The 230686-nt window shown below is 37.0% G+C and carries 240 protein-coding genes and 4 pseudogenes (2 of these 244 only partly in view); 116 read left to right on the top strand and 128 right to left on the bottom strand.

The annotated features are described in order from the left end of the window. Positions 1–790, bottom strand: partial view of a VOC family protein gene (locus tag ACZ5QH_RS11100; RefSeq protein WP_004821545.1) — the 5' portion only. It extends 98 nt beyond the left edge of the window; only the first 790 of its 888 coding nucleotides appear in the window; its start codon is at positions 788–790; its stop codon lies off the left edge, out of view. A gap of 412 nt (positions 791–1202) precedes the next feature. Here ACZ5QH_RS11100 and ACZ5QH_RS11095 point away from each other — a divergent pair, with 412 nt between their 5' ends. The 12 genes from ACZ5QH_RS11095 (at position 1203) to metC (ending at position 14591) form a co-directional block, all read left to right on the top strand. After that, positions 1203–2093, top strand: coding sequence for a LysR family transcriptional regulator (locus tag ACZ5QH_RS11095; RefSeq protein WP_303576083.1), 891 nt, complete (start codon positions 1203–1205; stop codon positions 2091–2093). 312 nt (positions 2094–2405) lie between these two features. Continuing rightward, entirely contained in the window at positions 2406–4613 is a 2208-nt protein-coding gene (locus ACZ5QH_RS11090; protein WP_303576084.1) for a TonB-dependent siderophore receptor, read from the top strand. A gap of 165 nt (positions 4614–4778) precedes the next feature. Beyond that, entirely contained in the window at positions 4779–5033 is a 255-nt protein-coding gene (locus ACZ5QH_RS11085) for a hypothetical protein (protein ID WP_004720401.1), read from the top strand. Further along, positions 5026–5784, top strand: a complete 759-nt coding sequence (locus tag ACZ5QH_RS11080) for a Fic family protein (RefSeq protein ID WP_303576085.1) — start codon at positions 5026–5028, stop codon at positions 5782–5784. Before ACZ5QH_RS11085 ends, ACZ5QH_RS11080 begins: the two co-directional genes overlap by 8 nt. 397 nt (positions 5785–6181) lie before the next feature. Further along, positions 6182–7468, top strand: coding sequence for a salicylate 1-monooxygenase (salA, locus tag ACZ5QH_RS11075; RefSeq protein ID WP_303576086.1), 1287 nt, complete (start codon positions 6182–6184; stop codon positions 7466–7468). A 45-nt stretch (positions 7469–7513) separates the two neighbouring features. Continuing rightward, positions 7514–8866 carry an MFS transporter gene (locus ACZ5QH_RS11070; RefSeq protein WP_303576087.1) on the top strand — a complete coding sequence of 451 codons (1353 nt, stop codon included), beginning with the start codon at positions 7514–7516 and terminating at the stop codon, positions 8864–8866. 117 nt (positions 8867–8983) lie between these two features. Next, positions 8984–9367: an IS66-like element accessory protein TnpA gene (tnpA, locus tag ACZ5QH_RS11065; RefSeq protein ID WP_034589178.1), complete on the top strand. Its 384-nt coding sequence runs from the start codon at positions 8984–8986 to the stop codon at positions 9365–9367. Then, on the top strand, positions 9364–9699 hold the full coding sequence (gene tnpB / locus ACZ5QH_RS11060; RefSeq protein WP_068523813.1) for an IS66 family insertion sequence element accessory protein TnpB: 336 nt from the start codon (positions 9364–9366) through the stop codon (positions 9697–9699). The genes tnpA and tnpB overlap by 4 nt, the downstream gene beginning before the upstream one ends. Positions 9700–9773: 74 nt before the next feature. After that, positions 9774–11399 carry an IS66 family transposase gene (gene tnpC, locus ACZ5QH_RS11055; protein ID WP_068532879.1) on the top strand — a complete coding sequence of 542 codons (1626 nt, stop codon included), beginning with the start codon at positions 9774–9776 and terminating at the stop codon, positions 11397–11399. 23 nt (positions 11400–11422) lie between these two features. After that, complete coding sequence (locus ACZ5QH_RS11050) at positions 11423–12349, top strand: LysR family transcriptional regulator (protein ID WP_464016800.1); 927 nt, start codon at positions 11423–11425, stop codon at positions 12347–12349. 201 nt (positions 12350–12550) lie between these two features. Beyond that, on the top strand, positions 12551–13021 hold the full coding sequence (locus tag ACZ5QH_RS11045; RefSeq protein WP_303576088.1) for an Lrp/AsnC family transcriptional regulator: 471 nt from the start codon (positions 12551–12553) through the stop codon (positions 13019–13021). Between the two features lie 400 nt (positions 13022–13421). Beyond that, on the top strand, positions 13422–14591 hold the full coding sequence (gene metC / locus ACZ5QH_RS11040) for a cystathionine beta-lyase (RefSeq protein WP_303576089.1): 1170 nt from the start codon (positions 13422–13424) through the stop codon (positions 14589–14591). 248 nt (positions 14592–14839) lie between these two features. On the opposite strand, the gene ACZ5QH_RS11035 is transcribed toward metC, so the two are convergent. Further along, positions 14840–15754: a LysR substrate-binding domain-containing protein gene (locus ACZ5QH_RS11035; RefSeq protein WP_303576090.1), complete on the bottom strand. Its 915-nt coding sequence runs from the start codon at positions 15752–15754 to the stop codon at positions 14840–14842. 120 nt (positions 15755–15874) lie between these two features. On the opposite strand from ACZ5QH_RS11035, the gene ACZ5QH_RS11030 reads away from it, so the two are divergent. Continuing rightward, on the top strand, positions 15875–16579 hold the full coding sequence (locus ACZ5QH_RS11030) for an SDR family oxidoreductase (protein ID WP_004720455.1): 705 nt from the start codon (positions 15875–15877) through the stop codon (positions 16577–16579). 113 nt (positions 16580–16692) lie between these two features. Here the strand turns inward: ACZ5QH_RS11030 and ACZ5QH_RS11025 are convergent, their stop codons facing one another. Then, positions 16693–17331: a TetR/AcrR family transcriptional regulator gene (locus tag ACZ5QH_RS11025; protein WP_303576091.1), complete on the bottom strand. Its 639-nt coding sequence runs from the start codon at positions 17329–17331 to the stop codon at positions 16693–16695. A 91-nt stretch (positions 17332–17422) separates the two neighbouring features. Here ACZ5QH_RS11025 and ACZ5QH_RS11020 point away from each other — a divergent pair. The 4 genes and pseudogenes from ACZ5QH_RS11020 to ACZ5QH_RS11005 all read left to right on the top strand — a co-directional run. Next, positions 17423–17604 (top strand): annotated as a pseudogene (locus ACZ5QH_RS11020) (IS982 family transposase); the annotation flags it as partial. Positions 17605–17701: 97 nt separating this feature from the next. Further along, positions 17702–18826, top strand: a complete 1125-nt coding sequence (locus tag ACZ5QH_RS11015; protein WP_303576092.1) for an efflux RND transporter periplasmic adaptor subunit — start codon at positions 17702–17704, stop codon at positions 18824–18826. Positions 18827–18837: 11 nt separating this feature from the next. Further along, positions 18838–21951: a multidrug efflux RND transporter permease subunit AdeE gene (adeE, locus tag ACZ5QH_RS11010; RefSeq protein WP_464016799.1), complete on the top strand. Its 3114-nt coding sequence runs from the start codon at positions 18838–18840 to the stop codon at positions 21949–21951. A gap of 265 nt (positions 21952–22216) precedes the next feature. After that, a pseudogene (locus tag ACZ5QH_RS11005) lies at positions 22217–22291 on the top strand (type 1 glutamine amidotransferase domain-containing protein); the annotation flags it as partial. Between the two features lie 92 nt (positions 22292–22383). On the opposite strand, the gene ACZ5QH_RS11000 reads toward ACZ5QH_RS11005, so the two are convergent. The 4 genes from ACZ5QH_RS11000 to ACZ5QH_RS10985 form a co-directional block, all read right to left on the bottom strand. Next, positions 22384–23589 (bottom strand): NAD(P)/FAD-dependent oxidoreductase, encoded by a 1206-nt coding sequence (locus ACZ5QH_RS11000; protein ID WP_151957738.1) that lies wholly within the window; start codon positions 23587–23589, stop codon positions 22384–22386. 157 nt (positions 23590–23746) lie between these two features. Next, positions 23747–24295, bottom strand: a complete 549-nt coding sequence (locus ACZ5QH_RS10995; protein WP_303576094.1) for an RrF2 family transcriptional regulator — start codon at positions 24293–24295, stop codon at positions 23747–23749. Between the two features lie 195 nt (positions 24296–24490). Next, positions 24491–25510 (bottom strand): MBL fold metallo-hydrolase, encoded by a 1020-nt coding sequence (locus ACZ5QH_RS10990; RefSeq protein ID WP_303576095.1) that lies wholly within the window; start codon positions 25508–25510, stop codon positions 24491–24493. Positions 25511–25655: 145 nt separating this feature from the next. After that, positions 25656–26225, bottom strand: coding sequence for a TetR/AcrR family transcriptional regulator (locus ACZ5QH_RS10985; RefSeq protein ID WP_034613038.1), 570 nt, complete (start codon positions 26223–26225; stop codon positions 25656–25658). Between the two features lie 415 nt (positions 26226–26640). Here ACZ5QH_RS10985 and ACZ5QH_RS10980 point away from each other — a divergent pair. Then, a pseudogene (locus tag ACZ5QH_RS10980) lies at positions 26641–26979 on the top strand (hypothetical protein). Between the two features lie 262 nt (positions 26980–27241). On the opposite strand, the gene ACZ5QH_RS10975 reads toward ACZ5QH_RS10980, so the two are convergent. From ACZ5QH_RS10975 to ACZ5QH_RS10965, 3 genes are all read right to left on the bottom strand, one after another. Continuing rightward, a complete protein-coding gene (locus ACZ5QH_RS10975; protein WP_303576096.1) occupies positions 27242–27478 on the bottom strand; it encodes a VF530 family protein in 237 nt (78 codons plus the stop codon). Positions 27479–27818: 340 nt separating this feature from the next. Further along, positions 27819–28133 (bottom strand): hypothetical protein, encoded by a 315-nt coding sequence (locus tag ACZ5QH_RS10970; protein ID WP_464016798.1) that lies wholly within the window; start codon positions 28131–28133, stop codon positions 27819–27821. Between the two features lie 43 nt (positions 28134–28176). Further along, positions 28177–28368, bottom strand: coding sequence for a hypothetical protein (locus ACZ5QH_RS10965; protein ID WP_042090110.1), 192 nt, complete (start codon positions 28366–28368; stop codon positions 28177–28179). 125 nt (positions 28369–28493) lie between these two features. Between ACZ5QH_RS10965 and ACZ5QH_RS10960 the strand changes: the two genes are divergently transcribed. The 10 genes from ACZ5QH_RS10960 to ACZ5QH_RS10915 all read left to right on the top strand — a co-directional run bounded on the left by ACZ5QH_RS10960 (position 28494) and on the right by ACZ5QH_RS10915 (position 35317). Further along, positions 28494–28745 (top strand): hypothetical protein, encoded by a 252-nt coding sequence (locus tag ACZ5QH_RS10960; RefSeq protein WP_303576098.1) that lies wholly within the window; start codon positions 28494–28496, stop codon positions 28743–28745. Positions 28746–28833: 88 nt separating this feature from the next. Beyond that, positions 28834–30327: a replication initiation factor domain-containing protein gene (locus ACZ5QH_RS10955; RefSeq protein ID WP_303576099.1), complete on the top strand. Its 1494-nt coding sequence runs from the start codon at positions 28834–28836 to the stop codon at positions 30325–30327. Next, positions 30317–30625, top strand: a complete 309-nt coding sequence (locus ACZ5QH_RS10950) for a hypothetical protein (RefSeq protein ID WP_303576100.1) — start codon at positions 30317–30319, stop codon at positions 30623–30625. The genes ACZ5QH_RS10955 and ACZ5QH_RS10950 overlap by 11 nt, the downstream gene beginning before the upstream one ends. Before the next feature lie 98 nt (positions 30626–30723). Beyond that, a complete protein-coding gene (locus tag ACZ5QH_RS10945) occupies positions 30724–30912 on the top strand; it encodes a hypothetical protein (protein ID WP_303576101.1) in 189 nt (62 codons plus the stop codon). A 2-nt stretch (positions 30913–30914) separates the two neighbouring features. Beyond that, the gene (locus ACZ5QH_RS10940; RefSeq protein WP_303576102.1) at positions 30915–31166 is read left to right on the top strand and encodes a hypothetical protein; all 252 of its coding nucleotides are present in this window, start codon (positions 30915–30917) and stop codon (positions 31164–31166) included. 95 nt (positions 31167–31261) lie between these two features. Then, positions 31262–32536, top strand: coding sequence for a virulence factor TspB C-terminal domain-related protein (locus ACZ5QH_RS10935; protein WP_303576103.1), 1275 nt, complete (start codon positions 31262–31264; stop codon positions 32534–32536). Between the two features lies 1 nt (position 32537). After that, on the top strand, positions 32538–32822 hold the full coding sequence (locus ACZ5QH_RS10930; RefSeq protein ID WP_303576104.1) for a DUF2523 family protein: 285 nt from the start codon (positions 32538–32540) through the stop codon (positions 32820–32822). A 69-nt stretch (positions 32823–32891) separates the two neighbouring features. Next, positions 32892–34403: a zonular occludens toxin domain-containing protein gene (locus ACZ5QH_RS10925; protein WP_303576105.1), complete on the top strand. Its 1512-nt coding sequence runs from the start codon at positions 32892–32894 to the stop codon at positions 34401–34403. A 406-nt stretch (positions 34404–34809) separates the two neighbouring features. Beyond that, positions 34810–35121, top strand: a complete 312-nt coding sequence (locus tag ACZ5QH_RS10920; RefSeq protein ID WP_303576106.1) for a hypothetical protein — start codon at positions 34810–34812, stop codon at positions 35119–35121. A 13-nt stretch (positions 35122–35134) separates the two neighbouring features. After that, positions 35135–35317 (top strand): hypothetical protein, encoded by a 183-nt coding sequence (locus ACZ5QH_RS10915; RefSeq protein ID WP_303576107.1) that lies wholly within the window; start codon positions 35135–35137, stop codon positions 35315–35317. Positions 35318–35829: 512 nt separating this feature from the next. Here the strand turns inward: ACZ5QH_RS10915 and ACZ5QH_RS10910 are convergent. Next, positions 35830–36144 (bottom strand): hypothetical protein, encoded by a 315-nt coding sequence (locus ACZ5QH_RS10910; protein ID WP_464016798.1) that lies wholly within the window; start codon positions 36142–36144, stop codon positions 35830–35832. A 43-nt stretch (positions 36145–36187) separates the two neighbouring features. Continuing rightward, positions 36188–36379 (bottom strand): hypothetical protein, encoded by a 192-nt coding sequence (locus tag ACZ5QH_RS10905; protein ID WP_042090110.1) that lies wholly within the window; start codon positions 36377–36379, stop codon positions 36188–36190. A 125-nt stretch (positions 36380–36504) separates the two neighbouring features. Between ACZ5QH_RS10905 and ACZ5QH_RS10900 the strand changes: the two genes are divergently transcribed. The 10 genes from ACZ5QH_RS10900 (at position 36505) to ACZ5QH_RS10855 (ending at position 43328) form a co-directional block, all read left to right on the top strand. Beyond that, positions 36505–36756 (top strand): hypothetical protein, encoded by a 252-nt coding sequence (locus tag ACZ5QH_RS10900; RefSeq protein WP_303576098.1) that lies wholly within the window; start codon positions 36505–36507, stop codon positions 36754–36756. A gap of 88 nt (positions 36757–36844) precedes the next feature. Further along, positions 36845–38338, top strand: coding sequence for a replication initiation factor domain-containing protein (locus ACZ5QH_RS10895; protein ID WP_303576099.1), 1494 nt, complete (start codon positions 36845–36847; stop codon positions 38336–38338). After that, a complete protein-coding gene (locus ACZ5QH_RS10890) occupies positions 38328–38636 on the top strand; it encodes a hypothetical protein (protein WP_303576100.1) in 309 nt (102 codons plus the stop codon). Before ACZ5QH_RS10895 ends, ACZ5QH_RS10890 begins: the two co-directional genes overlap by 11 nt. A 98-nt stretch (positions 38637–38734) precedes the next feature. Beyond that, on the top strand, positions 38735–38923 hold the full coding sequence (locus ACZ5QH_RS10885; RefSeq protein ID WP_303576101.1) for a hypothetical protein: 189 nt from the start codon (positions 38735–38737) through the stop codon (positions 38921–38923). A 2-nt stretch (positions 38924–38925) separates the two neighbouring features. Then, entirely contained in the window at positions 38926–39177 is a 252-nt protein-coding gene (locus ACZ5QH_RS10880) for a hypothetical protein (protein WP_303576102.1), read from the top strand. Between the two features lie 95 nt (positions 39178–39272). Next, the gene (locus ACZ5QH_RS10875; RefSeq protein WP_303576103.1) at positions 39273–40547 is read left to right on the top strand and encodes a virulence factor TspB C-terminal domain-related protein; all 1275 of its coding nucleotides are present in this window, start codon (positions 39273–39275) and stop codon (positions 40545–40547) included. A 1-nt stretch (position 40548) separates the two neighbouring features. Continuing rightward, positions 40549–40833: a DUF2523 family protein gene (locus ACZ5QH_RS10870; protein ID WP_303576104.1), complete on the top strand. Its 285-nt coding sequence runs from the start codon at positions 40549–40551 to the stop codon at positions 40831–40833. A gap of 69 nt (positions 40834–40902) precedes the next feature. After that, entirely contained in the window at positions 40903–42414 is a 1512-nt protein-coding gene (locus ACZ5QH_RS10865) for a zonular occludens toxin domain-containing protein (protein ID WP_303576105.1), read from the top strand. Between the two features lie 406 nt (positions 42415–42820). Further along, positions 42821–43132, top strand: coding sequence for a hypothetical protein (locus ACZ5QH_RS10860; protein WP_303576106.1), 312 nt, complete (start codon positions 42821–42823; stop codon positions 43130–43132). Positions 43133–43145: 13 nt separating this feature from the next. After that, positions 43146–43328 (top strand): hypothetical protein, encoded by a 183-nt coding sequence (locus tag ACZ5QH_RS10855; protein WP_303576107.1) that lies wholly within the window; start codon positions 43146–43148, stop codon positions 43326–43328. A 505-nt stretch (positions 43329–43833) separates the two neighbouring features. On the opposite strand, the gene ACZ5QH_RS10850 is transcribed toward ACZ5QH_RS10855, so the two are convergent. Continuing rightward, a complete protein-coding gene (locus ACZ5QH_RS10850) occupies positions 43834–44733 on the bottom strand; it encodes a LysR family transcriptional regulator (protein WP_004821499.1) in 900 nt (299 codons plus the stop codon). 99 nt (positions 44734–44832) lie between these two features. Between ACZ5QH_RS10850 and ACZ5QH_RS10845 the strand changes: the two genes are divergently transcribed. Beyond that, positions 44833–45273 (top strand): CidA/LrgA family protein, encoded by a 441-nt coding sequence (locus ACZ5QH_RS10845; RefSeq protein ID WP_004821498.1) that lies wholly within the window; start codon positions 44833–44835, stop codon positions 45271–45273. Beyond that, positions 45273–45968 (top strand): LrgB family protein, encoded by a 696-nt coding sequence (locus ACZ5QH_RS10840; protein ID WP_004821497.1) that lies wholly within the window; start codon positions 45273–45275, stop codon positions 45966–45968. Before ACZ5QH_RS10845 ends, ACZ5QH_RS10840 begins: the two co-directional genes overlap by 1 nt. 54 nt (positions 45969–46022) lie before the next feature. On the opposite strand, the gene ACZ5QH_RS10835 is transcribed toward ACZ5QH_RS10840, so the two are convergent. From ACZ5QH_RS10835 to ACZ5QH_RS10825, 3 genes are all read right to left on the bottom strand, one after another. Next, entirely contained in the window at positions 46023–47186 is a 1164-nt protein-coding gene (locus ACZ5QH_RS10835; protein WP_004821496.1) for an MFS transporter, read from the bottom strand. Between the two features lie 579 nt (positions 47187–47765). Then, positions 47766–48494 (bottom strand): copper chaperone, encoded by a 729-nt coding sequence (locus ACZ5QH_RS10830; RefSeq protein WP_303576109.1) that lies wholly within the window; start codon positions 48492–48494, stop codon positions 47766–47768. 15 nt (positions 48495–48509) lie between these two features. Then, entirely contained in the window at positions 48510–50186 is a 1677-nt protein-coding gene (locus tag ACZ5QH_RS10825; protein WP_303576110.1) for a tyrosinase family protein, read from the bottom strand. A gap of 326 nt (positions 50187–50512) precedes the next feature. Between ACZ5QH_RS10825 and ACZ5QH_RS10820 the strand changes: the two genes are divergently transcribed. Further along, on the top strand, positions 50513–52597 hold the full coding sequence (locus tag ACZ5QH_RS10820) for a multicopper oxidase family protein (protein ID WP_303576111.1): 2085 nt from the start codon (positions 50513–50515) through the stop codon (positions 52595–52597). A 377-nt stretch (positions 52598–52974) separates the two neighbouring features. Next, a complete protein-coding gene (locus ACZ5QH_RS10815) occupies positions 52975–54162 on the top strand; it encodes a benzoate/H(+) symporter BenE family transporter (RefSeq protein ID WP_303576112.1) in 1188 nt (395 codons plus the stop codon). 101 nt (positions 54163–54263) lie between these two features. On the opposite strand, the gene ACZ5QH_RS10810 is transcribed toward ACZ5QH_RS10815, so the two are convergent. After that, positions 54264–55034, bottom strand: coding sequence for an alpha/beta fold hydrolase (locus tag ACZ5QH_RS10810; RefSeq protein ID WP_303576113.1), 771 nt, complete (start codon positions 55032–55034; stop codon positions 54264–54266). 347 nt (positions 55035–55381) lie between these two features. Here ACZ5QH_RS10810 and ACZ5QH_RS10805 point away from each other — a divergent pair, with 347 nt between their 5' ends. Continuing rightward, positions 55382–56587 (top strand): amino acid aminotransferase, encoded by a 1206-nt coding sequence (locus tag ACZ5QH_RS10805; RefSeq protein ID WP_096734101.1) that lies wholly within the window; start codon positions 55382–55384, stop codon positions 56585–56587. 359 nt (positions 56588–56946) lie between these two features. Next, on the top strand, positions 56947–58515 hold the full coding sequence (locus tag ACZ5QH_RS10800; RefSeq protein ID WP_303576114.1) for an ATP-binding cassette domain-containing protein: 1569 nt from the start codon (positions 56947–56949) through the stop codon (positions 58513–58515). A 151-nt stretch (positions 58516–58666) separates the two neighbouring features. Here ACZ5QH_RS10800 and ACZ5QH_RS10795 read toward each other — a convergent pair whose 3' ends face one another. From ACZ5QH_RS10795 to ACZ5QH_RS10785, 3 genes are all read right to left on the bottom strand, one after another. Beyond that, on the bottom strand, positions 58667–60076 hold the full coding sequence (locus ACZ5QH_RS10795) for a serine hydrolase (protein ID WP_303576115.1): 1410 nt from the start codon (positions 60074–60076) through the stop codon (positions 58667–58669). Between the two features lie 255 nt (positions 60077–60331). After that, positions 60332–60640 carry an I78 family peptidase inhibitor gene (locus ACZ5QH_RS10790; protein ID WP_239045650.1) on the bottom strand — a complete coding sequence of 103 codons (309 nt, stop codon included), beginning with the start codon at positions 60638–60640 and terminating at the stop codon, positions 60332–60334. A 157-nt stretch (positions 60641–60797) separates the two neighbouring features. Beyond that, positions 60798–61907, bottom strand: coding sequence for an S-(hydroxymethyl)glutathione dehydrogenase/class III alcohol dehydrogenase (locus ACZ5QH_RS10785; protein ID WP_303576116.1), 1110 nt, complete (start codon positions 61905–61907; stop codon positions 60798–60800). Between the two features lie 191 nt (positions 61908–62098). Here ACZ5QH_RS10785 and ACZ5QH_RS10780 point away from each other — a divergent pair, with 191 nt between their 5' ends. After that, a complete protein-coding gene (locus ACZ5QH_RS10780) occupies positions 62099–63577 on the top strand; it encodes a phospholipase D family protein (RefSeq protein WP_303576117.1) in 1479 nt (492 codons plus the stop codon). 48 nt (positions 63578–63625) lie between these two features. Here ACZ5QH_RS10780 and ACZ5QH_RS10775 read toward each other — a convergent pair whose 3' ends face one another. Together ACZ5QH_RS10775 and ACZ5QH_RS10770 are read right to left on the bottom strand one after the other, a co-directional pair. Further along, positions 63626–64276: a class I SAM-dependent methyltransferase gene (locus ACZ5QH_RS10775; protein ID WP_004720539.1), complete on the bottom strand. Its 651-nt coding sequence runs from the start codon at positions 64274–64276 to the stop codon at positions 63626–63628. Positions 64277–64355: 79 nt separating this feature from the next. Beyond that, complete coding sequence (locus tag ACZ5QH_RS10770) at positions 64356–65753, bottom strand: aminotransferase-like domain-containing protein (RefSeq protein ID WP_244015938.1); 1398 nt, start codon at positions 65751–65753, stop codon at positions 64356–64358. Positions 65754–65920: 167 nt separating this feature from the next. On the opposite strand from ACZ5QH_RS10770, the gene ACZ5QH_RS10765 reads away from it, so the two are divergent. Both ACZ5QH_RS10765 and ACZ5QH_RS10760 read left to right on the top strand, forming a co-directional pair. After that, complete coding sequence (locus ACZ5QH_RS10765; protein ID WP_303576119.1) at positions 65921–66784, top strand: DMT family transporter; 864 nt, start codon at positions 65921–65923, stop codon at positions 66782–66784. 158 nt (positions 66785–66942) lie between these two features. Then, positions 66943–67434, top strand: a complete 492-nt coding sequence (locus tag ACZ5QH_RS10760; protein ID WP_270382322.1) for a pyridoxamine 5'-phosphate oxidase family protein — start codon at positions 66943–66945, stop codon at positions 67432–67434. A gap of 6 nt (positions 67435–67440) precedes the next feature. Here ACZ5QH_RS10760 and ACZ5QH_RS10755 read toward each other — a convergent pair whose 3' ends face one another. Together ACZ5QH_RS10755 and ACZ5QH_RS10750 are read right to left on the bottom strand one after the other, a co-directional pair. Next, on the bottom strand, positions 67441–68031 hold the full coding sequence (locus tag ACZ5QH_RS10755; protein ID WP_303576120.1) for a uracil-DNA glycosylase family protein: 591 nt from the start codon (positions 68029–68031) through the stop codon (positions 67441–67443). 343 nt (positions 68032–68374) lie between these two features. After that, positions 68375–69124 (bottom strand): 3-oxoacyl-ACP reductase family protein, encoded by a 750-nt coding sequence (locus ACZ5QH_RS10750; protein WP_004821478.1) that lies wholly within the window; start codon positions 69122–69124, stop codon positions 68375–68377. A gap of 106 nt (positions 69125–69230) precedes the next feature. On the opposite strand from ACZ5QH_RS10750, the gene ACZ5QH_RS10745 reads away from it, so the two are divergent. The 3 genes from ACZ5QH_RS10745 (at position 69231) to ACZ5QH_RS10735 (ending at position 72116) form a co-directional block, all read left to right on the top strand. Next, positions 69231–70190: a LysR family transcriptional regulator gene (locus ACZ5QH_RS10745; protein WP_303576121.1), complete on the top strand. Its 960-nt coding sequence runs from the start codon at positions 69231–69233 to the stop codon at positions 70188–70190. Between the two features lie 139 nt (positions 70191–70329). Beyond that, positions 70330–70704: a nuclear transport factor 2 family protein gene (locus tag ACZ5QH_RS10740; RefSeq protein WP_239045658.1), complete on the top strand. Its 375-nt coding sequence runs from the start codon at positions 70330–70332 to the stop codon at positions 70702–70704. Between the two features lie 176 nt (positions 70705–70880). Next, entirely contained in the window at positions 70881–72116 is a 1236-nt protein-coding gene (locus ACZ5QH_RS10735) for a Bcr/CflA family multidrug efflux MFS transporter (protein WP_303576122.1), read from the top strand. A 283-nt stretch (positions 72117–72399) separates the two neighbouring features. Here ACZ5QH_RS10735 and ACZ5QH_RS10730 read toward each other — a convergent pair whose 3' ends face one another. Together ACZ5QH_RS10730 and ACZ5QH_RS10725 are read right to left on the bottom strand one after the other, a co-directional pair. Further along, complete coding sequence (locus ACZ5QH_RS10730; protein ID WP_303576123.1) at positions 72400–72903, bottom strand: hypothetical protein; 504 nt, start codon at positions 72901–72903, stop codon at positions 72400–72402. Positions 72904–73002: 99 nt separating this feature from the next. Next, complete coding sequence (locus ACZ5QH_RS10725) at positions 73003–73704, bottom strand: hypothetical protein (RefSeq protein ID WP_303576124.1); 702 nt, start codon at positions 73702–73704, stop codon at positions 73003–73005. Between the two features lie 523 nt (positions 73705–74227). Between ACZ5QH_RS10725 and ACZ5QH_RS10720 the strand changes: the two genes are divergently transcribed. Further along, positions 74228–74587: a hypothetical protein gene (locus ACZ5QH_RS10720; protein WP_004821472.1), complete on the top strand. Its 360-nt coding sequence runs from the start codon at positions 74228–74230 to the stop codon at positions 74585–74587. Positions 74588–74714: 127 nt separating this feature from the next. Here ACZ5QH_RS10720 and ACZ5QH_RS10715 read toward each other — a convergent pair whose 3' ends face one another. The 6 genes from ACZ5QH_RS10715 to ACZ5QH_RS10690 form a co-directional block, all read right to left on the bottom strand. Continuing rightward, a complete protein-coding gene (locus tag ACZ5QH_RS10715) occupies positions 74715–75428 on the bottom strand; it encodes an SGNH/GDSL hydrolase family protein (protein WP_303576125.1) in 714 nt (237 codons plus the stop codon). Between the two features lie 116 nt (positions 75429–75544). Continuing rightward, entirely contained in the window at positions 75545–75817 is a 273-nt protein-coding gene (locus ACZ5QH_RS10710) for a hypothetical protein (protein ID WP_303576126.1), read from the bottom strand. Positions 75818–75918: 101 nt separating this feature from the next. Continuing rightward, positions 75919–76662, bottom strand: a complete 744-nt coding sequence (locus tag ACZ5QH_RS10705; RefSeq protein WP_303576127.1) for an SDR family oxidoreductase — start codon at positions 76660–76662, stop codon at positions 75919–75921. Positions 76663–76705: 43 nt separating this feature from the next. Continuing rightward, complete coding sequence (locus ACZ5QH_RS10700; RefSeq protein ID WP_151802968.1) at positions 76706–77404, bottom strand: histidine phosphatase family protein; 699 nt, start codon at positions 77402–77404, stop codon at positions 76706–76708. Next, the gene (locus ACZ5QH_RS10695; protein WP_303576128.1) at positions 77401–78522 is read right to left on the bottom strand and encodes a phosphotransferase family protein; all 1122 of its coding nucleotides are present in this window, start codon (positions 78520–78522) and stop codon (positions 77401–77403) included. The genes ACZ5QH_RS10700 and ACZ5QH_RS10695 overlap by 4 nt, the downstream gene beginning before the upstream one ends. A 133-nt stretch (positions 78523–78655) precedes the next feature. Then, on the bottom strand, positions 78656–79894 hold the full coding sequence (locus ACZ5QH_RS10690; RefSeq protein WP_004821461.1) for an acyl-CoA dehydrogenase family protein: 1239 nt from the start codon (positions 79892–79894) through the stop codon (positions 78656–78658). Positions 79895–80000: 106 nt separating this feature from the next. Between ACZ5QH_RS10690 and ACZ5QH_RS10685 the strand changes: the two genes are divergently transcribed. From ACZ5QH_RS10685 to ACZ5QH_RS10675, 3 genes are all read left to right on the top strand, one after another. Then, entirely contained in the window at positions 80001–80918 is a 918-nt protein-coding gene (locus ACZ5QH_RS10685; RefSeq protein WP_303576129.1) for a LysR family transcriptional regulator, read from the top strand. Positions 80919–81136: 218 nt separating this feature from the next. After that, positions 81137–81478, top strand: a complete 342-nt coding sequence (locus ACZ5QH_RS10680; RefSeq protein ID WP_303576130.1) for a helix-turn-helix transcriptional regulator — start codon at positions 81137–81139, stop codon at positions 81476–81478. Positions 81479–81491: 13 nt separating this feature from the next. Then, entirely contained in the window at positions 81492–82730 is a 1239-nt protein-coding gene (locus ACZ5QH_RS10675; protein WP_303576131.1) for a type II toxin-antitoxin system HipA family toxin, read from the top strand. A 341-nt stretch (positions 82731–83071) separates the two neighbouring features. Here the strand turns inward: ACZ5QH_RS10675 and ACZ5QH_RS10670 are convergent, their stop codons facing one another. From ACZ5QH_RS10670 to ACZ5QH_RS10655, 4 genes are all read right to left on the bottom strand, one after another. Next, positions 83072–83965: a hypothetical protein gene (locus ACZ5QH_RS10670; protein WP_303576132.1), complete on the bottom strand. Its 894-nt coding sequence runs from the start codon at positions 83963–83965 to the stop codon at positions 83072–83074. After that, the gene (locus ACZ5QH_RS10665; protein WP_171066906.1) at positions 83962–85032 is read right to left on the bottom strand and encodes a GNAT family N-acetyltransferase; all 1071 of its coding nucleotides are present in this window, start codon (positions 85030–85032) and stop codon (positions 83962–83964) included. The genes ACZ5QH_RS10670 and ACZ5QH_RS10665 overlap by 4 nt, the downstream gene beginning before the upstream one ends. 23 nt (positions 85033–85055) lie before the next feature. Further along, positions 85056–86489, bottom strand: coding sequence for an aspartate aminotransferase family protein (locus tag ACZ5QH_RS10660; protein WP_004821449.1), 1434 nt, complete (start codon positions 86487–86489; stop codon positions 85056–85058). Between the two features lie 76 nt (positions 86490–86565). After that, positions 86566–87321 carry a MipA/OmpV family protein gene (locus tag ACZ5QH_RS10655; RefSeq protein ID WP_034610468.1) on the bottom strand — a complete coding sequence of 252 codons (756 nt, stop codon included), beginning with the start codon at positions 87319–87321 and terminating at the stop codon, positions 86566–86568. 367 nt (positions 87322–87688) lie between these two features. On the opposite strand from ACZ5QH_RS10655, the gene ACZ5QH_RS10650 reads away from it, so the two are divergent. From ACZ5QH_RS10650 to ACZ5QH_RS10630, 5 genes are read left to right on the top strand one after another with little or no spacing between them, the layout of a single operon-like run. Next, positions 87689–88408: an MtnX-like HAD-IB family phosphatase gene (locus ACZ5QH_RS10650; protein WP_270382307.1), complete on the top strand. Its 720-nt coding sequence runs from the start codon at positions 87689–87691 to the stop codon at positions 88406–88408. Next, on the top strand, positions 88405–89295 hold the full coding sequence (locus tag ACZ5QH_RS10645; protein WP_303576133.1) for an alpha/beta hydrolase: 891 nt from the start codon (positions 88405–88407) through the stop codon (positions 89293–89295). The genes ACZ5QH_RS10650 and ACZ5QH_RS10645 overlap by 4 nt, the downstream gene beginning before the upstream one ends. Next, entirely contained in the window at positions 89292–89651 is a 360-nt protein-coding gene (locus ACZ5QH_RS10640) for an EamA family transporter (protein WP_004821440.1), read from the top strand. The genes ACZ5QH_RS10645 and ACZ5QH_RS10640 overlap by 4 nt, the downstream gene beginning before the upstream one ends. Continuing rightward, entirely contained in the window at positions 89648–90046 is a 399-nt protein-coding gene (locus ACZ5QH_RS10635; RefSeq protein WP_004821438.1) for a DMT family transporter, read from the top strand. Before ACZ5QH_RS10640 ends, ACZ5QH_RS10635 begins: the two co-directional genes overlap by 4 nt. Before the next feature lie 53 nt (positions 90047–90099). Continuing rightward, positions 90100–91302, top strand: coding sequence for a DegT/DnrJ/EryC1/StrS family aminotransferase (locus tag ACZ5QH_RS10630; RefSeq protein ID WP_303576134.1), 1203 nt, complete (start codon positions 90100–90102; stop codon positions 91300–91302). 260 nt (positions 91303–91562) lie between these two features. Here ACZ5QH_RS10630 and ACZ5QH_RS10625 read toward each other — a convergent pair whose 3' ends face one another. The 9 genes and pseudogenes from ACZ5QH_RS10625 to ACZ5QH_RS10585 all read right to left on the bottom strand — a co-directional run bounded on the left by ACZ5QH_RS10625 (position 91563) and on the right by ACZ5QH_RS10585 (position 98562). Beyond that, on the bottom strand, positions 91563–91670 hold the full coding sequence (locus tag ACZ5QH_RS10625) for a DUF2474 family protein (protein ID WP_004821434.1): 108 nt from the start codon (positions 91668–91670) through the stop codon (positions 91563–91565). A gap of 107 nt (positions 91671–91777) precedes the next feature. Next, positions 91778–92782, bottom strand: a complete 1005-nt coding sequence (gene cydB, locus ACZ5QH_RS10620) for a cytochrome d ubiquinol oxidase subunit II (protein ID WP_004821432.1) — start codon at positions 92780–92782, stop codon at positions 91778–91780. Next, positions 92782–94218, bottom strand: coding sequence for a cytochrome ubiquinol oxidase subunit I (locus tag ACZ5QH_RS10615; RefSeq protein ID WP_303576135.1), 1437 nt, complete (start codon positions 94216–94218; stop codon positions 92782–92784). The genes cydB and ACZ5QH_RS10615 overlap by 1 nt, the downstream gene beginning before the upstream one ends. After that, on the bottom strand, positions 94209–94373 hold the full coding sequence (locus ACZ5QH_RS10610; protein ID WP_228128948.1) for a hypothetical protein: 165 nt from the start codon (positions 94371–94373) through the stop codon (positions 94209–94211). The genes ACZ5QH_RS10615 and ACZ5QH_RS10610 overlap by 10 nt, the downstream gene beginning before the upstream one ends. A gap of 135 nt (positions 94374–94508) precedes the next feature. Then, positions 94509–94946 carry a DUF2946 domain-containing protein gene (locus tag ACZ5QH_RS10605; protein WP_419312005.1) on the bottom strand — a complete coding sequence of 146 codons (438 nt, stop codon included), beginning with the start codon at positions 94944–94946 and terminating at the stop codon, positions 94509–94511. Positions 94947–95197: 251 nt separating this feature from the next. Continuing rightward, positions 95198–95377: pseudogene (locus ACZ5QH_RS10600) on the bottom strand (hypothetical protein); the annotation flags it as partial. 71 nt (positions 95378–95448) lie between these two features. Next, on the bottom strand, positions 95449–96051 hold the full coding sequence (locus ACZ5QH_RS10595) for a nitroreductase family protein (protein WP_303576136.1): 603 nt from the start codon (positions 96049–96051) through the stop codon (positions 95449–95451). 922 nt (positions 96052–96973) lie between these two features. Further along, positions 96974–97465, bottom strand: a complete 492-nt coding sequence (locus ACZ5QH_RS10590) for a hypothetical protein (RefSeq protein ID WP_004821426.1) — start codon at positions 97463–97465, stop codon at positions 96974–96976. A 200-nt stretch (positions 97466–97665) separates the two neighbouring features. Next, positions 97666–98562: a LysR substrate-binding domain-containing protein gene (locus ACZ5QH_RS10585; protein WP_034610442.1), complete on the bottom strand. Its 897-nt coding sequence runs from the start codon at positions 98560–98562 to the stop codon at positions 97666–97668. A 128-nt stretch (positions 98563–98690) separates the two neighbouring features. On the opposite strand from ACZ5QH_RS10585, the gene ACZ5QH_RS10580 reads away from it, so the two are divergent. After that, positions 98691–99371, top strand: a complete 681-nt coding sequence (locus tag ACZ5QH_RS10580) for a hydrolase (protein WP_004821422.1) — start codon at positions 98691–98693, stop codon at positions 99369–99371. Positions 99372–99499: 128 nt separating this feature from the next. Here the strand turns inward: ACZ5QH_RS10580 and cpaB are convergent, their stop codons facing one another. After that, positions 99500–100207 carry a metalloprotease secretion chaperone CpaB gene (gene cpaB, locus ACZ5QH_RS10575; RefSeq protein WP_303576137.1) on the bottom strand — a complete coding sequence of 236 codons (708 nt, stop codon included), beginning with the start codon at positions 100205–100207 and terminating at the stop codon, positions 99500–99502. Next, a complete protein-coding gene (cpaA, locus tag ACZ5QH_RS10570; RefSeq protein ID WP_303576138.1) occupies positions 100207–102003 on the bottom strand; it encodes a metalloendopeptidase CpaA in 1797 nt (598 codons plus the stop codon). The genes cpaB and cpaA overlap by 1 nt, the downstream gene beginning before the upstream one ends. A 567-nt stretch (positions 102004–102570) precedes the next feature. Between cpaA and ACZ5QH_RS10565 the strand changes: the two genes are divergently transcribed. Then, positions 102571–103494 (top strand): metal-dependent hydrolase, encoded by a 924-nt coding sequence (locus ACZ5QH_RS10565; RefSeq protein WP_303576139.1) that lies wholly within the window; start codon positions 102571–102573, stop codon positions 103492–103494. A 158-nt stretch (positions 103495–103652) separates the two neighbouring features. Here ACZ5QH_RS10565 and fumC read toward each other — a convergent pair whose 3' ends face one another. Further along, positions 103653–105047 (bottom strand): class II fumarate hydratase, encoded by a 1395-nt coding sequence (gene fumC, locus ACZ5QH_RS10560; protein WP_004821410.1) that lies wholly within the window; start codon positions 105045–105047, stop codon positions 103653–103655. A gap of 156 nt (positions 105048–105203) precedes the next feature. Then, positions 105204–106208: an SDR family NAD(P)-dependent oxidoreductase gene (locus tag ACZ5QH_RS10555; RefSeq protein WP_303576140.1), complete on the bottom strand. Its 1005-nt coding sequence runs from the start codon at positions 106206–106208 to the stop codon at positions 105204–105206. Between the two features lie 69 nt (positions 106209–106277). Between ACZ5QH_RS10555 and tusD the strand changes: the two genes are divergently transcribed. The 4 genes from tusD to ACZ5QH_RS10535 all read left to right on the top strand — a co-directional run bounded on the left by tusD (position 106278) and on the right by ACZ5QH_RS10535 (position 107758). Next, entirely contained in the window at positions 106278–106646 is a 369-nt protein-coding gene (tusD, locus tag ACZ5QH_RS10550; RefSeq protein ID WP_004720599.1) for a sulfurtransferase complex subunit TusD, read from the top strand. 43 nt (positions 106647–106689) lie between these two features. Beyond that, the gene (locus ACZ5QH_RS10545) at positions 106690–107040 is read left to right on the top strand and encodes a hypothetical protein (protein WP_004821406.1); all 351 of its coding nucleotides are present in this window, start codon (positions 106690–106692) and stop codon (positions 107038–107040) included. A gap of 20 nt (positions 107041–107060) precedes the next feature. Continuing rightward, entirely contained in the window at positions 107061–107345 is a 285-nt protein-coding gene (locus ACZ5QH_RS10540; RefSeq protein ID WP_303576141.1) for a DsrH/TusB family sulfur metabolism protein, read from the top strand. Between the two features lie 101 nt (positions 107346–107446). Further along, positions 107447–107758, top strand: coding sequence for a TusE/DsrC/DsvC family sulfur relay protein (locus tag ACZ5QH_RS10535; protein WP_004821403.1), 312 nt, complete (start codon positions 107447–107449; stop codon positions 107756–107758). Positions 107759–107846: 88 nt separating this feature from the next. Here the strand turns inward: ACZ5QH_RS10535 and ACZ5QH_RS10530 are convergent, their stop codons facing one another. The 3 genes from ACZ5QH_RS10530 to ACZ5QH_RS10520 form a co-directional block, all read right to left on the bottom strand. Next, positions 107847–109145 carry a hypothetical protein gene (locus tag ACZ5QH_RS10530; protein ID WP_303576142.1) on the bottom strand — a complete coding sequence of 433 codons (1299 nt, stop codon included), beginning with the start codon at positions 109143–109145 and terminating at the stop codon, positions 107847–107849. Between the two features lie 419 nt (positions 109146–109564). After that, positions 109565–110044, bottom strand: a complete 480-nt coding sequence (locus ACZ5QH_RS10525; protein WP_270382297.1) for a winged helix-turn-helix transcriptional regulator — start codon at positions 110042–110044, stop codon at positions 109565–109567. Positions 110045–110292: 248 nt separating this feature from the next. Continuing rightward, positions 110293–111510 carry an alkane 1-monooxygenase gene (locus ACZ5QH_RS10520; RefSeq protein WP_096734064.1) on the bottom strand — a complete coding sequence of 406 codons (1218 nt, stop codon included), beginning with the start codon at positions 111508–111510 and terminating at the stop codon, positions 110293–110295. A gap of 191 nt (positions 111511–111701) precedes the next feature. Here ACZ5QH_RS10520 and ACZ5QH_RS10515 point away from each other — a divergent pair, with 191 nt between their 5' ends. Continuing rightward, positions 111702–112622, top strand: a complete 921-nt coding sequence (locus ACZ5QH_RS10515; RefSeq protein WP_004720615.1) for an AraC family transcriptional regulator — start codon at positions 111702–111704, stop codon at positions 112620–112622. A 116-nt stretch (positions 112623–112738) separates the two neighbouring features. Here the strand turns inward: ACZ5QH_RS10515 and ACZ5QH_RS10510 are convergent, their stop codons facing one another. From ACZ5QH_RS10510 to ACZ5QH_RS10500, 3 genes are all read right to left on the bottom strand, one after another. Beyond that, on the bottom strand, positions 112739–114613 hold the full coding sequence (locus tag ACZ5QH_RS10510; protein WP_303576143.1) for a SurA N-terminal domain-containing protein: 1875 nt from the start codon (positions 114611–114613) through the stop codon (positions 112739–112741). Positions 114614–114742: 129 nt separating this feature from the next. Next, a complete protein-coding gene (locus ACZ5QH_RS10505) occupies positions 114743–115015 on the bottom strand; it encodes an HU family DNA-binding protein (RefSeq protein WP_004720620.1) in 273 nt (90 codons plus the stop codon). Between the two features lie 160 nt (positions 115016–115175). Then, complete coding sequence (locus tag ACZ5QH_RS10500; RefSeq protein ID WP_004821389.1) at positions 115176–115661, bottom strand: phasin family protein; 486 nt, start codon at positions 115659–115661, stop codon at positions 115176–115178. A gap of 268 nt (positions 115662–115929) precedes the next feature. On the opposite strand from ACZ5QH_RS10500, the gene ACZ5QH_RS10495 reads away from it, so the two are divergent. The 8 genes from ACZ5QH_RS10495 (at position 115930) to fdx (ending at position 122184) form a co-directional block, all read left to right on the top strand. Continuing rightward, positions 115930–116583, top strand: coding sequence for a hypothetical protein (locus ACZ5QH_RS10495; RefSeq protein WP_004720623.1), 654 nt, complete (start codon positions 115930–115932; stop codon positions 116581–116583). Positions 116584–116733: 150 nt separating this feature from the next. After that, a complete protein-coding gene (locus ACZ5QH_RS10490; RefSeq protein ID WP_004720625.1) occupies positions 116734–117207 on the top strand; it encodes an Rrf2 family transcriptional regulator in 474 nt (157 codons plus the stop codon). A gap of 1 nt (position 117208) precedes the next feature. Further along, positions 117209–118426: an IscS subfamily cysteine desulfurase gene (locus ACZ5QH_RS10485; protein ID WP_004720627.1), complete on the top strand. Its 1218-nt coding sequence runs from the start codon at positions 117209–117211 to the stop codon at positions 118424–118426. A 110-nt stretch (positions 118427–118536) separates the two neighbouring features. Continuing rightward, a complete protein-coding gene (iscU, locus tag ACZ5QH_RS10480) occupies positions 118537–118923 on the top strand; it encodes a Fe-S cluster assembly scaffold IscU (RefSeq protein ID WP_004720629.1) in 387 nt (128 codons plus the stop codon). 45 nt (positions 118924–118968) lie between these two features. Further along, positions 118969–119289 (top strand): iron-sulfur cluster assembly protein IscA, encoded by a 321-nt coding sequence (gene iscA / locus ACZ5QH_RS10475; protein ID WP_034610390.1) that lies wholly within the window; start codon positions 118969–118971, stop codon positions 119287–119289. A gap of 100 nt (positions 119290–119389) precedes the next feature. Continuing rightward, on the top strand, positions 119390–119905 hold the full coding sequence (gene hscB / locus ACZ5QH_RS10470; RefSeq protein WP_004720634.1) for a Fe-S protein assembly co-chaperone HscB: 516 nt from the start codon (positions 119390–119392) through the stop codon (positions 119903–119905). 65 nt (positions 119906–119970) lie between these two features. Continuing rightward, positions 119971–121830, top strand: a complete 1860-nt coding sequence (gene hscA / locus ACZ5QH_RS10465; RefSeq protein ID WP_303576144.1) for a Fe-S protein assembly chaperone HscA — start codon at positions 119971–119973, stop codon at positions 121828–121830. 15 nt (positions 121831–121845) lie between these two features. Continuing rightward, positions 121846–122184: an ISC system 2Fe-2S type ferredoxin gene (fdx, locus tag ACZ5QH_RS10460; RefSeq protein ID WP_004821379.1), complete on the top strand. Its 339-nt coding sequence runs from the start codon at positions 121846–121848 to the stop codon at positions 122182–122184. 75 nt (positions 122185–122259) lie between these two features. On the opposite strand, the gene ACZ5QH_RS10455 is transcribed toward fdx, so the two are convergent. The 9 genes from ACZ5QH_RS10455 to ACZ5QH_RS10415 form a co-directional block, all read right to left on the bottom strand. Next, positions 122260–123708: an adenylate/guanylate cyclase domain-containing protein gene (locus ACZ5QH_RS10455; protein WP_004720640.1), complete on the bottom strand. Its 1449-nt coding sequence runs from the start codon at positions 123706–123708 to the stop codon at positions 122260–122262. Positions 123709–123762: 54 nt separating this feature from the next. Continuing rightward, positions 123763–124197, bottom strand: a complete 435-nt coding sequence (locus ACZ5QH_RS10450) for an HIT domain-containing protein (RefSeq protein WP_004720642.1) — start codon at positions 124195–124197, stop codon at positions 123763–123765. A gap of 229 nt (positions 124198–124426) precedes the next feature. Continuing rightward, positions 124427–127888 (bottom strand): transcription-repair coupling factor, encoded by a 3462-nt coding sequence (mfd, locus tag ACZ5QH_RS10445; RefSeq protein ID WP_303576231.1) that lies wholly within the window; start codon positions 127886–127888, stop codon positions 124427–124429. A gap of 296 nt (positions 127889–128184) precedes the next feature. Next, entirely contained in the window at positions 128185–128541 is a 357-nt protein-coding gene (locus ACZ5QH_RS10440) for a hypothetical protein (RefSeq protein WP_303576145.1), read from the bottom strand. A gap of 106 nt (positions 128542–128647) precedes the next feature. After that, the gene (locus ACZ5QH_RS10435) at positions 128648–129589 is read right to left on the bottom strand and encodes a Dyp-type peroxidase (RefSeq protein WP_303576146.1); all 942 of its coding nucleotides are present in this window, start codon (positions 129587–129589) and stop codon (positions 128648–128650) included. A 182-nt stretch (positions 129590–129771) separates the two neighbouring features. Further along, entirely contained in the window at positions 129772–130155 is a 384-nt protein-coding gene (locus ACZ5QH_RS10430) for a DUF6678 family protein (protein WP_464016801.1), read from the bottom strand. A gap of 150 nt (positions 130156–130305) precedes the next feature. Further along, positions 130306–131091 carry a glutathione S-transferase N-terminal domain-containing protein gene (locus ACZ5QH_RS10425; RefSeq protein ID WP_303576148.1) on the bottom strand — a complete coding sequence of 262 codons (786 nt, stop codon included), beginning with the start codon at positions 131089–131091 and terminating at the stop codon, positions 130306–130308. Positions 131092–131133: 42 nt separating this feature from the next. Beyond that, positions 131134–131646 carry a ribonuclease E activity regulator RraA gene (gene rraA, locus ACZ5QH_RS10420; protein ID WP_303576149.1) on the bottom strand — a complete coding sequence of 171 codons (513 nt, stop codon included), beginning with the start codon at positions 131644–131646 and terminating at the stop codon, positions 131134–131136. Between the two features lie 12 nt (positions 131647–131658). Continuing rightward, positions 131659–132324 carry a Rossmann-fold NAD(P)-binding domain-containing protein gene (locus ACZ5QH_RS10415; RefSeq protein ID WP_004720655.1) on the bottom strand — a complete coding sequence of 222 codons (666 nt, stop codon included), beginning with the start codon at positions 132322–132324 and terminating at the stop codon, positions 131659–131661. Positions 132325–132537: 213 nt separating this feature from the next. Between ACZ5QH_RS10415 and rpsT the strand changes: the two genes are divergently transcribed. After that, positions 132538–132804 (top strand): 30S ribosomal protein S20, encoded by a 267-nt coding sequence (gene rpsT, locus ACZ5QH_RS10410; protein ID WP_004720657.1) that lies wholly within the window; start codon positions 132538–132540, stop codon positions 132802–132804. A 153-nt stretch (positions 132805–132957) separates the two neighbouring features. On the opposite strand, the gene ispF is transcribed toward rpsT, so the two are convergent. Then, a complete protein-coding gene (ispF, locus tag ACZ5QH_RS10405; protein ID WP_004720660.1) occupies positions 132958–133449 on the bottom strand; it encodes a 2-C-methyl-D-erythritol 2,4-cyclodiphosphate synthase in 492 nt (163 codons plus the stop codon). A gap of 100 nt (positions 133450–133549) precedes the next feature. On the opposite strand from ispF, the gene ACZ5QH_RS10400 reads away from it, so the two are divergent. From ACZ5QH_RS10400 to ACZ5QH_RS10375, 6 genes are all read left to right on the top strand, one after another. Then, the gene (locus ACZ5QH_RS10400; protein WP_004720662.1) at positions 133550–134200 is read left to right on the top strand and encodes an A1S_1983 family putative colistin resistance protein; all 651 of its coding nucleotides are present in this window, start codon (positions 133550–133552) and stop codon (positions 134198–134200) included. A gap of 26 nt (positions 134201–134226) precedes the next feature. Then, positions 134227–134910 (top strand): hypothetical protein, encoded by a 684-nt coding sequence (locus tag ACZ5QH_RS10395; protein ID WP_034610367.1) that lies wholly within the window; start codon positions 134227–134229, stop codon positions 134908–134910. Positions 134911–134957: 47 nt separating this feature from the next. Further along, complete coding sequence (locus tag ACZ5QH_RS10390) at positions 134958–135557, top strand: hypothetical protein (protein ID WP_034610358.1); 600 nt, start codon at positions 134958–134960, stop codon at positions 135555–135557. 21 nt (positions 135558–135578) lie between these two features. Beyond that, positions 135579–136220, top strand: coding sequence for a DUF4304 domain-containing protein (locus ACZ5QH_RS10385; RefSeq protein ID WP_303576150.1), 642 nt, complete (start codon positions 135579–135581; stop codon positions 136218–136220). A gap of 198 nt (positions 136221–136418) precedes the next feature. Continuing rightward, on the top strand, positions 136419–137459 hold the full coding sequence (locus ACZ5QH_RS10380) for an AlbA family DNA-binding domain-containing protein (RefSeq protein WP_096734050.1): 1041 nt from the start codon (positions 136419–136421) through the stop codon (positions 137457–137459). Between the two features lie 40 nt (positions 137460–137499). After that, entirely contained in the window at positions 137500–138042 is a 543-nt protein-coding gene (locus tag ACZ5QH_RS10375) for a CbrC family protein (RefSeq protein ID WP_004821362.1), read from the top strand. Positions 138043–138063: 21 nt separating this feature from the next. Here ACZ5QH_RS10375 and ACZ5QH_RS10370 read toward each other — a convergent pair whose 3' ends face one another. The 6 genes from ACZ5QH_RS10370 to ACZ5QH_RS10345 form a co-directional block, all read right to left on the bottom strand. Continuing rightward, on the bottom strand, positions 138064–138675 hold the full coding sequence (locus tag ACZ5QH_RS10370; RefSeq protein ID WP_303576151.1) for a GNAT family N-acetyltransferase: 612 nt from the start codon (positions 138673–138675) through the stop codon (positions 138064–138066). A 150-nt stretch (positions 138676–138825) separates the two neighbouring features. After that, positions 138826–139434, bottom strand: a complete 609-nt coding sequence (locus ACZ5QH_RS10365; RefSeq protein ID WP_004821359.1) for a GNAT family N-acetyltransferase — start codon at positions 139432–139434, stop codon at positions 138826–138828. A gap of 101 nt (positions 139435–139535) precedes the next feature. After that, positions 139536–140387: a DMT family transporter gene (locus ACZ5QH_RS10360; RefSeq protein WP_239045698.1), complete on the bottom strand. Its 852-nt coding sequence runs from the start codon at positions 140385–140387 to the stop codon at positions 139536–139538. 116 nt (positions 140388–140503) lie between these two features. Then, positions 140504–141541 carry a class II fructose-bisphosphate aldolase gene (gene fba / locus ACZ5QH_RS10355; protein ID WP_004720677.1) on the bottom strand — a complete coding sequence of 346 codons (1038 nt, stop codon included), beginning with the start codon at positions 141539–141541 and terminating at the stop codon, positions 140504–140506. 128 nt (positions 141542–141669) lie between these two features. Beyond that, complete coding sequence (locus tag ACZ5QH_RS10350; RefSeq protein WP_004821354.1) at positions 141670–141948, bottom strand: hypothetical protein; 279 nt, start codon at positions 141946–141948, stop codon at positions 141670–141672. 148 nt (positions 141949–142096) lie between these two features. Continuing rightward, complete coding sequence (locus ACZ5QH_RS10345; RefSeq protein ID WP_004720679.1) at positions 142097–143284, bottom strand: phosphoglycerate kinase; 1188 nt, start codon at positions 143282–143284, stop codon at positions 142097–142099. 139 nt (positions 143285–143423) lie between these two features. Between ACZ5QH_RS10345 and ACZ5QH_RS10340 the strand changes: the two genes are divergently transcribed. Continuing rightward, complete coding sequence (locus tag ACZ5QH_RS10340; RefSeq protein ID WP_004720680.1) at positions 143424–143807, top strand: DUF2237 family protein; 384 nt, start codon at positions 143424–143426, stop codon at positions 143805–143807. A gap of 21 nt (positions 143808–143828) precedes the next feature. Next, entirely contained in the window at positions 143829–144422 is a 594-nt protein-coding gene (locus ACZ5QH_RS10335) for a Maf family protein (protein ID WP_303576232.1), read from the top strand. Positions 144423–144482: 60 nt separating this feature from the next. Here ACZ5QH_RS10335 and ACZ5QH_RS10330 read toward each other — a convergent pair whose 3' ends face one another. After that, positions 144483–145253, bottom strand: a complete 771-nt coding sequence (locus ACZ5QH_RS10330) for a PDZ domain-containing protein (protein ID WP_303576152.1) — start codon at positions 145251–145253, stop codon at positions 144483–144485. Between the two features lie 143 nt (positions 145254–145396). Between ACZ5QH_RS10330 and ACZ5QH_RS10325 the strand changes: the two genes are divergently transcribed. Next, complete coding sequence (locus tag ACZ5QH_RS10325; RefSeq protein ID WP_303576153.1) at positions 145397–146560, top strand: ribosomal protein uL16 3-hydroxylase; 1164 nt, start codon at positions 145397–145399, stop codon at positions 146558–146560. A gap of 88 nt (positions 146561–146648) precedes the next feature. Here ACZ5QH_RS10325 and ACZ5QH_RS10320 read toward each other — a convergent pair whose 3' ends face one another. Continuing rightward, entirely contained in the window at positions 146649–146864 is a 216-nt protein-coding gene (locus ACZ5QH_RS10320; protein WP_303576154.1) for a hypothetical protein, read from the bottom strand. 186 nt (positions 146865–147050) lie between these two features. On the opposite strand from ACZ5QH_RS10320, the gene ACZ5QH_RS10315 reads away from it, so the two are divergent. The 3 genes from ACZ5QH_RS10315 to ACZ5QH_RS10305 all read left to right on the top strand — a co-directional run bounded on the left by ACZ5QH_RS10315 (position 147051) and on the right by ACZ5QH_RS10305 (position 150153). After that, positions 147051–148721, top strand: coding sequence for an FMN-binding glutamate synthase family protein (locus ACZ5QH_RS10315; protein WP_303576155.1), 1671 nt, complete (start codon positions 147051–147053; stop codon positions 148719–148721). A 208-nt stretch (positions 148722–148929) separates the two neighbouring features. Beyond that, positions 148930–149553 carry a hypothetical protein gene (locus ACZ5QH_RS10310; protein WP_303576156.1) on the top strand — a complete coding sequence of 208 codons (624 nt, stop codon included), beginning with the start codon at positions 148930–148932 and terminating at the stop codon, positions 149551–149553. A 12-nt stretch (positions 149554–149565) separates the two neighbouring features. Further along, the gene (locus ACZ5QH_RS10305; RefSeq protein WP_303576157.1) at positions 149566–150153 is read left to right on the top strand and encodes a hypothetical protein; all 588 of its coding nucleotides are present in this window, start codon (positions 149566–149568) and stop codon (positions 150151–150153) included. A gap of 56 nt (positions 150154–150209) precedes the next feature. On the opposite strand, the gene prpC is transcribed toward ACZ5QH_RS10305, so the two are convergent. Both prpC and prpB read right to left on the bottom strand, forming a co-directional pair. Next, complete coding sequence (prpC, locus tag ACZ5QH_RS10300; RefSeq protein WP_004821331.1) at positions 150210–151346, bottom strand: bifunctional 2-methylcitrate synthase/citrate synthase; 1137 nt, start codon at positions 151344–151346, stop codon at positions 150210–150212. A gap of 4 nt (positions 151347–151350) precedes the next feature. Continuing rightward, positions 151351–152235, bottom strand: coding sequence for a methylisocitrate lyase (gene prpB / locus ACZ5QH_RS10295; protein ID WP_303576158.1), 885 nt, complete (start codon positions 152233–152235; stop codon positions 151351–151353). A gap of 236 nt (positions 152236–152471) precedes the next feature. Here prpB and ACZ5QH_RS10290 point away from each other — a divergent pair, with 236 nt between their 5' ends. The 4 genes from ACZ5QH_RS10290 to ppk1 all read left to right on the top strand — a co-directional run bounded on the left by ACZ5QH_RS10290 (position 152472) and on the right by ppk1 (position 157053). Then, positions 152472–153125 (top strand): TetR/AcrR family transcriptional regulator, encoded by a 654-nt coding sequence (locus tag ACZ5QH_RS10290; RefSeq protein WP_004720703.1) that lies wholly within the window; start codon positions 152472–152474, stop codon positions 153123–153125. Between the two features lie 128 nt (positions 153126–153253). After that, positions 153254–154174, top strand: coding sequence for an ornithine carbamoyltransferase (gene argF / locus ACZ5QH_RS10285; protein WP_303576159.1), 921 nt, complete (start codon positions 153254–153256; stop codon positions 154172–154174). Positions 154175–154269: 95 nt separating this feature from the next. Continuing rightward, positions 154270–154740 carry a hypothetical protein gene (locus ACZ5QH_RS10280; protein ID WP_390883187.1) on the top strand — a complete coding sequence of 157 codons (471 nt, stop codon included), beginning with the start codon at positions 154270–154272 and terminating at the stop codon, positions 154738–154740. A 207-nt stretch (positions 154741–154947) separates the two neighbouring features. Continuing rightward, the gene (ppk1, locus tag ACZ5QH_RS10275) at positions 154948–157053 is read left to right on the top strand and encodes a polyphosphate kinase 1 (protein WP_303576160.1); all 2106 of its coding nucleotides are present in this window, start codon (positions 154948–154950) and stop codon (positions 157051–157053) included. A 149-nt stretch (positions 157054–157202) separates the two neighbouring features. Here the strand turns inward: ppk1 and ACZ5QH_RS10270 are convergent, their stop codons facing one another. The 3 genes from ACZ5QH_RS10270 to ACZ5QH_RS10260 all read right to left on the bottom strand — a co-directional run bounded on the left by ACZ5QH_RS10270 (position 157203) and on the right by ACZ5QH_RS10260 (position 161297). Continuing rightward, complete coding sequence (locus tag ACZ5QH_RS10270) at positions 157203–158432, bottom strand: CaiB/BaiF CoA transferase family protein (protein ID WP_151957518.1); 1230 nt, start codon at positions 158430–158432, stop codon at positions 157203–157205. A gap of 77 nt (positions 158433–158509) precedes the next feature. Next, entirely contained in the window at positions 158510–159826 is a 1317-nt protein-coding gene (locus tag ACZ5QH_RS10265) for an MFS transporter (protein WP_056510935.1), read from the bottom strand. 247 nt (positions 159827–160073) lie between these two features. After that, the gene (locus ACZ5QH_RS10260; protein ID WP_096734036.1) at positions 160074–161297 is read right to left on the bottom strand and encodes an acyl-CoA dehydrogenase; all 1224 of its coding nucleotides are present in this window, start codon (positions 161295–161297) and stop codon (positions 160074–160076) included. Between the two features lie 345 nt (positions 161298–161642). Between ACZ5QH_RS10260 and ACZ5QH_RS10255 the strand changes: the two genes are divergently transcribed. Beyond that, a complete protein-coding gene (locus ACZ5QH_RS10255) occupies positions 161643–162596 on the top strand; it encodes a LysR substrate-binding domain-containing protein (RefSeq protein ID WP_303576161.1) in 954 nt (317 codons plus the stop codon). Between the two features lie 210 nt (positions 162597–162806). Here the strand turns inward: ACZ5QH_RS10255 and ACZ5QH_RS10250 are convergent, their stop codons facing one another. Continuing rightward, positions 162807–163142, bottom strand: coding sequence for a hypothetical protein (locus ACZ5QH_RS10250; RefSeq protein WP_004720717.1), 336 nt, complete (start codon positions 163140–163142; stop codon positions 162807–162809). Between the two features lie 121 nt (positions 163143–163263). Here ACZ5QH_RS10250 and ACZ5QH_RS10245 point away from each other — a divergent pair, with 121 nt between their 5' ends. From ACZ5QH_RS10245 to ACZ5QH_RS10225, 5 genes are all read left to right on the top strand, one after another. Continuing rightward, on the top strand, positions 163264–163692 hold the full coding sequence (locus tag ACZ5QH_RS10245) for a guanosine-3',5'-bis(diphosphate) 3'-pyrophosphohydrolase (RefSeq protein WP_303576162.1): 429 nt from the start codon (positions 163264–163266) through the stop codon (positions 163690–163692). Between the two features lie 88 nt (positions 163693–163780). Then, on the top strand, positions 163781–164680 hold the full coding sequence (locus ACZ5QH_RS10240; RefSeq protein ID WP_004821316.1) for a LysR family transcriptional regulator: 900 nt from the start codon (positions 163781–163783) through the stop codon (positions 164678–164680). Positions 164681–164842: 162 nt separating this feature from the next. Further along, on the top strand, positions 164843–165925 hold the full coding sequence (trmA, locus tag ACZ5QH_RS10235) for a tRNA (uridine(54)-C5)-methyltransferase TrmA (protein ID WP_270382272.1): 1083 nt from the start codon (positions 164843–164845) through the stop codon (positions 165923–165925). A 242-nt stretch (positions 165926–166167) separates the two neighbouring features. Beyond that, positions 166168–166398, top strand: a complete 231-nt coding sequence (locus ACZ5QH_RS10230; protein WP_004720727.1) for a hypothetical protein — start codon at positions 166168–166170, stop codon at positions 166396–166398. A gap of 134 nt (positions 166399–166532) precedes the next feature. Next, on the top strand, positions 166533–167600 hold the full coding sequence (locus ACZ5QH_RS10225; RefSeq protein ID WP_303576163.1) for a hypothetical protein: 1068 nt from the start codon (positions 166533–166535) through the stop codon (positions 167598–167600). 13 nt (positions 167601–167613) lie between these two features. Here the strand turns inward: ACZ5QH_RS10225 and ACZ5QH_RS10220 are convergent, their stop codons facing one another. Further along, entirely contained in the window at positions 167614–167967 is a 354-nt protein-coding gene (locus ACZ5QH_RS10220) for a YnfA family protein (protein WP_004720731.1), read from the bottom strand. Between the two features lie 220 nt (positions 167968–168187). Between ACZ5QH_RS10220 and ACZ5QH_RS10215 the strand changes: the two genes are divergently transcribed. After that, positions 168188–169096, top strand: a complete 909-nt coding sequence (locus ACZ5QH_RS10215) for an alpha/beta hydrolase (RefSeq protein WP_303576164.1) — start codon at positions 168188–168190, stop codon at positions 169094–169096. A gap of 59 nt (positions 169097–169155) precedes the next feature. Here the strand turns inward: ACZ5QH_RS10215 and clpA are convergent, their stop codons facing one another. From clpA to ACZ5QH_RS10190, 5 genes are all read right to left on the bottom strand, one after another. Next, complete coding sequence (clpA, locus tag ACZ5QH_RS10210) at positions 169156–171432, bottom strand: ATP-dependent Clp protease ATP-binding subunit ClpA (RefSeq protein ID WP_004720735.1); 2277 nt, start codon at positions 171430–171432, stop codon at positions 169156–169158. 9 nt (positions 171433–171441) lie between these two features. Then, positions 171442–171867 carry an ATP-dependent Clp protease adapter ClpS gene (gene clpS / locus ACZ5QH_RS10205; RefSeq protein WP_004720737.1) on the bottom strand — a complete coding sequence of 142 codons (426 nt, stop codon included), beginning with the start codon at positions 171865–171867 and terminating at the stop codon, positions 171442–171444. Positions 171868–171888: 21 nt separating this feature from the next. Beyond that, a complete protein-coding gene (locus tag ACZ5QH_RS10200) occupies positions 171889–172632 on the bottom strand; it encodes a DUF6776 family protein (protein WP_004720739.1) in 744 nt (247 codons plus the stop codon). A gap of 82 nt (positions 172633–172714) precedes the next feature. Next, on the bottom strand, positions 172715–173764 hold the full coding sequence (gene argC, locus ACZ5QH_RS10195; RefSeq protein WP_303576165.1) for an N-acetyl-gamma-glutamyl-phosphate reductase: 1050 nt from the start codon (positions 173762–173764) through the stop codon (positions 172715–172717). A 120-nt stretch (positions 173765–173884) separates the two neighbouring features. Further along, complete coding sequence (locus tag ACZ5QH_RS10190; protein ID WP_303576233.1) at positions 173885–174985, bottom strand: GGDEF domain-containing protein; 1101 nt, start codon at positions 174983–174985, stop codon at positions 173885–173887. Between the two features lie 448 nt (positions 174986–175433). Between ACZ5QH_RS10190 and ACZ5QH_RS10185 the strand changes: the two genes are divergently transcribed. Beyond that, on the top strand, positions 175434–176186 hold the full coding sequence (locus ACZ5QH_RS10185) for an HD domain-containing protein (RefSeq protein ID WP_303576166.1): 753 nt from the start codon (positions 175434–175436) through the stop codon (positions 176184–176186). Between the two features lie 3 nt (positions 176187–176189). After that, positions 176190–177011 (top strand): alpha/beta fold hydrolase, encoded by an 822-nt coding sequence (locus ACZ5QH_RS10180; protein WP_303576167.1) that lies wholly within the window; start codon positions 176190–176192, stop codon positions 177009–177011. On the opposite strand, the gene ACZ5QH_RS10175 is transcribed toward ACZ5QH_RS10180, so the two are convergent. From ACZ5QH_RS10175 to rpiA, 5 genes are all read right to left on the bottom strand, one after another. Beyond that, positions 177001–177432 (bottom strand): GNAT family N-acetyltransferase, encoded by a 432-nt coding sequence (locus ACZ5QH_RS10175; protein ID WP_303576168.1) that lies wholly within the window; start codon positions 177430–177432, stop codon positions 177001–177003. The two genes, ACZ5QH_RS10180 and ACZ5QH_RS10175, sit on opposite strands and share 11 nt — an antisense overlap. 54 nt (positions 177433–177486) lie before the next feature. Then, positions 177487–177909 carry a bleomycin resistance protein gene (locus ACZ5QH_RS10170; RefSeq protein WP_244015881.1) on the bottom strand — a complete coding sequence of 141 codons (423 nt, stop codon included), beginning with the start codon at positions 177907–177909 and terminating at the stop codon, positions 177487–177489. Positions 177910–177937: 28 nt separating this feature from the next. Continuing rightward, entirely contained in the window at positions 177938–178294 is a 357-nt protein-coding gene (locus ACZ5QH_RS10165; protein ID WP_004821295.1) for a VOC family protein, read from the bottom strand. 52 nt (positions 178295–178346) lie between these two features. Next, the gene (locus ACZ5QH_RS10160; RefSeq protein WP_303576169.1) at positions 178347–179018 is read right to left on the bottom strand and encodes a M48 family metallopeptidase; all 672 of its coding nucleotides are present in this window, start codon (positions 179016–179018) and stop codon (positions 178347–178349) included. 100 nt (positions 179019–179118) lie between these two features. Next, a complete protein-coding gene (rpiA, locus tag ACZ5QH_RS10155) occupies positions 179119–179790 on the bottom strand; it encodes a ribose-5-phosphate isomerase RpiA (protein WP_034610544.1) in 672 nt (223 codons plus the stop codon). A gap of 115 nt (positions 179791–179905) precedes the next feature. Here rpiA and ilvA point away from each other — a divergent pair, with 115 nt between their 5' ends. Beyond that, the gene (ilvA, locus tag ACZ5QH_RS10150) at positions 179906–181444 is read left to right on the top strand and encodes a threonine ammonia-lyase, biosynthetic (protein ID WP_303576170.1); all 1539 of its coding nucleotides are present in this window, start codon (positions 179906–179908) and stop codon (positions 181442–181444) included. Positions 181445–181526: 82 nt separating this feature from the next. On the opposite strand, the gene ACZ5QH_RS10145 is transcribed toward ilvA, so the two are convergent. Both ACZ5QH_RS10145 and ACZ5QH_RS10140 read right to left on the bottom strand, forming a co-directional pair. Further along, positions 181527–182024, bottom strand: coding sequence for a hypothetical protein (locus tag ACZ5QH_RS10145; protein ID WP_303576171.1), 498 nt, complete (start codon positions 182022–182024; stop codon positions 181527–181529). Between the two features lie 48 nt (positions 182025–182072). Next, complete coding sequence (locus ACZ5QH_RS10140; protein ID WP_004720765.1) at positions 182073–182618, bottom strand: hypothetical protein; 546 nt, start codon at positions 182616–182618, stop codon at positions 182073–182075. A gap of 244 nt (positions 182619–182862) precedes the next feature. Between ACZ5QH_RS10140 and ACZ5QH_RS10135 the strand changes: the two genes are divergently transcribed. Together ACZ5QH_RS10135 and ACZ5QH_RS10130 are read left to right on the top strand one after the other, a co-directional pair. Then, positions 182863–183513 (top strand): potassium channel family protein, encoded by a 651-nt coding sequence (locus ACZ5QH_RS10135; RefSeq protein ID WP_004821282.1) that lies wholly within the window; start codon positions 182863–182865, stop codon positions 183511–183513. A gap of 8 nt (positions 183514–183521) precedes the next feature. Next, positions 183522–184874, top strand: a complete 1353-nt coding sequence (locus tag ACZ5QH_RS10130) for a TrkH family potassium uptake protein (protein ID WP_303576173.1) — start codon at positions 183522–183524, stop codon at positions 184872–184874. 204 nt (positions 184875–185078) lie between these two features. On the opposite strand, the gene zapE is transcribed toward ACZ5QH_RS10130, so the two are convergent. Together zapE and ACZ5QH_RS10120 are read right to left on the bottom strand one after the other, a co-directional pair. Continuing rightward, on the bottom strand, positions 185079–186227 hold the full coding sequence (gene zapE / locus ACZ5QH_RS10125; RefSeq protein ID WP_004720770.1) for a cell division protein ZapE: 1149 nt from the start codon (positions 186225–186227) through the stop codon (positions 185079–185081). 108 nt (positions 186228–186335) lie between these two features. Beyond that, positions 186336–187346 carry an AraC family transcriptional regulator gene (locus ACZ5QH_RS10120; protein ID WP_004720772.1) on the bottom strand — a complete coding sequence of 337 codons (1011 nt, stop codon included), beginning with the start codon at positions 187344–187346 and terminating at the stop codon, positions 186336–186338. Positions 187347–187500: 154 nt separating this feature from the next. Between ACZ5QH_RS10120 and ACZ5QH_RS10115 the strand changes: the two genes are divergently transcribed. Together ACZ5QH_RS10115 and ACZ5QH_RS10110 are read left to right on the top strand one after the other, a co-directional pair. Beyond that, positions 187501–189024 (top strand): flavin-containing monooxygenase, encoded by a 1524-nt coding sequence (locus ACZ5QH_RS10115; RefSeq protein ID WP_303576174.1) that lies wholly within the window; start codon positions 187501–187503, stop codon positions 189022–189024. Positions 189025–189111: 87 nt separating this feature from the next. Beyond that, positions 189112–190020 (top strand): LysO family transporter, encoded by a 909-nt coding sequence (locus ACZ5QH_RS10110; RefSeq protein ID WP_303576175.1) that lies wholly within the window; start codon positions 189112–189114, stop codon positions 190018–190020. A gap of 194 nt (positions 190021–190214) precedes the next feature. Here ACZ5QH_RS10110 and pyrF read toward each other — a convergent pair whose 3' ends face one another. Both pyrF and ACZ5QH_RS10100 read right to left on the bottom strand, forming a co-directional pair. Next, entirely contained in the window at positions 190215–190910 is a 696-nt protein-coding gene (pyrF, locus tag ACZ5QH_RS10105) for an orotidine-5'-phosphate decarboxylase (protein WP_004720776.1), read from the bottom strand. Between the two features lie 103 nt (positions 190911–191013). Continuing rightward, on the bottom strand, positions 191014–191562 hold the full coding sequence (locus tag ACZ5QH_RS10100) for a helix-turn-helix domain-containing protein (RefSeq protein ID WP_303576176.1): 549 nt from the start codon (positions 191560–191562) through the stop codon (positions 191014–191016). Between the two features lie 116 nt (positions 191563–191678). Here ACZ5QH_RS10100 and ACZ5QH_RS10095 point away from each other — a divergent pair, with 116 nt between their 5' ends. From ACZ5QH_RS10095 to ACZ5QH_RS10070, 6 genes are all read left to right on the top strand, one after another. Then, the gene (locus tag ACZ5QH_RS10095) at positions 191679–192341 is read left to right on the top strand and encodes an AzlC family ABC transporter permease (RefSeq protein ID WP_034610231.1); all 663 of its coding nucleotides are present in this window, start codon (positions 191679–191681) and stop codon (positions 192339–192341) included. Position 192342: 1 nt separating this feature from the next. Beyond that, positions 192343–192678 carry an AzlD domain-containing protein gene (locus ACZ5QH_RS10090; protein WP_034610229.1) on the top strand — a complete coding sequence of 112 codons (336 nt, stop codon included), beginning with the start codon at positions 192343–192345 and terminating at the stop codon, positions 192676–192678. A gap of 1084 nt (positions 192679–193762) precedes the next feature. After that, on the top strand, positions 193763–194299 hold the full coding sequence (locus tag ACZ5QH_RS10085; RefSeq protein WP_004821263.1) for a fimbrial protein: 537 nt from the start codon (positions 193763–193765) through the stop codon (positions 194297–194299). An 87-nt stretch (positions 194300–194386) separates the two neighbouring features. Continuing rightward, a complete protein-coding gene (locus ACZ5QH_RS10080; protein WP_004821261.1) occupies positions 194387–195091 on the top strand; it encodes a fimbrial biogenesis chaperone in 705 nt (234 codons plus the stop codon). Positions 195092–195115: 24 nt separating this feature from the next. Continuing rightward, positions 195116–197620 carry a fimbria/pilus outer membrane usher protein gene (locus ACZ5QH_RS10075; protein ID WP_303576177.1) on the top strand — a complete coding sequence of 835 codons (2505 nt, stop codon included), beginning with the start codon at positions 195116–195118 and terminating at the stop codon, positions 197618–197620. A 15-nt stretch (positions 197621–197635) separates the two neighbouring features. Next, on the top strand, positions 197636–198703 hold the full coding sequence (locus tag ACZ5QH_RS10070; protein WP_004821257.1) for a fimbrial protein: 1068 nt from the start codon (positions 197636–197638) through the stop codon (positions 198701–198703). 142 nt (positions 198704–198845) lie between these two features. Here the strand turns inward: ACZ5QH_RS10070 and ACZ5QH_RS10065 are convergent, their stop codons facing one another. The 27 genes from ACZ5QH_RS10065 to ACZ5QH_RS09935 all read right to left on the bottom strand — a co-directional run bounded on the left by ACZ5QH_RS10065 (position 198846) and on the right by ACZ5QH_RS09935 (position 220275). After that, on the bottom strand, positions 198846–199211 hold the full coding sequence (locus ACZ5QH_RS10065; RefSeq protein ID WP_004821255.1) for a lipopolysaccharide assembly protein LapA domain-containing protein: 366 nt from the start codon (positions 199209–199211) through the stop codon (positions 198846–198848). Between the two features lie 21 nt (positions 199212–199232). Continuing rightward, on the bottom strand, positions 199233–199535 hold the full coding sequence (locus ACZ5QH_RS10060; RefSeq protein WP_004720793.1) for an integration host factor subunit beta: 303 nt from the start codon (positions 199533–199535) through the stop codon (positions 199233–199235). 159 nt (positions 199536–199694) lie between these two features. After that, positions 199695–201377 (bottom strand): 30S ribosomal protein S1, encoded by a 1683-nt coding sequence (rpsA, locus tag ACZ5QH_RS10055; protein WP_004821252.1) that lies wholly within the window; start codon positions 201375–201377, stop codon positions 199695–199697. Positions 201378–201495: 118 nt separating this feature from the next. Next, positions 201496–202185, bottom strand: coding sequence for a (d)CMP kinase (gene cmk, locus ACZ5QH_RS10050; protein ID WP_303576178.1), 690 nt, complete (start codon positions 202183–202185; stop codon positions 201496–201498). Between the two features lie 11 nt (positions 202186–202196). Beyond that, on the bottom strand, positions 202197–202631 hold the full coding sequence (locus tag ACZ5QH_RS10045; RefSeq protein WP_034610221.1) for an SRPBCC family protein: 435 nt from the start codon (positions 202629–202631) through the stop codon (positions 202197–202199). A gap of 86 nt (positions 202632–202717) precedes the next feature. Then, on the bottom strand, positions 202718–203242 hold the full coding sequence (gene tadA / locus ACZ5QH_RS10040; RefSeq protein ID WP_034610219.1) for a tRNA adenosine(34) deaminase TadA: 525 nt from the start codon (positions 203240–203242) through the stop codon (positions 202718–202720). Between the two features lie 6 nt (positions 203243–203248). Next, the gene (locus ACZ5QH_RS10035) at positions 203249–204370 is read right to left on the bottom strand and encodes an enoyl-CoA hydratase/isomerase family protein (protein ID WP_034610216.1); all 1122 of its coding nucleotides are present in this window, start codon (positions 204368–204370) and stop codon (positions 203249–203251) included. After that, positions 204367–205080: a uracil-DNA glycosylase gene (ung, locus tag ACZ5QH_RS10030; RefSeq protein WP_303576179.1), complete on the bottom strand. Its 714-nt coding sequence runs from the start codon at positions 205078–205080 to the stop codon at positions 204367–204369. Before ung ends, ACZ5QH_RS10035 begins: the two co-directional genes overlap by 4 nt. 74 nt (positions 205081–205154) lie before the next feature. Then, on the bottom strand, positions 205155–205751 hold the full coding sequence (locus ACZ5QH_RS10025; RefSeq protein WP_004821241.1) for a 6-pyruvoyl trahydropterin synthase family protein: 597 nt from the start codon (positions 205749–205751) through the stop codon (positions 205155–205157). Between the two features lie 232 nt (positions 205752–205983). Then, positions 205984–206940, bottom strand: coding sequence for a type II secretion system minor pseudopilin GspK (gene gspK, locus ACZ5QH_RS10020; protein ID WP_004821240.1), 957 nt, complete (start codon positions 206938–206940; stop codon positions 205984–205986). Between the two features lie 47 nt (positions 206941–206987). Beyond that, positions 206988–207644: a type II secretion system minor pseudopilin GspJ gene (gene gspJ, locus ACZ5QH_RS10015; protein ID WP_303576180.1), complete on the bottom strand. Its 657-nt coding sequence runs from the start codon at positions 207642–207644 to the stop codon at positions 206988–206990. Continuing rightward, a complete protein-coding gene (gene gspI, locus ACZ5QH_RS10010; RefSeq protein WP_004821236.1) occupies positions 207644–208027 on the bottom strand; it encodes a type II secretion system minor pseudopilin GspI in 384 nt (127 codons plus the stop codon). The genes gspJ and gspI overlap by 1 nt, the downstream gene beginning before the upstream one ends. After that, positions 208014–208580, bottom strand: a complete 567-nt coding sequence (locus ACZ5QH_RS10005) for a prepilin-type N-terminal cleavage/methylation domain-containing protein (RefSeq protein WP_303576181.1) — start codon at positions 208578–208580, stop codon at positions 208014–208016. Before ACZ5QH_RS10005 ends, gspI begins: the two co-directional genes overlap by 14 nt. 5 nt (positions 208581–208585) lie before the next feature. Next, the gene (locus tag ACZ5QH_RS10000; RefSeq protein WP_004821232.1) at positions 208586–209200 is read right to left on the bottom strand and encodes a TetR/AcrR family transcriptional regulator; all 615 of its coding nucleotides are present in this window, start codon (positions 209198–209200) and stop codon (positions 208586–208588) included. Positions 209201–209287: 87 nt separating this feature from the next. Next, a complete protein-coding gene (locus ACZ5QH_RS09995; RefSeq protein ID WP_004821230.1) occupies positions 209288–210061 on the bottom strand; it encodes a TatD family hydrolase in 774 nt (257 codons plus the stop codon). Positions 210062–210088: 27 nt separating this feature from the next. After that, a complete protein-coding gene (locus ACZ5QH_RS09990) occupies positions 210089–210430 on the bottom strand; it encodes a PilZ domain-containing protein (RefSeq protein ID WP_303576182.1) in 342 nt (113 codons plus the stop codon). Between the two features lie 26 nt (positions 210431–210456). Beyond that, positions 210457–211437: a DNA polymerase III subunit delta' gene (locus tag ACZ5QH_RS09985; protein ID WP_244015868.1), complete on the bottom strand. Its 981-nt coding sequence runs from the start codon at positions 211435–211437 to the stop codon at positions 210457–210459. Positions 211438–211502: 65 nt separating this feature from the next. After that, positions 211503–212264: a 3-deoxy-manno-octulosonate cytidylyltransferase gene (gene kdsB, locus ACZ5QH_RS09980; protein WP_004821225.1), complete on the bottom strand. Its 762-nt coding sequence runs from the start codon at positions 212262–212264 to the stop codon at positions 211503–211505. A 4-nt stretch (positions 212265–212268) separates the two neighbouring features. After that, on the bottom strand, positions 212269–213285 hold the full coding sequence (gene lpxK / locus ACZ5QH_RS09975; protein ID WP_303576183.1) for a tetraacyldisaccharide 4'-kinase: 1017 nt from the start codon (positions 213283–213285) through the stop codon (positions 212269–212271). A gap of 6 nt (positions 213286–213291) precedes the next feature. Further along, positions 213292–215022, bottom strand: coding sequence for a lipid A export permease/ATP-binding protein MsbA (msbA, locus tag ACZ5QH_RS09970; RefSeq protein ID WP_303576184.1), 1731 nt, complete (start codon positions 215020–215022; stop codon positions 213292–213294). Between the two features lie 3 nt (positions 215023–215025). Continuing rightward, complete coding sequence (locus ACZ5QH_RS09965; protein ID WP_004821219.1) at positions 215026–215448, bottom strand: ExbD/TolR family protein; 423 nt, start codon at positions 215446–215448, stop codon at positions 215026–215028. 20 nt (positions 215449–215468) lie between these two features. Next, positions 215469–216101 carry a MotA/TolQ/ExbB proton channel family protein gene (locus tag ACZ5QH_RS09960; RefSeq protein WP_004821216.1) on the bottom strand — a complete coding sequence of 211 codons (633 nt, stop codon included), beginning with the start codon at positions 216099–216101 and terminating at the stop codon, positions 215469–215471. Between the two features lie 35 nt (positions 216102–216136). Beyond that, entirely contained in the window at positions 216137–217027 is an 891-nt protein-coding gene (locus ACZ5QH_RS09955; protein WP_034610204.1) for a ParB/RepB/Spo0J family partition protein, read from the bottom strand. Continuing rightward, the gene (locus ACZ5QH_RS09950; RefSeq protein WP_004720853.1) at positions 217024–217806 is read right to left on the bottom strand and encodes a ParA family protein; all 783 of its coding nucleotides are present in this window, start codon (positions 217804–217806) and stop codon (positions 217024–217026) included. Before ACZ5QH_RS09950 ends, ACZ5QH_RS09955 begins: the two co-directional genes overlap by 4 nt. A gap of 24 nt (positions 217807–217830) precedes the next feature. Beyond that, on the bottom strand, positions 217831–218463 hold the full coding sequence (rsmG, locus tag ACZ5QH_RS09945; protein ID WP_004821214.1) for a 16S rRNA (guanine(527)-N(7))-methyltransferase RsmG: 633 nt from the start codon (positions 218461–218463) through the stop codon (positions 217831–217833). Between the two features lie 106 nt (positions 218464–218569). Beyond that, a complete protein-coding gene (murU, locus tag ACZ5QH_RS09940) occupies positions 218570–219259 on the bottom strand; it encodes an N-acetylmuramate alpha-1-phosphate uridylyltransferase MurU (RefSeq protein ID WP_004821212.1) in 690 nt (229 codons plus the stop codon). Then, the gene (locus ACZ5QH_RS09935; RefSeq protein WP_151801683.1) at positions 219256–220275 is read right to left on the bottom strand and encodes an aminoglycoside phosphotransferase family protein; all 1020 of its coding nucleotides are present in this window, start codon (positions 220273–220275) and stop codon (positions 219256–219258) included. The genes murU and ACZ5QH_RS09935 overlap by 4 nt, the downstream gene beginning before the upstream one ends. Before the next feature lie 119 nt (positions 220276–220394). Between ACZ5QH_RS09935 and ACZ5QH_RS09930 the strand changes: the two genes are divergently transcribed. Both ACZ5QH_RS09930 and ACZ5QH_RS09925 read left to right on the top strand, forming a co-directional pair. After that, on the top strand, positions 220395–222845 hold the full coding sequence (locus tag ACZ5QH_RS09930) for an LPS-assembly protein LptD (RefSeq protein ID WP_303576185.1): 2451 nt from the start codon (positions 220395–220397) through the stop codon (positions 222843–222845). Beyond that, on the top strand, positions 222845–224161 hold the full coding sequence (locus ACZ5QH_RS09925) for a peptidylprolyl isomerase (protein WP_303576186.1): 1317 nt from the start codon (positions 222845–222847) through the stop codon (positions 224159–224161). Before ACZ5QH_RS09930 ends, ACZ5QH_RS09925 begins: the two co-directional genes overlap by 1 nt. A gap of 133 nt (positions 224162–224294) precedes the next feature. Here ACZ5QH_RS09925 and hfq read toward each other — a convergent pair whose 3' ends face one another. From hfq to tsaE, 4 genes are all read right to left on the bottom strand, one after another. Continuing rightward, entirely contained in the window at positions 224295–224810 is a 516-nt protein-coding gene (hfq, locus tag ACZ5QH_RS09920; protein WP_004720864.1) for an RNA chaperone Hfq, read from the bottom strand. 90 nt (positions 224811–224900) lie between these two features. Then, positions 224901–225845: a tRNA (adenosine(37)-N6)-dimethylallyltransferase MiaA gene (gene miaA / locus ACZ5QH_RS09915; protein ID WP_004720866.1), complete on the bottom strand. Its 945-nt coding sequence runs from the start codon at positions 225843–225845 to the stop codon at positions 224901–224903. Between the two features lie 6 nt (positions 225846–225851). Next, entirely contained in the window at positions 225852–227861 is a 2010-nt protein-coding gene (mutL, locus tag ACZ5QH_RS09910) for a DNA mismatch repair endonuclease MutL (RefSeq protein WP_303576187.1), read from the bottom strand. Between the two features lie 65 nt (positions 227862–227926). Next, entirely contained in the window at positions 227927–228385 is a 459-nt protein-coding gene (tsaE, locus tag ACZ5QH_RS09905; protein ID WP_303576188.1) for a tRNA (adenosine(37)-N6)-threonylcarbamoyltransferase complex ATPase subunit type 1 TsaE, read from the bottom strand. Positions 228386–228532: 147 nt separating this feature from the next. Here tsaE and ACZ5QH_RS09900 point away from each other — a divergent pair, with 147 nt between their 5' ends. The 3 genes from ACZ5QH_RS09900 to ACZ5QH_RS09890 all read left to right on the top strand — a co-directional run bounded on the left by ACZ5QH_RS09900 (position 228533) and on the right by ACZ5QH_RS09890 (position 230407). Beyond that, a complete protein-coding gene (locus ACZ5QH_RS09900; protein WP_303576189.1) occupies positions 228533–229450 on the top strand; it encodes a pseudouridine synthase in 918 nt (305 codons plus the stop codon). A gap of 107 nt (positions 229451–229557) precedes the next feature. Continuing rightward, positions 229558–229869, top strand: a complete 312-nt coding sequence (locus ACZ5QH_RS09895) for a type II toxin-antitoxin system RelB/DinJ family antitoxin (RefSeq protein WP_004720870.1) — start codon at positions 229558–229560, stop codon at positions 229867–229869. Positions 229870–229963: 94 nt separating this feature from the next. Next, positions 229964–230407 (top strand): GNAT family N-acetyltransferase, encoded by a 444-nt coding sequence (locus tag ACZ5QH_RS09890; RefSeq protein ID WP_004821200.1) that lies wholly within the window; start codon positions 229964–229966, stop codon positions 230405–230407. A gap of 22 nt (positions 230408–230429) precedes the next feature. Here ACZ5QH_RS09890 and ACZ5QH_RS09885 read toward each other — a convergent pair whose 3' ends face one another. Further along, positions 230430–230686, bottom strand: partial view of a peptidyl-tRNA hydrolase gene (locus tag ACZ5QH_RS09885; protein WP_004821198.1) — the 3' portion only. 79 nt of this gene lie beyond the right edge of the window; only the last 257 of its 336 coding nucleotides appear in the window; the start codon falls outside the window, past its right edge; its stop codon occupies positions 230430–230432.

Raw genomic sequence — 230686 nt, 5'->3', positions numbered from 1 at the left:
CGAGTGCAAAACCAGAAGGCGATTTGACATAGAATGAAAACATTTCATCATTAGGGTGACTGCCTAAACCCATTTCAAAAGTTAAATCTGCCGCCTGACAACGTTCATAAGCCAAGCCAACGTCTGTAATATTGTTTACTTCAAACATCATATGGTGAATTCTTTTTGGAAATTCTAAGGGGACTTTTGCCGTTGCAACAGAATGATGACGTCCTGTTTGGGTATGAAAGAATGTCACTTCCATATTTACACCAGGTTTAATTGGTCCCTGACAAATATCACTTACCTGAAGACCTAAAGTGTCTTTGTAAAAATCTGTTAGTTTTCCCAGTACTGTATCTACTGCAACAAAATGACCGACACCTAAGCGACCTGTTTTAAAACCTTTGGTGATTTTATTGGAATAAAACCCATTATTCTTTTGAGCGCGTGCTGCACAGTAATAGAACTCATGGCGCATCCCTGTTTGGTCTATAAGAAAGAACATTTTCTCAACAAACCGTTTTGTAATTAAATCTGTTCCAGCTTCTACTGTTTTAATGCCACGTGTTGCTAACTGGTTTAGGTAGGAAAGCAATTTCTCTTCATTTTCAAATTCCCAACCTGCAGCAATCATATCGTCTGCTTCACCTAATTCTAAAAATATGCGAGACTCGAATTCATCCATACGTAAATTCAACTGTTCTCGTGTTTTTTTACCTATCTTTAAACCAATCACTTCAACTGCAAATTTTTCCCATGCAGGGAGATCACTCACTTCAAAGACCAGATAACCTAAATTTGAAATCATTTGAATAATCTCCCTGTCCTATATATTGACTACATGATTGGCGGTACTTACTTTTTGACTCATGCTCAAATTCCTTTTGTTCCATACATCATGGAAGTTATTATTTTCTAGTCTAAAAAAACTATCCAATCGAATGATTTAGTATCTTGGTATTTAAAAAATGAATATCCCTTTTTTTATAAACACATAAGGGTAAAATATAGAAAATAAATATTATTTTAAGAAAAAATATTACTTGAATAATTCTTACAGAAAAATCATAAGTAATAAATATATTTTAAATTTAGGATAAACTTCAGTTGCTCTAAGGAAATTAAATTTTAAAAAATCTATTAAAGATAGTTCTTGATAAAAATCATAAAATAAAATACTTTAAAAAAGATGTTCATATATCAGTTACGTGGAGCTTTAAATGGATTTAAGCTTAATTCGACTTTTCATTGTTATTTATGAAAAATGTAATATAAGTAAAGCGGCAGAAGTCTTAAATTTAAGTCAGCCATCAGTGACTTATAATTTAAATTTACTTAGAAAACAGTTAAATAATCAATTGTTTGAGCGTGCACAATATGGTGTAAAACCTACAACTACCGCAGATAAATTATATCCTGTATTTAAAACATCATTGTTTAATATTGAGTATGCTATTTCAGAAATCAAGCAATTTAATCCTTACACAGCTGAAAATGTATTTCGTATATGTTTATCTGATATAGGTGAAATGACTATATTGCCGACATTAACAAATTACTTAAGAGACCATGCACCTAATATTATATTAGAAGTCAAAGAGGTGAAAAGTGAATTGGTTGAAAATTGGCTAGTCGAAAATATAGTCGATGTTGCAATATTTAATAGTTCAAACATAGATTATCCAAAATTAAGTTATAAGTCATTGCTTTATGAAAAGTATGTTTGTCTAGTTAACAAGAATTATTACAATATTGAAAAGCCATTAAGTTTGGATGACTATTTAAATGCCTCTCATATTGCGATTAAATCAAGCACAGGTCATACATTGGTTGATCAAACTTTAAAACAACTCGGCCATAAAAGAAAAATTAAATTAGTTGTACCGCATTTTTGTATTTTAAGAGGCATACTGAATACAAGTAATCTGATTGCGACTTTGCCGATGCGAGCTGCTCAGGAATACTTAAATGATCTAAATTTTTATATTTTTATCCCTCCTTTCGAAATTCCAGGATTTCATGTAGGAATGCATTGGTTTCAGCATCATGAAGATCCTATTGCACACCAATGGTTCATTGAAACCTGTGAAAATTTGATATCTAATTTATAAGTCTGATAATGAAAATGTTGAAAACAAGTGAAGTTTATGGCAATTGAATGATCATACACACTTCACTGACGACTCTGGTATTATTTATAGTTAAATCTATATAAAAATAAAATATTAATCCGGTATGTTATAAGCGCAATTCGGACGATTTGAGGATAAATTTCTCCCTAATTTTTTATCTAATGTTATATCAAAATATTTTTTTAAATATTAAATATCGTATAGAAATGCTTGTTCAATCGAAGAAAATTGTGAATACTCATGCGCACAAATTTAGGCTGTAAGATTATCTTTTGGGGTTAGACAATTACTGTGAAAACGTATCCATTTTCTCGTTTACAAAAAGCACTACTGGCGGTTGGTTCATTTTCATGTCTAGGGCTAAGTTCAGCATTGGCACATGCTGATACTGAAAAAGATACACAGCAACTTAAAACAATTAAAGTAAGCGTTCAAACAGAAGAAACAACACCAACTGTTTATTATCAACCCAAGGTAAATTTATCAGGATTTACTCAGCAAAATCTTGCTGAGATCCCTGCATCTATCAGTACAGTCACCGCGGAACGTATCGCTGACCAACATGCAAAAACCCTGACGGATGTTGTTAAAAATGATGCAGCAATCGGTGATGGTTATGCGCCCATTGGTTATTATCCAAACTTTATTATGCGTGGCTTTAACCTAAATTTAGGGTCAAGTTATTTGCTCAATGGTCATTTGTTGCGTGGCGAGCAAAATGTAGCGCTTGAGAACAAAGCACAAGTTGAAATTCTAAAGGGTATGAGTGCGATTCAAAGTGGGATGTCAACACCGGGTGGTGTCATCAATTATGTCACTAAACGTCCAGAAGACATTCGTGCTATTACCGTTGAAGTAGATAGTCATGGTGGCAATCGTGTTGCAACTGACTTGGGTGGCTGGTTGGGAGAAGAGCAGCAGTTTGGTTATCGACTGAATCTGGCCAAAGAAGAAATTCATCCTTATGTTGAGCATGCAGATGGGCAGCGTTTGTTTGGCGCTTTGGCTTTAGATTGGAAGATTTCAGATCGCTCAAAATTAGAATTTGATATTGAGTCGCAGCGTCAACGTCAGCGCTCAGTCGCAGGTTATCAATTACTGGATGGTACAACTGTACCGACTGGGGTCAATTGGGATCGTTTACTTGGTTATCAAAGCTGGAGTAAACCAGTGACCAATGAAAGTCTAAATGCCAGCTTAAAATATATTTACCAAGTGAATGACAACTGGACCACAAATTTGTCTGCTGCACAAAGCCGTGTCGTGATTGATGATTATTCAGCATTTCCGTGGGGTTGTTATAGCAGTACTTGCCAAACGACAGGTTTAGGTAATACCTTTGACCAAAATGGTAACTATGATATTTATGATTTCCGTAATCCAGACGACAGCTTCTTAACCAATCAATTTAAAGCAGGATTAAACGGCAAGTTTAGCACAGGGGCTTGGCAGCATAAGCTCAGTTTAGAGCTCTCGCATACAGGCAAACGGCATACACAATATAACGCGATCAATGAATGGGTCGGTACAGGAAATATTTATAATGATCCTATAACGTATGCGCCTACTGATAAAACTTTAGGTACACATTATAAATCATTAGACAGTCAACAAACTGCACTGAACTTACTGGACCAGATTGACTTCAACACTGAATGGTCAGTTTTGTTGGGCGGTAAACTGATGCATTTAAATGAAAATGCCTATGATGTGGATGCAAACAACATCCGAGAGACCAATTTTAATCGTTTTTTGCCGCAGTTTGCGTTGATGTATCAACCTTGGGAACATACCCACCTCTATGCTTCTTATGCCAAAGGCTTAAGTGATGGCGGACAAGCCCCTTGGTTTGCTACTGGTATTCCTGATCAAGGTACTGAAGGTAATGCTTTTAAAACTTTAGCACCGATAAATTCAACTCAGTATGAGTTGGGTCTTAAGCAGCAATGGCAAACATTACTGTTTACCGCGGCATTGTTCGATTTAACCCAAGACAACCAATACACCAACGCAGACAATTACTTTGTCACGGATGGTAAGCAACATAACCTTGGTTTGGAATTGGGCTTACAAGGGCGCTTCGGGCAAAATCTAGATATGACTTCTTCTTTAGCTTTAATTCGTTCACGTTTAAAAGAAATACAAGTGGCAGATTATCAAGGTCATCAAACTCAGAATGTACCGAGTGTCCGTTTTGCTAATCATCTGTCGTATCGATTACCACAAGTAGATGGTTTACGTTTATTGGCTGGCATGCAGTACAGCAGCAGTAAATATGCCAATAAAACAGGTACAGTAAAAGTATCAGGCTATAGCGTGTTTGATGTAGGTACAGCTTATAACTTCCGTGCTTATGGTTATGACAATACGCTGCGATTTAATGTTGATAACGTGTTTAATAAAAAATACTGGCGCGATGCGGGGAGTTTCTTAGGCGATGACTATTTATTTCTTGGCGCACCACGTACAGCACAACTCTCGTGGACTGTGGGTTTTTAAAGTAACTTGTTGAGCTTATTGGCAATTTAAATTGAGATGTAAGCTAAGTTAATATTTGACGGTTAGATAATTTAATTAACGAACCGTCAATAGCATCTCATTTTTTATTAGCGTAGAAGTTACCCATGTTATAATAGAGAGGCAGTTTTATTAAGGAACTTTGTGATGCTGAATGTGAATGAAATTCCACATAAAGGGTTGAAAAGATATATAGCGAAACTTGCACGTCAAAACCATATAAGCTATATAAACACTGGAAGTAGTCTATTGGCTCAAACGATTACTCGTTTAGCTGATGATGATGTTAAACCAGACGAAACTGAAAAATTAGTAATTGCTTTACGTCGAGCAAATGTGATCGATGGTTCACAAATGTTGATTTTGCTTGGCCGTTATTTTGATGAAACTCAACATGTTTGATCCCTTTAATGATTTTGAGAAAAACGGTTATTTACGCAATTTCAGAAAAGATAAAAATTTAGAAATCGTTAAGCGTTTTGAACATGCTTATTTTGAAGCGAATATTGATACAGCCTTAGATTTTTTAGCATCATGTCCACGAATAACTTATGCGGACTTCCTAAAAGTTCATCATATTTTGTTTTCAGATTATTATCCTTGGGCTGGCCAAGATAGATCAATCACTTCACCAAATTGCGCGATAAAAAAAGCAGATACATTATTTGCACATCCTATGTCAGCACAGCTGGCTATAGAACAAGGCTTAGGTCTAGCCAATGATCCTAAAATGATGAATCACAAGTTTGGCGAGATCATGGGATTATTTGCATATGGTCATCCTTTTTTAGATGGAAATGGTCGTACTATGCTGCTAGTTCATATTGAACTTTGTTATCGTGCAGGATTCTCAATAGAATGGGATAGAACAAATAAAACAGATTATCTCTTAGCATTGAGTAATGAGATTGATAAACCAGGTAAAGGAATTCTAGACAATTATTTACTCCAATATAAGACGACTACCGCAGACCGTACTTCTTGGAGCAATCACATTTCAGCAATTCATGGCTTAAATGGAATTCATGGTGATGTTCAAATTGGTGAGGATTTATCTGATCCAACAGTTGCCGAAAAGTATGAAAAATTTGAAGAGCAGCGTGGTTACACGTATATCAATGTAACCTCTGAAAAGTCTAAACCTAAAAAGTGATTTCAATAAGAAAAATCGTGTTGTATAGACAAGGTTCTTAAATATTTTATTTAAGTCTCAAATAAATTTATGAAACTAAGCGTGATATTTAAAACACTCTTCAAGAAACAGAACAATAATTTAGTTATATCAATACCTTAGAATTTTTCAAAAAGTCCTTTTTTTAAAACTATAAATCAACATAAAATTCCCCTCATCCTAGCCTTTTCCCATGGGGAGAAGGAACTTTCAATACCATTATGATTCATTCAACATGATCATTTTTTGATTTATGAAAGAAATTTATTTAAATTAATATCAAAAATTTAGATAGTATAAACCTAAAAATATAAATTGGATTTATTCTAAAAAATAACCAATCATAGAATTCTAAGCAACTTATTAAGGAATGCTAAAAATGGACAAAAAAATTAGAGTTGCTGTGATTGGTGGCGGTATTGCAGGATTAGCACTCACCACTCAATTGATCAAAAATAAACATTTAGATGTACATCTCTTTGAGTCTGCATCACAGTTTTCTGAAATTGGTGCAGGGATTTCGTTTGGTGCCAATGCAGTTAAAGCCATTCAATTATTAGGTCTAAGCCAAGAGTATGAATCTATCGCAGATCAGGTAAAGGCACCATACACCGATATTTGGTTTCAATGGCGTAATGGTTATACCGATGAGTATCTATCTGCATCGATTGCACCACAAGTCGGGCAGTCTTCGGTACATCGTGCAGATTTTCTCGATCGTTTAATTCCGTTGGTGCCTTTAACAAATGTACATTTTAATAAACGCGTACAAGAAATTGAGGCAGATGAAGAACAAGCGACAATTCACTTTATAGATGGTCATCATATTACATTTGATTATGTGATTGGTTGTGATGGAATTCGTTCAGTTGTTCGAAACCATGTGCTTGACTCTAATCAATTAGCGCGTGTTGAACCTCAGTTTTCAGGGACGTGGGCATATCGTGGAATTATTAAATTTCAAGATTTTAAACAAGCGATTGCAAAACTGGGAAATGACGCAGAAATTGCCGATGTACCACAAATGCTTTTAGGGAAAGATAAACATATCTTAACTTTCCCAATCCGTCAGGGTGAAGAAATTAACATTGTCGCATTTAAGTCAGATCGCACTCAAACTGTATTAGCAGAGAATACACCATGGACATCACCTGTTTCAAAACAAGCCATGCTGGCTGATTTTGCAGACTGGAGCGAGAGTTGTAAGGCATTATTGGATCTGATCGACTCACCAACAATTTGGGCATTACATGAAATTCAACCTTTAGAAAGCTATAAAAACAAAAGCAATAATGTGATTTTGATTGGCGATGCTGCTCATGCCATGTTACCGCATCAAGGTGCTGGTGCCGGACAAGGTTTAGAGGATGCTTTGATTTTAGCTAAATTATTAGAAAACCCTGAGCTGACATCTGAATCTATCAAAGCTGTATCAGAAATCTATGAGCAAGTTCGATTAGCGCGTGCCGTAAAAGTTCAAAATACCTCGCGTGAATCAGGTGAAATCTATGAGCTATATTCATCGAAATATCCTGATTTTGAATCAATAGGCCAACATTTGGCACAGCGTTTTGACTGGTTGTGGCAGCATTCGCTTGAAGATGATATTCAGACAGCTAAAGCAGCATTAGCAAAACAACTACAGCACACTGAAATGACGACTTAAACAACAAAGATTACAAACAGGACAATATGACCAGGGAGGTCTATTATGCAAATCATAAATGCAAATGAAATTATTGATCATGCTAAATTAAAAGCCATTCATTGGCGGGTGATTCTACTCAGTGCATTGATTATTATCTTTGATGGTTATGATCTAGTGATTTACGGTGTTGCTTTACCCAAGTTGATGGCAGAATGGAAAATTGACAGCATTACGGCTGGATTTCTGGGCAGTGTCGCCTTATTTGGGATGATGTTTGGTGCGATTATTTTCGGTAGCCTGAGTGATAAATTAGAAAGCTATGGATTTAGCCGCAAAAAATTAATTATTTTATGTATCTGTTTATTCAGTGGTTTTACTTTACTTTGTGGCTATGCCAATAATCCACAAAGTTTTGGAATCTTTCGGTTTTTGGCGGGTTTGGGTTTAGGCGGGGTCATGCCAAATGTAATCGCCTTGATGACTGAATATGCACCTAAAAAACTACGCTCAACCTTGGTTTCCTTAATGTTTAGTGGCTATGCAGTCGGTGGGATGTGTTCAGCTTTATTAGGAATGTGGCTAGTCCCGCAATTTGGTTGGAAAATTATGTTTATTCTAGGAGGTACACCACTTTTACTCATTCCCATAATCTGGAAGCTGTTACCCGAATCGATTGATTATTTGGTACGCCGTGATAAAACCGACCAAGCCATTGAGATCCTTAAACAAATTGACGGCAATATTACCTATACGTCTCAGACTCAAATTGGTCTTCATCAAGACAATCAATCTAGCTCTAAAACCCCGATCAAGGATTTATTTGCAGAAAATCGTGGGATGGTAACACTCTTATTCTGGGGCAGCGTATTTATGGCGCTTGTACTGGTCTATGCTTTAGGCAATTGGTTACCTAAATTAATGGTAGAAGCAGGCTATGATTTATCGACCAGTTTGGTTTTTCTATTGGCTTTAAATATTGGGGGAATGCTTGGCGCAATTTGTGGTGGCTACTTAGCGGATCGTTTTAATCTTGCAAAGGTATTATGCTCACTGTTTTTAAGTGGTGCGATCGCATTAATTTTACTGAGTTATAATTTACCGACGATCATTCTTTATTTTTGTATTGCTGTTGCAGGTGCTGCATCAATTGGTGGGCAAATCTTATTATTGGCGTATATGTCCCAATTTTATTCGTCCAATATTCGTGCAACAGGCTTAGGAATGGCTTTAGGTGTGGGGCGCTTAGGCGCAATTTTAGGGCCAATCTTATGTGGTTGGCTATTAAGCTTAAGTTTGCCAATTAATTATAATTTTATTGCATTATCAATCCCCTGTATTATTGCAGTAATGAGTGTTTCAATGATTCACTTACGCTTGAAAAAAACAAAATTGGCGGTGAAAACGGTACAAATCTAAAAGTAGAGTAGGGAGGTCTACCTCCCTCATTGTAAGCGTCCGCTGAACACACCTTATGAATTCATCCTATAAGCCTTAATTTAGTCCCCACTTAAAAACAAGTGGGGACTAAAATTTATGACTACAAATCACCAGACATCCATCGCATCTCTTGCGAAAAAACGAAGAACATACAGTGCTGAATTTAAACAGCAGATCGTTCAGGCTTGTAAAGCACCGGACGTTTCAATTGCTTCGGTCGCTTTGCAACATGGATTGAATACAAATCTTGTATCCAAATGGATTCGCTTAATTGATGGTAAGCCAGGGAATGATCGCTCACCACTACCGAATAAACCTGCATTTATTGCCTTATCTTGCTCTGCACCATTAGATCCTACTCCTACTGACATGTTAACGGTTCAAATTACTTTACCCCACTCAAAAGCAGAAATTGGCTTGAAATGGCAGACATCAGAAATACCTGCCTTGGCAGAATTACTCAAGGCACTTGCAACATGATCCGCATTGATGAAATCTGGTTGTCTACTCAGCCCATGGACATGCGTGCAGGTATGGATACGGCCATGGCTCAGGTGGTGAGAGCCTTTGGCTACATCAAACCGCATTGTGCTTACCTGTTCTGTAATAAACGTGGCCATCGCATGAAAGTGCTGGTACATGATGGACTGGGCATCTGGCTGTGTGCCCGGCGTTTGGAACAGGGTAAATTTCACTGGGCTCAAGTTCACCAAGGTGAAACCGTGGCCCTCAGCCCGGAACAGTTACAGGCATTAATCCAAGGTTTGCCCTGGCAGAGAATTGGATTGCAGCAAGTGGTGAATATGCTCTAAACCAAGCTCGACCATTCTGCCATCCTCCAAACGTTCTATTTCATTATCTTCATGACCTCAGGCATACTGCGGTCATGAATACGCTGCCTGACTTAAGCCAACTGACCCATGAACAACTGCTGGAATTCACCAGACAGTTGGCGCTGCAGCATCAGTCTCTAGCACAATCAAACCAGCAATTAGATGCCAGAGTTCAACATCTTGAAGTCACCAATCAGCAATTAGATTCTAAAGTTCAACATCTTTCTATTCTCAATCAAAAATACGAGCATGAGCTCGCACTATTTAAACAGCACAAATTTGGCAGTAAAAACGAACATCTCACCGCAAAACAAATCCATCTGTGGGACGAAGCGGTTGAAGAGGATATCGCAGCAGTTGATTTGGAACTGGAGCGGCTGAATGCAGATAAAACCGATGCAGCGACACAGAAAGCCAAAACCAATAAACCTAAACGTCGACTGCTACCCGATCATCTACACACCATCCGTATTGAGCATGAACCTGCATCAACCCAATGCAGTTGTGGCTGCCAGTTACGTCGTATCGGCGAAGATATCAGTGAAAAACTGCATTTCAGACCGGCACAGTTCTATAAGGAACAGCATGTGCGTGGCAAATGGGTCTGTGATCAGTGTGACACCCTGACTCAGCAAGCGATGCCCGCCTATGTGATTGATAAAGGCATTGCTTCACCTGAACTGCTCAGCCATGTGCTGGTATCGAAGTATGCCGATCATTTGCCGCTGTACCGTCAGCGCCTGATCTATCAGCGGGCGGGCATTGATCTGTCCAGATCTACTTTATCTGACTGGATTGGTCGCTGCGGTGTGGAACTGGAACCTCTGGCGAATGCCTTAAAACAGGTGGTGCTGCAACAGCGGGTGATCCATGCCGATGAAACACCAGTCACCATCATGCGGATGGGTGATGATGAGAAAAAACCGAAGAAAGGTTATGTCTGGGCCTATGCCACTACACAGTACAATCCAGTTCAAGCGGTGATCTATGACTTTCAGGATAGCCGTTCAGGTCAGCATGCAGAAGAGTTCCTGAATGGCTGGCAGGGCCATCTGGTCTGTGATGATTACAGTGGTTATAAAGCACGCTTTAAATCAGGCGATGTCATTGAGGTGGGCTGCATGGCGCATGCACGTCGTAAATTCCATGAGCTACATGTGACTGGGAAAAGTCAGATCGCTGAACAGGCATTACTGATGATTCAGAAACTGTATGCGATAGAAGCAGAACTCAGGAAAAAGACCGATGGTACAGCGGAAGACCGCCGCGAATACCGACAACTGCATAGTCAACCAGTGATGCAACAACTATATGAATGGCTCAACCAACATCATCTGACAGTGCCATCGAGTTCTCCCACCGCCAAGGCCATCAATTACACTCTGAAGCGTTGGCCAGCTTTAAGCCGCTATCTGGATGATGGCAATCTACCTATAGATAATAATTGGGTGGAAAACCAGATGCGACCTTGGGCGTTGGGACGTAAGAATTGGCTATTTGCAGGTTCGCTGCGCAGTGGACAGCGAGCGGCAAATATCATGACTTTAATCCAGTCAGCAAAGCTGAATGGGTTGGATCCGTATGCCTATCTCAGTGATGTGCTGAAAAGGCTGCCGACGCATAAAGCGACCCAAATAGAAGAATTACTACCACATCGCTGGAAATCCAACTCAAATTAAAAAATAGGCATGGGGTTCAGCGGATGCTTACCCCTCATTTAATAGAGATATTACAATTGATTGATCTAAGTCTTATTAAAGTTTTTATTATCGTTTTTGAAACTAAAAATATTAGTCACGCGGCCGAACGCCTCAATTTAAGTCAACCTTCTGTCACCTATAATCTAAATCGCCTACGTAAATTTTTAAATGACCCTTTATTTGAACGAGACAAATTTGGAGTCAAACCGACCAAGTTGGCACAAAGTTTATACCCAAGCTTTAGGCAAGCAATTACCGATATTGAAATGGCAATTACAGCGTCTAAATACTTTGACCCAAAAACCTCAACTCGGATATTTCGTTTAGGCTTATCTGATTTAGGTGAAATATGTCTGTTACCTTCGTTAATTCAATACCTTTCTAAAGAAGCACCATTTATTAAGGTGGAAATCGAAGAAATTCAATCGCATAAAGTAGAAGAATGGCTGACTGAAGGTTTTTTAGATGTTGCTGTATTCAATAGTAGTTATACCGTTATGCCTAAAATTGAATCACGAAATTTATTTGAAGAACGCTATATGTGCATTGCGCATAAGTACCACCCACGTATAAGGGATACACTGAGTTTAGAACAATATTTTCAAGAAAATCATGCGGCTATTAAATCTTCAACGGGTCACATTGAAATTGATCAAAGACTGAAAGAACTAGGCTTAAAAAGAAAAATCATGCTTGAGCTTCCTCATTTTAGTGTTTTACAAGATGTTGTGACCAGTTCTGAATTATTAGTGACTTTGCCATCACGGGCAGCAAAAGTATATGCGCGTAATGGTGATGTCAATATTTTTGAATTACCGTTTTCAGTTAAACCGTTTAATGTGAGTGCCAATTGGTATAACCATCGAGATGACATAGAAGCCAGAACATGGTTTATCCAAACACTACAAGAACTTTTCCAATCGCTATAACGCAGTATTCTTATTTGCAATGCGTTAAAAAACAGTGAATATAGCCATAACTTATCTGAACTAATCTTTATTTGAATGAGAGTTTCAAGTAATCAGCATTAAGAATTAAAAATCTATTTATCTTGTCAAAAATAGAATATCATTCCAATAATAGATAAATCAGTGACTCATTTTTTTAATTTCTTATATAAAGTGAACTGCATGAAATTACAGCTAGATAAATACGATCGTGGGATTTTGGAACTATTACAAAAAGATTGTACTTGGGCGATTGGCGATATCGCAGATCGTATTGGATTAAGTAATACAGCATGTTGGCGACGCATTCATAAAATGGAAGAAGAAGGCATCATTCGCGCCAAAGTTGCTTTATTAGATCGTAAAAAACTAAATATCAATGTGATTGTCATAGTTTTTATTAAAACAGCACAACATAATGCAGAATGGATTGAAAAATTTCACAATCATATCCACACAATCGATGAAGTTATAGAAGTGTATCGGATGGCTGGAGAGACTGATTATTTGTTAAAAGTCGCTGTACCCGATGTGCTTGAGTATGACAAAGTGTATAAAAAAATAATTCAAATTTCTGGCCTTACTGACGTGAGCTCCAGTTTTGCCATGGAACAAATTAAATATACGACTGAATTACCTTTAAATTTTCTTTGATCATTGATGTTTTTTCATAAAAATCAAAGCTAGGTCTCAATAAGATGTATTTATTTTAGGGTTGATTTGTTCCGCATTTTACTAAGAAAGAATCGTACTATCTCCTTTTATGACAATAAAAAATTAAATCAACATTTAACAAAGTAAATTTGCTAGGCATATTTTCTAAGTAAATGACTTTAAAAAACTACTCAATAACGCATTGAACATATCAATCAGCCACATTATGAATATTTACCTTATCATGTCATTATGGGAATAAAATTCCCATTAAATATTAAAATTCGGATTTATATTCTATATTTTTAAAAAAATAGTGATTTATTTAAAATAAAAATTCTATGCATTTTATCTATCATAAGTTGTAGAAATATTTGTTAGAAATCATGCTGGTGCTGCTATGAATCACTTTTGTACACAAGTCATAAATTTGGGAAGAACCCCTCAGCGTTTTGATGGTTTGGTGAACACACCTGTTTATCGAGGCTCAACTATCGTCGTCGATAGTTTTAAAGAATGGGAAGATCATAAGCAAAATGGTGGTGTTTATAAACATTATGGCCGTTTTGGTGCTGCTACAGCAAAGTCTTTTGAAAGTGCAATTAATGCATTAGAAGGTGGTGCAGGATGCATGGTTTTCCCATCTGGACTATCGGCTTGTACTCATGCATTAATGGCATTTGTTGCAGCAGGTGATCATGTTCTGATTGCTGATAATATTTACGGGCCAACACGAAGTTTTGCAGACAGTATGTTGCCCAAACTGGGAATCCATGTTGAATACTTTAACTCATGTAATTTAGATGAGTTAAACAACAAAATTAATCAAAAAACCAGTGTGGTCTTTGTAGAGTCACCAGGTTCAATTACTTTTGAAATTAGCGATATTGCCGCAATCTCAGAAATAAGCCATCGAATGAATGCCAAGGTTTTAGTAGATAACTCTTGGGCAACGCCATTGTTTTTTCAACCTTTAAAACATGGAGCAGATGTCTCAATTCAGGCTGTCACAAAATATATTGGTGGGCATTCTGACATTCTCATGGGAACTGCAACAGCAAATGCAGCATCCATAGAGCAATTAAATAAAGTTGTACATTTTTTTGGTGAAACGACAAGTCCAGATGATATTTATCTAGCATCACGTGGGTTGCGTAGTTTAGCCGTTCGCTTAAAACAGCATGAAGAGAATGGCGTAATACTCGCTCATTATCTAAATGAACATCCTGCAATTGATCTGGTAAATCATCCAGCTTTAGCAATGAATCCATATCATAAACTATGGCAACAGAGCTTCTCTGGTTCTACAGGCTTATTTTCTTTTTATTTAAAACAAAACAATCCGTGTTTTGTTGAGGCTTTCTTTGATTCTTTAAAGCTTTTCCACATCGGCTTGTCATGGGGTGGATTTGAAAGTCTGATTTTGCCAGTTGGAACACCTTATCGCACTCAAAGTCATTTGCCTAGTCGTGGATATTTGGTGCGCCTACATGCAGGACTTGAACATGTAGACGATTTAAAAGCGGATTTGGATGAGGCTTTGGCTATTGCGCAGTGTGCGATAGCTTAATTTCATTATACTTTATCGTAAAATGAGACCTTAAATATCCAATATAGCAAGACTATAGAAGAAACCCTCTAATAAAATAGAGGGTTTAATTTAAAATGGATTAAAAATTATAGCGGACACTTAATGTGGCATTTCTTGGTGTACCCCAATTCATAGAGTTTGCACCAATACCTTCGTAGTATTTCTTGTCAAAAATATTGTCAACGTTCAGCTGAAGCTTAATGCTAAGCCTCATCTTCAACATGAATTTAATCAGACGCTTTTGGCTGATCAAATTGAGTAATTAGCCAATGATGAACTTTCGATAAGGCTTCAGCACCAACGGTATGACGTGGATAAACGACATAAAATCCTGTTTCCATGGCTAACTCCTGTGGAAAAACTTTAACCAGTATTCCAGACGCTAACTCTGAGTGTACAAATATTGGATGGGTTAAAGTAATTCCTTGAGCAGCAATAGCAGCATCAATCGCAAGTGCAGTCTGATTAAAGCGGATATTTTTAAATAGATTTTGCGTATTCTTGAATTTTAATTTCTCAATAAAATGCGGCCAAAGATTATGTGCATCATGTAATAAGGTGAACTGGTCTAAGGTGCTGATCTCTAAAGATTCCTGATTTGATAGCTTAAGTGACTTGATTAACTCAGGACTTGCCACCGCAATAAAGGTGTCTTGCAACAGTAATTCAGTATTTAAACCTGTACCAAATGGGGGTTTACCATAACGAATTGCCAAATCAACAGCATCATTTTGAAAATGGGAAACTCGTTCTGTAGCCAAAATCTGCAAGTCAATATCAGGATGAGATTGTCTAAATTGATTTAATCGAGGAATTAACCATTTCGCTGCAAAAGTTGGTGTAACACTCAATGTAATCTGCTGATTTGAATGGTGAAACGATTGAGTTGCCTCAAAAATTAAACTAAAAGCCTGAGTAATGCTCGCGGCATATTTTCGACCATTAGCTGTTAAGTTTACGCCTTTCGAATGTCTCTCAAATAACTTTATTCCCAATTCTTCTTCTAAATGACGGACATGCTGCGCAATTGCACTTTGAGTGACATGTAACTCTTCGGCAGCGAATTTAAAATTTAAATGCCGACTAGCGGCCTCAAAGGCCTTTAATGCGTTCAAAGGAGGTAAGCGATTGAGTAGCGTCATACTATAGTTTTTCTACATTCAATTAAGAGAAAAGGTCAAATCAGATCAACGGAGCTTAATGCTATTCTAGTTGCAGTATTTATATATATTCGATCATAAATCATTTAGAGGATAGCACAAATGACTGTAGAAAAAGTAGCATTAATCATGGCTGGTGGAAGTGGTATGGGGGCAGCAGCCGCACGAAAATTACATCAAGATGGCTACCATGTGGGTATTCTTTCTTCTTCAGGTAGAGGAGAAGAGCTTGCTAAACAACTCGATGGCATTGGCGTGACAGGTACCAATCAATCCACAGCTGATATCAACAAGCTGATTGAGCAAACATATCAAAAATGGGGGAGGATTGATGTTTTAGTCAATAGTTCAGGACACGGTCCACGTGCACCTATTTTGGAAATCACTGATGAACAATGGCATTTAGGTTTAGATACTTATTTAATGAATATTATTCGCGCCACTCGCTTAGTCATTCCGATCATGGAAAAGCAGAATGCAGGGGTGATTATCAATATTTCGAGTGCGTGGACATTTGAACCCAGTGACCTGTTTCCGACCTCAGCTATTTTTCGTGCAGGACTGGCTTCGTTTACTAAGATTTTAGCGGATCAATATGCGGCAAAAAATATTCGTGTGAATAATATCTTACCAGGATGGATTGATAGTTTGCCTGAAACCGAACAACGTCGCCAATCTGTGCCGTTGCAACGCTATGGTACCAGTGAAGAAATTGCTGCAACTATCAGTTTTCTTGCTTCACAAGGCGCAGGTTATATCACAGGGCAAAATATTCGTGTAGATGGCGGTATCACTCGTTCAGTTTAATTCATGATGATGACCTTAGTTCAGCCTTATCAATGAGTTTATAAGGCTGAATAGAATAATCTAATGATTAGATACACGATTAATTTTATTGAATTTATGTTTGCTTAATCTAATTATTTCGAGCTATCCATTTCAATTTTAAAATGCCACGCGCTTAGAAAAGTTCGGCAGGCTTCTTCATTCAACTGTTGTAACTCTTCAGAAGTGGGAACTGCACCACCTAATAACGTTGCAGGATACGCATAGCCCATAACAGCGCCAAGAAACGCTTTAGCTGCTGCTTCAGAATTTGAAATTTTGATAATTCCCGCATTGTTAGCTGTTTCGAGAATATTGATCATCGATTTTTTGATACTTCCATACGTACGTTGTTGAACCTGCTCAAGTATTTCTGGCATTTCTACTAATGCTATAATGATTAACCTTTGAAGACGAATTACGTTGGTATTGTAGAAATGATTTTGAACAGTTTGGCCAATTTGTATTAATAGCTGCTCTAACATCATTATTTCATTTAAATTATTCTTCTCATCAAATGGTGTTTCCATTTCTGCTTTGAAGTTCTCAAAAATTTCAATGAGTAGAGCTGTTTTTGTTGGGAAGTGATTATAAAGTGTCTGTCTCGTAGTTCCTGCTTTTACCGCAATTTTATCTAAACTTACATCTAAACCATGTTCAAGAAATTGCTCACGTGCTGCCAAAATAATATTTGGACGAGCTTTAGAAGGACGTCCTCGACTTTTCTTTAACATAATTAACCTGAATCGCGGATAAGAAATTGACTAAAAAAAGATGATAGAGCCATCAGTTGAGTTACCACACAAAACTCACAACCCAGTCCTTATGTTAGATAGTACCCAATTATTCTGTCTAATTGATGATTTCTTTCTAGAATTTGAAGCAATTTATTGGAATTCTTAAAGCAAAACCATAGATGCTTAAGGATTCCTAACTCAATGCTCAGTATTAACTCGTCCCATTTGTTTAGAAGCCTACCTTGTTATCAACATATGATTCATCTGATCAAAAGCAAGATTCTGGTTAATTACAATTTTCAACCTATCAATATTATTTACTTTACAGTAAAGTAAATAAATTATCTATAAGTCTATGGTTCTAGATATGCCTGATTTGAGATTTACTTGTTATAAAATATTTTTTTTCGTTGTTTTACTCCCTTTTATAAATGGGTGTGATTCAGACCAACCTGTAAAAAAAGCAACACAGCAGGTGAGTGTGATAACCATAACTCCTGAAACTATAGAAACTGACCAGGTATTAGCTGGCCGGACAGTTGCATCTGAAGTCTCACAAGTTAGACCTCAAGTAAATGGTGTAGTTGTTGCACAGCTTTTCCAAGAGGGTTCATATGTTAAAAAGGGGCAGCCGCTTTATAAAATTGATTCAACGCTTTATCGAGATAGTCTTGCAGAGGCATTCGGTAATTTTGAATTGGCTCAGGCAACTGTAAATTCAACTCGCCTTCAAGCTGAACGTTATGAGCAATTAATTAGTGTCAATGGTGTTAGTCGTCAGGAGCTTGATGATGCGAGAGCAGCTTATGCGCAAGCAAAGGCTGCAGTGAACGTTAATAAAGCATTGTTAAAAACTGCACAAACCAATCTTAACTATACTCAAATCACAGCTCCAATTTCGGGGAGAATCGGTCGATCTGCGATTACACGTGGAGCCCTTGTAACATCTAGTCAAGTAGATGCTCTAGTAACTATTCAGAATTTAGATCCAATGTATGTAGATTTAACTCAATCCAGTGATGAATATATAGCGCTTCGGAAACAACTTACAGAAGATGGAATAGAGCCTGAGGAGTTAACTGTAAGTTTGGAGTTGAATAATGGAACGAACTATCAAGAAAAGGGAGTTTTTAAGTTTAGCGATATCACCGTAGATGAAGCAACTGGGAGTGTCACATTAAGAGCTTCATTTGCAAATCCGAATCAATCTTTATTGCCAGGAATGTATGTGCGGGCACAACTTGGTACAGGACCACGTCCAAAAAGTTTATTAATTCCCCAAGGGATTGAAATTAGAAATGCTGATAGTGAGGCATTTGTATGGGTTATTGGACAAGGGAATAAAATTGAACAAAGAACGATTACTTTAGGCGAAGCCATAGACAATCGATGGTTAGTATTATCTGGTTTGCGTTCTGGAGATAAAGTTGTTGTCGAAGGTCTGCAAGGATTAAGTGCAGGTATGGCCGTTGAACCTACACCCATTCGCTGAGGAATTTTCGTATGCTGTCTAGTTTCTTTATCGCTCGTCCGATATTCGCTTGGGTACTGTCCATATGCATTATGGCAATGGGTGCAATTTCCATTTTCACTTTATCTGTTGAGCAATATCCTGATATTGCACCTCCCGGTGTAAATGTAACAGCAAACTATCCTGGTGCATCAGCCAGTACAGTTGAAGATAGTGTTACTCAAATATTAGAGCAACAAATTAAGGGAATTGATGGTTTACTTTATTTTTCATCTACAAGTAGTTCAGCTGGTCAGGCTCGTATTAGTTTGAGTTTTGATCAAAATACGAATCCAGATACAGCTCAAGTTCAGGTACAGAACGCAGTAAATCAGGCATTGAGTCGTTTACCACAAGAAGTTCAACAACAGGGCATAACCGTTACAAAGTCTCAAGGAGATAGTCTGTTAGTTTTTGCTCTTTATGATGAAAGTGGTGCAAGATCAGATGTTGATATATCTGATTACATGGTAAGTACACTTCAAGACCCCCTAAGTCGGGTAGATGGGGTTGGTGAGATCACAGTATTTGGTGCGCAATATGCGATGCGAATATGGCTTGATCCGCATAAGCTAAATAGTTATAGCTTGATGCCATCCGATGTTAGAGTTGCTATTGAAGCTCAAAATACTCAAATCACAGCAGGTGAGCTTGGAGCTTTACCGACTAAAGAAAACCAAGCTTTAAATGCAACTGTTACTGCATTGTCTCGTTTACAAACGGTAAGTCAATTTGAAAATATTATTTTGCGGACTGAGCCAAATGGCAGTGTAGTATTGCTAAAAGATGTTGCTCGTGTCGAACGAGGCGCAGAAAGTTATCAGACTACCACGAGATTGAATGGTAAATATGCTTCAGGTATGTCAATTCAGTTAGCGTCAGGTGCAAATGCCCTTGAAACAGCTGAACGTGTTAAAGCAGAGGTTTCAAGATTAACAGCATCCATGCCAGCAGGTTTAAAGGTGGCTTATCCACGTGATAGTACTCCATTTGTAGAAGCATCTGTTCAAGGCGTGATTAAGACCCTAGCTGAGGCAATCTTCCTTGTCATTATTGTGATGTTCGTGTTTTTGCAAAGTTGGCGCGCCACATTAATTCCTGCAATTGCTGTTCCAGTGGTTTTGTTAGGTACCTTTGGAATTCTGAGTGTATTGGGTTATACCATTAACACATTGACATTGTTCGCGATGGTATTGGCGATTGGACTCTTGGTTGATGATGCCATTGTTGTTGTAGAAAATGTTGAGCGTGTAATGCATGAGCAAGGTCTTGATCCAAAAGAAGCTACGCTTATTTCTATGAAAGAAATTTCAGGTGCCTTAGTTGGTATCGCAATGGTCTTGTCTGCTGTATTTCTACCGATGGCTTTTTTTGGTGGCTCCGTAGGGATGATTTATCGGCAGTTTTCTGTGACATTAGTCTCAGCGATGGTGCTTTCTGCTGTGGTTGCCCTAACTTTATCTCCAGCCTTATGTGCTACTTTACTTAGACCTAACAATCATCAGCGTAAAAAGAGACGTTTCTTTACTTGGTTCAATCAAAAAGTAGAGCTAAGTCAGTCCAAATACCGTAATTTACTCGTTAAGATCATCAGTAAACCTAAAATATTTATGGTTTTATTTGTTGTGATCACTGCTTTATTAGGGTGGCAATACACACGAATGAATACGGGCTTCCTCCCACAAGAAGATCAGGGTTCTGTCATGGTCCAATTTAGTACGCCTGTGGGCTCGACCTTAGCTGAAACCCAAGAAATAGGTAACCAAATTTCAGAGTATTTCATGACGAATGAGAAAGATAACTTGAACGTTATTTTTATGGTTATGGGACGAAATAATGCTGGTAGTGGTCAGAATGTAGGTATGGCATTTGCCAGTCTAAAACATTGGGATGATCGTAAGGGAGAGAATAATACTGCCGAGGCAATTATTTCTCGTGCAAATGCACATTTTCGCTCAATGAAACAAGCGCGGGTTCAAGTACTTTCTCCATCAGCGGTACGTGGATTAGGTCAATCCAGTGGTTTTGAATTATGGATGCAAGATGCTGAGGGTAAAGGGCGAAATGCTTTGTTAGCTGCGCAAAGTACGGTTCTAAAAGAGGCAAGTGCAGATTCTGGACTTGCCGCGGTTCGATTAAATGGACTCGAAGATAAATCTCAATTACAAGTCAATATTGATCAACGTAAGGCAAGTGCATTCGGTTTAGCACAGACTGATATTAGTAGTACTTTATCAACTGCATGGGGTGGTTCATATATTAATGACTTCATTGATAGAGGTCGTGTCAAACGCGTTTATTTACAAGGTGATACGGCATATAGGTCATTACCACAAGACATTGGTCAGTGGTATGTAAGAGGAACGACAGGAGCGATGACACCATTTGCTAGTTTCTCATCTGTTAATTGGCAAATGGGACCGCAGATGTTGCAACGTTTTAATGGTCTTTCATCTGTTCAGCTTCAAGGTTCTGCCGCAACTGGTGAAAGTTCAGGGGCTGCAATGAATAAAATGCAACAGTTAATTGATCAACAACAAGGCTTTAGTCTTCAATGGAGTGGCTTGTCTTATCAAGAAAAGTTAGCGAGTGGTCAGACGATTTGGTTATATTTGGCATCTATCATATTTATTTTTTTATGCTTAGCTGCATTATATGAGAGTTGGTCAATTCCATTCTCCGTTTTGCTTGTTATCCCTCTTGGATTAATTGGTGCTGTTATTGCAGCCAGTATTGCAGGATATGTTAATGACATTTATTTTCAGGTCGCGATGCTGACAACCATTGGTCTTTCAGCTAAAAATGCGATTCTTATTGTAGAGTTCGCAGCAGCGAAACTAGCAGAGGGTCAGTCATTAATAGAAGCTGTTATTGAGGGTGCAGGCCAAAGATTAAGACCCATTATCATGACCTCATTGGCATTTGTTGCTGGTGTTTTACCACTGGCAGTTTCAACAGGAGCTGGTGCAGCGAGTAGAAGAGAAATTGGTATAGCTGTAACAGGAGGGATGATATCCGGCACATTGCTTTCAATTTTCTTTGTTCCATTATTTTTCTTTTTGGTACGTAAGGTATCTATAAGATTGAAAGTTTCTCCTAATAAATGATGTAAGGTCCTTACTTATATTATGTGCATTAGGATACTCAGTAACGTGATGTATAATCTTGGATCATCACGTTACTGAGCTGTGGCAACAATAGTGTTGTCTAGCCACAGTCTTGGATATCTTAGTTAACTTATGTTTATATAAAATCTAGTTCATAATTATAAGGAAAGGAGAAACATACTTATTAAATTTAATAATTTAAACTGATAATTTTCAAAAATAGTAAATTAAGTTCATGTACTAATGACAATGATCTCAACATACATTAATTACAGGACAAAACACATTTTCTGCTAAAAAAACGGCTTTAGTGATAATAGAAGAGTTAGAAAAGTCATAACTTAATGACTCAAAAAAACCTAAAAGCAAAATCAGTGATGGCTTTACTTTTAGGTGAGTTAAATAAAATGATCTGCTTTAGCAAAACTAATTTTAAGGAACAATTACAAAATCAGGATTTGCTATAGCAAAAACAGCTTCACGGTCTGCAACTGGCGGATAAATCCATACCGTATTAATTTCTTGCTTAATTTTTTTCGCCTCGTGGCGCACAAATTGAACTTTTCGATCCCATCCTTCAGTGTAAAGTGCTCCCCATGGGCCTAAGTCGACACAAGTCACATACTTTGGTTGGCTATACACATGTAATGGCAAATCAACCAATTCTGCCGCGGCATTGTAACCCGCTACGCGGCCTAGGCTCATGGCATGCTGACATGACATCACGTTAAAATTACCTAAATTGTCGGTTGGAACTTTTACAGTATCACCCGTCACAAAAATATTTTTGGCCTCTGGTGCATGTAAATAAGCATCACCTAAAATACGACCTAAATTATCTTTTTCACCAACAATTTGAGAGGTCAACGAGTTCGCTCGCATGCCCGCAGTCCAAATGACAGTTTCTGTTTCAATTCTTTCGCCGTTAGAAAGTGTTACTCCAGAAGCATCAAGTGCAGTAACGCGTAGCCCAGCTTTACCTTCAACGCCGAGTTCGCTAAGAGCTTCTCGAATTACCACTGCAGCTTCGTCACCCAATGCTGCACCAATTTCTGCTGATGAATCGACTAAAACCACACGAATATCAGTTTCAGCTAAAATGCTACGCAGGCGTTCAGGCATTTCGGCAACTGTTTCAAGCCCAGTCAGTCCACCACCAGCAACGACTACGGTATTACGTGCCGCACTTACAGGCTTATTGGCTAAACTTTTAAGATGCTGATCTAGTTTTTCAGCATCTGCTAAAGTGCTGACACTAAATCCATAGTCTTTAAGACCAGATATAGGCGGCATATAGCCAGTACTTCCCGTTGCCAAAATAAAACGGTCATAACTTAAGCTTTGTTGATCGCCGTGGATCGTTGTAATCACAAGATTTTGGGCAGTAGTATCAATTTCATTTACCCAGCCAGCCACATATTTAACGTCAACGACATTTAATATATCTAATATATCAGGATACATATTTTCAAGTACAGCTTCATAAAGACGAGGACGAATATCAACATTCGGACTCGGGGAAACCATCAGCACTTCAATATTTTGTTCTTGCGCAGCCAAATGAATTGCTCGTTGTGCGGCAAGTGCAGCCCATAAGCCAGCAAAGCCAGAACCTGCAATAATAATACGCTTACTCATTTGATTATCCTTTTGATAGGTTTTCGGACATGTAAATTCCAGCTCATCCCAAAATTTTGGGTGAGCGAATCCTTTCTCTGACTGTCCGAAAAATCTGAGAAGGCGTTTAAAACGTTTAGAGAAGTTTTACCTTAGGGATGAAAGCCCTATAAGCTCATTAGTCGGGCGTATCCCGTGATATTTTACTTTTCCGCATTTTTGCTGTTCTTCCTTCGATGCGTTTATTGATCCAGCCATTTACATCACTAAAAAATACATCAGGTGCATAACGGCCAAAACGGTCTGCAATATCACCAAGTGTATGAGCACCTAAAGCATCTCGCATGGCTTTTTCAGCCTGTAGCATAACTGCATGCACTGCACACACACCACTGGTTGCCCAATCGGGTGGGGCATTGTTAAAGACCGCACATTTTCCACGTACTTCTTGGCATTCAAAAAGCGGTTTTTCACCTTCAATTGCATTCACAATATCAAGAAAACTGATTTCGTGAGCAGATCGGGCCAGTAAATACCCGCCACGAACACCTTCTTGCGCCAAAACAAGTTTTGCCTTTTCAAGTTTAGGAAATATCTTGGCCATAAAGCTAGGAGAGACGCCTTGCAATTCAGCTAAATCCTTACTACTCAATGGTTTATCTTCATTATTTACAAGAAAAAGAAGACAGTGAATCGCATACTCGACGCTACTAGTGATATAAGCCATTTCATTTCATAATTGATCAATTACAAACACAGACTAATGCAGTCTGTGTTTTAAGTCAATAATAAAACTAAGACAAAGTTAGTCCTAGTTTTATTAAAAGAAAATATAGAGGAAAACAATAGGGCTATATCACTGAATTTAAATACCTTTAAATGAGAATTGAGGGACATAAATAATTTAAAATGATTGAAAAAATTACGAACGCCACCAATAATTTTCGACATTTGGCTGGTTTAAGTTCAATACTTCACCCATTTGAGGCGTACTAATCGCTAAGTCGTTTTGATGAGCCAAAGCCACAATTCGTTCAAATGGATCGTCCCAAGCATGAAGCGCCAAGTCAAAAGTCCCATTATGGACAGGCAACAAATGACGTCCTTTTAAATCGATATGCGCTTGTAAAGTTTGCTCAGGTTGCATGTGAACATCTGGCCATTCTGGATCATAGGCCCCAGTTTCTAGCATGGTAAGATCGAAAGGACCATAACGATGTCCAATCTCTTTAAACCCATCGAAATAACCAGTATCGCCACTAAAAAACACCCGTAGATCATTATCAATAATCACCCACGATGCCCAAAGCGTTGCGTTGCTATCACCCATACCACGGCCTGAAAAATGATGGGCAGGGGTAGCAATCAGCTCAAGACCATCCACATAGGTTGTTTCCCACCAGTCAAGTTGCTGAACCTTTTCTGCTGGCACGCCCCATTTAATCAGTGCGTCACCAACACCGAGTGGTGTTAAAAAGTGTTCAACTTTGTCTTTGAGTTGGATTACTGCATGGTAGTCAAGATGGTCGTAGTGGTTATGCGACAAAATCACGCCTTTAATGGGCGGTAAGTCCGCAATGCTAATCGGTGGTTGGTGAAAACGCTTTGGGCCAATCCACTGAAAAGGCGAGGCACGCTCAGAAAAAACAGGATCGGTTAACCAAAATTCATTACGCAATTTTAATAAAATGGTCGAATGCCCAAGACGAAATAGAGAACGGTCTGGGGCACTCATGAGTTGTTCTTTTGATAAACTTAACACAGGAATTTCTCGGTTTGGCACCGTATTTTTGGGTTTGTTAAATAGAAATTTCCACATTAAGCCTAGCGTTTTTCCAAAAGAATGTGTGTGCAGATTCGGCCGTATATTGCTATATTTCCCATTGTGCTGCTGTGATGACATGAAGGGAGAAGGCAAGTCTGTTGCGTTTGAAATTGTCATTTTATTTTCCTTGAGTGGAACAAGCTATATCTGTAAATAAGAACTTGAGATAAGTGCTTATTTTGATTTATTTAAATGAGTATTTAATCACTCATTAATTAATTTAAAAAATAAGAATGCTGCACATCCTTACTTTAGTCTTTATCTACATTGAAACTGCATGCCAAAAAGCTTCAAAACCTGACTTCCGATAAAGATCAGCTTGAGAAGGGTCTTGAGCAATAAAGTTGAGTGTGACTTCGGCAAGTGCACCCAAAATCGAACCGATAAACAAAGGTGGATAATCTCTTAATTTGCCGTCATCAATATGTTCTTGAATAGTCCTAGTAAAATCACAAAAAGTTTGCATACCAATGTGTTTACTCTGCTCTGTAATTTGTTCTGAAGTCGACAACTGTGCCATCACTTTACGTTTGAGTGGGGCATCTAAACTCCAGTCCAAATAGCTTTGCCAGATATAAAACATTTGGCTTTGTAGGTCTGAGTTGTTCGGATAATTCAGCATTATGACCTGACGCAGTTCGGCCTTTAGCGAAAGGTATAATTGGTTGAGTAATTCCTCTTTATTACTGAAATAAGTAAATAAAGTACCTTCTGCTACACCAGCGACTTTGGCTATTTTTGAAGTAGATGCACGCTCTCCAAGTTCTGCCAATGTTTCAATAGCAGCATTTAAAATTGCATTACGTTTATCTTCACTACGAGGACGGGCCATAGACAAATATATTAATTGAGTGATTACTCAATCATACATAAAAATAGATAAAGTGCAAGATATATTTAAAAAGGGATGGGCTTTTCAAGATCACAAGCTATAGATGCATCACATAGACAGGGCCACACAGCAAAGTTAGCGTTTTAATTAATAGTCATAATTATAATTTCCGCAACCGATAAGACGCGAGAAATTATTGATCACTGTATGGAATTACGTGAGTCAGGTAATGCTTCTATAGAATAGAACTATTTTTAAGTCTTTGATCTATATTTTAAAATCTAAATCACGGACAACTTTTCAGAGATATGTGTAATCCTGAATATCTGCTGTTACAGCATGTGTAAATTGCTAGATTATCTCATCAGATTGTTTCAGTATAGATCCAGACACTCGAATTTACAGGACAATCATCATGATATTGAGATATCGTATATTTTTAAAATATCTTTCTATTTTAGGTTTTGTGGCAAGTTCTGCTGCGACTAGCGTAGCTTTCGGAAGTTCCGAGCAGGCATGGAACAAGCTTGATCAGGAAATAAAAGCGGCTTGTATAAAAGCAAGTCAACTTAAAAATGCCAAGACAGTAAGCAATGTCATGCTGTTTGATGATCGTGTTGGATATTAGGCACTCTTGATTCAAGGAAAATATCCGCAAGCACATATGAAAAACAAAACAGGGCAAGAACTGTGTTTATGGAATAAGACATCGAAGAAAGCTTATTTAACTGAAGCAAATACGAAAGTACATTGAAGTCATAACCATACAAAATCGAGTAGCGATCTGATTTCAGCATAACTTATATTATGTTACTTGGGATATTCAGCAACTTGAATATAATTTTACTGATTCAAGTTGCTGAGCTGTAGCAACCACAGCATTGTGTAGCCACTGTCTCTGATATTTTAATTAACTTATGTTCACCTAGAATTTATTTCACAATTAAATTTATTTTTAATAAACAATAAATTTAATTACTTAGAACACTAAAATAACAATTTATAAAATATTTGGTTTACGATTTCTGTTTGGCTTTTTGGCGTAAGACATACAAATATAAGCTTTCTACTTTTTCACGTGCCCATGGGGTAGTACGTAAGAATCTCAATGATGACTTAACACTTGGATCTATGCAAAAACATCTAATTTCAATTTTACGACTTAAGCCTTCAAAGCCATCGTAGTAATCCAATAATTCATCCAAAATGTCAGCAAGTTTTTTGCCGTGTAGAGGGTCTTTGGAGGCGTTCATAATAGATCAACCATATTTTGGGAGGCCATCATTATAACCTGAGCTAGTTGAAAAATGAGAGGGTTGGAATTTAAGCGTAATTAACATAGAAAATTACAGCTTCTTTTCTAGTTAACTTTTTTCGAAATATAAATTAGTCAAATTCTAATAATCAGGTAGCCATTGCAAACAACATGTGAGTAGACAACTTACCTAATATTCTATTTAACATAATAGTTTCGTTATGCGATTTCCAAGCTAAAACAACAATTTAATTTTACCAGTACTCACGCATTAAGATGTTTTATGTCTTAAAATTAACGTACTAATTAATTGATTTTATATTAGTTCCAAGCTAGTTTTATCTTAGATGATTTCCAAAGTCTATTTTTAGTTCTCTAGCAGTTGGTATAGCAGGGTATTCAGCGTTTAATCTTCTACCATTTTTATTTATGTTTTTCTTTTTGCTTGGATTTATTCTTATAAAAACTAATTCATCAGGTTCATTTCTATGATTAATTTCACAAATCATTACTGTCCCGAATTTCTCAATAATTGTATGTTTTGGAAAGGTTTTTTTTACTAATTCTTTTAAGTTTTTTTCATTTGATTTCTTATTTCCAAGTATCAAAAAACCAATAATTACAAGAACAAGTACTAAAATTAATATTTCCATTGTCTTTCCTGAACGGGCGATATTTTCGCCCTTTATTACTGTATTACTTTGGTATTGTTAATTTACCACTATTATTAATTTCAATTAATTCAATTGCTTCTTCAATTAAGATATGCACTAGCTCGCTATCTCTTACTGGTTGTTGCCCTTTTTGAATTAATGCTTTGTTTAATTCAACAGCCTTTCTTCTGAGCTTCTCTTGCTCTGCATCATTTAATCTAACGCTTTGTACCATGTTTAATGCTCATATTTCCGATGTGGAAAATGATACATGTATTTTTGCATGCATGTATTGTGCATGCGTGCATGTATGTGGTAAATTTCCTTCACTGTGTATATGCATGCATGTGAACAATGACTATGAATAATCTTTCTTTCAGTACAAAACAAGAATTCATCCAGTGCGCTTTAGAAACTGTGGCGAAGATCGTATCTGACCAAGGGCAGATTGCTTTAGATGCAATGACACCTGCGATTTCTACTCAAAGATGTTTAAGTCATTTAGCGTTTGTATGTCATGAGTGGTCATACGACCCGACAGTGATCGACACGTATGCAAATCTTTACAAAGAATCTAATTCAGAATTGATCGAAGCATTTGGGGAAGAGTGATGTTTAATTTTAATTACGTTTCTTATGGCTTAGGTGTTGTTCTCGGTTTCATCTCTGGCTTTTCATTTTGTTATTTTGGGGTTTGATAATGAAAACAATACTCGAAAAAATCCATGCCTTTGATGATGCTCATTTATCACTTGATGAGTTATATCATCGTGAAAAAGACATTACATACGAAATTGAAGCTCGTACCTCATTCGGTGAAATCTCATTAGAAGATTCAAATATTCTTAGAAACATGTTGCAGGGCATAGTTAAAAATAAATTCTCTGCCTTTGAAAATGCTTTGATTCAACCAAAGAAAAAAGACGACCAATCTATTGCAGAATTATTTGTTCAAAAAATAACCATTCCCTTGGAAAATACACGGGATGGTCGGTCACTTGACACCCCCTTTAATAATATGGGGTTAGCTGATACACAACAGGCATCTGAATCCTACGCGTTCCCAAGGCATTTGGACAACTACAAACTAATTTCTACTCCTCAAGGTGTAGTTCCAGTTTTACGTTGTGTGCCAATTGAAAATAACTGTGTCGGTCTTGATTGGGTTAAGTTTAGTTTCTGTGTTTCATCCCTTGATGAAAAATTATTAGGTCTTGAAGCTGAACAAGTCGATCTAGGCGTTGGCGAAGCAATTGAATCTATTCTTGATCAAATTCTTTTTGAAATATTTGGCTTTGGTATTGTACAAAAGCGTAAATGTGGCTTTAAATTTGATCGCTATGGTTATGATTTACAAGATAATTTAGGTATGGTTCTTTATGGTAATAATAACAAAAGAATCAGCGTTATCATTAATGGTACAGGTTGCGCTTTAGCTCGAAAGGGTTGGAATGAGCAATTATATAAGTACCTGAAAACAGAAGTAATAAATCCTAAATTAAACCGTGTTGATATTGCTTTTGATGATTTCGAAAGCGAATTTGTCTCACCTGAAATATGCGATCAATGGGATACCGATGGCGGTTTCTTCACTGGTGGCCGTAATCCTGAAACAGGTAAATTCGGTGATTGGAAGCGTATAAACGGCAAAGGTTTAACCTTTATTGTTGGTAATCGAGAAAGCTCAAAGTATTTGCGTTGCTATCAACGTGGCAAAAAAGAGGGTGATTCACTAAGTCTTTGGACACGCTTAGAGCTTGAGTTGAAATCATCAGACCGTTACTTGCCTTTAGATGTCCTTATTTCACCATCTACATATTTTAAGGGTTCATATCCAGCACTTGAAGCATTGTGCAGTCGCTTACACGACTTTACTGCACCTGAAAAATGTGAACTCATTGAAAAACAAGCAAATATCAATGTTGATAAAGCATTGGATGTACTCAAAGTCCAATTCGGAAAATACATCCGTCAATTCAGAAAATTCATTGCTGATGATGTACTGCTCAACCTGATTTCATCCGATAAGGATGAAGTACCAAAACGACTCCAATTTTCACATGCTGCGGTAATGCAAGCTTTACGCATTAATCAGCCAATTTTAAACACTCAAGTAGATGAAGAGTATCCATTGTTTGTGGGCGTTCCTCTGCTTAATCAATCTTCTTATAAGGAATTTATCCATGCTATTTAAATCAACAATGGTTGTACTCGGCGCTAAATCATCAAAAGGGAATTACAACGGTAACCCTTATGACAAAACAGTAGTTTTTTACAAAGCTGATCTTCAAGAGGGTGAAAACTTTGTTGGTGAGGTAGGTGAATCAATGGTTTGGGGCTTATCTGACAATTTTTCAAAGCTCAAAGGTCTTGAATATCCGCTTGTAGCTGATGTGACTTTAGAACAAGTTTCGAATGGTTCTGCATCACGCATGATTATTAAAGATCTTGTACCGCAAAAAGCTCAATTAGCTCAGGCACAACCAAAATGATTTATTCAAATTTCCTGACGTACTCGTGTCCGATCTGTGGCACGTACCTACATCAGCAACAATATTCTTTCCATGTTTCGGCATGCAAGGGGTGACCAATGTCATATGTTTGTCAGTTTGTCGATCAAGCGACAAACACATGTACACAATGGGTTGAACAAGTAACTTTACTTGAGCAACTCGCAATAACCAAGCAACAAATGGCAATGCTAGGTACTCCGATCATAGGGATATATGGCGTGATCATTGCGTTTGCACTTTTTAATAACTTCGCTAAGAGGGCGTAGACATGAACAATTTACAAGTTCAAGAAAAACGTGGTGTTTTAACACTTCGTAATGTTTCAAATTATGGTTTAGGGGCAACTATTTGCGGTGCGCTTGCATTATCTCCAATGGTAAATGCTGCTGAATTAGATTTCACTGGTGCTACTGGAGAAATTGATGGTGCAAAAGTTGCTGTTGTCGGCATCATCAGTGCTTTAGTGGTGTTGATCGGTATCGGTATTGCTTGGGCTTACTTCAAACGTACTGCCAAGTAATTTGGACAAAAGTGCCTCCGCTTGGGGGCATTTTTTATCGAGGTAAATATGGAAGAAAACGCATCAATACTTTATTGGATTCCACTGGTGGTCACATGGGTCGCACTTCATCTTATTGCAAGCAAACTTTAATTGCATTACTTGTTTATTTACTTGCTCTAACGCCTACAATGGTCTTTGCTGCAGGGAAAAATTATAACGTAAAGACTATTGTTTATGATCCATTAGAAAAAGTAATCAACGCCACTGTACTAGATCAAATTGCAGAAAAGACAATGAGACGTTCTGCCAAAGTTCCTGTAACAGCTTCCGCTACTGGCTCAACAGTAGCAAGTATGATTCGATTTGGCGTTGCTGGTGCTCTAATATACGGAGTTGTAGAAGGTGCAGGCTGGATTATTGAAAATGGTATTGTTTATAAAAAAGAATATGATCCTAATAAGCCCTACTACGGGGAAAAAGTTTGGAAATGGGATAATTTTAATTATGACAAAGATGCTCAAGTTGTTTGTCAGCGCTTAGCACCATCGACAACATCTGATGGGTCAGGTGGAACCCCAAAGTTTTTAAGAGTTGAATTTGTTTCTATTGTTAAAGCTGCATGTGTTTCTTTGCAATATGGAAGAGAGGGAAAATCTTATATTGATTACGTAAATAATCCTAATTATAACCCTAATGAAGAACCAAAAAAGACTCCAGTTTCTGACACAGAATTAGGTGATAAAGTTAACAATTCACCCCAAGCACCTCAAATACTTCCGACTGTTTACAATCCTAACTCTACAGCAGGCGGAACAGCTCCAAAAATTACAGCCGACGCAATAGATCGTGCTGTGCCTCTTCCTGAAACTGACCCTGAGGGTACAACTGTTGTTGACCCTGAGACAGGTAAAGGCACTTTCAAACTTCCAGCATTTTGTGAATGGGCATCAGTAATGTGTGCATGGTATGAAAAATATCAAGATGATTCTAAAAAAACCGATGAACATAGAGAGATAGAAAAAGAGGTATGGAAGCAAGAAAAAACAGCACGTGAAGAAGAAAAACAACACCGTGAAGATGAAAAAGGCTTTTGGCAAAAAGTTGAAGATTGGTTCAAGAAATGGGATGACACTCCAGAACAAGATGATGATACCGAAGTACAAGTAGATCAGCCTGAGCAACAAGATATTGATACAGCCATCAACTTTGGTGGTTCATGTCCACAACCTTTATCTGTGCCTTATAGCTTCGCTGGTGCTACAGGAACAATTGAATTTTCATATGAACCACTATGCCAAATTGCATCATTCATTAAGCCTGTAGTTATCACTGTAGCTTCATTTAGTGCAGCCTTAATTATTGGCGGTATCAGAACAGAGGATAGCTAACATGTGGTCAAAACTCGTCGATATTCTCAATTCAATGCAGAAAGGAACATTAAAAAATGTTCTTTCTGGTGCAGGTTTAATGCTCGGAACAAATGCAATATTCCTTACAACTTTCAGTGTTGCTGTAAATACCTTAAAGAACTCAACAGGTTCTATATCATCCGATGTTTTAGGTCTTGCACACCTTTCGGGATTCGACATAGCCATGTCTTTAATACTTGGCGCAATTGTTACAAGATTAACCCTGAACTCCCAAAATTTGGCTCTAAAAAAGGCTAGCCGTTAAGCACGTGCATCCGCATCCGACATCACGGCTCGCGTGTGCGGTGCGGTGCAAAGTGCAAAAGAGGAAAATATGTTACATCTCATCACAGGTACACCAGGGGCAGGAAAAACCTTATACGCAGTATTTCTTATAGACAATTATGAGAAAGCAAATCAACGTGCGCTTGAATATAACGCTACAGCTTTAAAGAAAAATTCAGAAGAAATCGAAAAAAATAACCTTGCTGATTACTTCCTATCGCATACCTATTTCAGCAAACTCACCAAAGAAAATGAAACTGTTTTATTTGAACCTGATTATTTTAATTATTTAGGTTTAAAGATGCGTACTGAAAATATGTTTTTAGATATCCAATTCTATAATGGAATATTAAAAACAATAAAAAATGATTTAAATCTTGATCTTAAACCACTTAAAGATGTGCGTCACATCTATGCCAATATTGATGGATTAAAAGTTGATAATGTACGTCCAATGATTGTTGATTGGCGTAAATGTCCGGATGGCTCTATCGTTTTCTATGATGAAATACAGCTTATCTTTGAATTTTCTACAGATAACAAACAAGATAAAGATAACATTGTTAAACATCTAACAATTCATCGACATAGAGCTTTTGACATATATGGAATTACACAATTCCCAAGCCTTGTACATACTAATTTTAGGGCTGTAGTAGGTCTGCATTATCATTTACACCGTGGTTGGGGTGCGCCATCTGCAACTGTCTATGTTTGGGCAAACTGCCGTGATAAACCGAATAGTTTAGGCAACAAACTTACCGCCGAACGTGATTTTAGATTTAATTATCCTAAACGGCTTTATGAAATCTATGAATCAGCAACAGCAAATACAGTAAGATTCCGTGTACCGATTAAACTCTTTGCTATTTTGCTGATTCCCTTGATCGGCTTAGTTATGCTTGTATCTAACTTCGTTGGTGCTGAACACAACTTTTTCGGTACGATCTTCGGCTCCAGTGAGAAAAAGGAAGTTAAAAAAGAAACGTCCAATACCGATAAAACAAACAAACAATCTCCCGATCAGAAACAAGCTCAACCATTCACCGCAAATTTCAATGCTGATCAGGAATGCCGTAAAGCTGTCAATGTAGAAAAACCTGAATGTATCAAATGGTTCAATGATCTAAGTAATTCTAAAGCTTCTGTGTCTTCACAAGGCGTTATTACATCTGTTTCATACAATCCTGATAAACCCTATGAATTTAATCCTCCACAGCAAATACAAATTAAGGACTATCCACGTTTAACAGGATGCGCAAAAAAGCCTACTGGAGAACTTGTTGGTATAGATCAACAGGGCAATATCATGCCCAAAATAAAGCAATCAGACTGTCAAAAATGGCTGAATGGTGAACGTCTATTTGACTATACAAAAGCCCCAGTACAGGTACAAAACAATGCTCAACTCAATAATCAAATCAATACTTCGAACAATCTTCAACAAACTGCTAAACAACCTGTTTCGCAGGAAATAGCAAACAATCAAGTCGAACCACACTTACAAGCAAAAGTAACCAACGGTGCAAACGATCAAGCGGGGTTTAATAATGCATTCTGATAAATTTCAAAAGCATGACGCGCATGTAACGCTTTATGAGATTAAATTATTTAGTAAATATTTTCCATTTAAGGCTTTTTTACTCATAATCTTAATTATATTTTCTTTAGGTTTTTTACTTGGTAACTCATATGGTGTTATTACTTGTCAATCATTTATGTCATTGTTTAACAAGTGAAACTTGTACAAGTCTTTTCACAAAAAAGACTTGTCGAGATGATACGCAAAGGACTGATTTATAGATAAAACGTCATGTCTATGACGCTTAGATTTATGACTATAAATCGACACAAACAACATTCGACCATTGACCCTCTGACTACATTTTTTATTGCTATTTCACTGAAATAGCAATCTATAATATGCGGGTAACGATGCTCATAATTTGATCTAAAAGGGTGTATTTATGTTTGGAATTTCTGAAAAAGAATATGATAGACAGCAACATGAGAAGAAGTTAAAAACTATTGATTCTAAAGCTTTAATCTTTAATACCGTAGCTTCAAATTCTACTGAAAATCTTGTTTTTATTGGTGATCACGTATTAAGAAGATCTTTTATTCATAAAGTATCTAAAGGAACTTATGATACAAATCATGGGACCTACATTTCATACTTTAACTTTGATTTGAAAGGCTATATTGAGTCTATGACTAAGGATATTTTTATCCCTGAATCACAAATTTCATTTGAAAATATTGTTGATTTACTTAAATAATTTAGGTGGTTATATGGAATTTACACAAAATCAATTAGAAGATATTTATTTTATACTTAGCGACTATGGTGGTGATTCTTCACAAGATATTCTAAATAAAATCAATGAGAAATATACTTTCTGTTGGCAGTGTCATAAATTGATTTTGAATGCTGATTATGAAGCTCATAAAAATATGCATTTCGATGATGAATAGGCATGTTTGGCGAACCACGTTTTACAATAGAAATATTGGGGTATTACATAAATCTGATTATGTTTTTATGCGTGAATGCTTAGAGAAATACCTGGGGGAAATACAGCAGTTAGATATTGATAATTGTGAAGAAATAGATCAACTCAAATTATTATTTATAAAACTAGATCATCACATAGATAGGCTAAGGTAATGATAAGAATTGAGATTATTTTAATAGGGATTTTTAGTCTTATATTTTTAATAGCGCAGGATTTTGCATAACGAATATTATGTTACTTAGGATAGTCGTCAACGTGAATTAAAATTATCAGTATTCACGTTGACGATCTGTGGCAGCAATAGCGTTGAGTAGCCACAGTCTTAGATATTCTATTTAACATAATAGTTTCGTTATGCGATTTCCAAGCTAAAACAACAATTTAATTTTACCAGTACTCACGCATTAAGATGTTTTATGTCTTAAAATTAACGTACTAATTAATTGATTTTATATTAGTTCCAAGCTAGTTTTATCTTAGATGATTTCCAAAGTCTATTTTTAGTTCTCTAGCAGTTGGTATAGCAGGGTATTCAGCGTTTAATCTTCTACCATTTTTATTTATGTTTTTCTTTTTGCTTGGATTTATTCTTATAAAAACTAATTCATCAGGTTCATTTCTATGATTAATTTCACAAATCATTACTGTCCCGAATTTCTCAATAATTGTATGTTTTGGAAAGGTTTTTTTTACTAATTCTTTTAAGTTTTTTTCATTTGATTTCTTATTTCCAAGTATCAAAAAACCAATAATTACAAGAACAAGTACTAAAATTAATATTTCCATTGTCTTTCCTGAACGGGCGATATTTTCGCCCTTTATTACTGTATTACTTTGGTATTGTTAATTTACCACTATTATTAATTTCAATTAATTCAATTGCTTCTTCAATTAAGATATGCACTAGCTCGCTATCTCTTACTGGTTGTTGCCCTTTTTGAATTAATGCTTTGTTTAATTCAACAGCCTTTCTTCTGAGCTTCTCTTGCTCTGCATCATTTAATCTAACGCTTTGTACCATGTTTAATGCTCATATTTCCGATGTGGAAAATGATACATGTATTTTTGCATGCATGTATTGTGCATGCGTGCATGTATGTGGTAAATTTCCTTCACTGTGTATATGCATGCATGTGAACAATGACTATGAATAATCTTTCTTTCAGTACAAAACAAGAATTCATCCAGTGCGCTTTAGAAACTGTGGCGAAGATCGTATCTGACCAAGGGCAGATTGCTTTAGATGCAATGACACCTGCGATTTCTACTCAAAGATGTTTAAGTCATTTAGCGTTTGTATGTCATGAGTGGTCATACGACCCGACAGTGATCGACACGTATGCAAATCTTTACAAAGAATCTAATTCAGAATTGATCGAAGCATTTGGGGAAGAGTGATGTTTAATTTTAATTACGTTTCTTATGGCTTAGGTGTTGTTCTCGGTTTCATCTCTGGCTTTTCATTTTGTTATTTTGGGGTTTGATAATGAAAACAATACTCGAAAAAATCCATGCCTTTGATGATGCTCATTTATCACTTGATGAGTTATATCATCGTGAAAAAGACATTACATACGAAATTGAAGCTCGTACCTCATTCGGTGAAATCTCATTAGAAGATTCAAATATTCTTAGAAACATGTTGCAGGGCATAGTTAAAAATAAATTCTCTGCCTTTGAAAATGCTTTGATTCAACCAAAGAAAAAAGACGACCAATCTATTGCAGAATTATTTGTTCAAAAAATAACCATTCCCTTGGAAAATACACGGGATGGTCGGTCACTTGACACCCCCTTTAATAATATGGGGTTAGCTGATACACAACAGGCATCTGAATCCTACGCGTTCCCAAGGCATTTGGACAACTACAAACTAATTTCTACTCCTCAAGGTGTAGTTCCAGTTTTACGTTGTGTGCCAATTGAAAATAACTGTGTCGGTCTTGATTGGGTTAAGTTTAGTTTCTGTGTTTCATCCCTTGATGAAAAATTATTAGGTCTTGAAGCTGAACAAGTCGATCTAGGCGTTGGCGAAGCAATTGAATCTATTCTTGATCAAATTCTTTTTGAAATATTTGGCTTTGGTATTGTACAAAAGCGTAAATGTGGCTTTAAATTTGATCGCTATGGTTATGATTTACAAGATAATTTAGGTATGGTTCTTTATGGTAATAATAACAAAAGAATCAGCGTTATCATTAATGGTACAGGTTGCGCTTTAGCTCGAAAGGGTTGGAATGAGCAATTATATAAGTACCTGAAAACAGAAGTAATAAATCCTAAATTAAACCGTGTTGATATTGCTTTTGATGATTTCGAAAGCGAATTTGTCTCACCTGAAATATGCGATCAATGGGATACCGATGGCGGTTTCTTCACTGGTGGCCGTAATCCTGAAACAGGTAAATTCGGTGATTGGAAGCGTATAAACGGCAAAGGTTTAACCTTTATTGTTGGTAATCGAGAAAGCTCAAAGTATTTGCGTTGCTATCAACGTGGCAAAAAAGAGGGTGATTCACTAAGTCTTTGGACACGCTTAGAGCTTGAGTTGAAATCATCAGACCGTTACTTGCCTTTAGATGTCCTTATTTCACCATCTACATATTTTAAGGGTTCATATCCAGCACTTGAAGCATTGTGCAGTCGCTTACACGACTTTACTGCACCTGAAAAATGTGAACTCATTGAAAAACAAGCAAATATCAATGTTGATAAAGCATTGGATGTACTCAAAGTCCAATTCGGAAAATACATCCGTCAATTCAGAAAATTCATTGCTGATGATGTACTGCTCAACCTGATTTCATCCGATAAGGATGAAGTACCAAAACGACTCCAATTTTCACATGCTGCGGTAATGCAAGCTTTACGCATTAATCAGCCAATTTTAAACACTCAAGTAGATGAAGAGTATCCATTGTTTGTGGGCGTTCCTCTGCTTAATCAATCTTCTTATAAGGAATTTATCCATGCTATTTAAATCAACAATGGTTGTACTCGGCGCTAAATCATCAAAAGGGAATTACAACGGTAACCCTTATGACAAAACAGTAGTTTTTTACAAAGCTGATCTTCAAGAGGGTGAAAACTTTGTTGGTGAGGTAGGTGAATCAATGGTTTGGGGCTTATCTGACAATTTTTCAAAGCTCAAAGGTCTTGAATATCCGCTTGTAGCTGATGTGACTTTAGAACAAGTTTCGAATGGTTCTGCATCACGCATGATTATTAAAGATCTTGTACCGCAAAAAGCTCAATTAGCTCAGGCACAACCAAAATGATTTATTCAAATTTCCTGACGTACTCGTGTCCGATCTGTGGCACGTACCTACATCAGCAACAATATTCTTTCCATGTTTCGGCATGCAAGGGGTGACCAATGTCATATGTTTGTCAGTTTGTCGATCAAGCGACAAACACATGTACACAATGGGTTGAACAAGTAACTTTACTTGAGCAACTCGCAATAACCAAGCAACAAATGGCAATGCTAGGTACTCCGATCATAGGGATATATGGCGTGATCATTGCGTTTGCACTTTTTAATAACTTCGCTAAGAGGGCGTAGACATGAACAATTTACAAGTTCAAGAAAAACGTGGTGTTTTAACACTTCGTAATGTTTCAAATTATGGTTTAGGGGCAACTATTTGCGGTGCGCTTGCATTATCTCCAATGGTAAATGCTGCTGAATTAGATTTCACTGGTGCTACTGGAGAAATTGATGGTGCAAAAGTTGCTGTTGTCGGCATCATCAGTGCTTTAGTGGTGTTGATCGGTATCGGTATTGCTTGGGCTTACTTCAAACGTACTGCCAAGTAATTTGGACAAAAGTGCCTCCGCTTGGGGGCATTTTTTATCGAGGTAAATATGGAAGAAAACGCATCAATACTTTATTGGATTCCACTGGTGGTCACATGGGTCGCACTTCATCTTATTGCAAGCAAACTTTAATTGCATTACTTGTTTATTTACTTGCTCTAACGCCTACAATGGTCTTTGCTGCAGGGAAAAATTATAACGTAAAGACTATTGTTTATGATCCATTAGAAAAAGTAATCAACGCCACTGTACTAGATCAAATTGCAGAAAAGACAATGAGACGTTCTGCCAAAGTTCCTGTAACAGCTTCCGCTACTGGCTCAACAGTAGCAAGTATGATTCGATTTGGCGTTGCTGGTGCTCTAATATACGGAGTTGTAGAAGGTGCAGGCTGGATTATTGAAAATGGTATTGTTTATAAAAAAGAATATGATCCTAATAAGCCCTACTACGGGGAAAAAGTTTGGAAATGGGATAATTTTAATTATGACAAAGATGCTCAAGTTGTTTGTCAGCGCTTAGCACCATCGACAACATCTGATGGGTCAGGTGGAACCCCAAAGTTTTTAAGAGTTGAATTTGTTTCTATTGTTAAAGCTGCATGTGTTTCTTTGCAATATGGAAGAGAGGGAAAATCTTATATTGATTACGTAAATAATCCTAATTATAACCCTAATGAAGAACCAAAAAAGACTCCAGTTTCTGACACAGAATTAGGTGATAAAGTTAACAATTCACCCCAAGCACCTCAAATACTTCCGACTGTTTACAATCCTAACTCTACAGCAGGCGGAACAGCTCCAAAAATTACAGCCGACGCAATAGATCGTGCTGTGCCTCTTCCTGAAACTGACCCTGAGGGTACAACTGTTGTTGACCCTGAGACAGGTAAAGGCACTTTCAAACTTCCAGCATTTTGTGAATGGGCATCAGTAATGTGTGCATGGTATGAAAAATATCAAGATGATTCTAAAAAAACCGATGAACATAGAGAGATAGAAAAAGAGGTATGGAAGCAAGAAAAAACAGCACGTGAAGAAGAAAAACAACACCGTGAAGATGAAAAAGGCTTTTGGCAAAAAGTTGAAGATTGGTTCAAGAAATGGGATGACACTCCAGAACAAGATGATGATACCGAAGTACAAGTAGATCAGCCTGAGCAACAAGATATTGATACAGCCATCAACTTTGGTGGTTCATGTCCACAACCTTTATCTGTGCCTTATAGCTTCGCTGGTGCTACAGGAACAATTGAATTTTCATATGAACCACTATGCCAAATTGCATCATTCATTAAGCCTGTAGTTATCACTGTAGCTTCATTTAGTGCAGCCTTAATTATTGGCGGTATCAGAACAGAGGATAGCTAACATGTGGTCAAAACTCGTCGATATTCTCAATTCAATGCAGAAAGGAACATTAAAAAATGTTCTTTCTGGTGCAGGTTTAATGCTCGGAACAAATGCAATATTCCTTACAACTTTCAGTGTTGCTGTAAATACCTTAAAGAACTCAACAGGTTCTATATCATCCGATGTTTTAGGTCTTGCACACCTTTCGGGATTCGACATAGCCATGTCTTTAATACTTGGCGCAATTGTTACAAGATTAACCCTGAACTCCCAAAATTTGGCTCTAAAAAAGGCTAGCCGTTAAGCACGTGCATCCGCATCCGACATCACGGCTCGCGTGTGCGGTGCGGTGCAAAGTGCAAAAGAGGAAAATATGTTACATCTCATCACAGGTACACCAGGGGCAGGAAAAACCTTATACGCAGTATTTCTTATAGACAATTATGAGAAAGCAAATCAACGTGCGCTTGAATATAACGCTACAGCTTTAAAGAAAAATTCAGAAGAAATCGAAAAAAATAACCTTGCTGATTACTTCCTATCGCATACCTATTTCAGCAAACTCACCAAAGAAAATGAAACTGTTTTATTTGAACCTGATTATTTTAATTATTTAGGTTTAAAGATGCGTACTGAAAATATGTTTTTAGATATCCAATTCTATAATGGAATATTAAAAACAATAAAAAATGATTTAAATCTTGATCTTAAACCACTTAAAGATGTGCGTCACATCTATGCCAATATTGATGGATTAAAAGTTGATAATGTACGTCCAATGATTGTTGATTGGCGTAAATGTCCGGATGGCTCTATCGTTTTCTATGATGAAATACAGCTTATCTTTGAATTTTCTACAGATAACAAACAAGATAAAGATAACATTGTTAAACATCTAACAATTCATCGACATAGAGCTTTTGACATATATGGAATTACACAATTCCCAAGCCTTGTACATACTAATTTTAGGGCTGTAGTAGGTCTGCATTATCATTTACACCGTGGTTGGGGTGCGCCATCTGCAACTGTCTATGTTTGGGCAAACTGCCGTGATAAACCGAATAGTTTAGGCAACAAACTTACCGCCGAACGTGATTTTAGATTTAATTATCCTAAACGGCTTTATGAAATCTATGAATCAGCAACAGCAAATACAGTAAGATTCCGTGTACCGATTAAACTCTTTGCTATTTTGCTGATTCCCTTGATCGGCTTAGTTATGCTTGTATCTAACTTCGTTGGTGCTGAACACAACTTTTTCGGTACGATCTTCGGCTCCAGTGAGAAAAAGGAAGTTAAAAAAGAAACGTCCAATACCGATAAAACAAACAAACAATCTCCCGATCAGAAACAAGCTCAACCATTCACCGCAAATTTCAATGCTGATCAGGAATGCCGTAAAGCTGTCAATGTAGAAAAACCTGAATGTATCAAATGGTTCAATGATCTAAGTAATTCTAAAGCTTCTGTGTCTTCACAAGGCGTTATTACATCTGTTTCATACAATCCTGATAAACCCTATGAATTTAATCCTCCACAGCAAATACAAATTAAGGACTATCCACGTTTAACAGGATGCGCAAAAAAGCCTACTGGAGAACTTGTTGGTATAGATCAACAGGGCAATATCATGCCCAAAATAAAGCAATCAGACTGTCAAAAATGGCTGAATGGTGAACGTCTATTTGACTATACAAAAGCCCCAGTACAGGTACAAAACAATGCTCAACTCAATAATCAAATCAATACTTCGAACAATCTTCAACAAACTGCTAAACAACCTGTTTCGCAGGAAATAGCAAACAATCAAGTCGAACCACACTTACAAGCAAAAGTAACCAACGGTGCAAACGATCAAGCGGGGTTTAATAATGCATTCTGATAAATTTCAAAAGCATGACGCGCATGTAACGCTTTATGAGATTAAATTATTTAGTAAATATTTTCCATTTAAGGCTTTTTTACTCATAATCTTAATTATATTTTCTTTAGGTTTTTTACTTGGTAACTCATATGGTGTTATTACTTGTCAATCATTTATGTCATTGTTTAACAAGTGAAACTTGTACAAGTCTTTTCACAAAAAAGACTTGTCGAGATGATACGCAAAGGACTGATTTATAGATAAAACGTCATGTCTATGACGCTTAGATTTATGACTATAAATCGACACAAACAACATTCGACCATTGACCCTCTGACTACATTTTTTATTGCTATTTCACTGAAATAGCAATCTATAATATGCGGGTAACGATGCTCATAATTTGATCTAAAAGGGTGTATTTATGTTTGGAATTTCTGAAAAAGAATATGATAGACAGCAACATGAGAAGAAGTTAAAAACTATTGATTCTAAAGCTTTAATCTTTAATACCGTAGCTTCAAATTCTACTGAAAATCTTGTTTTTATTGGTGATCACGTATTAAGAAGATCTTTTATTCATAAAGTATCTAAAGGAACTTATGATACAAATCATGGGACCTACATTTCATACTTTAACTTTGATTTGAAAGGCTATATTGAGTCTATGACTAAGGATATTTTTATCCCTGAATCACAAATTTCATTTGAAAATATTGTTGATTTACTTAAATAATTTAGGTGGTTATATGGAATTTACACAAAATCAATTAGAAGATATTTATTTTATACTTAGCGACTATGGTGGTGATTCTTCACAAGATATTCTAAATAAAATCAATGAGAAATATACTTTCTGTTGGCAGTGTCATAAATTGATTTTGAATGCTGATTATGAAGCTCATAAAAATATGCATTTCGATGATGAATAGGCATGTTTGGCGAACCACGTTTTACAATAGAAATATTGGGGTATTACATAAATCTGATTATGTTTTTATGCGTGAATGCTTAGAGAAATACCTGGGGGAAATACAGCAGTTAGATATTGATAATTGTGAAGAAATAGATCAACTCAAATTATTATTTATAAAACTAGATCATCACATAGATAGGCTAAGGTAATGATAAGAATTGAGATTATTTTAATAGGGATTTTTAGTCTTATATTTTTAATAGCGCAGGATTTTGCATAACGAATATTATGTTACTTAGGATAGTCGTCAACGTGAATTAAAATTATCAGTATTCACGTTGACGATCTGTGGCAGCAATAGCGTTGAGTAGCCACAGTCTTAGATATTCTATTTAACATAATATACATTATGCGAAATTAGTATAATTAAATATTTGATATACATAGTTTTAATATTTATGAAATTCACACCTGAGTCAGGCTAATCTCAATTTATTAAGACTTAAAAGCTATCAATCCATCTAGAAATGAATTTTATCTCGATGCATCTCTACAATCGTTAACCAAGCTTTGGTTGCTGGACTCATTGCTACAGTCGTATTCCAAGCCATACTCAATGTCCAATGTAATTTAGGCTCATTAAGGATTGCTGAGCAAAACTTCCCTTGATCTAACTGATCACAATAAATTTTGGGCAATATGGCGATCCCCATATTAAACTCCACCATTTTGGTGATAAAGTCCCACTGGCTACTTTTACACACCACTTTTGGTTCAAAACCTACAGAATTTGCAGCCTGTATAATCATCTTATTTAATGTAAAAGAATCAGCGTAAAGTAAAAAAGTTTCTTCTCTAAGCTCATGCAAATTCACTGAATCTCGTTGATTCCAATGTGAATTTTTCTTAGCCAATAAACACATTGGTGAGTCTATCACAGGAATTGCCGCAAAACTTGGCCTTAAATTACCGAGTAAAATCCCAACATCAATACTTTTATCAGCAATTGCTTCCTCAATACCATTGGCACCAACTTCTAAGAATTTCAATTGAATATCAGGATAATTTTGGTGAAATAAAGCAATTAAAGGACTAAGTAATACCGAACCTAATGGTGGTAAGCCTATGGTTAGTTTCCCTTTTTTTAACTGCTGTACTTGATCTATATTTTCAAATATTTGCTTTTGTTCATTTAAGATATTTAAAGCGTGTTGATAAATTAATTCACCAATATAGGTAAGTACAACTTCCCTTTTTCTTCCAGCTTCACCTTTTTTAAACAAAGCTGTGCCAAGTTCTTCTTCTAAATGTTTAATAGATTTACTGAGTGTAGGCTGTGTCATAAACAAACGATCAGCAGCCAAAGTAAAACTTTCACAATTGACGATTTCTACAAAAATTTTAAGATTTTTAATGTCCACAAATTATTCCAAAAACGCATAATTATGGTTTAATTATTCATAATATGCTGTGATGTTTGCAACTAAAATAACTCATCTTTTTTAAATATCTGCAATAAAATGTCTACGCGTACTCAAAGCCATCAAATTTCATCAATTTATAAAGTCACACTGCAAATTGGGCTTTTAATTTTGATTTGGTGGATTGGTTCAATCATTCAAAAACAATTTAATTTACCTATTTCGGCAGCTGTGATTGGCTTATTTATGGTTTTGATTGGGCTCATGACAGGTATTTTTAAGTTAAATTGGATTAAATCAGGCTCAGATTTCATTCTAGGTGAATTGGTGCTATTTTTTATTCCTTGTTTTATCGGGTTAATGAAATATAAAAACCTATTTATCACTGAAGGTTGGCAACTGATTGTTGTGGTTGTACTGGGTACAATTTGTGTGATGGTATTTACTGCTTATAGTGTGCATATAGGTTTTAAACTAGAGCGGAAGTTGAAACAACGTCATGTTCATAAAACCGTACATGTATTACAGGGAGATAAATAATGTCTGCCATTTCAATATTTTGCCTAGTGATCACATTAGTCGCGTATGTGTTGGTCAAAAAACTTTATCGTAAATTTCCATATTTAATTTTATCTCCAGCAATTTTGGTTCCGATTGTTTTAATCACCATTTTACTGTCAGCACATGTTTCTTATGATGCTTATATGCTTGATAGTCAGTGGATTATATGGATGTTAGGGCCTGCAACTGTTGCCTTTGCAATCCCAATTTTTGAATATCGCCAAATCATTAAAGAACATCTCATTTCAATTTCTATGGGCGTGGTCATTGGTATGCTTGCTGGGATGATCAGTGCATTCTACCTTGCTAAATTATTTCATTTTGACCAAACAACAACCTATAGTCTAATGGCACGTTCAATCTCTACACCATTTGCAATGGAGTTAACAACCCATATCGGCGGTTCAGTTGAACTGGTGATTTTATTCACCATGATTACTGGGGTAACTGGGATGTTAATTGGTGATTTGGTATTGGGTGGGTTAAGACTGAAATCAAGCTTTGCACAAGGTGCGTCTTTGGGTAATGCAGCGCATGGTTTTGGTACAAGTAAAGCTTATATGCGTGATAAAGATGAAGGTGTTATTGCCAGTTTAACCATGGTTTTAGCTGGTATTTTTATGGTATTGGTTGGACCTTTTATTGTACACCTTATTGTTTATTTACTAAATTAATCCGTACAGTATCGATTTGAACGTTCTGAATCTCTTTTCTGCAAAGAGATTCATTTATCTTTGAATCGTTTGTAATGTTTTAGGTAAAAAATTAATCAATAGCAGACCAAGCAATGCTGAAAATCCAGCAATGATAAAAATATATTCTCCTGATAATTTTTCCCAATATTGCCCGGCTAAGATGCTGCCAGATGCAACGCCAAGTCCCCACATGGTACTGTATAGTGCTTGCCCTCTGCCCTGTTGTTTAGCTGCAAAGTTCTGCAAAATGACCCGCATTGCAATAATATGAAATAAACCAAAACTAAATGCATGAAAAGTTTGAGAAATAAATTGAATAATGAAACTTTCTGAAAATAAACCTGCCAAAATAAATCGAATACTGGTCATGATTAAACAAAGTGCGACTAAGCTTCGCCATGAAAAACGATTTAGGAAGAAATTTGCATAGTTAAACATGATAATTTCAGCAATCACCCCAACTGACCATAAAAAGCCAATCTGAGTTGTACTGTAACCAGCAAGCTTTAAATAATTACTATAAAAACTATAAAATGGTGCTTGTGCAAAAAGCATAATAAATTCAATGATAAAAAATGAAAAAACCACTGGTCTTTTTAGAATGGGAAGCAATGGGTCTAATATTTTTTGTGCACTCGGTGCTGTGCTGGGTTCCTTAATCGAAAAAGACCAAATAAAAGCTGTAAATGCAATACATAACAACATCATTGGTAAATATTGAATTGCAATAACTTCTAAAATCGCACCGATACTAAATACGCCAATAATAAATCCAATAGAACCCCATTTTCTAATTTTCCCATACAATGCTGTATGTTGATTACCCAGCCAAAACAGCGTTACACCTTCAAATTGCGCAAGTATGGCATTTTGAAAAAAGCTAAAAATCAACATCAGAAATGCAATCGATTGCATATTGTTGGGAATGATAAAAATTAAAAACCAGATCGTAGCTTCCATCCAGGTCGCCACACGAACCCACAACATTCGTTTTCCTGTTTTATCTGCGATAAATCCCCAAATAAAAGGTGCAAATATACGGGTTAAAATGGCTATAGACGACAATAATCCGATTTCTTGATAATTAAATCCTTGATCTTGAAGATATAAGCTCCAATACGGTAAAAAAGTTCCAACTATTGAATAATACCAAAAGTAAAATCCACTCAGTCTGTATTGGATTGGCATAGCTTGCATATCGTTGCATTCACTTGGATTTTCAAACAGTTAGAGGAATAAAGCGTTGTATAAGTTTGTACTCAAAAGCACTCATCCGTAGTTCAACTGTATACTGCTAAAAAACATTATTTTTTCAAAAACCCATAATACTCTGTTATATATTTAATGTCTTTTAATAAAAATATATTTTGCTTATTTGGTAAAATTGCTGGATTCGTAACAGACTTACGAGGCACTAAATTTAACGCAAAACACCTAACACCTTGATAATTGTCAAAGATTGAGCTGTTAATCTCGATATTACTAGATCTAGATTTGGGTTGGTTATTGTAGAAAAAGATCATGGATATGCTGTATATATATATTTAACAGCCAATAACTCGGAAAAATAAATTTAGACTTATTATATTGCAAATCAGTGTTTTACTTTATAAGTATAGGAAGCTATCAAATTATATTTAGATTAGTTTGTTATGATTGATATTCAAATAATACAGTAAATTAAATCTTAAACAAAAAAGTATAATCTGTAAATTAATAAGAATAAATTATGCTCTCTAAGTCTATATTTAGTGATTAAAAAATCAAAATAACAATTTAAAAATATTGGAACCCCCAAATTTCTCTTCGCTTGGGTTGAATTTGTTCCACTAGTAAAAATAAAGTAAATAAAGGCATTATATACATCATTGGTTCCATCCACGCTATACATAACCACATAAATGGCCAACAAACTCCTACGCAGTACCAGGCTTTTTTAATTCCAAATTTAAAATTATCAATACCAGACTGAAGCCCAAAAGGATTAATGTTTGCAGGAAGATGACAGCGATTTAGACTGATTTTTTTATATGGAGTTATCTGCCATAGAACTAAAACAACAATAATCAAGCATGCCAATATTATTTGGTTATGTAATAATTCATTTAAATAATGTGTCAAAATTGAGAGTAAAATACCAATAAGTGTCCAAAAAAATATATAGCCGATAAAAAACAATATTAAACTTAACTTCCTTTTTCTCTTAAAGTTCTTTTTCTGAACATCCTCTACAGATAAAAAAAGTAATGGTAACATCATTGCTATCAACATCAAAAACCAATGCATATTAATAGTGTTATGAATAGCTGATAAAATAAAATTTTCATTATTATTAGTTTGATGTACATGATGAGAATGCTCACCATGTACAAACTCTACAGCAATAGATTGCTCCATTGACAGTAAATTCTGAAAAATTAGCCACAACCACACCAATAAAGCAATTTTCATTACAATCATAAAAGATTTTCTTTTAAATAAAGAAAAGTAATTTTTAATCTTCATGGCTATTTAAACTCATCAGTTATCTTGATGAACAGTGATTTTTTCAATACTGAGTGTTGAATTTTGACTTAAACCAATAGGTTCAACATAAAGTTGTAAATCATCTAACTCTTGAATCTGATTATTAAGATAAAGCTCGTCAACATATTCTGTAATATCGATAGATAAATTGATCCCTAAACCAGAATGTTCTCCATTTTGTTTAGATGCATTGATTAAACCAAACAATGCAACGGATTTTAAAGTCTGCTGATTTGGTGTTTTTATTGATAAAAATACCCCTTCTTGATTTCCCTTAATGCCTTCTACTAGTAAATAAAATTTACTTGGAGTAATTAACTTTTTAAGATTTTGTTCTATTACTTGAACTACTGACTTAAATCCATTTTTCAATTGTGGATTTTTTTTATCTATTGAGATTGATACAGGTGTTAAGCCTGTAATCTGGATTTTACTAGTTGTTGATCCTATGAGTTCAATATCCGTTTTCTCCTGACTAAATTTATCTAAACCAAATTTTTTCATTCTAAGAAGTACTTTATTCGAAGTACTGGCAGGGCTGAGTTTTGTGCCAAAAGCTACTGTATAGGTATAAGACGAAGTATATTGATAATTCAACTCTTCTTCATTAGTTACATCTTTAGGGACAAAATCCCAATTAGTTTCATCTGGATTTGGGACAATAAATGGTGATCTAAGCTCAGGAGATAACCATGTATCGTCTGCTGGATTGGTATTGTTTGTTGGATCTATATGATCGTATTTATTCCAAACACTCCAGAGGCGATCAATATTGGCATGATGCACATAAAAAAGCGGATCTAATGCTGCAAAATTAGGATCATTCATCAAACCGAATGTGCCAATCCCACCAACTAATACATGCATGATGTTATGAGGGTACTGTTCAACTGAACCCGTACTAGACCTATGACCATCATGTGAAAAATTAGTTTCCCCTCCACCAAAACCTAACTCCTTGACAATATCATTATCTATTTTTGAAGTAAAATTTAATGTATACAATGAATTTATAGTTTCTTTATTTAAATCAAAATCAGGTTTTGCTTCTTGTAATTGCTTTAAGTTAATAAATGTTTGATCCCTTAGATCGGCTGGATTAGGATACCGTTGTTGTAAATAAAGAGGATTTGATTCTCCATTAAAGGTCTTTTGAGTGAAAGCTGGAGGAATGCTTATTGAATTAAGATTCGAATAATCTTTGTCATTATAGTCCCAATAAGGTAAAGCCCAATCATCTGGACCACCAAGCTTTATAATATGCTTACGTAAAATTGTTTCAATTGCGAGTAAATATCCTCTATGCCAGGGTAAAAAGAACCATGTTGCGTGTTGGCATTGGTTCCATAACCCATCACCCGTTTCTACATCATGAATTTTAATAAGTGCTTGCACATTAATTTTTTGGAATTCTGGAAAATCTATTAGCTTGTGCCAATTTAACTGCTCTTTTCCCGTATCATCCACATCATCCATGGTTATTCCATGCATTGCACCAAAGAATCCCCAGCTATTATGGTCTTCTAAAGGTAATTTACGCATTTCTGCAACAGCTTTCGCATACCAATAAAGGTCTTTATTTCCTTTTTCCGGATTAGAAATAAAGGCCTCATCATCTAGCAATACCCCACAATTTTCCCAAACACTTCTTCTGATATAATTTTTAGCCATAATCTTCTACCTTGTTATAAAATGAAGTCTTTTAAAGTTTTAACTTTTGATTGAATTTTATTCAAAATAACAAAATAAAATTTAATGTGCAACGAAATCATTAATTTACAGAAGGCTATTTACAAGCTATTTCGTCAATTAACACTCATTAATACAACAAAAATTTATACAGTTGGAATAGAAAATAAGAATTGCCAATTAAGACACAAAATAAAATCTATGGCTTCAGCAAATATTTTGAAAAATGGAAAAATTATTATTTAAGTCTTTACGAAACAAAAAAATAAGTACAATATGTATAAATATTAATCACATAAAAACCAAACATGAAAAACTATATTACTATTTTAACACTATTAGCATCAACACCACTCTATGCAGGTATTCAAAACCCTCCTCTTTTTAATAACAGCAATGTAGATTCAAATTTTGTTTCTATTGACTTAGAAGTCGATAAGAAGCTCGGCGAAATTTATAATCCAGTGACAAATCGAATTGATTCGGTCGAACTCCGCCAATATATCGATCCACACAACCCCTTAGCTAATCAATTTGTTGCTCCAACTATTCAAATTAAACAAGGGAAGTCATTAAAAGTAAATTTAATGAATAATTTACCTTTATATGAGTATAAAAAAAATAATGGTGAGATCGAAAAGACGCCGAATTGTCGTGATGAACATAATACGATTGGTTGTATTAATACCACTAACCTGCATACTCATGGATTGCAAGTCAATCCTGAATATACTGTTATGCCTAGTAAGGATGGCAAAGATAAAGGTATTGCAGCTGATAATGTTTTTATTAAAATTAATCCAAAAGAAAAACAAGATTATCAATTTGATATTCCTAAGGATCATCCTGCTGGAACTTATTGGTATCACGCACATTTACATGGTTCTACAGCATTACAAGTGACTAGCGGTATGGCTGGCGCTCTAATTATTGAAGGTAATCGATTACCAAAATTTGATGGGAAATCTTTTGAGCAAAAGGGTGATTTTGATGTCCTGTGGAAAGCCAAAAAACCATCAAAAATTTCTTTAAATAATATTCAGCATAAAATTTCAGCCAACAGCAATAATGATCTGATCATGGTTTTTCAACAAATACAGTACATTTGTGGTGATAACCAAAAGCTGTATAAAGTAAACTGTGGAACTAATGAAATTGGACACCTAGATGGTGATGTTGAAATTAAAATAAGTGATACTGATAAATATAAATTGCTTAGCCCAAGTGGTTGGAAAAAGTCAGGACGCTATACCTCTATTAATGGTAATGTGCTCGGTCAAATAGATTTAAATCAAAATGAATTTTATCGTTGGCGTATGATTCATGGTGGTGTGCGAGATACCATTGGTCTACGAGTTTATAAGTTGGAAAAACCAATCAACACGCAAGACAAGCCTAATTTTATTGCCGAATGTCAAAAAGCTGCAAAACTCAACAATGCAATCAATTATTCAATCGTGGCACAAGATGGTTTAACCACGAATGCTATTCAGCAAACCAATACTATCTTATTGCAACCAGGCTATCGATATGATGCGATATTTAATTTTAAAGATGCGGGTCAATACTGTGTAGTGGATAATGATAAATTTCCAGATTCATTTAAGGTCAATACAAATATTGAGGCAAAATCATCAACTGATACACCAGATCCAGATAAAGTTCTTGCTATTGTAAATGTTAAAGTAAGTTCTAGCCCTACAATTACATTAAAAGAGTTTTTAAAGTCAAAAGTTGAAGATATTACCCTAAGTAATGGTCAACAGCTTGATGCTATTACACAAAAACAAATTAAATCTGATTTAGATAATAATTTAATCACAGCTTTTACCCCATTAGATTCTTTACAAAATATTGAAAGTAGTAATAGCAACATCAAAATAGGTCAACAACAGCTTAACTTTAATATTAGTAAAGTCTTTGGTATAAGTAATGAAAAGTTTAACGCTGATTTAGCACTTCCTTATGGCAATAATTTAAACCGCTATTTAACTTTAAATGGAATTGATGAATGGACCTTAACATCAACTCTTGCGGGACATCCTTTCCATATTCATGTAAATCCTTTTCAAATTCAATCCGTATATAAGGTTGATGGTTCAAACAATCGAATAGGTGGAGATATAACTTTAGAGAAAAATACTAATCCTTTATTTAATGGTTTAAATGGCGTATGGAAGGATACTCTTTTTGTTCCAACGGGTTATGAGATTGTGGTCAGAACCAAGTATGAAAAATTCACAGGAGACTTTGTCTTACACTGTCATATCTTAGATCATGAAGATCAAGGCATGATGCAAAATGTCCGTATTTGTGACCCGAATGATAAAGACTGTAAAACAAGACCATTTGGATCTGTTGTACCTGCAGGGCTTCATTCACATGCACATTAAATGTATTAGTTCAGATCTGATCAGACATTGATCTTGAAAAAGAGAAAGTTACCCGTTTTGATAAAGGTGTCGAATCTTAATCAAACAAAGGGAACTTTCTTATGTTGCATACTAACAATCAAATATAAATTAGGCTTACTCAATTTAATAACAACTTTGTTCCAGCAAAAATTACTTCTTAAAATCAAGTCATAGTAGATAAAACACAATAAAAATCATTTTTAACTCCTTTACCTTTACCAGAGTTAAAAAAAGCAGTCGATAAAATCATATCACCAAACTGGTACCTTAAAAAATATTAAAAGTGTATCTTATGGCAATACCACATTAAAAATACACTCTACTACTTCTTTTTTTAAATCTTAGGGGTAGAGTTTATGTCTTTTCAACATCATTCTAATGATTTTCTTCCCCCCATTATGGCTGGTTTAATTTCGGTCATCGTCAATTATGGTGGTACCTTTATTTTAATCTTCCAAGCTGCGCAGATGGCTGGTCTTAGCCCTGAACTCACTGCCTCATGGGTGTGGTCTATTTCTATTGGGGTTGGTATCACAGGAATATTATTAAGTTGGTATACCCGCGAACCCATTATCACTGCATGGTCTACGCCTGCCGCTGCATTTTTGATTACTACGCTTATAACTGTGCCATATTCCGAAGCAATTGGCGCATATTTACTTTCTGCACTGGCATTTGTGATCTTGGGAATTACGGGCTATTTTGAAAAATTGATTGGTCTAATTCCAGCAGGTATTGCATCTGGTCTCTTGGCAGGTATTTTATTGCAATTTGGGATTGCTGCCTTTACCAATATGACAATTGATCCCTTTTTGGCGATTTCATTATTTTTGATTTACCTAATCACCAAACGATTTTCTGCAAGATTTGCCATTATTAGTGTCTTGATTTTTGGCTTTATTTTCTTACTTTTACAATCACGGATTGATTTCTCTGGATTTGAACTAAAATTAGCCTCGCCTATTTTTACCACACCAACTTTTTCTATAAACTCGATACTGAGTGTTGCCCTACCTTTATTTTTAATTACCTTAACAGGACAATATATGCCAGGTTTACTGGTTCTTAAAAATGATGGTTTTCACACTAATGCTAAACCGATTCTTATCGTGACAGGCTTAGGCTCGTTCCTCATGGCTCCGTTTGGTTCACATGCGTTTAATCTTGCTGCGATCACTGCTGCAATTTGCACTGGAAAGGAATCCCACGAAGATCCATCAAAACGCTGGATTTCAGGGATTGCCGCAGGTGTGTTTTATATTCTTGTTGGAATTTTTGGTGTAACGTTAGCAGCTGTCTTTGCAGCGTTTCCAGTCGCCTTTATAAGTACTCTAGCAGGACTTGCATTATTAGGTACAATTGCTGGAAGTCTTGCAAATGCTATGAGTGATATTGATTGCCGAGAAGCCTCACTCATTACCTTTCTCGCAACGACAGCCAACATCACTTTGTTTGGTGTTGGGGGTGCATTTTGGGGTTTGGTTTTAGGTCTAATTTCATATCTAGTACTCAATGGAAAATTCAAAACCAAGATACTTTCTTGACCCTACTGGACTAAAGAGCTGGTAGTATTTATAAAACAATCATTTATAAACAGCATATTACCTTTAAATATGCTGTTTTAATTTATTCAGAGCCTAAAACCTCATTCTATAAACCCAGAGATCATTTGATTGACTACAACCGGTTTTTCAGCATGTAACCAATGCCCGACTTGTTCAATGACTTTAACTTGGCTATGACTAAACTGGGTTTCGATTGCAGAAAAATGTTCAGCTTTTGAGATATAAGGTGAGTTTCCACCTTTAATAAACAATGCTGGAATAGGATTCACCTGCTGATTTTCCCAGCTTAAAATATCAGCATAATGATTAAATAAAGCTTGGACATTAAACAGCCATTTTCCCTTACTGAATGATTTTAATAAAAATTGAATCACCATTTCTTCTTTTAAATATTGACGCATAATCTCTGTTGCTTCTTTACGAGATTCAATTTGTGCATTTTCAACCGCAAATAAGGCTTTAAAAATTTGATCATGGTGATTTTCTTGATATGCAAAAGGTGTCATATCCAAGACAATCATTTTTTGCATACGATCTTGCGCTAAATCTGCAAGTTTCATTGCAATTTTTCCACCCATAGAATGTCCAATCGCAATAAACTTTTCAATATTTAAATGATCAAGTGTTTGCAAAACATCCTGAGCCATCAATTGATAATTCATTTCATCTGAATGTGCAGAATGGCCATGATTTCGAACATCAATTTGTAATAAGTTGAATTTGCCTTGAAATTCACGTGCAATAATGCCCAAATTACTTAAACTTCCAAATAACCCGTGAATCAATACCAGTGTGGCTTTTTGAGTTTCATGGCTATCTTGAGCTTGATCGTATTGATAATTCAGTAACATTAAAAACCATCCAGAATTTAAATATTGCGCTTGCACTATGATGACAAGAAGAGAAATGCAGAACAATAGTTTTATCATTCATTAACAATACTGCGACCTAAAAACAATCAATATCTTAGCTATCTCTCTTCCAATACCACACTTGAAATAGTGTTTAAGTTTTATCTTATTTATCCTCTATTTTGTAGAGAATACACATTTGGCTATAAATATAGACAAATGAGCGGTGGCCTTAATCTAAAGTTGAATAAATAATAAAAAATAAACTTTAATCTACTGTTGAGTCGGGGTTTGAATTACCTATATTATCAGACTTGATTTTTTCGATTGATTTAGGACTTTAGACCATGTTTCAACATGTAGATCCTTATGCAGGTGATCCAATTCTTTCTCTAATGGAAGCCTTTGGTAAGGATGAACGGACACACAAAGTAAATTTAAGTATTGGTCTTTATTATAATGAGGACACCATTGTTCCTCAGTTAGACGCTGTAAAAGCGGCTTTGAAAAATATTGAACCAAGCAATGACAAGGTAAAGCTTTATTTACCGATGGATGGTTCAAAGTCTTATAACGAAGCAACCCAGAAACTGGTTTTAGGTGCAGATAGCCAAGCACGTAAAGATGGCCGTGCAGTGACCATTCAAACCCTAGGTGGTTCTGGTGCACTTAAAGTAGGCGCAGATTTTCTAAAAAAATACTTCCCTGAATCTGATGTTTGGGTGAGCCAACCGACATGGGAAAACCATATTGCAATTTTTAATGGTGCAGGAATCAATTCACATTTCTACCGTTATTTTGATGCAGCAACCAATGGTGTCAATATTGAAGGCATGTTAGAGGATTTACAGCAAATCCCTGCAAAAGGCATTGTTCTTCTTCACCCTTGTTGCCATAACCCAACAGGCGCAGATTTAACACCTGCTGAATGGGATCGTGTAATTGAAGTATTGAAAGCACGTGATTTAATTCCATTCCTAGATATTGCTTACCAAGGTTTTGGTCAAGGCTTAGAAGAAGATGCTTATGCAATTCGTGCTTTAGATAAGTCTGGATTGAATTTCATTGTTAGCAATTCATTCTCTAAAATTTTCTCACTATATGGTGAACGTGTTGGTGGCTTAAGCTTTATTTGTGATGACCAAGCAACTGCACAAAAAGTTTTAGGTCAGCTTAAAGCAACTGTACGCCGTATCTACTCAAGCCCTCCAACGACAGGTGCCTTAGTGGTTGATAATGTATTGAATGATGCAACATTAACTGAAAAATGGCATGCAGAGCTTAAAGAAATGCGTGAGCGTATCATCCAAATGCGTGAACTATTAAAGGCAAAATTAACCGCTGCTTTACCTGGTCGTAATTTTGATTACCTTACAGAACAACAAGGCATGTTTAGCTATACAGGTTTAACTGCTGAACAAGTGGATATATTGAAAGATCAATATGCCATTTATTTGCTACGTAGTGGCCGTATGTGTGCAGCGGGCTTAAATTTAAAAAATATTGATTATGTAGCAACATCTGTTGCAGAAGTCATTAAAGCAACTGCTTAAATAAATTGATAAGTGTTGATTGGTTCAATCAACTGCCACTTAACTCCCTTTTCATAAGGGAGTTAAGTTTTTGAGATGATTCTTTTTTAATGAGCATTTTAAAAGCTTAACATTGACATACAGATTTATTTTTATACAATAAGCATTCTTATCCCCCCTTCTTAAAAGAGTAACGCCAATGAAGTAAGTCATTTTCTCATCATTATTTATTTAATTTTTGATGTGCAAAATAGATTCTACTCAAGGCTAGACTTATCTTTTGGTTCTGATACCGTCTTTACGATAAATTAAATAATCTACTGTTATTTAAAGCTTTTATTACATACTATTTTGTGCATCCTCTATATGAGGATCATAGAATGCAACAAGCATGTATTATTTCAAATTTGAGTTTGGCATTCCCCACTCAAACAATGTTTAATCAACTGAATTTTGTGCTTTTTTCAGGGCAAACTTCTGCTGTGATTGGCCGTAATGGTTTGGGAAAATCATTACTTTTTAAACTATTACACCCACAACAGCATTCAGATTTAGCCTATTCAGGGCAAATTGCATGGCATATCCAACATGATTATTTAGCACAATTACAACGATTAAATACCAAAACTATAGCTGAAGCTTTAGACATTGCTCATCTACACAATGCTTTTGAGCGTATTGAAAACAGTAGTGCCAGTTTTGAAGATTATGATTTGGTGGAAAACTGTTGGGATTTACCACAAAAATGGCAACAAATTTTAAGCAATGCACAACTGCCGCTTGATTTAAATTTTCCCATACACTACTTAAGTGAAGGTCAAAAAACCAAGCTGGCTTTGTGTCGCTTATTTCTAAAACAAGATCATTATCTACTTTTAGATGAGCCAAGTAATCATTTAGATGCCATGGCAAGAAAATGGTTAATTGAATCGATTCAGGCACATAAGGCGGGAGTTTGTATTATTAGTCATGATCTTCAATTGCTGAATCAAGTGCAGCATATTTATGCTTTAACCGCGCAAGGTTTACAACATGTTTCGGGAAATTATGCTGATTATGTTCAACAGCACCAACAACAAATCCATGCCTTAACTCAGTCTATTCAACAAGAAAAACGTGAATTTAAACAGTTAAAGCAACAACAGCATGATAGTTTAATGAAAGCACAAAAACGTCAACGTAAAGGTGCTCAATTGCGTGACTCGAACTCTCAAGCCAAGATTCTACTGGATTTTAAAAAAGAGCAAGCTGGGCAAAGTTTTGGGAAATTACGTGCACAGCAAATTCGCCAAGCTGATGAAACACAAAGCAGTTTACAGGAGAAACAAACAGCTTTAGAAAAAATTAAACCACAACGATTTGACTTCCAATTTCAATCATCTAAACAAGGTGAAATATTAAGAATTCACGATTTACAATTGCCTTATGCCACCACACAGAACATAAAGTTGTCACTCCAAGCCGGTGAAAAAATCCAGCTTAAAGGTGCAAATGGCGTGGGTAAATCCAGCCTATTAAAAATGATTGATCAATCACAAACTTCTGAAATTTTCTTTACTGGACAAAGTTTATATTTGGATCAAAATTTTAGTTTACTCAATGATGATCTTTCTGTGATCGAGAATTTAGCGAAATTTAATCCAGATATACTGGAGGTTGAATGGCGAAATTTATTAGGTCAACTGCGCATTCGTCGCGAAAAAGCACTCTTAAAATTGGGGCAAATCAGTGGTGGTGAAAAACTTAAAGTAGCATTACTTGGAATAAGTCAGCATCATCAAAATATTGATTTATTGTTATTGGATGAACCTGAAAATCACTTAGACATCGAGTCACGAGAATTACTTGCACAAGCCATTGAGCAATTTAAAGGTGCTGTCATTCTGGTCTCTCATGATGATTGTTTTGTTGAGCAATCTGGAGTAAATGAAGCATATTTACTGAGTTAAAAAGTAATACTTCATTCTGATCATTTTGGAAAACTTTCCGCCAATGGTTTATTGCCCATATGGCGGATTGCACTGTTCAAACTAAAAGTAAACCTCCAATCTACTCAAAATATTTGCAGTGTTAAGTTTCCCCATATGTAAAATCCAAATATTATTTTTGCTTCTCATCTATGAGCTGAAAACATAATTTATCAATGTTTTTCGTTTTTGGATGAAAAGCTGAGAGGTTAGATAACACGATAACAGCCGTCTTATCCTCAACATTTATTGCCATTGAAGATGAATAGCCGCCAGTTCCGCCATTGTGCCAAACCAAATCTTTTCCATTTTGTGATTTCAACAAATGCCAAGCTAAACCGATTTTCATATCTTTGTTCATTTCAAAGGTCGGTGTACGCGTTAAAGTCAATTCGGTATTTTTAGGATCGAATTGTGCGATTGCAAATTTTGCTAAATCCTCTGTGGTTGATAATAGCCCGCCAGCACCAAACAAAACGTCAAAATCCCAATTTGATACGATTTGTCCATCAGGATTTTGCCCTTTTACTAACTTATTATCTAGATTTTGCGAGTTTACAAATGAATTTTTCATTGTGTATTTATCAAAAACTCTCTTTTGTAATAATGTTTGAAAGCTTTTTCCTTGTGATACGCCAAGCGTATAGCCTAATAACCCCGCCCCTAAATTGGAATAAACATATTTTTTCTCAGGCTCATTTTCAATTTTCAAACCATCTTTAAGATATTGTTCAATCTGACTTTTACCATAATCTTTGTAGGGATTACTTTGATTCGATAAATCTAGATTCTCAGGTAAGCGAGGTAAACCGGAAGTATGATTAGCCAAGTCTTTAAAATTCAGTTGAGTGTTATTTTTAAATTTTAAAGATGGATAAAATGGATTGATTTCATCCGTTAATTTAATTTTTCCTTCTTCAACAAGCGAAGCTAAAACGGTCGATGTAAAAACTTTGGTAATAGAACCAATTTCAAAAACCTTATTCTGGTTTTCAATCGGTTTGATCTTGCCATCAGTTTTGATAACCCCATAATATTTCACTTTTTTATTCTGAACGACTGCAATAGAAAGTTGCGTATTATTTGGAAAATTTTGGCTATTTGAAAAAATGATGTCTGAGATTTCTTTTGGATAAGCATTAAGCGCATTCACAGTATTACTACTATTTATCTCTTTTTGGACTTCGTTAGGCTTCATAATAAGTCCCTTGATATGATTTTCTTGATCAAGCGAAATATTGACCGTTAACACCATTTTCTCAAACTTGGTTTTATAACTGACATAACTTCCTTGTTGATCGCTGAGAAATTCTTTGCTTTCAATTTTTCCTGCCTGAGATTTCAATCCTGAGAAAAATTGCTTTGTCTTTTCAAGCGGCAATGTCTTTTTCATTTCAGCAGAAAATTCATCATAAATTTTTTCATACTGATCAGCATTATAGTTGTTTATAAAATTGTCCATGGCAATTTTATAGTTTTCACTCTGAGCAAATATTGAATTTGATATCAAAATCGCAAATAGGATTAAAAATAGTCTTTTCATAGGGTTTTAATAATAGCTAATGAATTGAAGTCTTGTGCTCTAATGCTACACATCCAAAAGTACAGCTTAAAACATAACAAAAAAACTGCTTTAAGCAAGTATTATCTGTCACTCAGTAGAAAAAATTGTTATTTTAGTCTTTTATAATGATTGTTCTGTGTCGAATAAATGAAGCGATTTTGTTAAATTAAACTTTAAAATCATGATTGAATAAATTAGTATTTATTCAATCATATAAGACTTAAATTTGTGTCATTAACCACAAGTCGCTTGGGTAATTTTTTTGGTCGCAGGATCTACAGTTACCGTCACACGTTCAATACGATAATCCATAGTTACCCCTTGATTTGGTGCAACTTTACGTACGATTGATGCCTGTGTAAGCTGCTTAATTTTCGCTTCAGACATATCATTTTGACCAATCAATTGAGTTGCGCGTTCAGCAACACATGTAGTTTGAGTGTTTTGTGCTGTTTGATCTGGCGTTGCATTGGTTTGAAGCGAAGAACATGCTGATACGGTTAAAGCCATGATACCAAGACCTAAAATTGCAACATTTTTCATAAGACGACCTATTTTGATTTTTTGCTTTAAAGCCATAACATAACAAAAAAAGATAAGCTTAGAAAATTAATATATAAAACTCATACATTTATCATGCAAATAAAAACCAGTGATACATGATGTATCACTGGTTCTTGGTCGTGCTCAGTATTTAAGCTTAAAAGTTAATCACTGTACGGATTGATTTACCATCATGCATTAAATCAAATGCTTCATTAATTTTATCTAAGCCCATTGTATGGGTAACAAAAGGTGCAAGTTGGATATCACCTTTCATCGCATCTTCAACCATACCTGGCAATTGTGTACGGCCTTTTACCCCACCAAATGCGGTTCCTTTCCATGTACGACCAGTCACAAGCTGGAACGGACGGGTAGAAATTTCTTGACCTGCACCTGCTACACCAATGATGACTGATTGTCCCCACCCACGATGAGCACACTCAAGCGCTGAACGCATCACATTGACATTGCCGATACATTCAAATGAATGGTCTACACCCCAACCTGTCATTTCAACAATCACTTCTTGAACAGGTTTGTCATAGTCTTTTGGATTAACGAAATCAGTCGCACCAAACTCTTCTGCCAACTTAAATTTTTCAGGATTGGTATCAACAACAATGATACGACCTGCTTTCGCTTGGCGCGCACCTTGTACAACAGCCAGACCAATACCACCTAAACCAAATACAGCAACTGAATCGCCTTCTTGTACTTTTGCTGTGTTATGAACTGCACCAATCCCTGTCGTTACACCACAACCCAGTAAACAGACATGTTCAGGATTTGCTTCTGGGTTAATTTTAGCCAATGATACTTCAGCAACGACAGTATATTCACTAAAAGTTGAACAACCCATATAGTGGTAAATAGGTTCTCCATTATAAGAAAAACGTGTCGTTCCATCAGGCATAACCCCTTTACCTTGTGTCGCACGAACGGCTGTACACAGGTTGGTTTTGCCTGATTTACAGAATAAGCATTCGCCACATTCTGCAGTATATAAAGGAATCACATGATCCCCAGGTTTTACTGAAGTTACACCTTCACCAACTTCGACAACAATACCAGCCCCTTCATGGCCTAAAACTGCTGGAAATACGCCTTCTGGATCATCACCTGATAAAGTAAATGCATCTGTATGACAAACCCCTGTATGGGTAATTTTAACAAGGACTTCGCCTTTTTGTGGAGGAGCAACATCAATTTCCACAATTTCTAAAGGTTTTCCTGGACCAAATGCAACAGCAGCACGTGATTTCATAGCTAAATATCCTAATAGGTTTGTGTTTTAACAGTTGGACTACAGTAACCTTTTTCTCTTTACAGATTCAACCATTAACTTGATGATATGATTTAGTAAAATTTAAAGTACTCATTGAAAGAATGAATCATTCAAAGACTTCACTTGCCTTCGTTATTTTGGCTTTTTCAATCACTGGATGCAGTTTACCTATGAATCAACCAGAACAAGAACAACAAGTTAAAGTATATGCAGAGCATTGGATCAATGAGCCTCAAGCAAAACAGATGCTTACTCAAGGTCTCACTGCATATTTAGCCATGAATGATGCTTTCCAAAGTATCGCGTCACGTATCCACCTGATTCGGAAAGCCAAATATACACTTGATTTACAATACTATATTTGGGCGGATGATTTTATTGGCAATTTAATGCTACACGAATTGCTTAAAGCTGCTGACCGCGGTGTAAAAGTACGCTTATTAATCGATGATCAAAATGGAACAAAAATAGATCGACAATTAAGTGCATTGCTGGCACATCCAAACATTTCGATCAAATTATACAATCCTTATAAATTCCGACACTTTCGTGTAATGGATTATATTTTTAGAATGAACAGAATCAACCATCGAATGCACAATAAATTAATTATTGCTGATGGTGCAATTGCTGTAACAGGCGGACGAAATATCAGCAGTGAATATTTTGATGCCAGTGAATCTTTTCAATTTACTGATATGGATATTTTATTTTTTGGTAAAGCAGTTAATCGTGCGAATGAAGTTTTTACCGACTTTTGGAATTTTCAATTAAGCTATCCGATTGATCAATTTATTGATAAAGGTTCTGAACAAGATTTATTAACTTTGCGAAAAAGCTTTGAACGACTTGAACAAGCTGAACATACGACAGATGAAAAGGTAAATCTTGAGCAAAAAGAGCTCGCCAATGAGCTTAATCAAAATAAAATCAATTGGGCTTATGCCGATTTTCTGGCAGATTCTCCAAAGAAAAGTTTAGGACAAGCACACGGCAATGAATTAATTTCACACCAAATTCACCAACATTTGGGTGACCCCAAACAAGAAATGGATTTGATTGCCGCTTATTTTGTTCCTACAAAAAATGGGACGGATTTCATCAACCAATTCCCTAAGCAAAATGTCAAAGTGAGAATTTTAACCAACTCCTTTATGGCAAATGATGTTGCGCTTGTCCATGCGTTTTATCAAAAGTATCGAGTTGACCTGCTTAAAGGAGGCGCAAAACTTTATGAATTTAAACCTTATATAGAACGCAATCGCCGTACTTGGTATGAGGTCCTTACAGGAAATATCATTCCGAAAAAAGGCAAAAATAAATCCAGTTTGCATGCAAAATTTATCAATATTGATGACAAAGTCTTTATTGGTTCATTTAACCTTGATCCAAGATCATTCAATATCAATACCGAAGTTGGACTGGTTGTTCAATCAGATCCTTTACAAGAGCAAATTTCAAATCTATTGGACCAAACCCTATTTAGGGTTGCTTATGAGTTAAAACTTAATCCACAAGGTGAGCTGATCTGGCTAGATCATCGTGCGGATGGCAAAGTGATTGAATATAAAGTTGACCCTGAAACAACACGATTCCAACGATTTGTCATGTATAGCGTCTCATATTTACCACTTGAATGGATGATGTAAGTTTAGTGTAATGACAACGCATATACCAAACGTATTAAATATTTACTGCTATAAATAACACTCAAACAGACAGAGCCCTTTGATCTCTTTAACCAGTTCTATGTCAGTAAAGCCTGCATATTTTAAGCTTTGAAAATGTTCATGTTTCGACATATACAAGTCATTATTGCTCATCGCATCTGATGCAAAAATATGGTCACAGACCAAATACAGAGCATCACGTTTTAATAATGTCTTTACTTGTTGATGAAATTGATTTGCATAGTTTTTATGGCGTAACTCATGTAAAGCTTGATGAATAATGATGGCATCATATTGTCCAAGCTGATCGCGCCAATCTTCATTTTTAAAATCAGCAATCAGATATTGCACTCTCCCTAACTCAGAAGAAAGTAGCTTACTTTTAGAAAGCTCATGCATTGCATCAGAGAAATCTAGCGCTGTATATTCAATATCAGCACACTGGGTAAGTAAATGTTTGGCAAGAAAACCAGGACCTGAACCTATTTCTAAAATATTGAACTGCGCGTTTTGATCAGTTTGATAGTGTTTCTCTTTGGCTGCTTTTTGAATTAAATTCACATAATAGTCAAAAAACTCATAACGCCATGGGCGTTTTTCATTGGCTTCATTAGCCCATTGCAAAGCATCTTGCGGATTTTTTAAATCAATTGGACTTGGTACATCCTGAACACTCATTATAATTATTCCACTGAAATCAATATAAATTTGCTTACTATTTACCCATATTTTAAAGCAATAAGGAAAAGGATTTTCGCTAACTTTGTAAGTTATTTATTTTTAACTGCTGAATTGACATTGCTAAGATATCAAAGACCTTTTTATCCACGCATTGTGCAACATTAAAGCGCATGAACTGTCCTGCATTTTCAGCTTGGCTAAAAGAATTACCTGGCGCAAGAATTACGCCCTGTTTAAGACATAACTTTGATAATTCCGCAGCCTGTATACCATCTGGCAATTTGCACCATAAAAAAATCCCTGCTGTTGGCACAATCCACGGCTTTATACCGAGTTGCCCCAACTTTTGCATCATTTCATTGCTGACTTTAAGCAAATGTTTCTTTAACCAATCTAAATGTTTAGGATAACTGCTGTCCATTAAAGCCTGATAAATAATTTCTGCATTTAAATGACTATTGCTAAAGTTGGTTGCAATTCTTAAATCGATCAATTGATCAATCAGTTCGGACTCTGCAATGATATAACCGCAACGAATTGCTGCTGAAAGAGTTTTGGTAAAACTGCCAATCTGAATGACATGCTTAAAACCTGCTAATGAAGCATAACGTGGTGCTGGTGTATATTCAAAATCAGCAAAAATTTCATCTTCAATAATCAATAAATCAGTTTTCTCAACCAGCTTGGAAATTTGATAAACCGTTTGTAGCGAAATCGTGGCTCCTGTTGGGTTATGAATACCTGAATTGGTTAAATAGATTTTTGGCTTTAAATTCAGCGCTTGTTCAAATTTCTCTACATCTGGTCCCGTTTCTGTAAACGGAATTGGAACGGCTTTTAAATGATGTGCCTTAATCAAGGCGCGGAAATTAAAATAGCAAGGATCATCAATCAAGATCACATCACCTGCACTAAGCAAATGTCTAAAAATTAAATCAATGGACTGGGTTGCTGAATCAGTAATGAGAATCTGATTCAATTTAAACTTTAAATCATACAGCTCTTTTTTTCTGGCAATAAATTTACGTAACTCCAAATGTCCATGCGGTGTTGCATAATCGGTAAGCATGATGATTTCAGACTTAGCAGCTTGTTTTAACGCTTTACGGATCGATTGCTCAGGCATCCAAGTGGTCGGTAACCAGCCACAACCCGGTTTTAGCACATCCGTCTTCGCCTCTAATGACTGCCTTGAAATCCATAAGGGATCTATTTCACGTTGATACTGTATTTCAGTATCAATCATTTGCATCGGTTCGGCTTTACCTAACACATAGTAACCAGAACCAAGACGAGATTCTAAAACACCTTCCGCAACTAATCTGGCATAGGCTTCAACGATCGTTGAAACAGAACAGTTTGTTTGTGTAGCAAACTGACGGACTGAAGGTAAGCGTGAACCTGCAATCAAACTTTTATTCAAAATTTGATTTTTAATCATCAGCACTGTTTGTTCAATTTTAGTTTTTGCCATTTAAAACCACATATTTTAAAGATAAGAAATCTGAGAAAACTCGTTAGATTGAGTAGAATTGTACTGGTAAAAATAGCATAACAGTTATTTAAAATTGTACTGTAGTGTACATATATATTTTCAGTAAATAGCGCTTAAATCATCATAAATTGACTGAGTAATTGATGATGGATAAAACAAATATTGGCTGGCTAAATGGTTTTATTGGTGTAGCGATTTTTGCTGGCTCTTTGCCCGCAACCCGTATTGCCGTCATGGGGTTTAGTCCAGAATTTTTAACCACAGCTCGGGCAGCGATTGCAGGAAGTATTGCTTTAATCTGCCTGTTTATTTTACAGCAATCAAAGCCTTCTTTTGCCCAATTTAAATCATTGGTTATTGTGGCTTTAGGTGTGGTGATTGGTTTTCCATTATTTACGGCCTTAGCTTTACAAACAGTATCCTCGGCACATGCTATTGTCTTTGTTGGTCTCTTGCCTTTATCGACTGCAATTTTTGCAGTTTTACGCGGGGGTGAAAAACCTGCTACACAATTTTGGTTATTTGCCTTAATTGGCAGCGCCATTGTGGTTGGATTTATGTTTTATGAAAACCGTAATTTAAGTTTTAGTGTGGGTGATCTCTATATGCTTGTATCAATTTTTGTCTGTGGACTGGGTTATGCTGAAGGTGGAAAGCTTTCAAGAGAACTGGGGGGATGGCAAGTGATTTGTTGGGCTTTGGTGGTTGCATTACCCTTGATGCTCATCTCAAGTCTATATTACCTACCCTCAAGCTTTGCAAATATTCATTGGCCTGAAACAATTGGTTTAATCTATGTATCACTGTTTAGTATGTTGATCGGTTTTATTTTTTGGTACAAAGGTCTAGCGTTGGGCGGAATTGCCAAAGTTGGACAAATTCAATTGGTACAACCGTTTATTGGTTTAATGCTTTCAGCGATTCTACTGGGTGAGCATGTAAGTTTTGCAATGATTGTTGTTTGCTTTGCAGTTGTGATCTGTGTTGCTCTGGCAAAACGATTTGCATAGAAAATGGAAAGGCTTAAGCATTTATTGACTATATCTGTATATCGATTTAATCAAGTACAATGGGATAAATGCCTAAGCTAGAACAAAAACTGTCAATTACAGATATGGTTTATTTTGCTAATTTTATTCAACATGTTGACGCTTTAAGGAGAAAAAACATGATTGATTCTCAAAATTGGCAACAAATAATAAAAACCATTTCAACTGTTCAACGTGCCTCTATGCATTGTTCGATTGCAACTGTCGATCAATTGGGGCAACCCAATATAACACCTATAGGAACCGTATTCTTAAAAAATAATCAAACTGGATTTTTCTTTGATACTTATAGTGAATCATTTAAAGAAAACATTCCTAACAATAGCAAAGCATGTTTACAAGCAGTGAATAGCAAACGTTTTTTCTGGTTGAAATCGATGATTCTTGGTAAATTTTCAGATTTTCCCGGTGTTCGTTTAAATATCGAAATTGGTGAACTACGTATCGCCACTGCTGAAGAATTAGCAATGATTGAACAGCGTATCAAACCACTCTCATGGACTAAAGGGAGCCAATTGATTTGGTCTAGTTTTACCCATGTTCGAGATTTTAATGTGACTGGTTTTAAATGGGTTCAATACCCAACTATGATGCCAAATTATGAGTTTTAAACTTACTTAAAGTAAGCCTATTTCTTTAAATAAGTTTTTATATGCCTCTGCCTTCTTATCCAGTGCTAGTGGGTACGCTCTTGATGAAGAAGGCATCCGATATAAACATATCTCTCGTCCAGCAAATATAGCTTGTGAGGATTGCCCTATCTGTGGCTTTTCCGTTTCTTCAGGCATAGATAACATTAAGGTATCTGTTGCCTTATCTCCAGTGGTCATGATGCTGTTACATTCAGGAATTTGGGTTAAAAGCTGTGCTAGGTCTGTGGGTGTTTTAATCTGTAGGAATTTATCTGAGGCATTTCCTTTTAGGCGAATAACTTGATACGCCGTATCAAAAATTGCGATACCTTTTTCGATTAAGAACTCACGAATACGTTGTTCCTTAAAATTTTTATTAGGCAAATCTAAAAAGTGATCTTTATTATCAAAGAAAATAATCCCAAAAATCCGCCACATATCATTTTGATAATTCGGATAGTAAAAATCCATCTTCCATCTGCTTTGAGGCGGTGGAAAGCTACCAAGCATCAATAGCTTGGCATTTGCAGGAAGAAATGGTTTGAGTGGGTGGGTTTCTATTTCGATATCAGTCATTTATTAAAAGAACCAAAGTTTATAATTTAGTGAAAAATTTTAATGATTTTATCTGGATTTTAATTTTTTACCTATGCCTTTTGGTATCTCTAATTTGTACTTTCAAATTTTTACAGAAAATTCGGGATATTCCTTTTTATACAGCACATTCAATTTGTTTATCTAATAAATGCTATTCCATTTTAAAGCTTGCTTCTTATCAGAAATAATCTATTGAAACAGGATGATTTGTGAATTGTTTTAACCCTCTATAAATAGAGGGTTTTTCCATAAATATGGAATAGAAAATTTCAATTCATTTTCTGGGGGCTGAACATATAAATTTTATTTTGATCCAAAGGTATTAAGCAATAAAACCACCATCGACACTTAATTCAGCACCACTAATATAACTCGCCTGTTCACTCGCTAAAAATAAAACAGAATTCGCAATATCAATGCCCTCGCCATATCGACCTACTGGGATATTAGGCAGTAATAGGCTTGCTATTGGTCCATCTATAGGGTTCATATCAGTATTGGTTGGACCAGGATGAATGGTATTAATTGTAATACCTTTAACGCCAAGCTCCCTGACTAATCCTCGTGAAAATCCTGTGATTGCACCTTTTGTAAGAATATAAATTGATGCTCCACTAAAACCAGAATAATTGACCATCGTACTGCCTATATTTATTATTCTTCCACCTTTCCCCATGTGTTTTAAACTTTCACGTGTGGCCAAAAATACCCCCATAATATTAACAGCCACCAATCGCTCGAAAGCACTGATTGATACTGACTCTAGACTGCCTAAATGACTTATTCCGGCATTGTTGATTAATATATCGATTTTATGGAATTTTTTAGCAACATCTTCTATCGCTTTGATTAGCATTTCAGGATTCCCTGAATCCGCCTTTATCGCTATGGCTTGTCCACCATGAAACTCGATTTCTTTAATCAATTCTTCAGCTTTGATTTGAGACGAATGATAAGTAAAAGCAACTATAGCGCCATGGGCGGCTAGCGTTTTGACAATTTCAGCGCCAATACTTCGCGACCCACCGGTAACTAACGCAACTTTTCCAACCAGCGATAATTTGTTTAACATTTCACATTACTCTTTCATTAAAGTCTCTCGACTATAAAATCAGTACTCATTGTGAAGTAGAGTGCTTTTGCTATAATCTTTTTCAAGTAAAAATTGAAAATAGAATATGGAAACGCTGTCTAATCTCGAATCATTTATAAAAAGTGCAGAATATGGAAGTTTTTCTGCCGCAGCGCGACATTTAGGCCTAACACCTGCCGCAGTGTCTCGAAATGTAGCGCAGTTAGAGCAAAATTTAGGTGTTCGGCTTTTTCATCGAAGTACCAGAAATCTTAAATTGACGGAAGATGGTGAACTCTTTTTTATCAGTATTCGAGACAGTTTAAATAGTATTCAGACAACTATTTCAGAATTTAATGTTGATTCGAGCAAGCCAAAAGGCATTTTAAAAGTCAGTTTAAGTGCTGGATTTGGGGTGGAATATATCCTGCCATTGATGCCTGAATTTATCAGCAACTATCCAGATATCAAACTTGAGTGGCACTTATCTAATAGACAGGTCAACTTAATAACAGATAATTTTGATGTGGCAATTGGAAGTGGGATTAAATTAGGTCAAGGCATTATTATCAGACCACTATCCCCACTGCACATGATTATTGTTGCCTCACCTGATTATTTAAAACATAAAACACGACCCAATCATCCAGCGCAAATTTCCGATTGGGATGGGATTGTCATGAAATCTCCTCAAACAGGTAAGTTACATGAATATCAATTTACAGGTCCAAATGAACAAGAGTTTTACTTAAATTTAAATGAAAAACTTATCGCAGATGATCCAAGTGCATTACATCAAGGCGCCGCTTTAGGATTAGGTGTTGCTGCGATCTCCACTGCTCATGCAAGAAAATATATAGAAGATGGATCTTTAATTAGAATCCTACCTGACTGGTATGCAGATTTAGGAAATACCAATCTTTATTTTTCTAGTAAAAAACACATGCCAGCAAAAACTAGATGTTTTATCGATTTTATCGCACTTAAATTTGAACAACTAAAATTGAATCAACAACTATCTGCTTTGAATATGGGAAAAAACACCACACTTTCAATTAAAAATTAGTTTTATTGACAGATTTTCAACAAATCGGAATAACTGTTTCAACTGTTCTGTAGCTACAAGGGACGCTTCAATACAACAATAATGTATTGATCAGTCGTTAGATACGGCCACTAACTAAAGCAATGTTGGAGATCCATTTATGAATACTACGAATATACAAAATACTGAAAATCGTGAAATAACAGAAACTTTAGCTGTTTTAGAAAGGCATTTAAATGCTTTCCGCTTAGGTGATGTGGACTTAACAGTGCAAGACTATGCATCTGATGCCATCATTATCAATGGAACCGATACGGTAATACGTGGTACCGATCAGATTCGAGAAACATTTATAAACGTATATCGGGATTTTTTCCCTGAAGGTACACGTGAAATTAGCATAGAAGAAAAAACAGTCTATGGTGAAGTCGCCTATATTCGCTGGTCAGCACCCAACGCAAAAATGGCCACAGATACGCTGATTGTGAAAAACAATAAAATCGTGGTGCAAACCTTTGCTTGTCATTTCGGTTAACGAATATCAGAAATAAATACGTGTCAGCTGAATTTAAATTAGCCAATACATTCTATCTAGACATTCCCAAAATGGATGAAATGCTTCTTATTTTAAGCAATGAGCACAATGCATAAATCTGAGTGACGCTGTTTTTTTTCATCCATTCTGCGGAAGATCATCATTTAGGTAAGATTATGCCTCGATCACCCCATATACAGAAATCAACTGATACCCCCTCTGAAACAAAACCTTATACCCTAGCATGGATCAGTATTTTAAGCTTTTTAACCTTGCTCGGCCCTATGTCAATAGATATGTATTTACCTGCATTTCCTGAAATTGCAGTAGAATTTGGAGTGACAACCAGTGTTGTGTCATCATCATTGCCCGCATATTTTTTAGGTTTAGTCATTGGTCAACTTGTTTATGGCCCAATTAGTGATCGATTTGGGCGTAAACCACCGCTATATTTTGGATTAACTTTATTTGTGATCGCATCTGTTTTGTGTATTTTTACCACACAAATAGATCAATTGTTAATGACAAGAGTATTACAAGCTTTAGGTGGTTGCGTTGGAATGGCGATGGTCCGTGCAGCGATTCGTGATCGATTAACACCTAAACAGTCTGCAAGAGCTTTATCCAGCATGATGCTCATGATGGGGCTGGCACCAATTCTTGCACCGATATTGGGTGGATGGCTTTTAGTCAATTGGGGATGGCAAAGTATTTTCATTTTCCTTGCTTGTTTCGGTGTCATCAATCTTGTTCTTGTGCATTTTTATTTTGAAGAAACACTGAATCACCATAAAAGAAAATCTCTTCATGTCGGCGATATTTTTATCAATTATTTCCATGTTTGTCGGGACAAAAGTTTTTTAACCCCTACACTTATAGGTAGTTTGTCTTATGCAGCATTCTTTTCTTATATTGCCGCTGCACCAGCGATTTTCATTGATCAATTTCAGATAAAACCTGAAAATTTTGGTTATTATTTCAGTATAAATGCCGCTGGCTTGATTATTTTCTCGCAAATCAATCTCCGTCTGATTGGTCGATTTAGCCTTATAAGAATCTTATTACTTGGTATTCTGATTCAAGTGATGAGTGCGATTTGGCTATTTATCTCGCCTCGATATGATTTGGTCAATCTATCCTCAACCATGCTCGGATTGTTTGGTCTTGTCGCAGGTCTTGGATTGGTAAGTGCAAACAGTAATGCATTGGCATTATCTCAACAAGGTCAACGTGCAGGTACTGCAAGCGCACTTCAAGGTGCTATTCAATTCTTAATTTGCTTAATTGTAGTGCCAATCAGTCATAGCTTTAATTTTAATCCACTTATGAATCTATCAATGATTATTATGCTTTGTACAATGCTGGCATTAATTCTCACAATGATATATCAGAAAAAGTTCCATACCATTTAAGACATCTCTACTGATATTGTGTAGGTTGGTATAAACAGGAAATACAAACCTCAAACGCTCAAAATCAATACAGAAAATGAGCGTTTGTAACTTTGTATTATCTTTTAAAAATAATTACTTGAGCCTGTAAATTACTTTTCTATTTTAGGGAAACTGATAGATCTTTTAAAATGTTCATTATCTGAGTGCAATTGATAAACAAGCCTGCTGTTTAATCCTCTAAATTGTCTATGCAGATCTATAAAATGAATCAATATTATTTATGCTTCAAGCTAAAATTATATTAAAGATGTACGTCATCACATTGCTTTAAAAAAATACCAAATTTAAACAATTTAGGATCTTGCTGACTACCAAAAAAGTGAATTACTTTCAATCCTTCTGCCTGTCTAAAAACCCGACTTGAACCAAAATCATCGTTACAAATTTCCCATTTAAGTCTTGATTGGATTTCATCAGTCTGAAAGTCAGGGATATACTTTATTGAAGCATTATCAATTTCATTATAAATAAGCAAATTTCTCCCTTCTATTTGAATCTTCTTTAATTCAACAAATTTATTGATCTTATAAGGTGGACCTTGATTTATTTGTTTTAAAAATACTTTATGCAGATAATCATCAAAAGCCTGATTATCTACAATTTTATAATCTTGGTTGATAATACCCGCATTCAATAATAAAGCTTCAAGGGTTTCTATCGGTTTAAGTTGCGTTTTTGAACCATCAACATCAGCAAAAATATTCAGACTTAACAGTAGTGCAAATAGCAGTAAAAATAATCTCATATGTATCTATCTTTCTTTAATAAAGCAACTTAAGCAGTTGTTATACTTATTCAATAAAACCACCCGCAGGTGGTTTAAATACAACTTACACAATAAAAATCAGTAGCCATTCGCGCTTAACTTAACTCTAAAAGGATCTGTTTGATTTTTCATCATTTCCTTCATCTCAGCTGTGATCTCAACACCCATCTCTTCAAGCATTAACAAACCAAATTCTGAAGTGCTCTCTGCAAAATTTTTGTTATCTATTAACATTTGAGCAAGCTTTACATTTTTAGGAAAATCAGGGAAAAACTCATTAAAGTCTTTTTTATCTTCAATTCCAAAATAGATAAATCTTCGCCATTCATTAGTTTGAATATCGCGTATAAAAATTATATCAGCTTCAGTCTGCATAGGCTTTTTGAATATTTCATCTTGTGATTGCATAGGCACAACACAAACTTCACCTACACTTGAAATATAATTTAATTTTGGTTTTAAAAATGTAGAATCTATATTTTTATAAGATCCATCTTTGGCTAAATCTTGCTGTAATTTAATGTCTTTTCTGTACTCAGCATCGCTGATCCATTCGCCTGAAGAAAAAGTCTGCCCTTGATGCTTAGGTTTAAGTTTACGATCATATTCAATCTGGTCATAATAACTGATCACATCATCAAGTGAACCATTTTTTAGTATTTCTATTTCCTTGTCCCCTTGCTTATTAAAAATCTCATAGCTTTTTTCACACTGTAAGTTCTCTGCAAAGGTGAAACTTGATGCTAAGGTTGTTAAAGCAATAATGAATAATTTTTTCATGAAATACCCTCTTAATATTTTGGGGATAAGATACTCAAGTTGAGATCAGAAATAAACCTTACAAAAAATTTATTTAATACAACACATTATCTGAATTTTTCAACTTGACCACTAAGCTATTATTTTTAAATAAATTTTAGAATATTCTGGCAAAGTTATTTTTGTCAAATCTCTTTATGACGGGTCAACTCTTTATTGCTGCTGTGATTACTGGCTTTAAAAAATTACTATAAATTTCATATAGAACAAAGCCTTAATCAATATTCTTAGTTCTAATAAAAGTCGTTGCGTCAATTCCACCCATATGAAAAATACAAAACTTGGCGATGTGCTGTTTTTAATCGGAAAGTTCAAATAAAATCATTAAATATCTTGAATTTGTAACAATTTCAAGATATGGTAATAAAAATCATTGCATATCTCGGTAATATATTTGATAGTTAAGGTTCTTTAAGATTTATCTAAATATTAACTGACTTTATACAACCGAAAACTTTTTCTTAACATTAAAAATCAATTCGTTATGAACATTAAACTTTTTACAGCATTATTCTTGATCATTGCCCTGTCTGCTTGCAATAAAGAGCCTGAGCAGCATGCAACTGCGCAAACAGATCGACCAACCCTCACTGCACAATTTGAACAATCAGATGAAATGATTAGTAAATATCTTGATCAACTTGATGATCCAAATACGACATTGGATGATAAGACCAGAATCGTATGTCAAGATTATCCTAAAGAATACAAATCTAATTACATGCCAAATTTACTTAAATTAAATCCAGAGAACTATACTGAAACTAAATTACTTTCAGACTTAGATATTGCTTTAAACTATTACAAAGAAAAAGAAAATATTCAGTGTAAAGATACAAAATAGTGATTTTAGTTAATTAATTTTTTCTAGCGAAATCAATAAAGCAATATTTTATGAATGGCGTTGATACTTTTTTGAATCGTGCTTTTAGGCTTTTATTATAGTAAAAGATAGATATTAGAACCCTGTATTAGCTAAATTTGCTAAAAATACACTGTGAAATTTGTTTTGCCCAAATTTGATAAATTTCCTGACTCGGATGAAAACCATCGCGTGCCATTTGTAAATTTAAAGTTTTAAAATGGGCTAAATCAAAACGAATCAATTGATAATTGATTTTATTTTCGATGAAGTGGGCTAACTTGTGATTCATTGCACTCGAATACTGTCCAAACAGCCATCCCAGTGGATTTGGTAATGCTGGAAACAGATTCATTGGGGGAACACCCGTGACTAAAATCATCTTTGGTAAAAACTTAGCTTCAATTTCTGTATAAAGTTTCTTTTGTTGCTGAATCCATTTTTGTGGTGAAATGAGTTTTGTGACATCGTTTACTCCCACCGATGTAATCACAACATCAAACTGTTGATTGTCTAATTGCTTGGTTCTTTGCAAAATTTCTAAAGTGCTATCTCCTGTTTTCGCTTCTAATTGATAAGTGACTTCAAAATTAGAGGCTAATTCATCGAGTACACATCCCAATAAGGCTTCACGTTGATCTTCAACTCCTACACCTGCTGCAGCAGAGTCACCCAAAATTAAAATAGATAGCGCTTTTCCTTGTCCTATAACACCTTTTCGCAATCCTTGAGGTTCAGGTAATCGAAGTGTATTTTTCTTGACGCGATAACCTTGAAGAATTAACGCTGGAACAAGAACAATAGTAGAAATTTTTAAAAGCATATTTGGGTACCAATTGAACAAAGCTATCTCAAAATCAATCAGAGTTAGATATAGCTTGCCGCAATATTAAAATCATAAAGTTCAATGTCGATTTACTTAATTGTATAGCCAAGTTGCTATTGGGCTAAATCAACAAAATTTAAGGCAAAAGCAAATATAAATGTACCAATAAACTCAAAAACTAAAACCGTATACTTTCTACTTTTGCTCATCAAATAGACATTATAGGTCCCGATTAAAATAATACCAAGATACATTAACTTTTGAATATCATCGATTTGCATCAGGCATTGTTGAATTTCACAGTGCTTTTCAAAAAAGAAGAGATACAAGATACGCGCAAGAAAAACTAAAAAGCTGGTCAGGAAAAAACCCAATACGATAAACATATTAAAATTCTCATTATTTTTTATCCAGTTAGATTTTAAAGCTTTATCTATGCAATGCAATAAAAAAGACCCTTGATGGGTCTTTTAAAGCTAAATAAAGCTCAACCGAGTTTATTCACAATTTTTAATGGCAATATTTTCATGGCTAGTCCTATCGGCAACCAAGGCCATTGTGGTACATAAGCTTTAGCAGGTTGTTTTTCAATTGCTTTAACCAATAAATGAGAACCTGTTTCAACATCGACCTCAAACGGCAGTTTTTTTGCCCCTTCATTAATTTCAGTACGAATATAACCAGGGAAAATCGTAGAAACTTTAATTTTCGTGTCAATTAACTCAGCACGTATCCCTTCCGCTAAAGCAGCTACACCAGCTTTACTTGCGCCATATGCGGTCAAGTGTTTAGGCATACCACGAAGTGCACTCATAGAAGAAATCACAACCAGATGACCAAACTTTTGCTCACGGAATATTTCAACAGCGGCTTCACACTGTGCCAATGCAGAAATGAAATTGGTTTCTACAGTTGCACGGTTAATTTCAAATTTACCATTGCCAATTCGACGACCATCACCAACACCTGCATTGACAATGATACGATCAAGCTTACCAAAGTCCTGCTTAAAAGCTCGAAAGACTTGAAAAACTTGCTCATAGTTGGTCACATCTAAAGTTTTGGCAATCACTTTGATACCATATTTAGACTCCAACTCTTGTTTTAAGCTTTCTAAACGCTCTAAACGACGCGCACAGACCGCTAAGTTATAACCTTTTTGCGCAAATTCTCGTGCCATTCCTGCACCGATTCCAGAACTTGCGCCTGTGATTAAAATGGTTTTTGCCATGACAAATTCCTTAAACTGTTTTTATATTTCTAAAAGTGCGACTTTAAATCCACGTCAATAATTGCGGATCTTCAGCCTTAATAAAATGATGTTCATTCAGACTCAGTAATTGCGGTTCATTTCCCACCAGTCTTAATGTGGTTAAACTGGTATTGGCAATTGCCCAATTCAATGCAAAGGTTTTATTGGCACTTAACTCCAAGAGTTTTCCTGCAACAACTGAAATAACTCCGCCAGAAGTAAATACGATTGCATAGCGAGGTTTGGTTTTCACTAACTCATCACATAAATTCTGTAAAGCCGTTTCTACACGGTTTTTAAAATCTGGCCAAGATTCGTCATACTCATGGTGATATTCACCACCAGTCCAACGGTCAATTGCCCCTTCAAAAATTTTTGCCAAATAGGCACGTGGACTTTTTTCTTTGGCAACATCCTGTTTAAGTAGATGCGGTTGATTAAAACGCGGATCATATTGAGCAAAAACTTGTTGATGGTTAAATTCATTCCAATGATGGTCCGTCACAATTTGAGCATCGGAAAAACTTTCAGCCAAAGCAAAACTTGCTGTTTGCTGATGGCGTAACATTGAACCTGCAACCACATAAGGCTCTTCTTTCAAAATTTTATCGAGATATTGCCCCAATAGTTTGGCTTGTAACTCGCCATTGGGTGAAAGTTTGTCATAACTCTCTGCACCAAATGACGCTTGTCCATGACGAACGAGGTAGATTGTGGTCATTTTCCTAAAATTTCCTTAAATTTTTCAAGATATTTCTGTGCAACTTCATTGGCTTCAATTTTTTGTAAACCGATAAGTTTTAATGCACGAATATGTAAGGCATGAATCACAATCCAAAAATCTTTAAAAGCAGGATTATCTGTTTGTTTATGATAGTAACGATAATAAATTTGCTGTGCGATTACAGCTAAACGGAAAACACCAAATACTTCGTAGAATGCCCAATTATCGGGTTTTAATCCGGTTTTTTCTAAATAATATTCAACCACTTCTTTACGGGTAAGCATCCCTTTTAAATGTGTAGGCTGGCGACGGGTTGATTTAAAAATTTGGTTGTCTGTATCTTCCACCCAATAGGCCAAAGCAGAACCTAAATCCATAAGAGGATCACCAATGGTTGCCATTTCCCAATCCAATACACCAATCACTTGGGTTGGGTTTTTAGGGTCAAGAATGACATTATCAAAACGCCAATCATTGTGAATCAAACACGTGTTTGAGTCAGCAGGAATATTTTCATTAAGCCATTTACGTACAAATTTAAAACTTGGCACATTGATGGTATGCGCCTTTTCATAACGTGCATCCCAACCTTCAACTTGACGACGGCAATACCCATCACCTTTTCCAAGTTTTTCGAGTTCGGTGCCTTGATATGGAACTTGATGTAATTCAATCAGCTTGTCTAAGACATTAATACATAATTCATGCACTTGCTGTTGAGTAAAATTCAGCTCAGGGGGCAGTTTGGCACGCGGAATAATACCTTCAATGCGTTTCATCACATAGAAGTCACAACCAATTACGGATTCATCCTGACACAGCGCGACCATTTCAGGAAGAACTGGGTAGTATGGTGCAAGCCATTTTTGTACATGATATTCACGCGCCATATCATGTGCAGATTTCGCCTTTGTCCCTTTGGGTGGACGACGTAAAATTATATCAGCATTGTCATATTTTAAACGATAGGTCCAGTTTGAAGCTCCGCCAGAATATTGAGTCACTTCTACATTGCCTGAAATTTCAGATCCATTTTCAATGAGCCAATTTCCGACAGCACGAATGTCCAGCTCCTCGCCTTCACGTATATTTCCACCAATATCAATGACTGACATATTATTTCCCTGAATCTTATGTTTTAAACCATACATCTATAAAGAATGATACTTTTAACTAAAAACTTCGCTTGCTCACTACTTTATATATAACACCTCTAACATAAAGCAGTTATTTTTTATCAGCAAATTGTTATTTTTTACGCGAGCCATAACCTCGTTTTTTTAATTCTAATTTTGCAATCATCCCTTTATGCACTTCATCTGGGCCATCCGCTAAACGTAAACTGCGGGCTTGAGCAAAGAATCCCGTTAAAGGTGTATCTCGTGATACGCCCATGCCACCATGAATTTGAATGGCCATATCAACTACTTTTTCAAGGACTGAAGGTGCAACGACTTTAATGGCTGAAATCTCGGTAAGCGCAGCCATAGTCCCTTGAGTATCCATTTTATACGCCGCATACAGGGTTAACAGTCGTGCCTGATCAATCGCAACACGAGCATCTGCCACACGTTCTAAATTTCCACCTAATTTAAGTACTTCTTTACCAAAAGCAGTTCGACTCATTCCTCGATCAATCATTAATTCTAATGCTTTTTCAGCAGCACCAATGCATCGCATACAATGATGAATACGACCCGGACCTAGACGCCCTTGTGCAATTTCAAACCCTTGTCCAGCACCACCAATAAAATTACTTACAGGTACACGAACTTGATTAAAACTAATTTCGCCGTGACCATGTGGCGCATCATAATCACCAAACACGGGTAACATACGTTCAATGGTCACGCCTTGAGTATCCACAGGCACTAAAACCATGGAATGTTGATGATGACGATCTTTGCTTTCATCAGGCGTATGCGCCATAAAGATAATAATTTTCGCATTTGGATCTCCCAAACCTGAAGACCACCATTTACGACCATTCAATACAATTTCATCACCATCTACCACTGCAGTTGCCTGCATATTGGTTGCGTCCGACGAAGCAACTGCTGGCTCAGTCATACAGAATACTGAACGGATTTTTCCTTCTAATAGCGGCTTAAGCCATTGTTGTTTTTGTTGATCTGAACCATAACGCCATAGCACTTCCATATTGCCACTATCTGGAGCATTACAATTAAATACTGTGGGTGCGATTAAACTACGGCCTGACAGTTCTGCGATATGGGCATATTCCTGTACAGATAAACCTGCACCCAATACTGGGTCTGGTAGAAACATGTTCCAAAGTCCAGCAGCTTTTGCTTTATTTTTCAGGACTTCAAGTTGTGCTGGCCATTGCCATTTTGTCCAATCACCGCCTTGATTCAGATGATGGACTTCATTCCAAAAATCAGCTTCTACAGGTTCAATTTCATTTTTAATAAAGGCTTTGGTACGTTCTACAAATTCTTGCGCACGTGCTGAAAGTTCAAACATGCTTATCTTCCTGTAAATATATGGATAAATATTTGAATAGTGACTCTTTACTTTACCTTAGCTGAAAACCTATTATGAACCAAATGATTTAATTCAATACCTCACTATGAATATGATTCATAATAAAACTAATCTTGATATGTCGATTTTCAATCATATTGATATTAATTTATACCCACTTTTTATCACCATTTATGAGCAAAGAAATATTTCAAAAGCGGCAAAGATTTTATGCATTACTCAGTCTGCTGCAAGTCATGCTTTACAAAGACTTAGGCAGCATTTGCAAGATGATTTATTTGTTCGCGCTGGGAGTAAAATGCTGCCGACACCTTTTGCTGAACAGATTTATCCATCTGTACAAAATGCTTTATTTGCTTTTCAAAATATCTCCAAACAAAAACAACAGTTTGATCCCAGTTCAGTACAAACCTTACGCATTGCAATACATGATGAAATTGAACCGATTATTTTTCCTAAATTGATTCATCATTTCCAAAAATTGAATTTAACCATTCAATTTCTAAGTACCAAGCTTGACCGCAAAAATGTAATTGCTGATTTAGCTGCTCAACAAGTCGATTTTGTCATTGATCTAGAACAAAATTATGGTGAAAAAATTAATTATCAAAATTTGGTTCAAGATCATTTTGTGATTTGTTCTCAGCATACAAATATCACTTCTGAACTGTATTTTGCATCACCTCATATCGGTGTTTCTTCACGCCGTACTGGTTTGCTTTTAGAGGACATATATTTAAATCAAGCGGAATTTCGTCGTCAGATTTTTATGCGTTGTCAGCATTATTCAACAGCCCTGCAAGTTTTAGCACAATATCCTGATGCGATGTTAACCATTCCAAAGCAAATACTCGCACATTTACAAGTTGATCAAAGTATCAATATTTTTGAGCATCCTATTGATCTACCTGTATTAAATATGGGAATTTATTGGCACGGTGCGCTAAATGAAAATTCTAGGCACATTTATTTAAGAGAAGAAATTTCTAAAATTTTTGCTTAGGCTATTTTATAAACGATTGGATTTCGCATGCGGTTAAGCCGCTTACGTACGATCATCCCAATTTTTAATGATTTTCTTCATTCTAGTTGGTGAAATTAAGCGACTTATCTATTCCATTCGACATTTCATACATTGAACTCAAATTATAAAAATAAGACATAAAATCCATGTTAACCATGATAATATACATTTTATGTCATGTTTTGGATGATGTTGCAATGAGAACTTCGGCGCATAATTTTATGCTAGATGGTGTGGAAGACATGTTGACTCAAATTGGGACGAATATCAAAAAAGCCCGACTTCGACGTAATATGACCATTCATGATTTGGCCAATCGCATTCATGTAGATAACCGAACGATCTCACGTCTGGAAAAAGGTGATCCAAGTACCAGCCTAAAAAATGTGATTTCAGTTTTAGTGATCTTTGGCCTTGAACATACCCTAGGCTCACTCGCGAATCCTGAGTTGGATGAAGTTGGCTTGGCACTCGAAAATCGTAATAGTTCAGTACGTGCAAGATTAAAAAAACAGTCTGTGATTAGTGATGATTTCTGATAGGTAAATGAACATGGATGAAGTTAAAGGATGTTATGTTTTCATAGATACAGGCTCCCAGCCAACAATTGCTGCACACTATTCTTATGAAAAGCCGATTTATCGCTTTCTTTATGGTCAATCATACTTACAACGTGCAGATGCCTTCCCTTTAGATCCACTTAATCTAAGCTTTCAGTCTTATAACAAACCATATGAAACTATTTCTAAAGATGGTTTTGGTGTACTTGCAGATGCAACACCAGACAATTGGGGTAAACGCTTAACCAATGCCTTACACCGTAGAACACCATTAAATCAATTGGAATGGTTACTCGCTTCACAAGGAAATTCAGTCGGCTGTATTGTTGGAAGCTTGTCTAAATCGCATATAAAAAACAATTCAAATATCATTCAATATGCAGAATTAGAAACCTTTATACAAATTACTGAACTCATCGAAAAAAAACGAGATCCGTTTGAGATGAAACTTGAACAACTCGAATTAAATAAGCTGTTATATAACGGGGCTTCGATGGGTGGAGCCAGACCCAAAACCCTTGTGATGTATAAGAATAAAGAATGGATTGCCAAATTTAATAAAAGTGATGATTTGTTTGATACCTGTAAAGTTGAATATGCTTCGCTGAATATGGCACGAGACATGGGGCTCAATACATGTAATGCCGAACTAACAGAATGTGCCAGTCGCCCTATTCTCTTAGTTGAACGCTTTGATCGAAACTGCCCTGAACGTAAAAAACACTATATAAGTGCCAATAGTTTGCTCAATATTCAGAAAATTCGTATAGGAGATCCTAAAATGTCCTATATGAGTATTGCCAAAGTCTGTAGTCAGATTTGTTTTGATGCTATCAGTAATCAAAAAGAACTCTATAAGCGGATGGTGCTGAATGTCATGATTAGCAATACTGACGATCATTTAAAAAATCATGGTTTTTTAATGTATGACATGAAAAAGCAACATTATGCTTTAAGCCCGCTTTTTGATGTTTTACCACATGGTATGCCAAGCTCATTTCCAAATGAACATGCTCTGGTTTTAGGCAATGATGGACGTTTTGGAAGCTATGACAACCTTATCAGTCGTAGCAATGCCTTTGGACTCAACCTAGATCAAGCCAGAGATTGTATTAAGGATGTCCGTGATGTTCTCGAAAATAGAGAAAAATACCTGTTAGATGCAGGTCTTAAACCCACAGAAATTCGTCAATTAGAACCCTATTTCTATCTAGATATCCTCAAAAACTAAAGTTCAACAATGCCAGCCATTTATATATTATGGATAATGAAAACATTGATCAGAATGAATCGGTATTTAACCATTCATCTTGGCAAGAAAATGATCTAAACATGACATAAAATCCAGTTTAAATTAGATAAAGTACTTTTTATGTCATTATAAAAGAGAGCATCCAATTGCATTTATTTAATTTTGCTTAGGCTATTTTGTTGTTTTACAATGATCCTTAATCCTACTTTTTTACGATAATAAGCTCAAACATTAGAAAAAACTCTTGCTGCGGTATACATGATCAAGATCGTAAATCAAAAATAATTGTTGTTATAACATGGGACCGAATATGATCTGTTTTATTCATCTATTTTCCAGGCGTGATGAATACTGTTAAGCAATCTTTGATTTAATGCTTGCTGATGTATTTGCCATTGAGCGATTTCAATTTGGGTCGGCTCTTGTTGCCCATCGGATTCACTTAAAAACCTTTTCAATCGACTTTGATAATGAAAAGCTGAGACATCCCCAGTAATATCGGCTCCGATTAGACGCGCTGAACAAGTTTGAATTAGATCCTGCAAATGTTTTTCTAAAAAATGCCCTTGATCCCAATTGGTCATCACCACATCTTTAGACAACACATCCTTATCTATAGATAAATATATGGGTAGATCAATTTTTTGTATTTCATTAAAAAAATCTGACATTAATTGGTCTGACTCATCATAACCATGCCATACATGTTGTGCGCCAATCCATTGGGTCCAATTCGCCTTTTGTTGAATACTCCAATAATGCAATTTGCCCTTATATAAAGGAGACCAATGGTTTTCCCATGCATGTTTTAAGCTAATATCACTTGAGCTGATGCCGATCACATCGATCCGGGCAACCTGTGGCAATTGACTGGCCCAATACACCCATGAACCGCAGTGTATTCCAAACGGATAACGCATATTGTCAGGGTGATTGTCACAAACAATTAAATGAACAGGTTCATTGTTTGTTATCCGTTTTAAAAGCAGCTGGGTTATATGATGATAATCACCACTTCCCATAAATACACAACCCAATTGATCTGATGGAGGTAATTGCTCGGCTAGATAATCTTCAAGTTGCTGAAATTTTTTCCAATGACATCCAAAACGGATTTGTTCTTGCCAACTGGCAAGATCGATGTTTTGGGCAGCATTCGAAATCTCGACTGAACCATCAAAATTGAGAACAACATGTTGCCTAATGCTATTCATGATTTTGACTCCTGCATACTTTCATGCCAATGTGCATCTGCTTCAAACAAATGGCGTAGTCGTCTGAGTACAAATCTTAATATAGGTTGTTTAATCCAGACTAAATGCCGTGTAAAAGTAAACTTAGCACCCAACTGAGCCTTTACTTCAGGGTCTGTCCAACCAGCAATGTAAAATTTTAAATGATGTTGTTTGGCATAATCCAGATTGATGAACCAACTGATAAAATAAAGATTATATTCAATGGCTAAGGGATAATTTAAACCAATATATTTATCAACAAGATTACCTTGGTACACAAAACAAATGTTATATCCCACTAAAATTTGCGCTTTCCAATACAAAAAAACTTTGCCACCATTTTCAGCATCTTGCAAAATTTCATCAAAGAACTCAGCAGTGAGTAAGTCAAAGTGAACCTCACTTTGATTGTAAACATTTAAAAATAACTGATATAACTGCGCTCGAAATGCGTGCTGTGCAAATTGTTGCGCACCTGTATCGAGTATCTCAACCCGTAAATCGTCTAAGCTTTTCAACTTGCGTTTCAAATTTTTACGGCGGCTTTTTGAAAATTTTGCTAAATAATCTTCTCGATTTTCAAAATCAATTGGCACATAAGCCAAAGCTTGCCCTTCTATCGCCAGAAAACCGGCACGCTCTGCAACTTCAATAAATTGCTGACTATAGAGATTCTCTCGCGCAGTTAATAAAGGCGAATTTATTGGTAAATCTTTAATAATCGTTAAACTTTGCTGGCCTATACGTTGCTTGAGTTGTTGCAGCAAATCACTGACCGGTAAACTACTGATAAGTGGGCTATATTCGGTTACGGTCGTTCCAATAAAACATGTTTTTAAATGCAAAAACCGACCCCAATATGAATAACCTAATGTAGATTCAATGCGTTTTTTTACAGGAAGATCTAAAGTCGTGAGTAGATTAAAATCTGTTGTAAAAAAAGTTAAAAAATCGCTTGAATCATTTACATCAAACATTTTAGGTGGATGCTGAATAAAAGCATCTACCAGTGAATGTGGTTCCAATTGATTGAGATCGGTTTGCATTGTCATAAATTCAACCTACTGAATCACAGCTCTTTTTTAGCACGTAGTAATAACTGCTCTAATAAAACCATTGCTTGATCAATTTCAGCACGTGAGATTTCCAAGTTTGGTGCAAATGTAATCACATTTTTGTAATAGCCGCCCACATCTAAGACTAGACCACATTTTTCACCTTGATACTCCAAAGTACCTGAAAGACCAATATCTACCATTTTGTCCAATAATGCTTTATTTGGAGTAAAGCCATCCACTTGACATATTTCTGCACGTAAAGCTAAGCCTAACCCATCAACATCACCAATTTCAGGATGGCGTTTCTGTAGATCTTTTAAGCCTTCAAGGAAATATGCACCACTTTCCATAATTTGTTTTTCATAATCTTTCTCGGCCAGCATTTTCATGACTTCAAGCCCCACTGCCGTACCCAATGGATTTGATGCAAAAGTCGAGTGCGTTGATCCAACAGGGAAAACTTCAGGATTAATGATTTCTTCTTTCGCCCAAACGCCTGCAAGCGGATTTAAACCATTGGTCAGAGCTTTACCAAATACCAATACATCTGGGGTAATACCGAAATGTTCAAATGACCACAATTTACCAGTACGATAAAAGCCCATTTGGATTTCATCAACAACCAATAAAATTCCATGTTCATCTAAAACTTTTTTTAACTCTGGATAAAAATTCATAGGTGGAATGACATAACCACCTGTTCCTTGAATCGTTTCAATATAGAAAGCGGCAAATTCACTTTCGCGAACTTTAGGATCCCAAACACCATGATATTCATTTTCAAATAAGCGTTTAAACTCAGCCACAAGTTTTACTGCATACTCTTCAGCTGTCATCCCTTTAGGACGTCTAAAAGGATATGGGAAAGGGATAAATTGAGCACGTTCACCAAAATGACCATAACGACGGCGATAGCGATAGCTTGAGGTAATTGAAGAAGCCCCTAAAGTTCGACCATGATAGCCGCCTTCAAAAGCAAACATACGGCTTTTACCATGACAGAAATTTCGCACCAATTTTAATGAATCTTCGATCGCTTGTGATCCACCAACATTATAGTGAATACGTCCCTTTTCGCCGGTCTTTTTCAACATATCTTCGGCAATGACTTTGCTCAATTCAATTTTAGTTGGGTGTAAATATTGGCTGGCAATTTGAGGTAAAGTATGAATTTGATTAATTAATGCTTGGTCTAGGCGTGGGTTTTTATAACCAAAATTAACTGCTGAATACCACATTTGAAGATCAAGAAATGGCGTGCCTTGGTCATTATAAACATAGCTACCTCGACAATCTGTAAAAATATTAGGCGGATTGACATAATGCACGGTATCGCCATATGAACAATATTTGGCTTCATCCGCCAAGAGTTGTGCTTCATCTAATGGTTCACGTTTTGTCATGGCCTGACCTTCTGAAAAAAGATGGTTTTCTTTGATATTCATGTTGTTACCTTTTTCGAGCTTTTAATTGATTCAGTTTTGTTTTGAAACAAAATCTGAGTGGAGAAATGAGTTACATTCAAAATTTATATTTGATGCCGATGGATGGATAAATATCTGTACGTCGGTCAATCATTGGACTATTTGTTTGTTCCTTTGAAAGAAAATCGACGTTTAAAGTGCCAAAAGCACTCCAATCTTTTGAAATCTGGTAATCAGCTGCCATCCCTAAAAAAGGATGAAAGCTTGAGCTGGGTTGATAAGAACTGATACCTGTGCGTTGGGCTTCTAATGAACTTACGCCATAGTAATATTGGTTATATTTAGCATTGTTCCATTGCACGCCGATTTCAGGATAAAAAGACCATTTACCACGACTGATTTCGGCCAGATAAGATACTGTGGCAATCGTGCCCTTACTTCGAGAAAGTACGTCTGTTCCAATCTGGGCCTTAAAACCCCCAAATGGCGTTATTCGCATATAACTACCACCCGCCATGACTGACCATTTACGGCGTTGTAGTCCAGTCAGCTCCCCACTCGGGTCATAACTGCTGCCATCGTATGCAGCATTTAACCGCAGTTCATTGTGATCATCATTTAAAAGATAAACACCGGCTTCATCGCCTTCTAAATAAACGCGACCGTTATCATAGAAAGCTGTAGGTAATAAGCTCTGATAGGTACGTTTTCCTTTATATGGCTGAAAATCGACAGTGTAATTTGCACCAATACTTAAAGCTGCAGGCTGATCATCATTTGCATATACATAGGATGAACTAAGTAGTATTCCGATAATCGGCGCAAGTTTTATGGGTTTTAAATGATTGTTCATATTTCGGTCCATTCAACGCATTTTTATAATGACTTCAAATCTGAAATCAGCATATTTGCGATGTGGGCTAAATATGAATTTGCTTTCTTATGCGAATCTTAAAAAAAAGTAAAATTCCATTAACATTGTTTTGTTTTGTGACCCGAAACTTAATTCACTCTAAAATATGAATTTTAAATTCCTTTAATTTGAGGCGATAAAAAAATAAGTTATTAATTTTTATTAAATTAAATAATTTTAATAAATTACACTTTTTTACAATACAGCAACGTCATCTTTTTGCCACTAATTTCCCATAAGATTTAATTAAGAATCGAAAATTAATTTATGTGACAAGTTTATTAAAATAACAGTGGTAAAACTTATTATGTTCCTGATAAGCCCGCAACAGAATACGACCTCACAAAACCTTTGGCATATATTATGTGATTTTGATGGGACTATTAGTTTAAATGACACAACTGATCATTTATTGGAAACTTTTGCCTTAGATGGATGGCAAGCCATTGAGCAGCAATGGGAACAAGGATTGATTGGCTCAAAGCAATGTATGCAACAACAAATCGCTTTATTACATATGAATCAACAAGCGTTTTATCAATGTTTAGATCAAATAGAAATTGATGCTGGTTTTTTAGATCTGGTGCAATTGAGTGCCTTACATAACATACCACTGACCATTGTTAGCGATGGTTTAGATCTGGTGATTCAATATATTTTATCTAAGTATAATCTTGGGCATCTTCCAGTTATCGCGAATCATTTGGTTCAAGTAAATGAATACCAATGGCGATTAGAATTTCCAAATACCAATTTAGCCTGTAAAAGTGCAAGTGGCACCTGTAAATGCAAAATTGCTGAGATGAATCATCAGGCAAATATTATTTTAATTGGCGATGGTCGTTCAGATTTTTGTCTTGCCGAAAGTGCAAATTATGTCTTTGCAAAAAAATCCCTGATTGAACATTGCCGCGAAAAACAAATTTTATATACGCCTTTTAAAAATATTACAGAAATTCATCAACCTTTAGAAAAGTTATTGATGAGTGATTTTGAACTTGATCCAACGATTATGGTGCTTGCATGATTAAAGATAACTCATTCTTCATCAATGGAAGTCGTACTGGTGTACTACTGATCCATGGTTTAACAGGCACACCTAATGAAATGCGTAGTGTGGCAAAGCCCTGTCAGCAAATGGGCTATAGTGTCTTAGCCGTACAGCTCGCAGGACATTGCGGAACAATGCAAGACTTAGTCCAAACCAAATGGGAAGACTGGTATTCAAGTATTTGCCAAGCTGCTGAAGAATTAAAAAAGCATACTGATGAAATATTTGTCATTGGATTATCTATGGGCTCGTTATTGGCACTTAAATATGCTTCAGAACATCCAGTTTCTGGAGTGATTTGTTATAGCCCAACATTTAAATTTGATGGTTGGAGTATTCCACGATGGTCAAAAATACTCGCCCCTATCGTTTTACCTATCGTTTCGCATTTAAATATTTTTAAAAATAGTGCCTTTGATGAAACTGAGCCTTACGGCATTAAAAACCAACAATTGCGTATGCGTATTCTAGAAGCCATGAAAAGTGATGATAGTAGTAAAGCTGGATTGCCAGGTAATCCTTGGCATTCACTTTATCAGATGCAGCGCTTATCCAAAAATGTTGGTAAAAATTTATATAAAATTACCGCTCCGACGCTTTGTTTACATGCATTTCATGATGATATTGCGGATAAAAAAAATAGTCAGTTGATCTATGACAAAGTATCGGGCCAAAAACAATTAATTTGGCTTTACGAAAGCTACCATATGATCACGATTGATAACGATCGTAAACAAGTCATTGAAGCATCATTAAATTTCATCAAACAGCATCAACAATTGGCTGTTATTTCCAACCCTGTAGAAAACTCAGCTGAAATAAGCACTGTTGAAGTGAATTTAAAACATGGTGAACCTGCGTGAATTTAGCTATTGCTGCTGTCTGGTTTTTAACTATTGTCATTGATACTGTCGGTCAACTGGCTTTTAAGGCAGCAGCATCAGAAAATACTCAACATGATGGCATTGCACATTGGAAAGCAATGGCAATACGCCCCTGGATTTGGATTGGTATCACCAGTTATATCATAGAGTTTTTCACTTGGCTTATTTTCCTTTCCTTAGTCCCATTGTCTGATGGTGTGATGTTAGGCAGTATCAATATCGTTGTCATCCTTATCGCTGGACGTTTATTTTTCAATGAAAAGCTCACACGTAATCGACTGATCGGTGTCATCTTAATTAGTTTAGGTGTCACTGTTGTGGGATTAGGCACATGAAGCTATTTTATATCATCGGTTTTATCATATTAATGTCTTTTGACACCTTGGCCCAAATCAGTTTTAAATTTGCGTCCATCCATGCAATGCCACTGACTTATGATATGGCTTGGTTAATCCGTATCTTGAGTCATTATTGGATTTATGGGGCAATTATTGGCTATATCGGGGCCTTTTTTACATGGATGACTTTACTCAAACATGCACCTGTTGGACCTGCCTTTGCCGCATCACATTTGGAGTTGATTAGCGTCACGCTTCTGTCTATATGGTTGTTTAATGAACCACTCACCTTTGCAAAAGTACTAGGCGCAACACTGATTTTAATTGGTGTACTTTTCTTAGCAAAAGATGAGTCAAAACAACATCTTTCAACCAATGAAGTACTGAAGTAAAACCACACCCTATTTGAACCAATACATAGGAATATGACTTACGACATCTAAATATGAAAAAAGAAATCCCACCGACCAATGGCCTCACGATTAATTTTAGAGATCTGTTTCCTTCTGCTCGTCAGACAGATCTATCCACATATCTAAGCCATTTACTCAATATTCCTCAACCGAGTTTAACTTGCTCAGGTACAGTTGCTCTAATTCTTGCCTTGCAAACGCTAGAAAAAAGACAGCCACAACGTAAACAAGTCATTATTCCAGCATGGACATGTCCGTTGGTGGCACTGGCGATTGAGAAAATAGGATTAACGCCCGTTCTATGTGACATAGAAACCAATAGCTTAAATTTTGAGATTCAACAACTACAACAATTAACCAATGCAAATACCTTGGCAATTGTGGTGACTCATTTTGCTGGTCTAGTTTATGATTTTAGCTTAGTCCAAGAAATTGCCCGACATTATCAGACCTTTATCATTGAAGATGCTGCTCAATCTATGGGTGCTAAAACCCATTATCAAAGCGTAGGGCTAATTGGAGATATTGCATTTTTTAGTCTGGCTTTTGGCAAAGGACTAACCAGTGCTGAAGGAGGTGTATTGTTTAGTCGGGATCTAGAAATCAACCAGCAACTTTATGAGAGTTCCTTAACATTACCTCTGCTCAAGCAATGGGAGCTGAAACGTTGTTTGGAGTTGATGGCGTATAGTTTGCTTTATCGTCCTGCAACTTTAACATGGCTCTATGGCAAACCTTTGCGTAAGGCGCTTGAAAACCATGATGAAATCACAGCTGTAGGTGATAACTTTGATCTCGACAGTATCCCTATTCATCAACTTGGAAAATGGCGCAGTCAAGTCGCAGCACATGCCAGTACACGCCTTCCACTACATTGGCAACAAGCAAGACAGCGAGCTAAAAAGCGTATCTTACAATTAAGATTATTGCCAAACTTACATATATTTGATGAACAGATAAATACTCAGGCAACTTTTCCCTTTTTGATTTGTTTTGTAGAAAACGAAAGATTATGTCAAAAAATATTAGATGAACTTTGGTGCTCAGGTTTAGGCATAACCAAACTTTTTGTACGTTCAATTTCCCACTATCCAGCGTTATCGCATATACATGCCGATACGCCAAATGCAACGCGCTTCGCAGCACAAAGTTTTACCATTAGTAATTCAGCTTGGTTAGAGGATGATGATTTTCAAATTATTTTTAAAGTACTAGAAAAAATTCTAGCCACATAGAATTAAGCCCAATCTGAGTAACATCTATTTAAAAAAACAATTTACCTTTGTCACGTCATATAACCCATTCAATAAAAACCAAACCGTTTTCACCCTTGGCCTGATTTAATCAAAGATGATCATTTTTTGATTAATGAAAAAAATTTATTAATTTGTTAGAAGCCGCTTATATACAGATTATTTTTATTGTCCATTCGCTAAAACAAAAAATTAAATTAAAAATGAGGAACATAGTTCCTCATTTTTTATTCAGTAAAACCTTAGTAGGCCAATTGAATCAACATTCTAAAAAAACCAGCAATAATCGCCAATGTTAGAAATCCACCTAGCCATAACACGACAAACCATTGTGTTTGAGATAGTTTCATACTTGTTTACCTCATTTAAAGCTTTAAATTTTTACCCTGCTGCATGTTTAATCTTGCTTAGGCTATTTTTTACTCAAGCAAAAAGACTAAACATGCGACTTTTAAGTTTAGTGATAACCTTCATCACCAATTCGAACTTTGTCTCGGAACACCCAATACGAAAGCCCGGTATAGATCAAAATAATTGGAATTAAAATCAATGCACCAATTAAAGCAAATAATTGGCTGCTCTGTGGCGCGGCAGCTTCCCAGATAGTCACTGATGGCGGAATCACATAAGGCCACAAACTGATGATAAACCCAGTATAAGCAAGGAAAACCAAAGCCAAGGTATAAAGGAATGGACTCAGTTCATAACGCTTTTTACATGCGCGAAGCACAAGAAAAGTAAACAGCACTACCAATATTGGTACAGGACTAAAATACATCAATTGTGGTTGGCTAAACCAACGTGCTGCAATTTCAGGATGCGCCATCGGGGTATAAATACTGACTGCGCCAAAGATGACAAACAAAGCAACGATTAATTTAGGCATCAACTGATACATACGATCTTGTAAATCAAGTTCAGTTTTAAAAATTAACCATCCACAACCCAGTGCTGCGTAAAGTACAACAACACCAATACCTGTAAACACAGTAAACGGCGATAACCAGTCTAAACCACCACCTGCATACATATGGTTTTCAACTTTAATCCCTTGGATATATGCACCAAGAATCATCCCTTGAAAAAAGCTGGCAAGTATTGATCCACCAATAAATGCTTTGTCCCATAAATGTTTGGTTCGATTGGCTTTAAAACGAAACTCAAAAGCCACACCACGGAAAATTAAAGCAATCACCATAAGGATAACTGGCATATATAATGCGGATAATACAGTGGCATAGACCATTGGAAACGCCGCATATAATGCTGCACCACCCAGTACCATCCAGGTTTCATTACCATCCCAAACAGGTGCAACGGTGTTCATCATCACATCACGTTCGTGTTGATCTTTAACAAAGGGAAATAAAATCCCAATCCCTAAATCAAAACCATCTAATACTACATAGATGAATACACCAATGGCGATAATGACAATCCAAATCAGAGATAAATCAATCATTATTTACGCTCCTGTTTATTGGAATCAACGCTATCTTCAACACTCGTCAATGGACGTTTAGAGGCCAAAATAACCGCTTCTTCACTATGCGCTACACTTTCTGGTGTGGCGTAAATAAATTGTGGACCTTTGTGCATCAATTTCAACATATAGTAAATGCCGATGCCAAATACGATGCAATACACCACAACGAAAATAATTAAAGTGAGGCCGACTTGTTCCGCAGAAACTGGAGATAAAGCATCTTTGGTCCGCATCACTCCATATACCACCCACGGTTGACGACCAACTTCTGTGGTAAACCAGCCTGCAAGCAAGGCAATAAATCCTGAAGGTCCCATAGCAAAAGCAAAACGGTGTAACCATTTGTTTTCATAAAGCTTGCCACCTTTGCGTAGAAACAATGCCATCACGGCGAGTAGAATCATCAACATGCCCATTCCAACCATGATTCTAAAGCTCCAGAACACCACAGTAGAATTAGGACGATCTTCAGGTGCAAACTCTTTTAAGCCTTTTACCTCACCATCCAGCGTATGGGTCATGATTAAGCTGCCAAGATTTGGAATACCAATAGCATATTTAGTTTCTTCTGCTTGCATATCTGGAATACCAAACAGATATAGCGGCATACCCTCACCTTTATTGGTTTCCCAATGCCCTTCAATCGCTGCAAGTTTAGCAGGCTGATGTTTTAAGGTATTTAGACCGTGATTATCACCGATGAGAACCTGTAATGGTGCAAGGACCAGAATCATCCATAATGCCATAGAGAACGATTTTTTGATTAATGCGTCACGACGTCCTTTTAATAAATGCCAAGCAGCAGTTGCAGCCACCAGTAAGGCTGAAACAAGGAATGCTGCTGCAGCCATATGGGCTAAACGGTAAGGAAATGAGGGGTTAAACACAATTGCAAACCAATCTTGCGGCACGATAATCCCATTTTCGATGCTAAAGCCTTGTGGTGTTTGCATCCAACTGTTTGAAGATAAAATCCAAAACATTGAAATACAGGTACCAATCGCCACCATAGCCGTTGCAAAGAAATGCGCCCGAGGACCTACTCTTCCCCAACCAAAGAGCATAATGCCAAGGAAACCGGCTTCTAAGAAAAATGCACTCAGCACTTCATAAGCCAGTAATGGACCAGTTACCGAGCCTGCAACACGTGAAAATTCACTCCAGTTTGTTCCAAACTGATAACTCATCACCACACCAGAAACCACACCCATCCCAAAAGCGACAGCAAAAATTTTCACCCAGAATTTAAATAAATCTTGGTAAACAGGATTTTGAGTTTTTAGCCAGCGCCATTCAAGCACAGCTAAAAAGCTTGCAAGCCCGATAGAAATTGAAGGAAAAATAATATGGAAAGAAACAGTAAAAGCAAACTGAATACGCGCCAATTCTAAAGCAGTTAATCCTAGATCCATGACATCACCTTATTCATTGGTAAAGTTGGTAAAGATTGAGTTTTGAATACATTGATAAACATTTTTTGTTGTACAAACTCAGCATACGCCTGAACATTCAGTACAATCTGTTGTTTTCTTTTTGCGGTATTTTTAAACAATACTAAAAATAGCATGCAAAGGCTGCTTTCCTGCAAATCGAGGAAATTTTGAAAAATCATGATCATTCTCTACACAATAAATTCGAAATACGATCGCATGGCTTTAAAGCCTTTATTTAAAAATGCTAAACCTATGGATCGGTGAATGTGTTATGCAAAGACTACAGGTGGGGCTCGCCCTTGAGGAATCAGAAACAGGCGTTGTAATTGAAAATAGACATGCTGAAAGTTTTCAACATAAGCCATTAAACGTACTTGAATACGCACTAGGATTTCTTTTACGCCAATTTCTGGTGGCATCACTAAATTGCCATATACCACACAATACTGGCACTGGTGGTTAATGTCATGATGATCATGACTTGAGCTGCTTGCTTGCTGGGCTTGATCTAAATGCAAATAGTGATGAATAAAACTAGATTCTTGCTCATGATGAAGATGTACATGTGTTGGTCGCAATAAAGCTTGAGTGATGTCTTCACAGACCGGAGCAATTTGATACTGCTCAGGTAATAACGGCTGTAAAAAAACCGCAAGCTGTAAAAATACTGTTGCAAATGCCAGCAACAGACCACTGCTTCTTAACACAATTGATTGCTCATATTGAGAGAGATAGAAAAAAGTATAAGTTTGCTTTTAACTGTAGATCTTTAACTTGAAATAAAGAATCAACTGCATAAAAACCAAGCATATTACTCAACTTTTCTAGCTTTACTATAGTACATTTAAATTTTAAATCAAAGCCTCTTTAGCACTTTTTTGGCAATCGTTTTCTTTTTTAATGATTTGTTTGTTATATAGCAATGATCAATAAAACTTAAAAAGCATCCATCGTCGCCTCAGCTTTTAGTGAGTAAATAGCACCAGCTCAATTTTCCAGCTAAATTCAATTGAAAAGCTGATATCCAACGACTAAATCTGCAACGATATTCTAAGGGTGTTAAGCTGGTTTTCTTTCTAAACAATCTGCGAAAAGAAATTGGGGCCAGATAACCGACACTTTGTATAATTAGATCAATAGATTGATTAGCATTTTCAATAGCAAAGCTTCTTGGCTGAGCAAGCCAAGAAGCTAGAGAAAATAAAACTATTATTTAAACACTTTAAAACGCACAGCATCATCGATATAGGCTTTTTCAGCAGCCTCCGCTTCAATTGAACCAAATACCAACTGTGCACGAAGTTTCCAAGTTTTGGGTATATCCCATTCCGCATGGACTTGTTCATCGACAATTGGATTGTAGTGCTGTAAAGATGCACCAATGCCCTCGCTATTTAAGGCTGTCCACGTTGAAAATTGTGCGATTGCTGTAGAGTGTTCAGCCCAAATCGGAAAGTTTTCTGCATAAGCTGGAAATTTTTCCTGTAAGTTTTTGATCACATCTAAATCTTCAAAGAAAAGAACGGTACCAAAGCCTGCGATAAAACTGTCTATTTTAGTCTCTGTTTTTAAGGCACTTGCTTCATCTTTGGCATAGGCTTTGAGTTGAACTTTTACAAAGTTCCAGAACTTCTCATGTTCAGCATTAAACAAGATCACTGCACGAGATGATTGCGAGTTAAAAGAAGATGGGCTTTGCTTGATCGCTTGCTGAATCAAATCAGTAAGATGCTCAGGAGATTGATTAACATGACGTCCAATCGCATAAATTGTACGGCGTTTATGAATTAAATCTAAAAAATTATTCGACATTGCTGAATATCCTTGGATATATCCCCGGGGAAATCCGATACTTTAAAAAAGATTATCAAGATATTTTAAAAAATCATAACAAGTATGAATTGATTAAAATCAAAAGTATTACAACATAAAAAATCTTGCTAGAAATATCTACTTTTGTCATATGTTTCTAAGTAAAAGTGAATTAGAAGAAATATAAGGGTCTGTTGACATTTCATAAATGGCTTGCGTTGTAGGTTAAAATTGAGCAGGCAAGGCATGAAACGAAGAGAATAGCGAGACTATTTTCGAGTTTCATAACGCAGGCTGAGATAATTTTAGCCACAACCCTGAGCAAGAACAAAGCACTGCTTTGTTTGCAGCGCAAGGCGCAGCGGGGGACTAGCGTGTTTTTTGCCGCTACTTCGTTACGAACTATTCATTTAGAATGACTAAATTTCATATTTCGTGCCTTGTATCGCCTAAAAAACACACGTAGTCGCAAACCTAGACGAATTGTCAACAGACCCTAAGCAACTCCTAGATATAGAAATCACGACATACACCATCCATCAATCAACAATCAGAAGTTTTATCCTACAAACGCGTAATAAAGAAGATTGAATAAGAAATGCCAACATTTAAAATTAAATCATAAAGACTTGCTAAATGAATGATCTCATTTAAATCATTGTCATCATGCTTAAACAACTGCCGAATAAAATCTAAGCATTAAAAATGTTTCCACTCAAAATTTAGATATCGCAATTGGTTAAAAAATGAAAGTTTTAAATATATTAAGTATCATCAGTTCAATATTTATTCTATTTTTTATGTTTTATACGCTTGGGCCTACAATTTAAAAAACTTAAACAGATGAATAAAAAATAAAAGGCAGTTTAAAACTGCCTTTTATACTTGAATTTGATTATTTCAATCTATTGCTTATGTTTGACTAGAAATTAGCATTCAGCACTTTGGCAGGTACAGTGTTTTTCCAAATATCTCGCAAAGTAGGTAAATAGAATTTTTCACCTAACTCAACCAATTCAGCGTCAATCAATGCATGTGTTTCATGCATAAATAAGTAGTCCAGTTCAACCGTAGACAATTGTTGCTGCTTTTTTGCAAATTCTTTACGTTTGGCTTGAGCTTGTTTAAGCAGTTGGTCTGCGAAATTTTTATTCTTATATTGGCTAATCGCTTGTAAACGTAACTCAATCACACCCCAACCTGTAAGGAGTTTCTTAAAAATCTCAAAATCTTCAGTTGTAGATTCCCAAGTCATTTTATCCAAGTCTTCATCATCAGGAAGTACTGGGAGTAAAATTTCCATTACACTTGGAAAAATCTTTTTGAAATTTAAAATAAATTTAACAGGGTGCTCACCAGGGTAATCTTTAAACTGCACATTTTCCTGAACATCTGTTAAATAAATTGATAACATTAAAAAATCCTTAATTAAAATACTGTTTACTATAACGTTATTGGTCATCTTGCAGCCTAAATACAAAATAAAAATAACATGAAAACAGCGAAAGAAATGCATTCTAACAATTATGACAGTTTATTCAATGCCAATTGCAGTATTCACCTGTTGTCGATCAAAGATATTGGTGGGCGAATAAAGCTGATTCTTGTAAAGAACTAAACTTGATCAAACTCAGTGACCAAAAACTCGATTAAAGCTTTTACCGATGGTAATAGACCTCTTCTAGAAGTATAGGCCAAATGAATAAGCTCTGGCATCGGTTCCCACTCAGGAATCACTTTAACCAGTCTGCCCGCTTTTAAGTCTTCAGCAATAATTAATTCAGGTAGTTTTGCAATTCCCAAGCCATCTAAAGTCGCTAAATGCAATGCACTTAAATCTGTAGTGGTTAGCCTCGGCTCATCCTTAACCACATATAGTTCATTATTAGAATTATAAAGATTCCAATGATATTCAAAGGACAAAGACTCCATCATTAAAATAGGCAATCTTGTTAATTCTTCTGGTGTTTTAATCAAGAAATGTTGATTCAACAAATCAGGGCTTGCGACAATAAATTGTTTTGAAATAGATAGGCTACGTACAATCAAATCACTATCTTTTAAAGGTAAGGGTCTGATTCGAATTGCAACGTCATAACGTTCATTAAACAAGTCTACCTTTCTATTTGTCGCTTCCACATGTAATTTAACTTTCGGATAACGTGCTAAAAACTTATTCAACATTTTACTGACATTAATATGCAATAAATTTGTAGGACAAGAAATTTTTACAATTCCAGTCGGCTCTGCGCTTAACAGTGCGATTGCCTCATCAGCTGATTCAGCTTCCACAAGCATTGCTTTACAGTGTTGTAAATATATGTTCCCGACATCTGTAATCGAAATTCTTTTGGTGGTTCGATTGAGAAGTTTTACTCCTAAACGGTTTTCCAATTCCGCAACTCTTCGACTTAACAATGATTTGGTCACACCCAACGCATTACTTGCAGCTGAAAAGCCGCCATATTCAATCACTTTGGTAAAATAATACAGGTCATTTAAGTCTTTCATCATATCCCCTTAAATATCGCAACTGTTCTCTATATAAGACAATATGTCATATAAATAGCATAATTCAATATTTGTCCTACTGTTAGTATTAAAAACAGCAAATGATTGCTTAACTAAGGATATATAAAATGTCTACTCCAGCTAATTTTAATGGCCAAGCCCCAGTGATTGATGTAAATGATTCCGTTATGCTGTTAATTGATCATCAAAGTGGTTTATTTCAAACCGTTGCTGATATGCCAATGACAGAACTACGCCAACGCGCAGCAGCCTTAGCTAAAATAGCATCATTATCAAACATGCCTGTCATTACCACGGCATCAGTTCCTCAAGGCCCCAATGGCCCACTGATTCCTGAAATACACGCAAATGCGCCCCATGCAAAATATGTCGCACGTAAAGGCGAAATTAATGCTTGGCATAATCAAGAGTTCGTTGAAGCGGTAAAAGCAACAGGTAAAAAGACCCTGATTATTGCGGGTACGATTACCAGCGTGTGTATGGCTTTTCCAGCGATTAGTGCAATTGCTGATGGCTATAAAGTTTTTGTTGTGGTTGATGCATCAGGTACGTATAGCAAAATGGCACAAGAAATTACCTTAGCACGTGTCGTTCAAGCAGGTGCGGTACCGATGGATACAGCGGCGGTTGCTTCAGAAATTCAACAAACTTGGAACCGTGAAGATGCTGCTGAATGGGCTCAAGTGTACACTCAAATCTTCCCTGCTTATCAATTACTGATTGAAAGTTATTCAAAAGCACAAGAAGTTGTGACAAACAAAGAAGTACTTGATTCAGTGCGTAAATAATTTTAAATAAATGATGATTTTAGACACCTTTCGAGGTGTCTAAATCTTTGTTATGACGCAGTAATTACTACACTCATTTTGTTGCTACTTCAAGTTTAGAGAATAAATCATGTCTTTAGATTAAAAAATTAATGTACATGGTCCGACTCCTTTTCCGCTGCCTCAAGTGCGGCAGATTCATTGGCAACGTCATTGATCCATCCATAGCCATTTTTCATCAAAATGGCATAGGTTTTACCATCTGCTGTAATCGTACCCATGGTAAAATTGTCTTTAATGGTTTGAGTAATATGAAACTTCTCTTTATTTTGATCTCCTCCTTCTAGAGAGCCTGACCAACTGACAATATCTTCATCTGGATCTACCTCTATACGTTCTATAACGGCCTGTCTGTTTAAACCATAGCCTGGCACATTAAATACAATTTGATCGCCGATATTCTTCGCCTCTAAGGTATATAGATCATTCCTCAGAAATATTCGCCCATCTTTTTTTTGTGCATCTGTCAAAGGAACAGGATTATGCATAGACACGGTATCAACAGTACTCAAATTGAACATCTGTTGATTGAAAATTCCTGCACGTAATTTGTCTTCATCCAGCGTTACAAGTTTACGGCGAGCATGGCTGTCTTTTATACGTTGCAATACTTGTGTTTCGGTTAGATTTGTATTTAGCTTCGGTGAATTCACTTGATCGATTTGTTCATTTTGTTTAGACGCAATCGCTTTAGCTGTATCAGCTGTCTCCTGTTGACCTGAGATGAACCAAGCCAACAAAGAAACCACCAAAACAGTTAAAACAACGGAAATAATGAGATATATCCGTTTATTCATTATGGATTAACCGCCACTAAAAATTTTGAAATGGCTTCAACATTCTCATTAATTTTTCTTAAGCCATCAAATTTGTCAGTTTCACCTAAACGCACACCATATTCAGGGCTATAGATATCTGGGCTTGAATATAAGCCAATTTGATTTCCCCCCATAATGGTACTGCCTAAAGGATGACCAAATCCCCAGTTATAACCTGTGGTTCGATCAAAGCTATGTCCGAGTCCCATGTTATGCCCTAACTCATGCCGCATTGCGGTGATACCACAACCATAATTATGTGATCCGATCATGTTGTACTTGCTCGGTGTGCTATTTATATAAGCTAAACCGCAACCCGAATGATCTGTAATGGTATATATCGCATCAGCACCTGTTCTGGTTCTTTCCGCTTGTACGGTGGTATCTGAACGTCCTAAATTAATCGCATCACCGAGTGTCGTTCCAGGGATTCGATAATCCAAGTATCCAACTTCTTTGTAGTAGGCTTTTGCTTGCGAGTTTTCAAGCGCTTCATTGGTTAATCTAAGTGCTTCACGGGCTTGAATTTTTGCAGCAGTTGCACCGAGTTTGTCATTGACTACGGGACTATTCACAAGCAGCAAATCAATCTGATAACTATCGGTATTCCAAACACCATTGTTAAATACCAAACGGATTTTATCGCCTTTTTTTAAGCTTGCACTAATGTTGCTAGCCGAAACTGTAAACGCTGTATCCGCAGAATTAGATAAGATAACCTTGTCACCAGACTGAGCCGTTGGCAAATTTACAACAGGTGCCCATTGCGCATTATCAGCGGTTATTTCAACGACAGGGGTTTTAAATGTGAAACCTTGTGCAGCGGTGTTTGCAGTGAATACGGTTTTAGGAGATGAAGCCAACACCCAATACGATTTATCTGCAATATAAATGAACTCGTAACGATTGCCCTTGTTGAGTTTTAGGGTTGCGGTGGTATTGGTATTTTCATTTTCAATCACTGATTGCCAGCTTGCAGTTGAGCTAACAATGATACGATCTCGGTCGTTTGCTGTTTGCGGTAATTTTAATGAAGACACCCACGCCCCATCAGCAAAACGAATTTCTGTTTTAGGTGCAGTTAAATTTTGCAAAGCCGTATTTAATGCCGCAGTATTACCATTGATCACGTTGATAATACGTGTCGGAACAGACAGTGGAACCCATTTACTCAGTTCTTGATTATATTGAAAGATATATGCATCATTTTTATTGACAACCAATGTACTTGGAAATAAAGCATTTTGTGAATTAATTTTGGAGGATTTAAGCGCATTAGACTTAACCACAAGGATCTGGCCATTCTGACCTGTTTGCGGTAAATGAATTGTCTCAGTCCAAGCAGCATCACTTACAACATATTGGGCCTGTGATTGTTGAAATACGGGAATGGTATTGCCATTTTTTTCAGGCGTAAAATTGGCAGTTTCAGGCGCATAAAACTCCCATTTTCCATTACTAAATTTAAAACGATAACTGTTTCCAGACTTTAGTGTGAGAACGCCTTTTTTTTCAATATTTACATTACTTAAATCAATATCACTGTCATAACCCGCAGTTGATTGAATTGTAATTAAGGCACCTTCTTTTGCTACATTCGGTAAGGAAATATTCTTTACCCAATTGCCATTGGATACACTAAATATCAGATCATCATAGCCTGTTGGGATGATTCCACTCTGGTTATTCTGGTTTGGTGATAGTGTGGTTGCGGCTATGGCAAAAGTGACCATACCACTTGTAATGAAGACTGTAATAACTTTTCTTTTATTCATGTTATACCTGAGTCAATATTATAAAGTTGAGCTGACACTATAAATTAATTTTTATTGAAAAATAAAATTAAAAATTGTTAATAAAATCGATAAAACCAACAGCAACCCTAGGTTTCATTAAATTACAAATATCTGATATATAAATAAAAGTAAATATTACAACCCAAAAACAATGTAGAGCTTATAAAATAAAACTTAGTAAAATCATCAATCTAAACCAATCAATAATTCGTGAATTATCCTTCTTTTTTTTGTTGAAAAATCGCTGAGTTTAAATTTCAGTATTTCAATATAGAAATTTGATATTTCTATAGCTGATTCAACCCATTAAAATTATTTTTATATCATCTTATCCACATTGATTTTCACATCTTTATTTTCTGGATTTTTAAATTAATAAATAATAATATCAATAACTTAAAAAAATAATATTAAATTTCTAAAGCAATATTTTCTACTCAGAAGAGTAAAAATCACAAAAAAAGTGTCCTCAAAGGATATGGTCGCTAATTATTCTAAATGGTAAAAACTTTTAATCGCTTAACAGTTTCATGTTGGATAACCACAATGATCACGGAAAGTCATCAAATTAAAGCAAGAAAAGTATATTTCGATTTTTCTGAGTCTTCTGTATGTTGGATGCCAGATGATCCACTCTGTTCACATATCGCCAATGGTATCAATATGCTTTTGCCTGCGGGCGAGTTTTGGTTTTGTCGAGTATTTAATAAAACCCTTCCACATATTAGCGATGAAAAATTAAAACAAGACGTTATTGGCTTTGTCCGTCAAGAAGCTGCACATGCACGTGCACATGAAAAAGTACAAGACTTTTTAAGAGAAAATGGCTATGACATACAAGAACCATTAAATCGTGCCCATCTTGTTTTCAACATTTTATTGGGTGACAAACCATTAGGAATCCCTTTTTTAAAAGGGAAAAAATTTGACGAATATTGGTTAATCTTTCGTGTAGGTGTTATTGCAGCGATCGAGCACTTTACAGGTACAATTGGGCAATGGACACTTGATAGCAAATCTTGGGATAAAGCAGATCCAGCTATGGCTGATTTATTCCGCTGGCATCTTGCGGAAGAAGTTGAACATCGTTGTGTCGCTTATGATTTGTTTGAGCATTTATTACAACAAAAGCTAGGTTTTTATGTTTCCAGACAAATCATTATGATGGGAATTTTTCCGCTTTTTATTTACTTCCTCGTTGATTTTGCTCGTAGTCTGGGCCAACAAGATACTGAACATCAACAAATCCAAAAATTAATGCGCCGTGGATTCTTTGCTTTTATTCGAGAGTTTGAAAAAACTGCAACAAAAACAGATCACCTACCGACCATTAAATACCTATGGAAAGCCACTCTACGTTGGACCTCTCCAAAGTTTAATCCGCTTCATGAAGGTGATACAGAACAGGCTTTAGCCTATATGTCACGTTCACCTGCTGTTCAGTATTTTGAGAAAACCGCGCTCAATTAGAGGGTCATCACATAATAAAAGTGACCATAAAGCTCGGAAGAAACATGGTTAATGCGAGTCCTATAACTCCTGCAAATTCAAAATAAAAAAGCACCTTAAGGTGCTTTTTTAAACGACTGATGCTTTAAATCATCAAAAGTACAGTCGCTTACAACTCATTATTTCGCATTTGGACGTACCATTTTTTCAGGTTGTACCACTTCATCAAACTGTTCAGCCGTGACAAAACCAAGTTCTATCGCAACTTCTTTTAAAGTCTTATCTTCTTTATAAGCCGTTTTAGCAACTTTAGCAGCATTTTCATAACCAATCACAGGATTCAGTGCTGTTACCAGCATCAATGAATTATGTAAGAAGTAATCAATTTTTTCACGATTTGGTTCAATACCGACAGCACAGTGTTCGTCGAAGCTGTTACATGCATCGCCAAGCAATTGAATTGACTGAACAAGATTATATGCAATCACAGGCATATAAACATTCAGTTCAAAATTCCCCGCTGCACCTGCAAAATTAATCGTGGTGTCATTCCCCATGACTTGCGCAACCACCATGGTCATTGCTTCACATTGGGTTGGGTTGACTTTACCAGGCATGATGCTTGAACCAGGTTCATTCTCAGGAATACGCAACTCGCCCAAACCACAACGTGGTCCACTTGCTAACCAACGTATATCATTGGCAATTTTATTTAAACTCGCAGCTAAGGTTTTCAATGAGCCTGAAGCAAATACAGCAGCATCACGACCAGCAAGTGCTTCAAACTTATTGGGATTACTGATAAATGGTAAACCCGTCAGTTTGGCTAATTCTTCCGCTGCTTTGTCTGCATATTCAGGATGCGCATTTAAACCTGTACCAACAGCGGTTCCACCAAGTGGTAACTCATAGAGCCACACCAAAGCCTGTTGTAAACGTTTTAGTCCATGATCCAGCTGTGAAACATAGCCACTGAATTCCTGTCCTAATGTAAGTGGTGTTGCATCCTGCAAATGAGTACGGCCAATCTTAACAATATCGTCAAACGCTTCAGATTTGCGATGTAAAGTGTCTCGTAAGCGTTTTACTGCTGGAATAAGCAACTCATTGATTTGTACCGCAGCAGCCACATGAATCGCTGTTGGAAATGAATCATTAGTAGATTGCGCACGATTGACATGATCATTCGGATGCACCGGCTTTTGCGAACCTAATGGATTGCCTAATTTTTGATTGGCGATATTGGCAATGACTTCATTACAGTTCATATTACTTTGCGTACCTGAACCTGTTTGCCAAACCACCAAAGGAAATTGTGAATCCCATTTACCTGAAATTACTTCATCGGCAGCATCGACAATGTACTGTGACAGATCATGCGGAATTTGATTTAAGCTGGCATTGGTTATTGCCGCAGCCTTTTTGACCAGCCCCATCGCTCGAATCATCGGGCGCGGCATATGTTCTGTACCAATTTTAAAGTTTTCTACGCTTCGCTGAGTTTGTGCGCCCCACATTGCTTCGCTTGGGACTTCAACATCGCCCATTGTGTCATGTTCAATACGTGTTTGCATTTTCAACCTCTTCTTTATCCATATCTTATTTTCAAGTTAAAGCTTGTTTTGACAACATCTGCGTAAAAACACCAGCTTCAGCGAAGCGATTATGCTAAACAAATCAATCAAACATGTAAATGATAATTATTTACAATAATCATCTATTCTGGATTTTTATCGATTGTTTAAGGTATTTTGATAAAAACGCCATTCATCTTCAATCATTTGTTTAAGCGAGCGCTGTGCTTTCCATTTTAAAACCTCAAATGCTTTTTGACTGATAGATGCAACCTGATCCAGTTCATCTAATTTATACACCGCATCAATTTGATGGATTTGACTCGCCGTAACCTCTTCGATCAAGTTGATCAGGTTTTGTATCGAACTGACAGGACCTGCAATATCAAAACTTTGATAAACATTACCCTGCTCATGTAGCCAAAGAATAGTTGATTTAATTGCTTCACACACGTCAAGAACATGGACAAAGCTACGCTCAGTCGTTTTATCCGCAGTCTCTGAATTACGTTGTACTTCAATTAGATCACGTTGTTGAGCCGCGACTTGTAAAGCCAAAGGGACAACATTTTTAGGTAGTGGTGCAACAAACTCACCCAAGACGCCATGCTCAAATGCACCGACGACATTTGAAACTCTTAAAATGGCAATTTTCCATTCTTCATCAGTTTTAAAGGTGTCTTTAATGATTTCTTCAATCATTTGCTGAGATTTTATATAAGGATTGGGATAACTATAATTAAATGCGGTTTGTTCATTCAGCTCTAAACTTGATTGCGCATAAACCATAAGGCTAGAAAGATGTACCAAATTTCTGACACCGGTACGCTGCATCGCACGTAATAAACTCATAATACAACTGAGATTGTCATTATAATATTCAAGTGGTTTTAGGTTTGACTCTTCAATAGACTTAAAACCCGCACAATGCACAACGGTATCTATTGAATATTGTTCAAATACTTTATTTAAAGCGGGAGTATTACGAATATCAATTTTGACAAAGGGAATATACATTCCTGTAATAAATTCTAAGCGCTCTAAGCATTGCAGATTGGCATTGGCTAGATTATCCACAATGACGACCGCTTGCCCTTGAGCTAGCAAACTTAAAACCACATGCGAGCCTATAAAGCCTAAACCACCAGTCACTAAAATCATTGTATACTACCTATCATTATCAAGTTTGAATGTTGCAAACTGTCCATTCTCCAAGTGAATCGCCATCAAATGAGTACTTTATTACTAATCACCGCAGCACCGACTTCAATCCATGCATGGCATGCATTGGGTTTAGCTCAAGCACTGCAAGCTGAAGATCAAGAATTTCGTGTTTTCTTTTATCAAGATGGTGTACAAGTTGCGAACAACTTGCAATGGGTTCCTGACGATCAACGTAATTTATCTGTAGAATGGCAAAAACTCTCAATTCGACTTCCTGTCTGTGTGAGTGCTGCATTAGCGCGGGGGATAACAGATCAAGAGAATGCCAAACGTCACCAAATTCCAGCCGATAATCTTGCAAAAGGCTTTGAACTTGTGGGTTTAGGCGAACTTGCAGATGCTGTTCAATCTACAGATCGTATCATTCAATTCTAAGTTGATCATCCCATTAGCGTGTTGCATTTAAAAGGTAATTTGTGTGAATACTGTGCTCGTTGTGATAACCCAAGCAAATTTAAATACATTGCAGGTACATGAAAGTTTGTCAGCAACCATGGTGCTTGCAACTTTTGGCTGTAAAGTCAAAGTGTTACTTAAAGACGCTGGATTAAGCCTACTTAAATCAGAAATGGCTTTTAGCCAATTAAATCACGTATTTAAGCTCGCTTCAAATCTGGTCGATAGCTTTGAATTCTATGATTTAACACCAGTTTTAGTAGAAAATATGAATAAATCCTCGACTTTTGTTACTCAATCACAACAAGAGTTGGAATTTGTAGAACTGAATGCTGAATTTATTCAGGCTTTTGATCATGTGTTGTATTGGTAAGCTGTGGATGGAAAGTTTAAATGTCAGATAAAACGCTTTATTTAATTCAATCTTCTTTTATATATACTGACCATATATTGAATCAGTTGGATCAACTGTATGGTTCTCATGATCACGTTGTTTTAATGGGTGATGCGGTACTGTTTGCAACAGATCAGCGCTTAACAAACAAACAGAATCTTTATCTTCTTGAAAATGATGCTGAGATTTTATCTGAATCCATTCCTGAAAATTTTAAATCAATTTCTTACCCACAATTTGCTCAGTTGGTTTTAGACTTTAACCGCTGTATCAGTTTAAAATAGTGGGCTAGGTTGTCAATTATCTTCGATTTTTTAAAAATCAATCTTTGATGTTTTGTTGATCAAAAGTTACATTGTTTCTGTTGTTTTGTTTAGGCGGTTTTATGAGCTTTGAGTTAGACCAAGATGGTCATTTAGTAGATTACACCATTTGGAATGAACAGGTTGCCCAAGAGTTGGCACAAAGTTTAGATCTACAACTGACCCCGTGGCATTTTGAAGTGTTGCATGCAGTACGTCAATTTTATACCCAGTTTGGCCACTCTCCTGCAACTCGTCCACTGATTAAATTTTTAATGAAAACGATCAACCCAGCAATTGATAATGCTGTCCTACAAGACAAGTTTAATACAGGACTGGTTGCCCGCCATTTAAGCCGTTTGGCGGGTATCCCTAAACCTGCAAATTGTTTGTGATCACTCCATAAAAATTGATTCGTTTAATTCAATATGAGATCAAACCCATCAATATAGCGAGTAAATATCTAAATTGGCGATAGCATAATTATTTCACTTTCTTCCTGAGAAAATCCCATTGGTATTTGAAAAAATATTTTAGTGTTTGATTTGGATTGACTGCAGTTTTATTTTTTAAATTTACGCCATTCGAATGATCATAATCTAAAAAATTAGCTGTAGTACCCTGTATAAATTGAAAGCTCGATCCTTTGGCTGTAATTTTCTGTGATTCAAACAAATGATCTAATCCAAAACGATGCCCTAATTCATGTACCACGACTTGATTAAATATATTTTGAGGACAGTTAAATAAGGTAACGCTGTCACCACCAGCACCAACTGCATTCTTTATTTCTACAGTTGTTACGAAAACATAATTTTTAGTCGCTAAGTTTTTATCTTGATATTTTTTATAAAACTTAGTTAAGTCACTTAAAAAATAACCCGTGTCATTTATATTTAATTTATTCAAAGATATATTAACATCATCGTCTTTGCTACGATATTTGTTTAAATCAAATATTGGGGCATTTTTTATTTCTACATTAATTAAAGCTTGGTTAAATGAGTTATGCTTTAAAAAATTTTCATAATCATGTGAACGGCTTGGTTTTTTTCCATCAGTTATAACGTCTACAAAAATAACCGATATAGTAGGAATCACAGCATTATGATAAAGCATTAGCTTCCCAACTTTCTCTTGGGTCTCTCCTTTTATTGCTGTTGCAATGATTTCTTCATGTTTTTGCAAAGCACCTGTGCACTTAATATTCACTATTTCTGAAGCTAAATAATAAATCTCTTCTTCTCTTTTAGTATCTTCGCCTAAATCTCGGGTCATTTTTTTGGCGTAAATAAAATCTTCGACACTGAACTCTGCTGGTTCAATAATAATATTCGGATTTGAAACTTCAAACTTAATCTTTGTTCCATCATTTTTTAATGAAAAATTATTTTCTGAATCTAATAGTCTCAACTCTAAATTAAGCCTAACCCCTTGATTGACAGGATTAGAACTATTGCTATCCTCCTGTGAGCTTGGGTAAATTGCTAACCATGCAGGGATATATTCTGTACCAAATGGGCTAATTTTGGTAATTTGGTCTTGGGTATATGTCGCTTTTAATGATTGTATCGAACCACTGACTAAAGCAACTTTGTTTCCAAATTTTGTTGCTGCATTCGGTCTATAGTTGGTTAATTTTTTAAAGTATTCAGGTCTGTACCAATCAAAACCATAATTTCCATCATATATGTTATCTTCACATCTTCGAAAATGAATCGTAAACTTCTGTAGGCACGTATCACAAGTACTTCCGACTGTTGGGCTTGAACCAATTCCCATTCGATTACTCCATATTGAATATTTTATAAATTATTAAAATTTTGCATCAGTTAAATAAGTATATAAAAGTGAATGACTTGATCAAAATTATCTGTTTAAAAAATCGCTCTATTCTTTATCAAGCAATAAACCTTATTTTCTAAACTAGGATTACAGTTACTGTTTTTCATACTTTTACTTATTAATTTAAATTATATATTTTTTAAATTGAACAATCACATATTTTATATCTTGTTAACAAAAATCAAAAACAATATCAGTAATTAAAAGTTCAAATTACTTGCAACGCTTCATCTAAACATTTTCACCAACACTAAAGATCATGAGTGCACATATCTTTATATTTTTATGATATTTACCAACAACTTAATCTAAAATTAATTCATGATAAATATTGAAAATCATCTAGGGAATAGCAATCAAGCTAATTTTTTCTGCGCTATGTATTGAAAAAACGCTGAGGTAACGATTGGCTTCACCTGTCTTGCATTCACCGCCTGCTGACATTCTGAGCATACCAATATCGGAGTAAACTCATGACCACAAACGGTATGTTGATACACCATAGGTGCACCCAGCCCCTCATCCATCCATTTATCCGCCCATGCCACCATGGTTAATAAAATAGGATATAGATCTAAGCCCTTTTCAGTTAAGCGATATTCATAACGCTCTTGTCGATCGACATAAGCCACTTTAACCAGTATTTCATGCTCAACCAAACGTTTTAGCCGTTCAGACAATACATGTCTTGTCACACCTAAATTTTCTTGAAAATCATCAAAACGACGTAAACCCATAAAAGCATTACGTAAAATAAGCATGGTCCATCGATCACCCAATACAGATAATGTACGCGCAATTGAACACGGTTGATTGCCTATTTCTTCCCATTTCATACGAAGTTCCAAATTACATTTGTAAATTTAAAATACCATTAGTGAATACTATGAAATAAACAGAAAAAGAAAGATAGTATTTCAGGGATTTTTTTTACATTCATTAAAATTGAGCGACAAGTGCTTATGCTTTAACAAGGATGACTCACAACTAAAAGTAGTGTTAGTCAACATTAAAAAACTAGAATATTTTTAATGCTCAAAAACAATAAAAGCCCAATTCTGGGCTTTTATTTTAAAATTAAATTTTACTTATTCAATAACTTGTCCACGACACCAAATTTTTTGAAAATGCTTGCTCGGCGTTTTGGATAAATACTGGCCTTATTTAAATCACCCTTGTAATGATCAAATACCCGCTTATCCATAATTTTAAACCACCATGACGGGATCATCGCTGGCAACAGCATACTTGCATAACCGCTTGGTAATTCAGGTGCTTCATCAAAGTGACGTAACGCTTGGAATGGGCGTGTCGGAAAGGCATGATGATCTGAATGACGTTGTAACTGATATAAGAATAAATTCGTTACGATGTTGTTATTGTTCCAACTATGCTCAGGCATTGTGCGTTCATATTTGCCATTTTCATCTTTCTGGCGCAACAAACCATAATGCTCAATATAATTGATGATCTCAAACAACGTAATACTATAAGCTGACTGAGTTGCTAAATAAGGCAAAATACCTTTACCAAATAACCCGACCATAGATGAATGGAATGCTGCGGTCATTGTCCAGCCTTGCAATAACTCATTATCTTTAGACCAAAATCCAAGGCCCTTCCGTTTAAGACGGTTGGTTTCAATTTCAATCGCTGATTTAAATGAACCAATGACGGTACGTGGTAAAAACTCATAGAGCGTTTCACCCATTTGCGATGAAGCTGGATCTTCAGGCGTCGCAGCGCGTTTATGGTGTCCATAAGGATGTTCGATACGGAAATGGTTATAGCCTGATGGAACCAATGCCAAATGCGATAAAATATGGTCCATACGGTCATGCTTATGGCTTAACTCATGTGCTGTGTTAATGGCAATACCATTAATTGCACCCATTGAGACACCAAGCAAAATCTTATCTAAAAGAGATGTTTGTTTACGTCCCACTAAATAACAAGCATATACATTGGCAACATATTGAATCGGAATAAAGGATTTGACCAAACGTGAATAATACGGATCTTGCTCAAGTAATTTTACATCTTCACTGGTCGGATTGTTTTTATCCTTACCGATCAATGAATCTATGGCTGGAATAATCACATGCAGTACCAGTGGCCCACCCAATGCAAAAACTTTTTTCAGTGGCTTAGGTGCAACATGATATCCCGCTAAGATTCCTAAGCCAATCACTGGAAGTGATGGGCTAATCATCCAAAGATAACGCTTTTTATCAAGTGCCAAACCTGACTTTGGTTTTAATTGTTGCAATTGCTGCTCTGTCAGTTGAACTGGTGCATTCATGGCTATATCTTCCCTATCTTTCTACTTAGTTATATATTTATGTAAAATTCAACTTAAAGACAGTTGTAAGCGTCCATAAAACCTATGAAAAAGTCTTTGGCATCTTCAACATAGAGTTTGTCCTTTGCGCACATGTTTTAATAGCATGAAACATTTTTATTATTTGAGAACAGGAAATTTGAACTGAATCTATGGATGCTTTAAGTAAAATTTTTGATGATATTCATCTCAACCATTCAGAATATATTTACCTTCAAGCTCAAGGTGATTGGTCATTTCAGAGCCCAAAACAAGATGCCGTGATCGCACATATAGTTCTGTATGGAAATGCTTATTTAGAATTTTCACCCAAAATGACTGTTGCACTACAAACCGGCGATATGTTTTTAATCCCAGCAGGATTAGCACACACGGTAAAAAACCATTTAGACACGCAGTTAGTTGAGAGCCTCAATATAGAATCACTGTTTGATGGATTAAGACAAGACGCAATCGAATTTGGTCAAGGAAGCTCAGAAAAGACCCTCATCCTTTCTGTACGATGCCATATGAATGCAATCATGGCTCGTCCATTGATCAATGCACTCCCACCTTATTTGCATATACAAAATGCCTTAAGTGATGAGGCACCTGAATGGCTTAAAATTGGATTATATTTTGTTTCTGCTGAAACCCGTAGAACCATGGCGGGTAAAAATAAAATTATGGACCACGTTGTCAGTATTTTGATGATTGAGTGCGTGCGTGACTATATTGAGCAAATGCAAGATCACAATAATTGGTTAAATGCCCTCGTGCACCCTGAACTTTCAAATGCCCTTGCTGCTATCCACAGCCGTCCAGAACAGAGCTGGACCGTAGAAAGCTTAGCTGAAACCTGTTGTATGTCGCGTTCTAAATTTGCCAGTTTATTTAATCAAATTATTGGGGAAACACCTTTAGCCTACTTGCAACAACATCGCTTACGTCTTGCCAGCCAGCTAATCAAACAAGGACAACTGCCTATTCAGCAGATTGCACACCAAGTGGGATATTCATCTGAAACCGCATTTAGCCAGGCATTTAAGAAACAATTTGAACTTAGCCCAAGCCAATATCGCAATCAGATCTAAAAAAGATTAGAGATATCCGCTAATCATATCTTAGTGATATAGCTCCTGTACTCACGCTATATTTCATTTCACATAAAAAAAGCGCCGAGGCGCTTTTTTTAATCCGAGAAGATCAATTATTTAATTTTTGCTTGAGCTTTTAAATAACGCGAATAATCATCTAATAATTGTTCACCACGGAACTTCTGATACATTTGCGTAAGTTGCTGAACTTCAGCAGGATCCATCTGAGCAGTATCTACTTTTTTCACATTCGCCACAGCCACAACAACCAACTCATTTGGCAGTTTCGCAGTAGTAACTGACCACATGCCTGCTTTAGGTACTGGCTGGCTAAAGGCAACACGCTCAATCTCACGCTTAAGGCCTTTTGAACGAGTAAATGTTCCCGCATGGACAAAATTAGACTGATATTTTGCAGTAACCTCTTGCGCTGGCAATTTTTTGAAATCCGCAATCATGGCATTTAATTTTGCATGCGCAGCATCAAACGCTTTCTGTTCAATCAATTGTGCTTTTACACGTGCAGTTGCTTGCGCTAAAGGCTGTACACCGGCTGGATGATACTCACGAACTTTAACCCAGACAACATCACCATTGGCAGTTTGGATATTACTTGACGCCGTCGTATTTCCGCTTTTCACATCGTCATTAAACAGTTTAGATTTAACAGCAGGATCAGCAAGAACTGGATTGGTTGTCGTTAAATTCACATTATTTGCAGATTGAACTTGAACGGTCTTCACGGCTTGTGAAACCACATCCAATGCATCACTGTTGACCACTTGCTCATTTAAACTATTTACAGTGTCAGAGAAATAGTTGGCTGATTTATTCTTTAAAACTTCAGCAGTCAATTCAGCTTTTTTCGACTCAAATGATGGTACTGAATCTACTGGTGTATTCACTTCAATCAAATGATAACCGAATTGAGTTTTAACAGGCTTAGACACTTGACCATTGCTTGTTGAGTTGACAGCTTTATCAAAATCATCACCAAAGGCACCTGGCGCATAGGCAGCAAGTGCACCACCTTTCGCTTTAGAATCAGGGTCTTCTGAATATTGCGCAGCAGCTTGAGCAAATGACGTACCTGCCTGAATTTTTGCATATACTTCATTTGCAAGTGTAGCAGCTTGCTCAGGCGTACGAGAATCAGTCGTGATCAAAATATGTTTAACATCACGCTTCAAACTTTGCTTATATTTTTCTACAAACTGAGTATAAGCTTGTTGTAATTCAGCATCAGTCACTGCCGCATTTGGCTGTGTCAATGTCGCTGGGCTGAGCACCACATAGTCCACATCCACTGAAGCAACTTGTTTAAACTTATTTTGATGCTTGTTGTAATAATCCGCAATTTCCTGATTGGTCACTTTAACATTGGCTTTATAATCATCAAGTTTAACGCTTGATAAGAATAATTCACGTTGTTCAGATTGCAAGTTGGCAATTTGCTGGATGTCCAATTTACTGATCAGTGCATTATCCGAAATTGTAGAGCTCAAAATGCTTAAGGCAAAATCTTGGCGAATATTTTGGATAAATGCTTGGCTAGTTAAGCCCTGTGAACGTAAATAGTTTGCATATAGCGTATTTGAAAATTTACCATTTTCCTGAAAAGCAGGAATTTGTGCAATTTTCTGTTCAATTTGAGCATCGCTCAAAGTCACACCTAACTTATCAGCTTGTTGTCTTAAAAGACTTTGGCTAATTAGGTAATCAAGTGCTTTATTTGCAATAAATTCTTTATTCAATAAAGACTCATCCCCATGTATAGCAGGATTTGCCAATAATTGATCTGTATAGCCTTTTGTAACCGTTTCTAACTCTTTTTTAGAAATATCTTGACCATTAACAGTTTTAGCTACGTCTGCTTTTTGCCCACCGCTGAAATAGCCTTCAATACCAACCACAGCAAATGGCGCTAAAAATAACACAAGGAGAACTTTACCAAACCAGCCCCTTATGAGAGTGCGAAACGATTCCATGAGTATTCCAATATTATATTTCGTAAGGATTCTAACTGAAATTGTGAAATGAATGAACGAGCAATCACTGATAATTTAATATATTTCATAAAAAACGCGCCACAAAGGCGCGCTTTTAACAAGCTCAGATTAAGCTACTGAGTCTTTTAAGCCTTTACCAGCTTTAAAGCTAGGTACTTTGCTTGCTTTAATCTGAAGCTCTTCACCAGTTTTAGGGTTACGACCAGTACGAGCAGCACGGTCTTTAACACTGAATGTGCCAAAGCCGACTAAAGTCACTGTGTCGCCTTTTTTAAGCGCTTCACCAATTGAAGCAATAGTCGCATCTAATGCTTTACCAGCATCAGACTTTGACAATCCCCCTTTTTCTGCAATCGCATCGATTAATTCTGATTTATTCATGAAGATTACGTCCTCTTATATCGTTTGTTTAAGTTCCAAGGCTGTAGATCAAAGGCCATGACGACTTTATAGCAATGCTTTGGGGGGAAACGCAAGACTCCAAACACGCTTTTCACAAAAATTACGACTAAAATTTACGATTTTTTTGGATTAATGGTAATTATTTCATTTTTTTTAGCAATTGGTCGCGTAAGTTTTGGTTCTCTTCAGCCAATGCATCGACCTTATTGTGGAGTTGCAGGATTAGGTTTTCCAAATGCTGAAGATCTTTAGCAGTCACTAAACCAATTCTGTTTAATGAATGATTTACACGCTGATCTAAAAGTTTTTCAACCTTGTCTTTGGTTTCTGCAACTGACTCTTTGGTTTTTTCAGTGACTTTATTGACTGTCTGATCTGTGACTTCAACTGTCTTGGATTCAAGCTCCTCACCCACCTTGACTAAAGAATCAAAGAGTTTATTGCCTTCTTCTTCGGCTCTGGAGAACGCTCCCAACCCTGCCAACCAGATTTGTTTTGTATATTTTCTGAAATCTAATGCTGACTTTTTATGATTTCTAGGCTTTATTTGAGATTCATCAAACTCATTTTGATCTTCATAAAGATCCGTTTGTTCTTTGTTGCTCTTTTTCATATCTTGCTCCATTTACCCCAAACTCCAGCGTGTAATGACCTATATGACCAAATTATGTAGAAAATATTGCTATATTATCAAATAAAACTATTGAACCTTTTGCTAAACTGTTCTACAAAGCAAAGTAATTGTTTTAATGTTAAGGAACACTTGGCAATTCGACAATGGTTATTAAGATAATTTTTATATCATTGTTGAAATATTGTGTTTCCAGTCATGGATGAGATTGTTTCAAATTTATTTAGAGATCGGACTCTCTGTTTTGCTATAGGAATTTTTTATGAATGAATCGCAACAAAAGCAAGGTCATTCTCGTTTGTTGCTAAACATTGTCATGATTATATTGGAAACCATTTATTCTTTCGTATTAAAACATGATCGTGTTGTTCGCTTACAGGCAAAAAAATTCGTCGGACAGCAGATTACAATTAAAATGAATAGTTATATTCCTTATTTTGACTTTTATGTTCAATTTACAGATCGTGGTATTCTTTTTGATTTACAGCCTCCAGAAAAAGCCATTGACCTTTCTGTGAGTAGCACACTCATCGATTTCATCCAAATTTTTGTCTTTGCTAATCGTCGTAGCATGAAAAAAATGCGTCTGGAAGGCGATAACCTGCTCAAGGAACAGTTCCGTGATCTAGTTGTACACTTAACTGCCCCTAAATTGCTTTCAGACTGGAAGCAATGGTTAACCAATCCAGATGATGACAGCCAGACTAAAGCATCAAAAAAACGCATTGCCCCTTTGCTTGAAAAGATTGATCAGCAACGCTCTAAGATCAACACACTCCAAGTTGAAGTGAAACAATATCAAAATCGTGTTAAACGCTTGCAGCTCAATCAACAACGTTTATATACGGCTTTAGGCGTATTGGGCTTTCTATTTATGGCATTAGTCGTGTATAATCTTTGGCAAATATTTTCATAAAACTTGAACAAAAATTGAATTTTTCCTGTAATTTTTGTTCAAATAATAAATTCTGACTAAATTAGTCAGAATTAAACTTAAAAATACTTGACTATTTTAGTCAGGATTCATAAAATTCATACATCTAGTCTAAAACATGTGTATCGAATCATGCGCCTAACTACTCGCGGTCGCTATGCAGTGACTGCACTACTTGACTTAGCATTGCAGCCACCTGAACAAACGATTACGCTTGCAGAAATTGCAACCCGCCAAACGATATCTGTCGCTTATCTTGAACAATTGTTCGCTAAACTTAAACGTCATGGCTTAGTTTCAAGTGTTCGTGGAGCAAATGGCGGTTATCACTTAGCGCGCCATGCTGAAGAAATTACTGTCTTAGAAATTATTGAAGCTGTAAATGAAACTGTTGATGCGACTCGTTGTGACCACAAAGGCAACTGCCAAAATGGTGCAATGTGTTTAACTCACGATTTATGGCAAGAACTCTCTCTCCATATTGCCGATTATTTAGCTAAAATCACCCTTGCGGATTTAGTAGCTCGTGACAACGTACAAACCGTTGCGGTTCGCCAAAATTCAGCACCTCTTGATTCAGCCCTTTTATCGGTTACAGGTATTTGACATGAAACGTCCGATTTATCTTGACTATGCAGCAACTACGCCTGTTGATCCTCAAGTAGCAGAACGCATGATGGAGTGTTTAACCTTTGATGGTACATTCGGTAATGCTGCTTCTCGCTCACATGCTTATGGATGGCAAGCTGAAGAAAAAGTTGAATATGCACGTGAACAAGTCGCAAATTTAGTAAAAGCTGATCCACGCGAAATTGTCTGGACTTCTGGTGCTACTGAATCTGATAACCTTGCCCTTAAAGGTGTTGCTCAGTTTTACGGTTCTAAACGCAAACACATCATCACAAGTAAAATTGAACATAAAGCAATTTTAGATACTTGTCGTGAATTAGAAGAAGAAGGTTTTGAGATTACCTATCTTGAACCTGAACCTAAAACTGGTTTAATTACCCCAGAAATGGTTCAAGCTGAACTTCGTCCAGATACGCTACTTGTTTCATTGATGATGGTGAACAATGAAATTGGTACTGTGACAGATGTTGCTGCAATTGGTGAGTTAACACGTGCCAATAAAACCTATTTCCATGTAGATGCTGCACAAGCTGCAGGTAAAGTTGAAATCGATCTTTCTACCATGAAAGTTGATTTGATGAGCTTCTCAGGTCATAAGGTTTATGGACCTAAAGGCATTGGTGCTTTATTTGTACGCCGTAGCCCACGTGTTCGTATCAAAGCACAAATTCATGGCGGTGGTCATGAACGTGGTATGCGCTCAGGTACACTTGCAACCCATCAAATCGTCGGTATGGGTGAAGCATTTGAACTTGCTGGCAAATCTTTACAAGCTGAACAAACACGTTTACGTGTACTCCGTGACAAACTCTGGAATGGTTTACAAGATTTAGAACAAGTCTTCTTAAATGGCCACCCTGTATACAATGTTGCAAACTACTTAAATGTTAGTTTCAACTTTGTTGAAGGTGAATCATTGATGATGGCGTTAAAAGATGCTGCTGTATCTTCTGGTTCAGCATGTACATCTGCAACACTTGAACCTTCTTACGTACTTCGTGCCCTCGGTCTTTCTGACGAGTTAGCACATAGTTCAATTCGTTTTAGCTTTGGTCACTATACGACTGAAGAAGACATTGATCATGTAATTAAGATTACTAAAGCTGCTGTTGAGAAATTGCGTGAACTTTCTCCGCTTTGGGATATGTACAAAGAAGGGATCGACTTAAATTCAGTTGAATGGGCTGAACACTAAGTTCCTTGAAATCAAAACGCGGCATTTTATTGAAAATCAGTAAAATGCCACCAAATTAGATTGTAGAAATACATATTATCAACGCTGACCCCGAGGTTTGGAGAAGCAACATGGCTTATAGCGAAAAAGTAATAGATCATTACGAAAATCCTCGTAATGTTGGTGTTTTGGATAAAAATGCAGAAAATGTTGGTACAGGTATGGTGGGTGCACCTGCATGTGGCGATGTAATGCGTTTACAAATCCAAGTGAATGACAGTGGTGTAATTGAAGAAGCTCGCTTTAAGACTTATGGCTGTGGCTCTGCAATTGCGTCTAGCTCACTCGTAACCGAATGGTTAAAAGGTAAAACGCTTGACGAAGCACAGGCGATTAAGAATATCGACATCGCAACTGAACTTGCACTTCCTCCTGTAAAAGTACACTGTTCTGTACTTGCAGAAGATGCAATTAAAGCTGCTGTTGAAGATTACCGTAGCAAGAAAACTAAAGCCTAATATCTGTTCGTCAAATTTAGCAGATGATTTTTTAACGGAGTTTTCATGATCAATCTAACTGAAAATGCTGCAACTCATATCAGCAATTACTTAAAGAATCGCGGTAAGGGTGAAGGTATTCGTCTTGGTGTGAAAACTTCAGGCTGTTCTGGCTTAGCTTATGTACTTGAGTTTGTTGATGATATTGACACTCATGATCAAATGTTCGAGCAGTTTGGTGTAAAAGTTTTTGTAGATCCAAAAAGTTTGGTTTATCTCGATGGTATGGAAATGGACTATGTTAAAAATGGTCTCAATGAAGGCTTCGAGTTCAATAACCCAAATAAAAAAGGTGAATGTGGCTGCGGTGAATCTTTCACTGTATAATCTGCCCTGCTTTTTCTCATGTTAAAACAGTGTCTTGCACTGTTTTAATCACATTTAATTACACCGTTTTCCTGTAAAACATCGTGGATGAGTATCTCCCATGAGTCATTTTGAGTTGTTCGATCTCCCGGAAGCACTCGATATTGATTTAGCGACATTAAAAGCTAATTTCCTAAAACTACAACAGCAATATCATCCTGATAAAGCTGAAGATAAAGACAAAGCTTTGATTAAATCAAGTGAGATTAATCAGGCATATAAAGCTTTATCCAATGTAGACAGTCGTGCTGCTTATCTACTGTCACTCAAAAAGCAAGATCATCACTTAGATCAATCAATTAGTGATTTTGAGTTCTTACAATCTGCTTTAGAAATTCGTGAGCAGCTTGATGAAGCAACCAATACTGAACAATTGCATTCTTTAAAAAAAGAAGTCCAACAATGGATTGATGGCTTAGTTCGTGAATTCAAAATTGATTTTGAGGATGAAGATTGGGCTGAAGCACGTGACACTGTGCGCAAGTTACGATTCTTTCAAAAAGTCATGAATGATATTGATAAAGCCGAAGATCAGCTTTTAGATGATGAAGATTTTAGTTTAGATGATGATTTCTAAATTTTAACTTTCATTATATGTTTTACCCGAATTTGTTTTTAGTTTTTATTTTAAGGATGTGACAAATGGCACTCTTGCAAATTGCTGAACCAGGACAATCAAGTGCGCCACACGAACACCGTATTGCGATTGGTATCGACTTAGGGACAACCCATTCTCTTGTTGCTACGGTATTATCAGGCAAAGCCAAAGTACTGAACGATGAGCAAGGTCGCGTGTTACTTCCTTCTATTGTACATTATTCTAAAAATTCAACCGAATATGGCGATGCAGCAAAACCGTTTATTACTGCTGACCCTAAAAATACCATAGTTTCTGTTAAGCGCTTTATGGGTCGTTCTAAAGCAGATGTTAAATTTCAACACCCTTACACGCTTGCGGGTGCTGACAATGAAATGCCAGCATTTGAAACAGCGCAAGGTCGTAAAACACCCGTAGAAATCTCCGCAGAAATTTTAAAACAACTGAAAGATCGCGCTGAACAAAGCTTAAGCAATCCGGTGAATGGCGCTGTGATTACGGTTCCAGCCTACTTTGATGAAGCGCAACGCCAAGCCACACGTGATGCAGCTGAACTCGCGGGTTTAAATATATTACGCCTGCTCAACGAACCTACCGCTGCGGCTGTTGCATATGGCTTGGACCAAGAAAGCAATCTAACAACAGACCGCAACTATGTCATTTATGATTTAGGTGGTGGTACATTTGATGTGTCTATTTTGCGTTTTTCTCAAGGTGTGTTTGAAGTTTTAGCCACAGGCGGTCATACCGCACTGGGTGGCGATGACCTAGATCGCCTTATTGTGAAATGGGCAAAAAAACAACTCAATATTGAAACTTTAGATGATGCAGAATATGCACATTTTATCGTTTCTGCGCGCAAAGCCAAAGAAGCACTCAGTGATGCAACCTCTGTTGATATTAAAGTTCTAACACATCATCTCACGCTAGATCGCACAACATTTGAAGAAATCATTCAAGTGGCATTAGATAAGACGATCAATGTGTGTAAACGTGTCATGCGTGATGCAAAACTTGAACTCGATGATATTCAAAATGTAGTTCTTGTTGGTGGTTCAACCCGCTCTTATGCTGTACAGAAAGTGGTGCGTGAAGTATTTAAGCAAGAACCGCTTTGTACCATCAATCCTGATGAAGTTGTGGCGATTGGTGCTGCGATCACTGCAAATCAACTCATTGGAAATTCTAAAGATGGTTCATTACTGTTAGATGTTACCCCGCTGTCACTTGGTCTAGAAACCATGGGTGGTTTGGTTGAACGTTTAATTTCACGTAATACAGCCATTCCTGTTGCACGCCGTCAAGAGTTCACCACCTATCAAGACGGTCAAACGGCCATGCTGATCCATGTCTTGCAAGGCGAACGCGACTTAGTTGAGCATTGCCGCAGCTTAGGCCGTTTTGTATTACATGGTATCCCACCAATGACCGCGGGTCAGGCACGTATTGAAGTCACTTTTCAGGTCGATGCAGATGGCCTGCTTACTGTTTCAGCCAAAGAAACCACATCAGGGGTCAATGCGCAAATCGACATTAAACCTTCTTATGGATTGTCTGAAACCGATACTGAACGTTTGCTTTTAGAAGGTTATAAATTCGCTGAAGAAGATAAAAATCTTCGCCATCTCAATGAAACTAAAGTTGAAGCACAGCGTGAACTTGAAGCCTTAACACAGGCATTAAAGGTTGACTCCAATCTGCTCAGTACTGAACAACTGACTGCACTCACCCAAGCCGCTGAAGCCTTAAAAGCTCAGCTTGAAACAAACGATATCAAATCGATTGAGCATGCTGTTGAACAGTTAAAAACTTATAGCGATGCCTTTGCTGCAGAACGTATGAATCAACACATTGATCATGCACTGAAAGGCACCAAACTTGATGATTGGTCTAACTCAAACTAATTTAAGGTAACGACTATGCCACGTATTAAAGTACTACCTCATGCAACAATTTGTCCAAATGGTGCTGAGTTTGAAGTTGAACCAAACGCCAATCTGTGCCAAAGCTTGCTCGATAATGGTATTAAAATCGAACATGCCTGTGACATGTCTAAAGCATGTACCACTTGCCATGTGATTGTACGCAAAGGCTTTGATGAGCTCGAAGAGATGGATGATGTTGAAGCAGACTTACTTGATCGTGCTTGGGGCTTAGAACCCGATTCGCGTCTATCTTGCCAAGTTAAAATCACAGACGAAGATATGGAAGTTGAAATTCCAAAGTATACGATTAACCATGCTTCTGAAAACCACTAAGTTGCTTTTCATATAGGCAAAAAACCACTCTTTATGAGTGGTTTTTTAATGGCTTAGGCATTTAATTTAACGACTTTACAAATAATTTGAGTTGACTTCATCTTCAATATTAAGCTTTGCAACGCCTTGAGAGTTGGTAAGTTTTTGCTGAACCTTAATCCGTTCTACCATTTTTTCCAATACTTCAACCAGCTCTGGATATTCAAAGTTTTGCACTTCTTCTAAATTCAGCACCAAATGGAAGCCTTTATACTCATAATCAAACCATTGTTGATTTTCATTCTTGGTCGCTGAATATTTTTCCATCACTTGCCAAGTGCGTACCTTACCTTGAATCCCTTTCAGCTCAATCGGAGTTTTTGGTGCACAGAGATAATCATTTTTAATCAGCTTATAGGTTTCATCTGAAACCAAAATTTCATCAATATCCGCAGCATATTGCAAACGCGCTGCTAAATTGGCATCACGCCCCACAATGGTATACGCCATACGATGCACAGCACCATAGTTCCCAACGTGGCAATAACCGGTACTGACCCCCATACGAATATGTAAAGGTGCATAGCCCATTTTCACCCAACGTTCACGGAGAAATTTCATCTGCTGGCGCATTGCAATGGACATATCAATACAGTTTTTAGCATCCTGCTCCACACCTTGTGAGTCAGGATCACCAAAGAAAATCAGTATTGCATCACCCATAAACTTATCAATGGTTGCACCATATTGTTTGGCAATTTCAGTCATATGACTTAAATAGTCATTTAATACAAATGCCAAATCATCTGGAATCAAAGTTTCTGATAATTCTGTAAATCCTTGAATATCAGAAAAGAAAACCGTCATTTTTTTACGTTTATATTCAATCTTGGCTTCTGTATCACCACGCATGATCGCTTGCCAAAGCTGTAATGGCGCATAACGACTGAGTTGATTTGATAACTCAATATAGCGATTCATTTCATTGAAATAGGTGTTTTTCTTGGTTTCTACACTTTTGATACGGCGATTTTGATAATAATTTCCGATGTTTACAAACAAAATGATGCTAATAAAAGACAGGACTGATAGCTCTGGGCTGGTTTGCTGAAAATAATCATAAAAACCAAAGATAAAAATAATATTGGTATAAAACACAACAAAGGCAACTAAAATTGCCAGAGAGCCCATCATAAAAGAAATTTTGTTATTAATCGCTGTATAGATCAGTGCAAATAACAATACAAAAGTAACCACGAGGCTTAAATGTACAGCAGCCAATGCGGTAGAAACTACGATGACATCAATTAAGAAATAGATATTTTTCCGAATTTTAGAGCCATATGAATATTCTAGCCAGCGCGATAGCTTAGGGCTAACAATAAAAATAAAGCCTATAAAAAAAGGAACATAAAATTGATAATTTGCAATTGGGGAGGTGAAATAATAAACCATGACCACCAAAGCAATAATCAAATACCCCATAAATCGCTGGAATATCTCAAATTGCTTTGGCTCTTTATCTAACATACGTTCAAATGGCAAAATATTTTACCTCGAATGTCATTTTATTAAACACTTCCCTTGTGCTGTTTACACTTAATCCATACGCCAATCGAATGGCATCTCACCTTGACCACGTAACGCCAACATCAGTGTTTGACGCATGTGAGCTAATACTTCATTGCTATAAGGAACTGCTTGCAGGCCAAATACAGGTTTAGGCCAAGCTACATCATTCTGATAACGAACTACATGATGAAAATGTAATTGCGGAACCATATTTCCAAGTGCAGCGACATTCATTTTATCTGCACGAAAAACACGAGAAAGCTGACTAGACAACCAGCTTGATTCACGTAAAAACTGCTCTTGGTCAGCTTGACTTAGTTCATATAACTCAGTGATACCAGGAACACGTGGAATAAGAATCAGCCACGGGAATTGCATATCATTCATTAAACGACATGTTGAAAGCGGAAAATCGCCTACAAAAAAAGTATCTTGAGCAAGTTGTGGATGCAAACTAAACATATCTTTATAAATGACGCAAAATTAAAAGGATGGCTAATACTAACACATCGGTTTTCGTGTGAATATTGGTTATCTTGTGTTTTGGTACAAATAAACACAGTTTGTTTTGAACCTGATCACAATTACACTTTAAAGAATCACAGAATTTTTTCAAGTGATTTACCTGAAAAAATTCATAAGCACTTTTAATCTCAGATTGAGCATTTTTTAAGCTCAAAATCCTGATAAATTAACGCTTTAATTCTGTCAGTAAATTGTTTAACAAATCCTGAATAAACTGAATTCGCTTGTCATTTTCTTCAAGCATCACCATCACTTTTAAACGTTGTCCACCTTCCATACGGAACCAAGTTGGATGCTTCTGCATGAGTTGAATAATACTGATCGCTTGCACAGGTGTATCAGGTGAAAATTCGATCACCCCACCATTAGCCCCAATATCAATTTTGGTAATTTCTAAGGCTTCGGCCTTAACCCGAATTTGATGAACACTAAACAGTTGTTTTACTGGTAATGGCGGCACACCAAAGCGATCAATCAGCTCCATACGGATATTGTCAAGTTTATCCTGAGTATCGGTATTACTAATACGTTTATAGAACATAAGACGCTGATGTACATCACCCAAATATTCATCTGGGATCAAAGCAGGCATATGCAGGGTAATTTCAGAAGTAAGTGAAAGTGGTGTATCAAAATTAGGGGTCTTGCCCTGTTGAATTGCTTTGGTCGCTTTGGCCAACATTTCCATATATAGGCTATAACCAATTGCATTCATTGAACCACTTTGTTGTTCACCCAGTAGCTCACCAGCACCACGAATCTCTAAGTCTTCCGTAGCCAGCATAAAACCAGCGCCAAGATTTGAAGCTCTTTGAATGGCATCTAAACGTTTTTCTGCATCACCTTTAAGGCCTTTAATCGATGGCACCATCAAATATGCATAGGCTTGATGATGGGAACGTCCAACACGACCACGTAATTGATGTAATTGTGCTAGGCCGAGTTTGTCTGCACGTTCAATAATAATCGTATTGGCATTAGGAACATCAATCCCCGTTTCAATAATTGTTGAACAGACCAGCACGTTAAATTCTTTGTGATAGAACTGTTGCATGATTTGCTCAAGTTCACGTTCACGCATTTGACCATGCGCAACCGCGACACGCGCTTCAGGTACAAGTTGACGAATATTTTCCGCAGCGCGTTCTATGGTATCTACTTCATTGTGCAAGATATAAACCTGACCACCACGTAACAATTCTCGCAGAATTGCCTCTTTCATGGTTTCATTGGTTTGTTCATTGACAAAAGTTTTGACAGCTAAACGACGTGCAGGCGGTGTAGCAATAATTGAAAGATCACGCATTCCGCCAAAAGCCATATTCAATGTACGAGGAATTGGTGTTGCAGTTAAGGTTAACATATCAACATCTGCACGCATGGCTTTGATACGCTCTTTATCACGTACCCCAAAACGATGTTCTTCATCAACAATCATTAAACCTAAGTTTTTAAACTGCACATTTTCCTGAAGAATTTTATGTGTGCCGATGACAATATCAACTTTACCATCGATTAAATCATCAATGGTTTTGGTATGACTTTTATTGGTTCCAAAACGCGAAAGTACCTCTATACGAATTGGCCAATCGGCAAAGCGATCTTTAAATGATTCAAAATGTTGTTGCGCCAATAAGGTGGTAGGTACTAAAACAGCCACTTGCCTATTATTTTGAACAGCAACAAATGCCGCGCGCATCGCCACTTCCGTTTTACCAAAGCCAACATCACCACAAACCAATCGATCCATTGGTTTGGCTTGTTGCATATCATATAAGGTCGCTTCGATGGCATTGGCCTGATCCAGTGTTTCCTCATAAGCAAAACCACTGGAAAATTGCATATATGCACTTTGATCCAGCTCAAAGCTAATCCCAGGTTTAGACTGACGGCGTGCTTGAATATGTAATAATTCAGCTGCCACATCATGAATCTGTTCAAGTGCTTTACGTTTTGCTTTATTCCATGCATCTGTACCCAATTTATGTAATGGCGCTAAATCAGGATCACCACCACTAAAACGGCTAATCAGGTGTAAATTGGTCACAGGAACATACACTTTTGCATCATCTGCATAGTTTAATTGCAGAAACTCATAGTCTTGTTCATCAATATTTAAGGTAACTAAACCTGCATAACGCCCAACACCATGATCAATATGCACCACTGGCGCACCAATATTGAGTTCCGTTAGACTTCGGATCAGAAACTCTTCTGAAACCTCTTGTTGACGTTTTCTACGGCGCTGTACCACTCTATGTTCATACAGTTGGTTTTCAGAAATAACTGATAGATCATTGCTAATGACCAATCCGCGATCCAAAGACGCATTGGTAATCGCCACAGAGAAATTAGATTGTTGAAATACATCAAAACTTTCAACAACTGGAATTTCACCTAAACTTGCACGTAAAGCATCTTTTAAAGTTTCACGGCGTCCAGCACTTTCAGCCACTAGTAATACAGGATGATTGGCCTCATCCACATACTGCTTTACTGCTTTAAATGGTTGGTCTTGTTTAGGGTCTACAGGCAATCGTGGTGGTAATTCAACCGACAAATTGATACAGCCTGCTTTTAATTCAATGGCTTCTGTTGAGGCAATAATTCTTGAAAATTGATTTAAATACTCAAACAGTTGATTCGGTTGTATAAAAATTTCTTCAGGTGGTAATAGCGGTTGATCAGCATTATGACGTCGGTCTTCGTAACGACGCATCACATCTGTCCAAAAACTCAACAATCCTTCGTCAATGTGCTTATCTGTAATGACAATCGCATTGCTTGGTAAGTACGATACCAAACAACTTTGTGTTTGCATGGCTTGTTGCGAAAAGAATAATGGGAAGTAGAAATCTAATCCTGGAGAAGCAATACCTTCTAACACATCTTGATAAATTGGGTTTTTCTTGGGATTTGCAGTTGGAAAACTTTCTGCATAACGATCACGAAATGTTGAACGCGCTTCTTTTAACGGAAATTCTTTTGCAGGAAGTACGGTAAAACGCTCTAACTTTGTTGTTGTTCTTTGGGTTTCAGGGTCAAAGAATTTTAAACTGTCTATTTCATCATCAAATAAATCAATACGAATAGGTGCATTTTGCCCAGAAGCATAAATGTCCATGATGCTACCACGTACCGCAAACTCACCATGGTCATAAACGGTATCAACCAGATGATAACCCGCCTGAACCAGTTTTAATTTTTGTTGTTCTAATGCAAATTTCTGACCAACGCGGATATCAAAATGCTCACCCAACACCCATGATGTAGGGGCAACACGTTGTGCCAAGGTGGTTGCAGAGACCAATAAAATACCTTTTTGTGGCATATTGGAAAGTATCGACAGTCTTTCAGAGACAATATCTTGGTGCGGAGATAAACGATCATATGGCAATATCTCCCAGTCTGGAAATATTGTTGGTTTTACTCCATAAAATTCTAATTCACTTTCCAACTGTCCCAAGTGCTGATTATTTTTTGCAACCAATACAAAGAGCTGATCCGATTTCTCTGCGATCTCCTTAAACAATAAGGCTGCAGATGAACCGAGCATTGTGCCAATCCAACGTTTTTCGCCTGCTTTCAGTTGTTTTAAATTGAGGTCAGAGATTTCTTGTTTAAACATAATCGCATAGGGTCTAAAAGACATGAGCAATAGTTTAACATGATGACTTTATTCAGTTGAGTGATTTTGTTTATTCTATTTATCTGTGCAGTGACTCAACAGCAGCATTTTCTTCATCAGGATAGAATTCACATCAACCTCAAGACAATCTCACAGGATCATAGACCTGTGGAAGCTCTTGCAAATGAATTGAGAATAGTCATTTGTATAACAGAGAAAAATCTAAGCAACATCACACATTATTCTTTAGTGAAATATTCTGATTCCACTAAATGTTATCCATGCCTTAAGTTGATTTATTTTTCTCGTTTAAACGCTTTATAATAATCATTGAGTTTTCGAATAATTTCTTTAAATTGTTTTAAATTTTCTTCTGTATTGCCAAGTCGTTGCACATAGTTGTTTGTCGCGATTTCTAAATCAATCTTTTCATTGATCAAAATTGTTTTATAGAACAAGGCCTTTAAATCATCAAAATTATTGAGTTTTCGGTTAGAAAAGTATTCCAGCCGTTCAGATAACTCACGATTTAAAACAATATCATCTACAATAAAACCCTGCTCAGCATCAATTTGAATATTATTTTCTTGTAGAAAAACTTGTTCAGGACCGTTTTTATTACCCTTAAATAATGCTGTAATTTTATCAAACATCACTAAAACTCAATCAAATCAGAGACTCATCATAACAAAGATGACAAAATTTCGCAGTAAAAGGCCGTTTTAAAACGACCATTTACCTGAACATAAACCATCAGCGTTATTCGTCACCCAAATCATCTAAGAAATCGACAGTAGGCACAAAGAATAAGGCTCCTGTCACTGCTGTACTAAAATCTAATAAACGATCTAAATTACCCTCTTCATCACCTTGAAACATATGCTCTAACATTTGTCGGGTCACACTAAATTTGCGTGCATAACCAATAAAGAAAGTGCCATATTCATTTTTAGATGGATTTGAAAACGGCATATTTGCACGCATGATTTTAATTTCATTGCCATCTGCATCATGTGCCTTACTCACTACATTGTGTGCTGTTTTAGGCTTTACATCATCACTCAACTCAACATCATTAAACTTTTTACGTCCGATGACTTTTTCTTGTTCTTCATCACTGAGCTCACGCCACTTGTCCATATCATGCATATATTTTTGAATAAATGCATAACTGCCACCTTTAAAGTCTGGATCTTCACCACCCACCAGTGCATATTCAGCTGCAATTTCAGGCTCTGGGTTTTCTGTCCCATCAACAAAGCCAATAATCGCTCTACCGTCAAAATATCGAAAACCATTCACTTCATCCACTGGATAACTTACGGCTTTTAATTGCGTATTGATCATATCTGCCATTTCAAAACACAACGCTTGACGATCAGCACGAATATGGAAAAACAAATCGCCTTCTGTTGAAACAGCCGTATATTTTGGCCCTTTAATTTCTTTAAACTGTTCTAATTCTTGTGGTTTAGCCTGATCAGGAAATAAACGTTCCCACGCATTTGCCCCAAATCCCATAACCGCACTAAATTGTGCATCTGGATAACGGTTGGTTAAACTACGTGTTAATGCTGAAAAATTTGCTGCAAAATCGATTACTGTATCTATTACTTCAGCCCCAAGCCTTAATCCTAAAACAATAAATAAGGCATTTTCCCCTGGACGATTCATAACAGGTTGAATTCGAGTTGAAGTCATAATTTATCTCAAAATATTCTATTGGTTACAATCTAACATAGGCTGTTTTAAAGCTTAAGTTTTTATCGTTAACAATCCACTAATTCACAATATTTATATGGATACAAATGTTGCGAAAAATGATTAAAGCAATCAGTTTTGACTGATTTGTTCAGACACCTCTATTGTGATTTTTTTTAAAATTACTTTGAGTAATAAGCATAAATTTTAAAACAACTGTTTTTTTCATCAAACATAATATTCAAATGCTGCAACAAAGTACGAAATTGATCTGTTTGATCTAAAATCAAATCACTGATCAATCGTCCTCTCGGTTTGCTCAGCATAGGCTTTACAATTAAATATTCAATTGCAATAAATACAGGCATAGCATCGTGATAGAAAGGATGCCAATCACCCAAATACCACGGAATTTTCTTCACAAATTGATCTTCAGCTTGTAGATCTTTATTTTCAGTCACCAATTTGACAATAAATGCAGGTGGAAAATCCAAGTCTGTCATTGCATGCAGAAGTTTGAGCCATTTTGAATCACTCATACAAGATACCAACTGCCGTTGATGCACGACCTGCTGAATTTTCAAAATATACTTTATATAGCCTTGGTCAGTCTTTAAAGTATTTATATGATTTCGATATTCAAGATAGTTTTCTTGTAAACCCACATTTATCCTTCAGTTAAAAGCACCTATGTTAGGTGCTTTTAACACATAGAGTTAACCATATTGTTTCTGTAAATAAGATACGATTGCTGCTGACTCAAAGAGTTTTTCACCTGTATTTGGATCTTCTAAATAAGGCACTTGAATGTCTTGCTTTGCGCGGCCCATAACTGGAATAATTTTTTCACGTTTGCCACCGACCATAGGAACATATTTACCGGGTTTTAAACGTAAAACTGCTGGGCCTAGATCTTGCCAACACTCTTTAGCCACATTATGAAAAATAAATGGAATTTCTAATTCAGTTAACACAGCACGTACAACACGTGTATAAGGACTTGCTTCAAACCCCCATAATTCCAATAATTGCGCTGGACTTGCACGATCAACAATTTTTTTATTAACCCAAACCCCGCGTGCACCATTAATAATGGTTCCCACCATAGCAACCGTTGGGTATTTAGGATAATGAGAATATTTCTTTGGTGTTTTGCCTGTTTTACCATAATGCTTAAATAAGTAATCAACAATCTTTTGCGATTCGTACATTGCTGTTCCCGTATTTTCATCAATGAAATACGGAAAACGTAATTTCCCCCCTTTTTCTTTTACAACCCGACGATATTTAGTCCCACCTTTAGGGCATGGATAGACTTCATAATCCAAATTGAGCAAGGTCATTACTTCTCGTACACGGCGGCAAAATGGTGAACCTTCAAACTCATATAACTTTAAAGCCTTTTCTGGCTGGTTTGGAAACGGAGTTCCTGTTACACCACGGCCTCCCTCAGTCAGTGATGAAGCCAAAGCTTGTACAACTTTAATTTGATGATGCACCATTTCATACCCCCTAGATGATTGTTTTCGCTTAAATAAAGCTTTTTATAAATCCACTAATTTTTCTTTTGAAACCATAATGCCATTGTTATCTGCATAGATATATTCACCAGAATTGAAAGTGACACTACCAAAATACACAGGAATATCGACCTCACCTATGCCTTTACGATTGCTTTTTTGTGGAATTGAAGCCAATGCATGGACACCTAGATCAAGTTCAACTAGTGCATCTACATCACGTACACAGCCGTAAATCACTACACCATTCCAGTGATGCTTAACCGCTGACTCTGCAATCATGTCACCCATCAAGGCACAACGCATGGATGCTCCACCATCGACAACCAAAACCTTGCCTGTTCCATCTGTAGCAAGTAACTCTTTCACTCTTGAGTTATCTTCAAAACACTTGACTGTCACGATTTGACCACCAAAGGTTTTACGCGCCCCATAACTTCTAAAAAACTTGCCATCTAGAGATGGAATCAAGGTTTGGATGTCTTGATCTGGATGATCATCTAATAAATCACAAGTTACAAAAGGTACTGTAGTCACGTTATCACTCCATTATTTGCTATTTTGTATACGCAAATTATCATAAATTTCAATTTTTTGAGTTTGTGTTTGAGCAGCCTCGACCATAGTATGAGCCACTTGTTGTGCTGTCACTGGCTTATATTTAAAAGAATTGGGTACCAAATGCGAAAATTTACCATACAGCTTTTGCGTTACGTCTTCTAAGAATCGCTTTTCATTTCGTTCACCAAGGAGTAACGATGGGCGAATAATAGAAAAACGATATAAGTTCAACTTTTGTATATAGTCCTCAAGTTCACCTTTCACTTGATTATAAAAAATTGGCGAGCTGGCTTTTGCCCCCATCGCACTGACTAAAAGTAAATGAGTTTCAGTCATTTCAAATAAATCTGCAAAATGCGCATTGATCTCAAAATCAATATTATAGAAAGCTTCTTTAGAACCTGCCTTTTTAATGGTCGTTCCCAAACAACTGAATGCATGAGTATAACCGCTGACATCTTGATCATTGAGTAGAAGGAAGTCATCCAATACAAATTGTTCAACTTTTTTAAATTTTGAAAAGTCGGGATTTTCTCGTCGCACAACAACTGTAATTTTTTCACAATCAGTCAATAAATCGAGCTGTTCAATGAGACGCTGCCCCACTAAACCTGTTGCTCCAATCACAATCGCATTTTTTATCGAATTAGTCATTTTTTAAACAATCTCCTAGATTTATTACTAATCTAACGTTTTATTTCAAATTTTTCTTCAACAAAAATGTTGTCAAAGCATGTCAACACTTGACTTTACTGGCCTCTTTAATCACAATATGGCACTTGTTTACGGGCTGGTGATAATCCTCTGATGTGGTTTTCAGATGTGGTTTCAGCCCGCCCAGACCCATCTAATTCAAGGAGTGCACGAGTGGCAAACTCTGCTCAAGCAAAAAAACGTGCTCGTCAAAACGTTAAAGCACGTAAACACAACGCAAGCTTGCGTTCAATGGTACGTACTTATATCAAACGCACAATCGCTGCTATCGCTACTGGTGAATATGCTGCCGCAACTGAAGCTTATAAAGCTGCAGTTCCAGTTATTGACCGTATGGCGGATAAAGGTATCATCCATAAAAACAAAGCTGCTCGTCACAAGAGCCGCTTGAATGCACAAGTTAAAGCGTTAGCTAACTAATTTTTGCATGTGAAAAGAGCCCTTTAAAGGGCTTTTTTTGTAGCTAAAATTTGACTATAGCGCTTTAAAATCAGAAAACATCAAAACTTATCTACCATCGCATCAATATTTCTCAGTAGATAGATAAGTAAGAGTTCTAAACTATAAAAATAATTATTTTGCTAAATGTGAAATTAAGACTGTTGCAGTGGATAAAATACCTTCCTGACGGCCAGTAAAACCCAATTTCTCTGTGGTTGTTGCTTTAACACTAATTTGAGTCACATCAACATCTAACACATCTGCAATACTTTGACGCATTTCCAAATTGTGTTTGGCTAATTTAGGCCGTTCACATGCCACAGTAATATCAGCATTATTTAATTTATAACCACGGTCTAAAATTAATTGATAAACATGTTTTAAAAGCTTACGGCTATCCGCACCTTTAAATTCAGCATCTGTGTCTGGGAAATGCTGTCCAATATCCCCTAAAGCCAATGCACCCAATAAAGCATCACATAATGCGTGTAATACGACATCACCATCTGAATGTGCTTTTAAACCATGCGTATGTGGAATTTGAACGCCTGCCAAAGTTACAAAATCACCTTCTTCAAAAGCATGTACATCCATTCCCTGCCCAATACGAATCGGTATGATCATTCTTAGCTCCTTTTGCAGTTTTTAAAATTTAAAAATCTTGTATTCGTACTTTCTCTTTCGCTATAGTACGTATGCAAACATTGTGAAAGTATAAGCGATCATGCTGTTGAATACAGAATTTAATCAAATTAAAACACTCTTGTCTGGTCTCATTTTGAGCTGTATCAGTACATCAGCTGTTTACGCCCTGCCTCTTGACTGTAAGCACCAAGATTCATCACTTTTAAAAAAGTTATGTGGTTCGCAGTATAGTGAACTACGCGCTCAATTAAATGAGAGCTATCTCACTGCATATCTGGTCACAGATGCACCAATACGCTTAATCAATGATACGCATCGTTTGTGGCTCAACCGTTTAAGTCAGTGTAAAAGCAACGATTGTTTTAAACAACAGTTCGATATTCGCCTAGAAGACTTAAATTTTTACACCTCAATGAATCAAAGTTTAACCCAACATTTCATCAAATATGAACATGGTAAAATTTCGAAGCAACCCGCCCATTTACAAATCCATCAACTGACTAAAGATCGGATTAAAGTTGAAGGCATCGCCTACCGAAATCCCAATAACCGTAAAGATAGTCAAATTGTCTCATTGTTGGCTTACACCACGCCTGAAAAAAAGAATCAAATTTTAGACAATGAACATGACTGTAAATATGTGCTTAATTTCCAAAAAGCAATTTTGTCTGTGACGACAACACAAAAAGGCTGTGAGCGCTTTACTGGAATTTACCGTTTATATGATTAAGATTTATCATTAAATTTGGCAAAATCATGAATATAAAACTAGCGTTAAGTGAAGAAAGATTAAAAATATTATCTGAATGTATGCAGAATTATGATGTGGGTGCTGATACAGATGAATGGCCTAACAATATCATTTCGCGCTTTACCAGCGTTTATAATGATGGGTCTATTTCAAAGCACAATATCCCATTGCAGCATGAAATTGATTCCGATGAATTAAAACTTTGTCAAAAATTGAGCGCTGAAATCACCAATATCATGGCAAATGTTGAAGTTGGCATGGGTTCAAACTCGGGGGATTATTTTCAAGATTTTTATATCATGCATTCACACAACTCAGCTAGCCAAAAAATTACGCCTCAACTGATTCAACAATACTTTGCCAATACTATTTTTCCTTTGGCGAACATTACGACTGAACCGCTTACAACCAATACACAGTGGTGGAAAGAAGTAGAACAAGATGGTGAAGAATCTCCAGCAGAATATTTTCAGCCTTGGCACAAGATGATGGATTGGTTTGCAGCACAACACGATTTTATCGACTGTGCATTTGTTCGGATTGGTGACTCAGCACTTTTAGAACAAATCAATTCTGATGATTACCCGAAAGGAACAATCATTACAGGTTGTGTCTTACCTCGACTTGCATTGGGCTTAACCCAGAAGAGCAGCTTGGTTGGAATCTTTGGATATGTTGTACACAGTTAAGATCTAACGCCCCCAGAGCTAAAATAGAAATAAAATAAGGTATAAACATGACTCAACTGTTAATTTTAGACCAAATCTCACAACACCTTGATCAAACCTCTTTTGGCGGTCTTCCTGTTAAAACGATTGGCTTACAGGTTGAATGGCCTCACTGCACAAATTGTAATGGTGCAATGCAATACCTTGGCAAAGTAAAAACTGATCTCGGTTTAGAACTGATCTTTATGTGTAGCCAAGATCCAGGTATGTGTGATGACTGGGATGCAGACGTTGGTGGCAATAAAGTGATTGTCATTACAGAGGTTCAATCTCTCGAAAAATTCCACCCGTTAGAACCTGAAAATACCTTACGTGAAGCGGAATATGGCGCCAAGATTTTCCAAGATTCGCAAGTAGAATATTCACAATCACGTGAACTTTGGCAAGGGCCCAAGAGAGAAATTTTAGGTCAGCTTTCTGGCCAAGCTGAGTGGCTGCAAAATGATGAAACACCGGAATGTGATTGCTGCCAAAAGCCTATGCGCTTTGTTGCTCAACTAGAGACTGGACCTGATCATAGAACTGAGATGAATTTTGGTGGAGGAGGTTCCGCCTACCTATTCGATTGCCCTCAGGGTAAAACTGCTAAATTTCTATGGCAATGCTAGCTTCCACCATGGATATATCTAATGGATAAAAAAGTCATTTCCAAACTATTACAACATCAGTTTTATCCCATTTTAAAAGCACAAGGCTTTATAAAAAAAGGCGATGTATTTAGGCAGGTTGAGGGAGAAGTTATTCGAATCGTCGATATACAACACTCTATTAAAAGACATTGTTTCCAAGTTAATCTCGGTATTCACCTTATCCCATTAGGTGAATATGTTATGCGATGTACAGGTAAAGCTTTAGATATTGAAAAAATGCGTGATTATGATTGTGCATGGCGTAGTTCGATCCTACCTTATTTAATCAATGATCATGACAACGATTGGTCATATACCTCAAATGAACAAGATGCTAACGAAATGGTGCAATTTCTAGTATCTGAGTGGAATCGTCAAAGCCAAAATTTCTTTAATGGATTGGCACATTGGCCTGAAGATTTTCTCAAGAAAGCGCATCAGGCCTGTATAAATCCCTTACATCCCGCACATATGTGTACCCTCTGCTATGTAGCTGGTGCTGCTGGTGATTTACAATTGGTCAAGAGGCTCGCTGAGATTGCAATTGAAGCGGTTCCTGAACGAGCCACCTCATTAAAAGAACGGTTGGCATCATTTATCCAAGATCCAAGTTCGGCGATTCCGCAAATTATCGATGAATGACGAAATGAAGCTGTCAAATGCGCTATTCACCAAATTGAAATATTTGTTATATTTTCTAACAACTTTCACGATCCGATTTAAAGTTTTACGCTTTATTTCCTGACTTAATTAACTTATAAATAACTATATATAAATAGTCTGATGACATATTTGTTGTAAATACCGAACACCAAACAATAGAGGATCAAAGGTGTTGCTATGGATTTGAACATGTATCTCACCAATAAATTTAAGAATTTTAATGAGTTTCTAGAAACGCATTGGCATGACTACCCCAATAAATACAAAGAAATCCAAACACTGCTGTTTTTTCAAGCCTATACCACTAAGCCACTTTCTGAGAAATTTGAAATCAATATTGATCAGGCCTTAAAGTATCCAACCTTAAGATATTACTTTCAACAGATTGAAAAATATATCCATATACCGCCCAAGCAACTGTTTCCTAACTCATTTCATCGCCCTTATGAACATATTTTAAATGAGTTTAAATATTTAAGCTTTTACCAAGAAGCTTTTGAATTTCACAAAAATTTAGAAAAAATAAGAAATACCTTTAATAAAATTTCCATTCCAATTGCCAGTCATGCTATTTACACAGAAATTTTACAATATCTCAATTTGAGCTTTGAATACCTTGCTGATCCCAACTTAGCCAATGAGTTAAAGATTAAATTAATTTACCAATGGCAAGATATTCATAATTTAGAAACTGTTGCCGCATATAAATCATTAGAAAAAATTAAGACCACACTCAATCATTATCGGCAAAATTCCTGTTCAGAGTACTATTTTAATTTAATTCAACTGGGTGAAAATCAACGGATTGAATTTAAAGAACGTACCACAGACCTATTAACCAACCGCAAATCAGATAAATGGGTCAAAGCGTGCTTTGCATTTATGAATACCCGCAATGGCTATGTCTTTATAGGCGTTGCTGATGATTTAACCATTGTAGGGATTGAAAATGAACTTGCGGAACACTTTAATAATTCACTCGACTTAATGAAGCGGAGTTTGATTGATAAACTGGCGCACGAAAGTAACAAAATTTCAAATATTTATACCACACTAGAAGAAATACAGATTCAAGGAAAAACCATATTGGTCTTTAAATGTAATAAATCGGACCGTCCGTTATATTACAAAGGCGAATTGTTTATGCGCACCAATGGACAAACAACACGTGTTCCACCTGAACTGATTGAAAGTTTTCGTGTAGAATTTTATTGTTAGCATTCAATAGTTAAAATCTCTACCTAGAAGAATCAAAAATATGAATTATCCTCAGTTTAAATATCATCCCAATGCATACAAACTTGATCTGTTTGAAAAAGAAGATGGCATTTGTTCAATTTGCAATCAACAACGCGATTTAAAGTACGTATGTTCTTTCTATAGCATAGATGAACCCGATTATATCTGTCCGTGGTGTATTGCCAATGGTGCAGCAGCGCAAAAATATGATGGAGAATACAATGACTACTGTGGCATTGAAGGTGTTTCTTCAAACCCAAATGATCCATCCGAAAAAATCAACCCTGAATTTTTAGATGAAATCTGCTTAAAAACGCCAAGTTATCATAGTTGGCAACAAGAAGTTTGGCTGGTGCATTGCAATGAACCATGTCAGTTTATCGCTTATGCGGATAGTGAAATGCTTAAACCAATTTGGGATGAGGTCAAAGCCGATATCGAAGAAAATGGTTATCCAGTAGAGCTTATCCAAGATCACCTCAGTATCGACGGTGATTTAACAGGCTATCTATTTCAATGCATTCATTGCCAACAACATCGTTTGCATATAGATTGTAGTTAAATAATGATTAAAACTTATAGGTCAAACCTTATAGCTTTGGCTAAGTAACTGGCTTAAATGCTGTTTAATGCCCTGCCATTCATCTTTGATTATGCTATATATAACAGTATCGCGGACAGTTCCATCTTTTCGTAGCGCATCTTGACGTAACACACCATCATAATGCGCACCTAGACGCTCAATAGCACGTTGACTTTTAATATTGCGAATATCCGTCCTTAATACAACCGAGTTAGCTTGTAGTTTTTCAAATGCATACTCAAGCAACAATAACTTACAACTGGTATTGATATGACTGCGTTGTGCTGATTGTGCATACCATGTATAGCCAATCTCAACACGGCGCACCTCCCAAATAAAATCACGAAAACTGGTGGTTCCTACAATACGACCATTTCGCTGATTTAAAACAACAAAAGGTACGCGTATTCCCATAGATTTTTGTTCAAGTGCCTTGGCAATATAAGCCTTGATCTGAGAATAATGTGGAACCGATGTATGTTCCAATTCCCACAAGCGGCCATCTTTACATACCTCAACTAAAGCATTTTCATGTTCTATTTGTAGTGGTAAAAGCTGCACTTGATGGGTTTGTAATGATGTATAAAGCGTTGAAAAGATATCTTGATTCATAGCAATTACACCAATGTAAAGAATGCTCCTCCATTGTCCGCTATGTTTTTGAAAGTTTTATGATCAAAATATGAAATCACCATGACGATCTTTCAAATGATTTCAAAGACATTTGCATGCCCTTGAATCGAATATAATTCAACAAAATAGTTATTTTTTATAGTGTGCCAGCATGTCTTGTAAATGTGCTTTTACATTGTTCCACTCACCTTGCGCAATACTGTACAACACCGTATCTCGAATCGTACCATCTTTACGCATTTGATCACCCCGAATAATGCCATCTTTTTTAGCACCTAAACGTTCAATGGCTTTTTGGCTTTTAAAATTAAATTGATCAGTCCGCAACGCCACGGTATTGGCTTGAAGTTGTTCAAAAGCGAACCCTAATAGCAATAGTTTACAGCTAGTATTGACATGGGTCCGTTGTGCCGATTGTGCATACCATGTATAGCCAATTTCAAAACGTTTTACGTTTAATAAAATATCGTGATAACTGGTCGTTCCCAAGACTTTCCCTGAACTTTGCTCTATGACAACAAAGGGATAACGGCTGCCCTGTGCTTTTTGGATTAATGCTTTTTCAATATAATTTTTAACTTCTGTGTAATGTGGTGTAGAGGTAATTCGTAAATTCCACAATTCACCATCACGACACGCTTCAGCGAGTCCTTGCTCGTGTTCAAAAGACAGTGGTACTAAGCGAATATTATTTAGTTGTAAATCTAAATGAATAAATAATTGTTCAAATGCATCCATCTCATATCCACCAAGTTAATCTATAAAGTTGCCGTTTGATGTCATTGTAAAGTGATCAGCATCAATCGTATTAACAACGAAGCTTTCTTACTGTTAAGCCATTATATTGCCAAGGCTAAACATACCACTCCAGCCAAACCTAAAACCAGTCCTAGAGCGGTAATCACTTTAAGCTTTTCTTTAAAAATTAACAGCCCTGCAATGACCCCAAATAACACCACAAGGATATTCATCCCTGCAAAAACAATGGCTGGAGAATCTTTTAATAAAATATGCGCTTTGACATATAAAGCAATATTGGCAAAATTTATGATCCCCAAGGCCAAACCCGCAACACAGTTCTGAAGCTTCCACTGAGTTTTTCGAATTAGCAAGTAACCGACAGATAATAGGAATGAACAGATAAACATCAAGGTTAATGTAACTGGAAACTGTAAGCCCAGACTGGTTGTATATTTCAATAAAACATCAACCAAAGCATAACCTACCCAAACACTGAGTAAATAAAGGATCCCTTTCTGATTGAGGGATGAATTTGATGAACTCGACTGGGAAAGTACAATACATAAAACTGCCACGATACCCAAACCGATACCAAGCATTTTTAATTGGTTAAATTGTTCTTGGAATAAAAAATATGCAGCCAATAATGATAAAACCACAGATAATCGCTGTGCAATTTCAGTTTTTAAAATTCCTGCACTATGTAATGATTTTGCTAGACATAAAAAAATACTGGGTAATACAACGCCTAAACCAAGAATCAACCACCATGGTGTATTTGAGATTGAAATATGGGCCAAATCAGGCTTAAACCAAATATAGCTCAATACACTGGCGATTGCGTAATTCCAAGCAATCATTTGCAATGCATCAAAACCTTTTTGTTTGGTCCATTTTAAAAGCATTGAAACCAGCACACTACAAAGTGCTGCTGAAAATATGAGTTCCATAATTTACTTCTTATCTCACCAATCATTGCAAAATTTATGCGGAACCGCGTTCCTATGATTCAAGAAAAAGCCCACTAGTATGAGTGGGCTTTTAGGTGATCAACAACCATCAAAGATTATTTATAACGATCAACCATTTTTTCTAAAGAAATTGGGCGAATCTTGTCTGCATTGCCCGCAGTACCAAATGCTGTATAACGATCTACACAGATTTGTTTCATTGCTTCAACAGTTTCACCGAAGAATTTACGTGGGTCAAATTCACTTGGTTTTTCAGCCATCATACGGCGCATTGCACCTGTAGATGCTAAACGTAAATCTGTATCGATGTTGATTTTACGTACACCATGCTTGATTGCTTCAACCAACTGCTCAACTGGAACACCATAAGTTTCTTTGATGTCACCACCATATTGGTTAATAATCGCTAACCATTCTTGTGGTACTGAGCTTGAACCATGCATAACAAGATGAGTATTTGGAAGTGCCGCATGAATTTCTTTAATACGGTCAATTGCCAAGATATCGCCTGTAGGTGGGCGAGTAAACTTGTACGCACCATGAGAAGTACCTACTGCAATTGCTAAAGCATCAACATTGGTATCTGCAACGAATTGGCGAGCTTCTTCAACAGAAGTGAGAAGTTGAGAATGATCAAGTACACCTTCTGCACCAACACCATCTTCTTCACCAGCCAAACCTGTTTCAAGACTACCCAAACAGCCAATTTCGCCTTCTACAGAAACACCACATGCATGTGCCATTTCAACAGTACGACGTGTTACATCAACGTTATATTCATAAGACGTTGGTGTTTTACCGTCTGCACCTAAAGAACCATCCATCATTACAGATGAAAATCCAAGCTGGATCGAACGTTGACAAACATCTGGGCTTGTACCGTGATCTTGATGCATTACCACTGGAATATGTGGCCATTCTTCAATTGCAGCTAAAATTAAATGACGTAAAAATGGAGCACCTGCATATTTTCGTGCACCAGCAGAAGCTTGCACAATTACAGGTGAATTTGTTGCGTCAGCGGCTAACATAATTGCGCGCATTTGTTCTAAGTTGTTCACATTAAACGCTGGAACGCCGTAACTATGTTCACCGGCATGATCCAAGAGTTGGCGCAATGAGATAAGAGCCATAATATCCTCCCAAGTAATGCCCCATATTCTACATGTTGCTTTATTTCAATTCAGCAACAATATTGACTATTTCATAAAAAATCCCCGCGTTTGCAGGGACTTTTAACAAATAACAACATTTAAAAAGATTATTGAGCTTTAGGTGCTTCTTCTTCAGTCGCTGGCGTAGCCGCATCTGCTGGAGCATTTGCTTTTTCAGCAGCTACATCTGTATTTTTTTCATCCAAAACAGGCTGATCAAGCGCATCAATCACAGCTTGTTGTTCTGCAGATGTGTTTGCTGATTCTGCTGAAGCAGCTTCAGAAGAAGATGTTTGTTCTGAGGCTGGTGCTTTTTCTTGTTTAGAACATGCAGTAAATGCCAAAGGAGCAATAAGAAGTGCTGCAAGTGTAAATTTAAATTTCATCACATTTCCCAGTGTTGGTGATTGGATTTGAACTATTTTATTGCAGTTATATTTCATTTTTATTACTTTACAATGAATCTCTCAGATAAAAAAGGCTGACACGAGGTCAGCCTTTCATATAAACGTCACAATTAAAATAATTTTTCAATTAAGCACGTTCAAGCAATACCGCTACAGCAGGAAGTGTTTTGCCTTCAACAAACTCAAGGAATGCACCGCCACCAGTTGAAATATAACCAATTTTGTCTGCAACTTGGTATTTATCAATCGCTGCCAAAGTATCACCACCACCAGCAATAGAGAACCCTTCAGATTCTGCAATCGCCAAAGAAAGTGTTTTTGTACCTTCGCCAAATTGATCCACTTCAAACACGCCAACTGGGCCATTCCAAAGGATCGTTTTAGACGTTTTTAAGATTTCAGCAAAAGCTTTCGCAGTTTCAGGACCGACATCCAAGATCATGTCATTGTCTGCTACATCTTCAACTTTTTTTACTGTTGCTTTTGCATTTGCCAATGAACCTAAGAAATCTGCAAAGTCGATTGCAGAAGCATCTGCCACAACAACATCGGTTGGAAGTGGAACAGATACTTTTGCCGCAATCGCTTTCGCTGTGTCAATCAAATCATGTTCACACAATGATTTACCGACATTGAAGCCAGCTGCAGCTAAGAATGTATTGGCAATACCACCACCAACAATCAATTGATCACAAATATCAGAAAGCGAAGTTAAAACATCAAGTTTAGTAGAAACTTTAGAACCAGCAACAATTGCAACCATTGGTTTTTCAGGTGTTTGCAACGCACGACCTAAAGCATCTAATTCAGCTGCAAGCAAAGGGCCCGCTGCTGCAACTTTTGCTAAGCGTGCTACGCCTTCAGTTGATGCTTCTGCACGATGTGCTGTACCAAATGCGTCCATCACAAATACATCACAAAGCGCTGCATATTTTGCTGAAAGTTCAGCATTATTTTTCTTTTCACCCACATTGAAACGACAGTTTTCAAGTAATACCACTTGCCCTGCTGCAACTTCAACACCATCTAAATAATCTGTAAATAATTTAACGTCTTGACCAAGTGCCTCAGTTAAATAAGCTGCTACAGGAGCTAATGATTGTTCCGCTTTTGGCTCACCTTCAACGGGACGACCAAGATGAGAATACACCATGACCGCAGCACCTTTCTCAAGTGCCAATTTAATTGTCGGTAATGCAGCACGTAAACGTGCATCACTTGTAATCACACCATTTTTAACAGGTACGTTTAAGTCTTCACGAATAAGTACACGCTTGCCTGCTAAATCGAGGTCAGTCATACGCTGAAAATTCATGTATAGCTCTCTTATAGATATTAAAAATCGCGTAGATTCTAAATGATTACACAAAAAAAGGTTAGATACTTTTGTAGAAAAGCTGTAGAAAAGTTGAGATTTGATTATTATAGGGCGAACTTTTAAATTCTATACGCTTATGTCTTTTCATCCCGATCCTAAAATCAATGGTTTAAATGTCTTAGGTGAACCTTTAGCAAGTTGTTGTTTTTCTCCAATCACAGGTTATTTTCGTAATGGTTTCTGCCATACAGCAACAACCGACCTCGGCCAGCACACTGTATGCGCTGAAATGACTTCAGAATTTTTAAATTTTTCACAAAAAGTGGGAAATGACCTAATTACACCGCTGCCAGAACACGGCTTTCCGGGACTACAACCTGGTGATTTTTGGTGTTTATGTGTGACGCGTTGGGTTGAGGCCTATCAAAACGATATGGCACCTCGTGTAAAACTACAAGCCTGTCATCAAGCTGTTTTGGCGTATGTTCCCTTAGATCTCTTGATGGAATATGCAGTATAACTAGGCATGAATTATTCAAAGATGAATCACCCTGAAATTATTTTGGCTTCATCCAGCCAAACCCGTAAAGATTTAATGAATCGTTTGCGCTTAGACTATCATTGTATCTCTCCTGAAATCGATGAATCACCACAGGGTGAGTCTCATGCCGATGACTTGGCTAAGCGCTTGGCTTTTGAAAAAGCCCAAGTCATTGCACAAGATCATCCAAATGCAATTGTGATTGGGTCAGATCAGGTGGCTTGGCGTGAACATGCACCACAAGATTTTATTGGTAAACCTCTATCTGTAGAAAAAGCCATTCAACAGCTACAAGCCAATTCAGGCAAAAATGTCTTTTTTAGTACTGCCTTAAGTGTGCAACATTTGGCTTCTGGTTTTGAACAAACCTTAGTTGAGCATTATCATGTGAAATTTCGTGACTTAACTTTGGCTGAAATTGAGCGTTATATCGAAATTGATCAACCTCTGCATTGTGCGGGTAGCTTTAAGTGTGAAAGTCTTGGTATTAGTTTATTTGAGCAAATGATTGGGCAAGACCAAACCACTTTGATGGGTATGCCAATGATTCAGTTATGTGGAATTTTAAGGGAGTTGGGAATTCAACTGCCTTAGTTTGCTATGGATTTGAAGGTGAAAGTATTTTTGATATTTACCTTCATGTTCAATCTAATGTTAATTTATAGCAATTATTTTATTCATTTTTTGCCCTTTACGTAGAATCTGTAGGGTAATAAAACCGCTTTTCAAGCTATTTGAGGACTCAACAAAACTATTCACATTCATAATATCGTCATTACCTATTTTAATAATTATATCATTTTCTTGAATTTGGCCATCAGCTGGAGTATTTTTCTTTATAAACATTGCTTTTACCCCAGTTTGCAATCCATTATTTGACTTGTCAATATCTGACAAATTGACTGGATATATTCCCATTCTAGAATTAAAAAAAATTAAATAATTAACGTTATATTTGGTGGTACTAGAAGTTCTAGTAAAAGCTCCCATATAGGTCCCATCCATATTATCTTGATTTAAACTATTGTTAAAAACATTATTACTTTTATTGGAACCAGCCATACGAGGAATTGCGTGAACAGTTTTACTTTGAAATATACTTGAACCCTGATTTTCACTACTAAATAAAATTAGCTCTGCTCTTATCTTTTTAGCATTATCGTTCATTCGCTCTACAACTTTTTTATAATCATAGTCACCTGTATTTTCTTTAAAAACTTCAGACTTAATAGATATATAGCCCTCTTCTAATAATTCTTTAAAACTTTTATCAAAATCATCTGATTTTATTATTCTAATTTTTTTGCTATAAGTATATTTATTCTGCATTTTAAAGGCATTACTTACGTTTTGTTCTGCGTAACTAATGCTAAATACATTTACAATCAAACATAAAACTAGGTATAATCCTTTAATTTTTAACATTTTTTAAATTTATATAAAGTAATTTAAGATTGATTCATTATAATCTAAATTTAAAAATTATGGTTTAGAAATCAACTTGCACCCTTTTACTTAACATAAGACAATAGCCACATTATAGATTCAAATTTGCTTAGGCTATTTTCATGTCCCTACCTTTAGATGTTCTTGGCGGAATTACTGCTGAACAATTCCTCTCAGAATACTGGCAAAAAAAACCTTTATTGGTTCGTAATGCTTTACCTGAAATTGCCAATATCCTTGTTCCAAATGATGTCATGGAGCTTGCTCTGGATGAAAACATCACAGCACGCCTAATTAAACAAAAAGACAAAGATCCAAATCAATGGTCAGTAAAATCATCACCACTCATCAAAGGTGATTTTCAAAAAATGCCAAAACTTTGGACCTTATTGATTCAAGCTGTAGATCACTATTCATTTGATTTAGCAGAGCTTTGGAAGAAATTTCCTTTTATTCCACAGTGGCGTCGTGATGACATTATGGTCTCTTATGCTGCTAAAGGTGGTTCTGTAGGTCAGCATTTTGACTTTTATGATGTATTTCTTGTACAAGGTTATGGACACCGTCGTTGGCAACTTGGACAAATGTGTGATGCTGAATCTGAATTTGTTGAAGGGCAGCCGTTAAAGCTACTTCCAGAAATGGAGATCAATTTTGATGAAGTTTTAGCGCCAGGCGATTTACTTTATGTCCCACCAGGATTGTCACATTATGGTGTAGCGGAAGACGATTGTCTAACCTACTCTTTTGGTTTCCGTATGCCGAATATTGCCGACATGATGGATCGTGTCAGCGATAAATTTGTCGAAGATCAAAACCTACGTAATCCGCTTCTCGACATCTTACGGAATAAACAAAACTCGATTGGGCAAGTAACACAAGCTGAACTCGATTATTTAAAAACTGAATTGTTGGCAAAATTAAATAATTCTAAAGTGTTAGAAGATGCCATTATGAGTCTAATGGCTGAAGCAAAGTACCCTGAAAATATTCCAGATGTTGAAGCGATTGGCACTGGAGATTTAGAAGAAGTTCTTGAACAAGGCTATTTACTACAAATTGAGCCAGCCTCTCGATTAATTTATCTTCAACAGGATCATGAATTATTATTCTGGGCAAATGGTGAATCGATCTGTATTTCTGAACAATTTGCACCCCATTTAAAGCAGATTGCAGATGGACAAAGTGTCAAACTCAATCATGAATTGTCTGATGGTGAAATATTAGAAGACATTGCTGGATTGTTGAATGAATCTATCTTGATGCTTGTTCCAACTGACGAATAAAATTCGCAATCTAACTCTAACAATGTAACGCTTAAATAAAGCCTGAAAATTCAGGCTTTATTTCTATCAATTTACTTTCAGCATAACTTTAAGAAATAACTCGCTCATCCTTGCTTAAGCTGATATTTGAGTGAGCTTGAGAATTTAACTGATGCTTTAATGTCTCGTTTTCCTGCTTTAGATTTTTTATTTTAAAAAACTGGAAGAACAGCCCGATATAAGCAATAACAACGATCACAGAAACATAAATGGCTAAAAAACTGATACTGGGGTTTAACAATTTTGTCAGAAACTCTTCAAACATTTTCGATTCCTTTTTGTTTTCATCGCATATTGAATAAATATTTCAGTTAAATTAACTCAAATTGTTTAGAAAATAAATCATTCAATTATTAATCTAGAACCATTCTCAAGTCTAACAAATCATTACTTGAGCTTTTTCATCAATTTGGGCAATTTAGCGCTATATAAAGAATGAGATATTTACTTCATGGCAAGTCCTGCTCAAGCAATTCGACATCAACTTCTCAATACTTTTTTCTCCCGTTATTCCGTTTGGTTCCTTTGTATATTTGTATCTTTATATTTGACTTGGATTATTTTCTTTAACGAAGGTCATTATATTTATTACTTTTTTTCAGATACTGTACTGAATTTAGCTTGGATTATTTCATCCATATTGGCCGCAATTGGCTTTGCCGATATCATCCAAACACAGCATTCTATTTTAAGAAATTACCCTTTAATGGGACATTTCCGATTTTTCTTTGAAGATATACGTCCTGAAATTCGTCAATATTTCATTGAATCTGATGATGATGCCTTACCTTTTTCACGTGCACAAAGAAGCTTAGTTTACCAACGTGCTAAAAATGAAAATGCAGATAAGCCTTTTGGTTCAATTATTGATGTCTATCAAGATGACTATCGTTTTTTAACCCATTCGATGACACCCAAAACACCTGCTGATTTTAATACATTTAGAATTAGTATTGGTAATGATCAGTGCTCACAACCTTATAGCGCTTCGATCATGAATATCTCAGCAATGAGCTTTGGTAGTTTGAGTGCAAATGCCATTCTTGCTTTAAATACTGGTGCAAAAAAAGGCAACTTTTATCATGACACAGGTGAAGGTAGCTTAAGTCCTTATCACCTTGAACCAGGTGGTGATATTGTTTGGGAAATTGCCAGTGGCTATTTTGGTTGCCGTACTTTAGATGGTAAGTTTGATCCTGAAAAATTTAAGCAACAAGCGGCTTTGCCTCAGATCAAAATGATCGAAATCAAACTATCACAAGGGGCAAAACCAGGGCACGGCGGTATTCTTCCTAAAGATAAAATCACCAAAGAAATTGCCGAAATACGCGGGGTTTCTATGGACGTGGATTGTATTTCTCCAGCAACCCATTCTGCTTTTAGCAACCCTATTGAAATGATGCATTTTATTCAGCAATTACGTGAGCTATCCAACGGTAAACCGGTTGGTTTTAAATTATGTATCGGGCAACCTTGGCAATTTATGAGCATTGTAAAAGCCATGCTGCTGACCAAAATCACTCCAGATTTTATCGTGGTTGATGGTTCAGAGGGCGGTACAGGTGCTGCCCCTATTGAACTGATTGATCATATGGGTACGCCTTTACGTGAAGGCCTGCTATTTGTAAACAATACCTTAATTGGCGCAGGTTTACGTTCGCAAATTAAGATTGGTACAAGTGGTAAAATTATCAGTGCCTTTGATATTGCCAGTACGATGGCTATGGGTGCCGACTGGGTCAATTCTGCACGTGGCTTTATGTTTGCGGTGGGTTGTATCCAAGCACAAAGTTGTCATACCAACCAATGTCCTGTTGGCGTTGCAACCCAGAACAAAGAACGTCAAAAAGCGCTTGATGTGCCATCTAAAGCAGACCGTGTGTTTAGTTTCCAAAAAAACACCTTAAAAGCGCTTGCGGAAATGATTGCTGCAGCTGGCTTACAACATCCTGCTGAGATTAAAGCACATCATTTGGCACAACGAATCAATGACCGTGAAATCAAAAACTATGCTCAATTGCACTTTTGGATGAAAGACGGCGAATTGCTCAGTTGTGAAAATAAAGATGAAGAAAACTTCTATTTTAGAATGTGGAACTTAGCAACTGCTGAACATTTCTAATTATTTGCAAGCGAAATTTCATTAAGGAGATCATCATGATCTCCTTTTTTATATCTAGCATTTATATAGTTAAAAGAAGCCTAATCTTCTGTTTTTGATTCTTCCGCATTTTTTAAGTTTATATTGGCTTTTATTTTTACTCAAACACCATTTTAATCTAAAGAATATTTAAGCAAGATATCATAAAACACATCAAGAATATTTGCGGATGAAATTTCTGAAACACATAACCGCCACCACTATCCTTACAACGTCATTACATTGTTATGCAACTGTCGGTGGTGGACAAACAATAGAAGTATTAGGTTATGAAGCAAAACAACAAAAACTTTATCTGTTAAGACACTATGAAGATGAGCGTGGGCGCTTGCCACAGTTATACTATTATCAGCTCAACAGTAAAACACCTGACAAGTTGATTGAAGTACAATCGTTATATATCAATCCCAAAACGCATCAAATTGACTATGATCAAGATGCTATCCAGTTTGAAAAAGATCTAAACAAAATTAAAAAGCGTTTAACACCGTTACTTATAGGAAATGCCAATACAGCAAAAATTCAAGTGGTGCAAAATCAAACTCATTACGTCCCTGCTTGGCATGATCAATCCCAAAAGATTCCTCAATATAAAACCATATACAAAGTTACAACAGCTTCTTTAAAAAGCAAAAACCAACAAGCTATACAGTATGCTAAAACAATAAAAATCACTCAGAACTATGTCGTGCCAAATCAGAATAAGCTGCTGATTGTGGTTAAATATTTCGGCATTCCAGAAGAAACAGGCTATGATGTTGAAGATGCTGTTTTGCTCTTACCAATACAATAATGAGGATAAATCGTGTTAAAAATAATCACATCAACGCTCTTATTCAGTTTTAGCGCTCTCGCTTTTGCAAAAAGTTATAGCAATATTTCACTTGAAGTCCTCGGCTATGATTCAGATAAAAAAGCGGTTTTAATTCTTGAAAATTCAGCAAGCTATGACATTCCAAGAGTTTATCGCTATTCACTGAGTGAAAAACGCTATGATCTGCTCAAATATGATGAAAATTTTACAGGTATTACAGATCAACAAAGCTTTCAGCAAAAACTTTCAAGCATAAAGGCTCAGCTCAAACCGCTAAAAAAAATCGCGCTTCAAGACTTTAACATTAATCTACTCGAACAAAGACCATCTGATACTCAAAGCTCTGACTCATTTAAAACAATTTATGGCTCGATATTTACAATATCCAGTCCGCAATATCAAAGTATTCAACAGAATTTAACCAGTTACAGTCCAGAAATTAAACTTAAACAGGCTTTTGAACTGCCAAAAAACAAAGGGGCGCTGATTACTTTTGAATCACTCAGCTTACCTTTTGATGAAGGATATAGCCGTGAAGAAGCTGTTGTTTTATTTCCTACCGGTCAACTTCCCCAATAAATAAAGCCTCTTAGGAGGCTTTATTTTTACTGCTTTTATCAATCTTGATTAATGGACTATGCTGCTGAACGTTCAGTGATCGGTACAACTTTACGGAGCTCTGGACCAGTATAATCTGCGCTTGGACGAATAATACGATTGTCAGCACGTTGTTCCATTACATGCGCTGCCCATCCTGTAACACGAGACATTACAAAGATTGGTGTGAATAATTTTGTTGCAATATCCATAAAATGATATGCAGATGCATGGAAGAAATCCGCATTACAGAACAACTTCTTCTCACGCCACATCACTTCTTCACAACGTACTGATACTGGGTAAAGCACTGTATCACCAACATCTTTTGCTAAACGCTCAGCCCAAATTTTAATGATGCCATTACGCGGGTCATTGTCTTTATAGATCGCATGACCAAAGCCCATGATCTTTTCTTTACGTTCAAGTTTACCCAGCATTTCACGTTCAGCTTGTTCTGGTGACGTCCAGTTTTCAATCATTTCCATCGCAGCTTCATTTGCGCCACCATGCAAAGGGCCACGCAGTGAACCAATTGCGCCAGTAATACACGAGTGCATATCAGACAATGTTGAAGCACATACACGTGCAGTAAATGTTGAAGCGTTAAACTCATGCTCAGCATAAAGAATTAATGAAACATTCATTACTTGTTCATGTAATTCATTTGGCTTTTCGCCACGTAGTAAATGCAAGAATTGTGCACCGATTGAATCGTCATCGGTATTTTCTTCAATACGTACACCATCATGACTAAAACGGTACCAATAACAAATGATCGCTGGCAAAGTTGCAAGAATACGATCTGCCACATCTTGCTGTTGATCAAATGATTTTTCAGTTTCCAAATTGCCTAACATTGAAACCCCTGTACGCATCACATCCATTGGATGTGAATCAGCAGGAATCCGTTCCAACACTTCTTTTAAAGCTTGCGGTAACTGGCGAAGTGATTTTAATTTGGCTTTATATGTCGCCAACTGTTCTGCTGTAGGCAATTCACCAAAGAAAATAAGGTATGCAACTTCTTCAAATTGGCAATTTTCCGCAAGGTCTTGCACATCATAACCACGATAAGTTAAGCCTGCGCCACTCTTACCTACTGTAGAAAGTGCTGTTTTACCTGCAACTTGACCACGCAATCCTGCGCCTGTAAGTACTTTTCCTTCAGCCATTTTATTATTTCTCCTGGGTGAACAGTTTATCTAGAGTGTTTTCGAAAGTGTGATAATCAAGGAATTCGTAAAGTTCTTTTCGTTGTTGCATACTATCCAGTACATTAACTTGCGTACCATTTTCACGAACTGAACGGAAAACTTCGAGAGCTGCTTTTTGCATTGCACGTGTTGCAGACAATGGATATAGCACCATGCTGATGCCCTGTTCAGCTAACTCTTGGGTGGTGTAATAAGGTGTATCACCAAACTCTGTAATATTTGCAAGAACAGGAACACCTACGGCATCACAGACTGTTTTATACATGGTAATGTCGGTCATTGCTTCAGCAAAGATCGCATCTGCGCCAGCTTCGACACATGCACAGGCACGATCAATCACGGCTTGCAAACCTTCTTTTTGCAATGCATCTGTACGTGCCATCACAACAAAGTTTGAATCTGTTTTTGCATCAACTGCTGCTTTAATGCGATCAACCATTTCTTGTTGAGAAACAATTTCTTTATTTGGACGATGACCACAACGCTTTTGTGCAACTTGATCCTCTATATGGACAGCTGCCGCACCAGCACTAATCATTTGTTTAATTGTCCGTGCAATATTAAATGCACCACCCCAACCTGTATCGATATCAACAAGTAATGGTGTATCTACACGTTCTGTAATACGACGAACATCTTCCAATACGTTGTCTAAGCTGGTCATCCCTAAATCAGGTAAACCATAAGAATAGTTTGCCACACCAGCACCTGAAACATAGATGGCTTTATAACCCACCTGTTTCGCCATCATCGCTGCATAAGCGTTGACTGTACCAATGATTTGTAATGGTTTTTCCACTTCTAGAGCTTGTCTAAATCTTAAGCCTGCAGACGTCTGTTGTGTCATATTCCCTTCCACAGTGGTCACTTGTTTATTGAGTTTTGAGTATAGCCATAATTTATATTTCGCATATGACCATTTAGGTATATTACTCTAAAACTTTAGTCAAAGAAAAATGAATTTTGATTCATTTTTTCATTTTTATGCACTTTTTTTAATCATTTTTTCCAATAGCACGTTTGCTAAGAAATTTATTGACATCTTTGATATAATAGTGACAACCCATTTTTCCTCAGTAATTTATGAACGAAGATTTAGCACAAGTTGAAGCTACAGGATGTGATTTTCCACAAACTAAACGTGGGCATGAGCGTCGCTTGGCATTACTGATTAGTGCAAACGATCTTTTTTTAGAGCACGGTTATGATGCGGTATCTTTAGATGACATCGTGAATCATGCAGGCGGATCAAAAGCCTCGATTTACAAATATTTTGGTAGTAAAGAAGGTCTATTTACAGCGATCTGTGACTATCGTCGTGATTTATTCTTTAAAGATATCTGCATTCCATTTAACCCCGCGTTGAATGAGCTCAGAGCATATTTGATCAATACCTTGATTAACTTTTATAAGCATATGATCATTCCTGAAAATATTGCTTTTATACGCTTGGTCCTTGAACGTTCACAAAAAGACCCTCAATTGGCCGTCTATATTCATGAAAAAGGACCAAAGCAAGTACAACACTCTATTGCATGTGCCTTGGAACGTTGTGTAGAAAATCAAATATTAACCTGTGCAAATCCTTTATTTTCAGCACAATTTTATTTTGGAATTCTTAGAAATTTGGAATGGCGAATTTTAATGGGGATTGAAATCAAAGAATCTGATCAAGAAATATTCAATTGCGTAAGTTATTGTGTAGATCGCTTCTTAGAGGGCCATCAAAAGGTCTAATTTTTTTGCGTTTTCATATTCATATAGTATATTAGCTGATTCTCCTTTTTATTTTCATCAACCACCAACAATGAATTGTTGGTCAATTTCCCTATTGGTTTTGACTAAACAATTATTGTGGAGTAACCATGGCTCTACGACATTTTCTTACTTTACGTGATTTATCCACTGCTGAACTTAACCGTATCATTGAACGTGCTCAAGAGTTAAAGCGAAAACAACACAACAACGAAGTATTTCAACCCTTTGTTGGAAAAGTCATGGGGATGATTTTTGAAAAGTCGAGTACCCGTACTCGTGTATCTTTCGAAGCTGGTATGAGCCAATTTGGAGGCAGTGCAATTTTTCTTTCATCACGCGACACTCAATTGGGTCGTGGTGAGCCAATTGAAGATTCTGCACGTGTGATCTCGAGCATGCTTGATATCGTGATGATTCGTACATTTGGTCATGATATTGTTGAACGTTTTGCTGAATATTCAATAGTCCCGGTTATCAATGCATTAACTGATGACCACCACCCTTGCCAGCTACTTGCGGATGTACAAACATTTGTTGAACATCGTGGTTCGATCAATGGCAAAACTGTGGCTTGGATTGGCGATGGCAATAATATGTGTAATTCATATATTGAAGCTGCGCATATGTGGGGCTTTAAGTTAAAAATCGCGTCACCGAAAGGTTATGAACCAAAACCTGAATTTCTTTCAGAATTTGCACATTGCGTAGAACTTTTTGAATCAGCAGAAGACGCAGCGGTCAATGCAGATCTGATCGTGACGGATGTTTGGGCAAGTATGGGCCAAGAAGAAGAACAAAAAATTCGTGAAAAAGCGTTTGCTGCGTATCAAGTGAATGAAAAATTAATGGATTTAGCACATCCAGATTGTCTATTTATGCATTGCCTACCTGCACATCGCGGTGAAGAAGTTTCTGAAAATATGCTGGATCACAAAAACGCTGTGGTTTGGGATGAAGCAGAAAATCGCCTACACGCACAAAAAGCCTTGGTTGAATTTTTAATCAATGAAAATTTAAACAAAGACTAATTTGTTTTGTTTTAAGATAAATAAGCACCAACTATGGTGCTTATTTTTTGTTTCAGTATAATAAAAACCATATTTTTAATATGTGTATAATTCAAATGAAATTTAAAATAATTCCTTTATTCGTAATGTCAGTGTACATGCTCATTTCTCAAAGTAGTTATGCAACTGAATTAGATGATTATTTGATTCAAAAGAATTTGATTGGACAGGATTATAAAATTATAGATCAACAAAATTTAGATGATGTTTTAACTGCGTTAAGTGAAGAAGACTCTCGCGTGCTGCCTGTACAAGTCGACCAAAACACAGTGATTGAGAAAATTCATATGTATCATGATCATGTTGATTTGCAAGGTTTAATTACATCTAAAGATTTTAATCAGTTTTCAAATAGCATGGGTAAAGAAAAAACTCAGCAACTTTTGATGGAAGGAATGCTTGAAAATTGTCATTTACTTTTTGAAAATGAATTCCAACGTCAAAATCCTTATTATGTAAAAATAAAACTGATGTCTGAACAGAAAGCCTATGAGCTAAAACTCAAAAATGAGCAATGCAAATTTTAATTTGTAATAATATTGTCTTGGTGCATTGTATCAGTTCACATTTTGTCTAAGCAGATTCGGTTTTTTTTCAAGTTGATCTAACGATTAAAAAATTAATATTTTTTAATCGTTTAAGATTAAGACAATTTTCAAAATTTTAACTATCTGTAACAATTTTGTCATGTAGAATACTTACTATGCCCTTCAAGGTCGTTAAGACAGTTTCAAATGACGCAGATCATGCCCGCTTCAAAAAGTTTAACCACGCCTGAATTTCAACATAGCTCTAGCAGCTATATTAATCGTGAAATTTCCTTACTGGAATTTCATAAACGTGTGTTAGCCCAAGCAAAAGATGAAACTCATCCTCTGCTTGAACGATTGAATTTTCTCATTATTTTTTCACGTAATTTAGATGAGTTTTTTGAAATTCGTGTCGCTGGATTAATGAAACAACTGGACTTCAAAACCATTACTACAGCGCCAGATGGTATTCCAAACGAAGTTATTCTTGAGCAAATTTCACATAACGCACATCTTGCGATTCAAGAACAATACGATACCTTAAACCATGTGTTATTGCCTGAGTTAGAAAACTATGGCGTCAAATTCATCCAATATAATGATATTTTAGAAAAACACGCGGAATGGATTAAAAATTACTTTTTTAAACAAGTACAACCTGTTGTAACACCAATTAGCTTAGATCCAGCTCACCCTTTTCCGCGTTTGGTTAATAAAAGCTTAAACTTTATTGTCACCTTAGAAGGAAAAGATGCTTTTGGTCGTCAGATTGAACTGGCCATTGTACCCGCACCTCGTTCCTTACCGCGTGTTGTACGCTTACCAAACGAGCTCACAGACGGCGCAGAACATTACATTTTATTGTCAGCCATTATCCAACAGCATATCAGTGATTTATTCCCCGGCATGACGGCAACAGGATGCTATCAATTCCGTGTTACCCGTAATGCTGACTTAACTTTGGCAGAAGATGTCGATGATTTGGCAGTGGCATTGAAAGATGAATTATCTTCACGCCGTTTTGGTCGTGCAGTTCGTTTAGAAATCGCAGATAATTGCCCAAATTCAATTAATAATTATTTACTAGAACAATTTGATTTAGATCCACAACATCTTTATCAAGTGAATGGCCCTGTCAATTTAACACGTCTGATTACTGATTTTGATATTCCAGAATTAAGGTTTAAGCCGTATCAAGCCGTTATTCCCAAAGCCTTAAGAAATTCAAATAAAATATTTGAAATATTAAGCAAGCAAGATTTGCTATTACATCATCCATTTGATTCTTTCCAACCCGTTATCAATCTACTCAAAGAAGCGGCAAAAGACCCCAATGTTTTAGCAATTAAACAAACTTTATATCGTAGTGGTCCTGACTCAGAAATTGTACAAGTGCTGGCAGAAGCCGCTCGCAATGGGAAAGAAGTTACAGCGATTATCGAATTGCGTGCGCGTTTTGATGAAGAATCCAATATTATCGTCGCAAATCTTCTACAAGAAGCTGGCGCAGTTGTGGTGTATGGTATTGTTGGTTATAAAACCCATGCCAAAATGATTTTAATTGTGCGACGTGAAATCGATAAACTTAAACGTTATGTACACCTTGGCACAGGCAACTACCATGCTGGAAATGCACGGATGTATACCGACTATGGTTTACTGACTACAAATGATGAAATTTGTGAAGATGTACATAAGATCTTCCAAGAGCTGACAGGTATGGGTAAATTGTTAAAGTTAAAAAAACTCTTTCATGCTCCTTTCACCTTACACTCTCAGCTATTACATTTGATTGAGCAAGAAACAGCACATGCAAAAGCGGGTAAAAAAGCCCGTATCATCATTAAAGTCAATGCATTGACTGAACCTAAGCTGATTACAGCTTTGTATAAAGCATCTCAAGCTGGGGTTAAAATAGAGCTAATTATTCGTTCGATTTGTTGTTTAAGACCACAAATTGAAGGACTTTCTGAAAATATTAAAGTTCGTTCTATTGTCGGGCGCTTCCTAGAACATACTCGTGTTTATTATTTTTATAATGATGCCAATGAGGACTTATACTGCGCAAGTGCTGACTGGATGGGTCGAAACTTATTTTCTCGGGTCGAAACTTGCTTTCCAATTGAAGATAAAAAGCTTAAAAAACAGATTATTGAATATGGGCTACTCAGTTATTTAAAGGACAATATTCGTGCTTGGGAACTCGATGCCAATGATCAATGGCATGCAGTTCAACCCAAAGATGCTGAAAAACCTTATATTGCCCAACAGGTGTTGATGCAACAACGGATTATTCCCACTACAGCGTAATTCTTCCATATTGTTATTATCATTAATTCAGAACAGCCCTCCTTAAAAAGGAGGGTTTGAATGATTAATGCGGCATTGCAGCCCCCCAATCAAGGTATCACGTTGATTGATCCTATGCGTTGATTTCAATATTCTTTAAAATCAGCTGACTATAAGCCAATACCCTCAATAACCCCTTGTTGCTTTAACTGTAACAATTCATCATCTGAACAAAATTCTTCTAAAATCACTTTGGTATGCTCCCCTAAACGTGGCGGTGCATTACGATATTCAACAGGCGTTCCTGTCATTTTAATCGGTGAACCAATCACATTAAAATCAGGATTATCTGTATGTGGAATATTGACCACCATTTTACGATATTGAATTTGGGGTTCATCTAAAGCATCTGCAACAGAATTAATCACGCCAACAGGTACTTTCACTGCATGAATTGCATCGACCCAATGCTTCGCGGTATTTGATAAAAAATATTCAGACAACAAAGCAACCAATTCTTGACGATATTTCACCCGATCTTGATTACGGAGATAGTTTGGTTGATCTAACAATTCAGGTTTTCCAATCGCAATACATAAATCTTTAAATTGTTTATCATTGCCACAGGCCAGAATAAACTCCTTATCTTGCGCTTTAAAAGTCTGATAAGGCACAATATTGGGATGATGATTGCCCATTCGTTGAGGTGCGATACCTGAACTTAAATAGTTCATACCTTGGTTGGCGAGTCCAGCAACCTGTACATCTAACAACGACATATCAATATACTGCCCAACACCTGTTTGCTGACGAGAAATCAGTGCCGCCTGAATCGCAATTGTTGCATATAGCCCAGTCTGAATATCAACCACCGCCACACCAACTTTTTGTGAACTTGCCCCTAACTCTCCTTCTTTCTCGCCAGTAATACTCATCAAGCCAGACATACCTTGAATGATAAAGTCATAACCCGGTTCTTCTGCACGCGGCCCATCTTGACCAAAACCAGTGATAGAGCAATAAATCAATTTTGGATTAATATGTTTGAGGGTTTCATAATCCAATCCATATTTTTTCAATGAACCTGCTTTAAAGTTTTCAATCACAATATCTGCGGTTTTCACCATGTGTTGTAGTAATCGCTGCCCATCCTGCGTTGCCATATCAATTGCCACTGAGGATTTATTGCGATTCGCAGATTGATAATATCCAGATTCTCGTGTCGCTCTACCCTGTTGATCAAGCATCCACGGCGGGCCCCACATACGGGTGTCATCACCAACTTTAGGGCGCTCAATCTTAATCACTTCGGCGCCTAGATCTGCAAGAACTTGTCCACACCACGGACCTGCCAGTACTCGACTCAGATCTAAAACTCGAATTCCTTGTAATGCACCCATATGTTTACCTCTATGTCAGGAGTAAGTGAATACTCCTCAATTTTACGATTTACTGCATCTGTTTAAACAAGCGTTGACTATTGTTGTTGTGGGTCATATTGACGATCTTTGATAAATAAGCCAGGCAGCACCCCTGCAACAAAGTAAGCTGCGCCCATCACGATAAATGCCGTCATAAATGTTCCGCCCGAAGCAAGGAAACCAATGGTTGCTGGGGCAATAGCTGCACCCACTCGCCCAATGTTATATGCACCACCAATTGCTGTACCTCGGACATCGGTAGAAAATGATTCCGCCATATAGGTCGCATTTACGCCATAAGGAATGCCATATAAGAAACCAAAAGTGATCAATAAGTACAAAATATTGTCTGGTGTATTAAAGATAATAATCACAGGTAAGAAGACAGCGCTGGCTATGGTACCGAACACAAATACTGCACGACGATTAAATTTATCTGCCAAATATCCCGCTAAGATCTTGCCTAGAATCATCGCTGTATATGAACCTACCATATAGCTGGTCATGTTTTTAAAGTTCATATGCACTTCTGTTTCTAGATAACTCGGCATCCAATTGTTGATTCCGTAGTAACCAAATTGTAAGAAGAAGGCCGTAGTCATCCACAATAAAAACATTTTACGGTGCTTAAAGTTGGCAAAAATTTGTTTATAAATACTGCCACTTTTTGCTTTCTCGGGAACTGTAGCTTCAACTGGTTTTTTGCCTTGAAGCTGATTGATTTTGTTGAGCTGCCAAGACTTTGGTTCAGGTACAAAGCGTTGCAAGAAAATATTGATAAATGCTGGAATAACCGTGATAAAAAACAAGACTCTCCAACCATGATCAGGAATAATCGCACCAGCTAATAATGTAGCAACAATATATCCAACGGTTTGCCCGGTTTGTAATGTACCCAATACCGTAGTCCGATACGTTGTAGGAACATATTCAGCCATAAGGGTATTGCATGCCATATAAAGCGCCCCAATCCCTAGCGCACCAATAAATCGTAATGCCATAAATTGTTCAAAACTTTGGGTAAAGCCTAACAAACATGTTGCAACTGAGAAAAACGATACAGAATTGGCAATGGTACGTACGCGGCCAAACTTATCACATGCCCATCCACCTAGAATCCCACCAATCCCCATACCTGCCAGAGAGGCACTGCCTAAGGCGCCAGCCTGAAAAGTAGATAATGCAAACTCACCTTTTAAACTGGTTAAGCTATAGGACAACAACATGATATCTACGCCATCGACGACCATAGCGAAATAGGCGAATAAAAGTGCCCATTTCCAAGTATTTGGGCCTATTTTTTCAAAGGTTCCAATATTGGATGGCATGGATAATTTTGTTGAAGTTGTAACTGATCGAACATCATTGTTCATTTTTCCTCTACCTCATTTTCCCAAATGAGTCATCGGTCACTTTTTATCTTTCTCTCTACTTATTTCTTTGTTATTTTTATTGCATCAATCTAGAGTTAAGTATGAGAGTTAAAAGAATAATCAGATATTTTTCACGATGAATCCTTTTATCATTGATTTATTTTTACCTTAGTTTTTATAAAATTTAAGGCAAAAAATCCTACAAGGGATGCTAGATTTAAGCATCCCTGTTTTAAAACAGTTGATTTTAGTTACTAAAGGCAGCAATACCAGTTTGTGCACGCCCGAGAATTAAGGCATGTACATCATGGGTACCTTCATAGGTGTTGACTACTTCTAGATTGACCAGATGGCGAGCGACACCGAATTCATCACTGATGCCATTGCCACCCATCATGTCTCGAGCAACACGCGCAATATCTAAAGCTTTACCACAATTGTTGCGTTTAATCAGTGAAGTGCCTTCAACAGAAGCAATGCCTTCATCTTTCATACGACCAAAACGTAATGCGATTTGCAGCCCTAAAGCAATTTCAGTTTGCATATCTGCAAGTTTCTTTTGCACCAATTGATTCGCAGCCAATGGGCGTCCAAATTGTTTACGATCCATCGTATATTGATGTGCAGTGTGCCAGCAAAACTCTGCCGCCCCCATCGCGCCCCATGCAATACCGTAACGTGCACTATTTAAACAAGTAAATGGTCCACGCAAACCACGAATTTCGGGAAATGCATTTTCTTCAGGAACAAAAACATTGTCCATCACAATTTCACCAGTAATCGATGCACGCAAACCGACTTTGCCATGAATCGCAGGCGCAGAAAGTCCTTCCCAACCTTTTTCTAAGATAAAGCCACGAATTTCACCGACATTGCCTTCAGCAGAAACTTCTTTGGCCCAGACCACAAATACATCAGCGATTGGACTATTGGTGATCCACATTTTTGCGCCAGTCAGACGATAACCACCTTCGACCTTTTTGGCACGGGTGATCATACTGCCTGGATCTGAACCATGATCAGGTTCTGTTAAACCAAAACATCCAATAAACTCGCCAGTAGCTAATTTAGGTAAGTACTTTTGTTTTTGCTCTTCAGAACCAAATTCATTGATAGGCACCATCACCAATGAGCTTTGTACACTTGCCATTGAACGATAACCCGAATCTACGCGTTCAATTTCACGGGCAATAAGGCCGTAACTGACATAGTTTAGACCTGCACCACCGTATTCTTCAGGGATTGTCGGCCCCAGCAAACCTAGCTCACCCATTTCACGAAAAATAGAAGCATCTGTTTTTTCATGGCGGAATTGTTCCAAAACTCTTGGCATCAGTTTGTCTTGTGAATAGGCATAAGCAGCATCACGAATCATGCGTTCTTCAGAAGTAAGTTGCTGTTCCAATAAAAATGGGTCTTGCCAGTTAAATTGAACACGTGCCGTTTTTGTAGAATTAACCATTTGATTCATAGCATCCTTTGCTGAACATATCTTGTTGTCTTAGTAGTGATGTTAGGTGTGAAAATTCATACTTTCAAACGATTAATTCTCACTCAGATATTCCATTTACGCATATCTTATGTTTTTATAATATGGCTCGCTCAATGACTACGGTTCAAGTATGCGGGTATTAAACGAGGCTTTTTAACAGATTTTTATCATCTTTACATCCTCTTATAAATTTTCATTCGAGGTAAAACCAAGTGGTTTGATGGAAGATTCATTACATACATCTGCTTTGCTTTAAGTTCTTTTTGCTAGATATAAATAGATTAAATTTAGTCTTAACTAAACTTTGATATTCAAGGAATGAATATGCGTAGAATGATTCCCTCATTACAATCATTGATATGTTTTGAAGCGGCTGCCAAGCATCTAAGCTATACCTTTGCAGCTCAAGAGCTGCATCTTACTCAAAGTGCCATCTCTCGCCAAGTACAACAACTCGAAGATTTTTTAGGACTCAATCTATTTAACAGAACACGGCATGGCGTTGAATTAACACAAGCGGGTGAACATTATTATAAAAACATCAAAGCTCATTTATTGGGTATTGAGCAAAGCACACTCGATTTAATGAGCCATAAAGGTTTAGGCGGTACGCTAAAATTGGGGGTTGTACCGACATTTGCAACACGCTGGCTGTTACCCCGACTATATAAGTTCAATGAAATATACCCTGAAATTACCATTCATTTAGAGACCAGTACCAAACCCTTTTTATTCAGTGAGCATATTTTTGATGCTGCAATATATACTGGTACACCTGCACAAATTGAAAATTGGCCGGGTGCAAAAGTCCACTATTTAATGAATGAAGATGTTGTTCCTGTGTGTTCTGCTGAGTTAATTTTTAAGCATTTTCCAGAACTAAGAGGGCCTTCCGGAGATTTACGTCGAAGCTTAACGGCGGAAGAGATTGCCACGCTGCCCTTACTCCAACAAACCACACGCCCCTATATTTGGAAAGAGTGGTTTGAAGTTTCTGGTTATGAGCATCCTTTTGCATTAGAAGGACAACGGCATGAATTATTTTCGATGCTTGCGGTGGCAGCCATACATCATATGGGGGTTGCGCTTATTCCACAAAAACTACTGGAAAAAGAACTGCGTTCAGGTGATTTAATTATCGCCTCAGAAATTAAGCTAAAAGGTTCACGTGCCTATTATTTTGTCTATGCAGAACAACAGCAAACACCCCTCATTGCTAAATTTGTTGAATGGTTATTGACAGAAGTTGAACAATCACAAAGTAATTTTTTAAAATAACGCGATTTCGAGTTAAACAATAGTTTGTTCAAGATTTATAGAATGCCGTTTAGCTTCTATATTGTGATGATAAAAACTCAAACTGTAGGAGATGGAAAGAACAGCGCCTACAACAGAAAATACAAGCCTACTCCGCTATTTTTAATACCTATACAGCATTTTTAATAAGAGTAGGCTAAAAAACAAATGAATGACTACCGATCTTAAAATTTAAGCGCTAAATCCAATATAACGATAAAAATCTTGATCCCCTACAACACCTAAGCTTGTTTTATAAATCAGGTAATCAGGATAATTACTCTCAGATAATTCATTGAAAATATTCAATCCCTGATCATCATGAGCATGGATTTCATCGACGCTACGGGGCATGGTCGCTTCAAATTCATCTGAAATATATTCAAAGCCCAAATCCATCGCAATAAACAAGGTATGTATACATGGTTGTAGATATTGTTCTTCATTCCAATCAATGACCGCATGTTGGCAATGTGGGCATGTAACATTTTCTTGAGAATTTTCTAAAGTGATCAGTTGAAATGGCATACGCTTTGGAACAGAATAAAATTGTATTTTAAACGAGTTAGGGAAATTAAACACTCGTTTTAGATAAATCTAAAATTGCTTTTCATATTTTATAAATACACGAAACAAAGCTAAGGATATTATGTCAACGATTGAAAAAGCGATTGCTTTAGCAGCTCGTAAACACGCAGGCCAAAAAGATAAAGCGCAACAGCCTTATATTTTTCACCCTCTGAGGTTGATGTTCAAAGTTAAAACACCCAATCAACAGATTGTTGCTGTATTACACGACATCTTAGAAGATACCGACACCACTGTGGTCGATTTAATCTCACTTGGCTTTAGTCAAGAAATTGTCGATGCCGTTGTTGCCTTGACCCAAAAAGAAGGTGAATCTAGAATCGAAGCCGCCTACCGTGCAGTAAAAAATCCAATTGCACGTGTGGTAAAACTGGCAGATGTTGCTGATAACATGGATATCACCCGTATTCCACATCCGACCACTAAAGACCTTTTAAGATTAGAAGAATATAAGCAAGTTCAAAATATTCTCATGACAGGCAATGCCTAATCTTAGAAAATTTTCACAATTAACAAGTTGACTTGATGCAACAATTAAGTTTAATAGTGCGTCATTGTTGCAATTATGGAATGTATTTATGCTCACTGATTTGGATGACTTTTACTGCTTTGGTTTGGTTGTAGAGCATGGGGGATTTAGTGCGGCTGAACGTGCAACGGATATTCCTAAATCCAAGCTCAGTCGCCGTGTATATAATTTAGAAGAAAAATTAGGGGTTCGTTTAATTCAACGAAGTTCACGTCATTTCGCAGTTACAGACATTGGCATGAATATTTACCGCCATGCCCAAGTGATGATGAATGCAGCACAATCAGCGCATGATCTGGTTGATCATCTCAGTGAACAACCACGTGGTGTGATTAAAGTCAGTGTACCTGTGACGGTTGCGCAAAGTGAATTGTCCAAAATCCTTCCTGACTTTTTAAAAACTTATCCTGAAATCAGAGTACAACTTTTAGTCAGTAATCGTCGAGTAGATATCATCAATGAAGGTTTTGATGTTGCCTTGCGTGTGCGCGCAAATCTGGACGATGACCCGAGCTTAGTGCTGAGAAAGTTTGGACATATTGAACAGCACCTTCTTGCAAGCCAAGCCTATTTAAATGAATTTGGTATGCTCAAAAAACCAGAAGATTTATCTGAACACCGAATTTTAAGTATGGTTGATGAGCACTTAGATCAACAAATGGTGTTACATGACAGTGAAAATCAACAGAAAAAAATTAAAGTTAACCCGATACTCATGGGATCGGATTTAATGATGCTGGCAAAATTAGCCAGTCAAAATTGTGGTATTGCCTTACTTCCTGATACTATTGCTAATGATTTTGTCGCCACAGGTGAATTGGTTCGTGTCTTACCTGAATGGAAAGCACCGCACGGGATCTTTCACGCTGTTTACCCTTCTCGCCGAGGCTTACTCCCTGCGGTAAGAGTCTTTATTGACTATTTGGTTAAGCACTTAAGTAAGTGTTGAGTAACTTATCTTCATCGTCACTTTGATTAAATAATCCTAGGATTATTTCAATAGACAAACCGATCTAAATAAATTGACAAAGATGGACTGCAATCTGGTGTCCATCTGGTGCTATTTTTGATACCATCGCTACTGCTTAATTCCAATGTTTTTCTGATTTATATGACTTCATCTTATCAACAACAGCTTGATGCCAAAATTGAACGAATCCAAACTCAATTCGCAGAATTTAATCCACCTTCGTTAGAAGTATTTGCTTCACCTGAACAAAACTTCCGTATGCGTGCAGAATTCCGAATTTGGCATACTGAAGATGATATGTTCTATGCCATGTTTGAACGAGATGAAAATCAACAAAAAACTGTTGCTCGTATCGATGAATTTCCGATCGCAGATCAAAGTATAAATCAGCTTATGCCAGTTTTATTGGCTGAGCTAAAAGCCAATTCAGTCTTATCAAAACGGCTTTTTGAAGTGCATTTTCTAGCAACGCTCAAGGGCGAAATGCTGGTTTCATTGATTTACCGTGCGCCACTGAGTGAAGAATGGGAAGTTTTAGCAAAACAATTGGCTGATAAGCTGAATGTTAAAATCATTGGTCGCAGTCGCGGACAAAAAGTTGTCTTAACCGATGAATTTGTTGTGGAAGAATTGCAAGTCTTTGAGCGTAAATTTCAATATAAGCAAATTGAAAGTAGCTTTACTCAACCCAATGCACAAGTTTGCCAAAAAATGTTGCAATGGGCTTGTCAGTCAGTAGAGGGAGAAAATAAAGACCTACTCGAATTGTACTGTGGTAATGGTAACTTTACCCTTCCCTTATCCTTGAGTTTTAACCGTGTTTTGGCAACTGAATTAGCGAAATCTTCGGTCTATGCGGCACAGTGGAATATTCAACAGAATCAGATCGACAATATTCAAGTTGCACGCCTTTCAGCAGAAGAATTTACTCAGGCCTATAACGGAGAACGTGAATTCCGTCGTTTACAAGAAGCAGAAATAGACATTCAGGGCTATGAGTTTGATACAGTTTTTGTCGACCCACCAAGAGCAGGGATTGATGACGATACCTTAATGCTATTGCAAGGTTTTCAACGTATTCTTTATATTTCATGCAATCCAGACACATTACATGATAATTTAAAAACCTTGCTTAAAACCCATAAAATTGTGAAATTTGCGATGTTTGATCAATTCCCCTACACCCATCATGTAGAATCTGGGGTTCTTCTCGAAAAAATTTAAACAATTTATTACAAGATTAGACTGCCATGTAAATTAGCATGGCAGCTACTTCTTTAAATTATTTATTGATATATCATTAAGTTATAAATCATTTAAAACATGGCCTTTTAACAAACCGTTTAAAACATATCAAATCATCGAAAAAATCAGCCTATAACTCGACCATCTATTTCGCTCAGATCTTGTATTTTATTAAAAAACGGCTATATTTCGAACTATGTTAGGTTGTGTATGAAGGCTCTATGAGTTTTTGGCAAAAGCTGTTTACGGCTGAAGATACATTGCAAAATGAACATAAAAATCAAATTGCATGTGTTGAAAATGATTGCTCTTGTAAATCCAATGATCAACTTTTATCAGCGTTGATGAAAGCGACAGATCAGGATGTAATTACTGGGATTAAAAAGGTACTTATCTCTAGAGGTTTCAGTAAAAAAGAGTTAAACCAATTACAGCATCCACCTATTCAATAGTCATGGATGACCGCTAAGAAAGAAAAAGCATTCAGTTTACTGGATGCTTTTTTAATTCCAATAGAACAGCTTTTGATGTTTCTCCTTGGCTTGTATACAATTATTTCAAAGAATAGATAAACGCAGAATCAACAATGAAAATTAAAATTCTAATTTTTTTATTATCACTCAATGCTTCAATTAGCTATGCAGATATCAACGATGATGAGATTCAAGCCATAGAAGATTTAACGGATCAAGTATTAGCAACCAAAAATCTTGCCAAACTTGAACCACAGATTAAGGCTCAAATCCAGAAAGCCCAACCCAATGTGCAAAAACTGTTAAAAGCCAAAGACATTGAATATAACGATTCTGTTTATTTACACAACTATGCGATTCTAACTTCTGGATATGCTGAATATTTGCTTGAACAACACTGCACCACGCTCTCTCAGCCTTTTCAAGAACTTACTGAACAAGCGTATTTTGCGTTAAAAAAGCGTGATCCTAACGATACAATCGCAATCAATAATTTAGGTTTATTCTATGCGCAAATGTCGGTGTATTATCGGAAAAACATAGACCCAACACCACGTCTAAACTATTTGCTAAAGGCTGAACAATTATTTGAGACCTTAATGAAGTTGCAACCAGACAATGAGGAGTATGAGAAAAATTATTATGCTGTACTCAGTGACAAACTGATGCTGTTACAGAAATATCATCGTGATCAGAATGAGCAAAAACGCCTCATCAATATACTTAAAAAGCCTTTATTTCACTATTTATCTGATCCCAATCAAGCTTTCGATGCAGGAAATTTTATTATTTTAGCGCAACAGTATTTTAAATATCTCAATCGTGAAGACCCGAAACTTGCTGAAAAATGGTTGCGTGATAATCAGGCTAAAATTGAAGCTGTGGTGAATAAGAATCGTAAGCAAACTCAGCGAGAAAAGGAATTCCTCGCTGAATTCTATGCGCAGCTTGGTCAAACGGATCGAGCATTGTCCTACTTAAAACAATTAGAATTTTCTGATGAGAACAATACAGAACCATCCTCATTTGAAAATGAGCCCAATCTTGCCAATTTAAGGCTAAATCCTGAATATCAGAAATGGTTTAAACAATATAAACAGGATTATGCTGCATACCGTAAAGCAATTCCCAAAGTATGTAAGATCAGCCAGCTTGAAACAACACAAGATACTTCAGGATAATGCTGTTGGAGACTTAACGAATCAAACCTTGCGGTTGCAGAATAATCACCAAAGCCCCAATGATTACAATACATCCACCAAACAAATCCCAGCGAGTTAGGCTGACTTGATCGACAAATTTCAGCCACATCAGTGCACTAAAGATATAGATACCGCCATATGCAGCATAAATACGCCCTGAAGCAGCCGGGTGCAAGGTTAATAGCCAGACAAATACCGCCAAACTTAAAACGGTAGGTATCCATAACCAATGGCTTTTATTTTGATTCAGAATCAAATAAGGAAAATAACAACCTAAAATTTCTGCAACAGCTGTGACAAGAAATAATAAAATCGTAGTTAAAATTTTAGTAAATGCAATGTCCATTGATACTCAAAGAATAATCATGAAGTTAGAGTATATGTGATTTTCACGCGAGCTAAGCAATAAAATTTTGAGCAGACTAAAACAACTAAGCTTTTATCTATAAATTGTAGTTGTTGTTTGCCTCATCCACAAAAGCATACATTTTTAAAATATGTTGATGAATGTGCCTTGTTTAAAATAGGATAAAATATCAGCATCTACATTTTTTGGTTTTTTATGAATGAAAATAAATCATTTCGTGTTTAATTTCTTCATTTTCCTCTGGCTTAGCCAAAATGTAGATGCAGCAACACTGAGTTTTCCACTGTGGCCCAATAGCGCGACACTGGCACCATCCAGTGAACAATATACGATAAATAAGCATGGTGCTATTGAGCATATCATCTCTCCTCAACTGCGCGTATATTCCCCCAAACAGAGCAATCACATCGCTATTTTAGTTATTAGTGGTGGGGGTTATGCCAGAGAGGAATTGGCCAAAGAAAGCACGCCAACTGCACAGTTTTTACAAGAACAGGGATTTACCGTATTTGAATTAATTTACCGCTTACCTAATCAGGATGGCAATAATCTGCTTGCGCCCTTTCAAGATGGCCAAAGAGCCCTGCGTATCATTCGTTATCATGCACATCAATTCAACATTGATCCAGACAAAATTGGTGTATTGGGTTTCTCCGCAGGTGGGCATTTAGCTGGAATCATTGCGACACAATGGCAACAACAATTTTCGAGTTTAAATGATCCGATTGATCAAATTTCCGCTCGGTCTAATTTTGTGGCGCTACTCTATCCAATCATTAGTATGCAAGCGCCGCTAGATCATACCCATGCTTATAAAAGCTTATTTGGATCAAAACATGATTTAGCCAAACAAATCTTGTTTTCAGTAGATTTACAAGTCAAACAGAATACACCTCCAACCTTTTTAGCCCACGCCATTGATGATCCGATTTCACCTGTTCAGAATAGCCTCAATATGCAAACCGCTTTGCAGCAACACAAGATCGCTTATGAATTACATCTTTTCAAAAATGGTGGACATGGTTGGGGCTTAGGCAAAGCCAATACTGAAACAACACAATGGCCAGCATTATTCCAAGCTTGGTTAAAGAAAATTGATATTTTATAAGCGTCTAATTCAAAAAATAACCCGCAATCAATGCGGGTTATTTTAAAGCTCATTCACAACTATGCTGGTTCAGCAGTCTGATCTTCAAAGACTTCTAATGTAAGCCCTACCGCCTTACCATTTTCTTTCTTCACAGAGACAGCAACGTTACCACCATGATCTGCAAGCTCACCAAATAGAATCATCTCAGCAAGTGGTTTCTTCAAATGTTCTTGAATCAAACGTTGCATTGGGCGAGCACCCATTAAACGGTCATAGCCATTCTCAGCCATCCAATCGCGAGCAGATTGATCAACTTCCAGTACCACTTTTTTATCATCTAACTGCGCTTGGAGTTCGGTTAAGAATTTATCAACAACAGACTCAATCACTGTGGTAGGCAATGCTTTAAACTGAATTACACCATCTAAACGGTTGCGGAACTCTGGTGCAAATGCACGTTTCATCGCTTCTTGATTGTCATTACTATTGTCTTGCTCAGTAAAACCGATACTGTTACGAGAAATACTTTCAGCACCGATATTGGTAGTCAATACAATAATCACATTACGGAAATCAGACTTACGTCCATTGTTATCGGTTAAAGCACCATGATCCATGACTTGTAATAACAAGTTAAAAACATCTGGATGTGCTTTTTCAATTTCATCTAATAACAAGACACAGTGCGGATTCTTATGAATCGCGTCAGTCAGTAAACCACCTTGATCATAACCAACATAACCTGGAGGCGCACCAATCAAACGAGAAACAGCATGACGCTCCATATATTCAGACATATCGAAACGAACAAGCTCTACACCCAGCAATTTTGCCAATTGCTTGGTCACTTCTGTTTTACCAACACCTGTAGGACCAGCAAAGACAAAACTACCCACTGGTTTATCTGGTGCTTTCAAACCTGCACGTGACAGTTTAATCGCAGAAGCCAAAGCTGTAATCGCTTCATCTTGACCAAATACCACACGTTTAAGATCACGCTCTAGATATTCAAGTACCGATTTATCATCTTTAGATACTGTTTTTGGCGGGATACGTGCAATCTTCGAAATAATATCTTCGATATTTTCAACTGTAATCAAGGTATCATCTTGTTCAGCTTTTAAACGACGCTGTGCACCAGCTTCATCAATCACATCAATCGCCTTGTCTGGCAAGAAACGATCATTAATAAATTTAGCAGACAACTCAACCGCTGAAACTAGCGCAGTATCTTCATATTTAACATGATGGAAATCTTCAAACTTGCTTTTCAAACCACGCAAAATATCAATTGTTTCTGAAATAGAAGGCTCATTCACATCAATTTTCTGGAAACGACGTGATAGTGCATGATCTTTTTCAAATACTTGGCGATATTCTTGGAAAGTGGTTGAACCAATACAACGTAAACTACCATTCGCCAACGCAGGTTTGATTAAATTCGATGCATCCATGGTACTGCCCATACTTGAGCCAGCACCAATGATCATATGAATTTCATCGATAAATAAAATTGCTTCTGGTTTCTTTTTCAAAGCATTGAGAAGCTGTTTCAAGCGTTTTTCAAAGTCACCACGGTATTTTGTACCCGCAACCAATGCACCGATGTCTAAACTAAACACTTCAGCAGTCGCAAGTGGCTTAGGCGCTTTACCATTCACAATCAACCATGCCAGACCTTCAGCAATGGATGTTTTACCCACACCAGGATCACCCACAAGCAATGGGTTGTTTTTACGGCGACGGCAAAGAATTTGAGCAGTTCGTTCAATTTCTTTTTCACGCCCAATTAAAGGATCAGTTTTGCCTTTTTGCGCTTCAATATTCAAATTCAAAGTATAAAGTTCAAGTGGCCCAGCATTTGCTGAAGCATTTGATTCACCTTCTAAATCATCAGATTCTTCTTCAACTTGAATTTCTTCTTTACGCGCACCGTGTGACAAATATTGGGTTAAAGTCAAACGATTGATTTGATGTCGTTTTAGTAAATAAACGGCAAAAGAATCTCGCTCAGAGTACATCGCAACCAGTACATCTGCACCCTCTACTGTGCGATCACCCCCACTTGACTGAACGTGGAAAATTGCACGTTGTAAGATACGGTCAAAACTTTCAGTTGGATGAGGGGCTTGGTCGTTGTTTTCTCCTAGTTTAGGGGTATGTTGTTCTACATACTCCTCTAACTCTTTGCGCAAACTGATAATTTCAGCACCGCATGCTTTTAAGGCATTTACCGCTGAATCGTTATCAAGTAAAGCCAATAATAAATGTTCAACCGTAAGAAACTCATGTCTCTTTTGACGAGCCATGCTAACAGCCAAACGGAGTGAAACTTCTAATTGACGACTGAGCATGAAACCCCCTTATTCTTTTGGCTCAATCTGACAAAGCAATGGATGACCTTGAGATCGAGCGTAGTTATTAACTTGGTTGGCTTTAGTCTCCGCAATGTCTCTTGGATAAACACCAGCTTCACCTTTTCCTTCATAATGTACTGTTAACATTACTTGAGTGGCTTGGTCAAGATTCAAAGCAAAGTATTGTTGTAAAATTTCAATAACAAAGTCCATCGGAGTGTAATCATCGTTCAATAAAACGACAGAATACATCGGTGGTCGCTTCACTTCAGGTGGTGCAGTTTGTACTGCAACATCTGCTTGATCATGGTCTGGATGGTTTGGATCTTCTGAATTACTTATACGAATACTCAAGTGCCAATCTATAAATCCTGAATCACGGAATGATGATTTCACTTCATTTAAACTCATTTGACGTTTATTAGTTCGCATATTTTTCAAAATACTTATGATTTATTGAGAATTAGCCGCAGCTTGAGGAACCTCTGCAGCAAACGCAGCTGCACTGTCTACAGCTTGCCCACGTGACCAACTAAAGCGTTTAACCACTGGCGTGGCACCATTTAGACGGATTTCGATAAATTGTGGATTAAAGCCCTTAGGCATGGTCCAACGACCAGTTAAGCGCTCATAATCAGTAAAATTATAATTCGCATCTGCCATTGGCACTGTTAACACCTCAGTACCACTAATCAAACGAATTTCAACGGAGCCCGTCGCACGTCTTGGACTGACTTGAATAAGATCAAGCTGATATTCATAAGCATTTTCTGGTAATGGCTTAACCGCCAAGTTTTGAATGGTTAAACTCAAACCGCCACGTTGTTTTAACACTTCACGATAAATCGCACTCATCACATCAACTTGTGATTTTTCAGCATTGGCTTTGTTCAATGACTCTAACAAATCGTTAGAGTTCGAAACAGCCACATCTCGTTCCTGTACAGCAGCATTTAAGCTTTTATTTAAATTAGCCAGCGTTGTTTTTTGTTGCTTCACAACTTCTACCAACTGTTCTGCATCTGCATCAAAACCGACTACCGTTAGCCCTTGGCGATGTCCAACCGTATAACCTAAAAGTACACTGCCAGCACATAATACAACCCCACCGATCACCAAAGGCATATTCCCTTTTAAAAAAGGCTTTTTCGGTGCTTGAGCTGGTTGTGACGCGGTATTTGTTTCTGTGTTCTGCATCATCATCTCTAAGTATTATTGATAGAATCAAAACACACATTTAACCGCAAAGTTATATGTGTGTGAAGCCATAAAGCGTTTTTTATGGTAATAATCCGATACCTTGTAAACCAGCATCTTCAGCAAAACCAAACATTAAGTTCATATTTTGTACAGCCTGTCCTGCCGCACCTTTGACTAAATTGTCTTGAACAGACAAAACAATTAACTTGTTCGGATGCGGTTTATACAGTGCAATTCTGAGTTGGTTTGCACCTCGTACAGAACGTGTTTCTGGTGAACTATTTGCAGGCATTACGTCTACAAATAGTTCATTTGCATAAAATTTTTCATAAAGACTTTGTAAATCTGCTGCTGCACCTTGCTCTGTCAAATCAACATAGATTGTACTGAACATACCACGAATCATCGGAACCAAATGCGGCACAAAAAGAATCTGATCAAATACATTTTTTTGACCCGAAATATTTTCTAATGCTTCTACAATTTCAGGATGATGACGATGTCCAGCAACGCCATAGGCTTTAAAATTATCTGCATTTTCAGAATAAATCATGCCTAGACTAGCTTTACGCCCTGCACCTGATACACCCGATTTCGCATCAATGATAATACTTTCTGGTTTAACCAATGTTTCAGCTTGCTTAAAAAGTGGCGCTAATCCCAACTGTACAGTGGTTGGGTAACAACCCGGGTTACCGACAACATTGGCATTTTTAATTTGTTCACGATTAAGTTCAGATAAACCATAAACAGAGTCTTTCAGTATCTCTGGGCAGGCATGCTGCATCCCATACCATTTTTCAAACTGTGCTAAATTCTGCAAGCGAAAATCAGCGGCTAAATCGATAACTTTGCTATTTGCTGCCAAAAGTTGTTGTGCATGCTGCATTGCCACCCCATGCGGGGTCGCAAAAAACACAACATCACATTTTTTTAATTCATCAATGTTTAAATCTGAATACTTAAGCTCGGTGTGCCCACGTAAGCTTGGAAACATATCATCTACACGGCGACCATCTTCGGTACGTGATGTCAGTACATTCACTTGAACATTTGGATGTCGTAGTAAAAGACGCAACAATTCAACGCCTGTATAACCTGTTCCACCGACAATACCCACTGAAATCACGTTTTTTACCTCGATTTAAAAGTATCCATTTTGTAGTGCTGTAGTATGACAGGAAGTTGATGCTTTCTAAACTATTTTACTGGGTTTTTATGATATTTTAGCATTATGACAAAGTTAAATTCACATAAGTTCGATTGATGAATCTTGCGCAATGCAGTTGCGCCCTCTACGTTTGGCAACATACAAAAGTTTGTCAGCAGCTTCTATACCACTCGCTAAATTACGATGTCTCACTTGTGTTAAGCCAAAGCTGGCTGTCAATACGATGGATTGAGTTAAAAATTGCTCAGTTTCAATAGCAGTCCGCATACGCTCAGCAATTTTATAGGCATAATCGAGATCTTCAACTTGTAATAAAACAATAAACTCTTCACCACCAAAACGCCCCACTAAGCCCTTTTCACCGACATGCTGACTAACAAGACGACCTACGCTTTGCAAAATCTGATCACCGACCAGATGCCCATGGGTATCATTAATTTTCTTAAAATGATCGACATCACACATCAGCAAAAAATATTGTTTTTCTGGCAAATCGATTAAATTGATTTTAGCTGCATCATAAAAGCCACGGCGATTGAGTAAATGTGTTAATGGATCTCTAGAACGTTCATCATTTAATTTTAAAATAATGTCTCGTACTAATGTCCCTAAAAGTACGATCGCAAACCACATGCTCAGGATAATACTGGCAGCAAGCATCATTAACCACCATACTGAATTTACAAGCATGCTGGCTTCAATATTTTTCAAAAACAAGAAAATAATAATGACGCGGACAAAAGTATATAAAACAATAAAAAGGTAAGAATAATCGACCAGCTTATTTAACCAATCACTTTGCTTATCATCTTTAAAAATAGATACTAAAACTAAGGATTCAACTGTGGCAATGCTCAGGTTTAAAATTAGCATTCGCATCCATAGCTGTTCATCGACAAAAGAATAATAGGCCAGCAGACATATTGTGATAAGGATCAAAATGAAAGCCACTAAAGTGTGCGCACTGGCTTTCTTTCTCAATGCCATAGTATATGCACTGGCCCATGCACCAAATAGGTATAAACCACCAACAACAGGGGCAGAGAATGTTAATTGTTGGTTAGACATAAAACTTTGTGCAGCTAAAGCAAAAGACGGCACGATATATCCAAGACCCAACCAAAATAAATAAGTAGGTGCTTTAAAAAAATAATGGCAGATCAAAAGTAAACTGCCCATTAATATCAGGCAGATCGGTACAATCAAAATAAAGTAATGAGTATCTGCAAAATTCACGTCTGATATCTTTATGATAAGAAATAGGAAATATTGGCAAGTCGCCAAGTTTAGAGTATTTTTTTATTCGCTCCCAACTTATGCTTAAAATAATCAGACTATTTTGTAATTTAACTGCTTTTATTAAGAAATACTTTTAAAGCATTATACCATCACTTAAAATTCATGATGATAAATACACAAATAAACATGTAATTTAATGACATCGCCTATAAAATAATCAAATTAAACCTCTAAAAAAATTATAAACAAACCTTTTCATTTTAATTCTCGTTTTTGGCATAAAAGACTATTCAAACAAATTCAAAGAAAACGGTCTTGTCTTGCTAAATGATTTATGCATAATAATTTAGAGTAATTACTCTAAAATCAACAAAAGGACGCATTGGTCATGATTGGATCACGAGCGTGGATGAATACAAGTAATGGAAAACTTAGCTTTAAAGAAAAAACTCAGCTTATCAAACAAGTTCTCATCCCTGTCACATTAAACTATGGCAAAACTTTTCTAAAAGCGAATCATGATTCGACATCATTTACACTGGATAATTTTCAAATTCCTGACACAGCAATTGTCAAAGAAGCGATGGACGAATTAGAGCAAACAGCCTCTCAAGCAATCATCAATCATTCTTGGCGGAGCTATTTTTGGGGTGTTGCTATCGCCCACACCAAACAATGGCAATTTGATCAAGAGAGTCTTGTTATTTCATGTTTGATGCATGATTTAGGACTGGTTAATCATTTGGATCAATATGCATGTCAATGTTTTAGCTTTGAAAGCGCCTTAAGAGCTGAAACACTCTGTAGCAAACACCATTATCCCGAAGACAAAATGGTTAATATTTCAAATGCGATTTGTTTACATATGAATGGCAGTTTAGATGAAAGTGATCACAGTCTTTCTAAAGAAGTGCTATTACTACAAAAAGCCACTTCCTGTGATGTCATTGGGACTGATCTCTACTTATTTTCAAACAGTTTTAAAAACCAAATTTTAAACCAATATCCGCGGGTACATTTTAATTCAGAAATGCGTAGACTTATCTCAATTGAAGCAAAAAGAAACCCTCAATCACGGACTGCTTTAATGCACAAACTCGGACTTTCAAGCATGATTCAAATGAATATTTTTAAGGACTAAATCATGAAAAACACCTCTTTTACCCAAAAGAATATTAATTTTGGTCAATATCCAATTGTAGTCGATATTTATTCAAACCCTGAAAACAGCCATAGTGTTATTTTGCTGGCTGCGCTAGGCATAGCAATCAGTAAATACGAGCTGCTCATTACCGCTTTAAGCCAAAGTGGCTTAAATGTTATTGTGGCTGATTATCCCCATTGTGGGCGTAATACTCCGCCTGTTTCAGCAAAAATTGATTATGGTTATGCTGATTTACTCAATGACTTTATTCCTCAACTGGAAAAGCTGGCCTTAGAGCTAAACCAACAAGTTCCAATCTTATTTGGACATAGTTTAGGTGGGCATTTAGCAACACTTTATGCACAAAATCATGCAAACAAAGTCATTGGTGTTGCCACAGGCAATATCGGTTTAAAAAATTGGGACTTAAAAGGTAAAATCAATATTTTAAAAGCAGTCTCAGTGATCAACGCCATGATTTTAAAAGATGGTTATTTTGCAGGCTATAAAATTGCTTTTGGGAATAAAGAGACAAAATCCTTAATGCGTGATTGGTCTAAAGTTATCTTTACAGGAAATTATGCACATATTATTGGGCAAGAAAACGTGGTGAATAACGCTGCCTTATTTGTCTATTTAAATGGCGATGATTTTGCACCAATGTCTTCAATGCTTGGCCTCAGTGGTTATTTTAAAAACCCACAAATAAACACGCTGGATTTAACCCATAAAACCCAAGGCAATCAACATAGTGCATGGATTAAACAGCCTGATCGAGTCGTCGAAATAATTATAGAATGGATCAATAGTTTTACTGAATAAGTTTTGCTTTTGACATCAATATATATCCACCTTCTTCACTTTCTCCAGTGCTGATTGCTTCCCAGCCATGACCTAAATAAAAAGACAAAGCTTTTTTATTTTCAGATAAACATTTGAGATAGCCTGTACCCGTAAACAGCTGTTCTGCTGCGTGTAACAATGCTGTTCCTACACCCTGATTTTGAGCATTTGGAGCAATAAATAGATGATGTAAAAAGTTCTCTTGCAGGTAAATAGATGCAAATCCCAAATATTCTTGGTCTTTTTCAGCCACTAAAATCATTTCATTTTCGGTATATTTTTCAAAATCACTCAGCCCCCATTTTGAAGAATCTAACCACGACCAACTTAATTTTCTGGTATTTAAAAAAAGTTCACTCAATGGTGCTCGGTCATGATTTTGAAAAGATCTGATGTGCATCACTGTACCTCAATTAAAGTCCCTATAACCTTAGCTTATTTAAGCCAGCCTTATTTAATCTAACGTTATTGCTCTTTCTCCAATCACCTCAACAATTCGTAATAAATAACCATCTGGATCTTGAACTAAAAATTGCCTTTGTCCATGCTCTATATTTTCTGCACGGTACCAACGTTCTTCTAACGCTTCAAACAGCGGCCATTGTGCGACATCCAAACGATTTAAAATACTGTCGAGTTGGTCTACTTCAAACTGAAAGTTAATCCCTCTTCCCAATGGGTAGGCCAATACTCCTGTTAACCATTGCCCTTGTTGTTGTTGCTCCAACATAAACTGAACACCATCAAGTTCCACATAGATAAATTTTTCTTCAGCCCGTTGATACATTACAGAAAAACCCAGTATTTCCACCCAAAAATGATAACTTTTATCTAAATCGGTGACGATCAGTTCTGGAACCAATTTATTCCACTGCATTTAAAAATCCTACTTAATTCATTAATTTTTAATATTCAATATGTTGCAAAATATTTACAACCTTTCCAAATGGATCTTTGACATAGAATCGTCTAACACCCCAGTCTTCATTGGTTAAGGGATAGAGAATGTCTAAATCTAATTTTTTGGCTTTTTCATAAAGTTCATCCACATTGTCAACCTCGATTGAAAAATCGGGTACATCTGTTTTATTTCCCCCTTCCGAAGCAATACTGATTTGTGGATGCATGATTTCCTGACTGGCAAATGTTTTGATCCAGCCATGATCCATCACCAAATCCATCGCTAAAAAATCACCATAAAAAGCTTGGGCACTGGCTAAATCTAAAGCTTTAATATTACTTATGATTCTTTTTACACTCATACGCTTTTCCTCATTTTTTGTTTTAATGCAATCTAGAAATTTACTTATTTTATTAGGCCCACCACCAAGGCATTACACTACTTTTTAAAACTTTACGATGCTGCTGATAGTGTTGATCATGCTTTTCAACTTCAGACCAAAAAGCAGCGCTATGATCAAAATGTTTGGTATGTGCCAATTCATGTACACAGACATAACGGGTAATTTGTTGATCACATAAAACCAAGGCACTATTGAGCATAATATCATGATGGGCTGTACAACTTCCCCAACGCGTTTTCGGGTGCCGAACAGCACACTGTCCAAACTTTAAACAGGTTTCATCACTGACTTGCTTTAAATAGATTGGTAAATAATGCTTTGCATAAGCAATCACAAAAGCTTTTAAATAGCTTTCAGGCTGACGCTCGCTGATAAATAACTGATGCTTTTGCTCATCTAAAATATAGCTATTTTTTTGAGTTTTATAAATAATTTCTAAGGGCTGTTTTAAATTAAACAGTTGCAAGCTTGTCGGTAATATCTGATCAACTTGCTGTATTTTTTCCTGCTGTTTATGCCATGTCTCAATCATCCATTGTTCAGACTCGTGTAAAAAATGCTGAATCTGACGTTGGGTACAATATTTGGGCACAGTTAGGCGAATCTGCGTGGGTTCAACACGTAAACGCAAGCGTGTTGCACGTGCATGATGTGTGATTTTTATTTCAGGAAGATTTGCCATCTTAATACGCTTATTTTTAGAATCTCCCCCAACGCTTACTTTAAAAAGGGAGGTAGTAAACCTCGTCTTTACTCAAGCAGAAGTTAGGGGAAATTTTTTCTTATCCTGCGGTACGCTCTTCAATACCATCATTGGTGGCAACTACAGCGACATCAGCTTTATTGATCGCAAAAATACCATTACACACCACACCAGGAATATCGTTAATGGTTTTTTCGACCTCTAATGCATTCAAAATATTTAAGTTATACACATCTAGAATGACATTACCATTATCCGTTACTACACCTTCACGATAAACTGGGTCACCGCCTAAAGATACGATTTTACGCGCAACTGCTGAACGTGCCATAGGAATCACTTCGATAGGCAATGGAAATTCACGGCCTAATTGATCGACCCATTTCGAGTCATCGACAATACATACAAATTTTTTCGCAATAGATGCCACGATTTTTTCACGTGTGAGTGCAGCACCACCGCCTTTAATCATATGTAAATGACGGTCAATTTCATCAGCACCATCTACATAAGCATCTAAACCACCAACATGGTTCATATCAACCACTTCAATGCCTAATTTCTTAAGACGTTGAGCTGTTGCTTCTGAACTGGCTACGGCTGCTTCAAGTTGTAACTGAGGTAATAATTCAATTAAGAAGTTCACTGTACTACCAGTACCGACTCCCAAAATGCCCCCTCTTGGTAAGTGTTTTAAAGCGGCTTGGGCTGCAGCTTGTTTTTTCTCGTCCTGGGTTGCATAAAGGCTCATGACATCTCTCAATAAAATTTCAATTTCCTGCACATTTTGCATAATTTTAAAACGCAAAGGTACAACGGTTTGTTACAATGAGCGCTCATTTTAAACTGTTAGATGGAAAATTAACATGCTGTCTCGTTTGGTTCGACAAATATTACAGGCAACGGTGTATGACGTTGCAATCGAAACCCCACTCGAAGCAGCGCCACGAATTAGTGAAAAACTAAACAATAACATTCGCTTTAAACGCGAAGATTTACAACCTGTCTTTTCCTTCAAACTACGCGGTGCGTATAACCGTATTAGTCAATTACCGAAATCTCAGTTGGAACGTGGCGTTATTACTGCTTCAGCAGGTAACCATGCTCAGGGCGTGGCTTTATCTGGTCAAAAGTTAGGTATTCGCGCCATTATTGTGATGCCGAAAACTACACCTGATATTAAAGTTCAAGCAGTAAAGCGTTTGGGTGGTGATGTTGTGCTTCACGGCGACTCATTTGATGTTGCCAACAAATATGCCATTCAACGTGCAAATGACGAAGGTTTAACCTTTATTCCGCCTTATGACGATGAACTGGTTATGGCCGGCCAAGGTACAATTGCCAATGAAATATTGCGTCAGTGGCGTGATGTTGAATATGTATTTGTTGCTGTGGGCGGTGGTGGTTTAATTGCTGGTGTAGCAGCATATCTTGGTGATGTTGCCCCGCATGTCAAAGTTATTCCTGTCGAATATGATGAATCTGCATGTTTAAAAGCAGCATTTGAAGCCAATCAACGTGTGATACTCCCTTCTGTAGGCTTATTTGCAGATGGTACAGCCGTTGCTCAAATCGGTGAAAAGCCATTTGAAGTCATTCAACTACAAAAATCTGATAACTCAGGTCCAATTGTTGAACGTGATGTGGTACTGGTCAATACAGATGAAATCTGTACTGCAATTAAAGATACCTATGACGAATGCCGCAGTATCGTAGAGCCATCAGGTGCATTGGCTTTGGCAGGTATTAAAAAATATGTTGCGGCACATGGTCTTGAAGGCAAGAACATGGTGTCGATTGTTTGCGGTGCCAACATGAACTTTGACCGTTTACGTTATATTGCTGAACGTACCGAACTCGGTGAACGTAAAGAAGCCATTTTTGCAGTAACCATTCCAGAAGAAAAAGGTTCTTTCCTGAATTTCTGTCGTGCTTTGCAAGGACGTAATATTACGGAATTTAACTACCGTGCCAGTGACGCATCTGCCGCTCAAGTCTTTGTCGGTATTAGCTTAAAGGCTGGTGAAAAAGAACGCCATGACATCTATGAAGCAATGAAATTACATTATGATGTCGATGATTTATCGGATGATGAAGTTGCAAAATTGCATATCCGTTATTTGATTGGTGGTCATGCCGATATTGCCAATGAACGTCTGTTCCGTGTTGAGTTTCCAGAACGCCCAGGTGCTTTATTAACATTCTTAGAGCGTCTTGGTCCAACCCATAACATTAGCTTATTCCATTATCGTAATCACGGTGCAGCAGAAGGACGTGTTTTGGTTGGCTTGGATGCAGAAGATGCGGTACAGAACCCAGATGGACTGATTGAGACGTTGGAAAATATCAATTACCCATATCAAGAAATTACCAATAACTTAGGTTATCAACGTTTCTTAAAATAGAAATAGCTTCAAAATAGAAATAGCCTATAAATTTTTTTATGGGCTATTTTTTATAAAATCAGAACAATTCGAAAAAGTTAACTTAATAGACCGCCATATTTAAATCACCATCATCATTAAATGCGTCATTAAAAGCATCCACAATCTGATTTAATTGTTGCTCATCTTGTGTGGGCACAAGCATCCAATACGGATTTTCACGATATATAACCAATAAAGAAAGCTGATACTGATTTGCAACCAGTTTAATTTGATCAAAAATGATTTCTTCTGTTTGTTGCATTGCGTCCATTTGATCACCTAATGAAACATCATCATCTTCATCGTACTGATCAAATACTTCAGCTATTGCGACTTCGATTTCATTTTGCAATTGCCCAGCATCAATATTGTGCTGGTTAAAGTAGAAATCGTTTTCAATCCCATTGTCATAATATTCTTTTAATTCAATATAATGCAAGAAATCATGCTGTTGATTGATCCATTCACTAAAACTATAAAATTCAGTATCTTGAGGAATTTGTTGTGCATTTAGCTCGGGAATTAAATGTTGAAGTAATGAATATATTTTCTGTGACATGGATATCCCTCTATTTTATTATCAATATGTTGAATTAATCGCAAAAAACTAAGTCGATCTAGAACAATCAAATAATGCATAATGTTCTATACTGACATCTTCATCGTGAAATTGTTTGTTAAAACACTTGCAAAATTTTTCAATTTTATATTCATGATTTGGTACGATCAACCAATAATAATCTTCAGCATAAATCAGCAACAGTTCATGATCATGTTGTCTGGCTTGTTTTAATATTTCCTCGAATACAACATCATAAACTTGATCTTGAACATTGTAATAGCGCCCAATAACATCTTTATGTACTTCATAATGATCAAATAAAGGCTTCGCTCTTTCGCGAATTTGAGTTTGAATTCCCAAGCTATCGACTGCATATTCATGAAAAACCGCACAACGCTCAATCTCATTTTCATGAAATTGCATACGATCAATTTTCATTAAATATCCACGAAATCGCCCACCAAACTTTTCAGCTTCAATCCAATTGAGAAACTCGACAAAACGTTTACGATGTTTCTTTTTGGGAATATCTCTTTGCTCCAACGCTGGGAACCAATGTTGGAGAATTTTAAAGATTTTCTTATCATCTATTTTTTTATCATCCATTTTTATTCTTGGATCGAAAGCTCAATCTTGGCTTTGCATTTTTAAATTTCAAAGCAATGATATCGGATCAATTTTAAGTTTTTATGACATAAATCTGGTTTTATTTACATTTATCGCTTTTTATTCTCAGTTTGTAGATTGGCGTTGCAATACTTTAAAGATAAAATATATAAAAATTGAATATGATCATACCAACACAAAATCAGTGTCGGGATAAGGACTTTGTAGAATGGCGCAATTCGCTGTCATCGGTTTAGGCAGTTTTGGTGAAGCAGTTGCACTAGAACTCACCAACTTAAATCACGATGTAATAGGTATTGATACATTAAAGAAAAATGTAGAAAACATTGCCGATAAAATCAGTCACGCAGTTATTGCAGATGCTACCGATGAACATGTGTTAGATGAACTGAATATCAAAAATTGTGATGCCGTGGTGGTTGCCATTGGTGAAGATATTGAAGCCAGTATTCTATGCGTACTGCATTTAAAAAATTTGGGTATCGAAAAAATCTTTGTAAAGGCCAAATCTAAATCACATCATATGATTTTGTCTCATTTAGGCATTACAAAAATCATTCACCCTGAAGAAGACATGGGGATTCGTGTTGCGCAATCACTCAGTTATCCAATGGTGAGACGTTATATGGCATTAAATAATGATCGCTATATCGTCAAAATTGAAATAGGTGCAAATTTACAAGGCGCGCAATTTCAAACAGTCATGGAAAATACCCCCGAAATTACAACCTTGTTATTACAACGCGGTTCACATGTACTGTATGATATTGCACCGGGGACGATTTTACAGGAAAAGGATATTTTAATCCTTGAAGGACCTGTAGAAATGTTAAGACAATTTTCGATTCGTTTCTTATAGTTATAACTATGCGTTTATCTAAAAAAGAACTAATCAACAAAAAACACAACAGTATTAATCTCAGTCCACCGAGCTTACTTGCTTTAGGTTTTTTAAGCTTTATTATCATCGGAACATTGTTACTTAAACTTCCTTTTGCTAATCAAGGCAATTTGACATGGCTAGAGGCCCTGTTTACGGCCACGTCTGCTGTAACCATTACTGGGCTGTCTGTCGTCAATATTGGCGACTCCTTAACCACTTTTGGTCAAGTTGTGGTGATGATCCTGATCCAATGCGGCGGCTTAGGTTTTATGACGTTTGCAATCTTAGCTGCTTTGAGTCTTTCCTCAAAAGTTGGTATTCGACAGCAAGTTATGGCACAGGAAACCATTGGTCAAACCAGTTTGGCCAAAGCGACCTTTACAGTAAAAGGAGTTTTTCTTTACTCATTGTTCTTTGAAGCGATTGGTACAGGGATTCTAACCATGGCTTGGTCACATCACTACGACCTAGAACATGCATTTTTCTACGCACTGTTTTATAGTATTTCTGCGTTTAACAATGGTGGATTTTCTTTATTTCCCAATAGCTTAATGAGTTTCTCTGACCAGTATATGGTGACATTTACCATCAGTATGCTGTATATCATCGGTGGGATTGGTTTTGTTGTGTTGATGGATATTAAAAGAGCCAAGCGTTGGAAGAAACTCTCTACCAATAGTAAGTTAATTCTGTCTACGATTGCGGGCTTAAACCTTTTTGCCTTTATTGTTATTTGGGCAATCGAAGCATCCAATCCTTTAACACTGGCTCCAATGTCTGTTGGTGATCAAGCTTTAAACGCGTGGTTCCATGCTACCGTACCTCGTTCATCAGGTTTTAACAGCTTGGAAGTCAGCAGCATGACCAATGCATCAACCTTAATTACCATGGTATTGATGTTTATTGGTGGTGGTTCTTTAAGTACCGCTGGTGGAATTAAAGTCGGCACATTTATTATTATGATTTTAAGTGTCATTACTTTTTTAAAACGTTCAGATGAAATTACCATTTTTGGGCATGCTGTTTCTCATCAGGCGACCTTTAAAGCAATGGCGGTCATTTCAATTACTTCACTGCTGATCCTGATTGGCTTTTTTACCCTACTGATCCTTGAGCCTGACAAAAAGTTTTTAGACTTATTATTTGAAGCCGTTTCTGCGGCTTGTACTGTCGGCTTATCACGCGGAATCACTGAAAATTTACATGCTGGCAGCCAAATCGCTTTAATTTGTCTAATGTTTGCTGGACGCTTAGGACCACTAACACTGGCTTATTTAATTGCTACACCGAATAAAAGTCGTGTTCGTCACCCAAATACTGAAATTCAGGTGGGTTAATTGTTTTTAGTCATCAAGCGAATACAACTTAAATAGCTTTGTGGGATCATTTTAATCTTATCGCATATATCTAATATAGGCTGAGACTCCTTAAATAGATTGCTCAGACAATCCTTGCAAAATGCATACTGATGACAGTATCCCCCATAAAAAAAGCGATCTTATCAATGATAGGATCGCTTTTTTACATCTTTCTAAGGATGATTATTCTACTTCTAACTCACTATTGCCTTTAATCAAACGATGCTCTGACTGCAAATATTCATCTGACTGCATTTCGAGTAAACGAGAGCGTGTACGTTCAATTTCGAAAGCCAGCTTCTCTCCGTCATAAATCTCAATAATCGAGTCTTGAGATGTCAGTAGCAGCTTTACGCCACGGTCATAAAACTCATCTACCAGATAAATAAAACGACGTGTACCTTCTGACAGCAAATCAGTTAAGTGCGGAACATTACTCACCAAAACGGTATTATAGATATTGGCAATTTCAATAAAGTCCGATGGGCTACGCGGTTTCATACAGAGTTCTCTAAACTCACACCACAATACATCTTCTGTATGGCCTAAAGTTTCAACAACACGGTTATTAATCGTAATTGGTTCTTCTGACACTGTCTGCGATGTGGTTAATGCATTAAAACGCTTTGCCATCCAGACTTTATTGTCATCTGTCAGTGGCGATTTAAACAATTGCGCTTGTTTTAATACCCGTAAACGATAGTCAACACCCGCATCAACATTCAATACCACACAATGTTTTTTTACCATTTCAATTGTTGGAATAAAACGATCACGATGGATTCCATTTTTATATAAACCATCTGGGGCAATATTTGATGTGGCAATCAAGGTAATGCCACGGGTAAATAATTTTTGGAATAAATCACTGAGAATCATTGCATCAGTTACATTCGATACAAAGAACTCATCAAAACAAATCACCACAGCTTCTTTATAAATTTGATCTGCAACGATATCTAAAGGATTACGCTGTCCAGAAAGCTTGTTTAACTCTTTATGCACAAATTGCATAAAGTGATGGAAATGCATACGGGTTTTACGGCGAAAAGGAATCGAATCGTAAAATTGATCCATGAGCCATGTCTTTCCACGCCCTACACCGCCCCACATATATACACCTCTCGGTGCAGTTTGACGGCGGAAACGACGAAAAGCTTTTTTCGATGCTTTATAACGATTGATCAATTCTTGCCATACCCGCTCCAACTCATGTACTGCTTGAGCCTGAGCATCATCTGGTAAAAACTGTCCAGATGACAATGCTTTTGCATAACGCTCAGCGGGTGATACGGGAGTAAATGCTGTTGAAGTTGTATTCTGATCTAACATATCATTTTGTTACTTTTAAAGGCTAAAGGAAGTATATCGAATATTCATTTTTGATAAATAAAACTTTGGGATAATTCTAACTCTATATCTCATATCAGCACTACCTGTTTATTTACCATATTGACGCGGGCTTTGCCCAAACCAACGTTTAAAAGCATGATTAAATGCAGCGGGTTCTGAGTAGCCGAGTAATTCCGCAATCACCTCAATTGAATATTCCTTATATTCAATCAAGCGCAAAGCTTTGTGCTTAATCAGCTGTTCCCGAATTTGTTTATAGCTGGTATTTAATTGCTGCAACTGATGGCGTAAGGTTCTTTCAGGCACATTCAACGCCTGAGCCACTTCGGCCATCGAAGGAATAATCCCTTGCTGTAATTCCAAATAATCATTTACCCGTTGAATCAACGGTGCAATTTTCTGTTCTTCGGCATTCAATCGCTCGATTTCAGCAATACACTTGGCTTCGTAAACCCGATGTGTAATTGGATCTGCAGATGGAATCGGCAGTTGCATCACATCTTCATTGATCCAAAAAGCGGCTTTTTCACAATTAAAATGTAAATCTGAACCGTAATAATCATGATATTGCTTTAATACACTTAAATCCTGAGGCTGCTGAAAGGGTAACTCGATTCTCACGCTGGGCGCTGTAAGTCCCATCATTTTATAAATATCATCCAGAAATTTATAAGTTCCAGAGATTTCACATTGCGCTCTCAACAAACCCATTTCTGTTTCTAAATCTACAGGCTTATAGGTTAATGCGACTTGATGATCGCCTTTCTCAAGCCCTAAGACACCATATAAATAGGTTAAACCCTGATAATGCACACCATTTTGAATCGCATCACCAACATTACTACATGTCACCAAGAGCATGAGTAACGGGCCATAGCCCGCCAAAGAATAATGCTGGCCGATAAACAAACCTGTTTCTGGCTGTACACCCTGCCCAATCACTTTTTGTATATCCCACTCTAAGCTGGGGTGAATGATTGAACTGGGATCGAGTGCATCTGCTTTGATCCCAATACTTGCAAGTCGTGAATCTACATCGATTCCAGCATTACGCATACCATGAATTAAATACATTAAACCGAGAATCGAGCGTTTCATTGGATCATCATTTGATTTCTACCCAAACTTTGTACTACAAAGTCGGTTTTTTGCAAATTGCCGAATATATCAATTTTTGTGTCAGTGCAATCATATTTCAAGCGCTGCATTTCCGATATTCTATGCAAAACTGGAAAAGTCAGAGCGAACAAAAATGAGTACAGCCCCTACGACTGAAGTAAAAACTCAATCAACGCAAGTTGCAATTATTGGATCTGGATTTGGTGGTTTAGCCATGGCAATCCGCCTATTGCAAGCCAATATTCATGATTTTATCATTTTAGAAAAAGCAGATAATGTTGGTGGTACATGGCGTGAGAACCAGTACCCAGGTGCGGCTTGTGATGTTCAATCACATATGTACTCGCTTTCCTTTGCACCAAAAACAGATTGGTCAAAACGTTATGCCGAAGCGCCTGAGATTTTTGACTATATACAAGATTTAATTCAGCAATTCAATTTAAAGAAATACATCCAATTTAATCAAGAAGTGGTGTCTACACGTTATGATGAGCACAATTTCAATTGGCATTTAACACTAAAAAGTGGACAAAAAATTGATGCTCAATTTGTTATTTTTGCATCAGGGCCATTGCATGTACCACAGATTCCTAAAATTAAAGGGGTTGAAAAATTCAAAGGTGAAGTTTTCCATTCATCACACTGGAAGCATGACTATAATTTAAATCAAAAAAATGTAGCATCCATTGGTACTGGAGGTAGTGCAATTCAATATATTCCTGAAATTGCCGCAAAAGTTCAAAATCTTTATGTATTTCAAAGAACCCCTGCTTGGGTGATTCCTCGTGATGAACGCGCCTATAATGCACTTGATAAAAAACTATTTAGTCGCTTTGAATGGTTTAGAAAATTACACCGTGCTCGTTTGTACTGGTCAAATGAATCACGTGTCGTCCCCATTGTAAAACCACAAATCATGAAATATGGTCAGAAACTTGCTGAAGCTTATATAAAATTCCAAGTCAAAGACAAAGAAATCGCCAAAAAACTGACCCCTGACTATATTATGGGCTGTAAGCGCATTCTGATTTCCAACAAATACTTTCCAACATTTAATCGTAAAAATGTCGAATTAATCACCGATGGAATTCAGGAAATTACAGAAAATAGCATCATCACTAAGGATGGCAAAGAACGTCAAATTGATTGTTTAATTTATGGTACTGGTTTTATTACAGACCCACGCATCTATTTAAAATCATTCGATTGCTATGGTGAACACGGCGTTGAATTAAAAACCGCATGGAAAGACGGTGCAGAAAGTTTTTATGGGATCAGCACCAAAGGCTTTCCTAATCTATTTCAATTGCTTGGTCCAAATACCGTACTGGGTCATAACTCTGTAATTTTCATGATTGAATCTCAAGTGAATTATATTTTGCAATTGATTCAAATGGTTGCAAAAACACAGACGCAAGCGGTAGCGGTAAAAGCTGAAGTACAAGATCAATTTAATGAAGATGTACAGCAACAGCTTGCAGGCACGGTATGGCAATCAGGCTGTGTCAGTTGGTACCAACAAGATGGCGGTAAAAACTTTGCATTATGGCCAACCTATACCTGGAAATTTTGGCTCAACACCCGCAAAGTAAACCCAGCAGATTTTCGCTTATTAGGCCGTGAGCAAAGTGCCAAGCAAAAGTCAAAAGCTGCATAAACTTGCTTGATATTCTTCTATAAATTTTCAACCGCTTTTCTGCGCTTCGACTATAATAGATAGGTATCCATTGCCTATCTATTTTTCATGCAATCACTTTGGCTTATTTTCCAACTTTTATTTTGCTTATGCTTAGGGTTTATTTTAGCCCGCAGAATTCCACAATCCATTGAAAAAATAGCTTTTAAAATACTGCCTTATTTTACCTATATTCTTTTAATTGCGATTGCAATGGAGTTTTCTCAAACAATTCATAATATTGCCAGCCCTGCACAGATTCTCACCAGTTCAATCACAATTGCATTCACCACATCAATAGGTGCATTTTTTTGTTGTTATCTAGTATTTACAGCGATTGGCTACAAACCATCACAAGGTAAAGTTTCTGCTGAATTATTGATGGGTTCATTACTCAACATCAGCTATGCATTTATTGCACTGGCTGTAGGTTATGGCTTAGCAGAGTTGGCCCACCTTTTCCATGTTCCACTGCATGTCAGCACATGGAATTTACTTTTAGTTTACATGTTACTGATCGGCTTGGATCTGGCTTACTCGCCACTGGATCGTTCTTGGTTAAACTGGAAAATTATGCTGGTACCGATTGCCTGCGTGATTGGCTCACTATTGGGTGCTGTTGCGGCATTTTTCTTGATTCAAGACATCAGTATGAAAGATTTAATCATGCTATCGCAAGGTTACGGCTTCTATTCGATGACAGGGATTGTGGTGACTGAATTAAAGAATGCCCATCTGGGAAGTATTGCGTTAATGAACGATTTATTTAGGGAGATTTTTGCCATTTTATTTATGTATATGATTGGATGGCGTTATCCACGTTCAGCAATTTCTTCTGCTGGTGCAACCGCAATGGATGTCACCTTACCTATGGTGAAACAAGCATGCGGCAATGATTATATTCCACATGCAATGGTCAGTGGTTTTGTTCTGTCGGTATTGGCGCCAATTGCGGTAAGTGTTCTGGCTGCACTTTAAAATTAAGCGCAGAATATCGTACTTTATCTGACGAGATAGTAATACTGATCAATAGAATCACTGGAATAAAAAGTTTTTTAAACTTCTGAAAAAAGACCTAGTAACGCAGATACACTACAGTGTATACACAGCAATTTTTATTATATAAATCAAATAAATAACCCTCTTGATCAACTGAAAAAGAGGGTTTATTTTTATAGGGTCGCTAAAATATCTTGCAGGGTTTTACTTGGATGCTCTGATTGAGTAATTGGACGACCAATTACTAAATGAGTAGAACCATCAAGCATGGCCTGCTTAGGCGTTACAATACGCTTTTGATCATCTGCATTTGCACCAGCCGGACGAATCCCTGGTGTTACCAAAGCAAATTCAGCACCTAACTCCTGACGTAACATCTTGGCTTCCTGAGCCGAGCATACCACGCCATCTAGACCACTCTGTTGAGTCAAGTTAGCCAGACGTTTCACTTGTTCAAATGGCTCAATGTCTAAACCAATTTCACGCAAGTCTTCACGTTCCATTGAAGTAAGTACAGTAACCGCAATCAATTGGGTTTTATAGTTACCTGCTTTTAAGCGTTCTACACAAGTTTCCATCATTCTACGCCCACCTGAGGCATGGACATTGACCATCCATACGCCCAAATCGGCCGCAGCACAAACTGCCTGCGCAGTTGTGTTCGGAATATCATGAAATTTTAAATCGAGGAATACTTCAAAGCCCTTATCATGTAGTGCTTTCACAACCAGAGGGCCTTCATGGGTAAATAGTTCTTTACCGACTTTTAAACGACATAGTGATGGGTCAAGCTGATCAGCAATTGCTAGGGCGTCATATTGGCTTTTTGCATCTAAGGCAACAATAATACTCACGAATCTCAGTTCCATCACATAAATTTGCGCTCATTATAAAGTGATTCACGCCATGTACAAAGCCAGAAAATCGACTTCATCACAAAACAATCAACTATTCTTAGATCTTGCTTATGATTTATCTCTGCTCTGAGATCAAAATTGCACGTGTGTCTTGCTCCAGTGCTTCAAAAATATGCGCTTGATCTGCTGGATAGGAAATATAGTCCCCTGCTTGAAGTAACTCAGCACTGTCTAATAAACCAACTTTGGCAGAGCCCTGCATAATAATAATATGCTCCACACTGCCAATAGGATGTGCTTTACTGCAACGCGGCTCACCCGGTTGAGTTGTAAGGATATACACGTCTCGTCGTGCATTGGGTGGGCATGTCGCCAACAAAACAGCCTGATAATTTGATATTTCAGAAACAACTGAAGCGCCCTCGCCATAACGAATCACTTGTGTAGCTTGAGCTTGTGCTTCCATAAGTTTGGCAAAAGGAATATTTAAAGCCACGCAAAGTGCCCATAAAGTTTCGAGACTCGGATTGCCCTGCCCAGATTCAAGTTGCGAAAGTGTGGACTTCGCAATGCCTGCACGTCGAGCAACTTCTCCCAAAGATAATGCAGCACTTTTTCTTTCTTTTTGCAGATTATTTGCAATGATTTCAATTGGTATAGACATTATCCTTCCAAAAAAGACGATCGTTTGGTTTGACGAACAACAATAATAAAACTATTATAACAAATGATCGTTCATTTTATCGAACGATCTTATTACCCCAAGCAAGGCTCATCTCAATGAAGTATAAAGAAATAAAAAATTTACCCAAGCCCCTGATAAAATCAATCGTGATTCTCTGTATCGCAACCGCACTGATCGGGATTTCATTAGGTACGCTTGCAGTCAATTATCAACTGCCGATCTGGATACCTTTACTACTTTCAATCTGTGTCTTGGCTGGTGCTGCCGAGTTTACTTTCATTGGCATGATTGCTGCTGGAAGCAGTCCGATTACAGCTGCGATTGTCGGATTACTGATTAATTTACGACATCTGCCTTTTGGTTTAGCGATTACCCATTTTATAGAAAAAAATAAATTAAAATATTTTGCTACACATATTATGAATGATGAAAGTGTTTTATTTGGTTTAAGCCAATCTTCAAATGAGCTAAAACTGAGTGCTTATTGGCTGTGCGGTGTCGGAATTTTATTTGCTTGGCCGATAGGCGTTTTAAGCGGTTATATATTGGGAAGTCATTTAGCTTATGCAAAATTACTGGGTATCGATACGATTTTTCCTGTCGTACTGTTTGCGCTTACCTTTAAAGCATTAAAAAGAAAATCTGCTCGAAAATCGGCAATGACTGGTGCAGTCATCAGCCTCGCTACTTTTCCATTTCTACCCTTAGGGATTCCGATACTTATGTCATTATTTGGCTTGCTTGTAGGAAGAAAATAACATGCATCAGCAATTTATCATTTTGATCGGGATCATGCTGCTGGCGATGGGTACTTATCTGATCCGATATGCGGGACTTTCACTCGGCCAATATTTTACGATCACTCAACAACGTGAGCAACTTTTTAATGATGCCGCAACAACTTTACTGTTTTCTATTGCGATTCTCAGCACTTTTTTTGAAGGTGCGGATTGGGCAGACTTAGGCAAAATCATGGGGGTATTGGTAGGATTATTTCTGATTTGGAAAAACCACTCACTTATCACGACGATCGTAATAGCAATGCTGGTCACCACAATATTCCGCTTTGCTGAATTTTTCTGGTTAGCCCAATAGAATTGTTAAAGCGTACAAAAAGCGTTTTACAACAATCAAAGCGCTTTTTTTTAACAGCACAATGCAAGTGACTACGCATGCTTAATTATTGATTAAAGATAATGTTTTAATCTCTATGCTTATTTTTTATGGATACTTAATCAATCAATCTTAAAGCGCTTAAAATTCATTTTATATTTGATCATTGTGAAGCACGTCACTCACTCCAACAAATAAAAAAATCAAAACACAGTCTTCTATTTATCGTTCTTTATGCTTACAACAGATAAATTCTTTTTCATATATTTAAAAACCTATAAAAACTTAAAACAATATTAAATTAAAATTATATTTTTCTTATTCATTGCATCCATGTTTACACTAAATTTTTTATTTTTAATTTATCTATCTGCGCTATTTCTAAATATATTCTTTATAACTAAACAAACATTACATCATAACTAAACAATCAATCTCTTTGATAAATAAAAAAAGTAATCATATTAAGTGAAGCAAAGTAGCATTAAAAAACCTTCTGTTTTTAAAAGCAATCTAGGATGAACGAGATTTTATGTTGATTTAAGCATTTAAAAATAATTTACAAATAAGCTAAATAAATATCAAAGAAAATCCTTTAAATTCAATCTTATAAAATTTTTTGATAAAAATGATCAATTACAGTGCAGCGTATTAAAATAAAACCCAATATTTAATTAACCATAATAATAAATTATTTTATAAAATCTTAAAAATATACTCACGCTTAATATAAGCAGATCAAAATAATTTGCTATAATATGACGTTATTCACAAAAAGTGACATTTTTTGTCACTTTTTGGTAAACAGAACCAAATTTTCCTTTAATTAAATAAACATGTTAATTATAAATATACTCTTGTATTTAAATAATAAAAAACAAATCTAAAACAAATAACATTATATTGTGCTTATAAGATAAAAATAATGTGATATTTGTCTCTTTTTTTCATTGTTTTTATTTAGGAAAAATTTATAGTAGCCCTTATTGTTTAGCTCCTAAACACTTCCCCTTTATTAGGAAAGTACCAGTAAAGGGCAAATCAACGCAGTATTGAGAGAAATTCTATGAAAAATATTCAATTGGGTTTAGCGATCATTGGCTTAGGTTTAGCATCTTCAACAGTTTTTGCGGCTGCTGATGGTACAGTAACAGTTACAGGTAAAATCGTTGATCAAACCTGTACAGTTGGTGGTACTGCTGGTAACTACACTGTTGTTTTACCGACTGTAGGTAAATCAACTTTAGCGACAGCGGCGACAACAAATGGCGACACTAAATTTACGATTAATTTAACAGCATGCCCTGTAGGTAATGTGGGTGTTTATTATGACAACACCAATGCAAATATTAATACTGCAGGTCGTCTAAACAACACCGTAACCACTGGCGGTGCAACAAACGTAAATATTCAATTATTAAACTCTGCAAAAGCAGTGATTGACCTAACTAAAGATCGTACAGGTCAAAACATTGTGACTTCAAATGTTGCAACTGCAAACGGTTCTGCAAATCTTGATTTTTATGCGCGTTACTATGCAACAGGTGCAACAACTGCTGGTGATGTAAGCACGACTGCAACTTACTATGTTGTATATCAATAATTAAACATTTGGGTCTGTAAGTTTTTTAAACAGGTCTGGTTAATTGTCACATCTTAGCCAGACTTGCATCTCCCCAAGGGTCTTTCAATGAAAAAACCATTTTTTATTTCTAGTTTGTTAATGCTCAGTACTTTGATCACATCCGCGCATGCTGGTATTGTGATTACAGGTACCCGTGTAATTTACCCAAGTGATAAAGAATTTGTATCTGTGCAATTAACCAATGTAGGTGATCAAATTGCATTAGTACAATCATGGGTGGACAGTAAAGACATTATTGCAGATCCAACCACAACCCAAGCCCCATTTATTGTTACCCCTCCGATAACGACGATTGAAGCAGCGAAAGGACAATCTTTACGTGTCATTTTCAATCAAAAACAAAAGCTTGCTACTGATCGAGAAACATTATTTTGGCTTAACGTGCTTGATATCCCTGCCAAGCCAACAGCTGAAGCAAATTATTTACAATTTGCGATACGTAATCGCTTAAAACTGTTTTACCGACCAACTGGCATCAAAATGGAACAGCAACAAGCGTTTCAAAAAGTTGAAGTACAGCGTGTAAACAGCCAACTACAAATCAATAATCCAACACCTTATTACTTAAATTTTGGTAAATCGAATCTGGTTTTAAAAAATGGTACGCCAAGCGAAATTAAAAATCTAAGCTTTATAGAACCGTTTTCAAAACAACAAATTGATGTCGAAAATTTATCAGACGCTAAGTCCGTACAGCTTTATTTAATCAATGACTACGGCAGTTTATCGACAATAGAGAAACAGTTTTAATCTAAATTATTTGGAGAATTGTGCTTGAAACATTTCACACTTAGATATAGTGTTTTGGCGCTAAGTCTATATCTATGCAATCAAAATGTTATAGCGCAAGCACCACAATTCGATAATAGTTTTTTATACGGCCAAAATTCTAAAACAATTGATCTTGAAAAGTTTGTTTCAAGCGATAAAGTCGCGCCAAATGATTACATCCTCGATATTTACCTAAATGATCGTTATATCACCCGCTCTATTGTGCATATTTCAGATGATCCCGAATCACCCGAAAAGCAACGTTATTGTATTCCACGCAGTACTGTTAAGCAGCTTGATTTCAATCATAAACTTATCGATTTAGATAAAGTCACTGGTGACTGTATCGATACACGCTTAATGAATCATGTCGTGTTCTGGAAGCTGAATATAGCGGAACAACGAGTGGATGTTTCAAGCCCTCAATCGATGTTAAATGAACGACCATTTGGCTATATAGATCCATCACTTTGGGAAACTGGTGGAAATAGCGCTTTTCTCAAATATTACTACAATTACTATAATTCAGATTATGGTCAGGACAACAAACAAGATTCTAGCTTTCTGAATATTAATTCTGGTATCAATATTGATGATTGGCAATTCCGTCATTCTGGTAGTACTAGTATGGGAGACAGCAATCATTCAGGCCAATATACCAGCTATGAAAACAAGCTTATGCGAGTACTACCTAGTTTAAAAACTCAGCTTACTCTTGGTGATTTCTATACCAATACCAAAACCATCAATAGTAATTCGAGTATCGCCATTCGTGGGGTACAACTTGCCAGCGATGACAGAATGCTTCCGGTTTCATTGCAAAGTTACGCACCCACAATTTCAGGTTATGCAAAAAGTAATGCTTTAATACGCGTTCGCCAAAATCAACAAATTATTATGGAACGCACTGTTCCTGCCGGCGCATTTAATATTACAGATCTCCAAACACCTGGGACGGGTGGTACATTAAATGTAGATATTATTGAAGCAAATGGTGAAATCCGCAGTTTTGATTTGCCTTATAATAATTTTATTCAATCTATCCGCGCAAAGCAGTATCGTTATCAAATTGCAGCAGGTACTTTTCGTCAAAATAGCAAATCCTATGATGAGAAGTTAATCAATGCATCTTTTGATTATGGATTAAATGATTTTATCTCAGTGAGCAGTTCAGCGCTGGTCAGTGATCATTATCAATCCTATATTCTAGGAACCGCGTTAAATACCAAACTCGGTGGTATCGCTTTAGAAAGTAATTTTGTTAAAGCGGATATTAACCAATCCAACCAAAATTTAGACAGTTCTTTGCTTACGCTGCGCTATAACCTTGCTCTAAACGGTGCAAAAACAAATATCAGTTTAAACAGTACTGTTTATGGAAATGATCAATATTATTCCTTTGATGAAGCCATGCAGAATCGTTATATTCAAAACAACAGTTCTGCATTAGTACTTAATGGTCGGCCCAAGTCATCAAACTATATTCAACTGAGCCAGAACCTAGGTCATCAGTTTGGTGCTGTTTCAGCCAGTTTTTCACAGTATGAATTCTGGCATCAAATCAATACACAAAAATTTTATCAAATTAGCTATAGCAATAGTTATAAAGGCATCAGTTACTATGTCGGTATGCAACATACTCAAAATGATCAATACAAATTAGATAAAGACACTCAATACTTTGTCAATGTGAATATTCCTCTATCGTTTAAAAAGAAAAATAGTAATTTACGCCTAAGTAGTGAAGTCTATCCTGATAATAATGCACTCAATACCAACCAAGTCGGCATATTTGGAAATTTAGGTGAAAATCAGCAGTTCGGCTATAACTTCAATTATTCAAATAGTAAAGATAAAGATCTCTTCAGCAGTTCTTTGAGTTATCGAACCAATCCAGTTTATTTAGCATCGACTTATGCAACCGACTTTGACCAACAACGTCAATACTCTTTACAAGCACAAGGTGCAATTGTTGCACATCAACACGGCATTACCTTAGCCAATGATTTAAATGATACTTTTGCAATTATTCATGCCAAAGGTTTAGAGGGAACCAGCCTCTCCAATGGAAATAATATTAAAATTGATCGCTGGGGCAATGCGATTATTCCCTATCTAAATCCTTACCAATACAATAGTATCAACTTAAACCCAAATACAATTCCATTAAATACCGATGTTGATGCAACCCAATTGCAAGTTGTACCTAAATCTAACGCAAGTATTTTAGTGGATTTTAAAGCGTTAAAAACCATAAAAGCCTTAATTGAACTTAAACACGCAAATGAGGTGCTCATTCCAATGGGTGCTCAAGTGAAAGATGCTTTGGGTAATGCAGTGACTACAGTAGGACAAGGTCAGCAAATTTTTATGCAAAATATAAATCCTGGACGCTATAGCGTCTCTTGGAGTAATACTGATTCTTGTCAATTCGATATTTCAAAAGAAATATTGCAACAAAGTAAAACTCAAATCCCTTTTGCAAGCTTTAGCCTAAATTGCAAATAAGCACGGAGTAATTTTATGCTGAAATATAAATTGTTATTTATGTTATCTACACTCCCTGCAAGTTTTGCAGTATTTGCAGATTGCAGTGTAGGCAGCAATTTCACCAGCGGCTATAGCATGCCAACGATGAATGCCAGTACCATGAATATCAATAAATATGAAGGGACATCAGTACAGTCCAATGTATATTCCCGCGAAGTTGCTTCAGCAAATTTTGATATTTTCCGTGTTTACACTGGATGTACTGTTGGCACAAATAGAACCATTTTTGGGAATGTTTTTGCCACTAATGTGACGACCTATGATGCCAATATTTCGCGTTTAAATGCTTACCCAGCTTTAGGGATTAAAGTTGAAATGGGCGATGCACCGGCGAGTGGTACATTAAAAACACTAAATACCACTGAATTAGCAATTTATAGTTATAGTGGTGATACGCATGGTGTAAAAATGAGGGTGACATTATATGTTTTACCTAGAACATCAACAATGACCTCATATCCCACAACGATCAATGTTTCGAATCTACGAATAGCAACCATCAGTTTAAGACGTGTTAGTGATAATGTTCTTATTCCTGCAAATACACAAATTCCCGTATATTTAAATGCAACAGTCAATATCTCTGAATCCACATGCTCACTGAGTCAAAGTAGCTACACCATTGCACTGCCTGATGTTAGTGTACGAAACTTGGGTTTAGTCGGAAATGAGACCGCATTAAGCTCAAGCAATACAGCAACCCTCAGTATAAATTGTGCAAATTTAAATGATGGCGCAGGTCGTGAAATAAAGGCTTATACCACGGATGCCTTAAATCAATCCAATGCAACAAATATATTAGAGAATCAAGTCGGTGCAGGTTATGCGACCGGTGTAGGTATTCGTTTACGTGATAAAAATAATGCGATAATTAGTCTAGATCCAAACCAATCAAAGAGCACCAACAAATGGACCTTTGGTAATTTAAGCACTGCTCAGCTGATTCAACATGTGATTAAAGCCAATTACGTAAGAACAGCAAATACGGTGACACCTGGTCTGGTCAGATCTCAAGCTTATTTAAATATCGTATATGATTAAAAAATAGCGAACTTATATTCTTTTATTTGTTTGATGATATTGAACAAAGTTTTTGATGTTGAATAATCGACACAGTCAAAAAAATCAGTACCAACAAAAAAGCGCTTTACACTGATGGTAAAGCGCTTTTTTATCATAATGATTAAAGCGTATTGATATTCTTATTTTCTGGTTGAATATCTAATACTGTCTTTTCATGACGAGCACTTGCGGCAGCTTCAGCAGCGGCCAATTGTGCTGTCTGTATTTGTTCTTTTCGGAGATGATCAATATCTTTACGAAGACGCTTAACTTCCCATGCATTTTGGAATACACGAAAAACCTGTACACCAAGCAACAATCCAAGAACAATCCCAAGTACTAAAGTTAATAGTAGCAATAACCCTAAACGCATTGCTGGTACTTGAGTAAACAATAAATCTACAGGTAGTTCAGCTGGATTCTGCAAGACTAATGCTAAAGCATAACCAAAGACTACCAGTAGTAATGCAACTAAGAAATAGCGCATACTCACCTCATTCGAATTTTATTAATTAGCAGATTCGTTTACTGCATCACGGAGTGCTTTACCAGGTTTAAAGTGAGGTACAGCTTTTGCTGCAACTTCTACTGATTTACCTGTTTTAGGATTACGACCCACACGTGGCTCACGGTGATGTAAAGCGAAACTACCAAACCCACGAATTTCAATACGGTCATCTGAAGATAATGATGCAATCATTTGATCGATCATAATCTTAACTGCTTCTTCGACTAATGGCTCTGCTAAATGCGGATTTTTAAGAGCAATTCTTTCTATTAAGTCAGACTTATTAAGTGCTTCAGTTGTCATTTAAGACCTCATTAATTTTAATGCTAATTGATATACACCAGATAATATCCTTTTTAAATACAAAAAGGTAGCGCAGTAATCATATACTACGCTACCTTTTACACTATTTGAATAAAAAATATTAATTAATTACATTAAATAATACTTCTTAACAATCACTTAGTGGTTCATCTGTGCTTTGATCAAATCACCAATTGTCTTAGGACCATTGTCTTGACCAGTAGGCGCAGTTGTAGTTTTCAAGTTTGCTACAGCTTCTTTCTCTTCAGCTTCGTCTTTCGCTTTAATCGACAAGTTGATAGAACGTGATTTACGATCTACATTGATGATTTTAGCTTCAACTTCTTGACCAACTTCTAAGAATTTAGTTGCATCTTCAACGCGATCGCGGTTGATTTCAGATGCTTTCAAAGAAGCTTCAACTTCGTCAGCTAACTTAATTGTTGCGCCTTTAGCGTCAACAGCAGTTACTGTACCTTTAACCAACGCACCGCGTTCGTTAGCAGCTAAGAAGTCATTGAACGGATCGCTGTTCATTTGCTTGATACCAAGACTGATACGGTTGCCTTCAGCATCTACAGACAAGATAACTGCTTCAACTGTATCACCTTTCTTGTAACGACGAATAGCGTCTTCGCCTTGTTCGTTCCAAGAAATATCAGACAAGTGAACTAGACCATCGATACCGCCAGGTAAACCGATGAAGATACCGAAGTCAGTGATAGACTTGATCGTACCAGAAACTTTTTCACCTTTGTCGTGTGACTTAGAGAACTCTTCCCATGGGTTCGCACGAGTTTGCTTGATACCCAATGAAATACGACGACGTTCTTCATCAACTTCAAGAACCATAACATCAACTTCATCACCAATCTGAACAACTTTAGATGGGTGGATGTTTTTGTTAGTGTGATCCATTTCTGAAACGTGTACTAAGCCTTCAACGCCTTCAGCGATTTCAGCGAAACAACCGTAGTCAGTTAAGTTTGTAACACGTGCTTTAACGATAGAACCTTTAGGATAACGGTTCATGATCGCTAACCATGGATCTTCGCCTAATTGCTTAAGACCTAAAGATACACGATTACGTTCTTTGTCAAACTTAAGTACTTTAACAGTAACTTCTTGACCCACTTCAACAACTTCAGAAGGGTGTTTGATGCGTTTCCAAGCCATATCTGTGATATGTAGAAGACCATCAATACCGCCAAGGTCAACGAATGCACCGTAATCAGTAAGATTTTTGATCGTACCAGTAACTGTTTGGCCTTCTTCCAATTGAGAAAGAAGCGCTTCACGGTCAGCTGAAGATTCAGCTTCCATTACAGCACGACGAGATACAACAACGTTGTTACGTTTAGCATCAAGTTTAATTACTTTGAATTCTAACTCTTTGCCTTCAAGGTGAGTTGTATCACGAATAGGGCGAGTATCTACCAATGAACCTGGTAAGAATGCACGAACTGGACCGATGTCAACAGTGAAACCGCCTTTAACCTTACCAGAAATAACACCAGTAACGATTTCGCCGTCTTCAAAGATTTTTTCAAGTTTAGTCCAAGTTTCAGCACGTTTCGCTTTTTCGCGTGATAAAACTGTTTGACCCATACCGTTGTCAAGCGCTTCAACAACAACATCAACTTCATCGCCAACTTGAACTTCAAGTTCGCGTTGTTCGTTTAAGAATTCTGAACGTGCAACAACACCTTCAGATTTAAGGCCAGTGTCAACAGTAACCCAGTCAGAGTCGATGCTAACAACGATACCTTTAATAACGGCACCTTTGTCGATATTGAGAGTTGATTCGCTTTCTTCAAAGAGGGCTGCAAAAGATTCGGTCATGATATACCTAGTAAAGTCAACGGTCTTGGATCAGACAAGGCCGGTTTAGTTAAGCCATCCACATAGTCCGTATAAACTGATCAAGCTATGCTTTGGCTAATATTTGGTTAAATATTCTTTATTTAGCTAAATGTAACTCGACATAATCAGTCATCAGTTTAAACACTTCATCGATGTTCATTTCTGAGCTATCTATGATATAAGCGTCTTCTGCTGGCTTGAGTGGAGCGACTGTGCGTTCCATATCTCTTTTATCTCGAGCTTGTATATTTGCTAAAATGTCGCTTATTTTAACATCCAGCCCCATTCCCTGCAACTGTTTTACACGACGCTCTGCACGGGACTCAGCTGAGGCAGTGAGATAAATCTTCGCTTGTGCTTGTGGAAAAATAGAAGTACCCATATCACGCCCATCGGCAACCAAGCCAGGCAACTGGGCAAAAGCATGTTGTCGATCTACCAATGCCGCTCTAAGCGCTGGAATTGCTGCAACTTTTGAAGCAAATTCACCAACGCGTTCAGTACGAATCGTTTGTGAGACATCTTCACCATCCAACAAAATCATGATTCCGTTGTCAGCACTCTTAAATACGATATCTAAATTTGTTGCAATCGTCACACTTTGTTGCAATACAGATTCAGTGTCTAATGTGTCCAACAATTCTTTTTGATGCAATGACAATCCAAGCAAACGATACAGCGCACCAGAGTCTAATAAATGGAATTGATAGTGATGCGCAAGTTTTGCTGCAAGTGTTCCTTTACCAGAACCACTTGGCCCATCAATTGTGATAATTTGAATTGTCATTGAATTTCCAATTAAGCTATAGACTTAGCAAGTTTCTTAAATCCAAGTGTAATCGCTAGTTTAAGCTGTGCAAGTATTAATTTACTCACAAATGGTGCACGTGCTTGTAATTCGATCGTATAGTCAACACGGGTTTTGTTTGCAGCAAGCGCTGTAAACTCAATAATTCCAATATGATGTTTAATCAATGGATTGTTAATTAACTTATATTCGATACGTTTATTGACATCCAGATGCGTAATTTGCTCTTGAATCGGCTTGATCGGACCGAACCCCATACGACGGATAGAACCCAGTCCATCTGGGCGTTCAGGATCAGCAGCATCTTTTACCCGTACAACTTGAATGGGAGCAAAAGCCACATTATAGGTTGAATGTTTTGATAACAAGTCAAAGACCTGATCGATTGGTGCATTAAACTCTTGTTTTACTTGAATAGAATTCATTGTTATACCCTTTTAAACTTTAACTATATTTTTAAAACCCTTATTTTGACAATTTTCATTGTCACTAAAATCTTGTGTATTCTAGATCATTTTAATGAGTCATTTAAGGTCTTTTGTTGTAACTTTAATTGTTTTTTTTGCTCACGGCGCATTTTAAAAAAATCAGACAGTTGGCTTGAGCACTGCGTTTGTAAACAACCACCTTCAAACTGAAATATATGATTGTAATAGCCAATCTCTAACAGTTGACGACTACTGATGAGTGAACCCGCTTTAGGTTCGGTCGCACCAAAAACCACACGTTTGATTCTTGCATGAATTAATGCGCCGACACACATGGTACAAGGTTCAAGTGTGACGTATAACGTTGCATCTTCTGGTAGGCGATAATTTTCAATCTTTTGACACGCATTGCGCAGTGCCTGAATTTCCGCATGGGCTGTTGGATCATGCTGAGCAATCGGTTGATTATAACCTTCACCGATGACTTGCCCCTGACTTACAATCACAGCTCCTACTGGAATTTCACCGATAGATGCAGCAAATGCAGCTTGCTCTAAAGCCAGCTGCATCCATTGTTGATCTATGTAGTGTTGAGTTTCTTCAGTCATACGACCTTAAATAATACCGTACTGACTTAGCAGCGTATTCCAACTGTCAATTGTTGTTACAGGTGGGTTTTTCGCAAGGATTCCACGCAATGTTCGCGACTCAACCTGTTCCCACTCTGGTGATAAATCTTTATCTACCAAACGTGCGCGTACACCTTCAACAAAATCAGGATGACGAATTTTCCAATCAGAAATTTGTTTTTCTAACTCAAAAACCTCAGACCACGGATGAACTTGACGTCCCCACTGCCATAACAACCAAGTAATCGCAGCAGTACTTGGTGAACCTTTTTGTAGATTCTCACTGGCTTGACGCAACCAATCACTACGCGCATCACTTAGACCAATAATCGCTTCATAATCATGTTCAAAGTTTACACCACGACAAACACTATGAATCACATCCAAAGAATTTTGCAATGGTCCAGGTGAAACAGGACGATGTAAACTATTTAAAGTGTCATCTAAAGCACGGAAATCACCAGCAGGATAATGATCCCAATCGATATCAATCAGTTTCTGTAAAACCACATCACGTTGGGCATCACAAATATGGGTTGCCCAACCAATCCCATAACCACCCGCTGCAGTCATGATCGATCCAGTTAAACCCGTAAATAAACCAATCGGACCACGATCTGCCAAGAAACGTGTAGCACCCACATCTGGATATAGACCGATATTCACTTCAGGCATAGCAAGACGCGAATACGGTGTAACTAAACGGAAAGGTGCTGCCATGAATAAGCCTAAGCCACCACCCATGACATAACCTTCACCCCAAACCACTACAGGTTTAGCATAATTATGCAACAGTAAATCTAAAGCATATTCGGTTTCAAAAAACTTATTGGCTGTTTCAACTTCATTGTTGATCACCAATTGACGCAATTTACGAACGTCACCGCCTGCACAAAAAGCTTTAGGCGTGGTTGAATCTAACCAAATTGCCTTAACTGAGTCATCATGATGAAAATCCTCAAACAGCTTCAATAATGCCGCAACGATAGATTCATCAAGTGCATGAAGCGACTTAGGACGATTTAAGCGAATAATTCGCCATCCCTTTTTCGCTTCTTCGATAATCAGATCTGGGTGATAATTATTTATTTCGGGAGAGTTTGTCATGCGTCCAGCTGCCAGTCGATTGGCTCAATGCCATATTGTTTCAGATAATTATTTGTTTTTGAAAAAACCTTACAACCAAAAAAGCCACCACGATTTGCTGCCAATGGAGATGGGTGCGCAGCTTTTAATACCAGATGCTTCGTTTGGTCTATACGTTGTCCCTTTTTCTGAGCATATGCGCCCCAAAGTATAAATACAATGTGCTCTCTATGCTCATTCAACACATCAATCACATGATCTGTAAAATTTTCCCAACCGCGTTTTTGATGTGATGTCGGTTGCCCAGCTTCCACTGTCAACACACTATTTAAAAGTAATACACCTTGTTGAGCCCATTTGGTGAGATCACCATGACGGGATACAGGTACAGCTAAATCTGTATTTAATTCATGAAAGATATTACGTAAAGACGGAGGCAATGCAACGCCTTTTTGTACGGAAAAACTCAACCCATGCGCTTGATCAGGACCGTGATAAGGATCTTGTCCTAAAATCACCACTTTTACATGATTCAATGGCGTTGTGTCTAATGCATTGAAAATAAGTGCGCTCGGTGGGTAAATGGTTTTATTTGCATTTTTTTCAGCAACTAAAAAAGAACGCAAATCATCCATTTGCTGACTCAAAAGAAACTCAGCTAAACCTTCTTTCCAACTTTGATCTAACCGAACTTGATTTAATTTTGTTTGTTCGAGTTCAGATAATTGCATCAACTTTCATCCTAAATTTCATTTTCCTAAAAATTTATTTGTCCTAAAGATGGATTTCACTCAAGAATCATCATTTAAATTTTAACCTGTAAATCCACTTCAGGGTTTTGAAACGGAATACCCTGTTTCAATTTTTCATACATTTCTGGGTCAGACCATTCAGATGTGACCTGCTCAGAAAAAATAATTTTATCCAGACTCAACAGTCCCATCTGAGCATTTTCAATATCTTCTTGAAAACTTTGCGCATAACCTGTATCGGTTTCATGCACAATCACAGAATAGACTTCAACATCCCCTTCCCCATTTTGGGTAATGGTTGATTTTAAAATCTGTTGCGCGAGGAAAAAGAATATCCGTGAAAACTGTTCAGCTGATGGAGAAACTGGCAAAGCCACCCAACGAGCACTAAAAGTTTTACACGCCTGAATATATTCAGGGTTATCTTCTTGCCAAAAACAGATCGCATGGTCAAAACTGTCGAAAATTTCTTTGATTACACCTTTAAGCAAGCCAAAGTCATATACCATTTGACCATGATCAAGTTTTGAAGCTTTAAGTAGTAATTCAACTTTATAGCTGTGCCCGTGTATAGACCGTTTGCAACGATCTGACGTGCAATTCCGCACAATATGTGCATTTTCAAACTTAAATAACTTACGAATTAACATGAGCCAAATTTTATAAACAAATCGGTAAAGAATCTCGATTATAAAGCAAAACTCGAACCCTGAGCATTAATTTTCACGTTGATTGCAATTAGCCAAAAGGATGATCTGCTTTTTTAGGCCTATTTAGCTTATCGAATCATGTTTAGTCAATCAACCAACCTTTTAACTACCTTTTAACTATCTTTTATAGTTATTTAAAATCATATAGTTAAAAAAATATTCACTGAAATTTTCAAAATGGTGCAAGGCTACGCGAATAAACATAAACTTGTGATTTATCATTACGCATAAAGCGTGTAGTAAATTGACGCTTGCGATTGCTTAAAGATACTTCGATCTTGGCTTTAAAATAACTGGATGTTACTCCAAAAATCTTGTCTGCCTCGGTTTTGCTTGCAGCTTCCAAGCTGTCAAATGGTGCGATTTTCATTAGCTCGCCCACATTGGCAAAATGCTCAAGTTTTTCTTGTCGCGCTTTTAAAGCTGTTTGTACGCTATTTACGTCTAGTTTCTCATCCATGGCTGCCAAAACCATTGCAGGTGCAGTATTGACATTAATTTTTGTTGCAATATCAGGCAGTGCAGATATATAGGGTGCAATTAAATCATACTTCTTTTCTTCAAAACCACGTACTTGTTTAAGTTCTTCAACACTGGAAAATTTTCGATTTGCAGCCAAATATGGTTTAGGCAAACCCTGGTAATAACTTGTTTCAGCACCGTATGAACCTATGGTTTCATTGTCTGGATCTTGCCAATCAATCACGGCTTGAACAGCATCAGCAGGTAAACCGACACGAACCAAAAGCTTAGAAAAATATTTCTGTGCCGCGTCGTTGGGCTTACCTTCATTGGTTAATAAACTGTTTAAATTGAATTTACCTGACTCATCTTCCAACACACCTGTGACATATCCATCTTCAACCGGAAATGCTGGCATCGGTTTTGCCCATGTTTCTTGTAAATAATCTGCCTCTTTGCTGTTTTCGCTGTCTTGTACCAATATCTCAGAATAAAATGCTTCCGCACTCTTTGCATAAAAAAGTGCTTGGCTTTGCCGTTTTAAAAACCCTGTACTTTCATTGGTGTAATTTTGACGTTTAGCAATCGTCGCAGCAATGATGGTTGCCAAAGCGACCATCACTAAAATCGTAATTAATGCGATACCTTTTTGCTGCTTTAATTGCATGAATGATTTACCTAAATTTATTGATCCGCATCGACCACAATACTGATTTAATTATCTGCGCCGTTATTGATCAGATAGTCAGAATTGAGCAAACTAAAAATCCATTCATATTCTATATCACGAATCGTGACTTTAATTTTAATCCCACGCGGCAATTGCCTATCACTTTTAATCATATCATTTGGCCAACGATCTAATTCTGTTGGATTTAAAACATCAATACGATACTGATCAACATCTGCCAATAACACACTCGACAAGGGCTGTTCTGAATTATTTCGATTTAAATTTGAATATTTTAACCGATAAAGTTTTTTCTCTTGCGCATTGTAAACATATTCAATTCGTTCATAGGGTGACAACCCCTGTTTAAGCGGGTCGGTTACACCTGTTTTACTGAAAGAAAGTTTTTGATTATCTAAACCCAAAGCAGGTTCAATTTCCTCACCACTTCTTGCAGAAATAGGAACAATCTGTAAGGTATCACGCTGAATCTGTTGATACGCACCTTGCAATTGACCTAAATTTTCCTCATGTATGACATTACGATCTTTAACTTTAATCAGGTAGTCAAATATTTTCCAGCCCAATGCTGACAAAACAGCAAAGATTGCTATGGCCACCAAAAGTTCAATTAAGGTAAAGCCTGTGCTTTTCTGTGCATACACAGTTTGATTGTTTTTATGCTTGATTAGATTCATCATTATTTTTCTTTGATCGGATAATTAAAGAACACCATATTGGTAATCCCTGCTTCTACTTTACCCGTATCAGGATTAAAAAGGCTCACTTGCACATCTATTTTTTGTACATTTGGACTCAGTGTAGATTCTGCTTTTTTATCTACCTGCCAAGTTTCACCTTGTGTGGTGACTTGTTTGGATGACGTTCCTGACAGCCATTCACGATTAATCATCATCATTGAGATTTCATTCTGTGCAACAAACTGAGCCTTGGTTCGTAAAATCGCATTGGCTGTCGACTGCGTATATTGCATCGCGACTTTGGTCAAAGCCATTGCTGCGACTGCAAAAATCGCCAAAGCCACAACCACCTCAATTAAAGTAAAGCCTTTATTTTTCTTCATCTACTTTACCCAAATAATCAACTCGAATTACCCCACCCACTGGCTTTTGCTGATAATACATTTGAATTGTGACAGGTTTGACTTCACCATTTCCAAACCAAATCAATTTAGGTGCATTATTTCCCAAGAGTTCTGAGTTATTTGCATTTTGGAATTGATGATCTTCCGTTTCAATAGAAAATGAAACGTATTCTGGCAACGCTCTTTTAGGAAAGTCCGTCACTTCTTTCCATGGTTTATTGTCAACCACTCGAATACGTTGCTCAGCGTCTTCTTTGACTGGAATATACTCAATAACACCATACTGTGCAGCTGCAACGTCCGTAGCATTGTGTAAATCGAGTGCGTAAATACGCGCTTGATCATTGGCTTCACGATTAATCTGCTTTAAATCGAGCAATAACATCTCACGTGATTGCATAGCTTTACGCTGATCTACGCCATCAATATTTAAAATGATCAATGAGGCAATAATACTGATGATGACGATCACCACCATCACCTCAATTAAGGTAAAACCTCGTATTTTTTGAGATGATCGTAGATTTTTCATTGCAGCTAAGCCACCTGTTCTGAGGCTTGTGGATGTTTTGGCACAGCCAATGCCTGATCAATTAATGCGACACGTAAGGTATCTCGACAACCTAAATAACGCTGATAGAAGCTTGAATTCAGTATCGCTGCTCCACCATGCGTAATTGACCAAATCGAAGCCAAATAATCACGTACCGACATCAAACTTTGAATCGATTCTAGATAGCTTTCTGTCATGCGAATAATGATACGTAACCGTTGTTTACGCACTTGATAGAGTTCGCTAAATAAATGATGGATGCCTTGTCCAGTGGTGGATAATCGCTCTTCGATCTGATGGAATAACACTGCACGTTCAGGATGATGTAAATGGTGCAACATAAAAAAAGCCAAATGCTCAGGAAATGCTTTTTCAGTATCACGTACCATTTCAAGTAACATACGTTCATTACGAATGATGAGCAGTATATACAACTCATCCTTACTCTGAAAGTGCTTATAAAGTGTTCCCTTGGCTAGATCTAATTCTGCAGCTAGGGCATCCAATGTCATCCCTGCTTCACCATTTTCTAAAAGCAGTTGTTCAGCAACCTGAAAAATCAATGCTTCTCTTGCTCTAAACTGAGCCTGTCGATCCATCTTCACCCGATAAACTCTCTTGTTAATTCTATCCGTTAATAAATTGACGCACTTCTATTGATTGCTTTTTAAATCAGTGCTTTTCAATCACTTTTGTTGAAGCAGATTTTCAAAATTTTGTGTGGTAATGAAAGCAATCTCTTCAAGCGTTTTATCATATACATCACTCAGCGCTTTGGCTACATAAGGAACGTATTTTGGTTCATTCGGTTTTCCACGATAAGGCATCGGTGCCAAATAAGGGCTATCCGTTTCAATCAACAAGCGATCTAAAGGCACTTGCTTAGCAACATCTCTTAAATCTTGCGCATTTTTAAATGAAACAATTCCAGAGAAGGAAATATAGTAGCCACAATCTAAAACGGCCTTTGCAGTCTCCCAATCTTCTGTAAAACAATGCAAAATACCATGTGTTGATTTTTCAGCCCGAATAATATCTACGGTTTCATGCTTTGCTGAACGGGTATGTACAACTACAGGTTTGTTAAGCTGTTGCGATGCGTGAATATGTCGTGCAAAACAGGCTTTTTGTTCAGCAATAAATTCAGTACTATGAAAATAATCCAAGCCTGTTTCACCCAAGGCCCAAACTTTTTCAGCTTGCGCCAGTTCAACCAGTTTTTCAACACTTGCACGTTGCATCACAGCTGGATCTTCACATGGGTGTACACCGACACTATAGCCCACATCTGAATGTCTTGCGGCAATTTCTGCAAGTGCGATATGGTCATCCAAATCTACAGAAATCCCCATAAACTTGGACACACCAGCATCTCTTGCTTGTTGTAATGCGGCATCGAGATCCCCAGCATAAGGTTCAAGATTTAACATGGTTAAATGGCAATGCGTATCAACAAACACAGAAATTCCTAAATATTGAAAATTGGCTTACATTGTAAAGCTAGGACGGTCCAAAGACATACTGCCTGCGAGTAATTTTTCTGCTTCAATTTTGTAATAGATGCCTTTTTCACCAGTAAGTTGAATTGCAAAACCTTGTGGCTTAATTCCATTTTGCTTTTGCGAAATCCAAATCACTTTCCCTGTTAAAGGAACTTTCTGTGATTGATCTGGCAAACCAGCCAGTACAAACACTTCATCGCCCATTTTTACAGGATTCTTTGATGGTACAAATAAGCCACCGCCTAAAATATAAGGCATATAACTGGCTTGTAAAGTTGCACGATCATTAATGTTGACTTGAATCAAACCGCCCATACGTGGTTGCATGATTATTCCCCCTGAATATTCAAATTTTATGTCACATTCATTAACTGAATCGACAATTGATCAATAATTAGATTTGTTTGTACATTTTGATCAACTTTTAGCTTCGATTGTTGTAAATCTTCATAAATAGAGAACAAGCTTTGCAATTGATACTGCGCAGCAAGCTCATCTAATTGCAAATCTGAATTCTTTACAACTTGATTCAGCTTGACACAAATTATATCTGACAACAAGTATTCAAACATTTGTAAAAAATCATAAAAGCTCAGTTCTTTATTCCATTTTGAAGCAAACTGTAAAGGCATGCTTTTTTGACTGACCAATTTTTGCCAATCTTGTAAAAACTCCCCACGTCGGTTTAACCAATCTAGCTCAGCAAGCGCCAATGCTTGCAATGGCATATTATTGGATAAATTCATCAACAAGTTAATTTTAGAATGCATTTCAGCAGGTAAATGTTGTTGCAAATATTGTTCTGAAAGCGTGGGGCTAATACGATCCATGGCAAAGTGCTGTAATCGACTACGAATCGTTGCTGGGAGCTTTAGATAATGTTCCGCAAGTAAAATAATCTGTACCCGATCACCTGGCTCTTCTAGTGTTTTTAATAATGCATTTGCAGAAGCAATGTTTAAAGCTTCTGCAGGTTCAATCACAATAACGCGCCAACCATCTACTGTTTGCTGCACAAATGGTAGTAAATCACGGATCTTCTCGATCTTAATTTTCGCGTTTTGCTTCTTATTCTCTTCATCGGTCGTGATATTAACATAGTTAGGATGGGTATCCGATTTGAGCCACTGGCAACTTGCGCACTCGCCACAAGCAGCTTGTGGTGTTTTATTTAAACACAAAACCCATGATAAAAAATGTTGGGTAAATGCATGTTTACCACAGCCTTTTTTACCATAGAACAATAAACCATGCCCTAATTTTGGAAAGCGACCAGTTAAGGTTTCCCATGTTTGTTGCTGCCAAGGATAAACCTGAGAATTAGAAGCATCCATGAATCAAAAACCTAAATACAAGTGAGGTAAAAACAAGTGACGCAATATAAATAACGCAAGACAAACTATTCAAAAACCGCTACATCTAAAGCGTTTAAACGATCCAAATCTGCTTGAGTATCAACACCAGGTGGTAAGTTTACTTGTGCGATATCAATCGCAATACGATGTCCATTTTCTAAAACACGTAATTGCTCTAAACTTTCCAACTGTTCTAAAATCCCCATATCCCAAGTGACATATTCTTGTAAAAGCTTGACACGGTAAGCATATAAGCCCAAATGGCGATAAGCATGCTGATGTAGCTTTTGCTCAACCTGTTTAACACCCTCTCGATCGTAAGGAATTTGTGCACGACTGAAATAAAGCGCTTCGTTGAACTTTGACATCACCACTTTGACGATGCTGTCACGCTGAAACTCGTCAAACTGATGTATCGGCTCACATAAGGTCGACATTGAACAATCCGCTTTCTGTGCCAGCAACTCAGCAACTTGAATCACCAATTGTGCAGGCAACAAAGGCTCATCCCCTTGTACATTCACAATAATATCCTCAGCATCCCAACCTTTGACCCGAGCAACTTCACTTAAACGGTCTGTGCCCGAAGGATGATTCGGATCAGTCATCACAACATCCACACCTTCTGCTCGGCATAGCGCTGCAATACGTGGGTCATCTGTCGCCACACAAAGATCATCAAATCCCTGTACTTTTTTTGCTTGATCGACCACACGTAAAATCATGGCTCGCCCATGAATTTCTAAAAGAGGCTTACCGGGAAGGCGTGAACTGGCAAAACGCGCAGGAATAACAATATGTTTCATCAAATTAACCTTGTATTAGATCAATACCAAGTTGAGTAAGTTGTTGGTTGAGCAATAGATAACATTCATCAGACAAGACCGCTCCCACCGGAACCACCCAAATCTCACGACTAAATGTAGAATGATTTTTCAATAATGGTAAAAGCTTTACCGCATCTTTTTCAGTGGTAATAATTGGATTGTTATCTTCAAACTGCAAATCATCAATTTCATAATCATAATGGTCTGGAAATTCATGACATTGAAATTGAGTTACACCAATACTTTCCAAGGTGTTATAAAAGCGTTGCGGAAAACCAATTCCAACGACTGCATAATAATCAAGTGCAGGATCAAACTGTTCAGATTGGTCAAAACTTGGATTTAATAGATAAGGTTCAGTCACTTCTAAATGCATATTGAGAGCTGAATGCGGCTGATGCGCATGCTCAATCACGGTACCGTGTTTTAAGCGGCTCACAGGCTCGCGTAAATAACCTTCAGGAAGTAGCTTCTGATTGCCCAAACCTCGGTTATTATCCAGTACAATCCATTCGATTTGACGCGCCAAAGCCCAATGCTGTAAACCATCATCACTGATGATTAAATCAAGTTCATAATGTTGCAGTAGTAACTCAATATTGGCTTGGCGATTACCACCCACCACCATGGGAATCTCAGTAGACTGAACAATCAAACAGGGTTCATCGCCCACTTGATCAGGCACAGAATCTAAAGTAACCAGTGCAGGGAAAGGCCCTTGCCCCCCATAACCACGACTAATCACGCCAACGCGAACATGGTGATGTTGCAAATATTTCACCAACTGGATCAATAACGGTGTCTTTCCACTCCCGCCCACAGTAATATTTCCAATAATCATCACGGGGACAGGTGCTTGATAGGTTTTTTTTATACCTTTTTGATACAGTTGCTTATTTACCGTAAAACCGAACTGATATAACCATGACAATGGCCGCAATGCAATCAACCACTTGGACTGTTTATTCCAAGCATCTTGAATGATTTGCGCAATAGACATGTTCGATTATTCCTCAAAGTTACGTTCATACAATTGATAGTAAGCGCCATGCTTCGCCAATAACTCAGTATGAGTACCTTGCTCTATGATACGCCCTTTATCCATAACCACAATCTTATCCGCTTTTTCGATCGTGGATAGACGGTGAGCAATCACTATCGTGGTTCGATTTTGATCAAGCATCGCTTCATCAAATGCTTTTTGAATAAAGTGTTCAGACTCATTATCCAAAGCACTGGTGGCTTCATCAAGGATAAGAATTGGTGCATTTTTAAGGATTGCACGTGCAATGGCGATACGTTGACGTTGACCACCTGAAAGACTTAAGCCCTGCGCACCTAAAGGTGTGTCATAACCTTTTGGTAACTCCATAATAAAGTCATGTGCATAAGCTGCTTTAGCAGCGGCAATAATGGCTTCCTCAGAGGCTTTTTCTAATTGGCCGTATGCAATATTTTCACGCACTGTTCGATCAAATAACACAACTTGCTGGTTGACCATCGCAACTTGGGTACGCAAACAACTGAGTTCAATATCTTGAATAGGCAGTTGATCTAGATAAATCTGCCCTGCACTAATTTCTTGAAAGCGCACTAACATATTCACCAAAGATGACTTACCAGCACCTGAACGCCCAACCAAAGCAATGGTTTGGCCTGCTTGTATGTCTAATGAGAAATCATCAATCCCTTTTACATTATTTTTATAAACCAAAGACACATGATCAAACTTGATATTACCCAATAATTTTGGCGTTAATGTTCCAGTATTTTCTTCTTGAGGCAGGTCTAGAACTTCAAATACAGAATATGCAGCCGCAATACCACGTTGTAATTTTTCATTGATATCTGTTAAATTTTTAATAGGCTTTGCTAACAATCCTGCTGCTGTGATATAGGCAACAAACTCGCCAGCTGAAGTATCACCTAAAATTTGTGGGCGTAATGCCAACCAAATAATGATACCTAGAGCAAAAGCCATGACCAATTGTACAAGTGGACTATTTAAGTTTTGTACAACCACCATTTTCAAACCACGTTTTAAGTTTTCTTCTGAAGACTTATAGAAACGTTTTTGTTCATTTTCCTCGCCAGCAAAGCTTTTGACAACCGCATTCGCACTGACTGTTTCTTGCACAATATGGTTGACATCCCCCATGGTATTTTGCACTTGAATAGACAGCTTACGCATGCGTTTTGAAGCTTTACGCACCAATAAACCAATAATCGGCATAAAGATAAAAATACACAAGGTTAAACGCCAATTGGTATACAGCAAATAACCCAATAAACCTAAAGCAATTGCACCATCACGAATTAATGTTTTTAACGATTCAGAGGAAGCTGCGGTTAACTGCTCCACGTTATACATAATTTTTGCAGTGATGTGACCTGATGAATTATCCAAATAATACTGTGCGGGTAGTTTTAACAGTTTGGCATAAACTTCTTGACGAATACTAAATACCAAACTTCTTGAGATGACTGCAGTAAAGTAGCCACCCATAAACAACCCTAAGCCACGGAAAAAAATCAACAAGATAATTAGCGCTGGAAACCAATCAAGATCTCCACGATTACCATATTGAATTGCATCAATAATATATTTAAGTAATTTCGCTACAGAAACTTCAGTTGCCGCATTTACGCCAAATCCAATAATAACGAGTAAGGCTGCCCCCCAGTACGGCTTTAAATACGCCAAAAGACGGACATAGACCTTAAAATCTTGATTCACTAATTAATAACCTCGAGATGGAACTTTGGTACTGATATTGATGTTAACGAAACCGAGCTGTCCTGCGACATCCATCACTCGTATAACATCTTGATGCGTCGCTTTGGCATCTGCAGCAATCACAAACATCAGATCACGATTGTCATTTGCTGCTTGCTTAATTGCAGTACTTAAATCAGCCGACTCTTTACTCGAAAGTGCCTGCCCATTTACTGCATAATGCCCTGCCGAGTCTACCATGACTTCAATTTTATTTTTGTATTCTTTTGGCGGAACACCTTGTGCATCCGGTAAAGAAAGATTGATCCGACTTTGCTGGTTAAAGGTGGTGGTCAGTAATAAAATCACCAATATAAATAACAAGCAATCAATCAATGGCGTAAGATTGATATGAATATCTTCAACTGTTCTGCGTCTAAATTTCATGAAACACCCCTAAAACGGATTTAACCAGCTTTCTTTTTTTCATTTTCAAGGTGTTTCTGAAAAAATAAGGCGGCATGAAATAAAGTCGACTGTTGCTCGAGTTCAGCCACATATTCCTGAACTAGGCGCTGAAAATAACGGTAGGCAAATAGTGCTGGAATAGCAATTACCATACCCGCAGCTGTGGTAATTAATGCCTTAGAAATACCTGGAATCATCATGGTTGGATTGGCATTCGTACCTAAATCAATCACCAAAAAGGATTCGATAATCCCAATCACTGTACCCAATAGCCCCAATAACGGTGCAACAGCGCTCAATGTACCTAAGAAATTGATATTTTTTTCTAAATATCCAATTTCGCGCGAAGCAGTCGCTTCCATCTGAGCACGTGCAAATGCCTCGCCTTGAGCGTAAGCATCAATACCATCTTTAAAAATATAGCCCAATGCCGTTTGGCAAACCGCTTGATCTTGTTCCATTTCATCTAAAACATCGTCAACACTGCGGCCTTTTTGCATCATAAGCGACTTAGGTAGAACTAAAGATCGTTTCAGCCGTATAAATCTCTCGATTGAAATCGCAACAGTAAAAATTGAACATAAAACCAATGGCAGCATTAACCAACCGCCGGCTTTAACAAGTTCCCACATCTTTAGTTCCCCAAATTAATTAAATCGCTTAAACATTATTGTTCTGGTAAACAGATATTTAAAATTCCATCTAACTCATCAAGCGAGTTATAACTGATGACCAGCTTGCCTTTACCCTGTTTGTTATAGTCTAATTTTACACTGGCACTAAAGCGCTCTGACAGTTTCTGAGTCAGTTGTTGCACATCTGGCGCAAGTGGATTTTTAGATTTTTCCTGCTTTGGCGTATTCCAATCACGCACCAACTGCTCGGTTTGACGAACAGACAAACTCTTATCAATCACGATTTTTGCAATTTGCAATTGATCTTTAGCTTTTAGGGTCAATATCGCACGGGCATGCCCCATGTCCAACAGACCTTGTTGCATTAAATCTTTGATTTCATCTTCTAGACTTAATAAACGCAATAAATTACTTACGGTAGTGCGTGCTTTACCTACAGTGTCTGCAATTTCTTGATGACTAAGCCCAAATTCTTCATGGAAGCGTTGTAATGCCAGTGCTTGATCAACTGGGTTTAAATCTTGACGCTGAATGTTTTCGATCAATGCCAAGGCAATCGCAACTTGATCGGTCAAATCACGCACAATTGCAGGGATTTCAGTCAAACCCGCCAATTGTGCCGCACGCCAACGACGTTCACCTGCAATGATTTCATAGGGAGTTTCGTCATTTTCAATCGGACGAATCACAATCGGCTGCATTACACCATGTTTTTTAATTGACGCTGCAAGTTCTTGTAAATCTTGCTCACCAATAAAACGACGGGGTTGATATGCACCACGTTTTAATTGGGTTACATCCATCTGTTTTAATTGGCCATGATCCAATGCTTGAACTTCAAGTTGTAATTTTTCTTTTTGGATTGAACCTAATAATGCATCTAAGCCACGACCCTTTGCCAACCCTCTTTTTTTCACGGTCATGCTTTATTTCCTTTTTTCACTTTACTCTTTTTCAACATTTCAGCTGCTAAATTTAAATATGCAATTGCACCTTTAGAGCTTTTCTCAAAATAAATAATCGGTAATCCATGTGCTGGCGCTTCGGCCAAGCGCACATTACGCGGAATCACTGTATCATAAAGTTTCTTACCAAAATACTGTTCTAATTCGGCAGAAACATCACGGGTGAGTGCATTACGTGCATCATACATGGTACGAAGCACCCCAATAATTTCCAATTCAGGGTTTAACGCCTGTTGAATTTTATCAATGGTCTGGGTCAGATCTGCCAATCCTTCTAATGCATAATACTCACATTGCATTGGAATAATCACTGCATCGACTGCGGCTAAAGCATTGACCGTAATTAAACTTAAACTTGGTGCACAATCAACAATAATATAATCAAAGTCTTTTTCAATTTGCTGTAAAGCGTTACGCAAAATAAACTCACGTCCATCTTGCTCTGCGATTGCCAGTTCAACACCTGCCAAATCACGATTTGAGCCAAGCACTTTATAACCGACTTCAGCTTTACTAATTGCAGTTTCAATCGGTACTTCACCCAGAAGTACATCGGTGACTGAATACAACAAATCATTTTTTTGAATACCCGACCCCATGGTAGCATTACCCTGAGAGTCCATATCCACCAATAAAACACGCTTTTTCAACACTGCCAAAGAGGCAGCCAAATTCACGGCTGTCGTGGTTTTACCTACGCCACCTTTCTGGTTTGCGATAGCAATAATTTGAGCCATGGTAACCCCAACCCTTAGTCTGTTTTAAATCTGTTTTAATAAAAGTAAATGACGTTGTTCGTCCAACCGAGGTACATGCAATTCAATAATGTCACAACTCCACTTGTCTTTTAAAGCATCAACTTCTTCAGTGGGAATCAAACCTTTCATTGACGCAATGATACTGCGTTCATGCATATAAGGTTTTGAAGCTGTCACAAAATCTGTCAATGAAGCAAATGCACGACTGGTGATCACATCAAATTGTCCTAGATCATGGATACTATCTTCATTTTCTACACGTGTCTGAACTGCGACAACATTTTTTAGTTTTAAATCTGCAATAAACTGTTTCAGAAAACGAATTTTCTTACCATTTGAATCCAACAAAACACATTGGCGTTCAGGTTGGCACAGTGCAATGATCATCCCTGGCATACCCCCGCCTGTACCAATATCGAGTAAACGACCAGCGGGTAAATCATTTAAAATACTTAAGCTATCCAATAAATGTTTAACCAACATTTCTTTAGGATCGCGAATCGCCGTTAAGTTATAAGCTTTGTTCCACAGGACGAGTGCATCTTGATATTGCAACAATAATCCTAATGCTTCATCACTAAGTTTTAAGCCAAGCTTTAGACTGCCTTGCTTTAACTCTTGAAAAAATGGATGCATGATCAAATAACATCTCTAAAAAGTTAGCTGAAAGTATACCTATTTCTCGCCCGTGGAACAGTAGTTAACGATGAGTTAATACGCACTTAAGCGTATTTATCCTCACTTAACTATACTCACCCTGTCTTATTTGCCAATCCAAGGCTGTTAAACGCTCAGGTGTACCCACATCAACCCACGCTGCCTGCATTTTCTCAGCCGAGATTTTACCGTCTAGCATGCCTTGTTTAAGCAAGGGTGCAAGCGGTCTTTTACCCTGTTCCAGACCATCAAACATTTTTGGGTTAATCACAGCGACACCACTATAAGTTAAATTTTCACCTTGCTGATTTTGCTCAAAGGTATAAGCACGACCATTTGCCAAGGTAAAATCGCCCTGAGGATGCTGTTCAGGATTATTGACAAAAACTAAATGTGCAAGATCATCAGCAAGATTGATATCTAATAATGATGCAAAATCAAAAGTGGTCCATACATCACCATTGACCAGAATAAAAGGTTGATCACCGAGAAGCGCTAAGGCATTGATAATCCCACCTGCGGTTTCCAAGCCCTCATCTTCACGCGTCCAGCGTATAGTCACACCAAATTGTGAGCCATCACCCAAGGTACCAATCAGAATATCTGCCAGCCATGCAGAATTAATCACGATTTCAGTCACACCGATTTTTTTTAATTTTTCTATGTGCCATACAATCAGCGCCTTGCCGCCGACTTCTAATAAAGGCTTTGGTTTATAGAGGGTCAAAGGTCGCATTCTATTGCCTAGCCCCGCAGCTAAAATCATCGCTTTCATGCTGCAATCACCTCATATACGCCATATTTTTCTTCAAATTTTGGTAAAACCCGTGCATGAATAAAATGCATAAACGGTTGTAACTCTGGGTAAGGTTTTGACTCTTCCAGTAAGTACCACATGACACGAGGCAAGTCTTTGAGATAACCAGATTTACCATCACGCTCAAACAAACGCACAAAAATACCTAAAATTTTGATATGGCGCTGAATTGCCATAAAGTCAGCATCTTGTTTGAATTGATCAAAATCACGATCTTGCTTGGCAGATTCTGGCAACAAGTCATAAAACACTTTAAACCACCCATACACACGCTCAGGCCCCCACTGTACGTAGGCATCACGGGTAATCGAAATCAAGTCATAGGTGTCCGCACCAATCACTGCATCTTGAAAATCAATCACGCCTTGGTCTTTCTCAGCTTCAAGAATCATCAGATTACGACTATGGAAATCACGATGTACGATTACTTGAGGTTGTGCCAAAGCTGCATTGGCAAGAATAGCAAAAGTTCGTTTAATTAACCCAAGCTCTTCATCTGTTACTTGGATAGCTAATGAGGGCAACAACCAATCCGTCAACAATTCCATTTCTGAGATCAGCTTTTCATAGGCATATGCTGGCAAGTGTGATGAATCAGCAGCAATAGACTGCAACTGCACCAACTGCTTAAAACTTTGCGCATAATGTGCATCTACCGTTTGATCATTCAATTGTGTAGATAACAATACATCGCCAAAATCTTCAAGTAACAACAAACCTTGATCTAAATCCTTGGCAACAATATGAGGTACACGCACCCCATTTGTGTCAAAGAATTCATCAATCGCAACAAAAGGACGACAATCTTCCTTCTCAGGAGGTGCATCCATAAGCATAAATGTTTTATTATTCAAGGTAATTCGTGCATAACGACGGAAACTCGCATCGCCTGCTAAAAAATTGATTTCAAATTGATCTGAACTGAGTACAGATGTTAACCATGTTTGTATCAATTGTTCACGTTGTGTATTCATTTGCAATTTAATCTAATTCAGGCTGAATTTTTGAAGTGCTAAGTGTAGCTACTTATCGACTTTTTCTCTATGATGCGACAATAATTAATTGCGATTAGCATATTTGGTTAACGAGACAAATGAAGCATCAGTTTAAATCTAATCCTTTAGCGACTGCTATTTTGACACTTCTTTGTGGAAGTTCAGTATCCAGCTATGCTGAATCGACAGACACTGTTTCTGAAGTTAATAATAAGCAACTGAATGCAGCCATCAAAGAAAGCTTTGCAGGGCAAAATTTCTTTGAACAATATTATGTGGACAAAAACTCACCTGAAGCACAGGTACGTGATTTAAAAAATCCAAGTACCCGTTATTGTGAAGGTGTCTGGGTTACACCTTTTAGCACTCAAGCTAAATCAACAAACCCAGAAGAAGCGTCATCTGTGATTACCGCAGATAATGGGTATTACAATCCCAATGGCGACTCTTTCCTGTCTGGTGATGTGGTCATTGACCAATCTGGACGTATGATTCGTGCCGATGAAGTGACCATTGATAAAACACAAACTTTCGCCAAAGCGAAAGGCAATGTACAAATGGCACAAGGTGGTATCATCGCGCAAAGTGATCAAATCGATTACAACCTGAAAGATGAAACTGGGCAGCTAAATAATATTTTCTATATTGCAGAATTGACCCACGCACATGGTCATGCAGAAAAAATAGAAAGAACTTCGCCAACCAATATCGTCCTTGAAAATGCCACCTACACCACCTGCCCACCCGATGAAAAACCCACTTGGAAAATTCAGGCCAATAAAATTGAATTGGATCAAGATACTGGTCGAGGTGTAACGCGTGGCACCAAACTCTATGTTAAGGATGTGCCTGTACTCGCAGTTCCATATTTTAACTTCCCAATCGATGACCGCCGTACTACAGGGATTTTAAATCCAAGTTTCGGCTTTACCAATGATGGTGGTTTTGAACTCGCAGTTCCCGTTTATTTAAATTTGGCGCCCAATTATGATGCCACTATTACACCACGGCTGATTACTGACCGTGGTCTTATGGCTCAAGGTGAGTTTCGTTATTTAACTGAGAACTTTGGTGCTGGTAGCGTTTGGGGAAGTTACTTACCTTCTGACCGTGATTATAATGATGAAGATCGTAAAGACCTGCATTTCCTACACAAGTGGGATATCACTAAACAATGGTCAACCAATTTAGAATATAACTATGTTTCTGATAAAGATTTTTTCTCAGATCTAGATAACAACCCAAACACTCGTACAGAGCTGAACCAACGTCGCGCATGGGAACTCAACTACAATCACGGTATTCCAGGCTTAAAAGCTCAGCTTAAAGTTGAGGACTTCCAAACCCTTGATAAAACCATCAAAGATGTAGATAAGCCATATGCCCGCCTACCACAGTTTTTACTGAACTATGTCGCTGGAAATCCACAAGGTTTGGAATACGAATTTAACAACGATACTGCGTATTTCCAAAAAGACATCAATGATGCCGATTATAACAACCAGCCAAGTGGTACACGTTTATATAACCAATTTGCGACACGTTATAATTTCCGTAATCCATGGTCTTTTGTGATTCCCGAAGTCTCTGTTCGGAGTTTAAATACTTTCTATGATCAAACCACTGTAGATCAACTTAATTTAAATAACCAAAGCCAAGATAGCAAAAATAAATCCGTTGTTGTTCCTCAATTTACCTTGGATACGGGTCTAACTTTTGAAAAGGACGGAAAATTCCTCCAGACCATTACACCTCGCGCTTTCTATGCGTATGCACCATATAAAAATCAAACAGGTTATCCAAACTTTGATTCAACAACAGCTTCTATCAGCTATGATCAATTGTTTAGCCCATACCGTTTTTATGGACATGACCGTTTAGAAGACAATAACTTTTTATCGCTTGGTTTAAGTTATAGCTTATTTGATACAGTCGGCTTAGAGCGCTTAAGAGCCAGTATTGGTCAAAGTTATTATTTTGATGATCGAAAAGTTACCTTACTCAACAATACAGATGATTTAGACAGAGAAAAACATACCGGTCCTGTGCTGAGCCTTTCTAGCCAACTTTCACAAAACTTCACACTGAGCACCAATTCAGCGTGGATGTCAAATGGTGATAGCGCTCAACATGACTTCCAATTGTATTATACAGGCCAACGCGGAAACCTTTATAACGTTGGTTATTTTTATCGCAACAACCTCCCTGACCGTCAACGTGCATATGATCAAGCAGTTGCATCATTTATACAGCCTGTAAAAGACAACTGGCGTATTATGGGACATGTTCAATATGACCTTGACAACCATGTCGCACGCGAATATTTATTGGGTGTGAATTATGAATCTTGTTGTTGGGGAATTTCCGTCTATGGTCGCTCGTACTTTAATGATCTAGATGACGTTTCTCTTCCTGATACAAAGCCAAAACGCGCAGTGATGGCTGAGATCACACTAAAAGGACTTGGTGGTTTGAACAACAAGTTAAGTTCATTACTTGAAAATCGTATTTTAGGTTTTGATAAAGCTAATCAATCTTGGACACATTAATGAAGACGCAAAAATTTAAAAAATTATTTAAAGCATCAACCTTAGCTTTACTCATCTCCACCTCGGTATCAGTTTATGCTGCTTCGCAGGACCAAATCATTGCAATTGTTGGTTCTACAGCAATTTTAAAAAGTGATTTAGACCAAGGTGTTGCTGAAGCGACACATCGACTTCAGGCACAAAAGAAAGAAATCCCACCACAAAACATTCTGCAACAGCAAGTACTGAGTCAGCTCATCACCCATGATGCACAGCTTGAACAAGTGAAGAAGTATGGCTTAAAAGCAGATGAAAAAAGCTTAAATGAAGCCGTATTGAAAGTTGCCCAACAATCTGGTGCAAATTCTTTAGAAGCTTTTCAAAAAAAATTAGATGCTGTTGCACCGGGTACCTATGAATTACTGCGTAACCGTGTTGCGGAAGATTTACTCATTCAACGATTGAGTCAACAACAAGTGATGTCTCGTATCAAGATCACTGACCTTGATGTTGAAAACTTCTTAAAATCACCTGAAGGTCAAGCTGCTGTTGGTAGTCAAGTCCATGTACTACATATGCGTATTTCAGGAGAAGCGCCTGCAAGCGAGTTAGAAAGTATTGCAAAAGCAGTCCGTACTGACTTAAAAGATAGCAATGACGTTAAAAGCATAGAAAAGAAATTTAGCACAGCTCAAGTTAAAGTTGATGGTGCTGATATGGGCTTCCGTCCGCTTTCAGATATCCCAACAGATCTTGCTGCACGTGTTACTACCCTTGAGCCAGGACAAACCACTGACTTAATTCCAGCAAAAGACGGCGTTCATGTTTTAAAATTATTAGAAAAAAAATCGAATGAGCAAAAAGCTTTAGTTCCGCAATTTAATACGCGTCATATTTTGATTAAAACATCAGAAGTTGTTAGCCCTGAAAATGCAAAGCAAACCATTGACAGTATTTATAACCGCTTAAAAGCGGGCGATGATTTTGCTACGCTTGCTTCAACCTATTCAAATGACCCTGGTTCTGCTCGTGATGGCGGAAGTCTTGGCTGGGTAAGCCCTGGCATGATGGTTCCTGAATTTGACAAACTCATGCAGAGTTCACCAGTCAACGAAATCAGCAAACCATTTCAAACTCAGTTTGGCTGGCATATTCTCCAAGTTACAGGCACACGTCAACAAGATATGACCTCAGAGTACCAAAAGCGTATGGCTCGCCAAATTTTAGGTGAACGTCAATTCGAATCAGAATATGACGGCTGGTTAAGAGAGTTACGTGCAAATACTTACATTGAAATCAAAGACCCAAGCCTAGATCCAAAGAAAAATGAAAGTTAAGTCTATGCTAAGTCGTTAAATTAAAAACCAGTGCTTTTGCACTGGTTTTTTTCTCTCTAAATTTAGCAGCACCAATAAAAAAGAGACGCCAATTTGGCGTCTCTTTTACAATCGTTCTTGTTAAATCAAGAAATTAACGATTGTTTTCATCTTCTTGTGAATCTTCAAATTTTGTTTCGCCACCAAAGTCAGTACCTTGACCGCCGAAGCCACCTTGACCACCGAAGCCGCCTTGACCACCGAAGCCACCTTGACCGCCGAAGCCACCTTGGCTACCGAAACCACCTTGACCACCGAAACCGCCTTGTTGACCACCAAAGCCGCCTTGTTGACCACCGAAGCCGCCTTGACCACCGAAGCCACCAGCTTGACCGCCGAAGCCGCCAGCTTGACCGCCGAAGCCACCAGCAGCGCCTTGAGCACCAGCAGGAGCACCAGCAGGACGTGGATTACGTGCAGGTACTACAGTTGAAATAGCATGCTTATAAACCATTTGGCTTACTGTGTTTTTCAACAAAACAACATACTGGTCAAAAGATTCAATATGACCTTGTAATTTAATACCGTTTACAAGAAAAATAGAAACAGGAATACGTTCTTTACGGAGAGAATTTAAGAACGGATCTTGTAAAGTTTGACCTTTAGACATTTTATACTCCAAAAAAAATTAAAATCAGCGCAAAAACTACCTTTATTTTTCAATTAAAATTTATAAAAAAGGTAGTTGTTAAATTTTGCTTTATCCGTATAAGTTTCGCAAGTCTTCTTGTGCTTGGTTTATCGTAAAAAAAGTTTGAAAAGAGTGTGTTTCTTGCAAAGATCGTAACCATGTGTATTGACGTTTTGCTAATTGTCGTGTCGCAAATAGTGCTTTATCCTTCATTTGACGCTCACTTTCTTGACTCAAATCACTGTTTTTTAAAAAATCTATCGCTTGTCGGTATCCAACAGAGCGTGAAGAAGGTAAATTTTCTTCGAGATCGTATTTTTTCATAAGATTTTCAACCTCATTTAAAAATCCGATTTCCCACATTTTTTCCAAACGAAGTTCAATTCTCTTGTGCAGCTCTAGGCGATCAGGCAATAAAGCATAATTATGAAAATCATATCGGTACGGTTGATTCTTCGGTTGTTCCGCCTGTAGTTGAGTAATCGGACGACCAGTAATTTTATACACTTCTAAAGCGCGAATGATTCTTTGCTTATCACTGACTTTAAATTTTTCACCTGCCAATACATCAACAGATTTTAATTCATCATACACCGATTGCCAGCCTTCCGTTTCACCTTTTAACTCAATCGCAGCACGAATCGCGTAATCAGCACTCGGTAAATTTGTAGAAAGCCCCTCAAGCAACGCTTTAAAATATAGCATTGTACCGCCAACTAAAATAGGTGTTTTACCGCGTGCATGGATATCATCAATCAGTTGACAAGCATCCTCGACAAATTCAGCAGCGGAATAAACCTCAAGTGGGGTAATAATATCAATCAAATGATGCGGATAACGCTCCTGCTCCGCTTTGGTTGGCTTTGCAGTACCAATATCCATATCTTTATAGACCAAGGCAGAATCTACAGAAATAAGCTCATAATTCCCATGATCATACAATTCACATGCCAAAGCAGTTTTACCGCTTGCGGTTGGTCCCATTAAATTGATGACGGGCAATTGATTTGACATGTACAACTACTCTCCTCGAGCAAATAATTTATCTAATTGGGGCAATGGAAATGCACGCCATGTTGGTCGACCATGATTACACTGACTGGCAAATTCTGTGTGTTCCATTTGACGCAACAAAGCATTCATTTCGGAAAGACTCAGCATCCTATGGGCACGCACTGCACCATGGCATGCCATACCTGCTAAAATTTGATCACGTTTTTGCTGTAGTGCCTGCGCTTCATCATTTGGATCTAAATCATTGAGTAATTCAGGTACCAAGGATTCAAAATCTGCTTTATGTAAAATCGCAGGTACGCCACGTACAATCACTTGATCATCACCATATTGATCGATTTCTAGGCCTAAGCGCTCCAACTGTGGTTTTAAATCATCAACACGGGTTGCCTGCATACGGGTAATCGAAATGACTTTAGGAATAAGCAACTGCTGTGAGGTCCAAAATTCTGGTTTATCCCATGCAGATTTCATTTGTTGTAGCAAAATACGTTCATGCGCTGCATGCATATCGACAATAATCAGGCCTTCCGTATTCTGTGCAAGAATATAAATTCCATGTAATTGCGCTATTGCAATTCCCAACGGATATTCATCAACCTGATGGGCCTGTTTATTTTGAATCTCTTGTACAGATCGCTCATAGGACGCTTGATCTGTTAATTCTTGATCAGCATCCCCAGACTCACGTAAGGGTGCTAAATAGCTTTTCAAGGCGTTATTGAGTTGCTGAGTACCACGATACTGCTGTTGTGGTTCATAGTGGGAATAATTGACTGTTTGGGCTTGTGTATCACTAAAATCTGTTAAACCACTATGCTGAATAGACCCATCTGAATTGCTTCGGCTATTTAGATCACTTACATGTTGCTCAGTTGGTACATTGCGATGTAAATGAAATTGTTCCTGATAGCGTGGCTGCGCTGACAATGCTTGATTTTCTGTTGCTCCATCCTGCTTCATTGCAGAAGATAAATCAGCAGTTGCAGTCTGAAATTGAGATAAGGTGTCTTTAGCAAAATGTCGTACAAACTCATGTACTTCACGCTGATTAAGGAAACGGATTTCATGCTTGGTTGGATGCACATTCACATCAATATTTTCAGGATCAACTTCTAAAAACAGCAAATACGCTGCATGTTGATGTCCATGCAAAATACCATCATATGCCATACGCAAAGCATGAGAAATGGTTTTATCTTTGACAATACGACCATTCACATAGACATATTGCAAATCGGCTTGTGCTCGCGCATCTGAAGGATGTCCTAACCAGCCTGATAAACGCATGCTAATACTGTCTGCATCTATCCAATAAGCATTTTCAGTGAATTGGCGACCTAATAATTGCTGTACCCGTTGAAATCTTAGCTCACCACTATCTGCAATCGGCAAATTAAGACGAATGTTGTCATTATGTTCTAAAACAAAGCGGATATCGAAATGCGTAAGCGCCATTCGACGTACAATTTCTTCAATATGACCAAATTCAGTACTTGGTTTCTTTAAAAATTTACGCCGCGCAGGCACATTAAAAAACAAATCCTGAATACGGATATGTGTACCTTGTTGGGTTGCTACCGCTTGAATATCTTGATGGTCAAATGCTGTACCATTAACTTCCAGTTGGTAACCGACACCTGAATCATCCTGACTACTGGTTAAGGTTAAACGCGAAACCGCTGCGATTGAGGCAAGCGCCTCTCCACGAAAGCCCAAACTCACAATTGCATGTAAATCTTCAGCAGATTGAATTTTACTGGTTGCATGACGGGTGACTGAAAGTGCTAGATCCTCAGCGTGAATACCTCGACCATTGTCAATAATTTCAATCAGGGTACTGCCGCCATTTGCCACACGAATAATCAGCTCAGTCGCACCTGCATCAATCGAGTTTTCAAGCAACTCTTTTACTACAGATGATGGTCGCTCAATCACCTCACCTGCAGCAATTTGGTTGGCCAGTGCTGGATCTAAGTTTTGGATACGTCTTAAACTGATATCTTCGCGTTGCATTCAATTAACCTAAAAATTTAAATAAATTAAAATATATGATGGGCTTAAAATGCTGAAAACATTGATCAAGTCAACGCTTCAATCAATTCAGCAGAAATACTTTCAATGACCACTTCTCGTGCAACTTCATCTTCTGTTTTTAAAATGCGAATGACATGATCTGGCTGTGGAATTTCATCACCGCCCTTAGAAGGCCATTCAAACAAGAATAAAGCATTCTCGACCTCTAAATAATCACGAATACCCATCAATTCAAGCTCATAAGGATCATTTAAACGGTATAAGTCAAAATGAAACACCTCTTTCGCATTGATATTATAAGGTTCCACCAAGGTATATGTTGGACTTTTAACCGCACCCTGATGGCCTAAACTTTGCAACCAATAGCGTGTAAGTGTGGTTTTACCTGCTCCCAAGTCACCGATTAAATAAATCACGCCTTTTGCAATATGTTGAGCTAACTTTTGTGCCAACATTTGGGTGTCTTGTTCATTGCTCAGACTTAATTTATATGAATATTGCATAACGCTCACGACATGATTCAAACCAGACAATATGATAGCATTGCGTGACTTTAAAACCTATGTTGCATTGTTTAGAAATCATGTTTTGATACTTTCCAACACGCTTAAACAACTCACTTTAAACTTATCTGCATAAAAAATACGCTTATGAAACCCGCCACCCCTGTTTCAGAATATCAACCGCCAATGAGAGATGGTGTAACTGCATCAAAAGTTTATCTCCCCAAGCGAGCAGATTTACCTAAAAATTTATTCAGTTATTTATGTGAGCATTTTCCACATATTTCAGCCAATGAATGGCAACAACGTTTTCAAGACCAACTCATCATCGATATGCAAGGTCAAGCATTAACCGTTGATCAGCCTTATCTAGAAAATACCCATCTTTACTACTATCGATTTCTCCCCAATGAAATTCATGTGCCATTTCAAGAAAAGATATTGTTTGAAAATGAAGATTTAATCGTGGTAGACAAGCCTCACTTTTTAACCATCAGTCCTTCTGGGCAATATCTACAAGAAACCTTATTAGTTCGTTTAAAAAAAACCACAAACAACCCAGACCTTACCCCAATCCATCGCTTAGATCGGGAAACTGCTGGCGTTGTATTGTTTTCAAAACGGTCTCAAACACGTGGTTTATATCAACAAATGTTTGCTGAGCGACAAGTCAAGAAAACCTATCAAGCGATTGCTCAATTCAATGCTAATTTAAAATTTCCATGTGCTGTGGACTTGAGAATGGAAAAGGGCGAACCCTTTTACACCATGAAAGTTGTTGAGGGAAAATCAAACTCATATACCGAAATTGATCTGATTGAACACAATCAAATTTGGGCAAAATACTTATTAAAGCCGACTACAGGTAAACAACATCAATTACGGGTACATTTAAATTGGTTAAATATTCCAATTAAAAACGATCCTTTTTATCCGCAAGTTCTACATAAAGATGCTGCTGATTTTTCACAACCTTTACAGCTATTAGCCAAGAAAATTGAGTTCCTTGATCCGATTACACAAGCCGAATATTGCTTTTGTTCTGACTATGAATTGACACTGTAATTTTGACGTAATGACAAATATATGACTTTTTGACGATTAAGCATTGAAATTCCGAAAGCTTTGATTAAAATAAGCATTCAAACTCAAATTTTGTTTGGTCACTATTCATGAGAAAAACCGAAGTCTATCAAGTACGTCTTGATTCACAAGAAAAAAAACTAGCATTTGCTGTTTTTAAACAATTGGGGATTACGCCTGCACAAGCAGTTCGACTGTTTTTTAAACAAGTTGTCATCACAAAATCCATCCCTTTCGCCATAGAAAATCAAAATATCAATATGGATCAGTTATTCAAGCTGAGAAAACTTAAGCAAGACCAACAAAACGGACAACTGAATTCTTCTGTTGATTTAAATGATGACGATGAAGATCTATTTGCAGAGTTAAATGCCATCTTGGGTGAAAGTGACAAAAAATAACACTGTCGCATTTTTAAACAAATAATTAAGTTTACTTTTCTATTTTTTGGTTATGCTCTTTTGCAAAGATAAAAATCACTGCAAGGAGTAATAAATGATCGTTAGACGAGCGACCAAAGAAGATTTAAATCAACTTGCTACTTTATTTGATGAATATCGCCAATTTTATGGTGCATCTTCCAATATCCAACAGTCCTTTAATTTTTTAAAACAACGTTTTGAAAATAAAGAAAGTGTTATCTTCATCCATGTAAAAGATGATGTTTTTACAGGCTTTGTGTTGTTATACCAAGGCTTTTCATCTGTTTCTTGTTCAAAGTACTATATTTTAGATGATGTTTATGTAACACCTGTTTTTCGTCGACAAGGTTCTGCCAAACAACTGATTGATACTGCAATTCTGTTTGCACGCCATGAAGATGCGCAACGGATCAGTTTAGAAACCCAGAAAAACAATTACCATTCACATCAGCTCTATGAGCAAATGGGCTTTGTTAAAGACAATGAATTCCAGACATTTCATTGTTTCCTCAAGTAGTTTTTTACAATGCATTTTTTAATCAATTCAACATAGGTTTCCACATCTTTGCGAATTTAAGTACATTGGGTATCGTGTCCTGTGAAATAGGAAAGACCACAGCACAGGATTTCTTAGCATCCAATACTGTACTTTCATGTCCTAAATAACACTTTAATTGAGCAATTTTATCAAATTCTTTTTGATTCACCTTGACCACAACTTTACGAAAAGAATGTTCTAACCAATTTTTATAACTCTCAGCATCAGCATCTTGAACAAATTGTAAGTGCGCAGCCA

The sequence above is a fragment of the Acinetobacter sp. Ac8 genome, assembly GCF_055392545.1.
This window is presented reverse-complemented; position numbering and strand designations above follow the sequence as displayed.

What these genes read in the sequence shown, in the direction of transcription:
- ACZ5QH_RS10160 (WP_303576169.1), bottom strand. Translation starts at nt 179,018, where the DNA reads ATGGCAAATCTTCCTGAAATAAAAATCACACATCATGCACGTGCAACA.
- argF (WP_303576159.1), top strand. Translation starts at nt 153,254, where the DNA reads ATGGCTCTACGACATTTTCTTACTTTACGTGATTTATCCACTGCTGAA.
- ACZ5QH_RS10360 (WP_239045698.1), bottom strand. Translation starts at nt 140,387, where the DNA reads ATGGAACTCATATTTTCAGCAGCACTTTGTAGTGTGCTGGTTTCAATG.
- ACZ5QH_RS10505 (WP_004720620.1), bottom strand. Translation starts at nt 115,015, where the DNA reads ATGAATAAATCAGAATTAATCGATGCGATTGCAGAAAAAGGGGGATTG.
- ACZ5QH_RS10695 (WP_303576128.1), bottom strand. Translation starts at nt 78,522, where the DNA reads ATGTCAGTCATTGATATTGGTGGAAATATACGTGAAGGCGAGGAGCTG.
- ACZ5QH_RS10760 (WP_270382322.1), top strand. Translation starts at nt 66,943, where the DNA reads ATGATTGATTCTCAAAATTGGCAACAAATAATAAAAACCATTTCAACT.
- ACZ5QH_RS11070 (WP_303576087.1), top strand. Translation starts at nt 7,514, where the DNA reads ATGCAAATCATAAATGCAAATGAAATTATTGATCATGCTAAATTAAAA.
- ACZ5QH_RS10920 (WP_303576106.1), top strand. Translation starts at nt 34,810, where the DNA reads ATGTTTGGAATTTCTGAAAAAGAATATGATAGACAGCAACATGAGAAG.
- ACZ5QH_RS10905 (WP_042090110.1), bottom strand. Translation starts at nt 36,379, where the DNA reads ATGGTACAAAGCGTTAGATTAAATGATGCAGAGCAAGAGAAGCTCAGA.
- ACZ5QH_RS10185 (WP_303576166.1), top strand. Translation starts at nt 175,434, where the DNA reads ATGATTGGATCACGAGCGTGGATGAATACAAGTAATGGAAAACTTAGC.
- tusD (WP_004720599.1), top strand. Translation starts at nt 106,278, where the DNA reads ATGAGTACTTTATTACTAATCACCGCAGCACCGACTTCAATCCATGCA.
- ACZ5QH_RS10555 (WP_303576140.1), bottom strand. Translation starts at nt 106,208, where the DNA reads ATGATTTTAGTGACTGGTGGTTTAGGCTTTATAGGCTCGCATGTGGTT.
- ACZ5QH_RS10500 (WP_004821389.1), bottom strand. Translation starts at nt 115,661, where the DNA reads ATGGAGCAAGATATGAAAAAGAGCAACAAAGAACAAACGGATCTTTAT.
- ACZ5QH_RS10585 (WP_034610442.1), bottom strand. Translation starts at nt 98,562, where the DNA reads ATGAAAGACTTAAATGACCTGTATTATTTTACCAAAGTGATTGAATAT.
- tadA (WP_034610219.1), bottom strand. Translation starts at nt 203,242, where the DNA reads ATGACTGAAGAAACTCAACACTACATAGATCAACAATGGATGCAGCTG.
- ACZ5QH_RS10120 (WP_004720772.1), bottom strand. Translation starts at nt 187,346, where the DNA reads ATGAAACGCTCGATTCTCGGTTTAATGTATTTAATTCATGGTATGCGT.
- ACZ5QH_RS10950 (WP_303576100.1), top strand. Translation starts at nt 30,317, where the DNA reads ATGCTATTTAAATCAACAATGGTTGTACTCGGCGCTAAATCATCAAAA.
- ACZ5QH_RS10675 (WP_303576131.1), top strand. Translation starts at nt 81,492, where the DNA reads ATGGATGAAGTTAAAGGATGTTATGTTTTCATAGATACAGGCTCCCAG.
- clpA (WP_004720735.1), bottom strand. Translation starts at nt 171,432, where the DNA reads ATGCTCAGTCGTCAATTAGAAGTTTCACTCCGTTTGGCTGTTAGCATG.
- clpS (WP_004720737.1), bottom strand. Translation starts at nt 171,867, where the DNA reads ATGCGAACTAATAAACGTCAAATGAGTTTAAATGAAGTGAAATCATCA.
- gspJ (WP_303576180.1), bottom strand. Translation starts at nt 207,644, where the DNA reads ATGATGAATCTAATCAAGCATAAAAACAATCAAACTGTGTATGCACAG.
- ACZ5QH_RS10255 (WP_303576161.1), top strand. Translation starts at nt 161,643, where the DNA reads ATGCGTAGAATGATTCCCTCATTACAATCATTGATATGTTTTGAAGCG.
- ACZ5QH_RS10370 (WP_303576151.1), bottom strand. Translation starts at nt 138,675, where the DNA reads ATGAATCAAGATATCTTTTCAACGCTTTATACATCATTACAAACCCAT.
- ACZ5QH_RS10280 (WP_390883187.1), top strand. Translation starts at nt 154,270, where the DNA reads ATGAAATTTAAAATAATTCCTTTATTCGTAATGTCAGTGTACATGCTC.
- ACZ5QH_RS10095 (WP_034610231.1), top strand. Translation starts at nt 191,679, where the DNA reads ATGAAGTATAAAGAAATAAAAAATTTACCCAAGCCCCTGATAAAATCA.
- ACZ5QH_RS10380 (WP_096734050.1), top strand. Translation starts at nt 136,419, where the DNA reads ATGGATTTGAACATGTATCTCACCAATAAATTTAAGAATTTTAATGAG.
- ACZ5QH_RS10530 (WP_303576142.1), bottom strand. Translation starts at nt 109,145, where the DNA reads ATGGGAATTGGTTCAAGCCCAACAGTCGGAAGTACTTGTGATACGTGC.
- ACZ5QH_RS10705 (WP_303576127.1), bottom strand. Translation starts at nt 76,662, where the DNA reads ATGGCAAAAACCATTTTAATCACAGGCGCAAGTTCTGGAATCGGTGCA.
- ACZ5QH_RS10745 (WP_303576121.1), top strand. Translation starts at nt 69,231, where the DNA reads ATGGAAACGCTGTCTAATCTCGAATCATTTATAAAAAGTGCAGAATAT.
- ACZ5QH_RS10395 (WP_034610367.1), top strand. Translation starts at nt 134,227, where the DNA reads ATGAATATAAAACTAGCGTTAAGTGAAGAAAGATTAAAAATATTATCT.
- miaA (WP_004720866.1), bottom strand. Translation starts at nt 225,845, where the DNA reads ATGTCAAATCAATTGCCCGTCATCAATTTAATGGGACCAACCGCAAGC.
- ACZ5QH_RS10565 (WP_303576139.1), top strand. Translation starts at nt 102,571, where the DNA reads ATGATCACGGAAAGTCATCAAATTAAAGCAAGAAAAGTATATTTCGAT.
- ACZ5QH_RS10825 (WP_303576110.1), bottom strand. Translation starts at nt 50,186, where the DNA reads ATGGCTAAAAATTATATCAGAAGAAGTGTTTGGGAAAATTGTGGGGTA.
- ACZ5QH_RS09960 (WP_004821216.1), bottom strand. Translation starts at nt 216,101, where the DNA reads ATGTGGGAACTTGTTAAAGCCGGCGGTTGGTTAATGCTGCCATTGGTT.
- ACZ5QH_RS11025 (WP_303576091.1), bottom strand. Translation starts at nt 17,331, where the DNA reads ATGTTAAAGAAAAGTCGAGGACGTCCTTCTAAAGCTCGTCCAAATATT.
- prpC (WP_004821331.1), bottom strand. Translation starts at nt 151,346, where the DNA reads ATGGCTGAAGGAAAAGTACTTACAGGCGCAGGATTGCGTGGTCAAGTT.
- ACZ5QH_RS10180 (WP_303576167.1), top strand. Translation starts at nt 176,190, where the DNA reads ATGAAAAACACCTCTTTTACCCAAAAGAATATTAATTTTGGTCAATAT.
- tsaE (WP_303576188.1), bottom strand. Translation starts at nt 228,385, where the DNA reads ATGCAATATTCATATAAATTAAGTCTGAGCAATGAACAAGACACCCAA.
- ACZ5QH_RS10520 (WP_096734064.1), bottom strand. Translation starts at nt 111,510, where the DNA reads ATGAATGCACCAGTTCAACTGACAGAGCAGCAATTGCAACAATTAAAA.
- gspI (WP_004821236.1), bottom strand. Translation starts at nt 208,027, where the DNA reads ATGAAGAAAAATAAAGGCTTTACTTTAATTGAGGTGGTTGTGGCTTTG.
- mutL (WP_303576187.1), bottom strand. Translation starts at nt 227,861, where the DNA reads ATGCAACGCGAAGATATCAGTTTAAGACGTATCCAAAACTTAGATCCA.
- ACZ5QH_RS09935 (WP_151801683.1), bottom strand. Translation starts at nt 220,275, where the DNA reads ATGAATACACAACGTGAACAATTGATACAAACATGGTTAACATCTGTA.
- ACZ5QH_RS10625 (WP_004821434.1), bottom strand. Translation starts at nt 91,670, where the DNA reads ATGAAACTATCTCAAACACAATGGTTTGTCGTGTTATGGCTAGGTGGA.
- ACZ5QH_RS10265 (WP_056510935.1), bottom strand. Translation starts at nt 159,826, where the DNA reads ATGAACAATGATGTTCGATCAGTTACAACTTCAACAAAATTATCCATG.
- ACZ5QH_RS10450 (WP_004720642.1), bottom strand. Translation starts at nt 124,197, where the DNA reads ATGTTTAGTTTGCATCCACAACTTGCTCAAGATACTTTTTTTGTAGGC.
- ACZ5QH_RS10510 (WP_303576143.1), bottom strand. Translation starts at nt 114,613, where the DNA reads ATGGAATCGTTTCGCACTCTCATAAGGGGCTGGTTTGGTAAAGTTCTC.
- ACZ5QH_RS10495 (WP_004720623.1), top strand. Translation starts at nt 115,930, where the DNA reads ATGAATGAATCGCAACAAAAGCAAGGTCATTCTCGTTTGTTGCTAAAC.
- ACZ5QH_RS10730 (WP_303576123.1), bottom strand. Translation starts at nt 72,903, where the DNA reads ATGAGATTATTTTTACTGCTATTTGCACTACTGTTAAGTCTGAATATT.
- ACZ5QH_RS10290 (WP_004720703.1), top strand. Translation starts at nt 152,472, where the DNA reads ATGAACGAAGATTTAGCACAAGTTGAAGCTACAGGATGTGATTTTCCA.
- cpaA (WP_303576138.1), bottom strand. Translation starts at nt 102,003, where the DNA reads ATGAATAAAAGAAAAGTTATTACAGTCTTCATTACAAGTGGTATGGTC.
- ACZ5QH_RS10045 (WP_034610221.1), bottom strand. Translation starts at nt 202,631, where the DNA reads ATGAATTCTATTCAAGTAAAACAAGAGTTTAATGCACCAATCGATCAG.
- ACZ5QH_RS10390 (WP_034610358.1), top strand. Translation starts at nt 134,958, where the DNA reads ATGACTCAACTGTTAATTTTAGACCAAATCTCACAACACCTTGATCAA.
- ACZ5QH_RS10870 (WP_303576104.1), top strand. Translation starts at nt 40,549, where the DNA reads ATGTGGTCAAAACTCGTCGATATTCTCAATTCAATGCAGAAAGGAACA.
- cydB (WP_004821432.1), bottom strand. Translation starts at nt 92,782, where the DNA reads ATGATTGATTTATCTCTGATTTGGATTGTCATTATCGCCATTGGTGTA.
- ACZ5QH_RS09930 (WP_303576185.1), top strand. Translation starts at nt 220,395, where the DNA reads ATGAAGCATCAGTTTAAATCTAATCCTTTAGCGACTGCTATTTTGACA.
- ACZ5QH_RS10845 (WP_004821498.1), top strand. Translation starts at nt 44,833, where the DNA reads ATGTCTACGCGTACTCAAAGCCATCAAATTTCATCAATTTATAAAGTC.
- ACZ5QH_RS10310 (WP_303576156.1), top strand. Translation starts at nt 148,930, where the DNA reads ATGAAATTTCTGAAACACATAACCGCCACCACTATCCTTACAACGTCA.
- ACZ5QH_RS10795 (WP_303576115.1), bottom strand. Translation starts at nt 60,076, where the DNA reads ATGAAAAGACTATTTTTAATCCTATTTGCGATTTTGATATCAAATTCA.
- ACZ5QH_RS10915 (WP_303576107.1), top strand. Translation starts at nt 35,135, where the DNA reads ATGGAATTTACACAAAATCAATTAGAAGATATTTATTTTATACTTAGC.
- kdsB (WP_004821225.1), bottom strand. Translation starts at nt 212,264, where the DNA reads ATGAAACATATTGTTATTCCTGCGCGTTTTGCCAGTTCACGCCTTCCC.
- ACZ5QH_RS10515 (WP_004720615.1), top strand. Translation starts at nt 111,702, where the DNA reads ATGGATGCTTTAAGTAAAATTTTTGATGATATTCATCTCAACCATTCA.
- ACZ5QH_RS09990 (WP_303576182.1), bottom strand. Translation starts at nt 210,430, where the DNA reads ATGCAACCACGTATGGGCGGTTTGATTCAAGTCAACATTAATGATCGT.
- trmA (WP_270382272.1), top strand. Translation starts at nt 164,843, where the DNA reads ATGACTTCATCTTATCAACAACAGCTTGATGCCAAAATTGAACGAATC.
- ACZ5QH_RS10260 (WP_096734036.1), bottom strand. Translation starts at nt 161,297, where the DNA reads ATGAATCAAATGGTTAATTCTACAAAAACGGCACGTGTTCAATTTAAC.
- ACZ5QH_RS11050 (WP_464016800.1), top strand. Translation starts at nt 11,423, where the DNA reads ATGCTTACCCCTCATTTAATAGAGATATTACAATTGATTGATCTAAGT.
- prpB (WP_303576158.1), bottom strand. Translation starts at nt 152,235, where the DNA reads ATGACACAACAGACGTCTGCAGGCTTAAGATTTAGACAAGCTCTAGAA.
- ACZ5QH_RS10820 (WP_303576111.1), top strand. Translation starts at nt 50,513, where the DNA reads ATGAAAAACTATATTACTATTTTAACACTATTAGCATCAACACCACTC.
- ACZ5QH_RS10925 (WP_303576105.1), top strand. Translation starts at nt 32,892, where the DNA reads ATGTTACATCTCATCACAGGTACACCAGGGGCAGGAAAAACCTTATAC.
- ACZ5QH_RS10170 (WP_244015881.1), bottom strand. Translation starts at nt 177,909, where the DNA reads ATGCAGTGGAATAAATTGGTTCCAGAACTGATCGTCACCGATTTAGAT.
- tnpB (WP_068523813.1), top strand. Translation starts at nt 9,364, where the DNA reads ATGATCCGCATTGATGAAATCTGGTTGTCTACTCAGCCCATGGACATG.
- ACZ5QH_RS10965 (WP_042090110.1), bottom strand. Translation starts at nt 28,368, where the DNA reads ATGGTACAAAGCGTTAGATTAAATGATGCAGAGCAAGAGAAGCTCAGA.
- iscU (WP_004720629.1), top strand. Translation starts at nt 118,537, where the DNA reads ATGGCTTATAGCGAAAAAGTAATAGATCATTACGAAAATCCTCGTAAT.
- ACZ5QH_RS10090 (WP_034610229.1), top strand. Translation starts at nt 192,343, where the DNA reads ATGCATCAGCAATTTATCATTTTGATCGGGATCATGCTGCTGGCGATG.
- ACZ5QH_RS10900 (WP_303576098.1), top strand. Translation starts at nt 36,505, where the DNA reads ATGAATAATCTTTCTTTCAGTACAAAACAAGAATTCATCCAGTGCGCT.
- ACZ5QH_RS10400 (WP_004720662.1), top strand. Translation starts at nt 133,550, where the DNA reads ATGCTGTTGAATACAGAATTTAATCAAATTAAAACACTCTTGTCTGGT.
- ACZ5QH_RS10375 (WP_004821362.1), top strand. Translation starts at nt 137,500, where the DNA reads ATGAATTATCCTCAGTTTAAATATCATCCCAATGCATACAAACTTGAT.
- pyrF (WP_004720776.1), bottom strand. Translation starts at nt 190,910, where the DNA reads ATGGAACTGAGATTCGTGAGTATTATTGTTGCCTTAGATGCAAAAAGC.
- ACZ5QH_RS10650 (WP_270382307.1), top strand. Translation starts at nt 87,689, where the DNA reads ATGTTCCTGATAAGCCCGCAACAGAATACGACCTCACAAAACCTTTGG.
- ACZ5QH_RS10930 (WP_303576104.1), top strand. Translation starts at nt 32,538, where the DNA reads ATGTGGTCAAAACTCGTCGATATTCTCAATTCAATGCAGAAAGGAACA.
- fumC (WP_004821410.1), bottom strand. Translation starts at nt 105,047, where the DNA reads ATGCAAACACGTATTGAACATGACACAATGGGCGATGTTGAAGTCCCA.
- ACZ5QH_RS10115 (WP_303576174.1), top strand. Translation starts at nt 187,501, where the DNA reads ATGAGTACAGCCCCTACGACTGAAGTAAAAACTCAATCAACGCAAGTT.
- ACZ5QH_RS10775 (WP_004720539.1), bottom strand. Translation starts at nt 64,276, where the DNA reads ATGAGTGTTCAGGATGTACCAAGTCCAATTGATTTAAAAAATCCGCAA.
- ACZ5QH_RS10580 (WP_004821422.1), top strand. Translation starts at nt 98,691, where the DNA reads ATGTCTACTCCAGCTAATTTTAATGGCCAAGCCCCAGTGATTGATGTA.
- ACZ5QH_RS10710 (WP_303576126.1), bottom strand. Translation starts at nt 75,817, where the DNA reads ATGTTTATCGTATTGGGTTTTTTCCTGACCAGCTTTTTAGTTTTTCTT.
- ACZ5QH_RS10755 (WP_303576120.1), bottom strand. Translation starts at nt 68,031, where the DNA reads ATGACTGATATCGAAATAGAAACCCACCCACTCAAACCATTTCTTCCT.
- ACZ5QH_RS10630 (WP_303576134.1), top strand. Translation starts at nt 90,100, where the DNA reads ATGAAAAAAGAAATCCCACCGACCAATGGCCTCACGATTAATTTTAGA.
- ACZ5QH_RS10540 (WP_303576141.1), top strand. Translation starts at nt 107,061, where the DNA reads ATGTCAGATAAAACGCTTTATTTAATTCAATCTTCTTTTATATATACT.
- ACZ5QH_RS10875 (WP_303576103.1), top strand. Translation starts at nt 39,273, where the DNA reads ATGGGTCGCACTTCATCTTATTGCAAGCAAACTTTAATTGCATTACTT.
- ACZ5QH_RS10595 (WP_303576136.1), bottom strand. Translation starts at nt 96,051, where the DNA reads ATGTCGAATAATTTTTTAGATTTAATTCATAAACGCCGTACAATTTAT.
- ACZ5QH_RS10660 (WP_004821449.1), bottom strand. Translation starts at nt 86,489, where the DNA reads ATGAATATCAAAGAAAACCATCTTTTTTCAGAAGGTCAGGCCATGACA.
- ACZ5QH_RS10815 (WP_303576112.1), top strand. Translation starts at nt 52,975, where the DNA reads ATGTCTTTTCAACATCATTCTAATGATTTTCTTCCCCCCATTATGGCT.
- ACZ5QH_RS10960 (WP_303576098.1), top strand. Translation starts at nt 28,494, where the DNA reads ATGAATAATCTTTCTTTCAGTACAAAACAAGAATTCATCCAGTGCGCT.
- ACZ5QH_RS10220 (WP_004720731.1), bottom strand. Translation starts at nt 167,967, where the DNA reads ATGGACATTGCATTTACTAAAATTTTAACTACGATTTTATTATTTCTT.
- ACZ5QH_RS10060 (WP_004720793.1), bottom strand. Translation starts at nt 199,535, where the DNA reads ATGACAACTGAAGCACTTAATAAGTCTGACTTAATAGAAAGAATTGCT.
- ACZ5QH_RS10655 (WP_034610468.1), bottom strand. Translation starts at nt 87,321, where the DNA reads ATGAACAATCATTTAAAACCCATAAAACTTGCGCCGATTATCGGAATA.
- ACZ5QH_RS09985 (WP_244015868.1), bottom strand. Translation starts at nt 211,437, where the DNA reads ATGGATGCTTCTAATTCTCAGGTTTATCCTTGGCAGCAACAAACATGG.
- ACZ5QH_RS10910 (WP_464016798.1), bottom strand. Translation starts at nt 36,144, where the DNA reads ATGGAAATATTAATTTTAGTACTTGTTCTTGTAATTATTGGTTTTTTG.
- ACZ5QH_RS10200 (WP_004720739.1), bottom strand. Translation starts at nt 172,632, where the DNA reads ATGCAGAACACAGAAACAAATACCGCGTCACAACCAGCTCAAGCACCG.
- ACZ5QH_RS10225 (WP_303576163.1), top strand. Translation starts at nt 166,533, where the DNA reads ATGAAAATTAAAATTCTAATTTTTTTATTATCACTCAATGCTTCAATT.
- ACZ5QH_RS10525 (WP_270382297.1), bottom strand. Translation starts at nt 110,044, where the DNA reads ATGAAATGGGAAGAAATAGGCAATCAACCGTGTTCAATTGCGCGTACA.
- ACZ5QH_RS10860 (WP_303576106.1), top strand. Translation starts at nt 42,821, where the DNA reads ATGTTTGGAATTTCTGAAAAAGAATATGATAGACAGCAACATGAGAAG.
- ACZ5QH_RS10425 (WP_303576148.1), bottom strand. Translation starts at nt 131,091, where the DNA reads ATGGTGCATCATCAAATTAAAGTTGTACAAGCTTTGGCTTCATCACTG.
- ACZ5QH_RS10000 (WP_004821232.1), bottom strand. Translation starts at nt 209,200, where the DNA reads ATGGATCGACAGGCTCAGTTTAGAGCAAGAGAAGCATTGATTTTTCAG.
- ACZ5QH_RS10320 (WP_303576154.1), bottom strand. Translation starts at nt 146,864, where the DNA reads ATGTTTGAAGAGTTTCTGACAAAATTGTTAAACCCCAGTATCAGTTTT.
- ACZ5QH_RS10720 (WP_004821472.1), top strand. Translation starts at nt 74,228, where the DNA reads ATGAACATTAAACTTTTTACAGCATTATTCTTGATCATTGCCCTGTCT.
- ACZ5QH_RS10145 (WP_303576171.1), bottom strand. Translation starts at nt 182,024, where the DNA reads ATGTCACAGAAAATATATTCATTACTTCAACATTTAATTCCCGAGCTA.
- ACZ5QH_RS10165 (WP_004821295.1), bottom strand. Translation starts at nt 178,294, where the DNA reads ATGAGTGTAAAAAGAATCATAAGTAATATTAAAGCTTTAGATTTAGCC.
- ACZ5QH_RS10610 (WP_228128948.1), bottom strand. Translation starts at nt 94,373, where the DNA reads ATGCTATTTTTAGTATTGTTTAAAAATACCGCAAAAAGAAAACAACAG.
- fba (WP_004720677.1), bottom strand. Translation starts at nt 141,541, where the DNA reads ATGGCTCTTATCTCATTGCGCCAACTCTTGGATCATGCCGGTGAACAT.
- ACZ5QH_RS10940 (WP_303576102.1), top strand. Translation starts at nt 30,915, where the DNA reads ATGAACAATTTACAAGTTCAAGAAAAACGTGGTGTTTTAACACTTCGT.
- ACZ5QH_RS10645 (WP_303576133.1), top strand. Translation starts at nt 88,405, where the DNA reads ATGATTAAAGATAACTCATTCTTCATCAATGGAAGTCGTACTGGTGTA.
- ACZ5QH_RS10385 (WP_303576150.1), top strand. Translation starts at nt 135,579, where the DNA reads ATGGATAAAAAAGTCATTTCCAAACTATTACAACATCAGTTTTATCCC.
- ACZ5QH_RS10435 (WP_303576146.1), bottom strand. Translation starts at nt 129,589, where the DNA reads ATGACTTCAACTCGAATTCAACCTGTTATGAATCGTCCAGGGGAAAAT.
- ACZ5QH_RS10135 (WP_004821282.1), top strand. Translation starts at nt 182,863, where the DNA reads ATGGCGCAATTCGCTGTCATCGGTTTAGGCAGTTTTGGTGAAGCAGTT.
- murU (WP_004821212.1), bottom strand. Translation starts at nt 219,259, where the DNA reads ATGAAAGCGATGATTTTAGCTGCGGGGCTAGGCAATAGAATGCGACCT.
- hscB (WP_004720634.1), top strand. Translation starts at nt 119,390, where the DNA reads ATGAGTCATTTTGAGTTGTTCGATCTCCCGGAAGCACTCGATATTGAT.
- ACZ5QH_RS11080 (WP_303576085.1), top strand. Translation starts at nt 5,026, where the DNA reads ATGTTTGATCCCTTTAATGATTTTGAGAAAAACGGTTATTTACGCAAT.
- ACZ5QH_RS10945 (WP_303576101.1), top strand. Translation starts at nt 30,724, where the DNA reads ATGTCATATGTTTGTCAGTTTGTCGATCAAGCGACAAACACATGTACA.
- salA (WP_303576086.1), top strand. Translation starts at nt 6,182, where the DNA reads ATGGACAAAAAAATTAGAGTTGCTGTGATTGGTGGCGGTATTGCAGGA.
- ACZ5QH_RS10635 (WP_004821438.1), top strand. Translation starts at nt 89,648, where the DNA reads ATGAAGCTATTTTATATCATCGGTTTTATCATATTAATGTCTTTTGAC.
- ilvA (WP_303576170.1), top strand. Translation starts at nt 179,906, where the DNA reads ATGCTGTCTCGTTTGGTTCGACAAATATTACAGGCAACGGTGTATGAC.
- ACZ5QH_RS09925 (WP_303576186.1), top strand. Translation starts at nt 222,845, where the DNA reads ATGAAGACGCAAAAATTTAAAAAATTATTTAAAGCATCAACCTTAGCT.
- rpiA (WP_034610544.1), bottom strand. Translation starts at nt 179,790, where the DNA reads ATGAGCCTTTATGCAACCCAGGACGAGAAAAAACAAGCTGCAGCCCAA.
- metC (WP_303576089.1), top strand. Translation starts at nt 13,422, where the DNA reads ATGAATCACTTTTGTACACAAGTCATAAATTTGGGAAGAACCCCTCAG.
- ACZ5QH_RS09895 (WP_004720870.1), top strand. Translation starts at nt 229,558, where the DNA reads ATGAGAAAAACCGAAGTCTATCAAGTACGTCTTGATTCACAAGAAAAA.
- hscA (WP_303576144.1), top strand. Translation starts at nt 119,971, where the DNA reads ATGGCACTCTTGCAAATTGCTGAACCAGGACAATCAAGTGCGCCACAC.
- ACZ5QH_RS09900 (WP_303576189.1), top strand. Translation starts at nt 228,533, where the DNA reads ATGAAACCCGCCACCCCTGTTTCAGAATATCAACCGCCAATGAGAGAT.
- fdx (WP_004821379.1), top strand. Translation starts at nt 121,846, where the DNA reads ATGCCACGTATTAAAGTACTACCTCATGCAACAATTTGTCCAAATGGT.
- ACZ5QH_RS10415 (WP_004720655.1), bottom strand. Translation starts at nt 132,324, where the DNA reads ATGACTAATTCGATAAAAAATGCGATTGTGATTGGAGCAACAGGTTTA.
- zapE (WP_004720770.1), bottom strand. Translation starts at nt 186,227, where the DNA reads ATGTTAGATCAGAATACAACTTCAACAGCATTTACTCCCGTATCACCC.
- hfq (WP_004720864.1), bottom strand. Translation starts at nt 224,810, where the DNA reads ATGTCTAAAGGTCAAACTTTACAAGATCCGTTCTTAAATTCTCTCCGT.
- lpxK (WP_303576183.1), bottom strand. Translation starts at nt 213,285, where the DNA reads ATGTCTATTGCGCAAATCATTCAAGATGCTTGGAATAAACAGTCCAAG.
- ACZ5QH_RS09965 (WP_004821219.1), bottom strand. Translation starts at nt 215,448, where the DNA reads ATGAAATTTAGACGCAGAACAGTTGAAGATATTCATATCAATCTTACG.
- ACZ5QH_RS09890 (WP_004821200.1), top strand. Translation starts at nt 229,964, where the DNA reads ATGATCGTTAGACGAGCGACCAAAGAAGATTTAAATCAACTTGCTACT.
- ACZ5QH_RS10855 (WP_303576107.1), top strand. Translation starts at nt 43,146, where the DNA reads ATGGAATTTACACAAAATCAATTAGAAGATATTTATTTTATACTTAGC.
- ACZ5QH_RS10725 (WP_303576124.1), bottom strand. Translation starts at nt 73,704, where the DNA reads ATGAAAAAATTATTCATTATTGCTTTAACAACCTTAGCATCAAGTTTC.
- iscA (WP_034610390.1), top strand. Translation starts at nt 118,969, where the DNA reads ATGATCAATCTAACTGAAAATGCTGCAACTCATATCAGCAATTACTTA.
- cmk (WP_303576178.1), bottom strand. Translation starts at nt 202,185, where the DNA reads ATGACAATTCAAATTATCACAATTGATGGGCCAAGTGGTTCTGGTAAA.
- ACZ5QH_RS10740 (WP_239045658.1), top strand. Translation starts at nt 70,330, where the DNA reads ATGAATACTACGAATATACAAAATACTGAAAATCGTGAAATAACAGAA.
- adeE (WP_464016799.1), top strand. Translation starts at nt 18,838, where the DNA reads ATGCTGTCTAGTTTCTTTATCGCTCGTCCGATATTCGCTTGGGTACTG.
- ACZ5QH_RS10615 (WP_303576135.1), bottom strand. Translation starts at nt 94,218, where the DNA reads ATGGATCTAGGATTAACTGCTTTAGAATTGGCGCGTATTCAGTTTGCT.
- ACZ5QH_RS11035 (WP_303576090.1), bottom strand. Translation starts at nt 15,754, where the DNA reads ATGACGCTACTCAATCGCTTACCTCCTTTGAACGCATTAAAGGCCTTT.
- ACZ5QH_RS10780 (WP_303576117.1), top strand. Translation starts at nt 62,099, where the DNA reads ATGAATCAACCAGAACAAGAACAACAAGTTAAAGTATATGCAGAGCAT.
- ACZ5QH_RS09955 (WP_034610204.1), bottom strand. Translation starts at nt 217,027, where the DNA reads ATGACCGTGAAAAAAAGAGGGTTGGCAAAGGGTCGTGGCTTAGATGCA.
- ACZ5QH_RS10535 (WP_004821403.1), top strand. Translation starts at nt 107,447, where the DNA reads ATGAGCTTTGAGTTAGACCAAGATGGTCATTTAGTAGATTACACCATT.
- ACZ5QH_RS10490 (WP_004720625.1), top strand. Translation starts at nt 116,734, where the DNA reads ATGCGCCTAACTACTCGCGGTCGCTATGCAGTGACTGCACTACTTGAC.
- ACZ5QH_RS10975 (WP_303576096.1), bottom strand. Translation starts at nt 27,478, where the DNA reads ATGAACGCCTCCAAAGACCCTCTACACGGCAAAAAACTTGCTGACATT.
- ACZ5QH_RS10440 (WP_303576145.1), bottom strand. Translation starts at nt 128,541, where the DNA reads ATGTTTGATAAAATTACAGCATTATTTAAGGGTAATAAAAACGGTCCT.
- ACZ5QH_RS10245 (WP_303576162.1), top strand. Translation starts at nt 163,264, where the DNA reads ATGTCAACGATTGAAAAAGCGATTGCTTTAGCAGCTCGTAAACACGCA.
- ACZ5QH_RS10665 (WP_171066906.1), bottom strand. Translation starts at nt 85,032, where the DNA reads ATGCAAACCGATCTCAATCAATTGGAACCACATTCACTGGTAGATGCT.
- ACZ5QH_RS10270 (WP_151957518.1), bottom strand. Translation starts at nt 158,432, where the DNA reads ATGGGTGCATTACAAGGAATTCGAGTTTTAGATCTGAGTCGAGTACTG.
- ACZ5QH_RS10700 (WP_151802968.1), bottom strand. Translation starts at nt 77,404, where the DNA reads ATGACCACAATCTACCTCGTTCGTCATGGACAAGCGTCATTTGGTGCA.
- ACZ5QH_RS10690 (WP_004821461.1), bottom strand. Translation starts at nt 79,894, where the DNA reads ATGTTTGAACTTTCAGCACGTGCGCAAGAATTTGTAGAACGTACCAAA.
- ACZ5QH_RS10230 (WP_004720727.1), top strand. Translation starts at nt 166,168, where the DNA reads ATGAGTTTTTGGCAAAAGCTGTTTACGGCTGAAGATACATTGCAAAAT.
- tnpC (WP_068532879.1), top strand. Translation starts at nt 9,774, where the DNA reads ATGAATACGCTGCCTGACTTAAGCCAACTGACCCATGAACAACTGCTG.
- ACZ5QH_RS10985 (WP_034613038.1), bottom strand. Translation starts at nt 26,225, where the DNA reads ATGGCCCGTCCTCGTAGTGAAGATAAACGTAATGCAATTTTAAATGCT.
- ACZ5QH_RS10765 (WP_303576119.1), top strand. Translation starts at nt 65,921, where the DNA reads ATGGATAAAACAAATATTGGCTGGCTAAATGGTTTTATTGGTGTAGCG.
- ACZ5QH_RS10025 (WP_004821241.1), bottom strand. Translation starts at nt 205,751, where the DNA reads ATGTTAATTCGTAAGTTATTTAAGTTTGAAAATGCACATATTGTGCGG.
- ACZ5QH_RS10955 (WP_303576099.1), top strand. Translation starts at nt 28,834, where the DNA reads ATGAAAACAATACTCGAAAAAATCCATGCCTTTGATGATGCTCATTTA.
- ACZ5QH_RS10990 (WP_303576095.1), bottom strand. Translation starts at nt 25,510, where the DNA reads ATGACAATTTCAAACGCAACAGACTTGCCTTCTCCCTTCATGTCATCA.
- mfd (WP_303576231.1), bottom strand. Translation starts at nt 127,888, where the DNA reads ATGTTTAAACAAGAAATCTCTGACCTCAATTTAAAACAACTGAAAGCA.
- ACZ5QH_RS10840 (WP_004821497.1), top strand. Translation starts at nt 45,273, where the DNA reads ATGTCTGCCATTTCAATATTTTGCCTAGTGATCACATTAGTCGCGTAT.
- ACZ5QH_RS10005 (WP_303576181.1), bottom strand. Translation starts at nt 208,580, where the DNA reads ATGAAAAATCTACGATCATCTCAAAAAATACGAGGTTTTACCTTAATT.
- ACZ5QH_RS10130 (WP_303576173.1), top strand. Translation starts at nt 183,522, where the DNA reads ATGCGTTTATCTAAAAAAGAACTAATCAACAAAAAACACAACAGTATT.
- gspK (WP_004821240.1), bottom strand. Translation starts at nt 206,940, where the DNA reads ATGCAATTAAAGCAGCAAAAAGGTATCGCATTAATTACGATTTTAGTG.
- ACZ5QH_RS10070 (WP_004821257.1), top strand. Translation starts at nt 197,636, where the DNA reads ATGCTGAAATATAAATTGTTATTTATGTTATCTACACTCCCTGCAAGT.
- ACZ5QH_RS10770 (WP_244015938.1), bottom strand. Translation starts at nt 65,753, where the DNA reads ATGGCAAAAACTAAAATTGAACAAACAGTGCTGATGATTAAAAATCAA.
- ACZ5QH_RS10805 (WP_096734101.1), top strand. Translation starts at nt 55,382, where the DNA reads ATGTTTCAACATGTAGATCCTTATGCAGGTGATCCAATTCTTTCTCTA.
- ACZ5QH_RS11030 (WP_004720455.1), top strand. Translation starts at nt 15,875, where the DNA reads ATGACTGTAGAAAAAGTAGCATTAATCATGGCTGGTGGAAGTGGTATG.
- rsmG (WP_004821214.1), bottom strand. Translation starts at nt 218,463, where the DNA reads ATGCATCCATTTTTTCAAGAGTTAAAGCAAGGCAGTCTAAAGCTTGGC.
- ACZ5QH_RS10340 (WP_004720680.1), top strand. Translation starts at nt 143,424, where the DNA reads ATGTCTTTTCATCCCGATCCTAAAATCAATGGTTTAAATGTCTTAGGT.
- ACZ5QH_RS10250 (WP_004720717.1), bottom strand. Translation starts at nt 163,142, where the DNA reads ATGCCATTTCAACTGATCACTTTAGAAAATTCTCAAGAAAATGTTACA.
- ACZ5QH_RS10715 (WP_303576125.1), bottom strand. Translation starts at nt 75,428, where the DNA reads ATGCTTTTAAAAATTTCTACTATTGTTCTTGTTCCAGCGTTAATTCTT.
- ACZ5QH_RS10215 (WP_303576164.1), top strand. Translation starts at nt 168,188, where the DNA reads ATGAAAATAAATCATTTCGTGTTTAATTTCTTCATTTTCCTCTGGCTT.
- ACZ5QH_RS10785 (WP_303576116.1), bottom strand. Translation starts at nt 61,907, where the DNA reads ATGAAATCACGTGCTGCTGTTGCATTTGGTCCAGGAAAACCTTTAGAA.
- ACZ5QH_RS11000 (WP_151957738.1), bottom strand. Translation starts at nt 23,589, where the DNA reads ATGAGTAAGCGTATTATTATTGCAGGTTCTGGCTTTGCTGGCTTATGG.
- ACZ5QH_RS10970 (WP_464016798.1), bottom strand. Translation starts at nt 28,133, where the DNA reads ATGGAAATATTAATTTTAGTACTTGTTCTTGTAATTATTGGTTTTTTG.
- ACZ5QH_RS10350 (WP_004821354.1), bottom strand. Translation starts at nt 141,948, where the DNA reads ATGAAATTTAAATTTACACTTGCAGCACTTCTTATTGCTCCTTTGGCA.
- ACZ5QH_RS10890 (WP_303576100.1), top strand. Translation starts at nt 38,328, where the DNA reads ATGCTATTTAAATCAACAATGGTTGTACTCGGCGCTAAATCATCAAAA.
- cpaB (WP_303576137.1), bottom strand. Translation starts at nt 100,207, where the DNA reads ATGAATAAACGGATATATCTCATTATTTCCGTTGTTTTAACTGTTTTG.
- ACZ5QH_RS10995 (WP_303576094.1), bottom strand. Translation starts at nt 24,295, where the DNA reads ATGGCTTATATCACTAGTAGCGTCGAGTATGCGATTCACTGTCTTCTT.
- ACZ5QH_RS10080 (WP_004821261.1), top strand. Translation starts at nt 194,387, where the DNA reads ATGAAAAAACCATTTTTTATTTCTAGTTTGTTAATGCTCAGTACTTTG.
- ACZ5QH_RS10085 (WP_004821263.1), top strand. Translation starts at nt 193,763, where the DNA reads ATGAAAAATATTCAATTGGGTTTAGCGATCATTGGCTTAGGTTTAGCA.
- ACZ5QH_RS10810 (WP_303576113.1), bottom strand. Translation starts at nt 55,034, where the DNA reads ATGTTACTGAATTATCAATACGATCAAGCTCAAGATAGCCATGAAACT.
- ACZ5QH_RS10315 (WP_303576155.1), top strand. Translation starts at nt 147,051, where the DNA reads ATGGCAAGTCCTGCTCAAGCAATTCGACATCAACTTCTCAATACTTTT.
- ACZ5QH_RS10240 (WP_004821316.1), top strand. Translation starts at nt 163,781, where the DNA reads ATGCTCACTGATTTGGATGACTTTTACTGCTTTGGTTTGGTTGTAGAG.
- ACZ5QH_RS10885 (WP_303576101.1), top strand. Translation starts at nt 38,735, where the DNA reads ATGTCATATGTTTGTCAGTTTGTCGATCAAGCGACAAACACATGTACA.
- ACZ5QH_RS10865 (WP_303576105.1), top strand. Translation starts at nt 40,903, where the DNA reads ATGTTACATCTCATCACAGGTACACCAGGGGCAGGAAAAACCTTATAC.
- ACZ5QH_RS10835 (WP_004821496.1), bottom strand. Translation starts at nt 47,186, where the DNA reads ATGCAAGCTATGCCAATCCAATACAGACTGAGTGGATTTTACTTTTGG.
- ACZ5QH_RS10365 (WP_004821359.1), bottom strand. Translation starts at nt 139,434, where the DNA reads ATGGATGCATTTGAACAATTATTTATTCATTTAGATTTACAACTAAAT.
- ACZ5QH_RS10750 (WP_004821478.1), bottom strand. Translation starts at nt 69,124, where the DNA reads ATGTTAAACAAATTATCGCTGGTTGGAAAAGTTGCGTTAGTTACCGGT.
- ACZ5QH_RS10590 (WP_004821426.1), bottom strand. Translation starts at nt 97,465, where the DNA reads ATGTTATCAATTTATTTAACAGATGTTCAGGAAAATGTGCAGTTTAAA.
- ACZ5QH_RS10485 (WP_004720627.1), top strand. Translation starts at nt 117,209, where the DNA reads ATGAAACGTCCGATTTATCTTGACTATGCAGCAACTACGCCTGTTGAT.
- ACZ5QH_RS10175 (WP_303576168.1), bottom strand. Translation starts at nt 177,432, where the DNA reads ATGCACATCAGATCTTTTCAAAATCATGACCGAGCACCATTGAGTGAA.
- ACZ5QH_RS10110 (WP_303576175.1), top strand. Translation starts at nt 189,112, where the DNA reads ATGCAATCACTTTGGCTTATTTTCCAACTTTTATTTTGCTTATGCTTA.
- ACZ5QH_RS10670 (WP_303576132.1), bottom strand. Translation starts at nt 83,965, where the DNA reads ATGAATAGCATTAGGCAACATGTTGTTCTCAATTTTGATGGTTCAGTC.
- ACZ5QH_RS10735 (WP_303576122.1), top strand. Translation starts at nt 70,881, where the DNA reads ATGCCTCGATCACCCCATATACAGAAATCAACTGATACCCCCTCTGAA.
- ppk1 (WP_303576160.1), top strand. Translation starts at nt 154,948, where the DNA reads ATGACGCAGATCATGCCCGCTTCAAAAAGTTTAACCACGCCTGAATTT.
- tnpA (WP_034589178.1), top strand. Translation starts at nt 8,984, where the DNA reads ATGACTACAAATCACCAGACATCCATCGCATCTCTTGCGAAAAAACGA.
- ACZ5QH_RS10790 (WP_239045650.1), bottom strand. Translation starts at nt 60,640, where the DNA reads ATGAAAAATGTTGCAATTTTAGGTCTTGGTATCATGGCTTTAACCGTA.
- ispF (WP_004720660.1), bottom strand. Translation starts at nt 133,449, where the DNA reads ATGATCATACCGATTCGTATTGGGCAGGGAATGGATGTACATGCTTTT.
- ACZ5QH_RS10685 (WP_303576129.1), top strand. Translation starts at nt 80,001, where the DNA reads ATGAATATGATTCATAATAAAACTAATCTTGATATGTCGATTTTCAAT.
- ACZ5QH_RS10325 (WP_303576153.1), top strand. Translation starts at nt 145,397, where the DNA reads ATGTCCCTACCTTTAGATGTTCTTGGCGGAATTACTGCTGAACAATTC.
- ACZ5QH_RS10895 (WP_303576099.1), top strand. Translation starts at nt 36,845, where the DNA reads ATGAAAACAATACTCGAAAAAATCCATGCCTTTGATGATGCTCATTTA.
- ACZ5QH_RS10800 (WP_303576114.1), top strand. Translation starts at nt 56,947, where the DNA reads ATGCAACAAGCATGTATTATTTCAAATTTGAGTTTGGCATTCCCCACT.
- ACZ5QH_RS11095 (WP_303576083.1), top strand. Translation starts at nt 1,203, where the DNA reads ATGGATTTAAGCTTAATTCGACTTTTCATTGTTATTTATGAAAAATGT.
- rpsA (WP_004821252.1), bottom strand. Translation starts at nt 201,377, where the DNA reads ATGACCGAATCTTTTGCAGCCCTCTTTGAAGAAAGCGAATCAACTCTC.
- ACZ5QH_RS10680 (WP_303576130.1), top strand. Translation starts at nt 81,137, where the DNA reads ATGAGAACTTCGGCGCATAATTTTATGCTAGATGGTGTGGAAGACATG.
- ACZ5QH_RS10335 (WP_303576232.1), top strand. Translation starts at nt 143,829, where the DNA reads ATGAATCACCCTGAAATTATTTTGGCTTCATCCAGCCAAACCCGTAAA.
- ACZ5QH_RS10330 (WP_303576152.1), bottom strand. Translation starts at nt 145,253, where the DNA reads ATGTTAAAAATTAAAGGATTATACCTAGTTTTATGTTTGATTGTAAAT.
- ACZ5QH_RS10065 (WP_004821255.1), bottom strand. Translation starts at nt 199,211, where the DNA reads ATGCGCTATTTCTTAGTTGCATTACTACTGGTAGTCTTTGGTTATGCT.
- ACZ5QH_RS10035 (WP_034610216.1), bottom strand. Translation starts at nt 204,370, where the DNA reads ATGACAAACTCTCCCGAAATAAATAATTATCACCCAGATCTGATTATC.
- ung (WP_303576179.1), bottom strand. Translation starts at nt 205,080, where the DNA reads ATGCAATTATCTGAACTCGAACAAACAAAATTAAATCAAGTTCGGTTA.
- ACZ5QH_RS09950 (WP_004720853.1), bottom strand. Translation starts at nt 217,806, where the DNA reads ATGGCTCAAATTATTGCTATCGCAAACCAGAAAGGTGGCGTAGGTAAA.
- ACZ5QH_RS10830 (WP_303576109.1), bottom strand. Translation starts at nt 48,494, where the DNA reads ATGAAGATTAAAAATTACTTTTCTTTATTTAAAAGAAAATCTTTTATG.
- ACZ5QH_RS10100 (WP_303576176.1), bottom strand. Translation starts at nt 191,562, where the DNA reads ATGTCTATACCAATTGAAATCATTGCAAATAATCTGCAAAAAGAAAGA.
- ACZ5QH_RS10345 (WP_004720679.1), bottom strand. Translation starts at nt 143,284, where the DNA reads ATGAATTTTCAGCGTATGACTGACCTCGATTTAGCAGGCAAGCGTGTA.
- ACZ5QH_RS11015 (WP_303576092.1), top strand. Translation starts at nt 17,702, where the DNA reads ATGCCTGATTTGAGATTTACTTGTTATAAAATATTTTTTTTCGTTGTT.
- ACZ5QH_RS10190 (WP_303576233.1), bottom strand. Translation starts at nt 174,985, where the DNA reads ATGGGCAGTTTACTTTTGATCTGCCATTATTTTTTTAAAGCACCTACT.
- ACZ5QH_RS11085 (WP_004720401.1), top strand. Translation starts at nt 4,779, where the DNA reads ATGCTGAATGTGAATGAAATTCCACATAAAGGGTTGAAAAGATATATA.
- ACZ5QH_RS11045 (WP_303576088.1), top strand. Translation starts at nt 12,551, where the DNA reads ATGAAATTACAGCTAGATAAATACGATCGTGGGATTTTGGAACTATTA.
- ACZ5QH_RS10935 (WP_303576103.1), top strand. Translation starts at nt 31,262, where the DNA reads ATGGGTCGCACTTCATCTTATTGCAAGCAAACTTTAATTGCATTACTT.
- ACZ5QH_RS10880 (WP_303576102.1), top strand. Translation starts at nt 38,926, where the DNA reads ATGAACAATTTACAAGTTCAAGAAAAACGTGGTGTTTTAACACTTCGT.